The sequence below is a fragment of the Superficieibacter sp. BNK-5 genome, assembly GCF_047456055.1.
In the GTDB taxonomy this organism is placed as follows: Bacteria; Pseudomonadota; Gammaproteobacteria; order Enterobacterales; family Enterobacteriaceae; genus Superficieibacter.
In genome coordinates this window covers 2,928,278-3,158,963 of the sequence record NZ_CP179893.1, presented here as the reverse complement: position 1 = coordinate 3,158,963, position 230,686 = coordinate 2,928,278, and the positions used below count along the sequence as shown (strand labels likewise).

208 protein-coding genes, 5 tRNA genes, 3 pseudogenes and 1 riboswitch (2 of these 217 cut by a window edge) are annotated in these 230,686 nt (G+C 54.7%); of the genes and pseudogenes, 90 read left to right on the top strand and 126 right to left on the bottom strand.

Annotation, left to right across the window (positions count from 1 at the left end):
- From ACMGGS_RS15135 to lrp, 8 genes are all read right to left on the bottom strand, one after another.
- Positions 1 to 842 carry the 5' portion of a dimethyl sulfoxide reductase anchor subunit family protein gene (locus tag ACMGGS_RS15135; protein ID WP_414163303.1) on the bottom strand. It extends 22 nt beyond the left edge of the window, so 842 of the gene's 864 nt are visible here — the first part of the coding sequence; the start codon lies at positions 840 to 842; the stop codon falls past the left edge of the window.
- Position 843: 1 nt separating this feature from the next.
- Entirely contained in the window at positions 844 to 1,464 is a 621-nt protein-coding gene (locus tag ACMGGS_RS15130) for a DMSO/selenate family reductase complex B subunit (protein WP_414163302.1), read from the bottom strand.
- A 10-nt stretch (positions 1,465 to 1,474) separates the two neighbouring features.
- Positions 1,475 to 3,919: a dimethylsulfoxide reductase subunit A gene (gene dmsA / locus ACMGGS_RS15125; protein ID WP_414163301.1), complete on the bottom strand. Its 2,445-nt coding sequence runs from the start codon at positions 3,917 to 3,919 to the stop codon at positions 1,475 to 1,477.
- A gap of 204 nt (positions 3,920 to 4,123) precedes the next feature.
- The gene (gene serS / locus ACMGGS_RS15120; protein ID WP_414163300.1) at positions 4,124 to 5,416 is read right to left on the bottom strand and encodes a serine--tRNA ligase; all 1,293 of its coding nucleotides are present in this window, start codon (positions 5,414 to 5,416) and stop codon (positions 4,124 to 4,126) included.
- 93 nt (positions 5,417 to 5,509) lie between these two features.
- On the bottom strand, positions 5,510 to 6,853 hold the full coding sequence (gene rarA, locus ACMGGS_RS15115) for a replication-associated recombination protein RarA (RefSeq protein WP_414163299.1): 1,344 nt from the start codon (positions 6,851 to 6,853) through the stop codon (positions 5,510 to 5,512).
- An 8-nt stretch (positions 6,854 to 6,861) separates the two neighbouring features.
- The gene (gene lolA, locus ACMGGS_RS15110; RefSeq protein ID WP_414163298.1) at positions 6,862 to 7,476 is read right to left on the bottom strand and encodes an outer membrane lipoprotein chaperone LolA; all 615 of its coding nucleotides are present in this window, start codon (positions 7,474 to 7,476) and stop codon (positions 6,862 to 6,864) included.
- A 121-nt stretch (positions 7,477 to 7,597) separates the two neighbouring features.
- Positions 7,598 to 11,575, bottom strand: a complete 3,978-nt coding sequence (ftsK, locus tag ACMGGS_RS15105) for a DNA translocase FtsK (protein WP_414163297.1) — start codon at positions 11,573 to 11,575, stop codon at positions 7,598 to 7,600.
- Positions 11,576 to 11,694: 119 nt separating this feature from the next.
- Positions 11,695 to 12,189, bottom strand: coding sequence for a leucine-responsive transcriptional regulator Lrp (gene lrp, locus ACMGGS_RS15100; protein ID WP_000228473.1), 495 nt, complete (start codon positions 12,187 to 12,189; stop codon positions 11,695 to 11,697).
- A gap of 551 nt (positions 12,190 to 12,740) precedes the next feature.
- Here lrp and trxB point away from each other — a divergent pair.
- From trxB to ACMGGS_RS15065, 7 genes are all read left to right on the top strand, one after another.
- Positions 12,741 to 13,706, top strand: a complete 966-nt coding sequence (gene trxB / locus ACMGGS_RS15095) for a thioredoxin-disulfide reductase (protein WP_414163296.1) — start codon at positions 12,741 to 12,743, stop codon at positions 13,704 to 13,706.
- Between the two features lie 113 nt (positions 13,707 to 13,819).
- The gene (cydD, locus tag ACMGGS_RS15090; protein ID WP_414163295.1) at positions 13,820 to 15,586 is read left to right on the top strand and encodes a heme ABC transporter permease/ATP-binding protein CydD; all 1,767 of its coding nucleotides are present in this window, start codon (positions 13,820 to 13,822) and stop codon (positions 15,584 to 15,586) included.
- Positions 15,587 to 17,308: a heme ABC transporter ATP-binding protein/permease CydC gene (gene cydC, locus ACMGGS_RS15085; RefSeq protein ID WP_414163294.1), complete on the top strand. Its 1,722-nt coding sequence runs from the start codon at positions 15,587 to 15,589 to the stop codon at positions 17,306 to 17,308.
- 42 nt (positions 17,309 to 17,350) lie between these two features.
- Complete coding sequence (gene aat, locus ACMGGS_RS15080; RefSeq protein WP_414163293.1) at positions 17,351 to 18,055, top strand: leucyl/phenylalanyl-tRNA--protein transferase; 705 nt, start codon at positions 17,351 to 17,353, stop codon at positions 18,053 to 18,055.
- Between the two features lie 273 nt (positions 18,056 to 18,328).
- A complete protein-coding gene (infA, locus tag ACMGGS_RS15075; protein WP_001040187.1) occupies positions 18,329 to 18,547 on the top strand; it encodes a translation initiation factor IF-1 in 219 nt (72 codons plus the stop codon).
- 149 nt (positions 18,548 to 18,696) lie between these two features.
- Positions 18,697 to 19,494 (top strand): ATP-grasp domain-containing protein, encoded by a 798-nt coding sequence (locus tag ACMGGS_RS15070; RefSeq protein ID WP_414163292.1) that lies wholly within the window; start codon positions 18,697 to 18,699, stop codon positions 19,492 to 19,494.
- 62 nt (positions 19,495 to 19,556) lie between these two features.
- Positions 19,557 to 20,048, top strand: a complete 492-nt coding sequence (locus tag ACMGGS_RS15065; RefSeq protein WP_414163291.1) for a cysteine hydrolase family protein — start codon at positions 19,557 to 19,559, stop codon at positions 20,046 to 20,048.
- Between the two features lie 202 nt (positions 20,049 to 20,250).
- Here ACMGGS_RS15065 and ACMGGS_RS15060 read toward each other — a convergent pair whose 3' ends face one another.
- Complete coding sequence (locus ACMGGS_RS15060) at positions 20,251 to 20,544, bottom strand: YciI family protein (protein ID WP_414163290.1); 294 nt, start codon at positions 20,542 to 20,544, stop codon at positions 20,251 to 20,253.
- A gap of 391 nt (positions 20,545 to 20,935) precedes the next feature.
- Between ACMGGS_RS15060 and ACMGGS_RS15055 the strand changes: the two genes are divergently transcribed.
- Both ACMGGS_RS15055 and ACMGGS_RS15050 read left to right on the top strand, forming a co-directional pair.
- Positions 20,936 to 21,379, top strand: a complete 444-nt coding sequence (locus ACMGGS_RS15055; protein WP_414163289.1) for an antitoxin Xre/MbcA/ParS toxin-binding domain-containing protein — start codon at positions 20,936 to 20,938, stop codon at positions 21,377 to 21,379.
- Positions 21,376 to 21,849: an RES family NAD+ phosphorylase gene (locus tag ACMGGS_RS15050; protein WP_414163288.1), complete on the top strand. Its 474-nt coding sequence runs from the start codon at positions 21,376 to 21,378 to the stop codon at positions 21,847 to 21,849. The genes ACMGGS_RS15055 and ACMGGS_RS15050 overlap by 4 nt, the downstream gene beginning before the upstream one ends.
- Positions 21,850 to 21,855: 6 nt before the next feature.
- Here ACMGGS_RS15050 and ACMGGS_RS15045 read toward each other — a convergent pair.
- The 4 genes and pseudogenes from ACMGGS_RS15045 to ACMGGS_RS15030 form a co-directional block, all read right to left on the bottom strand.
- A pseudogene (locus ACMGGS_RS15045) lies at positions 21,856 to 22,030 on the bottom strand (IS200/IS605 family transposase); the annotation flags it as partial.
- A 189-nt stretch (positions 22,031 to 22,219) separates the two neighbouring features.
- Positions 22,220 to 24,496, bottom strand: a complete 2,277-nt coding sequence (clpA, locus tag ACMGGS_RS15040) for an ATP-dependent Clp protease ATP-binding subunit ClpA (protein ID WP_414163287.1) — start codon at positions 24,494 to 24,496, stop codon at positions 22,220 to 22,222.
- Positions 24,497 to 24,524: 28 nt separating this feature from the next.
- Entirely contained in the window at positions 24,525 to 24,845 is a 321-nt protein-coding gene (gene clpS / locus ACMGGS_RS15035; protein WP_176920620.1) for an ATP-dependent Clp protease adapter ClpS, read from the bottom strand.
- Positions 24,846 to 24,943: 98 nt separating this feature from the next.
- Positions 24,944 to 24,989 (bottom strand): annotated as a pseudogene (locus tag ACMGGS_RS15030) (hypothetical protein).
- A 178-nt stretch (positions 24,990 to 25,167) separates the two neighbouring features.
- Here ACMGGS_RS15030 and cspD point away from each other — a divergent pair.
- The gene (gene cspD / locus ACMGGS_RS15025) at positions 25,168 to 25,389 is read left to right on the top strand and encodes a cold shock-like protein CspD (RefSeq protein ID WP_176920619.1); all 222 of its coding nucleotides are present in this window, start codon (positions 25,168 to 25,170) and stop codon (positions 25,387 to 25,389) included.
- A 69-nt stretch (positions 25,390 to 25,458) separates the two neighbouring features.
- Here cspD and macB read toward each other — a convergent pair whose 3' ends face one another.
- The 3 genes from macB to ACMGGS_RS15010 all read right to left on the bottom strand — a co-directional run bounded on the left by macB (position 25,459) and on the right by ACMGGS_RS15010 (position 30,263).
- Positions 25,459 to 27,402 (bottom strand): macrolide ABC transporter ATP-binding protein/permease MacB, encoded by a 1,944-nt coding sequence (gene macB / locus ACMGGS_RS15020; RefSeq protein ID WP_414163286.1) that lies wholly within the window; start codon positions 27,400 to 27,402, stop codon positions 25,459 to 25,461.
- Positions 27,399 to 28,514 carry a macrolide transporter subunit MacA gene (gene macA, locus ACMGGS_RS15015; RefSeq protein ID WP_414163285.1) on the bottom strand — a complete coding sequence of 372 codons (1,116 nt, stop codon included), beginning with the start codon at positions 28,512 to 28,514 and terminating at the stop codon, positions 27,399 to 27,401. The genes macB and macA overlap by 4 nt, the downstream gene beginning before the upstream one ends.
- Before the next feature lie 90 nt (positions 28,515 to 28,604).
- Positions 28,605 to 30,263, bottom strand: a complete 1,659-nt coding sequence (locus ACMGGS_RS15010; protein WP_414163284.1) for an ATP-dependent endonuclease — start codon at positions 30,261 to 30,263, stop codon at positions 28,605 to 28,607.
- A 214-nt stretch (positions 30,264 to 30,477) separates the two neighbouring features.
- Here ACMGGS_RS15010 and ACMGGS_RS15005 point away from each other — a divergent pair, with 214 nt between their 5' ends.
- The 3 genes from ACMGGS_RS15005 (at position 30,478) to hcr (ending at position 34,155) form a co-directional block, all read left to right on the top strand.
- Positions 30,478 to 31,377 carry a lysine exporter LysO family protein gene (locus ACMGGS_RS15005; RefSeq protein ID WP_414163283.1) on the top strand — a complete coding sequence of 300 codons (900 nt, stop codon included), beginning with the start codon at positions 30,478 to 30,480 and terminating at the stop codon, positions 31,375 to 31,377.
- Positions 31,378 to 31,522: 145 nt separating this feature from the next.
- Entirely contained in the window at positions 31,523 to 33,175 is a 1,653-nt protein-coding gene (gene hcp / locus ACMGGS_RS15000) for a hydroxylamine reductase (protein ID WP_414163282.1), read from the top strand.
- 11 nt (positions 33,176 to 33,186) lie between these two features.
- Positions 33,187 to 34,155 carry an NADH oxidoreductase gene (hcr, locus tag ACMGGS_RS14995; RefSeq protein ID WP_414166286.1) on the top strand — a complete coding sequence of 323 codons (969 nt, stop codon included), beginning with the start codon at positions 33,187 to 33,189 and terminating at the stop codon, positions 34,153 to 34,155.
- 282 nt (positions 34,156 to 34,437) lie between these two features.
- Here the strand turns inward: hcr and ACMGGS_RS14990 are convergent, their stop codons facing one another.
- Complete coding sequence (locus ACMGGS_RS14990) at positions 34,438 to 34,872, bottom strand: DoxX family protein (protein ID WP_194205576.1); 435 nt, start codon at positions 34,870 to 34,872, stop codon at positions 34,438 to 34,440.
- Positions 34,873 to 35,022: 150 nt separating this feature from the next.
- Between ACMGGS_RS14990 and poxB the strand changes: the two genes are divergently transcribed.
- The 4 genes from poxB (at position 35,023) to ACMGGS_RS14970 (ending at position 40,388) form a co-directional block, all read left to right on the top strand.
- The gene (gene poxB / locus ACMGGS_RS14985) at positions 35,023 to 36,741 is read left to right on the top strand and encodes a ubiquinone-dependent pyruvate dehydrogenase (protein ID WP_414163281.1); all 1,719 of its coding nucleotides are present in this window, start codon (positions 35,023 to 35,025) and stop codon (positions 36,739 to 36,741) included.
- A 37-nt stretch (positions 36,742 to 36,778) separates the two neighbouring features.
- A complete protein-coding gene (gene ltaE, locus ACMGGS_RS14980) occupies positions 36,779 to 37,780 on the top strand; it encodes a low-specificity L-threonine aldolase (protein WP_414163280.1) in 1,002 nt (333 codons plus the stop codon).
- A 10-nt stretch (positions 37,781 to 37,790) separates the two neighbouring features.
- Positions 37,791 to 39,215: a DUF2867 domain-containing protein gene (locus ACMGGS_RS14975; RefSeq protein ID WP_414163279.1), complete on the top strand. Its 1,425-nt coding sequence runs from the start codon at positions 37,791 to 37,793 to the stop codon at positions 39,213 to 39,215.
- A gap of 159 nt (positions 39,216 to 39,374) precedes the next feature.
- Positions 39,375 to 40,388: an NAD-dependent epimerase/dehydratase family protein gene (locus ACMGGS_RS14970; RefSeq protein ID WP_414163278.1), complete on the top strand. Its 1,014-nt coding sequence runs from the start codon at positions 39,375 to 39,377 to the stop codon at positions 40,386 to 40,388.
- Between the two features lie 42 nt (positions 40,389 to 40,430).
- Here the strand turns inward: ACMGGS_RS14970 and ACMGGS_RS14965 are convergent, their stop codons facing one another.
- Entirely contained in the window at positions 40,431 to 41,261 is an 831-nt protein-coding gene (locus tag ACMGGS_RS14965; protein WP_414163277.1) for an N-acetylmuramoyl-L-alanine amidase, read from the bottom strand.
- A complete protein-coding gene (locus ACMGGS_RS14960) occupies positions 41,261 to 41,581 on the bottom strand; it encodes a heavy metal-binding domain-containing protein (RefSeq protein ID WP_414163276.1) in 321 nt (106 codons plus the stop codon). Before ACMGGS_RS14960 ends, ACMGGS_RS14965 begins: the two co-directional genes overlap by 1 nt.
- 123 nt (positions 41,582 to 41,704) lie before the next feature.
- Between ACMGGS_RS14960 and ACMGGS_RS14955 the strand changes: the two genes are divergently transcribed.
- The 6 genes from ACMGGS_RS14955 (at position 41,705) to artJ (ending at position 46,243) form a co-directional block, all read left to right on the top strand.
- Positions 41,705 to 42,220, top strand: a complete 516-nt coding sequence (locus tag ACMGGS_RS14955; RefSeq protein ID WP_414163275.1) for a lipoprotein — start codon at positions 41,705 to 41,707, stop codon at positions 42,218 to 42,220.
- Positions 42,221 to 42,418: 198 nt separating this feature from the next.
- A complete protein-coding gene (gene artP, locus ACMGGS_RS14950; RefSeq protein ID WP_176920606.1) occupies positions 42,419 to 43,147 on the top strand; it encodes an arginine ABC transporter ATP-binding protein ArtP in 729 nt (242 codons plus the stop codon).
- A gap of 17 nt (positions 43,148 to 43,164) precedes the next feature.
- Complete coding sequence (artI, locus tag ACMGGS_RS14945; RefSeq protein ID WP_414163274.1) at positions 43,165 to 43,896, top strand: arginine ABC transporter substrate-binding protein ArtI; 732 nt, start codon at positions 43,165 to 43,167, stop codon at positions 43,894 to 43,896.
- A gap of 6 nt (positions 43,897 to 43,902) precedes the next feature.
- Positions 43,903 to 44,619: an arginine ABC transporter permease ArtQ gene (gene artQ / locus ACMGGS_RS14940; protein ID WP_414163273.1), complete on the top strand. Its 717-nt coding sequence runs from the start codon at positions 43,903 to 43,905 to the stop codon at positions 44,617 to 44,619.
- Positions 44,619 to 45,287, top strand: coding sequence for an arginine ABC transporter permease ArtM (gene artM, locus ACMGGS_RS14935; protein ID WP_194205570.1), 669 nt, complete (start codon positions 44,619 to 44,621; stop codon positions 45,285 to 45,287). Before artQ ends, artM begins: the two co-directional genes overlap by 1 nt.
- A gap of 224 nt (positions 45,288 to 45,511) precedes the next feature.
- Entirely contained in the window at positions 45,512 to 46,243 is a 732-nt protein-coding gene (gene artJ / locus ACMGGS_RS14930; RefSeq protein WP_176920602.1) for an arginine ABC transporter substrate-binding protein ArtJ, read from the top strand.
- A 198-nt stretch (positions 46,244 to 46,441) separates the two neighbouring features.
- Here artJ and ACMGGS_RS14925 read toward each other — a convergent pair whose 3' ends face one another.
- From ACMGGS_RS14925 to ACMGGS_RS14875, 11 genes are all read right to left on the bottom strand, one after another.
- Positions 46,442 to 47,041, bottom strand: a complete 600-nt coding sequence (locus tag ACMGGS_RS14925; RefSeq protein WP_414163272.1) for a hypothetical protein — start codon at positions 47,039 to 47,041, stop codon at positions 46,442 to 46,444.
- Positions 47,042 to 47,059: 18 nt separating this feature from the next.
- Positions 47,060 to 48,187, bottom strand: coding sequence for a 23S rRNA (uracil(747)-C(5))-methyltransferase RlmC (gene rlmC / locus ACMGGS_RS14920; protein WP_414163271.1), 1,128 nt, complete (start codon positions 48,185 to 48,187; stop codon positions 47,060 to 47,062).
- A gap of 42 nt (positions 48,188 to 48,229) precedes the next feature.
- Positions 48,230 to 48,703 (bottom strand): YbjO family protein, encoded by a 474-nt coding sequence (locus tag ACMGGS_RS14915; RefSeq protein WP_194205566.1) that lies wholly within the window; start codon positions 48,701 to 48,703, stop codon positions 48,230 to 48,232.
- Positions 48,704 to 48,896: 193 nt separating this feature from the next.
- Positions 48,897 to 49,742 carry a putrescine ABC transporter permease PotI gene (gene potI, locus ACMGGS_RS14910; RefSeq protein ID WP_176920598.1) on the bottom strand — a complete coding sequence of 282 codons (846 nt, stop codon included), beginning with the start codon at positions 49,740 to 49,742 and terminating at the stop codon, positions 48,897 to 48,899.
- The gene (gene potH, locus ACMGGS_RS14905; RefSeq protein WP_194205564.1) at positions 49,739 to 50,692 is read right to left on the bottom strand and encodes a putrescine ABC transporter permease PotH; all 954 of its coding nucleotides are present in this window, start codon (positions 50,690 to 50,692) and stop codon (positions 49,739 to 49,741) included. Before potH ends, potI begins: the two co-directional genes overlap by 4 nt.
- 9 nt (positions 50,693 to 50,701) lie before the next feature.
- A complete protein-coding gene (gene potG / locus ACMGGS_RS14900; RefSeq protein WP_414163270.1) occupies positions 50,702 to 51,835 on the bottom strand; it encodes a putrescine ABC transporter ATP-binding subunit PotG in 1,134 nt (377 codons plus the stop codon).
- Between the two features lie 135 nt (positions 51,836 to 51,970).
- Positions 51,971 to 53,083 (bottom strand): spermidine/putrescine ABC transporter substrate-binding protein PotF, encoded by a 1,113-nt coding sequence (potF, locus tag ACMGGS_RS14895; RefSeq protein WP_176920595.1) that lies wholly within the window; start codon positions 53,081 to 53,083, stop codon positions 51,971 to 51,973.
- Between the two features lie 350 nt (positions 53,084 to 53,433).
- Positions 53,434 to 53,916, bottom strand: coding sequence for a YbjN domain-containing protein (locus tag ACMGGS_RS14890; RefSeq protein ID WP_414163269.1), 483 nt, complete (start codon positions 53,914 to 53,916; stop codon positions 53,434 to 53,436).
- Between the two features lie 87 nt (positions 53,917 to 54,003).
- A complete protein-coding gene (gene rimK / locus ACMGGS_RS14885) occupies positions 54,004 to 54,906 on the bottom strand; it encodes a 30S ribosomal protein S6--L-glutamate ligase (protein WP_414163268.1) in 903 nt (300 codons plus the stop codon).
- A 49-nt stretch (positions 54,907 to 54,955) separates the two neighbouring features.
- On the bottom strand, positions 54,956 to 55,678 hold the full coding sequence (nfsA, locus tag ACMGGS_RS14880) for an oxygen-insensitive NADPH nitroreductase (protein ID WP_414163267.1): 723 nt from the start codon (positions 55,676 to 55,678) through the stop codon (positions 54,956 to 54,958).
- Between the two features lie 113 nt (positions 55,679 to 55,791).
- Complete coding sequence (locus tag ACMGGS_RS14875; RefSeq protein ID WP_414163266.1) at positions 55,792 to 56,160, bottom strand: inner membrane protein YbjM; 369 nt, start codon at positions 56,158 to 56,160, stop codon at positions 55,792 to 55,794.
- 276 nt (positions 56,161 to 56,436) lie between these two features.
- Here ACMGGS_RS14875 and ACMGGS_RS14870 point away from each other — a divergent pair, with 276 nt between their 5' ends.
- Positions 56,437 to 58,122: an aspartate:alanine antiporter gene (locus ACMGGS_RS14870; protein ID WP_176920590.1), complete on the top strand. Its 1,686-nt coding sequence runs from the start codon at positions 56,437 to 56,439 to the stop codon at positions 58,120 to 58,122.
- Positions 58,123 to 58,289: 167 nt separating this feature from the next.
- On the opposite strand, the gene ACMGGS_RS14865 is transcribed toward ACMGGS_RS14870, so the two are convergent.
- The gene (locus ACMGGS_RS14865; RefSeq protein ID WP_414163265.1) at positions 58,290 to 58,835 is read right to left on the bottom strand and encodes a TetR/AcrR family transcriptional regulator; all 546 of its coding nucleotides are present in this window, start codon (positions 58,833 to 58,835) and stop codon (positions 58,290 to 58,292) included.
- A 92-nt stretch (positions 58,836 to 58,927) separates the two neighbouring features.
- Between ACMGGS_RS14865 and ACMGGS_RS14860 the strand changes: the two genes are divergently transcribed.
- Both ACMGGS_RS14860 and ACMGGS_RS14855 read left to right on the top strand, forming a co-directional pair.
- Entirely contained in the window at positions 58,928 to 60,121 is a 1,194-nt protein-coding gene (locus ACMGGS_RS14860; protein ID WP_414163264.1) for an MFS transporter, read from the top strand.
- On the top strand, positions 60,121 to 60,933 hold the full coding sequence (locus tag ACMGGS_RS14855) for a Cof-type HAD-IIB family hydrolase (protein ID WP_414163263.1): 813 nt from the start codon (positions 60,121 to 60,123) through the stop codon (positions 60,931 to 60,933). Before ACMGGS_RS14860 ends, ACMGGS_RS14855 begins: the two co-directional genes overlap by 1 nt.
- 49 nt (positions 60,934 to 60,982) lie before the next feature.
- Here the strand turns inward: ACMGGS_RS14855 and ACMGGS_RS14850 are convergent, their stop codons facing one another.
- A complete protein-coding gene (locus tag ACMGGS_RS14850) occupies positions 60,983 to 62,209 on the bottom strand; it encodes an MFS transporter (protein WP_414163262.1) in 1,227 nt (408 codons plus the stop codon).
- 283 nt (positions 62,210 to 62,492) lie between these two features.
- Here ACMGGS_RS14850 and ybjG point away from each other — a divergent pair, with 283 nt between their 5' ends.
- Positions 62,493 to 63,101: an undecaprenyl-diphosphate phosphatase gene (ybjG, locus tag ACMGGS_RS14845; protein ID WP_414166285.1), complete on the top strand. Its 609-nt coding sequence runs from the start codon at positions 62,493 to 62,495 to the stop codon at positions 63,099 to 63,101.
- A 53-nt stretch (positions 63,102 to 63,154) separates the two neighbouring features.
- A complete protein-coding gene (gene deoR, locus ACMGGS_RS14840; RefSeq protein ID WP_414163261.1) occupies positions 63,155 to 63,913 on the top strand; it encodes a DNA-binding transcriptional repressor DeoR in 759 nt (252 codons plus the stop codon).
- 1 nt (position 63,914) lies between these two features.
- Here deoR and dacC read toward each other — a convergent pair whose 3' ends face one another.
- Complete coding sequence (dacC, locus tag ACMGGS_RS14835) at positions 63,915 to 65,117, bottom strand: serine-type D-Ala-D-Ala carboxypeptidase (protein ID WP_176920745.1); 1,203 nt, start codon at positions 65,115 to 65,117, stop codon at positions 63,915 to 63,917.
- A 243-nt stretch (positions 65,118 to 65,360) separates the two neighbouring features.
- Between dacC and ACMGGS_RS14830 the strand changes: the two genes are divergently transcribed.
- Positions 65,361 to 65,987 carry a glutathione S-transferase family protein gene (locus ACMGGS_RS14830; RefSeq protein ID WP_414163260.1) on the top strand — a complete coding sequence of 209 codons (627 nt, stop codon included), beginning with the start codon at positions 65,361 to 65,363 and terminating at the stop codon, positions 65,985 to 65,987.
- Between the two features lie 18 nt (positions 65,988 to 66,005).
- Here ACMGGS_RS14830 and ACMGGS_RS14825 read toward each other — a convergent pair whose 3' ends face one another.
- Positions 66,006 to 67,118 carry a PQQ-dependent sugar dehydrogenase gene (locus tag ACMGGS_RS14825; RefSeq protein ID WP_414163259.1) on the bottom strand — a complete coding sequence of 371 codons (1,113 nt, stop codon included), beginning with the start codon at positions 67,116 to 67,118 and terminating at the stop codon, positions 66,006 to 66,008.
- 108 nt (positions 67,119 to 67,226) lie between these two features.
- On the bottom strand, positions 67,227 to 67,610 hold the full coding sequence (locus tag ACMGGS_RS14820; protein WP_414163258.1) for a biofilm formation regulator BssR: 384 nt from the start codon (positions 67,608 to 67,610) through the stop codon (positions 67,227 to 67,229).
- A gap of 199 nt (positions 67,611 to 67,809) precedes the next feature.
- On the opposite strand from ACMGGS_RS14820, the gene rimO reads away from it, so the two are divergent.
- Positions 67,810 to 69,123 carry a 30S ribosomal protein S12 methylthiotransferase RimO gene (rimO, locus tag ACMGGS_RS14815; protein WP_414163257.1) on the top strand — a complete coding sequence of 438 codons (1,314 nt, stop codon included), beginning with the start codon at positions 67,810 to 67,812 and terminating at the stop codon, positions 69,121 to 69,123.
- A gap of 90 nt (positions 69,124 to 69,213) precedes the next feature.
- Entirely contained in the window at positions 69,214 to 70,188 is a 975-nt protein-coding gene (locus ACMGGS_RS14810; RefSeq protein WP_414163256.1) for an SMI1/KNR4 family protein, read from the top strand.
- Between the two features lie 227 nt (positions 70,189 to 70,415).
- Here the strand turns inward: ACMGGS_RS14810 and gsiD are convergent, their stop codons facing one another.
- The 5 genes from gsiD to iaaA all read right to left on the bottom strand — a co-directional run bounded on the left by gsiD (position 70,416) and on the right by iaaA (position 76,684).
- Entirely contained in the window at positions 70,416 to 71,327 is a 912-nt protein-coding gene (gene gsiD, locus ACMGGS_RS14805) for a glutathione ABC transporter permease GsiD (RefSeq protein WP_414163255.1), read from the bottom strand.
- The gene (gene gsiC / locus ACMGGS_RS14800; protein WP_414163254.1) at positions 71,328 to 72,248 is read right to left on the bottom strand and encodes a glutathione ABC transporter permease GsiC; all 921 of its coding nucleotides are present in this window, start codon (positions 72,246 to 72,248) and stop codon (positions 71,328 to 71,330) included. It abuts the gene before it with no gap.
- A 67-nt stretch (positions 72,249 to 72,315) separates the two neighbouring features.
- The gene (gsiB, locus tag ACMGGS_RS14795; protein ID WP_414163253.1) at positions 72,316 to 73,857 is read right to left on the bottom strand and encodes a glutathione ABC transporter substrate-binding protein GsiB; all 1,542 of its coding nucleotides are present in this window, start codon (positions 73,855 to 73,857) and stop codon (positions 72,316 to 72,318) included.
- A 30-nt stretch (positions 73,858 to 73,887) separates the two neighbouring features.
- Positions 73,888 to 75,732 (bottom strand): glutathione ABC transporter ATP-binding protein GsiA, encoded by a 1,845-nt coding sequence (gsiA, locus tag ACMGGS_RS14790; protein ID WP_414163252.1) that lies wholly within the window; start codon positions 75,730 to 75,732, stop codon positions 73,888 to 73,890.
- A 10-nt stretch (positions 75,733 to 75,742) separates the two neighbouring features.
- Positions 75,743 to 76,684 carry a beta-aspartyl-peptidase gene (gene iaaA / locus ACMGGS_RS14785; protein ID WP_414163251.1) on the bottom strand — a complete coding sequence of 314 codons (942 nt, stop codon included), beginning with the start codon at positions 76,682 to 76,684 and terminating at the stop codon, positions 75,743 to 75,745.
- 189 nt (positions 76,685 to 76,873) lie between these two features.
- Here iaaA and moeA point away from each other — a divergent pair, with 189 nt between their 5' ends.
- Both moeA and moeB read left to right on the top strand, forming a co-directional pair.
- Positions 76,874 to 78,109 carry a molybdopterin molybdotransferase MoeA gene (moeA, locus tag ACMGGS_RS14780; RefSeq protein ID WP_414163250.1) on the top strand — a complete coding sequence of 412 codons (1,236 nt, stop codon included), beginning with the start codon at positions 76,874 to 76,876 and terminating at the stop codon, positions 78,107 to 78,109.
- The gene (gene moeB, locus ACMGGS_RS14775) at positions 78,109 to 78,894 is read left to right on the top strand and encodes a molybdopterin-synthase adenylyltransferase MoeB (protein WP_414163249.1); all 786 of its coding nucleotides are present in this window, start codon (positions 78,109 to 78,111) and stop codon (positions 78,892 to 78,894) included. The genes moeA and moeB overlap by 1 nt, the downstream gene beginning before the upstream one ends.
- 10 nt (positions 78,895 to 78,904) lie before the next feature.
- Here moeB and ACMGGS_RS14770 read toward each other — a convergent pair whose 3' ends face one another.
- Positions 78,905 to 79,795 (bottom strand): Rpn family recombination-promoting nuclease/putative transposase, encoded by an 891-nt coding sequence (locus ACMGGS_RS14770; protein WP_414163248.1) that lies wholly within the window; start codon positions 79,793 to 79,795, stop codon positions 78,905 to 78,907.
- A 246-nt stretch (positions 79,796 to 80,041) separates the two neighbouring features.
- Between ACMGGS_RS14770 and ACMGGS_RS14765 the strand changes: the two genes are divergently transcribed.
- The gene (locus ACMGGS_RS14765; RefSeq protein WP_414163247.1) at positions 80,042 to 80,857 is read left to right on the top strand and encodes a Cof-type HAD-IIB family hydrolase; all 816 of its coding nucleotides are present in this window, start codon (positions 80,042 to 80,044) and stop codon (positions 80,855 to 80,857) included.
- 174 nt (positions 80,858 to 81,031) lie between these two features.
- On the opposite strand, the gene ACMGGS_RS14760 is transcribed toward ACMGGS_RS14765, so the two are convergent.
- Positions 81,032 to 82,624: an ABC-F family ATPase gene (locus ACMGGS_RS14760; RefSeq protein WP_194205545.1), complete on the bottom strand. Its 1,593-nt coding sequence runs from the start codon at positions 82,622 to 82,624 to the stop codon at positions 81,032 to 81,034.
- A gap of 286 nt (positions 82,625 to 82,910) precedes the next feature.
- On the opposite strand from ACMGGS_RS14760, the gene ldtB reads away from it, so the two are divergent.
- On the top strand, positions 82,911 to 83,831 hold the full coding sequence (gene ldtB, locus ACMGGS_RS14755; protein WP_276164392.1) for a L,D-transpeptidase: 921 nt from the start codon (positions 82,911 to 82,913) through the stop codon (positions 83,829 to 83,831).
- A gap of 39 nt (positions 83,832 to 83,870) precedes the next feature.
- On the opposite strand, the gene ACMGGS_RS14750 is transcribed toward ldtB, so the two are convergent.
- The 9 genes from ACMGGS_RS14750 to mntR form a co-directional block, all read right to left on the bottom strand.
- Positions 83,871 to 84,587 (bottom strand): GntR family transcriptional regulator, encoded by a 717-nt coding sequence (locus ACMGGS_RS14750; protein ID WP_414163246.1) that lies wholly within the window; start codon positions 84,585 to 84,587, stop codon positions 83,871 to 83,873.
- Positions 84,588 to 84,603: 16 nt separating this feature from the next.
- Positions 84,604 to 85,911 carry a PTS sugar transporter subunit IIC gene (locus ACMGGS_RS14745; protein WP_414163245.1) on the bottom strand — a complete coding sequence of 436 codons (1,308 nt, stop codon included), beginning with the start codon at positions 85,909 to 85,911 and terminating at the stop codon, positions 84,604 to 84,606.
- Positions 85,912 to 85,998: 87 nt separating this feature from the next.
- Positions 85,999 to 87,375 (bottom strand): glycoside hydrolase family 1 protein, encoded by a 1,377-nt coding sequence (locus ACMGGS_RS14740; RefSeq protein WP_414163244.1) that lies wholly within the window; start codon positions 87,373 to 87,375, stop codon positions 85,999 to 86,001.
- A 311-nt stretch (positions 87,376 to 87,686) separates the two neighbouring features.
- Positions 87,687 to 88,724, bottom strand: a complete 1,038-nt coding sequence (locus ACMGGS_RS14735) for an aldo/keto reductase (RefSeq protein ID WP_414163243.1) — start codon at positions 88,722 to 88,724, stop codon at positions 87,687 to 87,689.
- Positions 88,725 to 88,831: 107 nt separating this feature from the next.
- Positions 88,832 to 90,358 carry an efflux transporter outer membrane subunit gene (locus ACMGGS_RS14730; RefSeq protein WP_414163242.1) on the bottom strand — a complete coding sequence of 509 codons (1,527 nt, stop codon included), beginning with the start codon at positions 90,356 to 90,358 and terminating at the stop codon, positions 88,832 to 88,834.
- Between the two features lies 1 nt (position 90,359).
- A complete protein-coding gene (locus ACMGGS_RS14725; RefSeq protein WP_414163241.1) occupies positions 90,360 to 91,931 on the bottom strand; it encodes a DHA2 family efflux MFS transporter permease subunit in 1,572 nt (523 codons plus the stop codon).
- Positions 91,928 to 93,052, bottom strand: a complete 1,125-nt coding sequence (locus ACMGGS_RS14720; protein ID WP_414163240.1) for an HlyD family secretion protein — start codon at positions 93,050 to 93,052, stop codon at positions 91,928 to 91,930. The genes ACMGGS_RS14725 and ACMGGS_RS14720 overlap by 4 nt, the downstream gene beginning before the upstream one ends.
- A gap of 98 nt (positions 93,053 to 93,150) precedes the next feature.
- Complete coding sequence (locus ACMGGS_RS14715) at positions 93,151 to 94,260, bottom strand: SLC13 family permease (protein WP_414163239.1); 1,110 nt, start codon at positions 94,258 to 94,260, stop codon at positions 93,151 to 93,153.
- The gene (gene mntR / locus ACMGGS_RS14710; RefSeq protein ID WP_414163238.1) at positions 94,257 to 94,730 is read right to left on the bottom strand and encodes a manganese-binding transcriptional regulator MntR; all 474 of its coding nucleotides are present in this window, start codon (positions 94,728 to 94,730) and stop codon (positions 94,257 to 94,259) included. The genes ACMGGS_RS14715 and mntR overlap by 4 nt, the downstream gene beginning before the upstream one ends.
- 182 nt (positions 94,731 to 94,912) lie before the next feature.
- On the opposite strand from mntR, the gene mntS reads away from it, so the two are divergent.
- Positions 94,913 to 95,041: a manganase accumulation protein MntS gene (gene mntS, locus ACMGGS_RS14705; protein ID WP_414163237.1), complete on the top strand. Its 129-nt coding sequence runs from the start codon at positions 94,913 to 94,915 to the stop codon at positions 95,039 to 95,041.
- A gap of 277 nt (positions 95,042 to 95,318) precedes the next feature.
- Positions 95,319 to 96,902 (top strand): phosphoethanolamine transferase, encoded by a 1,584-nt coding sequence (locus ACMGGS_RS14700; protein ID WP_414163236.1) that lies wholly within the window; start codon positions 95,319 to 95,321, stop codon positions 96,900 to 96,902.
- 77 nt (positions 96,903 to 96,979) lie between these two features.
- Here the strand turns inward: ACMGGS_RS14700 and ompX are convergent, their stop codons facing one another.
- Positions 96,980 to 97,486 carry an outer membrane protein OmpX gene (gene ompX / locus ACMGGS_RS14695; protein ID WP_176920553.1) on the bottom strand — a complete coding sequence of 169 codons (507 nt, stop codon included), beginning with the start codon at positions 97,484 to 97,486 and terminating at the stop codon, positions 96,980 to 96,982.
- Positions 97,487 to 97,837: 351 nt separating this feature from the next.
- On the opposite strand from ompX, the gene rhtA reads away from it, so the two are divergent.
- From rhtA to ybiO, 6 genes are all read left to right on the top strand, one after another.
- The gene (gene rhtA / locus ACMGGS_RS14690; protein ID WP_414163235.1) at positions 97,838 to 98,728 is read left to right on the top strand and encodes a threonine/homoserine exporter RhtA; all 891 of its coding nucleotides are present in this window, start codon (positions 97,838 to 97,840) and stop codon (positions 98,726 to 98,728) included.
- Positions 98,729 to 99,024: 296 nt separating this feature from the next.
- Positions 99,025 to 99,528 carry a DNA starvation/stationary phase protection protein Dps gene (gene dps, locus ACMGGS_RS14685; protein WP_103675503.1) on the top strand — a complete coding sequence of 168 codons (504 nt, stop codon included), beginning with the start codon at positions 99,025 to 99,027 and terminating at the stop codon, positions 99,526 to 99,528.
- A gap of 361 nt (positions 99,529 to 99,889) precedes the next feature.
- Positions 99,890 to 100,636, top strand: a complete 747-nt coding sequence (glnH, locus tag ACMGGS_RS14680) for a glutamine ABC transporter substrate-binding protein GlnH (RefSeq protein ID WP_176920550.1) — start codon at positions 99,890 to 99,892, stop codon at positions 100,634 to 100,636.
- A gap of 72 nt (positions 100,637 to 100,708) precedes the next feature.
- On the top strand, positions 100,709 to 101,368 hold the full coding sequence (gene glnP, locus ACMGGS_RS14675) for a glutamine ABC transporter permease GlnP (protein WP_176920549.1): 660 nt from the start codon (positions 100,709 to 100,711) through the stop codon (positions 101,366 to 101,368).
- Entirely contained in the window at positions 101,365 to 102,087 is a 723-nt protein-coding gene (gene glnQ / locus ACMGGS_RS14670; RefSeq protein WP_176920548.1) for a glutamine ABC transporter ATP-binding protein GlnQ, read from the top strand. The genes glnP and glnQ overlap by 4 nt, the downstream gene beginning before the upstream one ends.
- Positions 102,088 to 102,199: 112 nt before the next feature.
- Positions 102,200 to 104,458, top strand: coding sequence for a mechanosensitive channel protein (gene ybiO, locus ACMGGS_RS14665; RefSeq protein ID WP_414163234.1), 2,259 nt, complete (start codon positions 102,200 to 102,202; stop codon positions 104,456 to 104,458).
- Here the strand turns inward: ybiO and rlmF are convergent.
- The gene (gene rlmF / locus ACMGGS_RS14660) at positions 104,455 to 105,381 is read right to left on the bottom strand and encodes a 23S rRNA (adenine(1618)-N(6))-methyltransferase RlmF (RefSeq protein ID WP_414163233.1); all 927 of its coding nucleotides are present in this window, start codon (positions 105,379 to 105,381) and stop codon (positions 104,455 to 104,457) included. The genes ybiO and rlmF overlap by 4 nt on opposite strands.
- Positions 105,382 to 105,476: 95 nt before the next feature.
- On the opposite strand from rlmF, the gene ACMGGS_RS14655 reads away from it, so the two are divergent.
- The 3 genes from ACMGGS_RS14655 to ybiJ all read left to right on the top strand — a co-directional run bounded on the left by ACMGGS_RS14655 (position 105,477) and on the right by ybiJ (position 107,043).
- Positions 105,477 to 106,097, top strand: coding sequence for a flavin reductase family protein (locus ACMGGS_RS14655; protein ID WP_194205530.1), 621 nt, complete (start codon positions 105,477 to 105,479; stop codon positions 106,095 to 106,097).
- Between the two features lie 133 nt (positions 106,098 to 106,230).
- The gene (locus ACMGGS_RS14650) at positions 106,231 to 106,497 is read left to right on the top strand and encodes a DksA/TraR family C4-type zinc finger protein (protein WP_176920544.1); all 267 of its coding nucleotides are present in this window, start codon (positions 106,231 to 106,233) and stop codon (positions 106,495 to 106,497) included.
- Between the two features lie 285 nt (positions 106,498 to 106,782).
- Positions 106,783 to 107,043 carry a DUF1471 family protein YbiJ gene (gene ybiJ / locus ACMGGS_RS14645; protein WP_414163232.1) on the top strand — a complete coding sequence of 87 codons (261 nt, stop codon included), beginning with the start codon at positions 106,783 to 106,785 and terminating at the stop codon, positions 107,041 to 107,043.
- 126 nt (positions 107,044 to 107,169) lie between these two features.
- Here the strand turns inward: ybiJ and ybiB are convergent, their stop codons facing one another.
- The 7 genes from ybiB to ACMGGS_RS14610 all read right to left on the bottom strand — a co-directional run bounded on the left by ybiB (position 107,170) and on the right by ACMGGS_RS14610 (position 116,714).
- A complete protein-coding gene (ybiB, locus tag ACMGGS_RS14640; RefSeq protein ID WP_414163231.1) occupies positions 107,170 to 108,138 on the bottom strand; it encodes a DNA-binding protein YbiB in 969 nt (322 codons plus the stop codon).
- Positions 108,139 to 108,164: 26 nt separating this feature from the next.
- On the bottom strand, positions 108,165 to 110,312 hold the full coding sequence (gene dinG, locus ACMGGS_RS14635) for an ATP-dependent DNA helicase DinG (RefSeq protein ID WP_414163230.1): 2,148 nt from the start codon (positions 110,310 to 110,312) through the stop codon (positions 108,165 to 108,167).
- Between the two features lie 149 nt (positions 110,313 to 110,461).
- Positions 110,462 to 111,790, bottom strand: coding sequence for a 6-phospho-alpha-glucosidase (locus ACMGGS_RS14630; protein WP_414163229.1), 1,329 nt, complete (start codon positions 111,788 to 111,790; stop codon positions 110,462 to 110,464).
- An 8-nt stretch (positions 111,791 to 111,798) separates the two neighbouring features.
- Positions 111,799 to 113,406 (bottom strand): PTS transporter subunit EIIC, encoded by a 1,608-nt coding sequence (locus tag ACMGGS_RS14625; protein WP_414163228.1) that lies wholly within the window; start codon positions 113,404 to 113,406, stop codon positions 111,799 to 111,801.
- Between the two features lie 134 nt (positions 113,407 to 113,540).
- Positions 113,541 to 114,275 (bottom strand): GntR family transcriptional regulator, encoded by a 735-nt coding sequence (locus tag ACMGGS_RS14620; protein ID WP_414163227.1) that lies wholly within the window; start codon positions 114,273 to 114,275, stop codon positions 113,541 to 113,543.
- Between the two features lie 117 nt (positions 114,276 to 114,392).
- Complete coding sequence (gene rhlE, locus ACMGGS_RS14615; protein ID WP_414163226.1) at positions 114,393 to 115,739, bottom strand: ATP-dependent RNA helicase RhlE; 1,347 nt, start codon at positions 115,737 to 115,739, stop codon at positions 114,393 to 114,395.
- 210 nt (positions 115,740 to 115,949) lie between these two features.
- Positions 115,950 to 116,714, bottom strand: coding sequence for a DeoR/GlpR family DNA-binding transcription regulator (locus ACMGGS_RS14610; RefSeq protein WP_414163225.1), 765 nt, complete (start codon positions 116,712 to 116,714; stop codon positions 115,950 to 115,952).
- 160 nt (positions 116,715 to 116,874) lie between these two features.
- On the opposite strand from ACMGGS_RS14610, the gene cecR reads away from it, so the two are divergent.
- From cecR to ACMGGS_RS14585, 5 genes and pseudogenes are all read left to right on the top strand, one after another.
- Complete coding sequence (cecR, locus tag ACMGGS_RS14605) at positions 116,875 to 117,543, top strand: transcriptional regulator CecR (RefSeq protein WP_414163224.1); 669 nt, start codon at positions 116,875 to 116,877, stop codon at positions 117,541 to 117,543.
- A gap of 4 nt (positions 117,544 to 117,547) precedes the next feature.
- On the top strand, positions 117,548 to 118,543 hold the full coding sequence (hlyD, locus tag ACMGGS_RS14600; protein WP_194205521.1) for a secretion protein HlyD: 996 nt from the start codon (positions 117,548 to 117,550) through the stop codon (positions 118,541 to 118,543).
- Positions 118,536 to 120,275, top strand: a complete 1,740-nt coding sequence (locus tag ACMGGS_RS14595) for an ATP-binding cassette domain-containing protein (RefSeq protein WP_414163223.1) — start codon at positions 118,536 to 118,538, stop codon at positions 120,273 to 120,275. Before hlyD ends, ACMGGS_RS14595 begins: the two co-directional genes overlap by 8 nt.
- A pseudogene (locus ACMGGS_RS14590) lies at positions 120,265 to 121,397 on the top strand (ABC transporter permease). Before ACMGGS_RS14595 ends, ACMGGS_RS14590 begins: the two are co-directional and overlap by 11 nt.
- A 20-nt stretch (positions 121,398 to 121,417) precedes the next feature.
- Entirely contained in the window at positions 121,418 to 122,524 is a 1,107-nt protein-coding gene (locus ACMGGS_RS14585) for an ABC transporter permease (RefSeq protein ID WP_414163222.1), read from the top strand.
- Here the strand turns inward: ACMGGS_RS14585 and ACMGGS_RS14580 are convergent.
- Positions 122,486 to 122,896: a YbhQ family protein gene (locus ACMGGS_RS14580; protein WP_414163221.1), complete on the bottom strand. Its 411-nt coding sequence runs from the start codon at positions 122,894 to 122,896 to the stop codon at positions 122,486 to 122,488. The two genes, ACMGGS_RS14585 and ACMGGS_RS14580, sit on opposite strands and share 39 nt — an antisense overlap.
- 132 nt (positions 122,897 to 123,028) lie before the next feature.
- Between ACMGGS_RS14580 and ACMGGS_RS14575 the strand changes: the two genes are divergently transcribed.
- From ACMGGS_RS14575 to ACMGGS_RS14565, 3 genes are read left to right on the top strand one after another with little or no spacing between them, the layout of a single operon-like run.
- Positions 123,029 to 123,790: an endonuclease/exonuclease/phosphatase family protein gene (locus tag ACMGGS_RS14575; protein WP_414163220.1), complete on the top strand. Its 762-nt coding sequence runs from the start codon at positions 123,029 to 123,031 to the stop codon at positions 123,788 to 123,790.
- Positions 123,787 to 125,028, top strand: coding sequence for a cardiolipin synthase ClsB (clsB, locus tag ACMGGS_RS14570; protein ID WP_414163219.1), 1,242 nt, complete (start codon positions 123,787 to 123,789; stop codon positions 125,026 to 125,028). The genes ACMGGS_RS14575 and clsB overlap by 4 nt, the downstream gene beginning before the upstream one ends.
- Complete coding sequence (locus tag ACMGGS_RS14565) at positions 125,028 to 125,993, top strand: lysylphosphatidylglycerol synthase transmembrane domain-containing protein (RefSeq protein WP_414163218.1); 966 nt, start codon at positions 125,028 to 125,030, stop codon at positions 125,991 to 125,993. Before clsB ends, ACMGGS_RS14565 begins: the two co-directional genes overlap by 1 nt.
- A gap of 160 nt (positions 125,994 to 126,153) precedes the next feature.
- Here the strand turns inward: ACMGGS_RS14565 and ACMGGS_RS14560 are convergent, their stop codons facing one another.
- From ACMGGS_RS14560 to moaA, 6 genes are all read right to left on the bottom strand, one after another.
- Positions 126,154 to 126,861 (bottom strand): Bax inhibitor-1 family protein, encoded by a 708-nt coding sequence (locus ACMGGS_RS14560; RefSeq protein ID WP_176920523.1) that lies wholly within the window; start codon positions 126,859 to 126,861, stop codon positions 126,154 to 126,156.
- A 61-nt stretch (positions 126,862 to 126,922) separates the two neighbouring features.
- Positions 126,923 to 127,375 carry a molybdopterin synthase catalytic subunit MoaE gene (gene moaE, locus ACMGGS_RS14555; RefSeq protein ID WP_414163217.1) on the bottom strand — a complete coding sequence of 151 codons (453 nt, stop codon included), beginning with the start codon at positions 127,373 to 127,375 and terminating at the stop codon, positions 126,923 to 126,925.
- Position 127,376: 1 nt separating this feature from the next.
- Positions 127,377 to 127,622, bottom strand: coding sequence for a molybdopterin synthase sulfur carrier subunit (gene moaD / locus ACMGGS_RS14550; RefSeq protein ID WP_414163216.1), 246 nt, complete (start codon positions 127,620 to 127,622; stop codon positions 127,377 to 127,379).
- Positions 127,615 to 128,100 carry a cyclic pyranopterin monophosphate synthase MoaC gene (gene moaC / locus ACMGGS_RS14545; RefSeq protein ID WP_176920520.1) on the bottom strand — a complete coding sequence of 162 codons (486 nt, stop codon included), beginning with the start codon at positions 128,098 to 128,100 and terminating at the stop codon, positions 127,615 to 127,617. The genes moaD and moaC overlap by 8 nt, the downstream gene beginning before the upstream one ends.
- Positions 128,101 to 128,102: 2 nt before the next feature.
- Positions 128,103 to 128,615 (bottom strand): molybdenum cofactor biosynthesis protein B, encoded by a 513-nt coding sequence (gene moaB, locus ACMGGS_RS14540; RefSeq protein ID WP_414163215.1) that lies wholly within the window; start codon positions 128,613 to 128,615, stop codon positions 128,103 to 128,105.
- 20 nt (positions 128,616 to 128,635) lie between these two features.
- The gene (gene moaA / locus ACMGGS_RS14535) at positions 128,636 to 129,625 is read right to left on the bottom strand and encodes a GTP 3',8-cyclase MoaA (protein ID WP_414163214.1); all 990 of its coding nucleotides are present in this window, start codon (positions 129,623 to 129,625) and stop codon (positions 128,636 to 128,638) included.
- Positions 129,613 to 129,744: riboswitch (molybdenum cofactor riboswitch) on the bottom strand. It overlaps the preceding gene by 13 nt.
- Positions 129,745 to 129,943: 199 nt before the next feature.
- Here moaA and yvcK point away from each other — a divergent pair.
- The 4 genes from yvcK to pmrB all read left to right on the top strand — a co-directional run bounded on the left by yvcK (position 129,944) and on the right by pmrB (position 134,318).
- The gene (yvcK, locus tag ACMGGS_RS14530) at positions 129,944 to 130,852 is read left to right on the top strand and encodes a uridine diphosphate-N-acetylglucosamine-binding protein YvcK (RefSeq protein WP_414163213.1); all 909 of its coding nucleotides are present in this window, start codon (positions 129,944 to 129,946) and stop codon (positions 130,850 to 130,852) included.
- A gap of 83 nt (positions 130,853 to 130,935) precedes the next feature.
- Positions 130,936 to 132,576, top strand: coding sequence for a phosphoethanolamine transferase EptA (gene eptA / locus ACMGGS_RS14525; protein WP_414163212.1), 1,641 nt, complete (start codon positions 130,936 to 130,938; stop codon positions 132,574 to 132,576).
- A complete protein-coding gene (gene pmrA / locus ACMGGS_RS14520) occupies positions 132,577 to 133,242 on the top strand; it encodes a two-component system response regulator PmrA (protein WP_414163211.1) in 666 nt (221 codons plus the stop codon).
- Positions 133,242 to 134,318, top strand: coding sequence for a two-component system sensor histidine kinase PmrB (pmrB, locus tag ACMGGS_RS14515; RefSeq protein WP_414163210.1), 1,077 nt, complete (start codon positions 133,242 to 133,244; stop codon positions 134,316 to 134,318). Before pmrA ends, pmrB begins: the two co-directional genes overlap by 1 nt.
- 70 nt (positions 134,319 to 134,388) lie before the next feature.
- On the opposite strand, the gene uvrB is transcribed toward pmrB, so the two are convergent.
- Positions 134,389 to 136,407, bottom strand: a complete 2,019-nt coding sequence (uvrB, locus tag ACMGGS_RS14510) for an excinuclease ABC subunit UvrB (RefSeq protein WP_414163209.1) — start codon at positions 136,405 to 136,407, stop codon at positions 134,389 to 134,391.
- 718 nt (positions 136,408 to 137,125) lie between these two features.
- Here uvrB and ACMGGS_RS14505 point away from each other — a divergent pair.
- On the top strand, positions 137,126 to 137,842 hold the full coding sequence (locus ACMGGS_RS14505) for an ABC transporter ATP-binding protein (RefSeq protein WP_414163208.1): 717 nt from the start codon (positions 137,126 to 137,128) through the stop codon (positions 137,840 to 137,842).
- On the opposite strand, the gene bioD is transcribed toward ACMGGS_RS14505, so the two are convergent.
- The 4 genes from bioD to bioB are packed head-to-tail and all read right to left on the bottom strand — an operon-like array spanning position 137,808 to position 141,432.
- The gene (bioD, locus tag ACMGGS_RS14500) at positions 137,808 to 138,506 is read right to left on the bottom strand and encodes a dethiobiotin synthase (protein ID WP_414163207.1); all 699 of its coding nucleotides are present in this window, start codon (positions 138,504 to 138,506) and stop codon (positions 137,808 to 137,810) included. The genes ACMGGS_RS14505 and bioD overlap by 35 nt on opposite strands.
- Positions 138,499 to 139,254, bottom strand: a complete 756-nt coding sequence (bioC, locus tag ACMGGS_RS14495) for a malonyl-ACP O-methyltransferase BioC (protein WP_414163206.1) — start codon at positions 139,252 to 139,254, stop codon at positions 138,499 to 138,501. Before bioC ends, bioD begins: the two co-directional genes overlap by 8 nt.
- Positions 139,238 to 140,395 carry an 8-amino-7-oxononanoate synthase gene (gene bioF / locus ACMGGS_RS14490; RefSeq protein WP_414163205.1) on the bottom strand — a complete coding sequence of 386 codons (1,158 nt, stop codon included), beginning with the start codon at positions 140,393 to 140,395 and terminating at the stop codon, positions 139,238 to 139,240. Before bioF ends, bioC begins: the two co-directional genes overlap by 17 nt.
- Positions 140,392 to 141,432 (bottom strand): biotin synthase BioB, encoded by a 1,041-nt coding sequence (gene bioB, locus ACMGGS_RS14485; RefSeq protein WP_414163204.1) that lies wholly within the window; start codon positions 141,430 to 141,432, stop codon positions 140,392 to 140,394. The genes bioF and bioB overlap by 4 nt, the downstream gene beginning before the upstream one ends.
- A gap of 86 nt (positions 141,433 to 141,518) precedes the next feature.
- On the opposite strand from bioB, the gene bioA reads away from it, so the two are divergent.
- The 5 genes from bioA to ACMGGS_RS14460 all read left to right on the top strand — a co-directional run bounded on the left by bioA (position 141,519) and on the right by ACMGGS_RS14460 (position 146,104).
- Positions 141,519 to 142,808, top strand: coding sequence for an adenosylmethionine--8-amino-7-oxononanoate transaminase (gene bioA / locus ACMGGS_RS14480; RefSeq protein ID WP_414163203.1), 1,290 nt, complete (start codon positions 141,519 to 141,521; stop codon positions 142,806 to 142,808).
- 71 nt (positions 142,809 to 142,879) lie between these two features.
- Positions 142,880 to 143,356, top strand: coding sequence for a kinase inhibitor (locus ACMGGS_RS14475; RefSeq protein ID WP_414163202.1), 477 nt, complete (start codon positions 142,880 to 142,882; stop codon positions 143,354 to 143,356).
- A 9-nt stretch (positions 143,357 to 143,365) separates the two neighbouring features.
- Complete coding sequence (locus ACMGGS_RS14470; RefSeq protein WP_414163201.1) at positions 143,366 to 144,211, top strand: helix-turn-helix domain-containing protein; 846 nt, start codon at positions 143,366 to 143,368, stop codon at positions 144,209 to 144,211.
- 51 nt (positions 144,212 to 144,262) lie between these two features.
- Positions 144,263 to 144,670: a DUF2000 family protein gene (locus tag ACMGGS_RS14465; RefSeq protein ID WP_176920504.1), complete on the top strand. Its 408-nt coding sequence runs from the start codon at positions 144,263 to 144,265 to the stop codon at positions 144,668 to 144,670.
- A gap of 153 nt (positions 144,671 to 144,823) precedes the next feature.
- Entirely contained in the window at positions 144,824 to 146,104 is a 1,281-nt protein-coding gene (locus ACMGGS_RS14460) for a putative acyl-CoA thioester hydrolase (protein WP_414163200.1), read from the top strand.
- Between the two features lie 243 nt (positions 146,105 to 146,347).
- Here the strand turns inward: ACMGGS_RS14460 and pgl are convergent, their stop codons facing one another.
- Positions 146,348 to 147,343, bottom strand: coding sequence for a 6-phosphogluconolactonase (gene pgl / locus ACMGGS_RS14455; protein ID WP_414163199.1), 996 nt, complete (start codon positions 147,341 to 147,343; stop codon positions 146,348 to 146,350).
- Between the two features lie 145 nt (positions 147,344 to 147,488).
- Between pgl and ACMGGS_RS14450 the strand changes: the two genes are divergently transcribed.
- Complete coding sequence (locus tag ACMGGS_RS14450; RefSeq protein WP_414163198.1) at positions 147,489 to 148,307, top strand: pyridoxal phosphatase; 819 nt, start codon at positions 147,489 to 147,491, stop codon at positions 148,305 to 148,307.
- On the opposite strand, the gene modC is transcribed toward ACMGGS_RS14450, so the two are convergent.
- The 4 genes from modC to ACMGGS_RS14430 all read right to left on the bottom strand — a co-directional run bounded on the left by modC (position 148,308) and on the right by ACMGGS_RS14430 (position 151,135).
- Positions 148,308 to 149,366 (bottom strand): molybdenum ABC transporter ATP-binding protein ModC, encoded by a 1,059-nt coding sequence (modC, locus tag ACMGGS_RS14445; protein ID WP_414163197.1) that lies wholly within the window; start codon positions 149,364 to 149,366, stop codon positions 148,308 to 148,310.
- A 2-nt stretch (positions 149,367 to 149,368) separates the two neighbouring features.
- A complete protein-coding gene (gene modB, locus ACMGGS_RS14440; protein ID WP_176920499.1) occupies positions 149,369 to 150,058 on the bottom strand; it encodes a molybdate ABC transporter permease subunit in 690 nt (229 codons plus the stop codon).
- Positions 150,058 to 150,831, bottom strand: a complete 774-nt coding sequence (gene modA / locus ACMGGS_RS14435) for a molybdate ABC transporter substrate-binding protein (RefSeq protein ID WP_414163196.1) — start codon at positions 150,829 to 150,831, stop codon at positions 150,058 to 150,060. Before modA ends, modB begins: the two co-directional genes overlap by 1 nt.
- Positions 150,832 to 150,985: 154 nt before the next feature.
- Positions 150,986 to 151,135 (bottom strand): AcrZ family multidrug efflux pump-associated protein, encoded by a 150-nt coding sequence (locus tag ACMGGS_RS14430; protein ID WP_176920497.1) that lies wholly within the window; start codon positions 151,133 to 151,135, stop codon positions 150,986 to 150,988.
- A 129-nt stretch (positions 151,136 to 151,264) separates the two neighbouring features.
- Here ACMGGS_RS14430 and modE point away from each other — a divergent pair, with 129 nt between their 5' ends.
- Positions 151,265 to 152,053 carry a molybdenum-dependent transcriptional regulator gene (modE, locus tag ACMGGS_RS14425; RefSeq protein WP_414163195.1) on the top strand — a complete coding sequence of 263 codons (789 nt, stop codon included), beginning with the start codon at positions 151,265 to 151,267 and terminating at the stop codon, positions 152,051 to 152,053.
- Between the two features lie 65 nt (positions 152,054 to 152,118).
- The gene (gene modF, locus ACMGGS_RS14420; RefSeq protein WP_414163194.1) at positions 152,119 to 153,588 is read left to right on the top strand and encodes a molybdate ABC transporter ATP-binding protein ModF; all 1,470 of its coding nucleotides are present in this window, start codon (positions 152,119 to 152,121) and stop codon (positions 153,586 to 153,588) included.
- On the opposite strand, the gene ACMGGS_RS14415 is transcribed toward modF, so the two are convergent.
- Positions 153,585 to 154,337, bottom strand: a complete 753-nt coding sequence (locus ACMGGS_RS14415) for an alpha/beta fold hydrolase (protein ID WP_414163193.1) — start codon at positions 154,335 to 154,337, stop codon at positions 153,585 to 153,587. The two genes, modF and ACMGGS_RS14415, sit on opposite strands and share 4 nt — an antisense overlap.
- Before the next feature lie 279 nt (positions 154,338 to 154,616).
- On the opposite strand from ACMGGS_RS14415, the gene galE reads away from it, so the two are divergent.
- From galE to gpmA, 5 genes are all read left to right on the top strand, one after another.
- Positions 154,617 to 155,633 (top strand): UDP-glucose 4-epimerase GalE, encoded by a 1,017-nt coding sequence (galE, locus tag ACMGGS_RS14410; protein ID WP_414163192.1) that lies wholly within the window; start codon positions 154,617 to 154,619, stop codon positions 155,631 to 155,633.
- A gap of 9 nt (positions 155,634 to 155,642) precedes the next feature.
- Entirely contained in the window at positions 155,643 to 156,689 is a 1,047-nt protein-coding gene (gene galT, locus ACMGGS_RS14405; RefSeq protein ID WP_414163191.1) for a galactose-1-phosphate uridylyltransferase, read from the top strand.
- 2 nt (positions 156,690 to 156,691) lie between these two features.
- Entirely contained in the window at positions 156,692 to 157,840 is a 1,149-nt protein-coding gene (galK, locus tag ACMGGS_RS14400; RefSeq protein ID WP_414163190.1) for a galactokinase, read from the top strand.
- Positions 157,834 to 158,874 (top strand): galactose-1-epimerase, encoded by a 1,041-nt coding sequence (galM, locus tag ACMGGS_RS14395; protein WP_414163189.1) that lies wholly within the window; start codon positions 157,834 to 157,836, stop codon positions 158,872 to 158,874. The genes galK and galM overlap by 7 nt, the downstream gene beginning before the upstream one ends.
- Before the next feature lie 206 nt (positions 158,875 to 159,080).
- On the top strand, positions 159,081 to 159,833 hold the full coding sequence (gpmA, locus tag ACMGGS_RS14390) for a 2,3-diphosphoglycerate-dependent phosphoglycerate mutase (protein WP_176920490.1): 753 nt from the start codon (positions 159,081 to 159,083) through the stop codon (positions 159,831 to 159,833).
- Between the two features lie 33 nt (positions 159,834 to 159,866).
- On the opposite strand, the gene ACMGGS_RS14385 is transcribed toward gpmA, so the two are convergent.
- The 5 genes from ACMGGS_RS14385 to aroG all read right to left on the bottom strand — a co-directional run bounded on the left by ACMGGS_RS14385 (position 159,867) and on the right by aroG (position 166,107).
- The gene (locus ACMGGS_RS14385) at positions 159,867 to 160,643 is read right to left on the bottom strand and encodes an ABC transporter ATP-binding protein (RefSeq protein WP_414163188.1); all 777 of its coding nucleotides are present in this window, start codon (positions 160,641 to 160,643) and stop codon (positions 159,867 to 159,869) included.
- Entirely contained in the window at positions 160,640 to 161,710 is a 1,071-nt protein-coding gene (locus ACMGGS_RS14380) for a FecCD family ABC transporter permease (protein WP_414163187.1), read from the bottom strand. The genes ACMGGS_RS14385 and ACMGGS_RS14380 overlap by 4 nt, the downstream gene beginning before the upstream one ends.
- A gap of 16 nt (positions 161,711 to 161,726) precedes the next feature.
- Positions 161,727 to 162,713 carry an ABC transporter substrate-binding protein gene (locus tag ACMGGS_RS14375; protein WP_414163186.1) on the bottom strand — a complete coding sequence of 329 codons (987 nt, stop codon included), beginning with the start codon at positions 162,711 to 162,713 and terminating at the stop codon, positions 161,727 to 161,729.
- 11 nt (positions 162,714 to 162,724) lie between these two features.
- Positions 162,725 to 164,887, bottom strand: a complete 2,163-nt coding sequence (locus ACMGGS_RS14370) for a TonB-dependent receptor (RefSeq protein WP_414163185.1) — start codon at positions 164,885 to 164,887, stop codon at positions 162,725 to 162,727.
- A gap of 167 nt (positions 164,888 to 165,054) precedes the next feature.
- The gene (gene aroG / locus ACMGGS_RS14365; protein ID WP_414163184.1) at positions 165,055 to 166,107 is read right to left on the bottom strand and encodes a 3-deoxy-7-phosphoheptulonate synthase AroG; all 1,053 of its coding nucleotides are present in this window, start codon (positions 166,105 to 166,107) and stop codon (positions 165,055 to 165,057) included.
- 316 nt (positions 166,108 to 166,423) lie between these two features.
- Between aroG and ACMGGS_RS14360 the strand changes: the two genes are divergently transcribed.
- Both ACMGGS_RS14360 and zitB read left to right on the top strand, forming a co-directional pair.
- Complete coding sequence (locus ACMGGS_RS14360) at positions 166,424 to 166,837, top strand: YbgS-like family protein (protein WP_414166284.1); 414 nt, start codon at positions 166,424 to 166,426, stop codon at positions 166,835 to 166,837.
- Between the two features lie 118 nt (positions 166,838 to 166,955).
- Positions 166,956 to 167,891, top strand: coding sequence for a CDF family zinc transporter ZitB (zitB, locus tag ACMGGS_RS14355; protein ID WP_414163183.1), 936 nt, complete (start codon positions 166,956 to 166,958; stop codon positions 167,889 to 167,891).
- Here zitB and pnuC read toward each other — a convergent pair.
- From pnuC to mngA, 20 genes are all read right to left on the bottom strand, one after another.
- The gene (pnuC, locus tag ACMGGS_RS14350) at positions 167,888 to 168,607 is read right to left on the bottom strand and encodes a nicotinamide riboside transporter PnuC (RefSeq protein WP_414163182.1); all 720 of its coding nucleotides are present in this window, start codon (positions 168,605 to 168,607) and stop codon (positions 167,888 to 167,890) included. The two genes, zitB and pnuC, sit on opposite strands and share 4 nt — an antisense overlap.
- Positions 168,608 to 168,641: 34 nt before the next feature.
- Positions 168,642 to 169,685, bottom strand: a complete 1,044-nt coding sequence (gene nadA / locus ACMGGS_RS14345; protein ID WP_414163181.1) for a quinolinate synthase NadA — start codon at positions 169,683 to 169,685, stop codon at positions 168,642 to 168,644.
- A gap of 237 nt (positions 169,686 to 169,922) precedes the next feature.
- Positions 169,923 to 169,998, bottom strand: a tRNA-Lys gene (locus ACMGGS_RS14340).
- Between the two features lie 33 nt (positions 169,999 to 170,031).
- Positions 170,032 to 170,107: transfer RNA gene (locus ACMGGS_RS14335), tRNA-Lys, on the bottom strand.
- 62 nt (positions 170,108 to 170,169) lie between these two features.
- Positions 170,170 to 170,245: transfer RNA gene (locus ACMGGS_RS14330), tRNA-Lys, on the bottom strand.
- Positions 170,246 to 170,248: 3 nt separating this feature from the next.
- Positions 170,249 to 170,324, bottom strand: a tRNA-Val gene (locus tag ACMGGS_RS14325).
- A gap of 28 nt (positions 170,325 to 170,352) precedes the next feature.
- Positions 170,353 to 170,428: transfer RNA gene (locus tag ACMGGS_RS14320), tRNA-Lys, on the bottom strand.
- A gap of 174 nt (positions 170,429 to 170,602) precedes the next feature.
- Positions 170,603 to 171,382 carry a cell division protein CpoB gene (gene cpoB, locus ACMGGS_RS14315; protein WP_414163180.1) on the bottom strand — a complete coding sequence of 260 codons (780 nt, stop codon included), beginning with the start codon at positions 171,380 to 171,382 and terminating at the stop codon, positions 170,603 to 170,605.
- 9 nt (positions 171,383 to 171,391) lie between these two features.
- Complete coding sequence (gene pal, locus ACMGGS_RS14310) at positions 171,392 to 171,916, bottom strand: peptidoglycan-associated lipoprotein Pal (protein ID WP_103677514.1); 525 nt, start codon at positions 171,914 to 171,916, stop codon at positions 171,392 to 171,394.
- Positions 171,917 to 171,950: 34 nt separating this feature from the next.
- Positions 171,951 to 173,243, bottom strand: a complete 1,293-nt coding sequence (gene tolB / locus ACMGGS_RS14305; protein WP_414166283.1) for a Tol-Pal system beta propeller repeat protein TolB — start codon at positions 173,241 to 173,243, stop codon at positions 171,951 to 171,953.
- Between the two features lie 132 nt (positions 173,244 to 173,375).
- Positions 173,376 to 174,659: a cell envelope integrity protein TolA gene (gene tolA, locus ACMGGS_RS14300; RefSeq protein ID WP_414163179.1), complete on the bottom strand. Its 1,284-nt coding sequence runs from the start codon at positions 174,657 to 174,659 to the stop codon at positions 173,376 to 173,378.
- A 63-nt stretch (positions 174,660 to 174,722) separates the two neighbouring features.
- Complete coding sequence (gene tolR / locus ACMGGS_RS14295) at positions 174,723 to 175,151, bottom strand: colicin uptake protein TolR (protein WP_276164306.1); 429 nt, start codon at positions 175,149 to 175,151, stop codon at positions 174,723 to 174,725.
- Between the two features lie 3 nt (positions 175,152 to 175,154).
- The gene (gene tolQ, locus ACMGGS_RS14290) at positions 175,155 to 175,847 is read right to left on the bottom strand and encodes a Tol-Pal system protein TolQ (protein WP_176920481.1); all 693 of its coding nucleotides are present in this window, start codon (positions 175,845 to 175,847) and stop codon (positions 175,155 to 175,157) included.
- The gene (gene ybgC / locus ACMGGS_RS14285; RefSeq protein WP_176920480.1) at positions 175,844 to 176,248 is read right to left on the bottom strand and encodes a tol-pal system-associated acyl-CoA thioesterase; all 405 of its coding nucleotides are present in this window, start codon (positions 176,246 to 176,248) and stop codon (positions 175,844 to 175,846) included. Before ybgC ends, tolQ begins: the two co-directional genes overlap by 4 nt.
- Positions 176,249 to 176,395: 147 nt before the next feature.
- Positions 176,396 to 176,689, bottom strand: coding sequence for a cyd operon protein YbgE (ybgE, locus tag ACMGGS_RS14280; protein ID WP_414163178.1), 294 nt, complete (start codon positions 176,687 to 176,689; stop codon positions 176,396 to 176,398).
- Positions 176,689 to 176,802: a cytochrome bd-I oxidase subunit CydX gene (gene cydX / locus ACMGGS_RS14275; RefSeq protein WP_176920478.1), complete on the bottom strand. Its 114-nt coding sequence runs from the start codon at positions 176,800 to 176,802 to the stop codon at positions 176,689 to 176,691. Before cydX ends, ybgE begins: the two co-directional genes overlap by 1 nt.
- 14 nt (positions 176,803 to 176,816) lie before the next feature.
- Positions 176,817 to 177,956, bottom strand: a complete 1,140-nt coding sequence (gene cydB, locus ACMGGS_RS14270; RefSeq protein ID WP_414163177.1) for a cytochrome d ubiquinol oxidase subunit II — start codon at positions 177,954 to 177,956, stop codon at positions 176,817 to 176,819.
- A 15-nt stretch (positions 177,957 to 177,971) separates the two neighbouring features.
- The gene (cydA, locus tag ACMGGS_RS14265) at positions 177,972 to 179,540 is read right to left on the bottom strand and encodes a cytochrome ubiquinol oxidase subunit I (RefSeq protein WP_194205481.1); all 1,569 of its coding nucleotides are present in this window, start codon (positions 179,538 to 179,540) and stop codon (positions 177,972 to 177,974) included.
- A 680-nt stretch (positions 179,541 to 180,220) separates the two neighbouring features.
- Positions 180,221 to 182,854, bottom strand: coding sequence for a mannosylglycerate hydrolase (gene mngB / locus ACMGGS_RS14260; protein WP_414163176.1), 2,634 nt, complete (start codon positions 182,852 to 182,854; stop codon positions 180,221 to 180,223).
- 24 nt (positions 182,855 to 182,878) lie between these two features.
- Positions 182,879 to 184,798 (bottom strand): PTS 2-O-a-mannosyl-D-glycerate transporter subunit IIABC, encoded by a 1,920-nt coding sequence (gene mngA, locus ACMGGS_RS14255; protein WP_414166282.1) that lies wholly within the window; start codon positions 184,796 to 184,798, stop codon positions 182,879 to 182,881.
- A 189-nt stretch (positions 184,799 to 184,987) separates the two neighbouring features.
- Here mngA and ACMGGS_RS14250 point away from each other — a divergent pair, with 189 nt between their 5' ends.
- Entirely contained in the window at positions 184,988 to 185,704 is a 717-nt protein-coding gene (locus tag ACMGGS_RS14250) for a GntR family transcriptional regulator (RefSeq protein ID WP_414163175.1), read from the top strand.
- 75 nt (positions 185,705 to 185,779) lie between these two features.
- Here ACMGGS_RS14250 and sucD read toward each other — a convergent pair whose 3' ends face one another.
- From sucD to sdhC, 8 genes are all read right to left on the bottom strand, one after another.
- On the bottom strand, positions 185,780 to 186,649 hold the full coding sequence (sucD, locus tag ACMGGS_RS14245) for a succinate--CoA ligase subunit alpha (RefSeq protein WP_176920473.1): 870 nt from the start codon (positions 186,647 to 186,649) through the stop codon (positions 185,780 to 185,782).
- The gene (sucC, locus tag ACMGGS_RS14240; RefSeq protein WP_414163174.1) at positions 186,649 to 187,815 is read right to left on the bottom strand and encodes an ADP-forming succinate--CoA ligase subunit beta; all 1,167 of its coding nucleotides are present in this window, start codon (positions 187,813 to 187,815) and stop codon (positions 186,649 to 186,651) included. The genes sucD and sucC overlap by 1 nt, the downstream gene beginning before the upstream one ends.
- Positions 187,816 to 187,912: 97 nt before the next feature.
- Positions 187,913 to 189,133, bottom strand: a complete 1,221-nt coding sequence (odhB, locus tag ACMGGS_RS14235; RefSeq protein ID WP_276164298.1) for a 2-oxoglutarate dehydrogenase complex dihydrolipoyllysine-residue succinyltransferase — start codon at positions 189,131 to 189,133, stop codon at positions 187,913 to 187,915.
- Positions 189,133 to 191,955 carry a 2-oxoglutarate dehydrogenase E1 component gene (gene sucA, locus ACMGGS_RS14230; protein WP_414163173.1) on the bottom strand — a complete coding sequence of 941 codons (2,823 nt, stop codon included), beginning with the start codon at positions 191,953 to 191,955 and terminating at the stop codon, positions 189,133 to 189,135. The genes odhB and sucA overlap by 1 nt, the downstream gene beginning before the upstream one ends.
- A 317-nt stretch (positions 191,956 to 192,272) precedes the next feature.
- Positions 192,273 to 192,989 (bottom strand): succinate dehydrogenase iron-sulfur subunit, encoded by a 717-nt coding sequence (locus ACMGGS_RS14225; protein ID WP_176920470.1) that lies wholly within the window; start codon positions 192,987 to 192,989, stop codon positions 192,273 to 192,275.
- Positions 192,990 to 193,004: 15 nt separating this feature from the next.
- Positions 193,005 to 194,771: a succinate dehydrogenase flavoprotein subunit gene (gene sdhA, locus ACMGGS_RS14220; protein ID WP_176920469.1), complete on the bottom strand. Its 1,767-nt coding sequence runs from the start codon at positions 194,769 to 194,771 to the stop codon at positions 193,005 to 193,007.
- Positions 194,771 to 195,118, bottom strand: a complete 348-nt coding sequence (gene sdhD, locus ACMGGS_RS14215; protein WP_194205478.1) for a succinate dehydrogenase membrane anchor subunit — start codon at positions 195,116 to 195,118, stop codon at positions 194,771 to 194,773. Before sdhD ends, sdhA begins: the two co-directional genes overlap by 1 nt.
- Complete coding sequence (gene sdhC / locus ACMGGS_RS14210; protein WP_414163172.1) at positions 195,112 to 195,516, bottom strand: succinate dehydrogenase cytochrome b556 subunit; 405 nt, start codon at positions 195,514 to 195,516, stop codon at positions 195,112 to 195,114. The genes sdhD and sdhC overlap by 7 nt, the downstream gene beginning before the upstream one ends.
- 637 nt (positions 195,517 to 196,153) lie before the next feature.
- On the opposite strand from sdhC, the gene ACMGGS_RS14205 reads away from it, so the two are divergent.
- The 5 genes from ACMGGS_RS14205 to ACMGGS_RS14185 all read left to right on the top strand — a co-directional run bounded on the left by ACMGGS_RS14205 (position 196,154) and on the right by ACMGGS_RS14185 (position 202,930).
- Entirely contained in the window at positions 196,154 to 197,440 is a 1,287-nt protein-coding gene (locus ACMGGS_RS14205; RefSeq protein WP_194205477.1) for a citrate synthase, read from the top strand.
- Between the two features lie 610 nt (positions 197,441 to 198,050).
- On the top strand, positions 198,051 to 198,626 hold the full coding sequence (locus ACMGGS_RS14200; protein WP_414163171.1) for a fimbrial protein: 576 nt from the start codon (positions 198,051 to 198,053) through the stop codon (positions 198,624 to 198,626).
- A 59-nt stretch (positions 198,627 to 198,685) separates the two neighbouring features.
- Complete coding sequence (locus ACMGGS_RS14195) at positions 198,686 to 201,127, top strand: fimbria/pilus outer membrane usher protein (protein WP_414163170.1); 2,442 nt, start codon at positions 198,686 to 198,688, stop codon at positions 201,125 to 201,127.
- 13 nt (positions 201,128 to 201,140) lie between these two features.
- The gene (locus ACMGGS_RS14190; RefSeq protein ID WP_414163169.1) at positions 201,141 to 201,872 is read left to right on the top strand and encodes a molecular chaperone; all 732 of its coding nucleotides are present in this window, start codon (positions 201,141 to 201,143) and stop codon (positions 201,870 to 201,872) included.
- On the top strand, positions 201,869 to 202,930 hold the full coding sequence (locus ACMGGS_RS14185) for a fimbrial protein (protein WP_414163168.1): 1,062 nt from the start codon (positions 201,869 to 201,871) through the stop codon (positions 202,928 to 202,930). The genes ACMGGS_RS14190 and ACMGGS_RS14185 overlap by 4 nt, the downstream gene beginning before the upstream one ends.
- Positions 202,931 to 202,975: 45 nt before the next feature.
- Here ACMGGS_RS14185 and nei read toward each other — a convergent pair whose 3' ends face one another.
- From nei to ACMGGS_RS14155, 6 genes are all read right to left on the bottom strand, one after another.
- Positions 202,976 to 203,767 (bottom strand): endonuclease VIII, encoded by a 792-nt coding sequence (gene nei, locus ACMGGS_RS14180; RefSeq protein ID WP_414163167.1) that lies wholly within the window; start codon positions 203,765 to 203,767, stop codon positions 202,976 to 202,978.
- 179 nt (positions 203,768 to 203,946) lie between these two features.
- Positions 203,947 to 204,090 carry a hypothetical protein gene (locus tag ACMGGS_RS14175; protein ID WP_414163166.1) on the bottom strand — a complete coding sequence of 48 codons (144 nt, stop codon included), beginning with the start codon at positions 204,088 to 204,090 and terminating at the stop codon, positions 203,947 to 203,949.
- Positions 204,091 to 204,118: 28 nt separating this feature from the next.
- On the bottom strand, positions 204,119 to 204,895 hold the full coding sequence (gene pxpA, locus ACMGGS_RS14170) for a 5-oxoprolinase subunit PxpA (protein WP_414166281.1): 777 nt from the start codon (positions 204,893 to 204,895) through the stop codon (positions 204,119 to 204,121).
- Position 204,896: 1 nt separating this feature from the next.
- Positions 204,897 to 205,829, bottom strand: a complete 933-nt coding sequence (pxpC, locus tag ACMGGS_RS14165; RefSeq protein ID WP_414163165.1) for a 5-oxoprolinase subunit PxpC — start codon at positions 205,827 to 205,829, stop codon at positions 204,897 to 204,899.
- Positions 205,823 to 206,479, bottom strand: a complete 657-nt coding sequence (gene pxpB / locus ACMGGS_RS14160; RefSeq protein ID WP_414163164.1) for a 5-oxoprolinase subunit PxpB — start codon at positions 206,477 to 206,479, stop codon at positions 205,823 to 205,825. Before pxpB ends, pxpC begins: the two co-directional genes overlap by 7 nt.
- Positions 206,480 to 206,494: 15 nt before the next feature.
- On the bottom strand, positions 206,495 to 207,238 hold the full coding sequence (locus ACMGGS_RS14155) for a type 2 GTP cyclohydrolase I (protein WP_176916943.1): 744 nt from the start codon (positions 207,236 to 207,238) through the stop codon (positions 206,495 to 206,497).
- Positions 207,239 to 207,507: 269 nt separating this feature from the next.
- On the opposite strand from ACMGGS_RS14155, the gene dtpD reads away from it, so the two are divergent.
- Positions 207,508 to 208,992, top strand: a complete 1,485-nt coding sequence (gene dtpD, locus ACMGGS_RS14150; RefSeq protein WP_414163163.1) for a dipeptide permease DtpD — start codon at positions 207,508 to 207,510, stop codon at positions 208,990 to 208,992.
- Between the two features lie 51 nt (positions 208,993 to 209,043).
- On the opposite strand, the gene phrB is transcribed toward dtpD, so the two are convergent.
- The 3 genes from phrB to ACMGGS_RS14135 all read right to left on the bottom strand — a co-directional run bounded on the left by phrB (position 209,044) and on the right by ACMGGS_RS14135 (position 211,752).
- A complete protein-coding gene (phrB, locus tag ACMGGS_RS14145) occupies positions 209,044 to 210,465 on the bottom strand; it encodes a deoxyribodipyrimidine photo-lyase (RefSeq protein ID WP_414163162.1) in 1,422 nt (473 codons plus the stop codon).
- A gap of 3 nt (positions 210,466 to 210,468) precedes the next feature.
- On the bottom strand, positions 210,469 to 211,425 hold the full coding sequence (locus tag ACMGGS_RS14140) for a DUF1722 domain-containing protein (RefSeq protein WP_176916938.1): 957 nt from the start codon (positions 211,423 to 211,425) through the stop codon (positions 210,469 to 210,471).
- Between the two features lie 120 nt (positions 211,426 to 211,545).
- Positions 211,546 to 211,752: a YbfA family protein gene (locus tag ACMGGS_RS14135; RefSeq protein ID WP_176916937.1), complete on the bottom strand. Its 207-nt coding sequence runs from the start codon at positions 211,750 to 211,752 to the stop codon at positions 211,546 to 211,548.
- Between the two features lie 694 nt (positions 211,753 to 212,446).
- Here ACMGGS_RS14135 and kdpF point away from each other — a divergent pair.
- The 9 genes from kdpF to potE all read left to right on the top strand — a co-directional run bounded on the left by kdpF (position 212,447) and on the right by potE (position 224,343).
- Positions 212,447 to 212,536 carry a K(+)-transporting ATPase subunit F gene (gene kdpF / locus ACMGGS_RS14130; RefSeq protein WP_414163161.1) on the top strand — a complete coding sequence of 30 codons (90 nt, stop codon included), beginning with the start codon at positions 212,447 to 212,449 and terminating at the stop codon, positions 212,534 to 212,536.
- Positions 212,536 to 214,215, top strand: coding sequence for a potassium-transporting ATPase subunit KdpA (gene kdpA / locus ACMGGS_RS14125; RefSeq protein WP_414163160.1), 1,680 nt, complete (start codon positions 212,536 to 212,538; stop codon positions 214,213 to 214,215). The genes kdpF and kdpA overlap by 1 nt, the downstream gene beginning before the upstream one ends.
- Positions 214,216 to 214,231: 16 nt before the next feature.
- Positions 214,232 to 216,280 carry a potassium-transporting ATPase subunit KdpB gene (gene kdpB / locus ACMGGS_RS14120; protein ID WP_414166280.1) on the top strand — a complete coding sequence of 683 codons (2,049 nt, stop codon included), beginning with the start codon at positions 214,232 to 214,234 and terminating at the stop codon, positions 216,278 to 216,280.
- A 7-nt stretch (positions 216,281 to 216,287) separates the two neighbouring features.
- Complete coding sequence (gene kdpC, locus ACMGGS_RS14115) at positions 216,288 to 216,866, top strand: potassium-transporting ATPase subunit KdpC (protein ID WP_414163159.1); 579 nt, start codon at positions 216,288 to 216,290, stop codon at positions 216,864 to 216,866.
- Complete coding sequence (gene kdpD / locus ACMGGS_RS14110) at positions 216,863 to 219,544, top strand: two-component system sensor histidine kinase KdpD (protein ID WP_414163158.1); 2,682 nt, start codon at positions 216,863 to 216,865, stop codon at positions 219,542 to 219,544. Before kdpC ends, kdpD begins: the two co-directional genes overlap by 4 nt.
- Positions 219,537 to 220,214: a two-component system response regulator KdpE gene (kdpE, locus tag ACMGGS_RS14105; RefSeq protein WP_414166279.1), complete on the top strand. Its 678-nt coding sequence runs from the start codon at positions 219,537 to 219,539 to the stop codon at positions 220,212 to 220,214. Before kdpD ends, kdpE begins: the two co-directional genes overlap by 8 nt.
- A gap of 260 nt (positions 220,215 to 220,474) precedes the next feature.
- Positions 220,475 to 220,579, top strand: coding sequence for a leader peptide SpeFL (gene speFL, locus ACMGGS_RS14100; protein ID WP_148872342.1), 105 nt, complete (start codon positions 220,475 to 220,477; stop codon positions 220,577 to 220,579).
- A 255-nt stretch (positions 220,580 to 220,834) separates the two neighbouring features.
- Complete coding sequence (speF, locus tag ACMGGS_RS14095) at positions 220,835 to 223,033, top strand: ornithine decarboxylase SpeF (protein WP_414163157.1); 2,199 nt, start codon at positions 220,835 to 220,837, stop codon at positions 223,031 to 223,033.
- The gene (gene potE, locus ACMGGS_RS14090; RefSeq protein WP_414163156.1) at positions 223,030 to 224,343 is read left to right on the top strand and encodes a putrescine-ornithine antiporter; all 1,314 of its coding nucleotides are present in this window, start codon (positions 223,030 to 223,032) and stop codon (positions 224,341 to 224,343) included. The genes speF and potE overlap by 4 nt, the downstream gene beginning before the upstream one ends.
- A 264-nt stretch (positions 224,344 to 224,607) precedes the next feature.
- On the opposite strand, the gene araD is transcribed toward potE, so the two are convergent.
- From araD to ACMGGS_RS14060, 6 genes are all read right to left on the bottom strand, one after another.
- Complete coding sequence (gene araD / locus ACMGGS_RS14085; protein ID WP_414166278.1) at positions 224,608 to 225,303, bottom strand: L-ribulose-5-phosphate 4-epimerase; 696 nt, start codon at positions 225,301 to 225,303, stop codon at positions 224,608 to 224,610.
- Positions 225,304 to 225,338: 35 nt separating this feature from the next.
- Positions 225,339 to 226,193 carry an L-ribulose-5-phosphate 3-epimerase gene (locus tag ACMGGS_RS14080; protein WP_414163155.1) on the bottom strand — a complete coding sequence of 285 codons (855 nt, stop codon included), beginning with the start codon at positions 226,191 to 226,193 and terminating at the stop codon, positions 225,339 to 225,341.
- The gene (locus ACMGGS_RS14075; protein ID WP_414163154.1) at positions 226,190 to 227,665 is read right to left on the bottom strand and encodes an FGGY-family carbohydrate kinase; all 1,476 of its coding nucleotides are present in this window, start codon (positions 227,663 to 227,665) and stop codon (positions 226,190 to 226,192) included. Before ACMGGS_RS14075 ends, ACMGGS_RS14080 begins: the two co-directional genes overlap by 4 nt.
- Before the next feature lie 39 nt (positions 227,666 to 227,704).
- Positions 227,705 to 228,631 (bottom strand): ABC transporter permease, encoded by a 927-nt coding sequence (locus ACMGGS_RS14070; protein ID WP_414166277.1) that lies wholly within the window; start codon positions 228,629 to 228,631, stop codon positions 227,705 to 227,707.
- 70 nt (positions 228,632 to 228,701) lie between these two features.
- Complete coding sequence (locus tag ACMGGS_RS14065) at positions 228,702 to 230,186, bottom strand: sugar ABC transporter ATP-binding protein (protein WP_414166276.1); 1,485 nt, start codon at positions 230,184 to 230,186, stop codon at positions 228,702 to 228,704.
- Between the two features lie 114 nt (positions 230,187 to 230,300).
- Positions 230,301 to 230,686: the 3' portion of a substrate-binding domain-containing protein gene (locus ACMGGS_RS14060; protein ID WP_414166275.1), read on the bottom strand. The gene runs 472 nt beyond the window's last position; 386 of the gene's 858 nt are visible here — the last part of the coding sequence; its start codon lies beyond the right edge, outside the window; it ends in the stop codon at positions 230,301 to 230,303.

The window sequence follows — 230,686 nt, the reverse complement described above, 5'->3', positions numbered from 1 at the left end:
GCGGTCATATGCAAACCGTAGAACACCCCGCGACCAATCAATTCACCTGTCAGGACCAGCACAAAAGCGACGGTCAGCAACGATATGGCCGGTCGCTTACCTTTCAATTGCGGTAGGATCCAGCACAGCAGCGCGGCGATAATCGCCACCGCCCGCCAGGCCATCAGCGAACCATATTCCGGGACCAGCGTCGACGCCTGCTGTACCGAACTGTGGATCGTCGCCAGTTCGATGCCCTGCATCAACCCCGTGACCAGACTGACGATCAGCGCCAGCAGCGATACCATCGGCAATAAACGTAGCGGCCGTCCACTCACGCCCGCCATACTCAGCAGCAGATAACCCAATAAGGGTCCGCCGATAAACATCGTCAGGAAGAAGCTCAGCGGCGTCCAGACCGTGTGCCAGGTCGGCACCGTGTCAATGCTGTTGTAGACGCGCACCATCATCCAGACAAAAACCACGCCCAGGATCATCGTCGCCATCAACCACAGCATCCGCAGCGCTGAAGGCATTTTTTTCAGCACCGCCAACAGCCAGCCGAGGCCACCCACGGCAAAAAACAGCGAGCCGCTGGCGATTTCATTACTCAGTGCCGATGCACCGATGCGATTTAACGAGTTAAATGCCCGCAGCGGAGAGCCGAGATGCATTGTTGAGGCAACAAAAGCCAGCCCCATTAATACCCATAGCCCAAACATGCTGGTAATAATCCGTTGTTGCGCCTCTGCGCGCAGACCGCCTTTCATTAGCGCCAGCGCCAGTACGATAAAACCGCCCGCCACGCATTGTCCAAAGACCGTAAAGATCATTAACGGCCATTCATGCCATCCGTTTCCCATTTTACACCTCCTTCGGATTTGCCAGATAACCGGTGGTATCTCCACAGGGACGGCTGTTAGCGTTGGGTTTAATGACGATATTCGGCTTCGTAAAATGTGCGCCCGGCAAAGGAGCAACCGTCGCCAGAGTGCCGTGCTTTTTACGCAGTTCGTCAATCGGACCAAAATCCAGCGCACGTAATGGACAGGACTCAACGCAAATCGGTTTTTTCCCCTCGTTTATCACGCGGTCATGACAGCCATCGCATTTGGTCATATGTCCTTTCGTCGCATTGTACTGCGGTGCGCCATAAGGGCAGGCCATATGGCAATAGCGACAACCAATACACACCTCTTCATCAACCACCACGAAGCCATCTTCGCGCTTGTGCATCGCACCGCTGGGGCACACTTTAGTACAGGCTGGATCCTCGCAATGGTTGCAGGCAATGGAGAGGTAATAAGCGAAGACATTTTGCTGCCAGACGCCGTTATCCTCCTGCCAGTCGCCGCCAGCATATTCATAAATGCGCCGAAAGCTCACGTCCGGGGTTAAGTCTTTATAATCCTTACAGGCCAGCTCGCAGGTTTTGCAACCGGTGCAACGGCTGGAATCAATAAAAAATCCATACTGGGTTGTCATCAGCTACTCCTTACGCTTTTTCGACCTGAACGAGGTTCGTGTGGGAAGGATTCCCTTTGGCAAGCGGCGAAGGTCGCTGAGTGGTCAGCACGTTAATACAGCCGCTCTGATCTACACGTTTCTCATTCGGGTTATACCAGGCCCCCTCACCTAACGCGACGACGCCCGGCATCATCCGCGGGGTCACTTTGGCCTCAATATGAACTTCACCGCGATCGTTAAAAATACGTATCCTGTCGCCGTTACTGATACCACGTGTCTGCGCATCCAGCGGATTGATCCACATTTCCTGACGGCAGGCCGCTTTCAGCACGTCCACATTGCCGTAGGTCGAGTGAACACGTGCTTTGTAATGGAAACCGGTCAACTGAAGCGGGAATTTTTTGACTAACGGGTCGTTGTAGCTCTCAAACCCTGGCGTATAGATGGGCAACGGATCGATGACATCCCCCTCCGGCAGCTCCCAGCTGGCGGCAATCCCTGCCAGCGCCTGCGAATAGATTTCGATTTTACCCGATGGCGTGGTAAGCGGGTTGGCCTGCGGATCGTCGCGAAACGCTTTATAGGCCACATGATGCCCTTCAGGATCGCGCTTTTTAAACATCCCCTGCTGGCGGAACTCTTCAAAGGTTGGCAGCTCTGGCACCGCCTGGCGCGACAGCTCATACAAGTGACGCATCCATTCTTCCTGAGTACGTCCCTCGGTAAATTGCTGTTCGACACCCAGCCGTTTCGCCAGCTCGCTGGTCATCTGATAAATCGTTTTGCACTCGAAGCGCGGTTTAATCACCTGGTCGGCAAAAATCACGTAGGACATATTTCCGCATGACGCGTCAAGCGCAAAGTCCATTTGTTCAGATGCAGTGCAGTCTGGCAGCAGGATATCGGCATATTTCGCAGACGATGTCATATGGCAGTCAATGACGACAATCATTTCGCACTTCTTGTCATCCTGCAAAATATCATGCGTGCGGTTGATCTCTGAGTGCTGGTTAATAAGGCAGTTACCGGCATAGTTCCAGATCATCTTGATCGGCACATCAAGTTTATCTTTGCCGCGCACGCCATCGCGTAGCGCGGTCATTTCCGGGCCACGCTCAATCGCGTCGGTCCACATAAACATAGAGATGCTGGTCTGGACTGGGTTTTCCAGCGTCGGCATACGTTCGAACGGTAAGTCATACGAACCTTCACGTGCGCCACTGTTGCCGCCGTTAATGCCAACGTTGCCGGTCAGGATCGCCAGCATGGAAATGGCGCGGGTGGCGATTTCACCATTGGCATGACGCTGCGGCCCCCAGCCCTGCGAGATATACGCGGGCTTAGCACTGCCGATTTCCCGTGCCAGTTTAATAATCCGATCGGCTGGAATACCGGTGATGCGTGCCGCCCATTCCGGCGTTTTCGCAATACCGTCTTTACCCTGCCCAAGGATGTACGCTTTGTAATGCCCGTTTTGCGGCGCGTCAGCAGGCAAGGTTTTCTCGTCATAGCCAACGCAGTATTTGTCCAGAAACGGCTGATCGACGAGGTTTTCAGTAATCAGCACCCACGCCAGTCCGCTTACCAGGGCAGCATCAGTACCAGGACGAATGGGGATCCATTCATCTTCACGTCCTGCCCCCGTATCGGTATAACGAGGATCGATAATGATCATGCGCGCATTGGATTTCTGCCGGGCCTGCTCAAGATAGTAGGTTACCCCGCCACCGCTCATCCGCGTTTCACCGGGGTTATTGCCAAACAGGACGACCAGTTTGCTGTTTTCAATATCGGATGGGCTGTTGCCATCGGCCCAGCCGCCGTAGGTGTAATTCAAGCCGGCGGCAATTTGCGCTGAGGAGTAGTCACCGTAGTGGTTCAGATAGCCGCCGCAGCAGTTCATCAGGCGAGCGACCAGCGTTTTTCCTGGCGGCCATGAACGGGTTAAGGTTCCGCCGAGCGTGCCGGTGCCATAGTTGAGATAAATAGATTCGTTGCCATAGTCTTTGATCAGACGCTGCATATTTTTGACGATGATGTCATAAGCTTCATCCCAGCTAATACGCTCGAACTTCCCTTCGCCGCGTTTACCGACGCGTTTCATCGGATATTTCAGCCGGTCCGGGTTATAAACCCGACGGCGCATTGAGCGCCCACGCAGGCAGGCACGTACCTGGTGCAAACTCTCAAAGTTATCGTCGCCCGTATTGTCCGTTTCGACGTATTTAATTTCGCCATCAACGACATGCATCCGTAGCGGACAACGGCTACCGCAGTTTACCGTGCAGGCGCTCCAGATAATTTTCTCGCCCGTTTCAGAAGGACTTATAGCTTCTGCGGCGCTGGCGATACGGGTAAATGGCAGAGTAAAAGCGCTGCTGGCGAGGGCCAGGCCGCCGATGGCTGTCGTTTTCATTAAGCCACGGCGGCTCATTTCCGCCGACAGTACGACTTCAGGGTTAATTGTTTTCATAATTGCTCACTTTGTTTGCCCGGAAGAGTCAGAGCAAAAATTCGTTATATAGATTTTTATATATCGATAATTCAAAATGGCAGCAGTTAATGCTACTTTCGAACGAAAGCATATTAACCCTTATGAGTTAGAGGTTATTGTCCGGTATCAAAATGGCTATAAAAAAAGCGCCCGCAGGCGCTTGATATAAGAAAAATGTGAGGCTTAACCGATATAATCAAGACCTTTCATATATGGGCGTAGCACTTCCGGCACTTCAATACGGCCATCTGCCTGCTGGTAGTTCTCCAGTACGGCAACCAGCGTACGGCCTACGGCCAGACCGGAACCGTTCAGGGTATGAACCAGACGGGTTTTCTTGTCGGATTTGCTGCGGCAGCGAGCCTGCATTCGGCGCGCCTGGAAATCCCATACGTTAGAGCACGAGGAGATTTCACGGTAGGTATTCTGCGCCGGTACCCAGACTTCCAGATCATAGGTTTTGCAGGCACCAAAGCCCATATCGCCGGTACAGAGCAAAATTTTGCGGTACGGCAGGCCAAGCAGCTGAAGCACTTTTTCAGCATGACCGGTCATCTCTTCCAGCGCATCCATTGAGTCTTCCGGACGCACAATCTGCACCATTTCAACTTTGTCGAACTGGTGCATACGGATCAGACCACGGGTATCACGACCGTAAGAGCCGGCTTCTGAACGGAAGCACGGCGTATGTGCAGTCATTTTGATCGGCAGGTCGTCTTCGTCGATGATTTCATCACGCACCAGGTTGGTCAGCGGAACTTCTGCGGTGGGGATCAGCGCATAGTTACTGCTGTCCGCTTCTTCTTCCAGCGGACGCGTATGGAACAAGTCGCCCGCAAACTTCGGCAGTTGTCCGGTCCCATAAAGGGTGTCATGGTTCACCAGATACGGCACATAGTTTTCACTGTAACCGTGCTGCTCAGTGTGCAGATCCAGCATAAACTGTGCAAGTGCGCGGTGCATGCGGGCGATCTGCCCTTTCATGACCACAAAACGTGAGCCGGTGAGTTTAACGGCGGCAGCGAAATCCAGCCCGCTATGCATTTCACCGAGGGTGACGTGATCGCGCACTTCAAAATCGAACTGGCGCGGCGTACCCCAACGGCTGATTTCGACGTTGTCGTTTTCATCTCTGCCCTGCGGCACACAATCGTCAGGAATATTCGGGATGGTCAGCGAAATAGTACGGATTTCGCTTTGCAGCACGTCCAGTTCTACCTTCGCGGCATCAAGCTCTTCACCCAGCTTATTCACTTCCAGGCGTAATGGCTCGATATCTTCCCCGCGCGCTTTCGCCTGGCCGATGGATTTCGATCGTGAGTTACGCTCAGCTTGCAGATTTTCAGTTTTTACCTGCAACACTTTACGACGCTCTTCAAGAGCGCGCAGCTTATCTACGTCCAGCTTAAAGCCCCGGCGTGCCAGTTTTTCTGCGACTGCGTCTGGCTCGTTACGCAGCAGATTGGGATCGAGCATGCTTATCCTGTGCTTATCGAATGAGTAAAAGGAGAATGCGACCGCAGCCTGCGATCGCAAAGATTCACGGATAACCTTACCGCAACGCCTGCATTAGCGGTAGCGTTTTGTGGGGCTATTTTGATCCTGTTCAGCAAGCCAGGCGAGCTTTTCGCCAATCTTGCCTTCAAGACCGCGATTTGTTGGCTGATAATAGCGCGTTTGCGCCATTTCCTGCGGGAAGTACTGCTCGCCAGCGGCATAGGCGTTCGGTTCATCGTGGGCGTAGCGGTACTGCTGACCGTAACCCATCTCTTTCATCAGTTTGGTCGGGGCATTGCGCAGATGGACCGGAACGTCATAATCCGGGCGTTCACGGGCATCGGCCATCGCCGCCTTGAAAGCGGTATAGACGGCGTTACTTTTGGGGGCACAGGCCAGATAGACAATCGCCTGAGCAATGGCGCGTTCGCCTTCTGCCGGACCCACACGCGTAAAACAGTCCCAGGCGGAAATGGCGACCTGCATGGCACGCGGATCGGCATTTCCAACATCTTCAGAGGCAATCGCCAGGCAGCGCCGCGCTACGTACAGCGGATCGCCGCCAGCGGTGATAATACGCGCATACCAGTAAAGAGCCGCATCCGGCGCGCTGCCGCGCACCGATTTATGCAGCGCCGAGATAAGATCGTAAAAGCGGTCGCCTTTATTATCAAAGCGCGCGCTGCGCTCGCCGGCGATCTCCGTCAACAGCGCAGGCTGGAGCACGCGTTTGCCCGTATCGTCCAGCTCTGCCATGTCGGCCATCATTTCGAGCGTGTTCAGCGCACGACGCGCATCGCCGTTGACCAGTTCGGCAATCGCCCGCCGGGTCTCTTCCGGCAGCACGATATCTTTGCCGCCGTAACCACGCGCGCTGTCGTTCATTGCCTGATCGAGCACCTGCTCAATATCGTCCGTGGTCAGCGATTTCAGCAGATAAACGCGGGCGCGTGAGAGCAATGCGGAGTTGAGTTCAAACGAGGGGTTCTCGGTGGTCGCGCCGATAAACGTGATGGTGCCGTCTTCAATATGCGGCAGGAACGCATCCTGCTGGCTTTTATTAAAGCGGTGGACTTCATCCACAAACAGGATCGTCCGCCGTCCGGCGTTGCGATTTTGCCGCGCGCGCTCAATCGCCTCGCGGATCTCTTTGATCCCCGAGGTCACCGCAGAGATCCGCTCGACGTCGGCGCTGGCGTAGCGGGCAATCACTTCAGCCAGCGTCGTTTTTCCGGTGCCAGGTGGCCCCCAGAGGATCATTGAGTGCAACTGGCCCGCTTCGATCGCCCGTGGCAGCGGCTTACCCGCTGCCAGCAGGTGCTGCTGACCGATATACTGCGCTAAATTTTCTGGCCGCATACGCGCGGCCAGAGGTTGAAACTCGTTATCGGAAAAGTCGAGCGACATATTGCTCACGTAGGCCTCTACTTACTCCGCTGGTCGTCTACAGTGACTCCCTGCGGCGGAGTGAAGGTAAATTTAGCTGGATCTACCGCTCCGTTCTGCTGGGATTTAAGCTGATAACTGCTGCGTTGATCGTCCTGCTCTACCGCACTGAACTGATGGATAGTGCCGTCGCGACCCACGTTAATGGTGAACTGTTTCAGATTGCCGCTGCTGCCTTTTGGCGTCAGCACAAAGTCATCACCGTTTTGCTTGATGTTGTACTGTTGCCAGTCGCTAGCCTGGTTACGGGCAATGAGCATAAACGGCGTATTGCCCGTGGCATCTTTCAACAGGTTAACGCTCACCTGCTCTACAAACGGATTGTAGAACCACAGATTCTGGCCGTCTGATACCAGGGTGCTTTCATCCGGCTGCGTCATGTGCCAGTTGAACAGATTAGGGCGCTTAACCCATAAATCGCCCTGACCTTCCTGTACCGCCGCGCCGCTGCCGTCCGTTACTTTTTGCGTAAAGCTGGCGTGGAAGCTGCTGACTTTATCCAGGCGGGTTTTAAGATCGCCAGCGGCATCAGCCCAAACGCTGCTTACCACGAAGCCTGAAAGTAATGCACAGGTGATAACGATTTTTTTCATTGTTATTCCTCAAATACGTCTTCCCACTACGGGAGTCCTCTTTGTCATCTACTCTAGGCTTCATCCCAGCCAGGCGACAGAAGAAAATACTGAATTTTGACTTGCTTACCTAACTTTGCAATCAATCGAACGGCGGCGGTGCCAGCACCTCACGGTTGCCGTTATGCCCCTGCTCGCTGACGATCCCCTGCGCTTCCATCTGCTCAATGATGCGAGCCGCACGGTTATAACCGATTCGGAACTGGCGCTGAACCCCGGAAATAGAAGCCTTGCGTTTTTCGGTCACAAAGTTAACGGCCTGGTCGAATAACGGATCCAACTCTTCGCCGCTCTCCAGACCACCGCCACCGCCTTCGCTTTCGATGTCGGAGGTAATGCCTTCAACATACTGCGGACGCCCACGCGCTTTCCAGTCCTGCACGACAGCATGAACTTCTTCATCGCGCACAAAGGCACCATGAACACGCACAGGTATCGTCGAGTTAGGCCCGGAATAGAGCATATCCCCCATGCCTAAGAGAGATTCCGCACCGCCCTGGTCAAGAATAGTACGGGAGTCAATTTTGCTCGACACCGTGAAGGCTATACGCGTCGGAATATTTGCTTTGATAAGGCCCGTAATGACGTCAACGGAAGGTCGCTGCGTCGCCAGTACCAGGTGAATACCTGCGGCGCGCGCTTTCTGTGCCAGACGCGCAATCAACTCTTCCACTTTCTTACCGACGGTCATCATCAGGTCAGCAAATTCATCGACCAGTACGACTATATACGGCTCTTTTTTCAGTACCGGATGCGTGGCGTCCATGCTATCGCCAGGTTTCCAGTATGGATCCGGAATCGGACGTCCCATCCGCGCGGCTTCAGCAATTTTCTCGTTGTAGCCCGCAAGGTTACGCACGCCCAGTGCTGACATCAGTTTATAGCGACGCTCCATCTCGTTAACGCTCCAGCGCAAAGCATTGGCCGCGTCTTTCATATCTGTCACGACTTCCGTCAACAGATGTGGGATCCCTTCATAAACCGACAGTTCGAGCATTTTCGGGTCGATCATGATGAACTTCACATCTTCCGGCTGTGCTTTATACAGCATGCTGAGGATCATGGCGTTAACGCCCACCGATTTACCCGAGCCGGTGGTCCCCGCAACCAGCAGGTGCGGCATTTTCGCGAGGTCGGCAGTGACGGGATCGCCTGCGATATCTTTACCCAGTACCACGGTCAGCGGCGATGGGTTATCGCGGAATTTTGCACAGTCGAGCACTTCGCGCAGGTACACGGTCTGCCGTTTTTTATTCGGCAGTTCCAGGCCAACGTAAGGTTTGCCAGGAATAACTTCCACCACACGCACGGCAGCACTGGACAAGGAGCGTGCCAGATCCCGTGACAGGTTAGAAATGCGCGCGGCTTTTACGCCAGGAGCCAGGTTTAGCTCAAAACGTGTAATCACCGGGCCAGGAGAATAGTTCACGACATCGGCTTTAATGCGGAAGTCGGCCAGACGCGCTTCGACCAGACGCGCCATTTGTTCCAGCGCGAAGGTATCAACTGGTTCAACTTCGGTCGGCGGAGGTGTGAGTAAATCCAGCGACGGTAACAGCGTGGTCGGCTTCTGGAGCGGACGGCTGTCGCCATTACGCATCAGCAACGGATGGATTAAGCTTTCCTTCGGCTGTGGTGCGGCTGGCTGATGCACTGGCTGCGGCTGCTGATACTGCGGCGCAGCTGACTGATGTGCCGACTGCGGCTGCTGATACTGCGGCGCGGCCGGCTGATGCACCGGCTGCGGCTGCTGATACTGCGGCGCGGCCGGCTGATGCACCGGCTGCGGCTGCTGATACTGCGGCGCGGCCGGCTGGTGTACTGGCTGCGGCTGCTGGTATTGCGGCGCGGCCGGCTGGTGTGCTGGTTGCGGTTGCGCGGCTGGCTGAGGCTCATCCATCCGGCCAGGAGTGAACAATGGTTCACTCGGACCGTCGTCGACCAGAGTTTTCGTCGGCGAAAATGCAAAATCACTCAGTGAGAAAGGATTGGCTCCCTCTGGCTGTTCGCTGGCGTAGCGCTGCTGTTGAGAGGCGGCAAACTGACGCGCCAGCTCCTCTTCCGCAGCATTATCTTCTTCATCCTGCTCAGGAGTAGCACCATAACGCTGCTCCTGGGAATCAGCGAACTGACGAGCCAGTTCTTGCTGCTCAAAGTCGTCAGCATCGTCGTCAGAATGTTGCTCTGCCTGACGGGCACGCTCCTCCGCCATCCGTTGCGAAGGTAATTTAATACCGTAGGAGGCCAGTTCACGGCGCGTCGGCACGCGAACGCGGTTAGGACGCGGCAGTTGCGGACCAATGCCTTCTTTTACCTGGGTGCGCACGCCGCCGGTAGCCAGGTTAAAGACTGGTGCAGCGGCAGCGGCGGCAGCTGTCGCCTGATGCACGCTGGCGGCAACGGGCGCAATAACCGGGGCGGGATCGGGTTCAACCACTGGTGGTGGCGTAATAGGCTGTTGTACCGGCTCAGGGATCGGCTGATACCAGGCGGCCAGTTGTTCTCGTTCACGAGCGCGTTTCTCTTCTACCTCTTCGAAGTAGTAGAGCGGAGGACGACTTGTTTTTACCTCTTCCTGCACAATCTCGTGCGGCTGTGGAGCTTCATGCGCTGCCGGCGGTTGTTCTGCATACGGCTCATACTGCGGCTGAGCAACCGGTGGCTCTGGATACGCCTCATACTGCGGCTGAGCAACCGGCGGCTCTGGATACGGCTCATACTGTGGCTGAGCAACCAGCGGCTCTGGATACGGCTCATACTGCGGCTGAGCAACTGGTGGCTCTGGATACGGCTCATACTGCGGCTGAGCAACCGGTGGCTCTGCATACGGTTCATATTGCGGCTGCACAACCGGCTGTGCATAAGCGTCATAAGGTTGCTCATACTGTGCGTTCGGATAGACCGGCGCGTCAACCGGGGGAACGGGCTGAGGCGGCGTCCAGCTTTCTGGCGCGATATGAGGCGGCTGTGCCGAATGCCAGGCGGCATCAGGCTGAGAAATCACTGGCTCCGCACCCTGAATTTGCGGCTGCGGAATAACCGGTTCGACCGGTGCTGCCCATGCCTGCGTCGCCATCGTTGCCGCAGCAGCCGCAGCGACGGGTTCAGTGACGGAATGCCCGTTTAAGAGCGGATCGTATTCGTCATACTCTTCAGCCTGGGTCGCGCGATGCCCCGAAAAGAGAACGTCATCAGCATCGGCGGTAACGCCGCGTGCGCTATAGGTAATCTCTTCCGGATCGTCCATCCGTTTGCCTGAAAAAAGCGCCGCATCGGTTTTTCTACCCAGCGGGTTGGCAAATTTTTCAGCTACGCGTTTACGTCGTGCCAGCGCGCTGCGCAGGATACGGGCGCGGCGAGATTCACGCGGCGCGTCCTGCAACTCTTCTTCGTCCTCTTCGTATTCTTCATATTCCTCCTCAACCCAGGTGTCGTCACGACGGGTGCGATTGCTGGCGAAGGTAAGAATATTAAGAATGACACTGCCAATTTTCTCAGCGATGCTCACCCAGGACCAACCGGTAAACAGCGTCAGGCCAGCGGCCCAGATGCAGAGAAGCGCAATAGTGCCGCCACTGCTGTGCAACTGAGGCTGGAGTACCGTGGTACTTAACAGGCTACCAATAACCCCGCCAGAGGCGAAATACCAGATGTCATCGGCATTAATAGCGGCCAGCCCGCACGAGGTGAGGATAAGCGCCAGTACGCCTATGAGGCGTAGCGAAACGGCGAAATAGTCGATGTACTCTTCGTTGGCCCGGTGCCGGTACGCAAACCAGCATCCCCCGATAATAATCACGGGAATGGTGTAAGCCATGATGCCGAAGATAAAAAAGAGCGTGTCGGCAAGCCATGCGCCAGGTACGCCACCTAAATTATGAATAGGCTCATGCCACGCAGTTTGCGACCAGCTGGGATCGGACGGATTGAAGCTCAATAGCGCCGCCATCAGCCAGATGGCGAAAAGTGAGCAAAGGATAAGCATGGCCTCCAGAAGTCGGCGGCTGCTGCTTAAACGGGTAATTTTGACGTCTTTGTCTTCTGTATATTCCTGGCTCAAGAAAGGCTCTCCAGGTCCTTGATGCTAAACGGACAACCGTGCCAGGTTTCCCCGGCACGGTTGCTGTATGGATTAACAGGAGTGTAATCAAATTACGCTGATTTTGCACCTGTTCCGTGTTAGCGAGTCTTAATTACCAGACGATTACTCTGTTTAACCTCTTCCATCACCACATAGGTGCGGGTGTCGTTGACACCTGGCAGGCGCAGCAGGGTTTCGCCCAGTAGTTTGCGATACGCTGACATATCCGGCACGCGGGTTTTCAACAGGTAGTCGAAATCACCGGAGACCAAATGACACTCTTGAATTTCTTCAAGTTTTTGTACTGCGGTGTTAAATTGCTCAAACACATCCGGTGCGCCACGATTCAGAGTAATCTCAACAAAAACCAAAAGTGATGCATCCAGATAATGCGGGTTTAGCAGCGCAGTATAGCCCTGAATAAAACCCTGCCTTTCCAGTCGACGAACGCGCTCAAGGCACGGCGTCGGTGAAAGTCCCACTCGTTTAGAGAGCTCGACGTTGGAAATACGCCCATCCTTTTGCAATTCGTTCAGAATATTGCGATCGATACGGTCGAGATCTTTGCCTGGGCGCTTCTTGCTATCTACCATTATTATTGTCTCTCTGTATTCCTTCCCTACTCCTGTCTTGACCCTGTGCACGTCACTGTTCAGGGTCTTCGCCCGTTGTTTACGTGCCGCACGCTCTGTGAGTGCTGCAAATCGTATTCCAGGGTATGCGGTGAGAAGACCGTTGCCCGCAGGCAGCTACCGACATCACGTATGGCATCTGTCCACACCATGCGTAGATTTCATTAGCCCGGTAAAAAATGACCATTACGTGCTGAAATATGACTCCACACGGAATACGGTTTTTTTCTTCCTTGAATGTTTTCGCAAATGCACAGGGGATTGTCAAAGCAAAACATCGCTTTTTAGCACGACATGCCAGATATTCATCATTCATGAGGCGCGTTCCTCATGTTATCACCTTATAATCCACTCATTTTCAGTAGAAATAGTTATGCACGCGGCCCAGAAAAGCGGCAATCCATTGTTCCCTCCTATTGCACACATCGTTAACAAAAATTTTGCGCTCTTTTTTTAACGCTACAAATTCCCTACAATCTCGTTCAATGTCTGCCAACTATTATGGGGATCTCATGGGCACGGCGAAACACAGTAAGCTATTAATTCTTGGCTCCGGACCTGCGGGATACACCGCTGCTGTCTATGCTGCACGCGCGAATCTGCAACCCGTGTTAATCACCGGGATGGAAAAAGGGGGTCAACTGACCACCACCACGGAAGTAGAAAACTGGCCGGGCGATCCAAACGATCTGACCGGCCCACTGCTGATGGAACGTATGCATGAGCATGCGACCAAATTTGAGACCGAAATACTTTTCGATCATATCCATACGGTCGATCTGCAAAACCGCCCTTTCCGCCTGACCGGTGATAGCGCGGAATACACCTGTGATGCGCTGATCGTTGCCACCGGCGCGTCGGCACGCTACCTGGGCCTGCCTTCTGAAGATGCTTTTAAAGGCCGCGGCGTTTCTGCCTGTGCCACCTGCGATGGATTTTTCTACCGTAACCAGAAAGTCGCGGTGATCGGCGGTGGCAATACGGCGGTCGAAGAAGCGCTGTACCTGGCAAACATCGCCTCTGAGGTGCATCTGATCCACCGTCGCGACAGCTTCCGCGCAGAAAAAATCCTTATCAAGCGTCTGATGGATAAAGTGGAAAGTGGCAATATCGTGCTGCATACCCACCGCACGCTGGAAGAAGTCACTGGCGATCAGATGGGCGTCAGCGGCCTGCGTCTGCGCGATACCCAGAGCGACAACATTGAAACGCTGGACGTTGCAGGTCTGTTTGTTGCCATCGGTCACAGCCCGAACACCGCTATTTTTGAGGGTCAACTGGCGCTGGAAAATGGCTATATCAAAGTGCAGTCCGGCATTCACGGTAATGCGACCCAGACCAGCGTTCCCGGCGTATTTGCCGCAGGCGACGTGATGGATCATATCTATCGTCAGGCGATCACCTCCGCCGGTACAGGCTGCATGGCCGCGCTGGATGCTGAACGTTATCTCGACGGGCTGGCTGAAAACTGCAAATAATTTTTACAAATCAGTAACAAAGGTAAAGAAGGCGACTATAGGTCGCCTTTATTTTTGTGCCGTTGTAACATTGCCGTGCCTGATATTCTAATAACTCACCTGCTAAGCACGTAATGAATAAAACCCGTCAACAAGAGCTAACCCGCTGGTTAAAACAGCAAAGTGTGATTTCCCGCCGCTGGCTGATGATGTCTCGTCTGCTGGGTCTGGTGAGTGGCATCTTAATTGTTGCTCAGGCCTGGATGCTGGCGCAAATACTCCAGCACATGATCATGGACAACATCCCGCGTGAAGCGCTGTTATTGCCTTTCGCACAGTTGATTCTGGTGTTTATTGTCCGCGCCTGGGTCGTCTGGTTACGTGAAAAAGTGGGTTTTCACGCCGGACATCATATTCGCTTCGCTATTCGCCGTCAGGTTCTGGATCGCCTTCAGCAGGCAGGTCCGGCGTGGATTCAGGGTAAACCCGCCGGAAGCTGGGCCACGCTTATTCTTGAACAGATCGACGATATGCACGATTACTATGCGCGCTATCTGCCGCAGATGGCACTGGCGACGTTTGTTCCGCTGCTGATTGTGATCGCTATTTTCCCGTCTAACTGGGCTGCCGCGCTAATCTTGCTCGGTACCGCGCCGCTGATCCCGCTGTTTATGGCGCTGGTTGGCATGGGAGCGGCCGACGCCAACCGACGTAATTTTCAGGCGCTGGCGCGGCTGAGCGGTCATTTCCTCGACCGCCTGCGCGGGATGGAAACGTTGCGTACCTTTGGGCGCGGCGAAGCTGAAATCGAGAATATTCGCCAGGCATCGCAGGATTTTCGTCAACGCACAATGGAAGTCCTGCGTCTCGCCTTTCTCTCCTCTGGCGTGCTGGAGTTTTTCGCCTCGCTCTCTATTGCGCTGGTGGCGGTTTACTTCGGTTTCTCCTATCTGGGTGAGCTGAATTTCGGTCATTACGGCGCGGGCGTCACGTTAGCGGCAGGTTTCCTGGCGCTGATCCTCGCCCCCGAGTTTTTTCAACCACTGCGCGATCTCGGTACGTTTTACCATGCGAAGGCGCAAGCGGTCGGTGCGGCAGACAGTCTGAAAACTTTCCTGGAAGCGCCGCTGGCGTCACCGCAGCGTGGGGAAAAACAGCTCGCGAGCGAGCAGGCGGTCTCTGTGACGGCACGCGATGTGTTTATCAAATCCCCGGAAGGTAAAGTGCTTGCCGGGCCGCTTAATTTTGACCTTGCCGCCGGGCAGCGCGTGGTGCTGGTCGGGCAGAGTGGCTCGGGGAAAAGCTCGCTGCTGAATACGCTTTCCGGTTTTCTGCCTTACGAAGGTTCACTGCTTATTAATAATGTGGAACTGCGCGAACTGGATCCTGAACTCTGGCGGCGGCAGTTAAGCTGGGTGGGACAAAACCCGCAGCTTCCGGCGGCGACGCTTCGCGATAACGTGTTACTGGCTAAGCCAGACGCCACTGAAGCAGAACTACGCTCAGCGCTGGAGCGGGCATGGGTAAGCGAATTTGCCTCGCAGCTACCGCAAGGGATTGATACGCCACTGGGCGACCAGGCCGGAGGACTTTCCGTTGGCCAGGCGCAGCGCGTTGCCGTGGCGCGTGCGCTACTTACGCCGTGCCAGCTACTGCTGCTGGATGAACCCTCTGCCAGTCTTGATGCCCACAGTGAGCAGCGCGTCATGCAGGCACTGAATGACGCCTCGCGGCGACAAACCACGTTGATGGTAACTCATCAGCTTGAAGATCTGGCCGCGTGGGACGCCATCTGGGTCATGCAGGACGGGCATATTACCGAACAGGGTGATTTCACGACCTTAACGCATGCCAACGGCGTATTTGCCAGCCTGCTTGCTCACCGCCAGGAGGATATCTGAATGCGCGTGTTGCTGCCTTATCTTGCACTCTATAAACGTCATAAAGGATTGCTGACGCTGGGTGTGATCCTTGCCATCGTCACCCTGCTGGCGAGCATAGGGTTATTGACCCTGTCCGGTTGGTTTTTATCTGCTTCTGCGGTGGTCGGGTTTGCCGGAGCCTACAGCTTTAACTATATGCTCCCTGCTGCTGGCGTGCGCGGCGCGGCGATTATTCGTACCGCCGGGCGTTACTTTGAACGTCTGGTCAGCCACGACGCCACCTTCCGGGTGCTTCAGCATCTGCGCGTGTTTACCTTCAGCAAAGTGCTACCCCTCTCCCCTGCCGGGCTGGCACGTTTTCGGCAGGGCGAATTATTAAATCGTCTGGTGGCGGACGTGGATACTCTCGATCATCTTTACCTGCGGGTCATTTCTCCGCTGGTTGGCGCGCTGATGGTGATCGTAGTGGTGACCCTCGGTCTCAGCCTGCTGGATGTGACGCTGGCCCTGACGTTGGGCGGGATTATGCTGCTCACGCTGTTGTTGCTCCCGCCATTGTTCTATCGCGCGGGAAAACCGGTGGGTGAAAACCTGACGCATTTACGCGGCCAGTATCGCCAGCAGTTAACCGCCTGGCTTCAGGGGCAGGCAGAACTTTCGCTCTTTAATGCCAGCGATCGCTACCGTCAGCAGATGGAAAATACCGAACTCAGTTGGCACGATGCCCAGCGCAGGCAATCTGAGCTAACGGCGCTGTCGCAGGCGTTGATGCTGTTTATCGGCGGCATCGCCGTGGTGGTGATGCTGTGGATGGCCGCTGGCGGCGTAGGCGATAACGCTCAGCCCGGCGCGTTGATTGCCCTGTTTGTGTTCTGCGCGCTCGCCGCTTTTGAAGCCCTGGCACCCGTGACCGGTGCGTTTCAGCATCTCGGTCAGGTGATGGCCTCGGCCCTGCGCATCACGCAAATTATCGAGCAGCCGCCGGAGGTGATATTCCCGTCAGAGCCAGTCACGCCGCCTGTCGAAGTGAATGTGCAGCTTCGCGATATTACTTTCCGTTATCCGCAGCAGGCGCAACCCGCGCTGAATAACATCAATCTGGACGTGGCGGCAGGAGAACATATCGCTATTCTCGGTCGCACCGGCTGCGGTAAATCCACGCTGCTGCAACTGCTGACCCGCGCCTGGGATCCTCAGCATGGCGAGCTGTTAATTAACGGTTCGCCCATCGCTGAACTGGACGAACCGACGCTTCGCCGCACCATGACCGTGGTGCCGCAGCGCGTTCATCTTTTCAGCGCCACGCTGCGTGACAACCTGCTTCTCGCCGCGCCGCTGGCTACCGATGAACAGCTTGCCGCCGTGCTAACACGCACTGGTCTGCAAAAGTTGCTGGAAGATGGTGGCCTGAATAGCTGGCTGGGCGAAGGCGGACGACAGCTTTCCGGTGGAGAACTGCGCCGTCTGGCTATCGCCCGCGCGCTGTTGCACGATGCGCCACTGCTGCTGCTTGACGAACCTACCGAAGGACTGGACGCCACGACGGAAAGCCAGATCCTTGATTTGCTGGCAGACGTGGCGCGAGATAAAACGCTGCTGATGGTCACCCATCGCCTGCGTGGGCTGGCGCACTTCGACCGTATAATAGTGATGGACAACGGACAAATTATTGAGCATGGTAATCACGCAGAACTGCTGGCGAACAAGGGGCGTTATTACCAGTTTAAGCAGCGCCTGTAGGCTATTATTGAGCGGTTCGTCTTGCAGTGGAGTTGTCATAGCATGCGCCTGGTCCAGCTGTCCCGACATTCAATTGCGTTCCCCTCCCCCGAGGCGGCGCTACGTGAACCTAATGGTTTACTGGCGTTAGGGGGCGATCTCAGCCCGGCGCGGCTGTTAATGGCCTACCAGCACGGCATTTTTCCCTGGTTTTCACCGGGCGATCCTATTTTATGGTGGTCGCCCGATCCCAGAGCGGTTCTGTGGCCGCAGCAGTTTCATCTGAGCCGCAGTATGAAGCGATTTCATAAAAACTCGCCCTATAGCGTGACCCTTAATCATGCTTTTGACCAGGTCATCGAAAGCTGTGCGCACGAGCGTGATGAAGGTACGTGGATCACGCGCGAAATTATCCGCGCGTATCAGCGTTTACATGAGCTGGGCCATGCCCATTCTATTGAAGTCTGGCGGGGTGAAGAACTGGTTGGCGGGATGTATGGAGTATCTCAGGGAGCGTTATTTTGCGGAGAATCCATGTTTAGCCGTGCTGAAAATGCTTCTAAAACCGCTTTATACCTCTTCTGTGTAGAATTCCAGCGTCAGGGGGGACAATTAATCGACTGTCAGGTATTAAATAGCCATACCGCTTCTCTGGGCGCGGTGGAGATCCCCCGTCGCAACTATCTGGAATACCTCGAAAAGCTATTGTTGATCCCCCTTGCCGACGATTTCTGGCAACCGCGCACGTTATTTACGCCGGGAAGGTAAATGTTTTCGGCACAATCTTTGTCAGGGTGTTATAATTGTCGCGCAAAGTAGCTTTTGCCCGTTGCCCCGCCACCGTTTGGGAACAGTTCGACTCAGGTTTCACCCTCGTCTCCCCTTTACGTTTGCGCTTGTCGTACGGCGAAGCCGTGTGAAGCAGGGCAATGCGCCAAGACTACTTTTTGCGTTTTATGCGCACAAAACTTTACTTAATTGATGAACTTCGGCATTATCTTGCCGATTCAAAAAAATGGTAGTGATACCCCAGAGGACTAGATGGCCAAAGAAGACAATATCGAAATGCAGGGTACCGTTCTTGAAACGCTACCTAATACTATGTTCCGCGTAGAACTGGAAAACGGTCACGTGGTCACTGCGCACATCTCCGGTAAAATGCGTAAAAACTATATCCGCATCCTGACGGGCGACAAAGTGACTGTTGAACTGACCCCGTACGACCTGAGCAAAGGCCGCATTGTCTTCCGTAGCCGCTGATTGTTTTCACGCCCTGTAGAGGCGAACAGATACCGAAAGGCCGGGAATTTTCCCGGCCTTTTTTGTTGCATACAACGGTTAATACCACTTTTGATGATGATATAATTCTCCCTACTGTCAACGATGACATCATTTTCGCAGGACGCAAAATGAACACCTTACAAATCATCTATCCGAACGACATGCTCACCCCTTCCCTGGCAGATGAAACGTTCAGTGCAGAATATATGCTGGCATGTCAGCATAATATTCACTGCGTGCTACTTTCATCAGAAGCTGCGGCATTAGGTGAGTGCCTTTTCTCTTCCCCGCTTCTGGAAAATGTTCCTGTAATATGGCGCGGATGGATGCTGCGTCAGGATGAATACGAAAGTTTATCTCGCGCGGTTATCAAAAAAGGCGCGCGAATGCTTACCTCCACAGAGACGTATCTTAGCTGTCATCATTTGCCCGGCTGGTACGAACAATGCCGGGATCTCACGCCGGAAACCATCATTACTCATCCTGATGCCGATTTCGATGTCCTAACACTGGCAAGCCAGTGGTCAGCATGGTTTGTAAAAGACTACGTCAAGTCGCTGACCACCTCGCGAGGTTCTATCGCTCATAGCGCACAGGAAATTCGCGAAATAATTAGCTTATTAAAACAGTACCGCGGTGAGATCGAGGGAGGCATCTGCCTGCGTCGCGTAGAAGCCTTTGATTCCACCAGCGAACAACGATTCTTTGTCATGGATGGTCACGTATATGGGCCACGGGATGAAATACCTGATAAGGTTATCGATATTGCAAAGCGCATGCGTAGTCCCTTTTTTTCTATTGATGTCATCAATAATAACAAAGGTGAACTACGGCTGGTGGAAATCGGCGACGGGCAGGTTTCTGACACTAAAGAGTGGACCGTCGAGCGCTTTGTCAGAATGTTAAGTGGTTTCAAACGAAACTAAAAGTACCGCTAAAGGCGGGCTGAAAGAGCCTTTTATGCTTTTTAAAAAAGGAAAATGGAAAGATGAAGCGTGCTTTAATTGTCATTGACCTGCAAAAGGGTCTTCATACTCCTGAAAAGCCCCTTTTCAACCTTGAGAATATTTTAGCGGACATCAACAAACGGATCGCGTTATACCGAAAAGCAGGCGATCCGATTGTATTTATTCAGCATCAGGATCAAGACTTACCCCGTTATTCCCTGCAATGGTCGTTGATGGATGAGCTGGATGCGCAGGACGGTGATCATTTTGTGGCTAAAACGCATGCTAATTCTTTTTATAAGACAGAATTAGCCGCTCTTTTGAAACGGCTTGACATTAATGAAATTGAATTTTGCGGAGCACAAACCGAGTATTGTGTGGATACAACTATTCGGATGGCACATGGGCTTGGCTACCACGTTTTTATGCAGAAAGGGCTGCATACGACCGTTGATGCTGAGTTATTTTCAGCCGAAGTGATTCGCGAACATCATGAAAGGCTTTGGGGTGGGCGTTTTTTAACCTGGATTTGAACGAACAGGTTTCCCCTGGGAGGTAAAAATTATCGTAAACGTTAATTCGCTACTTTCTCCCACGAACACCTCCTTACCTCTAAGTTAGAAGCCCATCTGTTTATACACAATAGTGACTGGCGTGAAGCGTCAGTCAGGGGTTGAGCGATGTGGATCCAGAGCACTATTTTCATCGCGCCCTTGCCAGCTGGCCGATAGAAAGTCAGAGAATACTGTCCAGCAGCGGCGCTTTCATGGTCACTTCAAAGGGAATAACTTCAGCTTTAGCGACCTTCAATTTTTGAAATGGATCCTGACTAAGACGCTTTTCCAGTGATTCAATACTGTCACATTGTGCCAGTATGACCCCGCCATTTCGGGGAATACGCCTTCCTGAAGCAAGAAATACACCATCCGAATAACCTTGCTTAAGCCACTCGACATGTTCAGGGATGAGAGCGTCAACGTCTTCAAGTGGTTTTATATACGTTAAAACAACGATATAAGTGATACTCATTTTAAAATCCTTGTAGAAAAAACCTTGAAATCCTTATACCACTGCCGGTGAGGCAGAAGTGTCCTGATGGCTTTCCACCGTGCCGGGAAGACACTGTATAACCTGGAGCGGGACTTTTCTGGGCTGACTGTGCGGCAGTGAACTACAACAATACAACCCTATCCCTTCGTTATTTATAATAAAAAGTGAATTTCATCGCTCAGACCCTTTTTATCCCTTCCCTTTAACTCTTCTAAAATTCAATAAGTTAAAGAAAAATAAAAGGGTCATTCCTGGGTTACCGTTCTCAGGCAAGAATTTTGGAATCAAACCACTGATTAAATTTTTAGCTTTTGCTCGACCGGACAAATGTCTATACTAAATAAAGACAAATGACTCACCGGGAGGAGTAATGAAAAGATGGGTTCCTGATCAAAAACCTGCCAGTAATGCGCTATGGCGCTACGCTGGTTTACCCGCTAATCGAGGCTTAAAGCTGATTCAGCTGCTTAGTCAGGGGCTGCCTGTCAGCATCCTGGACGATATCCATCAATGGACTGACATGTCGAAATCCGACATTTTGCGCGTAACCGGCATAAATGAACGAAACGTCTCCCGGCGTAAAAGCGCAGGACGGGCCTTGACGCCGGATGAAAGCGAACGTATTGCGCGACTGGTCAGAGTAATGGATACCGCCGTACAATATTTTGGCAACAAAGAGGATGCCTGGCATTGGTTACAAACTCCGGTCAGGGGGCTGGGTAACGTAACGCCTGTTTCCCTTATTTCTACGGAAAGCGGCGCGCTGGAAGTCACCGATCTTATCGGCAGACTTGAACATGGAGTGTTTGCGTGATTTTTTATCGTCTGGTAACCCAACGTTATGCCAGCGAAGCCTGGACAGGTAACGGAGCAAGTCAGTATGGCGGCCGGTGGAACCATAAGGGGCATCCGGCCGTTTACGTTTCTGCCTCTATCGCACTGGCTTCTCTGGAATTGCTGGTGCATGTGCAGAAAGAAAGCATCCTTAATCAATATCAGCTTTATTCAATTGAAATTGATGATGATAAAGTCGAGTACCTTGATAAAAAATGGCTGCCGGAAGACTGGCAGGAAAACCCGGCCCCCGTTTCGACAATGGACCTCGGCACTGGCTGGCTGGAAGCGCAAAGCGCTCTTGCCCTCATCCTGCCGTCCTGTATTGTTCCCTACGAAAACAATGCCATTCTTAACCCTCTTCATCCTGACTTTAGCCAGATAAAAGCATCGGTAAAAGAATACCCTTTCACTTTTGATCCACGGCTAACGCAAAATACCGCCCCCTGAGTGGAGGCAGCATTCCGCTTCCAGAATACATACACTTTTCCATTCACGAAGCTTTCTCAGGCTCCCGCCTGTTGCTCTGCGTTTCTTTCCATAGAACGCCTTGTCATCAGTATTTAGGTGCAAAAACTATGTGATATTTATAGTTCCATCGGGTGTGCCCTAAGCTCTTTTCGTCTCCCATTGGGACCCCCTTTTGATTTCTTGTTTGACTCTTGCAGTTGCCAGACCGCAAGGTGTTTTAACAGATCAAAAGGGTTTTAATAACTGGCCCAAAGCTGAAAGCTTTACTGAACCCCAGCATGGCCGAGGGGTTTTCTGTGCACAAAAAAGCGGGCTGTTACCAGCCCGCTTCCCATTTACGTTAAAAGAATTAATGCGCCGTTTCCGCCTTGTGCTTCTGCGCACTCTGGAAACCGTAGGTCAGCGTATTTTTCTCTTTATCCAGCGTAACCGTCACCTGGCCGCCATCGACCAGCGAACCAAACAGCAGCTCGTTAGCCAGCGGTTTTTTCAGGTTATCCTGGACAATACGCGTCATTGGACGTGCGCCCATTGCCCGGTCGTAACCTTTTTCCGCCAGCCAGTTGCGCGCTTCCTGACTGACTTCCAGGGAGACGCCTTTCTGATCCAGCTGAACCTGCAACTCGACAATGAACTTGTCAACAACCTGATGGATAACCTCGGTTGAGAGGTGATCAAACCAGATAATGTTGTCCAGACGGTTACGGAACTCCGGCGTGAAGATCTTTTTGATCTCTTCCATCGCGTCGGTACTGTTGTCCTGATGGATAAGACCAATCGATTTACGTTCGGTTTCCCGTACCCCGGCGTTGGTAGTCATCACCAGCACCACGTTGCGGAAGTCTGCTTTACGCCCGTTGTTGTCGGTCAGCGTACCGTTGTCCATGACCTGCAACAGCAGGTTAAAGACGTCCGGATGCGCTTTTTCGATCTCATCGAGCAGCAGAACCGCGTGCGGATGTTTGATCACCGCATCGGTCAGCAGGCCACCCTGGTCGAAGCCAACGTATCCCGGAGGCGCACCGATCAGACGGCTAACGGTGTGGCGTTCCATGTACTCGGACATATCAAAACGCAGCAGTTCAATACCCAGCGCTTTTGACAGCTGTACCGTCACCTCGGTTTTACCTACGCCCGTTGGCCCGGCAAACAGGAAGGAGCCGACCGGTTTGTGGTCGTGTCCCAGCCCGGCACGCGCCATCTTGATGGCTTCGGTTAAGGCCTCAATGGCTTTATCCTGTCCGAAGACCAGCATTTTCAGACGGTCGCTGAGATTTTTCAGCGTATCGCGATCGCTCTGCGAGACGCTTTTCTCAGGAATACGTGCAATGCGTGCCACCACGGACTCAATATCGGCCACGTTGATGGTTTTCTTGCGCTTGCTGACCGGCATCAGACGCGCCCGTGCGCCCGCTTCATCAATTACGTCAATGGCTTTGTCCGGCAGATGACGATCGTTGATGTATTTTACCGCCAGCTCAACCGCCGCACGCACTGCTTTAGCGGTATAGCGAACATCGTGGTGCGCTTCGTACTTCGGCTTCAGGCCGTTGATGATCTGCACCGTTTCGTCAACGGATGGCTCAGTGACATCGATTTTCTGGAAACGACGCGCTAGCGCGCGATCTTTTTCAAAGATGTTGCTGAATTCCTGATAGGTGGTGGACCCCATCACGCGGATTTTGCCGCTGGAAAGCAGCGGTTTAATCAGGTTAGCCGCATCCACCTGGCCGCCTGATGCCGCGCCTGCACCGATGATGGTGTGGATTTCGTCAATAAACAGGATGCTGTTTTCGTCCTGCTCAAGCTGCTTGAGCAGCGCTTTAAAGCGTTTCTCAAAGTCGCCGCGATATTTGGTACCGGCCAGCAGTGAACCGATATCCAGCGAGTAGACCGTGCAGTCAGCCACAATTTCCGGCACGTCGCCCTGCACGATACGCCAGGCCAGACCTTCGGCAATGGCGGTTTTACCTACGCCAGATTCGCCCACCAACAGCGGGTTGTTTTTGCGACGGCGGCACAGTACCTGAATGGCGCGCTCCAGTTCTTTATCGCGGCCAATCAACGGGTCGATACCGCCTACGCGAGCAAGCTGGTTAAGATTGGTCGTGAAGTTTTCCATCCGTTCCTCCCCGCCTGCCTGCTCTTCAGTACCGGGCTGGCCTCCCTGATCGGAAGACTGGCTCGGCTCGTCTTTACGGGTGCCGTGAGAGATGAAATTCACCACATCAAGGCGGCTGACTTCGTGTTTACGTAACAGGTAGGCGGCCTGCGATTCCTGCTCGCTAAAGATGGCCACGAGGACGTTCGCGCCGGTCACTTCACTACGGCCGGAGGACTGAACGTGGAAGACCGCGCGCTGCAAAACACGCTGGAAGCTGAGCGTCGGTTGTGTGTCGCGCTCTTCTTCACTGGCGGGCAGCACCGGTGTGGTTTGTTCGATGAAGGCTTCGAGTTCCTGACGCAGCGCCACCAGATCCACGGAGCAGGCTTCAAGCGCTTCGCGGGCAGATGGGTTACTGAGCAAAGCCAGCAGCAAGTGCTCTACGGTCATAAACTCGTGTCGGTGCTCGCGCGCTCTGGCGAAAGCCATATTTAAACTGAGTTCCAGTTCCTGGTTGAGCATTGGGCACCCCCTCAATAGTTTGCCTTAATCAGGCTTTTTCCAGCGTACACAGCAACGGATGCTCGTTCTCCCTTGCATATTTGTTCACCATCACCACTTTCGTCTCCGCGACCTCGGCGGTAAAAACCCCACAAATGGCCTTACCCTGATAGTGAACCGTAAGCATCAGTTGCGTTGCACGTTCTACATCATAAGAAAAGAACTTTTGCAGCACGTCAATAACAAATTCCATCGGCGTGTAATCATCGTTCATTAACATAACTTTATACATAGATGGCGGTTTTAGCGCGTCGCGCAGCTCATCTTGTGTAATTTGGTCGAAATCCAGCCAATCTTTCGCTTTACTCATTGTCAGTCGTCATCTTCAGTTACGGTTACCGGCTCGCTTTTTTACCGCTGACGTGAGTCTATGCATACTATGAATCTACAATAGATCTTAGATAACTATCATCTATCGTTATCATCCGCGACTTCTGTCACATTCCTGGTCAATAGCGTTAACTGCTTCAAATTTTAGCGCATTTTACCCCGTCACCCTTTGCGAATCACTTGACGCGATGCCCGATTTCTCTAAATTGTACAAGCTGGAGTTGACGAGGTTTTGAACAACTCCCATCCAACACCGGTTCATTCCATCTTACTTGCAAAAGATCTCTGAAGGATGTCGAAGCATGGAAACGGGTACAGTTAAGTGGTTTAACAACGCCAAAGGGTTTGGCTTCATTTGCCCCGAAGGCGGTGGCGAGGATATTTTCGCCCACTATTCAACCATTCAGATGGATGGTTACAGAACGCTAAAAGCCGGGCAGGCCGTCCGGTTTGATGTTCACCAGGGGCCAAAAGGCAATCATGCCAGCCTGATCGTCCCTTTCGAAGCCGAAGCGGTTGCATAGCCCATCAGCTTCATTGTGTACATCCCGCCGTCAAAATGCCAGCCCTTATGACTGGCATTTTTTTTATCTTTACTCACGCGCCAGCGCATCCACCGGATCGAGTCGGGCGGCGTTACGCGCCGGAAGCCAGCCGAACAACACACCAGTCAGCGTTGAACACAGAAAAGCGGTCAGCAGCGCGAGGGGAGAAAAACCAATTTCCCAGCCCGGCAAGAAAAGCTGTAGCGTAAAGGCAATGAGCATCGATAAACTGACGCCCAGCGCCCCACCCACCAGGCAGACCAGCACCGCTTCGATTAAAAACTGTTGCAGTACATCGCTGGCCCTTGCGCCAACCGCCATACGAATGCCGATTTCACGCGTGCGCTCGGTGACCGAGACCAGCATGATATTCATCACCCCTATCCCACCGACCAGCAGCGAAATTACCGCCACTAACGTTAAGAACAGCTGAAGAGTACGTGTGGTCTTTTCTGCCGTTTTCAAGACGCTGTCCATGTTCCAGGTGAAGAAATCCTTTCTACCGTGACGCAGGGTCAGCAAGCGAGTAAGCTGCTGCTCGGCCTGAGCGCTCTCATAGCCATCGTTGATACGCACCGTGATGGAATTCAGCCACGACTGGCCCATCACCCGTCCGGCCATGGTGGTATAGGGAAGCCAGACGCGGAGAATTTTACTGCTGCCAAACATCGACTGCTTCTCTTCCGCCACGCCGATCACCGTCGCGGGCATATTGCCCACGAGGATAATCTCTCCGACCACATTGGTTTTGTTGGGGAATAGCTGACGCCGGGTATTGCTGTCGAGCACGGCGACCTGCGCCCGCCCTTTCAGTTGCTCATCGTTGAAGGTCGCGCCCTCGCTGAAGGTCATCCCGTAGACATTGAAATATTGCCCACTCACGCCGTTGGCGCTGGCGGCCATATCCAGATTGTTATAGCGCAGCCGCAGGTTCTGCGACACGGCTGGCGTTGCTGATTTTACCCACGGCTGTTTCTGGATCGCAGTCAGGTCGTCATATTTTAGTGCCTGCTGATACTGCGGGTCGTCATCGCCGTAATCTTTACCGGGATACACATCAATGGTATTGGTGCCTATCGCGCGGATATCCGCCAGCACCAGTTCCTTGGCGGCATCCCCCACCACCACAATCGAGACCACTGAAGCGATACCGATGATGATCCCCAGCATCGTCAGCAACGTGCGCATTTTATTCGCCGCCATCGCCAGCCACGCCATCGTCAACGCCTCGCGAAAGCTGCTGCTAAACTGCCGCCAGCCCGGAACCGTCGCCTGATGCGCCTGCTTTAACGGGCCAGAAACCGTCGTTTTCGCCGGCGGATTACTGATGATTTCGCCATCGCGAATTTCAATAATCCGCTCGGCCTGTGCTGCGACGTCCGGATCGTGGGTGACGATAATCACCGTGTGCCCCCGATCGCGCAACTGGTGCAGGATCGCCATCACCTCTTCGCCAGAATGGCTGTCCAGCGCGCCGGTAGGCTCATCCGCGAGGATCACCTGGCCGCCGTTCATCAGGGCGCGGGCGATACTGACGCGCTGCTGCTGCCCGCCTGAGAGCTGTGAGGGCTGATAATCTGCTCGCTCAGTCAGCCCCAGCCGCTCAAGCAGTTCACGGGCGCGTTTCAGTCGCGCCGCGCGTTCCGTCCCCGCATACACGGCCGGGACTTCAACGTTCTGCGTCGCGGTAAGGTGAGATAACAGATGATAGCGCTGAAAGATAAAGCCAAAGTGCTCACGTCGCAGGCGTGCCAGCGCATCGCTGTCCAGGGTAGCAATATCCGTCCCGGCAAGCCGATAGGTTCCGCCGGTGGGCTTATCCAGACAGCCAATGATATTCATCAGGGTGGATTTACCGGATCCGGACGCGCCGACAATTGCAACCATCTCCCCGGCCGCAATGCGCAAAGAGATCCCTTTCAGTACCTCAACACTGCCCTCGCCGGAAGGATAGCTGCGGCGAATATCCGTCAGCTCAAGCAGTGCCGTCACGATTTATCTCCGGGCTGCTTTTCACCAACAATCACTTCATCGCCTTCTTCCAGCCCTTTGACTACTTCTACGCTGGTGTCATTACGCGCGCCGATAGTCACTTCACGATCGTGGACCTCGCCGTTACGCAACAGCCGCACGTTGTAACGATTATCGCCGGTGGCGTCGCCCAGTGAGGAAAGCGGAATGGTCAGAACATTACGCACGCCGGACAATTGAATATGCACCTGCGCGGTCATCTCCAGGCGCAGTATGCCTTTCGGGTTTGGCACTTCAAAGCGGGCATAGTAAAAAATGGCGTCGTTCACCTTTTCCGGCGTCGGGAGCACGTCTTTTAGCGTCCCTTCATAGCGGGACAGCGGATCGCCGAGCACTGTAAACCACGCTTTCAGCCCCGGTTTCAGATGAATAACGTCGGCTTCGGATACCTGCGCTTTGACCAGCATGGTGCTCAGGTCCGCCAGCGTCAAAATGTTTGGAGCCTGCTGCGCGGCGATCACTGTTTGCCCCTGAAGGGTGGTAATTTGCGTTACCTCACCCGCCATCGGCGCAATGATGCGGGTGTAGTCGAGGTTGGTTTTGGCGGTGCTCAGGGTTGCCTGATTGCGCTGGATCTGAGCGTCCAAAGTGCCGATTTGTGCCTGTTTTACTTCAAGCTCGGTCGCGGCGGTATCCAGATCCTGACGAGAAATCGACTGGGTGCGCGCCAGTTGCTGTTGACGGGAGAGCGTCACCTTCGCCAGTTGCATTTCGGCGACCGCCTGACGACGCTGCGCGCGCAGCTCCATCAGCGTGGCTTCGACTTCTTTGATCTGGTTTTCCGCCTGCTCAGGATCGATAACGCCCAGCAGCTGATCTTTTTTCACCTTATCGCCGATATTCACCGACAGGGTTTTGAGCTGCCCGCTGACCTGCGCGCCGACATCCACTTTACGCAGCGCGTCCAGCTTACCGGTGGCCAGTACCGCCTGCTCAAGATCGCCCTTGCGCACAATCAGCGTCTGGTACTGTGGCTGCGGGGCGTTAAGCTTCTGCCACAGCCAGAATGCAGCCACCACAATGACCACTACCAGCAGCAGCCAGCGCTTTTTGCCTTTTCCCTTCAAATTCATAAAAATTCCAGATACCTGAGCTTTTGATGCGAGGTGCTAATTCTATCGCAATACGCTGTCAACGAAAGGTTAATGATAAGCAATAAACTGTTAATCAGCGCGGCCACGCGCCAGCCACAGCACCCGGGAGAACATTTTACGCAGCAAGAGCGGAATAGATTCCGTCCCCCGTCGCCCCGCTTCCATCGCCATTTCAATCGCCAGATCCGGTTTTGACGAACGATGGATCGCCTTAACAATCACCCGGCGTGGATTGACCGGTGCGTTTTCCGGGATCTGCGCCACCCGGTAGTAAACGTCAGCGAATCCCTGACGATACATAAAATGCTCCATATCCAGCGCCGGCAGCGCCGTTAAATGGTCGCGCTCCTGCTCACGATCGTTGTTGAGTAAACTGCGCACGGTGGCGGCATATTTTTTCCCGGCTTCATCGCCGTCCACCAGCACATGCCATTCAATCCCCATCCGCCGGGCGAATTTAATCAGCGGCTTTAACCCGGACTGCGCGAACTCAATAACCTTGACGCCTTCAGCATCAAAATGGTGTCCGCACTGCCGCGCCAGTTCGTTAATAACCCACGTCTCCGTTTCGCCCTCAACCAGCAACCAGCAGCGGGCAAACAGCGATGACGGGCGATTAAAGCGAATATGAAAGGCGATGCGTCGCCCATCCTCTGCACTCAGTCCTCCCGGCCCCAGACGCCATGCGGCCACGCGCGAGGATTCGCGCACCAGGCGGCAAACATGCTCGACCGGGGTCAGCGACAACAGTTCACCCGAATTGGTGGTGGTCACCTGTTGCAGCGGCAACAGGTTCAGCAGATGCCAGGCGACTGAGAGCATGATGGGATGCAAGCGGGTTTCGGGATCTTCAATCAGCAATAACGGCCGGGCGTCTTTATCCAGTTTTACCGTTCCCTTGGCCTGCAATAACGTGGAAAACAGCCCCAGCAGGATCACCCGGTGGCTGCGTCCGCCGGGGCGATCAATCATCCGGTTAATGACGTCCAGATAGCGCCAGCTCTGCTGCTCGTTACGCGAGCGGCGACGGATTAAACGATGGCGGGTTTCACCTGAACTGTGCTCGGCAAAATAGTGCTCCAGCAGTTGCGCCATCGCCGACAGCCCCTGGCGAAGCTGCCCGTCGGAAAGATTCTGCGGACGATCCACCAGCTCGCGTGCCAGAAAATCGAGCTGGCGGGCGGTCACTTCCACATCGGGGAAATTCGGCACCGTACCGTTACGGATGCGCCGCATAAAGCGGGCGTCGCGTAACCGTAGTACCGGCACCAGCCGGATCAGATGGCGGGCTATGTCGTCTATTTCAGCGATGGGGAGCGGATTTCCTGCGGCGTCCAGAAATCCACGCAGCGTCATGACGGAATTATCGTCAGCCAGTTCACCTTCCAGACGGTAAAAAAGGCGATGATAACCATCCTCGCCAGGCACCCAGCATGGCGATAGCGGGCGAAAGCGTTGGGCATGATGGCGACCGGGGAACGCTTCACGAAACGTCAGAATAATATGCAGATGATGTTCGCGACCCTGGACGTCGCCGGCGGGGAACCAGAAATCGTCGTGCACAAAATGGTACAACTCGTTGCCCGGCGCAAGGATCAGCGTGAGCGCATCCAGCAGACTGGATTTCCCCCAGGCGTTCTCACCAATCAGGACGTTATTCTCTTCCAGCATCAATGACAGACGGTTGATGCCACGAAAACCCACGATATCCACTCGTTCAAGAAGCATAGCGTCTCCTTTACTTTCGTTATATCCCTGTTTCTGACTGTATATCACCAATTCTCTTTTCTGGCACCGGGTTATGGTTTTCCGATGGTATGACAAACCGGATATGATTACGTCAGAGATGCATAACTTTTCTTTTTTATTGCACCTTTACTCACTCTGCCGTTTTGGGTAGTGTCAGCAAGCGTTATTCGTTGAATGAAGGGACTGGGGTTTCATGTTTTCGGGTTTGTTAATTATTCTTCTGCCGTTGATTATTGGCTATCTGATCCCTCTGCGCCATGCTGCCGCCCTTAAAATTATCAATCGTCTGTTAAGCTGGATTGTTTACGTCATCCTCTTTTTTATGGGGATCAGCCTCGCGTTTCTGGAAAACCTGGCCAGCAACCTGCTGGCGATTTTTCACTACTCCTCGGTCAGTATTACCGTCATTTTGTTGTGTAATATTGCGGCGCTTGTCTGGCTTGATCGCGTCATTCCCTGGCGGCATACCCATCAGCAGGAGAAATTACCGTCGCGTATTGCGATGGCGCTGGAGTCGCTGAAACTGTGCGGCGTGGTGATCCTGGGCTTCGCCCTTGGTCTGACCCATTTTCCGGTCTTACAGCACGCCACCGAGGCCAGCGAATACACGCTGATCTTTTTACTGTTTCTGATCGGCATTCAGTTGCGTAACAGTGGCATGACGCTAAAACAGATTGTGCTGAACCGCCGGGGGATGATGGTAGGCGTGGTGGTGGTCGTCAGTTCGCTGGCGGGCGGCGCACTAAACGCGTTTTTACTCGATCTGCCGCTGCGGACCAGTCTGGCGATGGCCTCCGGCTTCGGCTGGTATTCGCTTTCCGGTATTTTGCTCACCGAATCCTTTGGCCCGGTCATTGGCAGTGCCGCTTTCTTTAACGATCTGGCGCGCGAGCTTATCGCGATCATGCTGATTCCTGGACTGGTGCGCCGCAGCCGCTCAACAGCGCTGGGATTATGCGGGGCCACCTCTATGGATTTTACCCTGCCGGTTTTACAGCGTTCCGGTGGGCTGGAGATCGTCCCTGCCGCCATTGTTCATGGCTTTCTCCTGAGTCTGCTGGTGCCGTTACTGATGGCCTTTTTCGCCGCCTGATACCTCTTTGGTGGTAGTCCTCTGCCGCCAAAATTGAGCTAAATCAATCTCCCTGTAACTTACCGCACAAATTCCTTTTCAGCCTCCTGCGACCAGCATAATCTTAAACATGTATTTTAAATATAACTTTAAAAAAGGTGTGACCATGTTTTGTGTGCAATGTGAACAAACCATCCGTACCCCGGCAGGGAACGGCTGCTCTTACGCGCAGGGTATGTGCGGGAAAACAGCTGAAACCTCTGACCTACAGGATCTGCTGATCGCCTCGTTACAGGGTCTTTCCGCCTGGGCCATCAAGGCGCGCGAATACGGCATTATCGACCACCATGTCGATAACTTTGCGCCGCGCGCGTTCTTCTCAACCTTAACCAACGTTAACTTCGATTCCCCGCGTATCGTGGGCTATGCACGCGATGCCATTGCCCTGCGCGAGGCGCTGAAAGCGCAATGCCTGAGCGTGGATGCCAGCGCCGCTGTGACTAATCCCATGGCCGAGCTGGAACTGGTCAGTGCCGATTTAGGCGACTTACAGCGTCAGGCGGCAGATTTCACTCCGAATAAAGATAAAGTCGATATTGGCGAGAACATTCTCGGCCTGCGTCTGCTGTGCCTGTACGGCCTGAAAGGCGCGGCGGCTTATATGGAACACGCGCACGTTCTCGGGCAGTACGATAACGATATCTACGCGCAGTACCATAAAATCATGGCGTGGCTGGGGACGTGGCCTTCCGATATGAACGCTCTGCTGGAGTGCTCAATGGAAATCGGCCAGATGAACTTCAAAGTGATGAGCATTCTGGATGCCGGTGAAACCACCAAATATGGTCATCCAACGCCGACCCAGGTCAACGTTAAAGCGACCGAAGGCAAATGTATTCTGATCTCCGGTCACGATCTGAAAGACCTGTACAACCTGCTTGAGCAGACAGACGGTACCGGCGTTAACGTCTATACCCACGGTGAAATGCTCCCCGCGCACGGTTATCCGGAACTGCGCAAATTCAAACATTTGATCGGTAACTACGGCAGCGGCTGGCAGAACCAACAGGTAGAGTTCGCCCGCTTCCCTGGCCCGATTGTGATGACCTCTAACTGCATTATCGATCCGACCGTCGGCGCATATGATGACCGTATCTGGACCCGCAGCATCGTCGGCTGGCCGGGCGTTAGCCATCTTGAAGGCGACGACTTCGCGCCGGTGATCGCTCAGGCGCAGCAGATGGCAGGCTTCCCGTACAGCGAAATTCCGCACCTGATCACCGTTGGCTTTGGCCGTCAGACCCTGCTGGGCGCAGCGGACACTCTGATTGACCTGGTGAGCCGCGAAAAACTGCGTCACATCTTCCTGGTTGGCGGCTGTGATGGTGCACGCGGCGAACGTAATTATTTCACCGACTTCGCCACCAGCGTGCCGGACGACTGCCTGATCCTGACGCTGGCCTGTGGTAAATACCGCTTCAATAAACTGGACTTTGGCGATATCGAAGGTCTACCGCGTCTGGTGGATGCCGGTCAGTGTAATGATGCCTATTCCGCGATTATTCTGACGGTGACGCTGGCAGAGAAACTGGGCTGTGGCGTTAACGATTTGCCGCTGTCGCTTGTGCTCTCCTGGTTTGAACAGAAAGCGATTGTCATTCTGCTGACCCTGCTCTCTCTCGGCGTGAAAAACATCGTCACCGGGCCGACCGCACCAGGCTTCTTCACCCCGGATCTGCTGGCGGTTCTCAACGAGAAGTTTGGTCTGCGTTCCGTGACCACGGTTGAAGAAGATATGAAGCAGTTGCTGAGCGCGTAAGGAGTGTGATGATGACGATACCCACCACGCAGTGTCCATGGCGGATGCAGGTTCACCATATTCATCAGGAAACGCCGGATGTGTGGACCCTTTCGCTGCTGTGTCACGATTATTACCCGTACCGCGCGGGTCAGTATGCGCTGGTCAGCGTGCGCAATTCGGCAGAGACGCTGCGCGCCTATACGATTTCGTCTACGCCGGGGGTGAGCGAGTATATTACCCTGACCGTCCGCCGGATTGACGAGGGTGCAGGTTCACAGTGGTTAACCCGCGATGTGAAACGCGGCGACTATATCTGGTTGTCCGACGCGATGGGCGACTTTACCTGTGAAGATAAAGCTGAAGACAAGTTCCTGATGCTGGCGGCAGGTTGCGGCGTGACGCCGGTAATGTCGATGCGCCGCTGGCTGGCGAAGTATCGTCCACAGGCCGACGTGCAGGTGATCTTTAACGTTCGTTCACCGCAGGATGTGATTTTTGCCGAAGAGTGGCAGCAGTTTCCGGTCACGCTGGTCGCGGAAAATGAGGCGACCGGGGGATTTATCTCCGGTCGACTGACGCCTGAGCTATTACAGCAAGTGCCGGACCTGGCTTCACGTACTGTAATGACCTGCGGGCCAGCGCCGTATATGGACCTCGCTGAGCAGGAAGTGAAAGCGCTTGGCGTGACGAAATTCTTTAAAGAGAAGTTCTTTACGCCGGTTGCACAGGCGGCGAATGAGGGACTGAAGTTCACGAAGCTTGCCCCGGTGCAGGAGTTTTATGCGCCGGTGGGCACCACGCTGCTGGAGGCTCTGGAGAGCAATAAGGTGCCTATCACCGTTGCCTGCCGCGCAGGCGTGTGTGGCTGCTGCAAAACCAAAGTGGTTTCCGGTGAGTATACGGTTAGTAGCACCATGACGCTGAGCGATGCGGAAATTGCTGACGGGTATGTGCTGGCCTGTTCATGTCATCCGCAAGGGGAGCTGGTGCTGGCCTGAGGAGCAAAATATGCCGGGTGGCGCTTCGCTTACCCGGCCTACGGATCGGCCGCATCCTTTGGTAACATGCCAGGGGCGCTGCGCTTGCCCGGCCTACGGATCGGCCGCATCCTTTGGTAACATGCCGGGTGGCGCTTCGCTTGCCCGGCCTACGGATCGATCGCATCCTTTGGTAACATGCCGGGGCGCTGCGCTTGCCCGGCCTACGGATCACGGTTGTCAGCTTGTCTGTAGGCCCGGTAAGCGCAGCGCCACCGGGCAAAATGGCACGTCGCTACCGTTTTATCGCCACGCCGGATCGCGCACGACTGAATAACGCCCCGCCCCCATAAAAGCAATCGCCAGCCCACCGATAAAGAAGTAAGCAATATTTTCAATCGCCCATGCGCCAGTTTTATCCAGCATCCAGGTATTATTAATCCCTACCATCAACCACGCCACCAGCATGGTAAAAGACAATACCAGCGCCGCCGGACGCGTCAAAATACCCAGGATAATCAAACACGGCACTAACACTTCGCCAATCAGCACGCCATAGGCAACAAACCCCGGTAAACCCTGCGCAACCACCATGCCACGGATCCCGTCGATGCCATCAAACAGTTTGTGCAGCCCGTGGAAAAGCATTAACCCGCCCACGGCAATGCGTAACAGCAGCTTGCCAAAATCTTCATGTGAAAGGGTTCTATTGACGGCAATTAACAATTTCTTAACCATTTGAAATGCCTCTTGTTTTAAATGCGACTGCTTCACATTACGCCTTCCGCAATACGAAAGATAGCGCCTTTATGCACGGAGGTTTTCTGCGCGCCTCCCTGGATCTGACCTAAGCTTGTAAGCGGTATCACACAAAGGAGATGGAAACCCATGAAACAAACCGTTGCCGCTTATCTTGCTAAAACACTGGAACAAGCGGGTGTCAAACGTATCTGGGGCGTCACAGGTGATTCACTGAATGGCCTGAGCGACAGTCTGAACAAAATGGGCACGATTGACTGGATGCCTACCCGCCACGAAGAAGTGGCCGCGTTTGCCGCCGGTGCAGAAGCACAGTTGACGGGCGAACTGGCAGTTTGTGCCGGTTCCTGCGGGCCTGGTAACCTGCATTTAATTAACGGCCTGTTTGACTGTCATCGTAACCACGTTCCGGTACTGACCATCGCCGCGCATATTCCGTCCAGTGAAATCGGCAGCGGTTATTTCCAGGAGACGCATCCACAGGAGCTGTTCCGCGAATGCAGCCATTACTGTGAACTGGTCTCATCGCCAGAGCAGATCCCTCAGGTGCTGGCTATTGCCCTGCGTAAAGCCGTGCTTAATCGCGGCGTGTCGGTCATTGTGTTGCCGGGCGACGTTGCCCTTCAGGCAGCGCCGGAAAATGCCAGCAGCCACTGGTATCCCGCCCCGCAACCAGTAGTCACCCCCGCAGAACAAGAACTGAAAAAACTGGCCCAGCTACTGCGTTATTCCAGCAAAATCGCCCTGCTCTGCGGCAGCGGCTGTGCCGGGGCGCATGCCGAACTGGTAGAATTCGCCGGTAAAGTAAAAGCGCCTGTCGTCCATGCGATGCGTGGCAAAGAACATGTCGAATATGACAACCCTTATGATGTGGGAATGACCGGGCTGATCGGCTTCTCCTCCGGTTTTCACACCATGATGAATGCCGATACGCTGGTGCTTCTGGGTACCCAATTTCCGTATCGCGCCTTCTACCCGACCGATGCCAAAATTATCCAGATCGATATCAATCCGGGAAGTATCGGCGCACACAGCAAGGTTGATATGGCGCTGATTGGCGATATCAAAGCCACATTAAGCGCCCTGCTGCCGCTGCTGGAAGAAAATACCGATACCCGCTTCCTGGATACCGCGTTGAAGCACTACCGCGAAGCGCGTAAAGATCTGGACGCGCTGGCGAAACCCAGTGAGAAAGCGATCCACCCGCAGTATCTGGCGCAGCAGATTAGCCATTATGCCGATGACGACGCTATTTTTACCTGCGACGTGGGTACGCCTACGGTCTGGGCCGCCCGCTATCTGAAAATGAACGGTCAGCGTCGGTTGTTAGGCTCCTTTAACCACGGTTCGATGGCCAATGCCATGCCACAGGCACTGGGCGCACAGGCTACCGCGCCGAACCGTCAGGTCGTTGCCCTGTGTGGCGATGGTGGTTTCAGTATGCTGATGGGCGACTTCCTGTCGGTGGTGCAGATGAAGCTGCCGGTAAAAATTATCGTCTTTAATAACAGCGTGCTGGGCTTTGTGGCGATGGAGATGAAGGCCGGGGGTTATTTGACTGACGGTACCGATCTTCACGACACAAACTTTGCCCGTATCGCCGATGCCTGCGGCATTACCGGTATTCGCGTCGAGAAAGCGGTTGATATTGACGACGCGCTGCAACGCGCCTTTGCCACCGACGGTCCGGTACTGGTGGACGTGGTGGTAGCGAAAGAAGAACTGGCTATGCCACCGCAAATTAAACTTGAACAGGCCAAAGGCTTTAGCCTCTATATGTTGCGCGCGATCATTAACGGGCGCGGTGACGAGGTGCTGGAACTGGCAAAAACCAACTGGCTCAGGTAAAAATAGGGCATCATCCTGAATCAAAAAAGGAAATGCCGTGATTGATCTACGCAGTGATACCGTAACCCGTCCGGGGCGCGCCATGCTTGACGCCATGATGGCCGCTCCGGTCGGCGACGACGTTTACGGTGACGATCCTACCGTTAATGAACTTCAGCGTTATGCCGCCGATCTGGCTGGTAAAGAGGCGGCGCTGTTTTTGCCGACGGGCACCCAGGCCAACCTGGTTGCCCTTCTCAGCCACTGTGAACGTGGCGAAGAATATATCGTCGGCCAGGGCGCGCATAACTATCTCTATGAAGCAGGCGGTGCCGCCGTGCTCGGCAGCATTCAGCCGCAGCCTATTGATGCCGCCTCCGATGGCACCCTACCGCTGGATAAAGTCGCCGCCAAAATCAAAGCCGACGATATCCACTTCGCCCGCACTAAACTGCTCAGTCTGGAAAATACCCATAACGGTAAAGTCCTGCCGCGAGAATATCTCCAGGCGGCGTGGGAGTTTACCCGTAGCCGCGGTCTGAGTTTGCACGTTGACGGCGCGCGCATCTTCAACGCCGTGGTGGAGTATGGCTGTGAATTGAGAGAGATTACGCAGTACTGCGATTCCTTCACCATCTGTTTATCAAAGGGATTAGGCACGCCGGTAGGCTCGCTGCTGGTCGGCAGTCACGACTATATTAAACGCGCTACCCGCTGGCGGAAGATGACCGGCGGCGGTATGCGTCAGGCAGGGATTCTGGCGGCGGCCGGTTTGTACGCGTTAAAACATAATGTTGCCCGCTTGCGTGAAGATCACGACAACGCCGCCTGGCTTGCTGCCCAATTGAAAGAAATAGGTGCGGATGTCATGCGTCATGACACGAATATGCTGTTTGTCCGCGTCGGTGAAGAGAACGCCGCCGCGCTGGGCGAACATCTGCGTGCGCAGGATATCCTGATCAACGCCTCTCCGGTGGTGCGTCTGGTGACCCATCTTGATGTCAGCCGCGAGCAGCTAGAGCAACTCGTTGCTCACTGGCAAGCGTTTCTCAACCGCTAAGGAGCACACCGTGCCGCAACGTATTCTGGTACTGGGGGCCAGTGGCTATATTGGTCAACACCTGATCAGAGCGTTGAGCCAGCAGGGGCATCAGGTGCTGGCGGCGGCACGGCATATTGAGCGGCTGGAGAAGATGGCGCTGCCCGGCGTGAGCTGTCATTCACTGGATCTCTGCTGGCCGAAGGCGTTACCGGAACTGCTGAAAAATGTTGAGACCGTTTACTATCTGGTTCACGGCATGGGCGAAGGCGGTGATTTTGTTGCCCATGAGCGTCAGGTTGCCCTCAACGTTCGCGATGCCCTGCGTGAGAGTCCGGTCAGCCAACTGATTTTCCTCAGCTCACTTCAGGCACCGGAACACCAGCAGTCCGACCATCTGCGCGCCCGGCAACTCACGGCAGAGACCCTGCGCGAGTCCGGTGTGCCGGTGACCGAACTGCGCGCCGGGATTATCATCGGCGCGGGTTCTGCCGCCTTTGAAGTGATGCGCGATATGGTCTATAACCTGCCCGTGCTCACCCCGCCGCGCTGGGTACGCTCACGGACCACGCCCATTGCGCTGAATAATCTGCTGCATTATTTGGTGGAACTGTTGGATCATCCCGCGCGCGAACATCGCATTTTTGAAGCCGCCGGGCCACAGGTGCTGAGCTATCAGCAACAGTTTGAGCGTTTTATGCTGGTCAGCGGTCGGCATCGCCCGTTAATTCCCATCCCCTTCCCTACCCGCTGGATTTCGGTCTGGTTTTTGAATGTTATTACCTCGGTCCCACCCACCACGGCAAAAGCGCTGATCCAGGGACTAAGACACGATCTTCTTGCTGAAGACGGTCCGCTTCGGGCGTTAATTCCGCAGACGCTGATCCCGTTTGATGATGCGGTGCGCAGCACACTGGAAGAAGAAAAGAAGCTGGTTAACTCAAGCGACTGGGGTTACGACGCGCAGGCATTCGCCCGCTGGCGGCCGGACTACGGCTATTTTGCTAAGCAAGCGGGCTTTACGCTGAGGACCTCCGCCAGCCTTAGCGCCCTGTGGCGGGTAGTAAACCAGCTTGGCGGCAAGGAGCGCTATTTTTTCGGCAATCCGCTGTGGCAAACCCGCGCGTTGATCGACAAGATTATCGGTCATCCACTGGCAAAAGGCCGCCCGGCGCGCCCGTTTTTGCAGTCAGGCGATGCCGTTGATAGCTGGAAGGTGATTATCGCCGATCCGGAAAAAGAGCTGGCGCTGCTGTTTGGCATGAAAGCGCCTGGGCTGGGACGCCTTAGCTTTACTATGGAAGATAAAGGTGATTATCGGCAGCTTGACGTCCGCGCCTGGTGGCACCCGCACGGAATGCCGGGGCTGTTTTACTGGCTGTTAATGATCCCGGCGCATTTGTTCATCTTTCGCGGCATGGCAAAACGTATCGCCCGTCTGGCAGAGAAAGGCTAACAGGAGAAACGCCGGGGCCATCTTCCCGGAATATGGTCCGAGCGCTAAAAACCGCACACGGTTTGCCATTAACCTCAGATTCTTTCATTTTTCCCATTGCATAGCGCCGAAAATACCGGAAGAATGCGCACGAAATTCTTTAAAACACAGCGGATTGATATGAAGGTTCTGGTAACGGGCGCAACCAGCGGTTTAGGCCGAAACGCGGTCGAGTTTTTGCGTCGTAAAGGCATCAGCGTCAGAGCAACCGGTCGTAATGAAGCGATGGGCAAGCTGCTGCAAAAAATGGGCGCAGAATTCGTGCAGGCCGATCTCACTGAACTGGTCTCTTCGCAGGCTAAGGTTATGCTCGCCGGTATCGATACCCTGTGGCACTGCTCCAGCTTCACCTCACCGTGGGGAACGCAGGAGGCGTTTGATCTCGCCAATGTGCGCGCCACGCGTCGTCTGGGGGAATGGTCCGTCGCCTGGGGTGTGCGCAATTTTGTGCATATTTCGTCACCCTCACTGTACTTCGATTACCATCATCATCACGATGTGAAGGAAGAATTTCGCCCGCAGCGATTTGCCAATGAATTTGCCCGCAGCAAAGCGGCAGGTGAAGAGGTGATTCAGTTACTGGCACGCGCCAATCCGCAGACGCGTTTTACTATTTTGCGCCCGCAAAGTTTATTTGGTCCCCATGATAAGGTATTCATTCCGCGCCTGGCGCAGATGATGCACCACTACGGCAGCGTTCTCCTGCCGCGTGGCGGCGATGCGATGGTCGATATGACCTATTTCGAAAACGCCATCCACGCCATGTGGCTGGCCAGCCAGCCCTCGTGCGACGCTCTGCCTTCCGGCCGCGCATTTAACATCACCAACGGCGAACCGCAGAAACTGCATAATATTGTGCAGAAGCTCATCGACGAGCTAAATATTCACTGCCGCATCCGGTCGGTGCCCTATCCAATGCTGGATATCGTCGCCCGCAGTATGGAGCGCTTTGGCAGTAAAACCGCGAAAGAACCGACGTTTACGCATTATGGGGTGTCCAAGCTGAATTTTGATTTCACGCTGGATATTAGCCGGGCGCAGCAGGAGTTAGGGTATCAGCCGGTGGTAACGCTGGATGAAGGTATTACGCGCACGGCAGCCTGGTTACGGGATCACGGGAAATTGCACCGCTGAGTAGAGATTCTCCCCTCCCCCTCAGGATGAGGGCGGCGAGCATCAACCCTGGCCGTATTTTTCCAGCAACGCCTCGGCAATGGCCTGGGTTTGTGCATCTGCGACACCATCCCAGCGCGCCGGACGGAAGTGCATCTGAAACGCCATAATCACCCGTTTCTGTTGCGCCTCCGTCATTTCTGGCTTGACCTCATAACCATAGCGGCCCAGAAGATCCAGCAATGACGCCGTATCCACCGGCTCAGACGGCGCTCGCCCGTTCAGGTAAAACGCGACGCGCTGCGCATCAGGCCACGCTCCAATCCCCTGCTCCGCCAGCGCCTGCCAGGGAAATAACGGGCCGGGATCGTCCTTGCGCTGGGCGGCGATATCCGCATGCGCAACCACGTTCTGTGGCGCAATGTGGTAACGCGCAATGATATCTTTTGCCAGCGGCACCAGCGCAGCTATCTGTACGGGAGTGAACGGCGCAAAATATTTTACCCCGTCTCGTTTCTGCCAGCCGCGATTTTCCAGCTCAATGCCGATGGAGGTGTCATTAAGGCGCGTGGCACCCCGCCAGAAACTCGCCCCGGCATGCCAGGCCAGATCCTGCTCCGGCACCAGTTGCCAGATGCGCGGTTTGCCGTTATGCCGTGGAGGCACGTCAGGTACCAGGTAATGCGCGCTGACGTGCTTGTCGGTTAAGGTTGCCAGCGAGGTGTCAAAGTCGTCGGCGGTATAGTGGATCACCAGCACTTTTACCCGCGGATATGCCGCCTGCGCCGGATGCCTGACATCCAGCTGATACCCGTCTTTATCAATAATCCCTTTTTCGCCTGCGCAGCCGGTTAACAGTAGCGCCAGCGCAATACTCCATGCAAAACGTCTCATTAGCGTAATTTCACCGCCGTGCCGGAAACGCTGACCATCAGCATGCTGCCGTCTTTACCCACCGTTTCGTAATCAATATCAATGCCAACCACCGCATCGGCACCCAGCGCTTTAGCCTGCTCGCCAAGTTCCTGAAAGGCAATCTCACGCGCCTTGCGCAGTTCCTTTTCATAGGCACCGGAGCGGCCACCAACGATGTCGCGGATCCCGGCGAAAAAATCACGGAAGATATTGGCGCCGAGAATAGCTTCTCCGGTCACTACACCTCGGTATTCAGCAATCGCCTGGCCTTCGAGAGTCGGTGTCGTTGAATATTGCATCGTCTGTCTCCTTGTTTAACGTTCAATGCCTTAGCTCTGGATGCCAAACGCATTATCGAACTGATACGCTATGCTTGAAAAGCATAACCATTATTATCGTAGATTGCTTATAAGGAAATCAGAATGCGCTACTCTGCTCTCGCTCTTTTTATCCCGTGCGCGTTGCTGTTGAGTGCCTGCACTACCGTCACGCCGGCATTTAATGACATCGGCACCCGCAGCGGCCCTTGTGTGGAAGGCGGTCCGGATACGGTGGCCCAGAAATTTTATGACGCGCGTATCCAGAACCGGAATAACGATATTACCGCGCTGCGCCCTTACTTAAGTGACGATCTGGCGAAAATGCTGAGCGATGCCAGCCATGACAGTAGCCACAATGCGCTACTGAAATCCGATCTTTTCTCCAGTCGTAACACACCGCCAGAGAGCGCCCGCGTTACCAGCGCCTCTACCATCCCGAACACCGATGCGCGAAATATTCCTCTGCGCGTAGCGCTGCAACAGGGTAACGACAACTGGCAGGACGAAGTGTTAATGATCCGCGAAGGCCAGTGCTGGGCGGTAGATGATGTGCGTTACCTCGGTGGCAACGTCCACGCACCGGCCGGCACGCTGCGTCAGTCGCTGGAAAAACACTAACCATTTTACTGCCTTAAATTTAAATGTCGGTCTTAACCAAAGCGGACCGACATTTACTCCTCGCCCCTTCCCCCGGCGCTATTTTGTGCTAAGTTTAAGATATCTCGCGGCTTATAGTTAACTTTTAACGCAGAAATATTGCATAACTATTCTGTGAAAGGTACTATTTGCGGCCTCAATTGCTACAAGACTGCCCCGATGAGTATTCAATTAAACGGCATAAATTGCTTCTACGGCGCACACCAGGCGCTGTTCGACATCACGCTTAATTGCCCGCAGGGTGAAACGCTGGTGCTGCTTGGCCCAAGCGGTGCGGGTAAAAGCTCGCTGTTGCGCGTGCTCAACCTGCTTGAGATGCCGCGTTCCGGCACGCTCAGCATCGCAGGCAATCAATTTGATTTCGCAAAAACACCGTCGGATAAAGCGATTCGCGAACTGCGCCAGAACGTCGGCATGGTGTTTCAGCAGTACAACCTGTGGCCGCATCTCACGGTAGTGCAAAATCTGATTGAAGCGCCCTGCCGGGTGCTGGGTCTGAGTAAAGCGCAGGCGATGGAACGTGCGGACAAGCTGCTCGAACGTTTGCGCCTGAAACCCTACAGCGATCGCTATCCGCTGCACCTTTCCGGCGGCCAGCAGCAGCGAGTGGCGATTGCCCGCGCCCTGATGATGGAACCGCAGATATTGCTGTTTGACGAGCCAACTGCGGCGCTCGATCCGGAAATCACCGCTCAGATCGTCAGCATTATTCGCGAGCTGGCGGAAACCAATATCACCCAGGTGATTGTCACCCACGAGGTAGAAGTGGCGCGTAAAACCGCCAGCCGCGTGGTGTATATGGAAAATGGTTATATTGTTGAGCAAGGGGATGCAGGCTGCTTTACGCATCCGCAAACCGACGCCTTTAAACACTATTTATCACACTGAAGATCGGGAAAATGACAATGAAAAAAGTTTTGATCGCCGCGCTAATCGCCAGTGCCAGTCTTTCCGCCACGGCAGCCCAGACCATTCGTTTCGCCACCGAAGCGTCGTATCCTCCGTTTGAATCGGTGGATGCCAACAACAAAATTGTGGGTTTTGATGTCGATCTGGCGAACGCACTGTGCAAAGAAATTGATGCCACCTGTACCTTCACTAATCAGGCGTTCGACAGCCTGATCCCGGGCCTGAAATTCCGTCGTTTTGAAGCGGTGATGGCCGGAATGGACATTACTGCAGAACGTGAAAAGCAGGTGCTATTTTCGACCCCATACTATGACAACTCGGCGCTGTTTATTGGTCAGCAGGGTAAATTTACCAGCATTGACCAGCTGAAAGGCAAAAAAGTGGGCGTGCAGAACGGCACTACTCACCAGAAATTCATCATGGATAAACATCCTGAAATCACTACGGTGCCTTACGACAGCTACCAGAACGCGAAGCTGGATCTGCAGAATGGCCGTATTGATGGCGTATTTGGTGATACCGCCGTGGTTACCGAGTGGCTGAAAGCTAACCCGAAACTGGCTGCCGTTGGCGATAAAGTGACCGACAAAGAGTACTTCGGCACTGGCCTTGGTATCGCCGTGCGTCAGGGCAACACCGACCTGCAGCAGAAATTTAATACTGCGCTGGAAAAAGTGAAGAAAGATGGGACATACGAGACCATCTACAACAAATGGTTCCAGAAGTAATCTTTGATGAACGAATTCTTTCCTCTTGCAAGCGCCGCCGGGATGACCGTCGGCCTTGCCGTTTGTGCGCTGGTCATTGGCCTGGTGCTGGCGATGCTGTTCGCGGTCTGGGAGTCAGTAAAATGGCGTCCTGTCGCGTGGCTGGGTACGGCGCTGGTAACCATTATGCGCGGGCTACCGGAAATCCTGGTGGTCCTGTTTATCTATTTTGGCTCCTCACAGCTATTGCTGACGCTGTCCGACGGTTTCTCCATTAACCTCGGCTTTACCCAGATCCCGGTGCAGATGGAGATCGAAAACTTTGACGTCAGCCCATTCCTGTGCGGCGTTATTGCGCTTTCCTTACTCTACGCTGCCTATGCTTCGCAAACCCTGCGCGGCGCGCTGAAAGCGGTGCCGATGGGACAATGGGAATCGGGTCAGGCGCTGGGTCTTTCTAAGAGTGCGATCTTTTTCCGCCTGGTGATGCCACAAATGTGGCGGCATGCGCTGCCGGGTCTCGGCAATCAGTGGCTGGTGCTGCTGAAAGATACCGCGCTGGTGTCGCTTATCAGCGTAAACGATTTGATGCTGCAAACCAAAAGCATCGCCACGCGAACTCAGGAACCCTTTACCTGGTATATCGTGGCGGCGGCAATTTATCTGGTGATTACGTTATTGAGTCAGTACGTCCTTAAGCGTATTGACCTGCGCGCGACGCGCTTTGAACGGAGGCCGGGCTGATGTTTGAGTATTTACCTGAGCTTCTGAAGGGGCTGCATACCAGCCTGACGCTGACGGTCGCCTCGATTGTTGTTGCTCTGATCCTGGCGTTGATTTTCACCATTATCCTGACGCTCAAAACGCCGGTACTGGTGTGGATCGTGCGTGTCTATATCACCCTCTTTACCGGTACGCCGCTGCTGGTGCAGATCTTCCTGATTTACTACGGTCCGGGGCAGTTTCCGACGCTACAGGATTATCCGCTGATCTGGCACTTAATTTCCGAGCCGTGGCTGTGCGCGCTGATCGCCCTGTCGTTGAACAGCGCCGCGTATACCACGCAGCTGTTCTACGGTGCCATCCGGGCGATTCCGGACGGCCAGTGGCAGTCCTGTGGTGCGCTGGGAATGAGTAAGAAAGACACCCTGGCGATTTTGCTGCCCTATGCGTTTAAACGCGCTCTCTCCTCGTATTCCAATGAGGTGGTGCTGGTGTTCAAAAGTACCTCTCTGGCCTACACCATCACGCTGATGGAAGTGATGGGACATGGCCAGCTGATGTACGGACGCACCTATGACGTGATGGTATTTGGCGCAGCGGGTCTGATCTATCTGGTGGTCAACGGCCTGCTAACGCTGCTGATGCGTCTGATTGAACGCCGTGCGCTGGTGTTTGAGCGCCGTAACTAAGCACAAGCCGTCGCGTGATGGTGCATCCCGATCTCCCGGGAACCGGTGATGCAGATTGCATAAGCATGAAAACTTCCAGCGGATAAGCCTCTAACTTATCCGCTTTTTTATGGCTGGAATATAATAATTAATCATTTATATTGCATACAAATTCAAATAGTGGCATTGTGTTTTTACGCCGCTTACCGGCACTACACATAAGATTGAACGACGGGAGTTTCATCATGAAAAAGCTAGTTCTGGCCGCACTACTTGCCACTTTCGCAGCGGGCGCGAGCGCCGCAGACAAAATCAACTTTGGCGTTTCTGCTACCTATCCTCCTTTTGAATCGCTGGATGCCAGCAACCAAATCGTTGGTTTTGATATTGACCTGGCAAAAGCGCTGTGCACCCAAATGCAGGCCGATTGTACCTTTACCAATCACGCATTTGACAGCCTGATCCCGTCGTTAAAATTCAAAAAATATGATGCGGTGATTTCCGGAATGGACATTACGCCTGAACGTAGCAAACAGGTTGCTTTTACCCAGCCGTACTACGCTAACTCAGCGGTGGTGATTGCTAAAAAAGATACTTACAAAACCTTTGCCGATCTGAAGGGCAAACGTATCGGGATGGAAAATGGCACCACGCATCAGAAATATATTCAGGATAAGCATCCGGAAGTCAAAACCGTGGCCTATGACAGCTATCAGAATGCGATTATCGACCTGAAAAATGGCCGTATTGATGGCGTATTTGGCGATACCGCCGTGGTTAACGAGTGGCTGAAAACCAATCCGCAGCTGGGCACCGCAACCGAGAAAGTGACGGACCCGCAGTATTTCGGCACCGGCCTTGGCATTGCCGTTCGCCCGGATAATAAAGCGCTGCTGGAAAAACTGAACGCCGCGCTGAAAGCGATTAAAGATAACGGTACGTATCAGAAAATCAGCGACCAGTGGTTCCCGCAGTAAGTTTTCAGGCCCGATAAGCCGAACGTGCCCGGCGGCGCTGCGCTTGCGCGGGCCTGGAAATGGACGGTGAACTCCGGTAGCATTTTGCTTGCTGCGAGGGTTAACTGGCTGAAAGTGCTGTATTTTCGTAGGCCGGGTAAGGCGTAGCCGCCACCCGGCATAAAAGGCACCGCAGGCGGAAATCGTTCGGGCTGACGATCACACCGCGGTCCACATCCGGCCCTTGCGCTCCCCGGTCATCGGCAGCGCGTTCAGCAACAGCACGGCATCCCGCACGGTGATCACCGGACCGGAAAAGCCTTCCGTGCCCAGCAATTCAGTGCTCCGCCCTGCTCTGTGCGCCATATCTTCCAGGGTCTCCAGCAAATCTTCGTCATCTTCCAGCATAAACTCATCTGCCAGGCGGTCGTCAGCGAAAATCGGCACCGTAAAACCATCCGGGCCGTCCCGGTTTACCCCTTCACTTAACACGTTCCAGACGGCACGAATAACCCACGTATCGACTTCACGCGCATCAAAGCTGCGGGCAAAGTCACAGATACTGTAATCCCTGCGCTGCCTGGCCAACATACGAAGATGCACACGCCACTGGCGGCTACTGCGGATACTGGCAATCACCAGCCACGCCACGAGAGCCGAGACAAAAAAAATCAACGGTTCGCCATCAATGATAAAAGCCGCAACCATACGATAAAACCCGTACAGGAGCGCCGCGCATAGCAAAGCAAGCACCAGCCAGCCGGTTGCATTTAACCGTGCCTGTGGCGCAGCAAAAAGAAAACGTGAAGGCGTTCGCATAACTTTCCTCTGGAAATGTTAATCGCGTATGAGTAGTGTCAGCACTTCATAATGGGCAGTATGCGGGAACATGTCAAAAAGCTGTACGCGCGCAATCCGGTAGCCCGGAAGTTGCTGCAAATCTTTCGCCATCGTTTGTGCGTTACAACTGGAGTAAATAATAAATGACGGGGCCATCTCGCTGAGATAATCACACAGCGCCTGACCAATTCCCCGGCGTGGCGGGTTGACCAGCACCAGATCGGGAATGTCGCCCTGCCCGGTCGCAAACGCCGTGGAATCCAGCGCCTGAAAATGCAGATTATGCAGCCCCAGCTGCTCAGCGGATTGTCTGGCGCAGGCAATCGCTTCCGGGGCAATTTCTATTCCCGTCAATTTCATCGCAGGCTTGGCACAATGCAGGCCGAAGCCGCCGACGCCGCAAAACAGATCCCACATATGCGCTACCGGTAACTCCCGCACCCAGGCGCGGGCGGTGGCATACAGACGGCTGGCAACGGTCGGGTTAGTCTGGAAAAAACTCTGCGGGCGGATCCACAGCGGCACGTTGTTAAACTGCTCGGCCAGCGCCTGCTGGTCGGTGAGGAAGATCTCTTTCTCCCCTTCCATAATCGCCATATGGACCGGCTGAATATTTACTGAAATCACGTTTAGCTGCGGGAGCTGCGCCTGTAATTCAGGCAATGCTGCACGCAACTGCGCGAGTTTGGCGTCGGAGCGGAGGACGAAGCGTAACATCATCCCGCCATCCTGCTGACTTTCGGTCAGCAGCAGATATTTCAGCTCTCCGCGTTTACGCGCTACGTTATAGGGCGTCAGCCCGGCACGGGCAATAAAAGGTTTAAGCGCGGAAAAAACCGCCGAAAAGGAAGCGGGATAGAGCGGACAGGAGGTGAGATCTTCCGGCGTACCATCGCGGTGCAGCATGCCGAGCAGCGGCTTTTCCACGCTGCCGCTCACTACCATTTTGGCCTTATTACGAAATGCCTGCTCCGGTCCGCTTACCGGCGCGCACCACTCTCCCACTGGTCGCATGCCGAGCAATGCACGAAGATCGGCCATTTTGGCGGAGAGTTGATCGGCAACCGGCTGGTCAATCCACTGACAGGAACGACAGCGACCGGCGTCATAGAGTGCGCACTGCATAATAAAACCTTCTGGATTTCAGGGGCGGCGATTGTACCACTGTTATTGCAGACGGAAAAAGCGGCGGCTGGGCGACGGGAGAAAAAGCAGCATCAGGACCATAATATCCGGCAATTTCTGCATGACTAACGCATGAAAAATTTCACCCCGGCTCTCTCCGGCGATGCTGAAAAGTTCCGGATAACCATAACCAATGGAAGCGGCCCACAAATACGCACCTGCTGACGCCTGCGCGAACAGATAAAGCCAGCGCGCCCAGCTTCGTCCCTTGACCACTGAGAAAGCGCAAAGAATATCGACAAACAGCAGCACCAGACTCGCCATAAACACCAGCGTCAGGCTCCAGGTCTGGGCGCTACGAAAGATCAGTTCCTGAAGCCCTTTCCAGCCCAGCAGGTTAAACAGCATCAGCAGGTCAACGCAGCGAATCAGGATGATCGCAATCGCCGCCACCTGCACCAGGGCAGGGACGTTCAGACGAGCGCCAGAGCGGCGAGTTTTAGTAAAAAATCCCAATGTGTTCGCCTTCCATGAAAAACGGTGCCGCTAAAAGGCGGCACCGACAGACTGCTGACAAAGGGGATGGTCAGGGGAAACGCCGGGATTGGCTCCCCGGAGGAAGGCCCCACCCGGTGGTCGCCCCCGCGTTCCACGGACGGTTTGTCATCAATCGTACCGATTGCCCATTTCTGCAAAGATTTTAGGCGTATCATCCGCGTCTTGCACGCTGGATATCTCTCGTCCGCTGCTTTTCTGCGCGCGCCATCAAACACCAGGCGATAAATCCGACAATTCCGACCACACCAAGGATCAGCGTTGCCAGCGCGTTGATTTCCGGATTGACGCCCATCCGCACGCTGGAAAAGACCAACATGGGTAACGTCGTCGCTCCCGGACCCGACACGAAGCTGGCAATCACCAGATCGTCCAGCGACAGGGTAAACGCCAGCAGCCAGCCGGAAACCACCGCTGGCATAATCATTGGCAGGGTAATGACGAAGAAAACCTTCAGCGGCGCGGCCCCCAGATCCATCGCCGCCTCTTCAATCGATCGATCCAGCTCGCGCAGACGCGACGAAATCACCACCGCCACGTAGGCAGTACAGAAGGTCACGTGGGCCAGCCAGATAGTGAGCATGCCGCGATCGGCAGGCCAGCCAATCGCATGCGCCAGCGCAACAAACAGCAGCAGCAGCGACAGGCCGGTGATAACATCCGGCATCACCAGTGGCGCAGTGATCATAAAGGCGAAACCGTTCGAGCCGCGAAAACGACCGAAGCGTACCATCACCACCGCGGCAATCGTCCCGAGGATCGCCGCCATCGTTGCCGCGCAGGCGGCAATGGTTAAGCTCAATCCCACCGCGCTCATCATCGCGTCGTCACGAAACAGCTCGCCGTACCAGCGCGTTGACCATCCTGCCCACACCGTCACCAGTTTTGAGCTGTTGAAGGAGTAGACGACCAGCATCAGCATTGGGGCATAGAGAAACGTAAACCCGACGATCAGAATAAGAATTCGCCACGGCGAGCGTACTACCGGTAGATTATTCATCCGTTCTCCCCCACCGTTTTTTGTTGATGCTTGTGGAACCACATGATCGGCACGATCAGCAGCAAAAGCATCACGATCGCCACCGCAGACGCAACCGGCCAGTCGCGATTATTAAAGAACTCCTGCCACAGCACGCGACCAATCATGATGCTGTCCGGGCCGCCGAGCAGTTCAGGGATCACAAATTCCCCTACCGCCGGAATAAACACCAGCATCGACCCGGCAATAATCCCGCCTTTGGTTAACGGCACGATCACGCTGAAAAAGGTCTTCATCGGACGTGCGCCGAGATCCAACGCCGCTTCCACCAGCGAATAATCAATACGCGTCAGTGCGGTATAAATTGGCAAAACCATAAACGGCAGATAGGCATACACGATGCCAATATAAACCGCCAGATTGGTATGTAAGATGGTCAGCGGCTGATCGATAACGCCGAGCCACAGCAAAACGTTATTCAGTACGCCGTTATTTTTAAGAATGCCCATCCACGCATACACGCGAATTAAAAACGACGTCCACGACGGCAGAAGCACCAGCAGCAGCAAAATATTGCGCGTTGAAGGCTTGCTGTGCGCGACGGCCCAGGCCATCGGGTAGCCCAGCGCCAAACAGCACAACGTTGAAATCGCCGCTACCTGCAACGACTGAAGATAGGCTTCAAAATAGAGCGGATCGTCGGTCAGTTGCAGAAAATTACCGAGATTGAGGGTAATCGACAGTTGCCCGTCCGCCCATTCCATCAGATCGGTATAGGGTGGAATGGCACGCGCCATCTCCGCGAGGCTAATTTTAAAGACAATCAAAAACGGTAACAGAAACAGCAAGGTCAGCCAGAGATAAGGCAGCGCGATCACCAGCTTGCGCCCGTGCTTCATCTGCATTTTTGCCAGCCAGCGTGCAACACCGCCTGGTTGACGGGCGCGAGCCGGGGGTTCTAATGTACTCATTGCCGCTCCTTAAACCGTCAGTACCACACAGCTATCTGCGTCCCAGCACAGACGCACCTCATCACCCCAGGTTGGCGTCCCTTTGCGATAGCGATGATCGTTCTGTAACTGAGCGCTCAGCATCTGCCCGCTTTTCAGCCGCACATGATAAATCGACAAATCGCCGAGATAGGCAATATGCACCACCTCGCCCACCGCGAAGTTGAAACCGTCCGCCGGGACCTCATCACAAAGCATGATTTTTTCCGGACGCAGGGCGATGTAAACCGGGACGTTATCAACCACGGAGGCGTCCGGGTCGACTTTCAGTGGATGGACCAGCCCCGGCGATTCGATGATCAGGCCATCGTCTTCCCGCGATTTCAGCAATCCTTCAAACACGTTTACCGAACCGATAAATTCCGCGCTGTAGCGGGTGGTGGGATGCTCGTAAATTTCTTCCGGCTCACCAATCTGGGCGAATTTTCCCCGGTTCATAATGGCGATGCGCCCGGCCATGGTCATCGCTTCCTCCTGATCGTGCGTCACCATCACGCAGGTTGCACCGACGCGCTCCAGAATATCCACCACTTCAAGCTGCATCCGGTCACGCAGTTTTTTATCCAGCGCGCCCATCGGCTCATCCAGCAGCAGCAGTTTGGGACGTTTCGCCAGGCTACGAGCCAGCGCCACACGTTGCCGCTGGCCGCCGGAAAGCTGGTGCGGTTTGCGTTTGGCGAATTCCTGCATGTGAACCAGCGCCAGCATTTCCGCCACCCGGGCATTGATTTCGCTTTTCGGCAGCTTATCCTGCTTCAGGCCAAAGGCGATGTTTTGCTCAACGGTCATATGCGGGAAAAGCGCGTAGGACTGGAACATCATATTGATGGGACGTTGATACGGCGGCACATGGGCCAGATCCACGCCATCAAGAACAATTTGCCCGGCGGTGGGCTGTTCGAAGCCTGCCAGCATGCGCAACAGCGTGGATTTACCACAGCCGGACGCGCCCAGCAGGGCAAAGATTTCGCCTTTATAGATGGTCAGGCTGACATCGTCCACGGCGTGCTGACCGTCGAAAGATTTCGTCAGATTGCGGATTTCCAGCAGCGGTGTCAGCGCTTTACGGGTTTTCGCCTGCGGGCGGAGGATCGCGTCATTCACTCAGTTGCTCTCCGGCATAAAACAAAAATGGTGCAAATGCATCAGGATGGTGCGGGGTGCCGGGCAACGAAGCGCGCCCGGCCAGGGGAGGACGTTGCCCGCCAGCGTTAACGTCGCGGGCAAACTTATCCGCCGTTATTTACCGCTTTTCACCTTCGTCCACGCACGCGTTCTCACGCGATCGATTTTGGGTTCCTGAACGTTAAGGGTAAACATTTTCGCGCGCACGTCGTCCGGCGGATAAATCCCAGGATTATTGCGTACTTCAGCGCTGACCAGCGGCGTCGCGGCTTTGTTGGCACTGGCGTAATAAATGTGATCCGAAACATGGGCAATCACATCCGGGCGCAACAGATAGTTGAGGAACTGATAAGCCTCCTCTTTATTTTTCGCATCCGCAGGCATTGCGAAGACATCAAAGAACGCCAGTGCGCCCTCTTTCGGAATGGAATAGGCAATGTTTACGCCATTTTTTGCTTCTTTAGCGCGATTCGCGGCCTGCAACACGTCTCCTGCCCAGCCAATAGCCACGCAGGTATCGCCATTTGCCAGATCGTTGATGTACTGCGAAGAGTGGAAATAGCGAATATTCGGCCGCAGCTTCAGCAGCAGATCGGTTGCCGGCCCCGTGTAATCATCCGCTTTAGTACTGTTAGGATCTTTGCCCAGGTAGTTCAGCACGGTAGCGAAAATTTCTTCCGGCGCGTCGAGGAATGAAACGCCGCAGCTTTTCAGCTTCGCCAGGTTTTCCGGCTTCATCACCAGATCCCAGCTATTAACCGGTGCATCAGCGCCGAGCGCGGCTTTTACTTTCTCAACGTTATAGCCAATGCCAGTGGTGGCCCACATATAAGGCATGGCGAATTTATTTTCCGGATCGTGCTTTGCAATCAGCTTCAGCAGGTCCGGATCGAGATTCTTCCAGTTTGGCAGTTTGCTTTTATCCAGCGGCTGAAATACGCCGGCGGAAAGCTGGCGCTCAAGGAAACTGGCCGACGGCACCACCAGATCAAAGCCGGTACTGCCCGCCATCAGTTTGCCTTCCAGCACTTCGTTGGAATCAAACACATCGTACACGACCTTAATCCCGGTCTCTTTTTCGAAATTAGCCACCGTGTCCGGGGCAATATAGTCAGACCAGTTATAGACATGTAACGTTTTTTGTTCAGCCGCGAGCGTGCCAGCAGAGACGGCCATCAGCGCACCCGTAACCAGACCTGTTAACCATTTTTTACTTAAGGCGGTCATATCTCTTTTCCTTCTCAGCGTTCGTTAACAAACGAACAAAATTGTATGCATTTCAGGATATGCAAGATTCGTGCATATTTTCTCGGCCCACGCAGACCAGAAGAGAAGGCACTCTCCCTGGAGCATTGCTCGCTGTTTTAAGCCCGGCAAGAATAACTTTAGCCAGAGTGCGAGGCTATAGCCCAGATTAAAAAACGCCGTTTATCAATTTTTTATGCAGTTTTTGTCTATGGGATAAGGCAAAACATCGTAAAGCGAGGTGAATAATTCTTTAAAAGGAGGTTAAAAGCAGAATAAAAGAAGGTAATACGCAGCCGCGCTGGTAGCGACTGCGCTATTCAGAGAAAGGATCAGTGAAGAAAATGGTACTGGATATCCTCCGGAGGCGTCTCTTCCGTTTCTTCACCCGTAAAGAGAAGCTGGTTTGCGCCCGCCTCGAGGATCACCATTGAGATCTGCTCTTCACTGTGGCTCAGGAACCAGGCGAACTGCTCTTTGGTCACGCCGACGGCGGCAGAGAGCGAGTGGCACACCACCAGCTTGGGCAGATTATCATCCTGAATATCCAGGAACGCTTTTACGGTCAGCGAACTGGCATTGATGGCCGACAGGTCGCAGGCCAGCGGCAGCAGCGCGGAAGGCTTCACTTCCGCCAGCGCTGAGAACAGGATGATATTGTCGATAATATCAACTTTGGCATCAAAGATGCCGTTGAAATTCTGCATGTGCGGGAGGTGCAACGCCTGGCAGGTATCACACTCGAAAAAGTTAATTCCCAGTTCGTCGAGCCATTGACGTAGCGTGTCCAGACCCGGAACGACGAGTGAATCCATAGTGCGCACGACCTCATGAAATAAAATATCAGCGCCATAGCTTACGCAAAAAGCGCCGCGCATACCATGATGCGCTGTGAAAATGCGTTATCCGCCGATTTTAAGGCAGAACTCTGGCGTTGCCTGGTATTCAATCCACTGGATCATGCGGGCCGCAATGTCGATACCGGTGGTTTTCTCAATGCCTTCCAGACCGGGTGAGGCGTTGACCTCCATCACCAGCGGCCCACGAGTAGCCCGCAGGATATCCACGCCAGCCACATCAAGACCCAGCGTTTGCGCGGCAGTAATGGCGATCTCCCTTTCGCGCTCGCTGATGGTGGCGATCCTTGCGACACCGCCCCGGTGCAAATTCGAGCGAAAATCGCCCTCTTTTGCACAACGCTCAATCGCCGCGACCACTTTATCGCCCACCACCAGACAACGGATATCGCGCCCTTTCGCTTCCGCGATATATTCCTGAACCAGGATGTGCGCGTTCAGGCCCCTAAACGCATCGATGACGCTTTCCGCTGCCTGCCGCGTCTCCGCCAGCACCACACCGATGCCCTGCGTGCCTTCCACCAGCTTCACGACCAGCGGTGCGCCCCCCACCATCTCGATAAGATCGCTGGTGTCATCCGGCGAATGTGCCATCCCGGTGAGCGGCAAATCGATGCCTTTACGCGCCAGAAGCTGCATGGAGCGTAGCTTGTCCCGTGCACGGGAGATCGCGACAGATTCATTCAGCGGGTAGCTACCGAGTAATTCAAACTGCCGCAGGGCCGCCGTACCGTAAAAGGTAATCGCTGACCCAATGCGAGGGATCACCGCATCATAATGCGGCAACTGGCGGCCTTTATAGTGAATGGAGGAGACCGAGGGGTTGATATTCATATAGCAGGAAAGTGGATCGAGAATATCAACGATATGGCCGCGCTGCATCGCGGCCTCGCGCAGACGTTTGCAGGAATAGAGCGTTCCGTCCCGGGACAAAATGGCAATTTTCACCCTTTACCTCTCTGAGAGAACCTGAAGATCCGGCGTATAATACCGATTCTTAGCGCGTTGCCCATCCCTGCTTATGCAAATAATCCAGGATAAAGGGGCGGCTTTCTTTAATGATGGTGCGGCGAATATGATCGCTCCATGTATCGCGGCGGGTGTTGCTGTCACGATGTAAATAGTAATTCGCCAGTTCGTCATCGTACTGCGCCAGTACCCGTGCATCCAGCGGCTGATAGTGGTTTTCATGAATCAGCATCGCTTCCGGCATGCGCGGTTTGACATCTGGATCGTCCGCAGGCCAGCCGAGGCATAATCCGAACAGCGGCAGCACGTATTTCGGCAACTGGAGCAGTTCTGTCACGGCCTCAATGCTGTTACGGATCCCACCAATATATACCCCACCCAATCCCAGCGACTCCGCCGCCGTCATCGCATTTTGCCCGAGCATCGCCGTATCCACCGCGCCTAACAAGAGTTGTTCGGCAAGCCCGAGCTGCGCATCGGGGCAAATTTGCAAATTGCGATTAAAATCGGCGCAAAAAACCCAGAACTCCGCGGCTTCGGCGACATGTTTCTGTCCGCCGGTCAACGTTACCAGCGATTCGCGCATCTGACGGTCAGTAATGCGTACAATGGAGCTACACTGCAAAAAACTGGAGCTGGAGGCCGACTGAGCGCTGGCAATGATAGCGTGACGCTGTTCGTCAGTGATGGGGCGATCGGTGAAATGGCGAATTGAGCGATGGCTGCGCAAAAGATCGATAGTCGGCGTCATTACATTTTCCTGTCTGGCAAAAAGAGATAATCGCTCCCTCACGCTGCTACAGCCGGGGAGCGATACCAGTATAGGGTATAACTTCCCGTCAGTAGTTAGCCAGAGACAAGCGGTTACTTGTCTTTACCTTCCAGCAGTGAACTGATAAACAGAAAACATAATGCCCCCAACGCGCACCAGAATACGGCACTCAGCAGCCATGCAAGCTCCTGCCAAAATGAACGGTGAGTAGCAAAAAACAGATGCATCACCACCAGACACAGCGGAGCCGCCAAAACCGCCCCCAACAGCGGACGTAACACACGCTGACGCGTTGACATAAAGCTGGCAACCGCGCCCGGCAGGATAAAAAACAACAGCCCCAGCTCCGGATTACCTGCCGCACGAAACGCACCGTGCATTTTCATTGCCAGACTAAGACACACCACAATAAAAAGTAAAAAGCAGCAGATAACGCCGGCCCAACCCCGCTCTGACTTCAAAGGATCCTCCTGACTCTTTCTCTATCGAACCTACTTTTAGCCTTTACTGGTACCTGGTCAGATAAAGCATTACGGCATCCCCTGCCAAAAAAGCGCCCATATGAGCACATACGATTCTTACTAGCCGTTACATTCAGGAACGATTAAACTAGCGGCCTGTTTTACTGTAATAAACAACGTGGATTACTTTTACTGTTCTTATGAATCCGCGTCAAAACAGTAGCCCAAAATACTTTCTCTTTCAACAAGTTACTCGTAAACAAGAAGTTAGCTTCCGTGAATATAAACGTCGCAGAATTGTTAAACGGGAATTACATCCTGTTATTATTTGTTGTTCTGGCGCTGGGCCTTTGCCTGGGAAAATTGCGCCTTGGTTCGGTACAACTCGGTAATTCCATTGGCGTTTTAGTTGTCTCACTATTACTGGGACAGCAGCATTTCAGCATTAACACAGATGCCTTAAATCTGGGTTTTATGCTGTTTATTTTTTGTGTCGGCGTGGAAGCCGGACCCAATTTTTTCTCCATTTTTTTTCGCGACGGAAAAAATTACTTAATGCTGGCGCTGGTCATGGTCGGTAGCGCTCTGCTGATCGCCCTGGGGTTAGGTCGGCTATTCGGCTGGGATATCGGCCTGACGGCCGGTATGTTGGCAGGTTCAATGACCTCAACGCCGGTGCTGGTGGGGGCCGGGGATACGCTTCGCCATTCGGGTATGCAGGGCAGCCAGTTATCTCAGGCGCTTGATAACCTGAGTCTGGGGTATGCCCTGACCTATTTAATCGGTCTGGTCAGCCTGATTTTCGGCGCGCGCTATCTGCCGAAGTTGCAGCATCAGGATTTACAGACCAGCGCCCAGCAAATTGCCCGTGAGCGTGGTCTGGATACTGACGTGAACCGTAAAGTGTATCTGCCGGTGATCCGCGCTTATCGTGTCGGCCCCGAACTGGTCGAATGGGCCGACGGTAAAAACCTGCGCGAGCTGGGAATTTATCGCCAGACAGGCTGCTATATCGAACGTATTCGTCGCAACGGCATTCTGGCAAGCCCGGACGGCGATGCCGTACTGCAAATGGGCGATGAAATTGCGCTGGTGGGCTACCCCGATGCCCACGCCCGTCTCGACCCCAGCTTCCGTAATGGTAAAGAAGTCTTTGACCGCGATTTGCTGGACATGCGCATCGTCACGGAAGAGATTGTGGTGAAAAACCACAACGCTGTAGGCCGACGCCTGGCACAGCTTAAGCTTACCGATCACGGCTGCTTTTTGAACCGGGTGATCCGCAGCCAGATCGAAATGCCGATTGACGATAACGTCGTGCTCAACAAAGGCGACGTCCTACAGGTGAGCGGCGACGCAAGGCGCGTCAAAACTATCGCTGACCGTATCGGCTTTATTTCTATTCACAGTCAGGTTACCGACCTGCTGGCTTTCTGCGCGTTTTTCATTGTCGGCCTGATGATCGGCATGATCACCTTCCAGTTCAGCTCATTCAGCTTTGGCGTGGGCAACGCCGCCGGGCTGCTGTTTGCCGGCATCATGCTCGGCTTCCTGCGTGCCAACCATCCCACCTTCGGCTACATCCCGCAGGGGGCGCTAACGATGGTCAAAGAATTTGGCCTGATGGTCTTTATGGCTGGCGTGGGGTTAAGTGCCGGTAGCGGCATCGGTCACGGTCTCGGCGCGGTGGGTGGACAAATGCTGATCGCCGGACTGATTGTCAGCCTGGTCCCCGTGGTTATCTGCTTTTTGTTCGGTGCTTACGTGTTGCGGATGAACCGCGCGATGTTGTTTGGTGCCATGATGGGCGCGCGAACCTGTGCACCTGCCATGGAAATTATCAGCGATACCGCCCGCAGTAACATTCCTGCGCTGGGCTATGCGGGTACCTATGCTATCGCCAACGTCTTGCTCACCCTGGCAGGGACCCTGATTATCGTGATCTGGCCCGGCATAGGATAAAACTGAAGTTTGCAGCATAACGAAAATTTTTTGCAACCGCGGAGAACTTTTCCTTTGGGCGCTAGTCATAATTAGTGCCACTGCTTTTCTTTGATGTCCCCAATTTGTGGAGCCCATCAACCCCGCCGTTTTGGTTCAAGGTTGATGGGTTTTTTGTTGTCTGAAATTCATCCCCCACCCGCAATTCTTGCCACCATGCAGCGTATTTCATCCCGCGTCAACGGCTGGCGGTCAATGACAAAATGGAGCGTCATGCCTTCAATAAACGCGTCCAGCGCGCGGGCAGTGACCGGCTCGAACCAGTACTCCAGCGTTTGTTGGCTACGGCGCATCCAGTTTTGCATGATGCCCTTTAACGCCGGTTTTTTGCTCATATAAGCATAAAGCTGATACATCAGTTCCATATTTCTGACCGTGGTCATCTGGGCACTGAAGATCAGTTCGGCTACCGCCTCCGCGGCCTGCTCCCGGTTCTGTACCTCCTGAAAAAAAGCCAGATACTGAACGGACATATTTTCGGTGAAACCGCTGAATGCCTCTTCAAGCAGGGCATCAATACCGGCGAAATAGTAGGTCAACGATCCCAGAGGCACACCAGCGCACTGCGCAATTTTTCTATGTGTCACCGCATTAATGCCGTGAGTCGCGATGGTTTCCAGCGTCGCCTGAAGGATTTTCTCCCGACGTAGCGGATCATTGGGCGGACGAGCCATTAGAATTCCTCATATCCCGTTTATGTACAAATGTACACGGAGTTGCTAGTGTTGTCTGCGGTGATATTTTTAGCGCATAGGGAAACATAGCCATGACGCCTCGTAAAGCCCTGCAATTACGTACCTGGGCCCTTTTTACCTTCTTCTTTATTCCCGGCCTGTTGATGGCGTCCTGGGCAACACGTACCCCGGCAATTCGCGATATTTTGTCAGTTTCAACCGCTGAGATGGGGGTGGTGCTGTTTGGACTTTCGGTAGGTTCAATGAGTGGTATTTTGTCTTCCGCCTGGCTGGTCAAACGTTACGGTACCCGTGAAGTGATCCGCGCTACGATGTCCTGCGCGGTGCTGGGTATGCTGGTGCTGAGCGGTGCGCTGTGGCTTTCCTCGGCGCTGTGCTTTGCGTTTGGACTGGCCATTTTTGGCGGCAGTTTTGGCGCGGCAGAAGTTGCCATTAACGTTGAAGGCGCGGCGGTCGAGCGGGAGATAAATAAAACGGTGCTGCCGATGATGCACGGCTTTTATAGTTTCGGTACGCTGGCCGGTGCGGGTGTAGGTATGATGCTGACCGCGTTTGGAATTTCGGCCAATATCCATATTCTGCTCGCCGCGCTGTTCGCCATCCTCCCCATTGCGATTGCCATCAAAGCCATTCCGGACGGTACCGGCAAAAACAGCGCGGAAACGGCCGCCACGGCGGAAAAAGGGCTACCGTTTTACCGCGATATCCAGCTGTTGCTGATTGGCGTGATCGTGCTGGCGATGGCGTTTGCCGAAGGTTCGGCGAATGACTGGCTGCCGCTGTTGATGGTCGACGGCCACGGGTTCAGCCCCACTTCCGGCTCGTTGGTGTACGCCGGATTCACCCTCGGCATGACGGTGGGACGCTTTACCGGCGGCTGGTTTATCGATCGCTACAGCCGGGTGGCGGTCGTGCGTGCCAGTGCGGTGATGGGCGCGCTGGGGATTGCGCTGATTATCTTCGTCGACAGCGCCTGGGTGGCAGGCATGTCGGTGATCCTCTGGGGGCTGGGCGCGTCGCTGGGCTTCCCGCTGACCATCTCTGCGGCCAGTGATACCGGCCCGGATGCCCCAACCCGGGTGAGCGTGGTCGCCATTACCGGCTATCTGGCGTTCCTGGTCGGTCCGCCGCTGCTCGGCTTCCTCGGCGAGCATTATGGCCTGCGTAGCGCTATGATGGTGGTTCTGAGCCTGGTCCTGATCGCTGCCGTGGTGGCCAAAGCGGTCGCTAAACCTTCACCGGCCCCTGCTATGGAGAGTCATTGATGAGCATTAAACTTATTGCCGTCGACATGGATGGCACCTTTCTCAGCGATGCAAAGATTTATAATCGCGAGCGTTTCCTGGCCCAGTACCAACGCATGAAGCAACAGGGCATCCGCTTTGTGGTGGCGAGCGGCAACCAGTACTACCAGTTAATCTCCTTTTTCCCGGAGATTGCGCATGAAATCGCTTTTGTCGCCGAAAACGGCGGCTGGGTGGTTGATGCTCAGCAAGATATCTTTAACTGCAATCTGCCGAAAGCCCATTTCGACGCGGTGGTTGAGCATTTGCAAACGCTGACCAATATTGAAATTATCGCCTGCGGGAAGAATAGCGCCTATACGCTCAGACGTTACGACGAGGGGTTTAAAGCGATTGCCGCCCGTTATTATCATCGCCTGGAAGAGGTGGATGATTTCACTCATCTTGATGATACTTTCCTCAAATTTGGGCTGAATATCCCGGACACGCTGGTGCCGGAAATGCAGGAACTCCTCCATCTGGCACTTGGTGATATGATGACCGCCGTGACGACCGGTCACGGCAGTATCGACCTGATCATCCCCGGCGTGCATAAGGCTAACGGCCTGCGGATCCTGCAGCAGCGCTGGGGCATTGACGATAGTGAAGTGGTCGCGTTTGGCGATAGCGGCAACGATATTGAAATGCTGCGTCAGGCAGGGTTCAGTTTTGCCATGTCTAACGCTTCGCCAGCGGTCAAAGCGGTGGCTCGCTTTGAGGCCCCGCTAAATAATGATGAAGGCGTACTGGGGATTATTGATAACGTGCTGGACCGCAAGGCACCGTTTCAGTAATGCCGTGCCGGGTGATACTCCCCTCACCCGGCTACTCGCATCGCGTAGATTACTGAGAATGCCCCACCGCTTTGTTCTTCAGAAAGGCAATGATCAGCCCACCGTACAGAACGCCGCTCGCCAGATTGAACAGGCTAAATAGCCCGTTCCCTCCCAGCAGATACGCGTGCTTGCTTAGCTCAATGCCCACGGTGAAAATCAGCATTTGCAGCATCCCCATCGCGGCGGAGACGGTCCCTTTACTGACGTCGCTGGCAAACAGCGTCAGACGCACCAGCCCGGCGTTTGCCAGCCCGATACCGAAAGCATACAGGCTTAGCCCGAGGGTCATCCACAGATAAGCATGGGAAGAGACCACCGTGGCGACCGCCGACAGCAGCAGCCCGGCCACGATCGGCCAACTGCCCGTAATAATCAGCGAACGCACGGTGCGCCGTGACGTCAGCCGTGCCAGCACCAGGTTCCCCATAATCAGTGCACTAAAAATGGGAATTTGCAGCAGGCCGTATTCATAACTGCTGGCATGTTCACCGCTGATAATAATGACCGGAGACTGGGCGATCCATGCCAGTAGCGGCAGACTGACAAACCCGGTTGCCAGCGCCCCCGCCACAAATAAAGGGTTTTTCAGCACCTGCTTATAATCGTAGCCCAGCTCACGCAGTGACAGTTTTTCACCGAGGCGCGTGGCAGTCTCCGGCATCGCACGCTGCAAACCAAAAAAGGCAATGGCCGACAACAGCGCGAAAAGAACAAACATCGTTTCCCACGGGGCAACATGCACCCATGCCGCCCCGGCCAGCGGGCCGAAAAGCGGCGCAATCAACGCGACGTTTGCCATCAGGGCCGTGATCTTAATACATACCGCTTCTTCGTAGGATTCCTGAATCGCTGCATAGCCTACTGCGCCGATAAAGCACAGGCTGATACCCTGCAGAAAGCGCAGCACGGTAAATTGTTCAATGTTTTGCGCCAGCAGCGTCGCCAGACAGGTCACGATGAACCACACCACGCCGGTTAGCATCACCGGACGACGGCCCAGACGGTCGGATAACGGCCCCAGCAGCCACTGAATAAACATCCCGCCTGCCATATATGCCGTCATCGACGTCGGCACCCATTCAATACCGGCCTGATACTCCTCAACCACCGCCAGCATTCCCGGCTGGATCATGTCGTTGCCGATATAGGTAGAAAATTCGTAAAGCACCAGACACAGCGGAAACAGCAATGCCTGACGGCCCAGGCGCTTGCTGGAAGATAAACGGTTTTGCATGAAGTCTCTTAAATGACAAAAAAACGCGCCCGATGATCGGACGTGTGGAGAAGCAAGGAAGAGATTATAACCGGGAAAACTAAATATGAAATCCCGGCGGTTTAAGGTTCGCTTAATCTTGCCGGATTATAGTCAGAGAACGCTGTCACATTACTGACATAATACTTATCGGCGATCCGCTAACGGACAGACTATTAAGACAAAACCGCTTTACCGCTTCGCGATGGGCTTTTAAGGTTAGCGCCGTACTGGAGCCTCCCCCTTACGCATGAGTATGGAATGTATGCTGGAAAATATTAACTACGCCCTGTTTTACGTCATCAACGCCACCCCTGATTCTGCGCAATGGAGTCTTGCTCTTGCCCGTATGGTTGCCGATGACCTGATCAAAATCGTACCGCTGATGGCGATCGCACTCTGGCTATGGGGGCCGCGCGAGCAGGTTTGCGCGCAACGCAAGCTGGTGATTAAAGTGACGCTGGCGATGGTCGTAAGCCTGACGGTCTCCTGGCTTATCGGGGCGCTGTTCCCTCATGAGCGCCCTTTTGCGGCGGGTGTTGGTTACAACTTCCTCATGCACAAAGCGAATAATGCTTTCCCCAGCAACCATGGCACGATTGCCTTTACCTTCGCGCTAGCGTTTCTTTTCTGGCACCGCCGGTGGTCGGGGGTGGTGCTGCTGGTGATGGCCTGCGCTATCGCCTGGTCACGCGTTTACCTTGGTGTCCACTGGCCGCTGGATATGCTGGGCGGGTTGCTGGCGGCCATCACCGGCTGTCTGGCCGCGCAGATGCTCTGGCTGATGGCAGGAAACGCACTCTATCAGCGGCTACAGCAGTTGTATCGTCTCTGCTTCTCAGTGCCTATCCGTAAAGGGTGGGTGCGTGACTAGTCGCCTGCGGGCAGGTAATATTGCTGGCTTATAACCAGACCTGCCGGGGATTTATGGAAACGCGACGCGACGAACGGATTGGCAAACTGATCCATGCGCTGAAACGCAGCGATAAACTGCATCTGAAAGAGGCAGCCGCTCTGCTCGACGTATCAGAAATGACGGTTCGTCGCGATCTGAACAGCCACGACGGACCAGTGGTGTTGCTCGGCGGCTATGTGGTACTGGAGCCGCGCGGGGCCAGCCACTATCTGATAAGCGATCAAAAAACGCGGCTGGTTGAGGAAAAGCGTAAAGCAGCCCGCCTCGCCGCCACCTTACTCAAGCCACATCAAATGGCCTTTTTTGACTGCGGTACCACCACGCCGTGGATTATCGACGCCATCAGCGATGACCTTCCCTTTACCGGCATCTGCTACTCACTCAATACCTTTCTTGCCCTGCAGGAAAAACCGCTGTGCCGGGTGATCCTCTGCGGCGGAGAATTTCACGCCAGCAACGCTATTTTCAAGCCGTTGACCCTTCAGGAAACGCTGGGCCACCTTAGCCCGGATATCGCCTTTTATTCCGCGGCAGGCGTCGATCCACAGTACGGCGCAACCTGTTTTAACCTTGATGAACTGCCGGTGAAACAGTGGGCGATGCGCCATGCGCGCTATCATGTGCTGGTGGTCGATCACAGTAAATTTGGCAAGGTGCGTCCGGCACGGATGGGAGAATTGACCTGCTTTGACGCCATCGTCAGCGATAGTCGCCCGGATGAGGAACTGACTGCGCTGGCAAACGCGCAGTCAATCGATCTGCTTTACTGAATCAGGAGAACCAGCCGCCAAACCACTCGTGGAATTTCATTAACACGTAATCCCACATGCGGCTGAAGAACCCGCCCTCTTCCACCGCTTCCATCACAATCAGCGGACGCTGCTCAATGGTTTTATTATTAAGCTGGAAGTCGATAGTACCTACCACCTGTCCCTTTGCCAGCGGTGCCGTAAGCTGCGGCTGATTGAGGTTGTAGCTGGCTTTGAGGTTTTTAAGCTGCCCACGCGGAATAGTGACCGATCCCGCCTCACCCGCACCCAGTTTCGCTTCACTGGTATTACCGAACCAGACGCGCTGATTGACGAAAGCGGCATTTGGTTTGATTGGCGTGACGGTTTCATAAAAGCGGAAGCCCCAGCTCAGCAGCTTTTCTGATTCATTAAAACGAATACGGTCCGTTTTGGTCCCCAGCACCACGGAAATCAGGCGCATATCGCCCTGGGTTGCAGACGCGACGAGGTTATACCCTGCACCAGCGGTAGTACCGGTTTTCACCCCGTCGGCATTGATACTGGTGCTCCACAGCAGCCGATTACGGTTAGGCTGGCGGATTTTATTGAAGGTATACTCTTTCTCTTTGTGGACAGCGTACTCTTCCGGCACATCGTGGATCATCGCTTTGGTCAGCAGCGCCATATCGCGCGCAGTGCTGAACTGCCCCGGCGCATCCAGGCCGTGTACCGTCTTAAAGGTGGTATTGGTCAGACCAAGTTTTTGTGCGTAGGTATTCATCAGGCTGATAAACGCGTCCTGACTGCCCGCCACATGATCGGCAATGGCGATGCTGGCGTCATTACCGGACTGGATGATGACCCCTTTGTTCAGGTCCTCAACCGATACCTGATCGCCAGGTTTCAGGAACATCAGTGACGACCCACGCAGCGCCGGGTTGCCAGTCGCCCAGGCATCTTTACCAATGGTGACCATGTCGGTCAGCTTGATCTTGCCTGCTTTCAGCGCCTGCCCGGTCACGTAACTGGTCATAATTTTCGTTAAGCTTGCCGGATCAAGCTGCTGATCGGCATTGCTCTCGGCAAGCACTTTACCGCTGGCGTAATCTATTAATATCCACGCACGCGCATCAAGGGTCGGCGCAGCGGGGAGCTGTTCAGCGGCCTGGAGCGCAGGTGAAACAAGAAGTAACAGAGTCGAACCAGCCATAAGGCCGCGAAGAGAAAAAGCGGAACGCGTCATAAATGCCACCCAAATGTCCTTTTAAAATCACGACAACATAACATGCTGTAACACCTGCTGGGGAGTAACTTACAAACTTATGCAAGCATACCCTGAGAGGGTGCGGTTTTAAAAGCTTACGCAATCTCGCCTGGTCGTGCAGAAGCGAGTGCGATTTTTTTGATCCCGGTTGCCTGAATGTTTACTTTATTTCAACATCATCCCTAACATACTCGATTCACATCCACTTGAAGGCAGGTATCTATGATTACGCTATGGGGCAGAAATAATTCGACCAATGTTAAAAAAGTGCGCCTGACGCTGGAGGAGCTGGAGCTTCCCTATCAGCAAATTCTTGCCGGGCTGGAGTATGGCCTTAATCACGACGCCGAGTATCTGGCGATGAATCCCAATGGTCTCGTCCCACTGTTACGCGATGATGAAACTGACCTGGTATTGTGGGAGTCCAACAGTATTGTCCGCTACCTGGCCGCGCAGTACGGGCAAAACCGTCTGTGGCTCGACGTGCCTGCCGAGCGGGCACAGGGAGATAAATGGATGGACTGGGCCAACGGCACGCTCTCACCAGCGCATCGGGTGATCCTGATGGGGCTGGTCAGAACCCCACCGGAGAAGCGCGATCATCGGGCCATCGAAGAGGGTATCAAGACCTGTGAAACGCTCTTTACCCTGCTGGATGATGCGCTGGCGACGCAGCCGTGGCTGTCGGGCCAGCAGTTTGGTCTCGGGGATATTGCCGTCGGGCCGTTCGTCTACAATCTGTTTAACGCCGTCGAGCAGTGGCAGCCGCATCCTCACCTTGAACGCTGGTATCAACAGCTTGCCGAACGTCAGGCCTGGCGGGACGTAGTGATGATCCCGGTCACCTGAGTTCCTGCCAGCCCCGTCTTAACTGGCGGGGCTGACTTTCAGTAACTCGCCTTCCGACTCGTCAGTCAGTACATACAGGTAGCCGTCCGGCCCAATGCGAACATCGCGAATACGCTGTTTTTTATCGCCGAGAATACGACCATCTTCGGTCACCTTATTGCCGTTGACGCTCATCACAATCACATCCTGATCCTTCAGCGCGCCGATAAACACTTTGTTTTTCCACTGCGGGAAGGTGTCGGCGTTATAAAACGCCATGCCGCTAATGGCAGGCGATTTTTTCCAGTAATAGACAGGCTGCTCCGTCCCCGCCACTATTTCGCCCTTCGCTTCCGGAATGGCTAAACCGCTATAGTTAATCCCCCAGGTTGCCAGCGGCCAGCCGTAGTTTTTGCCTTTTTCGGGAATGTTGATTTCATCGCCGCCGCGCGGGCCGTGCTCATTCAGCCACAGCGTATTGCTCCAGGGGTTCATCGCCATGCCCTGCGGGTTGCGGATACCGTATGACCAGATTTCCGGGCGTGCGCCCGCTTTGTTGACGAAAGGATTGTCGTCAGGGATTTTGCCCTGATCGGTCAGACGGACCACTTTACCCTGTAATTTATCGAGATCCTGGGCGGTCGGCCGCTGGTTATTCTCACCCAGCCCGATATAGAGGTAGCCTTTGCCGTCAAAGACCAGGCGGCCGCCAAAGTGGTTGCCGGTAGAAAGTTTGGGCATCTGCCGGAAAACCACCTGGAAACTCTCCAGCCGCGTTAAGTCATCATTGAGACGCCCATAGCCCACGACCGTGCCCGCTTTACCATCTTTTCCCGCTTCGGCGTAGCTCAGCCAGACGCGCCGAGAATCAGCGAAGTCGGGAGCCAGTGCCACATCCAGCAGCCCACCCTGCCCGTTAGCCCACACGCGAGGCACGCCGGTGATCGGATCGGAAAGCCCCTTACCCGGCTGCCAGTGCAGAAGCTGTCCGCCCCGCTGGGTGATCAGGATGCCACCATTGTCCGGCAAAAATGCCATCGCCCACGGGTGATCGAGCTTATTCTGTAAAATCTCTACCTTCAGCGGTTCGGCATAAAGTGGCGAAAGAAAGAACAGTGAACTGAGAACGGAGAAAGTCACAAGTCGTCGCATGGCAGGCTCCTTTAAGGCGTTATCTCATAAGGTTAGCCAGCAGCGCCGGCGATGCGGTCACTTTTACAAAAACTTAATGAAAACGGGGGAGCTTCGTCCCCCGGAGGATCACGCCTCGGTAAGCGGCGTCGTGTTGCGCAGGCAGTGAATACTGTGGGTTAAAGTACTCAGGCAGCTTCCCAGCTTGTGAGTATCAACAGTCACGTACTGGGGGCTATCGTGATGACCGCTCATCAGGCACACGGCGGCTTTGGCGATAGATTCCCCTGCGTGACGCAGCGCCTCAAGTTCCTGTGGAGCGCAATTTCTCTTTAGTTGCGGCGCGTTTTGCCGCAGTTCGGCACAAAGGGTGAAAAGATGGTCGCGTAAAGTCTGGCTTTCGCTCACCGTCATATAGCCTTTTGCCTTCCGGAGTTGCAGATAAGCATCAATATCAATACGAGCATCAATGAGCTTATTCAGCAGGTTGTGATGAAGTCTGTCGAATGACATGCTTTTTCCCTCCTGTGTCAGCTATCGGCACTGTATATAATATGATTATTTTTTGTACAAAATGGTGCGCAAGGTCAATAAACCGTCACATCAGTTCTTCTTTTAATCCCTGCCCCGTAAAAACTTCCAGTAGAGACTGTCTGCAAAGGCGTGTAAAATCGCCCGGTTTTTTTACTGTTTACTTTGTGAGCGTACTAGCATGCAACAACCGCGTATCGGCTTTGTCTCTCTCGGCTGCCCAAAAAACCTTGTCGATTCTGAACGCATCCTGACCGAGCTGCGCACTGAAGGCTATGATGTCGTGCCCCGTTATGACGATGCCGACATGGTGATCGTCAACACCTGTGGGTTTATCGACAGCGCCGTACAGGAGTCGCTGGAAGCCATCGGCGAAGCGCTGAATGAAAACGGCAAAGTGATTGTCACCGGCTGCCTGGGTGCCAAAGAGGATCAGATCCGCGAAGTACACCCTAAGGTTCTGGAAATCACTGGACCACATAGCTATGAGCAGGTGCTGGAACACGTTCACCACTATGTCCCGAAACCGAAGCATAATCCGTTCCTGAGCCTGGTGCCGGAACAGGGCGTGAAGCTGACGCCGCGTCACTACGCCTACCTGAAAATTTCTGAAGGCTGCAACCATCGCTGCACCTTCTGCATTATCCCGTCCATGCGCGGCGATCTGGTTAGTCGTCCAATCGGCGATGTGTTAAGCGAAGCCAAACGTCTGGTGGATGCGGGTGTTAAAGAGATCCTCGTTATTTCTCAGGATACCTCGGCCTATGGCGTGGATGTGAAGCACCGTACCGGTTTCCATAACGGCGAGCCGGTAAAAACCAGCATGGTCAGCCTGTGCGAGCAGCTCGCGAAACTGGGTATCTGGACGCGTCTGCATTATGTCTATCCATATCCGCACGTGGATGACGTGATCCCGCTGATGGCGGAGGGCAAAATCCTGCCGTATCTGGATATTCCGCTACAGCACGCCAGCCCGCGCATTCTTAAGCTGATGAAACGCCCCGGCTCCGTCGACCGCCAGCTGGCGCGCATTAAGCAGTGGCGTGAAATCTGCCCGGAACTGACCCTGCGCTCAACCTTCATCGTCGGCTTCCCTGGCGAAACGGAAGAGGATTTCCAGATGCTGCTGGATTTCCTGAAAGAAGCGCGGCTGGATCGCGTGGGCTGCTTTAAATACAGCCCGGTCGAAGGCGCGGGCGCAAACGACCTGCCGGATCAGGTGCCGGAAGAGGTGAAGGAAGAACGCTGGAACCGCTTTATGCAATTACAGCAGGAGATCTCCGCCAGCCGTCTGCAAGAGAAAGTCGGCCGGGAAATCCTCGTCATTATTGATGAAGTGGATGAAGAAGGCGCGATTGGCCGCAGTATGGCCGACGCGCCGGAAATCGACGGCGCGGTTTATCTCAATGGTGAGACCAACGTCAAGCCGGGCGACGTCGTGCGGGTGAAAGTCGAAAACGCCGACGAATATGATTTGTGGGGAAGTCGGGTGTAATTTACAGCGCCGTTTACGAACGGCGCTCTTCCGCTTAATCTATTCAATGTTACAGTGCTTTTTTCTCGTTAGCGAAAAGGAAGTGCTTTAATGACTGCACCCTTCTTTAAGAACCTCGATCTGACCGAATTCTGGGACGACAGCGACTATGCGCGCAAAGAATATGTCAGCGCCCCACCTGATGATGGACTCATTCGCGAACTGGAACTGGGGCTGGGTTATCGCTTACCGGCGTCCTATATCTGGCTGATGAAGCAGCAAAATGGCGGCATCCCCCGTAATCTGAATTACCCCACCAGTGAACCGACAAGCTGGGCGGAAGATCATATTGCTATCACCGGCATTATGGGCATTGGCCGGGAAAAGGCGAACGCATTGGGCGGCGATTTTGGCAGCCGTTTCTGGATAGAAGAGTGGGAATACCCGGATATTGGTATCGCCATTTGCGACTGCCCTTCCGCGGGTCATGATATGATTTTTCTTGATTATCGTGAGTGCGGACCTGAAGGTGAGCCTGCCGTGGTGCATGTTGATCAGGAAGACGATTACCGCATAACGCACCTGGCGGATAACTTCGAAAGTTTTATTTGCGGGCTGGTGAATGACGAGGTTTATGACACTTCTGCCGAAGATAAACAGGCGGATCTGGACATGGCGCGGCGCGGCGGGTTTTCTGTCACTCTCGCCGACCTCTGCACACGCGTGGATAGCGAGCTGAACATCGAACAGGCCATTCGTGAAATCGCCCGCCAGATCGTTGAAGAAAAAGGCTTCTTTGCGCTTCACGCCGACGAGCGTTCTTACCTGCTTTACGATATCCAGTTCTGGCTGTATACCAATGCTCATCCGCAAGTGACACAGGCAGACTATCTGAAAGCTTATCCTGATATTATCGCGTTTGGTGGACAATTCAGCACTGGCGGCTACGCGCCTGCTTTTATTGAAGACTGGCTGAAAGCACGGATTGAGCAGAGGGAGATTGAGGTACACAACGGCGTACTGTCGTTGACGGCGCAGGCAAAGGCTGCGCTGATGGAAAAAGTTAACGCCGCCATAGCTGGCTAAATGCCGGGTGGCGCTGCGCTTACCCGGCCTACGTTTTTGGAGGTTGACATCAAACTGTAGGCCCGTGCAAGCGAATGCGCCGCCGGGCAAAACTGGCACAGAGTCTCAGCCATTGTGCGCCATCATGCCGGGTGGCGGTTGCGCCTGACCCTGCCTACAAGCGGCCTCAGACAAGCATGACGTACATCAGTCCTTGAGGCAAACACCGATCGGCTAACGTGAAGCCCTCACCCCTTAATCTTCGGATCCAGCGCATCTCGTAGTCCATCCCCCAGCAGGTTGAACGCCAGCACCGTCAGAAAAATAGCGATTGCCGGGAACAACGCCACATGCGGGGCCATCACCATATCGGCGCGGGCCTCATTGAGCATCGCACCCCACTCCGGTGTCGGCGGCTGCGCACCCAGACCAAGAAAGGAAAGGCTGGCGGCGGAGATGATCGACGTGCCGATGCGCATAGTGAAATAAACCACAATCGACGACACCGTCCCCGGCAGGATATGGCTGAACAGAATCGTCATGTCGCTGGCACCGATGCTACGGGCAGATTCAATAAAGGTCTGATACTTGAGCACCAGCGTATTGCCGCGCACCAGCCGGGCAAAGGCGGGAACCGAGAAAATGGCAACCGCGATAATCACGTTCGCCATACCGCTTCCCATCACCGCCACAACTGCAATCGCCAGCAAAATGCCGGGGAAGGCAAACAGCACGTCGCAGATGCGCATAATAATGCGGTCCCACCATCCTTCGTAATAGCCCGCCAGCAGGCCAAGCACCGTTCCGATCAGCGCGCCGATAAGGACTGCGAAAACCCCTGCTGCCAGCGAAATCTGTGCGCCGACCAGCACTCGGCTGAAAATATCGCGCCCCAGCGAGTCAACGCCGAACCAGTGCAATGCGGAAGGTCCGGCATTCAGCCGGTCGTAATCAAAGTAGTTCTCCGCATCAAAAGGAGCAATCCACGGCGCGATGGCCGCGACCACAATCAGCAGCAGGACGAAGATCCCGGCGACAATCGCCAGCGGCTGGCGACGAAAACGACGCCAGAATTCGTGCCACGGCGTGCGCACCCGGTCGGGTTTAACGCCAGGCATGGCATCCATAATGGCCTGACGCCGCCAGTTTAACAGTCGCACTTATTTGTACCTGATAGCGGGATTAATCGCGGCATAAAGCAGATCCACCATTAAATTAATAAGAATAAATTCCAGAGAAAACAGTAATACTTCCGCCTGAATTACCGGGTAGTCGCGCATCTCCACGGAATCAATCAACAGACGCCCCAGCCCCGGCCAGTTGAAGACTTTTTCCACCACGATGGAGCCGCCGAGCAAAAAGCCGAATTGCAGACCCATCATCGTCACTACCGGGATCATTGCATTACGCAGGCCGTGTTTGAGCACCACCCAGGTTTCACTGACGCCTTTTGCTCTGGCGGTGCGCATATAGTCTTCGTTAAGCACATCGACAAACGACGCGCGGGTAAAGCGGGCCATTACCGCCGCCACCGCCGCGCCCAGCGTCAGCGAAGGCAGAATGTAATGTCGCCAGCTATCCGCGCCGACGGTGGGCAACCAGCCGAGTTCAACGGAGAACACCTGCATCAGCAGCATTCCCAGCGCAAACGCCGGAAAAGAAATACCGGTGACCGCCAGCGTCATACCAATACGATCCGGCCAGCGGTTGCGCCATACAGCAGCGACAATCCCCGCCGCGAGACCAAACAGCACCGCCCAGGCCATACTCGCCAGCGTCAGCCACAGCGTTGGCATAAAGCGGCTGGCAATCTCCTGCGAGACCGGTCGACGGGAGACCATCGACTGCCCAAAGTCACCCTGAAGGGCGTTGGTGATGTAGTGCCAGAACTGAACATGTAACGGCTGGTCCAGCCCCAGTTGCTGACGCACCATAGCGATAACCTGGGCGTCCGCTTCCGGTCCGGCAATCAGCCGCGCCGGATCGCCAGGCAGCAGATGCACGAATAAAAACACCAGCACCGCAACTATCAGCAGCGTTGGGATCAACCCCAGCAGACGTTTGATGAAATAGTTAAACATTATCTCACGCCACCCCCATACAGGCTGATGTCAGCCCCCCGTCCCTGGGGGCAAAAGGCAGCCAGCCTCACTGCTTGAGATCCGCATTTTCGAAGCTGAAGCCGGTATCCGGCATGATGTAAAATCCGCTCAGCGTTTTGCTGTGGGCAGAGACCAGCTTTTCTACCACCAGCGGCACCCACGGCGACTCTTTCCAGATAGTATCCTGCGCGTCTTTATACAGCCGCGTCTTCTCTTCAGCGGAGTTGGTTTTCAGCGCATCGGTCAGATCGCTATCCACCTGCTTATTGCTGTAGAACGCGGTGTTAAACAGTGCTGGCGGCCAGTTTTGCGTCGCGAACAGCGGCGACAGCGCCCAGTCCGCTTCGCCAGTCGAGGCCGACCAGCCGGTATAGAACATACGCACGCCGCTCTCTTTCTGCCCTTTTCCTTCCACTTCCGCCGCCCGCTGGCCGGCATCCATCGCCGTCACCTGCGCCTTAATGCCAACCTGAGCCAGCTGCTGCTGGGTAAATTGCAGGACTTTTTGCGCAGTGCTGTGGTTATGTGACGACCACAGCGTCGTACTGAAACCGTTGGGATAACCCGCCTCTTTCAGCAGTTCACGCGCTTTCGCCGGATCGTAAGGCCACGGTTGATAACTTTGGGCATTCGCAATCGCAGGCGGCACCACCCCTGTCGCTGGCGTGGCGTAACCGGCAAAGGCCACTTTCACCAGCGCCTGACGGTTAATCGCGTAATTAATGGCTTCGCGCACTTTCGGGTTGTCGAACGGTTTTTGCGTCACGTTCATACTGATGTAACGCTGCATAATCGACGGGCTGGCGACCAGCTCCAGCTTGCTGTTTTTCTCCAGCAGCGGGGCCTGCTCGTAAGGGATCGGGAAGGCAAACTGCGCTTCTCCGGTCTGCAACATGGCGGCGCGGGTATTGTTATCGACTACCGGACGCCAGGTGATAGTGTCCAGCTTCGGTAGCCCTTTTTGCCAGTAGGCTGGATTTTTCTTCACCTTCACGAAATCGGTCTGATTCCAGGTCTCCAGCGCATAAGGACCGGTGCCGACCGGATGGAAGCCGATCTCTTTACCGTATTTTTGCAGCGCTGCCGGGGAGATCATCGCCGTGGCCGGATGCGCGAGCACGTTAATGAACGCGGAGAACGGCTGTTTAAGGGTGATTTTTACCGTGGAAGGATCGACCACTTCGGTTTTATCAATGTTTTTATACAGATTAAAACGCTTGAGATGGTTTTCAGGATTGCTGGCCCGATCGAGGTTTGCCTTGACCGCCGCCGCGTCAAACGGCGTGCCGTCCTGGAACTTCACGCCCTGGCGTAATTTAACGGTGTACGAAAGGTTATCATCGGAAACGGTATAGCTTTCCGCCAGCACGTTTTGCAGCTTCATGTCTTTATCAAGGCCAAACAATCCCTGATAAAACGATTTTGCCACGGCCTGCGACAATGTGTCATTCGCATCATACGGGTCGAGGGTAGTGAAGTTCGACCCTACCGCCACGACGACGTCTTTTGCTGCGAATGCCGGTGCTGCCGCCAGCGCGGAAGCGATCCCGGCGGCAATAAGCCATTTACCTGTCATGCGTTGTGTCATGTTATTCTCCTGAGGCCCCTGCCTTATTATTTATAATTGCGAACCAGAACGCGCAACGTAGTGCCCCGGCGCAACCTGCTGCAACGGTGCAATAGCCACCTCTTCTCCTCGCTTGTAAATATTTCCCGGAATATCATCGGACAGCAGCACGCGCTGTGGGCGACGATGTGCAGGATCGGCCACCGGAACGGCCGCCATCAATTTGCGGGTATACGGGTGCTGTGGATTTTCGAACAGCGCACGGCGCGGGCCAATTTCCACTATTTGCCCCCGATACATCACCGCGACGCGGTGGCTGATTCGCTCCACCACCGCCATATCATGTGAGATAAACAAAAATGCGATTCCCATCTCGCGCTGGAGATCGAGAAGCAGGTTAATGATCTGCGCGCGGATAGACACGTCCAGCGCGGACACCGATTCATCGGCGATCACCACTTTTGGGTTCAGCGCCAGCGCACGGGCAATACAGATGCGCTGACGCTGACCGCCGGAAAACTCATGCGGATAGCGCCAGGCGTGCTCCGGCTTAAGCCCGACGCGCTCCAGCAGCCACGCCACCCGCCGCTGGGCACCTTCACCGTCCAGCAGTCGATGGACCCGCAGCGGCTCCATAATCGAATAGCCCACCGTCTGCCGGGGATCCAGCGAGGCGTAAGGATCCTGAAAGATAAACTGAATATCGCGGCGTAACGGCTGTAATTTACTGGTGGGCAATGTGTCGATGCGCTCACCGTTGAAGGTAATGGTACCGCTTTGTGATTCGACCAGCCGCAACAAGGCACGCCCGGTGGTCGATTTACCGCTGCCGGATTCCCCGACCAGCGACAGTGTTTCACCCGGCCATAAATCAAAGCTGACCTTTTCTACCGCGTGAACTTCGCGTGTCACCCGGTTCAGGATCCCGCTGCGCAGCGGAAATCGGGTGACCAGATCGCGGACCTCAAGAACGGGCTTACCGGGAACCACGGTATCCTGCCCACTCTCGTCTTCCTGCTCATCGGTGGAAAGCGAGAAGCGACGCGGCAAATCACTGCCGCGCATCGCGCCCAGGCGCGGTACGGCAGCCAGCAGCGCGCGGGTATAAGGATGTTGGGGTGCGTTGAAGATTTGCTCCACGCTGCCTGTTTCCACCGCTTCCCCCTGATACATCACCAAAACACGGTCGGCGATATCGGCAACCACGCCCATGTCGTGAGTGATAAAAATCACTCCCATCGCCATATCCTGCTGTAAAACGTCGATCAGGCGTAAAATCTGCGCCTGAATAGTGACGTCCAGCGCGGTAGTCGGCTCATCGGCAATCAGCACCGCCGGACGGCATGACAGCGCCATCGCAATCATGACCCGCTGACGCATACCGCCGGAAAGCTGATGGGGATAGCTGTTCAGCACCGACTGCGATTCCGGGATACGCACCTGTTCAAGCATTTTTTTGGCTTCGGCCAGCGCCTGATGGTGCCCCAGTCCCTGATGTAAACGAATCGACTCGGCAATTTGCTCGCCGACGGTAAATACCGGATTCAGCGAGGTCATCGGCTCCTGAAAAATCATGGCGATATCCGCACCGCGCACCCGGCGCATCTGCGATGACAAGAGCTTGTTAGGTTCAATCGTCAGACCGTTGCGGCGACGCAGTAAAAACTGGTCGCAGGAAACCGTTGCCCCGGCCTGTTCAATCAGGCGCATCAGCGCCAGCGCCGTGACCGACTTCCCCGAGCCTGACTCGCCGACAATCGCCAGCGTCTCTCCGCGCTGCAAGGTGAACGACAGATTGCGCACGGCAGAGACACTTCCCTGCTCCTGGGCAAAGGAGATGTTCAGATTGTTGACCGCCAGCACGTCGCTGGCAGCGAATGGTTGACCTTGCGGCAACAGCGTCTCCTTATTCGCGGTAAATTCCAATCGTTGGCGTATCACCTGCATAGCCCCAGGCGCGATACATGCCTTCACTATTAAACGGCAGGACCACATTACCTTCCCGGTCAATGGCAATCAGCCCGCCGCTACCACCGAGCGCCGGGAGTTTTTCCATCACCACACGTTCGCAGGCTTCCAGCAGGCTAAGACCACCATATTCCATCAATGCAGAAATATCATAAGCGGCCAGCGTGCGCATAAAAACTTCGCCCGTGCCGGTGCAGGAGACCGCCACGCTGGCGTTATTGGCATAACAACCGGCACCCGGAATCGGGCTATCACCCACGCGTCCGGCGAGTTTGTTGGTCATCCCGCCTGTAGACGTTGCGGCCGCCAGGTCTCCGGCTTTATCCAGCGCCACCGCGCCAACGGTGCCCATTTTCCTGGTTTCATCCAGCGGCGCGGCGTGATGATCCAGCCGCAGCTCGCCGTTGGCGCGCGCGGCAAGCAGTTGTTCATAGCGCTCAGGCGTGGAAAAAAGGGCGCTGTCGACGCGCTCCATGCCGTGCCGGGAGGCAAAATTTTCGGCCCCTTCACCAATAAGCAGCACATGGGGGCTGTGCTCCATCACCAGCCGCGCAGCCAGGATAGGATTGCGCAGATGGCTGACGCCTGCCACCGCGCCCGCTTTCAGGCTGCTACCGTCCATAATGCAGGCGTCCAGTTCATGCGTTCCATCCCGGGTAAAGACCGCGCCAATGCCGGCATTAAACAGCGGACACTCCTCCAGCAGCCTCACCGCTTCGGTCACCGCATCCAGTGCGCTGCTCCCGGCTTCCAGCATTGCCTGCCCGGTTTCAACGACCGCCGAGAGCGCGGCAATGTACTGCTGTTCACGCTCCGGCGTCATTTGCGCACGGGCTATCGCGCCTGCTCCTGCGTGAATAGCAATAACCGCATTTCCCATCTTTCCCTTCCTGTCATGATGGCGTCACGGCTTTTTCTATAGATATCATTACCGTGGCGACTCTTATATACAATTTTTGAATATAGAAAGATGCGGCGGTGATGTAAAGGTTAAGCCGATGGTGGCATACAGCTAAAAGCCGTTTTCTGCCATAATGGTGCATTCGATTTTTATCCGCAGGAGTTTGCCATGAATTTTGACGCCGGACTGATACCGCTCGACGACGCCCTTTCGCAGATGCTCAACCGCATCGCCCCGTTGACGGAAGCGGAAAGCGTTCCGCTGATTCAGGCTTTTGGTCGCGTAACGGCGCAGGATACCGTTTCGCCGCTGGACGTTCCCGGCTTTGATAATTCAGCGATGGACGGTTACGCCGTTCGACTGGCGGATCTCAACGATGGCCAGACTCTGCCGGTCGCGGGGAAAAGTTTTGCCGGACAGCCATTTCAGGGTGAATGGCCTGAGGGCACCTGCATCCGCATTATGACCGGTGCGCCGGTTCCTGCAGCCTGCGATGCGGTCGTGATGCAGGAAGAGACGGAGGTGTCTGACGCAGGTGTCCGCTTTACTGCGGCAGCGCGTAAGGGACAAAACATCCGCCGTCGCGGGGAGGATATTCGCAGCGGTGCGACGGTGCTACCGCGCGGGACCCGCCTCACCGCCGCTGAACTGCCGATTCTGGCTTCGCTGGGTATTGCTGAGGTTAACGTCGTGCGCAAGGTACGGGTGGCGCTCTTTTCCACTGGCGATGAACTCCAGTTGCCGGGGCAGCCGCTGGCGGAAGGACAGATTTATGATACCAATCGTCTGACGGTACATTTAATGCTGGAGCAGCTTGGCTGTGAGGTCCTTAACCTCGGTATCGTTCGTGACGATCCGCAACGGCTACGCGAGACCTTTATTCGCGCCCGCGAACAGGCGGATGTGGTGATTAGCTCGGGCGGCGTGTCGGTTGGCGAGGCGGATTACACCAAAACGATTCTTGAAGAACTGGGCGAGATAGCCTTCTGGAAGCTGGCGATCAAGCCAGGTAAACCTTTCGCCTTTGGCAAACTGGGCGACAGCTGGTTTTGTGGGTTGCCAGGTAACCCGGTTTCAGCAGCGCTCACTTTCTACCAGCTGGTGCAGCCACTGCTGGCAAAACTCAGCGGTAATAATGCCCCTCTTCTGCCACCTCGTCAGCGCGTGCGCTGCGCCAGCCGCTTAAAAAAATCGCCGGGGCGTCTCGATTTTCAGCGCGGTATTTTACAGCCGAACGCACAGGGCGAGCTGGAAGTGCATACCACCGGGCATCAGGGTTCACATATTTTCAGCTCGTTCAGCCAGGGCAACTGCTTTATCGTGCTGGAGCGCGAGCGCGGTAACGTTGAGGCTGGCGAATGGGTTGAGGTAGAGCCGTTTAACGCGCTGCTGGGAGGGCAGTAATGGCAGAGGAACTTAGCGATGCAGAGATGATGCGTTACAACCGGCAAATCGTACTGCGCGGGTTTGACTTTGAGGGTCAGGAAGCCCTGAAAGCCGCGCGGGTGCTGATTGTTGGACTGGGCGGGCTAGGCTGTGCGGCGGCGCAGTATCTGGCGGGTGCCGGCGTCGGGCAACTAACGCTGCTGGATTTCGACACGGTCTCTGTGTCCAATCTTCAGCGGCAAACCTTGCACAGTGACGCCACTATCGGCCAGCCTAAAGTCGACTCCGCCCGCGACGCGCTGGCACGCATTAACCCACATATCACCCTGACGCCCGTTAATGCCATGCTCGACGATACCGCGCTTTTTGCATTAATTGCCGAACACGATGTGGTGATGGATTGCACTGATAACGTCGCCATTCGCCAGCAGCTTAACGCAGGCTGCTTTGCGCATAAAATCCCGCTGGTTTCCGGTGCCGCTATCCGCATGGAGGGACAGATCAGCGTCTTTACCTGGCAGCAAGGCGAACCCTGCTACCGCTGCCTGAGCCGTCTGTTTGGCGAGAACGCCCTCACCTGTGTGGAAGCTGGCGTGATGGCCCCGCTGGTCGGCGTGATTGGTTCAATGCAGGCGATGGAAGCCATCAAAGTGTTGGCTCATTATGGTAAGCCAGCCGCAGGAAAGATCGTGATGTATGACGCCATGACCTGCCAGTTCCGCGAAATGAAACTGATGCGGGCGGCGGGATGTGAGGTGTGCGGGGGATCATTGCCAGGCACTGATAATGCCAGTGCCTGTTAGCGACAAATGATTAAAGGCCGTGCGCCCGCAGAGCTTCGCTGGAAAACCCGGTGATCTTCAGCACGGCTTCGCGTTCAATGCCATTTTCAAGCATGGTACGCGCAATGCGCAGAGCTTCTTCCAGGCGACCTTCATTCCGACCCGCTTCATGCAACCTTTCAGCAATCGTCATCAATTCCTCCTTGTGTAGTGGTGAACGTCTGGCGAGATAGCGGAAAAAATGACTGAAGTCAGGAGCATCGCCGCACCGCGCCATGTAATTAAACAGCGTTTCTCGCTGAGTTTCAGTAGTGTATCCCAACGCCAGTAGCGAAACCAGTTGCTCAGCTATCATCATCAGATCTCTCTGATGTATATGCTTTTGTACCAGTTCCAGCAGGGCCACCCGGCGATGCTGCATGATCTCCTCGTCCGGCGTAATGGTAATATCCACCAGAGGAAATGGATCTGAGTAAAGCTGGCGCGCCAATATTGGATCGGTAAATTCATCCAACCAGCACAGGGAATGTGGATAAGGACTGTCGATGCCGTGATAAAACAGCATTGGCATCACCAGGGGTAATGCTTTGTATCCTTTATCCAGATGGCGTTGCATCACGTCCATGGCATAACGTAGCAACCGAAAGGCCATAAGCTCGTCAGGCGAACTCTGATGTTCGATCACGACATAGATATAGCCATTGCCTGCAGAGGTGTTCACAGACCAGATCACATCGGAATGGTAGGCCCGTAAATCTTTTTTGATAAAACTGGCAGGTTCAAGTTTTAGCGTCGACAGATCGCAAAACTGTCGTAACGCAGGCGGAAGATAAATTTCAAAAAAATCCCGCGCCGTATCGGGGTGACATAAAAATTGTTTAAACACCGCATCATGCGGCGTTGAAGTGGTGACCTTTTCCATGGCGATCCATCACCGGATAATTACGATGGCAGGACGTTAACCGCTATCAGATGAAGGTTCATGCGACCCTTTTCCGTTTTACGTGATGAATTCAGAAAAGAATCCGTTTGTCTGCAACCTGTTCATTGCGCTGGAAGGGGCTGCACAGAAATCTGCGCATTCGTCAGGGCCGGGTAATTTATGCGTGCATTGCTTCGCTTACGCATTAAAATACGTCGCATTGCCGTTTTCGCCAGGAGCGTAGTTATGACCGTTAAAGTTATCGTCACCGACATGGATGGATCGTTTCTTAGTGACGCCAAGACCTATGATCGCCAGCGTTTTTTAGCCCAGTTTGACCAGCTTCAGCAGCGCGGTATTGAATTCGTGGTCGCCAGCGGCAACCAGTACTACCAGCTTATTACCTTCTTCCCCGAGGTACGTGACGCCATTTCCTACGTCGCCGAAAACGGCGCACTGGTGTATGAGCACGGTCAGGAACGCTTCCACGGTGAGTTGACGCAGCATGAGTCACAGATCGTCATCGGTGAACTGATTAAAGATCCCACGCTTAACTTTGTCGCCTGCGGCCTGGAGAGTGCTTATGTCAGCGATAAAGCTCCGGAACACTTTATCGAACTGATGTCGAAACACTACTACCGCCTGAAACGCATCAGCGATTACAGCGAAATCAACGATAAACTGTTTAAGTTCTCGCTCAATCTGCCCGACGAGCAGATCCCGCAGCTGGTAGACGCGCTGCATATTTCTCTTGAGGGCGTGATGAAGCCGGTCACCAGCGGTTTTGGCTTTATCGACCTGATTATCCCCGGCCTGCACAAAGCGAACGGCATTAGCCGTTTATTGAAACGCTGGGAGATTTCCCCGCAAGAGTGCGTCGCCATCGGCGATAGCGGCAACGATGCAGAAATGCTGAAACTGGCGAAATATTCTTTCGCGATGGGTAACGCTGCCGACAATATTAAAGCGATCTCCCGCTATGCGACTGATGATAATAACCATCATGGCGCACTGAATGTTATTCAGGCCGTGCTGGATAAGGCACCGCCGTTTAACGACTGACGTTTTAGGCCGGGTGGCGGCCTCGCCTTACCCGGCCTAAAAAAGCATCACTATCAACCGCTTAGCTGGTATCCACAGGCCTGTGCAAGCGAAGCGCCGCCAGGCATCACTCCACGGTATAACGTTTGTCACTCTTTTACGGGCCTTCAGATACCTGAAAGCCCGTGACAACATTTACTCGATACCCTGACTGCGCAGGTAATCTTCGTAGTTGCCGCTGAAGTCCACCACGCGCTGCGGAGTGATTTCCAGTACGCGGGTCGCCAGCGAGCTGACGAATTCACGGTCGTGAGAAACGAAAATCAGGGTGCCCTCGTACATTTCCAGCGCCATGTTCAGCGATTCGATCGATTCCATGTCCAGGTGGTTGGTTGGCTCATCCATCACCAGGATATTCGGCTTCTGCATCATCAGTTTGCCGAACAGCATACGTCCCTTTTCGCCACCAGAAAGCACTTTGGCAGGCTTTTTGATGTCGTCCTGGCTGAACAGCAGACGGCCGAGGAAGCTACGTACTACCTGCTCATCATCGCCTTCCTGTTTCCACTGGCTCATCCACTCGAACACGGTCAGATCGTTGGCGAAGTCGTCAGCATGATCCTGGGCATAATAGCCAATACGGGCATTCTCAGACCATTTTACCGTGCCGCTGTTGGCTTCAAGCTCACCCACCAGCGTTTTCAGCAGCGTAGATTTACCGACGCCATTGGTGCCGAGGACTGCGAGTTTTTCCCCCACTTCCAGCAGCAGGTTAACGTCTTTAAACAGCGGACCGTTATCGAAACCTTTGGTCAACTTCTCCACCTCAAGCGCGTTACGGAACAGCTTTTTATCCTGCTCGAAGCGAATGAACGGATTCTGACGGCTGGAGGCTTTCACCTCATCAAGTTTAATTTTATCAATCTGACGGGCACGCGAGGTGGCCTGACGAGACTTGGAGGCGTTGGCGCTAAAGCGGCTAACGAAGGATTGCAGGTCGGCTATCTGCGCTTTTTTCTTGGCGTTATCCGCCAGCAGACGCTCGCGCGCCTGGGTTGCGGCGGTCATGTATTCGTCGTAGTTGCCCGGATATACGCGTAGTTCACCGTAATCCAGATCCGCCATATGGGTGCAGACCATGTTAAGGAAGTGACGGTCGTGCGAAATGATAATCATGGTGCTGTTACGTTCGTTAAGCACCTGCTCCAGCCAGCGAATCGTATCGATGTCCAGGTTGTTGGTCGGTTCATCAAGCAGCAGGATATCCGGGTTGGAGAACAGCGCCTGGGCCAACAGCACACGCAGCTTCCAGCCGGGGGCGATTTCGCTCATTGGGCCGTAGTGCTGCTCTACCGGGATGCCAACACCGAGCAGCAGTTCACCGGCACGTGACTCGGCAGAATAACCGTCCATCTCGCCATACAGCACTTCAAGATCGGCTACTTTATAGCCGTCTTCTTCGCTCATTTCAGCGAGGCCGTAGATACGATCGCGCTCCTGCTTCACTTCCCACAGCTCGCCGTGGCCCATGATCACCGTATCGAGTACGGAGAACGCTTCAAAGGCGAACTGATCCTGACGCAGCTTACCGATGCGCTCGTTCGGATCGAGAGAAACGTTGCCCAACGTCGGTTCTAAATCGCCGCCGAGGATCTTCATAAAGGTGGATTTACCGCTACCGTTCGCGCCAATCAGGCCGTAACGGTTGCCGCCGCCGAATTTGACGGAAATATTTTCAAAAAGCGGCTTACTGCCGAACTGCATGGTGACGTTGCTGGAAACTAACACGGGTATTTCCTGAAAAAAGTGTGACAAACCGCTAATTATGCCACTTTAGCGCAGCTTTTTCACCAGGTGAAATACGCTCACCTTCAGCGTTACGTTAAAATCCGGGTTTATGCCAACATTCTGAATTAAAATCAGTCCCCTGCAATTACGTCTAAAATGTAGTCAGCGGAAAAAAGTGTGATTTTGCACACATCTATTTCCCCCTAAACCGGAATGCACCTATAATGCGCTCCAAATGATAGTGGACTTTACATCAACAGCCTGTGGCACTGGTATCTTGCATAACATGAATATGAAACTAACGACCCTCTTTGCGGCGGCGCTGGCTGTCGTGGGCTTTTGCAAAACGGCTTCAGCCGTTACGTATCCTCTGCCAACCGATGGCAGCCGTCTGATCGGTGAAAACCAGGTGATTCAGATCCCAGATGATAACAAGCAGCCGCTGGAGTACTTCGCGGCCGAGTATCAAATGGGCCTGTCCAATATGCTGGAAGCTAACCCGGGCGTGGACACCTATCTGCCGAAGGGCGGCACCGTGCTGAATATTCCGCAACAGCTGATCCTGCCGGACACCGTGCATGAAGGGATTGTTATCAACAGCGCCGAGATGCGTCTGTATTACTACCCGAAAGGCACCAATACTGTGATCGTGCTGCCTATCGGTATCGGTCAGTTAGGTAAAGATACGCCGATTGCCTGGACCACCAAGGTTGAGCGCAAAAAAGCGGGTCCGACCTGGACGCCAACCGCAAAAATGCATGCTGAATATGCCGCAGCAGGTCAGCCGCTTCCGGCAGTCGTTCCGGCGGGTCCGGATAACCCGATGGGTCTGTATGCCCTGTACATTGGCCGCCTGTATGCGATTCACGGCACCAACGCTAACTTCGGCGTCGGTCTGCGAGTGAGTCACGGCTGTGTGCGTTTACGTAACGACGACATCAAATTCCTGTTCCAGAACGTACCGGTAGGTACGCGCGTACAGTTTATTGATGAGCCGGTAAAATCCACCACTGAGCCAGACGGTAGCCGTTATGTTGAAGTTCATAACCCGCTTTCTACGACTGAAGCGCAGTTTAGTGGTGACGAAGAAGTCCCGGTCACGCTGACCAAAGCGGTGAAAAAAGTCACCGACCAGGCGGATGTCGATCAGACCGTACTGGATCAGGCGATCCAGAACCGTTCCGGGATGCCGGTTCGTCTGAACTAAGACTGGAATGCCCGGCCGCATCGCGCGCCGGGCAAATGTTTAACCGTTATTCACAATCACAATCCCGCTGTGATCGTAGCGATAGTGGCAGTGAGCATACTCCAGCGGCGTTCCATCCTCCAGATAAATCACCTGCTCTACCTCCATGACCGGATCCGTCTCCTGACAGTTCAGATACTGCATATCAAGCGCATTCGGCTTTAACGCCCGCACCACCCGATACGATCCCATGATTTTCAGCCCCAGCGTATGCTGAATGTAGCGAAAAACCGAACTTTCCAGATGGGATTTATTCAGTCCTGGCACCAGGCTCACGGGCATAATGGTGGCATCCAGCGACATCGGTTCGCCATTAAGCAGGCGCAGGCGAATAAAGTCATACACTGGCGCGTCAGCGCCAATCAGCAGCGACGTTTGCTCTGTTTCGTCAGGAAAACGCAGTTCGAAGCGAACGACTTCGCTGCTGACCGTGCCTTTATCCTTCCACGTTTGCGTCGCGCCAAAATAGTCGCTTCCGGCCAGCTCCCACTGCGACAACTGGTGAAAATTTTTGCGAATAAACGTGCCCTGCCCCTGACGGGTATAGACCAGCCCTTCGATAATCAACTGGCGCATCGCCTGCTGGATGGTCATCCGGCTGGTACTGAACTCGGCCGCCAGCGCAAACTGATCGGGCAACGGCTCGCTCGCGGGATACTGCTTACTCAGAATACGCTGCCTGATTTCCCGCGCGATCAACACATACTTCGCAGCCATTACCCTTCCTTTTTATTTACGCTATTTCGCTATTTTTTTGTGCCACTCTCTCGGCGATTTTGAGGAACGGCAGGTAGAAGAATACACCAAAGATAATGATGATCAATTGCACCACCACGGCGCGCCAGTCGCCCGCGGTGGCAAGCCAGGCGCTGAGCACCGGCGGCGTGGTCCATGGGATCATTACCACGCAGCGTGATATCAACCCCAGCGACGTACACACCCAGGCAAAAAAGATGCCGATAGCAGGCAGGAGGACAAAGGGGATCATCAGCGGAATGTTAAACACAATCGGCAAGCCGAAAATGACCGGCTCGTTGATATTAAACAGGCCCGGTGAGATCGCCAGACGGGCGACCTGCTTCGCCGCTTTCTGCCGCGAGAAGATAAAAATGGCAATCAGTAACGAGAAGGTACTGCCGGTGCCGCCAATCATGCCGAAGGTCGGGACGAAAATATTGTTAATGATATGCGGAATGGGCTGTCCGTTAGCGAACGCCAGCATATTTTCATTGGTATTGATCAGCAGGAACGGCTCAAGGATCACGCTGTTGACCACCGCCTGATGAATACCCAGCGTAAATAAGAAGTTACCGAAGCTATAGATAAAAAGCGTCCCCGGCAGGCTGGTATTAATCATGCGCAGCGGTTGCTGGATCAGGGTAGTGATCAGATGAATCAGATCGGTATGCAAAAGGTTTGCCAGCAGTGCGGCAAATAAAGCAAACAGCGACAGCGTAAGAATGGTGGGGATTAATGAGGAAAACGACTGGCTGACTGCCGGAGGGACGTTCTCACCCAACGAAATTTTTAGCCGCTCAAGCCGCGAAATACGAATGAAAATCTCGGTCGACAGCAGGCCAATAATCACCCCGGCAAAAATCCCGGTGGTGCCGATATTGGCGAAGGTTAATACCTGGGTAATACTGACCGTGGTCTTCGCGCCCAGCGGCACCAGATCCACCTGCATGGGCATCATGATGATAAAACTGCATATCGCAATAATGACCGCCGAAACCGGGTTGTCGATATTTTTATTTCGCGCCAGCGACCAGGCGATCATCGGGGCAATCAGCAGGGCGGCAATATTCAACGTCCCGTTGATAATCGCGTCCCCCCACAGTTTGAACTTCGTTAGGGTCTCCCCTTCCATCACCCAGGGAAACACCACGTTGTTCACCAGTACCGCCAGTCCGGCCAGAATAAAAATTGGCATGATGGCGGCGAAAGCATCACGTAGCGAGCGCAAATGCACCTGCCCGGCAATACGTGCGGAAATATCGACAAAGCGATCGGTAAAAGACTGCATATTTGTACCAGACATAGCAGAACCCTTTCTTTTATCCCCTGGACAATACAGGTTGCAGGCGCCTGCAACCTGTCATCAGTACAAACCCGGTTTGGCGGTGAACTACATTTTTTCGCCGTTACTGTGAATCACCTGTTGTAACCAGGCGTAGCTTTTCTTCGGCACCCTTTTCAGATCTTTTAAATCATGGTTTTCACGGTTGACGTACACCACGCCGTAACGCTTACGCATATCGCCCTGAGAACTGAGAATGTCGATCAGCCCCCAGCCGAGATAGCCAATTACCTGTGCCCCATCCTCAAAAATGGCCGCTTTCATAGCGTTAATGTGCTCACGGTGATAGTCGATGCGATAGTCATCTTCAATCATGTTGACACCGTCCCAGGACTCAATCACCCCGATACCGTTTTCAATCGGGAAAACCGGCAGACGCCAGTCGTTGTAATAGCGAGTGATGATGGTGCGAAAACCCAGCGGATCGATTTGCCAGTTCCACTCCGTTGCTTTCAGCCACGGGTTAGGCTTATCACCATGCAGCAAGTAATCATTCACCGGCGTGTTTTCCGGAATGGCATCGCTGTCCAGGGTTCGACTGGCGTAGTAACTGAAGGCCATAAAATCGTTTTTCACCGTCGGCAGCAGGGCAAGATCGTCTTCACGATAGATGTCTTCGAACCCTTCCCGTTTTACCACCGCCAGCACTTCCGGGCTGTACCCTTCCCCCGCGTATACCCGCAGCAGGTTTTGATTCAGGAATTCATCGAACTGTTGAGCGCAAAAGATATCACGCGGTTTGCAGGTGGCCGGATAAACCAGCTGATGCGCCAGCATGCCGCCCATCAGCTTGCCCGGTTGGGTGTCGTGCAGGTATTGCGTCAAATGGACGTGGGCCATCATGGTGTGATGCTGGATCAGATACAGGTCGCGCAGCGTTTTATCACCGCGCAGATAGCCCGAGACTTTAAACGCTTCCGGCATATGGAAAATATTCTGCTCGTTGAAGGTGAGCCAGTATTTCACCCGGTCACCGAAGCGATCGATCATCTGCTGGCCATAACGAATAAACGCGTCCATCACGCGGCGGTCGGTAAAGCCGTTGTACTGCTCGGCCAGTGCCAGCGGCATATCAAAATGGTAAAGGCATACCATCGGCTCAATACCACGAGCGATGAGATCGTTGATAAAGCGGTCGTAGAACGCGATGCCCTCTTCATTAAATTCACCGTCACCCTGCGGGCATACCCGGCTCCATGAGATCTGGAAACGGTAGCAGTTCATGCCCAGGTTTTGCATGTGGTCGAAATCTTCCCGATAGCGGTGATAAGAGTCCGTCGCCACTTTCCAGTCAGAGGCGAATTCGCTGGCCTCGCGAATATCGTAAACCGACTTCCCTTTTCCGCCTTCGTTCCAGGCACCTTCAGTCTGCATGCTGGAGACCGAATTTCCCCATAAAAAACCGTCAGCTAATTTTTTTGTCATCTCCTGGCTCCTCGTGCGTATATGTAAAGTCATTTAAGCTATATGACTAGTCATATACCCATAAAGCCCAGGCAGGCAAAAAGTAATGGACGAAAATGTGAGCGGATTCGAAAAGATCGTGGCGATCGGCAAAAGAAAAGCCCGGCGAAAGCCGGGCGGTGATGGTGGGAGGAGTAGCGCCTGCCCCGGCGGTAATTTGCCGGATGGCGCTGCGCTTATCCGGCCTACGTTTCCTTTGAAATCAAGGTATTGCCAAAGATGTAGGCCCGTGCAAGCGAAGTGCCGCCGGGCACGGGCCACAACGTAACGCGTTACCCTTTCAGCTGATTACGGCGATATTCGCCCTGCCGCTCCAGCATCCAGCCGGGATATTCCCGCGGCAGCGCACTGACCGCGTCGAGCTGCTTAAGCTCCTCTTCGCTGAGGCGGATCGCCGTGGCGGCAATGTTATCGGTCAGCTGTTCAGGGCGCTTCGCCCCGATAATCACGCTGCTGACTACCGGCTGATGTAACAGCCACGCCAGCGCGATCTGCGCCACCGATACACCTTTGCTGTCGGCGATATTACGCATTACATCCACGCAATCAAACGCGCGATCGCGCTCCACCGGCGGGAAGTCAAATTCCTGGCGGCGGCTACCGGCTTCACTTTCGCCGTCGCGGCTGTATTTACCACTCAGCAGGCCACCTGCCAGCGGACTCCAGACCATCAGCCCGACGCCTTCGCTCTGCATCATCGGCACCAGCTCACGCTCCAGATCGCGTCCGGCGATGGTGTAATACGCCTGGAGCGACGCGAAACGCGCCAGCCCTTTGCGCTCGGAAATCCCCAGCGCTTTGGTGATTTGCCACGCGGCCCAGTTCGATACGCCGATATAGCGCACGTGGCCGTGCTGCACCAGGTTATCCAGCGCGTACAGGGTCTCTTCCATCGGCGTCGCCGGGTCAAAACCGTGCAGTTGATAGAGGTCGATATGATCGAGTTGCAGACGGCGCAGACTCTCCTTCACGCTGTTGATAATGTGATAGCGTGAACTGCCACGCGAGTTCACGCCTTTGGTGCCGGTTTCGCCGAATACTTTGGTCGCCACCACCACATCTTCACGCGGGATCTTCAGGTTTTTCAACGCCTGACCGGTGATCTCCTCCGAGCGGCCTTCCGAATAAACATTCGCCGTATCAATAAAATTGATCCCCGCGTCCAGCGCGGTGCCGACCAGTTTTTCCGCCTCTGCCTGACGTAACTGACCAATCTTCCCCCACATCCCCTCTTCGCCGCCAAAGGTCATGGTGCCGAGGCACAGCTCAGAGACAAACAGACCGGTATTGCCAAGTTTTTGATATCGCACAGGACTCTCCTTTCAGGATGATAACGTGAGTACCCCATAGTTATAACCTTCAGGGGGCTATCGCGAATGTGGCGTTCCTGTCCTTTTCTTGCCCAATCCTCTGAAAGTTAACCGCGCGGTGCGTCGCCAAAGACCGAATAGTCCGGCAGGCGCACGGTCTGATAGGGTTCCCAGCCGCCGCCCAGCGCTTTATAGAGGGCGACCAGATCAAGGCTGCTCTGCACTTTAGCCTGCGCGCGCTGCTGTTCGGCCTGCGCCAATTGTCGCTGGGCATCCAGCACGTCAATAAAGGTCGCCAACCCCTGACGGTAGCTGTCGCTGGCCAGATTAAAAGCGTTCTGTAGCGCTTCGATGGACTTATCCAGCCCCTGCTCCTGCTGCTGATCGCTGCGATAGCTGACCAGCGCATTTTCCACATCGTTCAGCGCGGTGAGTACCGTCTGGCGATACTGCAATACGCTTGCCCCCTGCTGCGCCCGTGCCAGTTTGACGCTGGAGACCAGACGTCCGCCCTGGAAAATAGGGATCGAGACCTGCGGGCCAAAGCTGTAGAAATGGCTGCTCCAGTCGGTCAGCCAGTCGGCCTCGCTGTTACGCATGCCAAACTGACCGCTTAACGTCAGGCTGGGGAACAACTGGGCGACGGAAACGCCGATTTGCGCCGTAGCGGCGTGCAGATTGGCCTCCGCTTCCCGCACGTCGGGCCGCCGACGCGCCAGCGTTGACGGAATGCCGGTTTTGACGATATTCGGCAGCGGCGGCAGAGGTTGTTCACCGCGCAGTTCGTTATCCAGCGTACCGGGCGCTTTCCCCAGCAATACGGCAAGGGCGTTCATTGCCTGACGCTGCTGCGCCTGATACTGCGGTAGCTGCGCTTCAAGATTACCCAACTGGGCGCGGGCGTTTTCCACGTCCATTTGCGGCGACAGCCCGCCGCGCTGGCGGTTTTCGGTCAGCTCCAGCGTCTGCTGGGCGGTGGCGATCTGGGTATTCATAGTGTGGATAATGCTTTGTGCGCCGCGCAGTTGCAGCCACGCGCGGGCGACTTCCGCCTCCAGCGACACCAGCGCATCGTTACGCTGCTCAATGGCCGCCTGCTGTTGCGCATCTGCGGCTTCCACCTGACGGCGAACTTTGCCCCATAAATCCAGCTCCCACTGCGCGTCAAAGCTACCCTGGTAAAGGTTGATTGGCTGGGTCAATGGGCCGAGCGCCCCGCGCAGTTCCGGGTCGACATCATCGAGCTGGCTGTAAACATCATGCGATTCCAGTTCGCCTTTCAGCCCCAGCTGCTGCCGGGTGGCCTGTAAGTTGCCGTTGACCGAGGGCATAAATGCGCCGCCCGCCTGATTCAACTGCTCACGCGCCCCGGCAATGCGCAGTACCGACTGTTGCAGTGACAGGTTGCCCGCAATCGCCCGCTCAATCAGGCTATTCAGCTGCGGTGAGTTAAAGGTCGTCCACCAGCGCGGATCGACCGCCTGGGGCCGGGTTTGCGATGGCACGTCGCTGCTGCCCGCGTCATTCCAGCGGGCTGGCGTCTGCGGCACCGCCGTCTTGTAGTCGGGTCCCACGCTGCACCCTGCCACCATCAGCGCCATCACGGTCAGGGAGAAAATGTTGCGTCTGTGCATATTAATGTGCTCCTGCGCTGCCTTCACTCTTCACCGGTGACAGCAGTAGACAAAAAGGGATCAACAGTAGCGCAACCACGCTAAGGATCGTAAAGACGTCGATATAGGCCAGAATGCGCGACTGCTCAATCATCGTCTGGTACATCTGCCCGGTGGCGAGACTGATTGGATCGCCCACCAGCCCGGTAAAATCACGAATGGCCTGCGCCGACTGGCGGATCGCCTGCTGGAACTGTTCGTTGAACGGGCTGGTATGATAAGCCAGATGGGCGCTGTGCGCCTGCGCCCGCTCGGTGATCGCCGCGGTGGAGAGCGAAATGCCGACCGACCCCGCCACGTTACGGAACATGGTAAACAGCGCCGAGGCGTCGGCGTTAAGCTGGCGTGGAATGGTAATAAAGGCGATGGTGGTCAGCGGCACGAACAGGAAGCCCAGCCCCAGCGACTGCGCGCTGCGGAACAGTACCAGCGTTTCAAAGTCGACGTTCGGCGTCAGCGTTCGCGACCAGAAGAAAGCGGCCCCCAGCAGAAAGAAACCAAACGCAATGATATAGCGGGTCTGCACCACCGGCATCAGCTTAAGCACCAGCGGAATGGTCAGCACAATCAATATTGCCCCCGGCGAAAGCACCAGTCCGGACCAGGTTGCCGTATAGCCCAAGTCCTGCTGTGCGAGTTGCGGGATCACCACCGAACTGCCGTAGAGGATCATCGCCATTCCCGCCATCAGCAGGCTGGAGACAGCAAAGTTTTTATCCGCCATACAGCGCAGGTCGACCACCGGTTTGCGGGCGTAAAGTAGCCAGTATATCGCGCCAATAATGCCGATAAGCGTCAGCACCGCGAAGGTGCAGATAAAGGTAGAGTAGAACCAGTCTTCATCCTCGCCGCGATCGAGCATCACCTGCAGGCAGCCAAGCCCCAGGGCAATCAGGCCGATCCCGGTCCAGTCGATGCTTAATTTCTCTTCGGATTTACGCTCCCACGGCGGATCTTCCAGCAACTGATAAATCGCCAGCACGGTCACGATGCCAACCGGGATATTAATGAAGAACACCCAGCGCCAGGAGTAGTTATCGGTGATCCAGCCGCCGAGCGTCGGCCCCAGCACCGGGGCCACAATAATTGCAATCGACGACAGGCCAAACGCCTTACCGCGATCTTCCGGCTTAAAATAATCCAGCAGCACCGACTGCTGTGTCGGCTGAAGTCCGCCACCGAAAAACCCCTGCATAATACGAAACAGGATGATTTGCCACAGTTCGGTGGCGATCCCGCACAGGAAGGAGCAGATGGTGAACATCACAATACAGATCAGGAAGAACTGTTTGCGGCCAAAAACGCGGCTGAGGAAGGCAGAAATGGGGAGCACGATGCCGTTCGCCACCAGATAGCTGGTCAGCACCCAGGTGGATTCATCGTAGCTGGCCGACAGCGATCCGGCGACGTGCGGCAGCGCCACGTTCACGATCGTGGTATCAAGGATCTCCATAAATACCGCGAGGGTGACCACCATCGCCACCGCCCACGGATTACTGGCCGGACGCCAGTTTTCATGGCTCTGGTCGGTCATTCCAGCATTACCTTCGGTTCCACGGAGAGGCCAAGCGGCAGCGGATGATTCGGATCCAGCCCTTTGTCGATAACGATTTTGACCGGCACACGCTGAACGATTTTTACAAAGTTGCCGGTGGCGTTTTCCGACGGGAAGGCGGCGAATTTCGAGCCGCTCCCCTGCTGGATGCTGTCAACGTGACCTTCCAGCTCCATATCGCCGAAGGCATCAATCTTAATGCTGACTTTATTCCCCGGCCGCAGGCGTTCCAGCTGCGACTCTTTAAAGTTCGCCACAATCCAGATATCGGGAGAGACCAGGGAAAAAAGTGCGGTGCCGGCCTGCACCAGGGTGCCGTTCTGCACGTTACGCTTGGTGACAAAGCCGTCAAACGGCGCGCGGACTTCGGTCCACGAGAGATTCAGCTCCGCCGTTTCAAGCTGGGCGCGGGCCTGATCGACCTGACGCTCGCGCGCTTCAACGTTGGTTTCCTGCTGGCGGATCTGCAATTCGACCTGCTCTGCAACTTCAAGCTGCGCTTTGGCACTGGCCATCTGTGCCTGGGCGCTACGCAGTTGCGCGTTAGCCGAATCAATATTCTGTTGAGTGGTCGCACGCGGATCGACACCGCGCTGACGACGGTAGGCCGCCTCGGCGTTCGCCTGATCGGCCTGCGCCTTCAGCACCTGCGCACGTGCTTCATCGCGTTGGGCCGGATACTGAACTTTAGAGAGCGCCAGTTGCGCCTGCGCCTGATGCAGTTGTGCCTCGGCCAGCCCCAGTTGCGCTTTCGCCTGATCGCGCTGGGCCGTTGCATCTCGCGGATCGATAACCACCAGCAGATCGCCCTTCTTCACGCGCTGATTGTCTTTAACCCGCAGATCGGTCACATAACCTGCGACCTTCGGCGCGATGGTGACGGCGTCGCCGTCAGTAAACGCATCATCGGTAGTTTCCTGATTGCGGGTCATCAGCCACCACACCAGCGCCACGATGATCATCACGATCACCACAATGCCAAGAATAATGAGTGGCTTTTTACCCGGACGCTTGCGCTGATCCTTGTTCTTATTGTCTTCCTGATTTTCTGCTTTTTTGTCTTCCTGCTGGTTGTCAGGTTTTTCGTCTTGTTCAGCCATAAGTTGCAACGGTCCTGTCAGTTAAAGGCGTAATGGGGCCTGATAACTAAAGTTAGGAGGTTGCTATACATTTTCCAGGAAAAACTGACAAATCAGCACTAACTGACAAGGAATAATCCGTATCCGACGAGCGCAGCCCACACCAGCAACGGCAGGGAATAAAGATGGAAGCGCCACCAGATACGCCGGTTGCCCGCCATGCGCAGCGCGATCAGATTTGCCAGCGACCCCGGCAGCAGACCAAATCCGCCGACGTTAACCGCCCACGCCAGTAGCGCGGACGGCGGCACATAATTCAGCAGCAGAATAGTTGAGGGAACATTACTGATCACCTGCGACAGGCCGATCGCCGTCAGCCAGAGCTGAAGCGGTGAAAGTCCGCCGACCCGTTCCAGAAGACTGTGTAAAACAGGAAGCTGGGTCAGGAGATGAACATCGATAAACATGGCGATGAAGACCAGCAGCAGCGACCAGTCCACCTTCAGCACCACCTCTCTGGCGACGATCAGGAAACCGATAAACAGAATGCCCAGTCCCCACAACTCCTGCTTTGTCTCCAGCGCCACGAGAAACAGCAGATAAAAAAACAGACAGATCCAGACCAGACGCCGTTGCCACTGCGGTGATTTGTCCCCGCTGCGAAATTGCAGGGCCTGAGACGGAAAGGCGAGCCAGCACAGCACCAGCAGGGTGATCATCATGCTGAGCGCCAGCGGCAGCATTTGCCAGATAAACGCCGGAAACGAGAGGCCGGATCGCCCCCACAGCAGAATATTTTGTGGATTGCCGATGGGCGTGAGCAGCGAACCGGCATTGACCGCCAGCGCTTCAAAGATGATCAGCCGGTTAACCGGGATTTCACACCACTTTTTCAGCGTCAATGTCAGCGGCACCACGATGAACAGCGCCACGTCGTTAGTTAAAAACGTCGACAGCAGCGCCGCTGCGCACAGCATAAACAGCGCCAGTTGCCGCACGGTAACAAAGCGGCGCGCCATTTTCCGTCCCAGCACTTCAAAGCAACCGCTCCGCTCAACGCCCTTCGTCAGCAGCATTAAACCACTGAGGGTAATGATGGTGTGCCAGTCCACGGCGGCAGGCCAGCGGTCAGGGGCAAACGGAACAAACAGACTAAGAATGATGGCAATGATAATCAGCAGATGCAGGAAACGATCGCGGGCCAGCGCGTGCAGGAACGGCAGATTCATTCAGCGGGCATTCCGTGTTTCTGGCTGAACTGGTGGAATTTCTCCAGCGTTTCTTCGCTAACGTGATGTTCGATGCCTTCAGCGTCACGGCGCGCGGTATCCGGGCTGACGCCCAGCACCAGCAGGAAATTTTCCACGATGTGATGACGCTGACGGCTTTCTTCGGCCAGCTTTTCACCTTCCGGCGTCAGGAATACGCCGCGCCACGGGATCTGCTCAATCAGTCCAACGCTCGCCAGTCGCTTGAGCATTTTGGCAACGGTGGGTTGTGATACGCCAAGACGCGCGGCCATATCCACCTGACGCGCCTCGCCCACTTCGCGGATAAGATCGGAAATTAACTCAACGTAGTCATCAATCAGCTCACGACGATGCGCCTCCCGCACCTGGCGGAACCCCTCTACGTGATCCTCAACATTCACCAATTGCGTCACTTTTTTTGTTGTTGGTTTTCCCGTGCGACGACTCATTGTGCTTCCTCGTTCATGCGATACCCCCGGGGCACCAGGTAAAGAACGCTCATTGTATAGGATTGTGATGGGAGTACAAAAAATTAACTTTTTAGCCATAGCTATAAAATATAGCCTATGCTATATCTGTATGTAATGCAGTCACTCTTCACGGATGAAGGGGCAAACGGTCAGGAGGTCATATGAACGAATTTCAGAGGTGTATACGCGTGTTTAGTCACTCTCCTTTTAAAGTACGCTTGATGCTGTTGAACATGCTGTGCGACATGATCAGCGGTAAACCCCGGCAGGATGATAAATCCTCTCACTAACGCGGCGTCGCGGTACGCCGCTTCATTTTCCTGTCATCTTTCGGCATTACGCTGACGGTTTTGTTGTTAAAACCCCTTCTTTCTTCCGTATTTGTAATCCACCTCGCAAAACATTTTCTGACGGCTAGTTGACCTGACACCCACGGCGCTTTATCTTCTTGCAGCCCTGCAACTATTGCGGCTCGCAGATGCGGACACTCTCCCTCTTCACGCACTCACCAGCAGGTTTTGACCCTTGACGCCAGGGTGAGCACATGGCGTTTTATGACTGTGGCATATGAATTACACCCTTAAAGAATCGCTTGCCTCCCGACGCCAGGCGTTAAGCCCGTGGATTGGTTTTTATTTCCTGCAATCGTTATTAATTAACCTTGCCCTTGGCTATCCCTTTAGCCTGCTGTATACCGTGGCGTTTACCTGCGTGCTGCACCTGCTGTGGCGCACGATGCCGAAGACGCAAAAAGCGATCGTCGGCGTTTATTCACTGCTGGCCGCCAGCTATTACCCCTTCGGCCAGGCCTATGGCTCTCCCAACTTTAATACCCTGCTGGCGATGCATTCGACCAATATGGAAGAGTCCACCGAAATCCTGACCATTTTTCCCTGGTACAGCTACGTTATTGGACTGTTCATTTTTGCCCTCGGCGTGATTGCCGTGCGCCGTAAACCGGTAACCCAGCCGTCATGGGGAAAAATGGACACCCTGTGCCTTCTGTTTAGCGTGGGAACCTTTTTTGTTCAGCCGGTGCAGAATCTGGCGTGGGGCGGGGTATTTAAACTTAAGGATACGGGCTATCCGGCCGTGCGCTTCGTCAAAGACGTGGTGGTAAACAACCAGGAAGTGCTGGAAGAACAGGCGCGAATGGCGCAGCTGGCAAGCGTGAAAGATACCTGGCACGTCTTAGGGGTTAAACCGAAATATCACTATTACATCGTGGTCATTGGTGAAAGCGCGCGCCGTGATGCGCTGGGCGCATTTGGCGGACACTGGGATAACACGCCGTTTGCCAGTTCAGTGAATGGTACGCTGTTTACCGACTATATTGCCGCCAGCGGCTCGACGCAAAAATCGCTCGGACTGACGCTTAACCGGGTCGTCGATAATAAGCCGCAGTATCAGGACAGTTTTGTGACGCTGGCAAACCGTGCGGGCTTCCAGACGTGGTGGTTTTCCAATCAGGGGCAAATCGGCGAGTATGACTCCGCGATCGCCAGCATCGCTAAACGCGCTGACGAAGCGCAGTTTCTAAAGAGCGGTGATTTCGAAGCGGATAAAAATACTCAGGATACGGCGCTGCTGAAAATGACCTCGCAGGTGTTTGCCACCCAGCGCAGCCAGCCGCAACTGATTGTTCTGCATCTGATGGGGTCGCACCCGCAGGCCTGCGATCGTACAAAAGGCAAATATGCCGTTTTTGTACAATCAAAAGAGACCTCGTGTTACCTCTACACCATGACGCAAACCGACGATTTATTACGTCAGCTTTATACGCAGTTGCAAAACACGGGCGACAGTTTTTCTCTGGTCTATTTCTCCGATCACGGGCTGGCCTTTAAAGCGCGCGGCAAGGAAGTGCAGTACCTCGCCCATGACGACAAATATCAGCAGAACTTTCAGGTACCGTTTATGGTGCTGTCCAGCGATGACAAAACCCATCGAATAATTAAAACGCGCCGCTCGGCCAATGATTTCCTCGCCTTTTTCTCGCAGTGGACCGGCATCACCGCAGAAGAGATCAAAAATCGCTACAAATTTATTTCGACACAGAAAGCCGGGCCGACGTGGATCACCAACTTCCGGCTGGAGAAAGTGGACTATAACCATTTGGGCACTGATGTGTTTAGTACAAAAAGTCGTTAGTGAAATCAGCCTGCTTGCCCGTAAAAACAAAAATCCGCCCGAGGGCGGATTTTTTACCACGTAAAATCACGTCGTTATTAGAAACGGTAGCCGACGCCCGCGATCCAGGTGCCAACGTCAACGCTACGGATGCGGCTCTGCTCGTAGGAAACGTCCAGAGCAACGTTTTCCATCGGGTTGAACTGCAGACCAGCGCCGTAAGCTACGCCGTAATCGCTGGTGCTGTGGTTGTCAGGAATGTCGTTCGCCTGAACTTTACCGTAGCCAAAGCCGACTACGCCATACACGCTTGCCCAATCGTTGATGCGGTAAGCCGGACCAGCAGTAAAGCCGTAGTACTGTGCTTTGTTGTACAGACCGTTAGAGGTGTCATCTTTTTCGGTATAGGTGAAGGAACCAATAACGCCCAGCGGGGTATCATTTTCGTAGCGATACTTCAGGTTGAAACCGTTAGCTTTATTAGCCACGCCCTGCATATCGCTCTGAGCGTAACCACCGGTAACGGTAGAAGTTGCAGCTACGGCAGTACCTGCGGAAACGGCCAGAACTGCGGCCAGTGCTGAAAGACATGCAATTTTATTCATAACCACCTCAAATGTGCTTCTAGTAAGTCCTAAGTTTTAAATATATCAAAATGCTAAGAAACTTTTTGCAAATTGCGTTGTCCCGTTAGTCATTTCCTGTAACGAAACATTTCCATTCCTGACTATCCCTTTCAAAAAACAGCGCTTTTATCGCAGAGGCCGTCATTATGACGCGCCCGGGTGATTGCAATCATCGGATTACTCTCAATCTCCGGTAGATTTTTTTGCGCACATTCTGATTCACGCGATGAATTATAAGCATTCTTTTTTCAACGAAGACTAAACTGTCGACGCCGGGTCCATTACACTGGTGACTTTTACTTCTTTTGACAAATATTGACGGGAGAAAGGATGCCTGGGCTGCAGCGTAAAATGCCGATCTGGTTACCTTGTGTTATTTTATTGGTCGCGATGGCCTCCATTCAAAGCGGCGCTTCGCTGGCAAAAACGCTTTTTCCACTGGTAGGGGCACCCGGCGTGACGGCCCTGCGTCTGGCATTGGGGACGCTCATTTTGATTGCCGTCTTTAAGCCGTGGCGATTACGTTTTGCAAAAGATCAGCGCTTACCTCTGTTGTGCTACGGCGTGTCGCTGGGGGCAATGAACTACCTGTTCTATCTGGCTATTCAGCGTATTCCGTTAGGTATTGCAGTAGCGCTGGAATTTACCGGTCCGCTGGCGGTGGCGCTTTTTGCCTCGCGCCGTGCGGTTGATTTTGTCTGGGTGATCCTCGCAGTGCTCGGTCTTTGGTTTTTGCTGCCGCTGGGCAAGGACGTGGCACACGTTGACCTCACGGGTACTCTGCTGGCGCTGGGTGCCGGGGCATGCTGGGCGGTTTATATTCTCTCGGGCCAGCGCGCCGGGGCGGAACATGGTCCGGCGACGGTGGCGATGGGATCGCTGATTGCGGCGGTTATTTTCGTGCCTTTAGGCGCGTTGCAGGCGGGAGAGGCCTTATGGCACTGGTCTATTTTACCCCTGGGGCTGGCGATTGCCGTCCTGTCGACGGCGCTGCCCTACTCGCTTGAAATGATCGCCCTAACTCGCCTGCCGACGCGCACCTTCGGTACGCTGATGAGTATGGAACCGGCACTGGCTGCCATTTCGGGCATCATTTTCCTTGGTGAAACCTTAACCTTTACGCAAACACTGGCGCTGGGTGCCATTATTGCCGCCTCGATGGGGTCAACGTTAACCCAACGGCGGGAGCCAGAGATTAAGCGCATTAAAATCAAAAAATAATACTATTCTGCATGGTATGCATAGCCATGCAGAATATCCGCATCTTACCCGCAGTATTATTCCGCCGTTTTTCGTTGCGTTATAAATAATAATGCTAAGGCTATCTAACTTTTTAATGGAATTAAGAATCATTTACCAGAAGAGAAAGTAACTCGTTGATATTTATAGGTGCTCATATTAACAACAGACCTATGCTATTAAACTGATAGGTACAGACTGAATAGCAGAGTTAAAAAGCGGTGCTATACTTAATCTCGAAATTTACTTAGGAACCCACATCAAGAGGATATGAGATTATGAGTACCGCTAAACTAGTCAAAACAAAAGCGTCTAATCTGCTTTATACTCGCAACGATGTTTCGGACAGCGAGAAGAAAGCCACCATTGAACTGTTAAATCGTCAGCTGGTTCAGTTTATCGACCTGTCGCTGATCACCAAACAGGCTCACTGGAACATGCGCGGTGCTAACTTCATTGGTGTTCATGAAATGCTGGATGGCTTCCGCACGGCGTTAACCGATCATCTGGATACCATCGCTGAACGTGCCGTTCAGTTGGGCGGCGTTGCCCTGGGCACCACGCAGGTCGTTAACAGCAAAACCGCGCTGAAAAGCTACCCGCTGGATATCCACACCGTTCAGGATCACCTGAAAGAGCTGGCCGATCGTTATGCGATTGTCGCAAATGATGTGCGCAAAGGCATTACCGAAGCGAAAGATGAAGATACCGCGGATATTCTGACCGCTGCCTCACGCGATCTGGATAAATTCCTGTGGTTCATCGAATCTAACATCGAGTAACCATAAGAAAATCCTGTCACCCCGTCGTCATCCGGCGGGGTAAGATGCACCGTGAAGGTGCATTTTTTTTGCCCTGCGCCCGCTAAAGTTAATCACTCGTAACAAGCACCTCACAAAATCGTTAATAAAAGATTGTTTTCCCCCCGGATTCTGCGATAAAAATCAACTCAGGCTATAACATCAGACTGGCGCACCAAAATGGTGCCCTGAGATAGTGCATAAAACCGTGAAACGATCATTTTTGTGCACTCGCCTGCCGCTCGGTTACTGTAAAAACAATGAGTTGTAAAAGTGGCACGATTTTTTCATACCACCGTTGGTTCTTGCAGGGGATCGCCCCGTGAATATAAAAGGAAATGCTATGAAGTCTCTATTTAAAGTTTCCCTGGCTACGCTCGCGCTGGCTTTCGCAGTTTCTTCTCACGCAGCAGATAAAAAACTGGTTGTCGCCACCGACACCGCGTTCGTTCCTTTCGAGTTCAAACAAGGCGATAAATATGTTGGTTTCGATGTCGACCTGTGGGCCGCCATCGCGAAAGAACTGAAGCTGGATTACACCCTGAAACCGATGGATTTCAGCGGCATCATCCCCGCTCTGCAAACCAAAAACATCGACCTGGCACTGGCCGGGATCACCATTACGGAAGAGCGTAAAAAAGCGATCGAATTCTCCGATGGCTACTACAAAAGTGGCCTGCTGGTGATGGTCAAAGCGGATAACAACGATGTTAAATCGGTAAAAGATCTGGACGGTAAAGTAGTTGCCGTGAAGAGCGGTACCGGTTCCGTTGATTATGCGAAAGCGAACATCAAAACCAAAGATCTGCGTCAGTTCCCGAACATCGATAACGCCTATATGGAACTGGGCACCAACCGTGCAGACGCGGTAATACATGATACGCCAAACATTCTTTACTTCATTAAAACGGCGGGCAACGGCAAGTTCAAAGCCGTAGGCGAGTCGCTTGAAGCACAGCAGTACGGCATCGCCTTCCCGAAAGGCAGCGACGATCTGCGTGAGAAAGTGAATGGCGCACTGAAAACGCTGCGCGACAACGGCACCTATAACGAAATCTACAAAAAATGGTTCGGCACTGAACCTAAATAATAGGCTTTGATGCACGCTTCTGGGGGCGGCTTTCGCCCCCTGTTCTATTTAACGCGGTAACAGGAATTTATTATGGAGTTTGACTGGAGTGCCATTTGGCCTGCCATTCCGATTTTGCTGGAAGGGGCCAAAATGACGCTGTGGATCTCGGTCCTTGGCCTTGCAGGCGGTCTGATTATTGGTCTGCTGGCGGGGTTTGCCCGCTCTTTCGGTGGCAGGATCATTAATTTCATCGCCCTGGTGTTTATTGAAATCATTCGCGGCACCCCGATTGTCGTGCAGGTGATGTTTATCTACTTTGCACTGCCGATGGCCTTTAATGATTTGCGCATCGATCCCTTCAGCGCGGCGGTGGTCACCATTATGATCAACTCCGGGGCGTATATCGCGGAGATCACCCGTGGTGCGGTACTGTCGATTCACAGAGGTTTTCGCGAAGCGGGGCTGGCACTGGGTCTGTCACGATACGAAACCATCCGCCACGTCATTCTGCCGCTGGCGCTGCGCCGTATGCTTCCGCCGCTGGGTAACCAGTGGATCATCAGCATCAAAGATACCTCCCTGTTTATCGTCATCGGCGTTGCCGAACTGACGCGTCAGGGGCAGGAGATTATTGCCGGTAACTTCCGTGCGCTGGAGATCTGGAGCGCTGTCGCCGTCATCTATCTGATCATCACTCTGGTTCTGAGCTTCGTTCTGCGCCGTCTTGAAAAAAGGATGAAAATCCTGTGATTGAATTTAAAAACGTCTCCAAGCATTTTGGTCCCACTAAAGTGCTGCACAATATTGATCTGCACATCACCCAGGGCGAAGTGGTGGTCATTATCGGCCCGTCAGGTTCGGGAAAATCGACGCTGCTGCGCTGTATCAACAAGCTGGAAGAGATTACCAGCGGCGAGCTAATTGTTGACGGCCTGAAGGTAAACGATCCGAAAGTGGACGATCGTTTAATTCGCCAGGAAGCCGGGATGGTGTTCCAGCAGTTCTATCTGTTCCCGCATCTGACGGCGCTGGAAAACGTGATGTTCGGCCCGCTGCGGGTGCGCGGAGCGAAAAAAGCGGAGGCTGAGAAGCTGGCACTGTCGCTGCTGGCGAAAGTGGGCCTTGCTGAACGTTCGCACCATTATCCGTCAGAGCTTTCCGGCGGCCAGCAGCAGCGCGTGGCGATTGCCCGTGCGCTGGCGGTGAAACCGAAGATGATGCTGTTTGATGAGCCAACCTCTGCCCTCGACCCGGAGCTGCGCCACGAAGTGCTGAAAGTGATGCAGGATCTGGCAGAAGAAGGCATGACGATGGTTATCGTGACCCATGAAATCGGCTTCGCCGAAAAGGTAGCTTCGCGTCTGATTTTTATTGACCAGGGGCGGATTGCCGAAGATGGTCATCCACAAACGCTGATTGAAAATCCACCCAGCCTGCGCCTGCAGGAATTTTTGCAGCACGTCTCCTGATCCCTGACCCGCCCCTTTCGGGGCGGGTTTTCCAGAATGTTCTCAATTCCCGCCATGCCATTATGGGGTTCTATACTTATCATTTTGTTATAGATTCTCATCGGAGGAGCTCATGCCGGGGATTGTGTTGCTACTTATCAGTCTGCTTAGCGCCCCGCTGCACGCGGCGACGATCCCAGGCGTCACTACCAGCGCCCCGGCAGCGAAGGACGAAAAAAACCAGCCCAGCGAGCCGGATCTCGCGCAGAAAAAAGCGGCTTATGCCGCACTGGCTGACGTCCTGGCTAACGACACCTCCCGCGACGAGCTGATTGAACAGCTTCGTCAGGTGGCCGCTACGCCACCGCCGGAACCGGTCCCTGCCATTGCGCCGCCGGAGGCAAAAGAAGAGACAACGGTGCTGGAAAACGTCACTACCGTAGGCCGTTATTATGGCGAACAACTCTCCTCCCGCTTTGCCCAGCTTTATCGTAATATCACCGGATCCCCGCACAAGGCTTTCAATCCCCATACGTTTACCAATGCGCTCACCCATTTTTTGATGCTGGCAGGCATGGTCTTCGCCTTCTACGCGGTGATCCGCATCGCCGCGCTACCGCTTTATCGCAGAATGGGCCGCTGGGGACGCAAAAAAAATCGCGAGCACGGCAACTGGCTCCAGCTTCCCGGCATGATCATCGGCGCGTTTATCATCGATTTATCGCTGCTGGCACTGGCGCTTTTTGTCGGCCAAATCCTGATTGATAATTTCAATTCCGGCAGCCAAACCATCGCGTTCCAGCAGAGTCTGTTCCTTAGCGCTTTTGCCCTGATCGAGTTTTTCAAAGCGATTCTGCGCCTGATATTCTCTCCGCGCGTCCCTGAGCTGCGTCCGTTTTCAATCACCGATGCGTCGGCCCACTACTGGAATCTGCGTTTGAGCGCGCTCAGTAGCTTAATTGGCTACGGGCTCATCGTGGCGGTGCCGATTATCTCCAATCAGGTCAATGTCCAGTTCGGGGCGATGGCGAACGTGGCGATCATGTTGTGTATTACGCTGTGGGCGCTGTATCTGATTTTCCATAACAAACAGAAAATCACCGAGGATTTGCTGCATCTGGCCGAGCGCTCGCTCTCATTTTTTAGTCTGTTTATCCGCGCCTTTGCCCTGGTGTGGCACTGGCTGGCCACCGCTTATTTTATCGTGCTGTTCTTCTTCTCCCTCTTTGATCCAGGTAATAGCCTGAAATTTATGATGGGTGCCACGGTACGCAGTCTGGCGATTATCGGCCTGGGCGCGTTCGCGTCCGGCATCCTTTCGCGCTGGATCGCCAAACGCATTACTTTGTCCCCTCAAACGCAGCGCAACTATCCTGAACTGCAAAAACGGCTTAACGGCTGGCTTTCCACGGCGTTGAAAGCCGCGCGCATTCTGGTGGTTTGCGTAGCGATTATGCTGCTACTCAGCGCGTGGGGACTATTTGATTTCTGGAACTGGCTGCACAACGGCGCGGGTGAGAGGACCGTTGATATTCTGATCCGCATCGCGCTGATCCTGTTCTTCTCGGCGGTGGGCTGGACGGTGCTGGCAAGCCTGATCGAAAATCGCCTGTCTTCCGATATTCACGGTCGCCCGCTACCGAGCGCCCGTACCCGCACGCTGCTGACGCTGTTCCGTAATGCGCTGGCGGTGATTATCAGTACCATCACTATCATGATCGTGCTTTCTGAAATCGGCGTGAATATCGCCCCGCTGCTGGCGGGTGCCGGGGCGCTGGGGCTGGCTATTTCGTTCGGTTCACAAACGCTGGTGAAAGATATTATCACCGGGGTCTTTATCCAGTTTGAGAACGGGATGAACACCGGCGATCTGGTGACTATTGGGCCACTGACTGGCACGGTCGAACGGATGTCGATTCGCTCGGTCGGAGTGCGTCAGGATACCGGCGCGTACCACATTATTCCGTGGTCCTCGATCACCACCTTCGCCAACTTCGTGCGCGGCATCGGATCGGTGGTGGCGAACTATGACGTCGATCGTCATGAGGATGCCGATAAAGCGAATCAGGCGCTGAAAGAGGCGGTGAACGAATTGATGGAAATGCCCGATATTCGCGCGCTGGTGATTGGCGAGCCGTCGTTTGCAGGCATTGTCGGCCTGACTAACACCGCCTTTACCCTGCGCGTCTCGTTTACTACCCAGCCGCTGAAACAGTGGACCGTTCGTTTCGCACTGGACAGCCAGGTGAAAAAACATTTCGACCGGGCCGATGTTCGCGCCCCGGTGCAAACCTGGCAGATCCTGCCATCGCCAGGGGCAACGATGCAGCAGCCGGGAACCATGCCGCCAACGGGCGTGGCTCCCCAGCCGCCTGCCGAGCCGACGCTTTAGCGGGCGCGAGCCAGGAAACGACGGCGCTGGTCTTCGTCGAGGAAGGTCCAGGCGATAAAGCGACTCTGCTTTTGTCCCTGGGCCATCTCTTTTTTCACTACTTTGACCGCCCCTGCTGCCGTCAGCGCAGGATACAACAGCGGCAGGTTTTCACCACGGGACACCAGTGAGCTAAACCACATCACCTGACGGGCGAACGACTTGCTCTCTTCAATCATCTGCTGAATAAAGCGCACTTCCCCACCTTCGCACCACAATTCCTGCTGCTGGCCGCCAAAGTTACGCGCATCAGCCTGCTTTTGCCCCAGATTACGCCGCTTGCGCTCGTTGCCTTCGCGCGCCGCTTCGGCGGAGTCATGAAACGGCGGATTACAAATAGTGGCGTCATACTGTTCGTTTTTATGAATGATGCCGCGAAAAATAGCCGCTTCATCTTTCTGTTTACGCAGACGAATGCTACGGTTCAGGCCCGGATTGCCGTTCACGATGGCCTGGGCGCTGGCAAACGCCTCGGCATTGACCTCGGTGCCGGTAAAGCGCCAGCCGTACTCATACGCGCCAATCAGCGGGTAGATACAGTTAGCGCCAACACCAATATCCAGCACGCTGGCCTGACGGGGAATTTCACCGCCGGTTTCTGACAGCAGGTCGGCCAGATGATGAATATAATCCGCCCTTCCCGGCACCGGCGGGCAAAGAAAACCGTCCGGGACATCCCACTGCTGCACGCCGTAAAAATGCATCAGCAGCGCTTTGTTCAGTGCCTTAACGGCCCGCGACTCGGCGAAGTTAATGGTCTCTTCGCCGGAGGGGTTGGTGGTGATAAATTCAGCAAGCTCCGGGCACGCGACGCAGAGGGTGGGAAGATCGTAGCGGTCACGGTGGCGGTTACGCGGGTGTAATCCCGGTTTCTGGGCATTCATAGCTTTCTCCTGTCGATTGCCGCGTAAGATACCCGTTGACGCCGGGCGGGTAAATAAGTGAGTCTGGAGAAATCCGTTTTTTGCTGAGGAAAACTATGTATTTTTATCAGCCGTCGCAGGGGCATGGCCTGCCGCACGATCCGCTTAACGCTATTATTGGCCCCCGTCCTATTGGCTGGATCGCCTCGCAGGACGCGCAAGGGAAGGCCAATCTGGCTCCGTACAGCTTTTTCAACTGCTTTAATTATCGGCCACCGATTATCGGTTTTGCCAGTAGCGGCTGGAAAGACAGCGTGCGCAATATCGTCGAGACCAAAGAGTTTGTCTGGAATCTCACCACCCTGCCGCTGGCGCGTCAGATGAACGAAACCTCCGCCACTCTGCCGCACGGCGAGAATGAGTTTTTACGCGCCGGACTGACGCCTGCGGCCAGCCGCCTCGTCAGCGCCCCGCGCGTGGCAGAAAGCCCGGTCAACTTCGAATGTCGTCTGTCGCAGTGCATTCAGCTCACCGGCGCGGACGGCACGGCGGTAGACACCTGGCTGGTACTGGGGGAAGTGGTGGCGGTACATATTGATGAGTCGCTGCTGGAGGATGGTATCTATCAGACCGCCAAAGCGCAGCCAGTGCTGCGGGCGGGAGGGCCATCAGCGTATTACAGCATTGATGAAGCTCATCGCTTTGACCTTATCCGCCCGGATGCACGTCAGGAATAATTTTTACCCTTCTCACTCATCCCTATGCCTTATATGGCTTGCCGCGAATGGTCCTAAAACCCCGCGCCGCGCCCTTGTCTGCACAAAATTTGACCCCATTTTGCTATAATGAAGTAAATCTCAGGAGGTAAAAATGGCATCAGGTTGGGCAAATGACGGTGCTGTACAGGATCAAATCGACAGTACCATTGAAGATGCGGTTGCACGCGCGCGTCGTGACCTGCCAACGGGTGAAAGCGTCGAATTTTGTGAAGAATGCGATGAACGTATTCCGGAGGCACGTCGTAAAGCAATTCCCGGCGTGCGGCTGTGCGTCAACTGTCAACAGAAGAAAGATTTAAAAAATGCGAAATTTTCAGGATATAATCGCCGTGGTTCAAAGGATAGCCAGTTACGCTGACTATTCTTTGCCGATACTGACAGCTTCTCAAGGTAACTTTACGAGCACGGATTTTAAAGTCCAGAGTAGCAAACTGTGCCTTTAAACTTTTTCTGGCCGTGCTCATCTTCCTTTCATCCCAAAAGCCGAAAATAATTTATTAATAATCAATAAATTATTATTCCATCAAATTTTTCGAACAACGTCGTCAATTCTCTTCGATTTTATCTCTCGAAAAAAAGCGTGATACTTATCACATCGACGGAACATCGTCACATTAACAGAATAACCTGCGAGAGATTAACTATGAAAACCATCAAATATGCTGTTGCTGCTATTGCTCTTTCTACCCTTTCCTTTGGTGCTTTTGCTGCTGAAGCCGTCAATCCGGCTCAGGCACAAAACATGAGTAAAGTCGGCGTGGTCTCCGCTAACGGCGCGACTACGCTGGATGGCCTGGAAGCACGTCTGGCAGAGAAAGCTGCTGCCGCTGGTGCAAAAGGCTATAGCATCACCTCTACCAACGGTAACAACAAAATGAGCGGCACTGCGGTTATCTATAACTAATTGCGGCTTTGTTTTGACCTGACCCGCTGGCCACCCACTTGCGGGGCGCATTAACCCTCATTATTGACTCTGTGTTTGTTACCCTTTTTGCCCGTCCATGCTGGACGGGCTTTTTTTGGCGTCAGCTTAGTAACTCTGCGCAACGCGGGCCAGCCCGGACGCCAGAGAATCCACTTCGCCGGTTGCTAATAAGCAGCAGGCAATCTGAGTTTTTAATGACTGCGGCACCGGCTCGCAGCCGCTGACGCAGCGCTCAATCCAGCGCGCGGTAACTTCAGGATCTTTACTCTCCGGCAGCGATGGCACATTGTCTGCTGTGAGCTCCTGACGTTCGCTGATAACCCGCACGCCGCCCGCGTCGATCAGGCTGATCGATGGGCAACGTTGCGGACTGGCGTACACTTCACCTTCAGTTCCTTGCATTAGCAATCCGCGCCCGCCAATATCGGTGAAAAATTGCGCCACCCGGGTGACGTATTCGGGATGTGAAACGCTGGAGAGACGCAGCGCAGCCTCTTCTGCAAACGGCGTTGCCAGTTTTGCCAGGGTGTGCGCGCTGTTACGCACGCCCATTCGCCAGCGCAGCGCCAGCTGTTTTTCCAGCGGCGGGCAGAATGCGCTGACCGGAATATACACCGGCTGCGAGCCGTCGAGTTTCGCCTGCGCCTGCCCGGCATGATGCGTGGCTTCGATGCCCAGCAGGGAAAAGATGGTTTCCGTCAGCACGCGTCCGGGATCTTCACTCACCCCATGAACCACCACCGGAAAGCCGAACTTATGCAGCAGGATCGCCAGCAGCGGCGTCAGATTGGCCTGCTTTCGCGCCCCGTTGTAGCTCGGAATAACAACGGGCATTGGCTTCGCCACCGGTGGCGTCAGGCGCATCACCTGCTTTTGCATTGCCTGATAGAACCCCTGCATCTCGGCTTCACCCTCGCCCTTGATACGCAGGGCAATCAGAATGCCGCCCATTTCGAGATCGTCCACCTCGCCATTAAGCATCCGGGTATACAGCTCTCGCGCGGTGTCGACATCCAGATCGCGGGCGTGATTTTTCCCCCGCCCCACTTCTTTGATGATCTTGCGGTAATCCATCCAACGTCCTCCTGCGGCTCACATCATTAACGTCGTTTGCGACGAGTTGGTTTTGTTTTGGTTTTGTTAACTATAACGTCAGGCACGACAGGTTGGGAAATCGGAAACACCGGCAACGCATCCAGCAGCCGCTTACCGTAGTTTTTCGTCAGCAGGCGTTTATCATAAATCACCACTTCCCCCCAGCAACTGTGGCTGCGGATCAAGCGTCCCACTTGCTGAATGAGATTGAAAGAGGCGCTGGGCAGGCTTTGTACTTCAAACGGATAACGCTTCAGGCTTTTCAGCCACTCACCTTCGGTGATCACCACCGGACTGTCGATAGGCGGAAAAGCGATTTTATGAATATGGACCTGGCTTAACAGCTCACCTTTAAGGTCCAGCCCTTCGGCAAAAGATTGCAGCCCGACCAGCACGCTGCGCTCGCCAGCTTCCACCCGTTTGCGATGCAGCTCCACCAGCCGATAGCGCGGTTGGTCGCCCTGCACCAGCAACAGCAGACGCAGATCGGTAACGTGCTCCAGAAAGCGCTGCATCGCGCGACCGCTGGCAAACAGTACCAGCATACCGCGATGCTTTTTGCTCTCCAGCTCCTGACGGAAAAACGCCGCCATTTCGGCAACGTGCTGCTCTTCGTTTTCCATCAGCGGCTCATAGTGCATCTGCGGAATAATAATTTTGCCCTGCTCCACGTGGTTGAAGGGCGAGTCCAGCGCCACAAAGCGGTCGCCCGCCTTCTCTTTTAAGCCGCTCATCTCCTGCAAACGGGAAAAACTGTTGAGCGAACGCAACGTGGCGGACGTAACGATAATGTGCGGCACGCTGCGCCAGAGCAATTTTTCCAGCTGATCGCTGACGCGGATACCAACACAGTGAAAGAACATATGCATTTGCCCTTCACGGACATCCCGCGTCGCCCATTTTGACACCGGCGCACCGGAGGCGTGCGCCAGCGAGGCCAGACGCCAGAGTTTACTCTGCGCCTCAAACATCCCCAGCGCACGGTTCATTTGCAGGATCACCCGGTGCAGGCGAACGATATCGTGCGAACCGGTTTTTTCACCCAGATCGTTGAGAAACGCCTCGGCCAGCCCGCGCAGCAGCTCGGTCAGTTTTGCCAGCCGCTGACAAATGGTCATGACTTCTTCCGGTAACTCCCCCATCACAAAGCGATGCTCCGCCTCCTGAGTAGCCGGAAGGTATACATTCAGAATCGCATTCAGGGAGGCAATCAGTTCATAAAGTTCTTCGCAGTGGGCGTTAAGGCGCTCGGGCGTGGCGAGCGGCGGCAGGGTTTTCGGGCGAAACTGCTCAAGGCAGGTTGCGACCAGTTTGGTAAAAAGATCGAGCTGAAGCCTATACCACGGCGCGGTAATTTCAGCGCTCATTTCCAGCGCATCGCGCGCGACATCGGGCAGGTGATGGCCTTCATCGAGCACCAGCAGCAGATTTTTCGCTTCTGGCAGCACCGCTTCGCTCTCCATTGCCGCCATCACCAGTGCGTGATTGGCAACCACCACCTCCGCTTCCTGGATCTCACGCCGGGCAACAAAAAACGGGCATTCCCGGTAGTAGTGACAGTTACGGTTCAGGCAGCTGGCTTTGTCGGTGCTCAGACGTCGCCATAGATCGTCACTGATGGCGCGGTCGGTATGATCGCGCAGGCCATCCCATTTATAGCTATCGAGATCGCTTTTTAGCGTCGCGCAATGCTGCTGCTCTTCTTTGTTATTTGGCGTCAGCTCATCATCAAGAAAGGCCAGCAGATCCTGCTGGGTTTCTTCCGTACTGGCGAGGGCGGTGAGATTACGTGGGCATACGTAGCGGCCGCGCCCAAATGCCGCCGTGAAGCGCAGCTCAGGAATGATTTTTTTCAGCAGCGGTAAATCTTTGCTGTAGATTTGGTCCTGGAGCGCCACGTTGGCGGTGCTGACCACCAGTGTTTTTTGCTCTTCCCTGGCAATCGCAATACCGGGGATCAGGTATGACAGCGTTTTACCGACGCCCGTCGGCGCTTCAATCGCCAGATGCCGCCCTTCCTCGCCGGCGAGGGTTTTCGCCACGTCAGCAATCATCTGCCGCTGCGGCGGACGCGGGATAAACTCCGGGATTTGCTGTTGCAGCGCCTTATACCAGGCAGCGATTTGCGCTTTTAGCGCGGGAGTAAGGGCCATCGTAAAACCTGAGATACTGTATAAACAGCCACTATTGTGCCATTTTTCAGCCTGCCGGGGTATGGGTTTTTGGAATTGTGGAAAGCAACTCGCAAATAATTCACAGGTTTAAACGGGTTCCCTCTCCCTCACAGGAGAGGGGAAAGGCGTTAACGCAGCTCCGGCCAGTACTCTTTATTCGCTTCAATCAGCGCATCCAGTACCTGACGTGCTTTTTTCGCATCGACGATCGTGCGGTTAAGCGTCAACGCCTGTAGGGCTTTAGTGTAGGAGCCTTCAAACCACGCCTCAACGGTCAGCCGTTCATAAGCAAACTGCTGCTCAATCAGCCCTTTGTAGAAGGTCGGGATTTTCCCTACGCCATACGGACGCGGCCCATTGCAGCCAATTTCTGCCGTCAGTTCGACCATAACATCGTCATCCAGGTTCTCAACCAGTCCGTTATTGGGCAGCATCACAATGAATTTTTTCTTCAGATTGAAGGCGATAGCTTCGGCCAGCTCGACGATCATGTCGCCGTGCGCGTCGTTGTGTACCACGTGTACGTTGCGCGTCGTCCCTTCGGCAACTGCGGTGCGGCACTCTTCAAAGACCCGCTTTTCGCGCCCGTTAATCACTTCATTGGCGCGGGTAAAGTTGGGGTCCAGTTTGGAGAATTTATACTCCGGGTAAAGGTAATATTGCAGATAGGTGTTCGGCAGATAATCCGGGAAATCACGCAGCATATCGGCCACTGCCGCGTAGGTTTCCAGCCAGGATTTATCGCGCTGTTCGGCGTCCGCCGGTTTAAAACCGTTGGCGGCAATATAGGCCTTCAGTTCCGGGACAAGGTCATTGCCGTTTTCATCATACAGATGGGTAAACCAGCCGAAGTGGTTGAGGCCAAAATAGACCGGATCGAAGGTTGCCGGGTCGCGGTTCAGCAGGCGTCCGTAAGAGCGCAGCAGGTTGACCGGCTGATCGCAGATATTGAGGATGCGTTTATCTTGTGGAAAACGCTTGTTCAGGGCATCCGCCACGATTGCCGCCGGGTTGGTGTAGTTAAGGATCCAGGCTTGCGGCGAACGGGCGCGGACTTTCTCGACCAGCGCAATCATGTCGCGAATGGAGCGCATACCGTAGGCAAAGCCGCCTGCGCCGCAGGTTTCCTGCCCGATAACGCCAAGGCTTAGCGGAATTTTTTCATCTTTCTCGCGCATCGCATAGCCGCCGGTGCGCATCTGACAGAAGATGAAATCCATATCATTAAACGCGACCTCTTCGTCGGTGGTATAGGTAAATTCCAGTTCCGGATATTCTTCGCTGAATAAGACTTTAGCGTAGTCGCCAATCACCGCCTGGCGTTCACTATTCACGTCAAACATCACCAGTTTTTTTAAGGGCAGACGCGCCTTGAGTTTGCATAACGCTTTTAATAATCCCGGCGTCCATGTGGAACCCCCACCGACTAATACGATATTAAAATGTTTTTTCATCATCAGTTCTCTTATTGCGTCTGTTGAACGAGTAAATGTTGTTTCACCGCGCTGGCAATGCTTTCTACCTGCGGCCCGTAAATAACCTGAATGTCATTATCCGTCGCGCGGATAAACCCGCTGGCACCGCTGCGCCTGAGCGCGGCTTCATCGACTTTTTGCATATCGATTATTTTTACCCGCAGGCGAGTGAAGCAGCAGTCGACCTGCTGGATATTTTCCTGACCGCCGAGGCCGGCAATAATATGCGCGCTATGTTCATCCGCCGGTAATTCCCTGGCACTGGCTACCGGCACCGCACTTTCTTCTTCGCGGCCTGGCGTTTTGACGTTGGTGCGTAAAATGATCCACTTAAAGGCGAAGTAGTAGACCGGTGCCCAAATAGCGCCCAGCAGCAGGCTAAACCACCAGTGAGTTTTCGCGCCGCCCAATACGCCAAAGACAATAAAATCAATCAATCCGCCCTGAATATTGCCGATCATCATCTCAAGCAGTTGCGCGCAGGCAAACGACAGCCCGGTCATAACGGCGTGGAAAATAAAAAGTAGCGGCGAGACAAAGATAAAGCTGAACTCCAGCGGCTCAGTAATGCCGGTAGTGAATGAGGCCAGTGCGCCGGCCATCATTAAGGCTTTCACCCGCTGTTTATGCTCCGGCTTCGCGCAGCGGTACATCGCCAGCGCGGCGGCGGGCAGACCAAACATCATCACCGGAATTTTGCCCTGTGCCAGAAAGCGCGTGGCTTCGCGGGTAATATCGTCAGCCAGCGCACCAGGATGGGCCAGCGCGTAGTTAAATATGGAGAGCGCACCGATGACGCTTTCGTTATTGACATTAACCATGCCGCCGACCGGCGTAAAGCGCACGGTTTCATTAAGAATATGATGCAGCCCGGTGGGTATTAAGATGCGCTCGGTGAAGGCATAGATAAAGGTGCCAAATGGGCCAGACTCACCGATAAATTGTCCGAGATGGATAATCGCGCTGGCAATCACCGGCCATACCAGCGACATTAAAACGCCCACCAGCGGCAGAACAATAACCGTAATAATGGGAACAAAGCGGCGGCCACCAAAATAGGCGATGGCCGCCGGGAGTGTAATCGTATAAAAGCGGTTATGCAGAATCACCGTTACCATCCCGGCGATCACCCCGCCGAGGACACTCATCTGGTAGGAAAAAATACCGAGGGTGTTGGCAAATTCCGCGGAATACATCACCGCCTCGGTCTGGCTATAGCCTTTCGCCATAAAAGCCGCCGCCGACGTCGTCTCTGGCGTTAATCCCTGCGCCAGCAAACTGTAATTAACCCCAACGTGAAAAGTAATAAAACCAATGACCGCTGAGAGCGCCGCCGTCGGCTTTTCATCGCGTGCCAGACCAATCGCACAGGCAATGGCAAACAGCAGCGGTAGATTGGCGAATAAGGCCCCGGCGACCTTGCGAATAAAGCCAATCACCTGCTGCATCATTTCAGCATGGATAATGCTTTCGCCGACGATTGCCGGATTCTGCAAGGCCGCCGCCAGACCAAGAAAAATACCGGCGGCGGCGATCACCGAGATTGGCATCATTAATGCCTTACCTAAATCTTGTAAAAACTCACCTGCCCGACTCATATCGCATTCCCTGTAAGGTAGAAGTGGCTTAACAGACTACGTGTTAAGTCGAGTATAGATGACTTACATGTATAGTTGTCTAGCCCACTAATTTAAAAACAGGAGATTGATCACATAATCATCAGCGGGTGCGATCAGGGACGCGCAGCGGTGAGGGTAAAGCGGTAATGCTGCTGGTTGTAGTAAATTTCTGAGATTTCAAAGGGGGTGTTGTCGCGTAGCATGGCAACAGAGGTCGCATGCAGCACCGGTTCGTCGCGGTTAATGCCTAACATATCGCGCACCTCCTGCGAAGGAAGCTCGGCGCGGATCTCCTTTTCAGACCGTTCAACGGTAAAACCTTTGCGGCTGATATACGCGTATTTTGACGCATTCAGATCGGCTTCACTTAAATCGGCAAAGGGCTGAGCGATCATCCACGACTGCTCAAAAACAAAGGGAATATCGCCCACCAGCCGTAACCGCTTCATAAACCAGACATCCTCGCCCGGTGTAAGGAGGAGCGTATGCGCAATTTCTGCCGTTACCGGCTGGCGAATAAGGCATATCAGGCGATTAACCACCGGTTCATCCAGCCCCAGCGTGGCCTCGCTGGAGGAAAGATGGCGATCGAGCGGCAGTGAGATGCGCAGATTTTTGCTGTTCTGTACAACGAATGTTCCCTGCCCGCGCCGACGTTCGACTTTGCCCTGCCGGACCAGATAATCCACCGCTTTACGCGCGGTCATGCGGGAAATAGTGAACTGCTGACAGAGTTCATTCTCGGAAGGGATGGCATCACCGGGACGCAGCAACCCTGCGGTAATTTGCCCGGTAAGATATTGTTCAAGTTGCAGATAGACCGGCACGGTAGAGTGTTTATCAATCATTAACGATGCTCCCTGTAGAGAGTATTATGTTAACTACCCGGCCGCAAAGTGACAACGTCTCTTCAGAAAAGACGCCCCTGGCTGAAAAGAAACAGGCCGGATGGTCCGGCCTGAGAATTATACTGCTGAAGGTTTACGCGGACGGGGACGACGCGGCTTTTCGCCGGCCGGTTTGCCGTCATTGCTGCGCGGGCCTCTGCCTTTCGGCGCGCCGCCGTCGGTACGACGAGGCTGTTGCTGACCGCGACCACCGCCGCCCTGTCCACGACCGCCGCCACCGCCACGCTGCTGCTGACGACCATTCTGAATCGGCTCCGCTTTAATCGAAGGATCCGGCTCGTAGCCTGCCAGCGCAATGCGCGGGATCTCTTTTTTCAGCAGGCGCTCAATGTCGCGCAGCAATTTATGCTCATCAACGCAAACCAGCGACAACGCTTCGCCGGTCGCCGCCGCACGCCCGGTACGACCAATGCGGTGTACGTAATCTTCCGGCACGTTTGGCAGCTCGTAGTTCACGACGTGCGGCAGTTCTTCGATATCCAGACCACGCGCCGCGATGTCGGTCGCAACCAGTACGCGAATATCGCCGGATTTAAAGTCGGCCAGCGCCCGGGTACGCGCGCCCTGGCTTTTATTGCCGTGGATCGCCGCGCTGCGGATCCCGTCTTTATTCAGTTGTTCCGCCAGGTGGTTAGCGCCATGCTTGGTACGGGTAAAGACCAGCACCTGCTGCCAGTTACCTTCGCCGATCATTTGCGACAGCAGTTCACGTTTGCGTTTCTTATCAACCAAATGCACATGCTGAGTCACCTGCTCAGAAGCGGTATTACGGCGCGCCACTTCAATTTCCAGCGGATTATGCAGCAGCTTTTCGGCCAGACCTTTGATGTCGTCGGAGAAGGTGGCGGAGAAAAGCAGGTTCTGACGCTTCGCCGGCAGTTTAGCCAGCACGCGGCGGATGTCGTGAATAAAGCCCATGTCCAGCATACGGTCGGCTTCATCGAGCACCAGCACTTCAATATTGTCTAATTTGACCGCGTTCTGATGTTCCAGATCCAGCAGGCGGCCCGGCGTGGCGACCAGAATATCCACGCCGCTGCGCAGTTTCATCATCTGCGGGTTAATGCTTACGCCCCCAAACACCACCATGGAACGGATGTTGAGGTATTTACTGTACTCAAGGACGTTTTCACCAATCTGCGCCGCCAGTTCGCGGGTAGGCGTCAGGATCAGGGCGCGGACCGGGCGTTGCCCTTTTGCCGGCGCTCGTTTTGAAAGATGCTGAAGCAACGGCAACGTAAATCCGGCGGTTTTACCCGTCCCGGTCTGGGCGCTGGCCATAATATCGCGGCCTTCCAGCACGGCGGGGATCGCCTTCTGCTGAATGGGAGTCGGCTCACGGTATCCCTGCTCTGCAACAGCGCGCAGAATTTCAGGGCTCAGGCCAAGGGAATCAAAAGACATAACAGCTCCATACCACCCTGACCGTTACCGGTGTAGTTTTCAGGGCGATAGCAATAAGGCAGATGACAAAAACCACAATGTCATGAAGGGGCGGAGTGTAGCAGTTTTTGTGACGTGGCGCATAAATATCCCACCTGACGTAAGGCCTCTGCCGGTCAGCGAGCGACATCACGCATAAATTATCATCATATGGCACAGCCTCTTTACCGATTATGTAGCAATGTCGATGCGCATATCGACGTGGGTAAAATCAGCGATACTGGTGTCGGTACTTACCACTGCAATGTCGATATCTTCACAGGAGGCGACTTTATAGCGGGCCACCTGGGACATTTTATCTGCCGTGACCGCCGCAATCACCTCATTGCTTTGGCTTAACACCTCTTTTTTGAAGCAGGCATCTTCATAGTAAACCGCGCTCAGTCCTGCCTGGGGATCAAGCCCGCAAACGCCAATAAACGTTTGATCGAAAATTATCCCCTGGATTTGCTTCACCGTATCCGAACTGAGTGTGCTTCCGGTCAGCGGGTTAATCTTGCCGCCCAGCAGAATGACCTCGCCGTTGCGGCGGCTACTGAGGGCGGTGGCGATTTGCGGTGAATTGGTGACGATGGTCAGCGTCAACGCAGCGGGGATAAATTCGACCATCTGAAGGTAGGTGGAGCCTGCATCAATAAAAATACAGCTATCTGGCCCGATCATTTCTGCGCATCGTCTGGCAATGCGCGATTTTTCTTCGATATTTTGCGTGGCCCGCACGTCAAAAAGTGCGGATTGTTTAATCTGACTGACGGCACCGCCGTAAACTTTTTTGCAGATCCCTCGCCGGGCGAGTTCTTGTAGATCCCGGCGGACCGTATGCTCCGAGACGCCCAGTTTACGCGCCAGATCGACCCCGATTACGCGCCCCGTTTCGGTGAGCATCTGCTCGATCAGCGATAACCGCTGCTCGGGGAATGCATCATAATCTGCCACGTCAGACCCTCAATAATGTTAATACGGCATAATTTATCATGAAATATCACCCCCTTCACAACGCTGAAGTTCGCCTGATAAAAATGCCTGCCGTGAATGGACAAGCTTAAAAATCCATCATAATATTAATCAATCGATTGATTAATATTATGAGCATCCGATGAACGTCACTCCAGCCACCACCAAAGGCGAACAGGCTAAAAGCCAGCTTATTCACGCGGCGCTGGCGCAGTTTGGCGAATATGGGCTTAATGCCACGACCCGCGAGATAGCGGCTCAGGCCGGGCAAAATATTGCGGCGATCCCCTATTATTTTGGCTCTAAAGACGATCTGTACCTCGCCTGCGCCCAGTGGATCGCGGACTTTATCAGCGTGCAGTTTCAGCCCCATACCGAGGCCGCGGAGAAGCTGCTGGCCCAGCCGACCGTAGACAAAGACGCGGTTCACAGGCTGATCCTCAACGCCTGTGAAAATATGATCGCCCTGCTCACCCGCGATGAAACCGTGAACCTGAGCAAATTTATCTCCCGCGAGCAGCTCTCTCCCACTGCCGCCTACCGGCTCATTCATGACCAGGTGATCGCCCCGATGCATACGCATTTCACCCGGCTGATTGCCGCGTATACCGGGCTGGATGCCACAGATACCCGCACGATTTTGCATACCCATGCCCTGCTCGGTGAAATCCTCGCCTTCCGTCTGGTACGTGAAACCATACTTCTGCGCACAGGCTGGTCACAGTTTGATGAGGAGAAAGCTGGGCTGATTTTCCAGACCATTTCCTGCCATATCGATCTTATTCTGCATGGTTTATCCAAAGGAGCCTGACGTCATGAAAAAACCTGTCGTTATTGCGCTGGTTGTCGTGGTATTGCTGGCCGCCATCGGCGGTGGCTGGATGTGGTATCACAGCAGGCAGAATCAGCCGTTGACCCTGTATGGCAACGTGGATATTCGCACGGTGAATATGAGCTTTCGCGTGGGTGGCAGGCTGGCTACGCTTAAGGTGGATGAAGGGGATACTATTCAGGCGGGTCAGGTGCTGGGCGAACTGGATCGTGCGCCTTATCAAAATGCGCTGATGCAGGCCAAAGCCAACGTTTCTACTGCCCAGGCAAAATACGATCTCACCATGGCAGGTTATCGGGCGGAAGAAATTGCTCAGGCCAGCGCGGCGGTTAATCAGGCGCAGGCGGCGTATCAGTACGCGCAGAACTTTTATCAGCGCCAGCAAGGGCTATGGAAAAGCCGCACTATTTCGGCCAACGATCTGGAAAACGCCCGCTCCTCACGCGATCAGGCGCAGGCCAGCCTGAAATCCGCCCAGGATAAACTCAGCCAGTTCCGCGCCGGTAATCGGCCACAGGAAATCGCTCAGGCGAAAGCCAGCCTGGAACAGGCGCAGGCACAGCTGGCGCAGGCCGAACTGGATTTGCAGGATACCACCCTTATCGCCCCCGCCGGCGGTGCGCTATTAACCCGCGCCGTGGAACCGGGCAGCATGTTAAACGCCGGCAGCACGGTACTTACCCTTTCGCTCACCCGTCCGGTGTGGGTACGTGCCTATGTGGATGAGCGCAATTTGCATCAGGCGCAGCCGGGCCGTGAAATTCTGCTTTATACCGATGGTCGTCCGGATAAGCCTTACCACGGTAAAATTGGCTTTATTTCGCCGACGGCGGAGTTCACGCCAAAAACCGTGGAGACGCCGGATCTGCGCACCGATCTGGTTTACCGGATGCGAATTATTGTGACGGACGCCGACGATGCCCTGCGTCAGGGGATGCCCGTCACGCTGAGATTCAATCAGGACGCGGCTGATGAGTGAAGCGCTTATCACCCTTAACGGGCTGGAAAAACGCTTTGCCGGGATGGATAAACCCGCCGTCGCCCCGCTGGACTGCACGATCCGCGCAGGCTACGTCACCGGGCTGGTCGGCCCCGATGGCGCAGGCAAAACTACCCTGATGCGGATGCTGGCCGGTCTGCTGAAACCCGACGGCGGCAGCGCCAGCGTCATCGGCCTAGATCCGATTACCGATGATAGCGCGCTGCACGCCGTGCTCGGCTACATGCCGCAAAAGTTTGGCTTGTACGAAGATCTGACGGTGATGGAAAACCTGACGCTGTACGCCGATTTGCGCAGCATCACCGGCGACGCCCGGCAGAAAACCTTCGAACGCCTGCTGCAATTTACCTCGTTGGGGCCGTTTACCGGCCGATTAGCGGGCAAGCTGTCCGGCGGAATGAAACAAAAACTGGGGCTGGCCTGCACCCTGGTCGGTGAGCCAAAAGTATTGCTCCTGGACGAGCCGGGCGTCGGTGTCGATCCCATTTCCCGCCGCGAACTGTGGCAGATGGTGCATGAACTGGCGGGCGACGGCATGCTGATCCTCTGGAGCACTTCCTATCTTGACGAGGCAGAACAATGCCGCGACGTGCTGCTGATGAACGAGGGAGAGTTGCTCTATCAGGGTGAACCGAAGGCGCTGACCCAGACTATCGGCGGACGCAGTTTTTTACTCCACAGCCCGCAGGAAAATAACCGTCAGTTGTTACAGCGGACGTTGAAATTGCCGCAGGTCAGCGACGGCATGATTCAGGGGAAATCGGTGCGGCTGATCCTGAAAAAAGACGCGGCCCCCGAAGACGTTCGCCGTGCAGAAGGGATGCCGGACGTCGAGATGCGCGAAACATCGCCGCGCTTTGAAGATGCGTTTATCGATCTGCTGGGCGGCGCGGGCACCGCTGAGTCGCCGCTGGGCGCGATCCTGCATACGGTCGAGGGGACACCGGGCGAAACGGTGATTGAGGCGAAACAGCTTACTAAAAAGTTCGGGGATTTCGCTGCTACCGATCACGTGGATTTTACCGTCAAGCGTGGAGAGATTTTTGGCCTGCTGGGGCCGAACGGCGCGGGAAAATCCACCACCTTCAAAATGATGTGCGGCCTGTTGGTGCCAACCTCCGGCAAAGCGCTGGTACTGGATATGGATCTCAAGGTCAGTTCCGGCAAGGCGCGGCAGCATCTGGGCTATATGGCACAGAAATTTTCCCTCTACGGCAACCTGACCGTCGAGCAAAATCTGCGTTTCTTCTCCGGCGTCTACGGGCTGCGGGGGCGCGCGCAGAATGAAAAAATCTCCCGCATGAGCGAGGCGTTCGGCCTGAAAAGCATCGCCAGCCACGCCACCGACGCGCTGCCGCTGGGCTTTAAGCAACGGCTGGCGCTGGCCTGCTCGCTAATGCACGAGCCGGATATTCTGTTTCTTGATGAGCCGACCTCCGGCGTCGATCCCCTTACCCGCCGCGAATTCTGGCTGCACATTAACAGCATGGTGGAAAAAGGGGTAACGGTGATGGTCACGACGCACTTTATGGATGAGGCGGAATACTGCGATCGCATCGGGCTGGTGTATCGCGGCAAGCTCATCGCCCACGGCACGCCGGACGACCTGAAAGCCCAGGCCGCCGACGATGAGCAGAGTGACCCAACCATGGAGCAGGCATTTATCACGCTTATCAATAACTGGGATAAGGAGCATGCCGATGAGCAGTAGCGCCCTCTCCTGGCGACGCGTCCGCGCGTTGTGCGTCAAAGAGACGCGGCAAATCGTCCGCGATCCGAGCACCTGGCTGATTGCCGTGGTGATCCCCCTGCTGCTGCTGTTTATCTTCGGCTATGGTATTAATCTTGACTCCAGCAAGCTGCGGGTCGGTATTTTGCTTGAACAACACAGCGAAGAGGCGCTGGACTTCACCCACGCCATGACCGGCTCGCCGTATATCGACGCCACCATCAGCGACAGTCGCCAGCAGCTTGTTGAGCTGATGCAGGCCGGACGCATTCGCGGGATCGTGGTGCTCCCGACAGACTTTGCGCGCAAGATGGCGCGCGACGGTGATAAGGCGCCGATTCAGGTGATTACCGACGGCAGCGAGCCGAATACCGCCAACTTTGTGCAGGGTTATGTCGAGGGGATCTGGCAGATCTGGCAAATGCAGCGGGCGGAGGATCGGGGGAAACCTTTGAGCCGTTGATTGATGTGCAGACCCGCTACTGGTTCAACCCGGCGGCGATCAGCCAGCACTTTATCATTCCGGGGGCGGTGACCATTATTATGACGGTAATCGGTGCGATCCTCACCTCGCTGGTGGTGGCACGCGAATGGGAACGCGGCACGATGGAGGCGCTGCTCTCGACCGAGGTCACGCGCACTGAACTGCTGTTGTGTAAGCTTATTCCCTACTATTTTCTCGGTATGCTGGCGATGCTGCTGTGCATGCTGGTATCGGTGTTTATTCTCGGCGTGCCGTACCGCGGTTCGCTGCTGGTACTGTTTATTACCACCAGCCTGTTTTTACTCAGCACACTGGGAATGGGATTGTTGATATCCACCATTACCCGCAACCAGTTTAACGCCGCACAGGTAGCGTTGAACGCCGCGTTTTTACCCTCGATTATGCTGTCCGGGTTTATTTTCCAGATAGACAGTATGCCCGAGGCGATCCGGGTGGTGACCTATATCATCCCGGCGCGTTATTTCGTTAATACGCTGCAAAGCCTGTTTCTGGCGGGGAATATCCCCACGGTGCTGGTGATAAACGTGCTGTTTTTGATTGCCTCGGCGGTGATGTTTATCGGGCTGACGTGGATGAAAACCAAACGGCGGCTGGATTGATGGTGTTAACAGGAGACGCTATGTTTTATCGCTTATGGACGTTGATTCGCAAAGAGCTACAGTCGCTGCTACGCGAGCCGCAGACGCGCGCCATTCTGATCCTGCCAGTGCTGATTCAGGTATTTCTGTTTCCGTTTGCCGCCACGCTTGAGGTCAGCAACGCTACTATCGCTATCTATAACGAAGATAACGGTAAACATGCTATTGAGTTAACCCAGCGTTTCGCCCGTGCGAAAGCCTTTACCCATGTCCTGCTGCTGAGAAGCCCGCAGGAGATCCAGCCGACGCTGGACAGGCAAAAGGCGCTGCTGCTGGTGCGCTTCCCGGCGGATTTCTCACGCAATCTTGACGCCCTCCAGCCCGCCCCCATGCAGCTCATCCTCGACGGGCGCAACTCAAACAGTGCGCAAATCGCCGCCAACTACCTCCAGCAGATCGTCAAAAACTATCAACTGGAGCTTACCGAAAACCAGCCGAAGCCAAACAACAGCGAGCTGGTGGTGCGCAACTGGTACAACCCGAATCTGGATTACAAATGGTTTATCGTGCCATCGCTGATTGCGATGATCACCACCATCGGCGTGATGATTGTCACCTCGCTTTCCGTCGCGCGCGAACGCGAGCAGGGAACGCTGGATCAGCTACTGGTGTCGCCACTGGCAACCTGGCAAATATTTATCGGCAAGGCGGTACCGGCGCTGGTGGTGGCAACCTTTCAGGCTTCAGTGGTCCTGGCTGTCGGCATCTGGGCCTACCATATCCCCTTCGCCGGATCGCTGGGGCTGTTTTACTTCACGATGATTATCTATGGCTTGTCGCTGGTCGGTTTTGGGCTGCTGATCTCATCGCTGTGCTCGACGCAGCAACAGGCGTTTATCGGCGTATTCGTCTTTATGATGCCCGCCATTCTGCTTTCCGGCTACGTTTCGCCCGTTGAGAACATGCCGGTATGGTTGCAGAACCTGACGTGGGTCAATCCGATCCGCCACTTTACCGATATTACCAAGCAGATCTATTTGAAGGATGCGAGTCTGGAGATTATCTGGGGAAGCCTGTGGCCGCTACTGGTGATAGCGGCCACCACGGGATCAGTGGCGTATATGATGTTTCGCCGCAAGATCGCCTAACTTTTTATCTTTCGCCAGCAGGGAAACCACCGCAGGGCCGGCCAGGATCGCCAGCCCGGCGACGGCCAGCAGAAGATTATTTTGCACGACGCGGGAGATCAGCCACAGCACAATCAGCGCGGTGCCAAAATACCAGGTGGTGGTCAGCTCTTCCAGGACATCAGCAACGTCGCGCCAGCGCCTGTCATGGTGGCGCTGCAACGCCAGCATCAGCACTACCGTCACGCTGTAAACCACGCATAAACCCAGCCCGACACGGACCATTATGCCGCCCATCCAGCTGGCAACCAATAGCGCCACAATCAGCAAATGCAACACAATCTGCCAGCAACTGAGACCCGTTGCGACACGAACACGTTGTTGCCACTTCATGGCATTTCTCCTGAAGAATTTTTAACTGATATCTCAGACTACCGGACTTTACGGAAAATTCCGTAACAACGCATCTTTTTGTGACGCCTACTACACTATTTTAAACAGGACAGTGACGCTGGCAGGAGAATTATGACCCAACACGCGCGACATTTTTCATTAAAAATACTGACGATTAACACACACAAAGGATTCACCGCATTTAACCGACGCTTTATTTTGCCTGAGTTGCGTGATGCGGTACGCACTGTAGGTGCCGATATCGTGTGCCTTCAGGAAGTGATGGGCGCACATGAAGTGCATCCGCTGCACGTGGAAAACTGGCCGGATACCACCCATTATGAGTTTCTGGCGGATACCATGTGGAGCGATTTTGCGTATGGCCGCAACGCCGTGTATCCGGAAGGCCATCACGGCAACGCGGTGCTATCACGCTACCCTATTGAACATTATGAGAATCGCGACGTGTCTGTTGAGGGCAGTGAAAAGCGCGGTCTGCTTTATTGCCGAATTGCCCCACCGGATCTCGATCATCCGATTCATGTTATTTGCGTTCATCTGGGGCTACGTGAAGCTCATCGTCAGGCACAGCTCACCATGCTGGCTGACTGGGTAAATACCTTTCCCGAAGGCGAACCGGTAGTAGTGGCTGGCGATTTCAATGACTGGCGACAAAAGGCCAATTACCCACTGAAATCCCGGGCGGGCCTGGAGGAGATATTTAGCCGGGCGAAAGGACGACCCGCGCGCACATTCCCCGTGAGTTTTCCTTTATTACGCCTTGATCGTATTTATGTGAAGAACGCGCACGCCAGTAGTCCTTCAGCGCTACTCTTACGCCACTGGCGTCACCTGTCCGATCATGCCCCCCTGAGTGCGGAGATCCACCTATGAAATGTGACTGGCGAGAGGGAAACCGCATCAAGTTACTGGAGAACGGCGACCAGTTTTACCCGGCGGTACATGCAGCTATTGATGATGCCAAAAGTCGGGTTATTCTCGAAAGCTTCATCTGGTTTGAAGATGAAGTGGGTAAGCAACTGCACGCGGTGCTGTTGCGGGCGGCTCAGCGTGGCGTCAAGATTGACGTACTGCTGGACGGTTATGGTTCACCGGATCTGAGCGATAACTTCGTTAACCAACTGACGGCAGCGGGTGTAGTGTTCCGCTATTACGATCCGCGTCCGCGAATGATGGGTATGCGTACCAACGTCTTTCGCCGCATGCACCGCAAAATCGTGGTTATCGACACCGACATTGCCTTCGTGGGCGGAATTAACTATTCCGACGAGCATATGTCCAGCTATGGCGCGCAGGCTAAGCAGGATTATGCCATTCGCATTGAAGGCCCGGTGGTACAGGATATCCTGCAATTTGAAGTTGAAAACCTGCCGGGCAATGCCTCGGTGCGCCGCTGGTGGCGACGCCGTCACCGCGCAGTGGAAAACCATAAACCTGGCGAAGCACAGGCGCTGTTTGTCTGGCGCGATAACGAAGAACACCGCGACGATATTGAACGCCATTATCTTAAAATGCTGGCTAATGCCCGCCGGGAAGTGATTATCGCCAACGCCTACTTTTTCCCTGGCTACCGTTTGCTGCACGCGATGCGTAATGCCGCGCGTCGTGGCGTTAAGGTTAAGCTGATCGTTCAGGGCGAGCCGGATATGCCGATTGTCAAAGTCGGCGCACGTCTGCTGTATAACTACCTGATTAAAGGCGGTGTTGACGTCTATGAATACTGCCGTCGTCCGCTGCACGGTAAAGTGGCGCTGATGGACGATCACTGGGCCACCGTCGGCTCCAGCAACCTGGATCCGCTTAGTCTGTCGCTGAATCTTGAAGCCAACCTGATTATCCATGACCGGGAATTTAATCAGACGCTGCGGGAAAATCTGAATGCCATTATTAGCAAAGATTGCAAGCTGGTGGATGAAACCATGATGCCGAAGCGGACCTGGTGGAATCTGGGCAAGAGCGTGGTGGTGTTCCACTTCCTGCGTCATTTTCCGGCGCTGGTGGGCTGGCTTCCGGCGCATACGCCACTGCTGGCAGAGGTTGATCCCCCGGTGCAACCGGAGCTTGAAACGCAGGATCGCGTCGATACCGAAAATTCCGGAGTGAAATCCTGATGGCTAAATCACATCCTCGCTGGCGGCTGGCGAAAAAAATTCTCACCTGGCTGTTTTTTATTGCCGTGGCGGTACTGCTGGTGGTGTATGCCAAAAAGGTGAACTGGGAAGATGTCTGGAAGGTGATCCGCGATTACAACCGCCTTGTTCTGCTGAGCGCCGTGGCGCTGGTGATTGTCAGTTATGTGATGTACGGCTTTTACGATCTGCTGGGCCGGGCCTATTGCGGGCATAAGCTGGCGAAGCGGCAGGTCATGCTGGTGTCGTTTATCTGCTATGCCTTTAACCTGACGTTAAGTACCTGGGTTGGCGGCATCGGTATGCGCTACCGGCTCTATTCACGGCTGGGCCTGCCGAGCAGTACTATCACGCGCATTTTTTCGCTGAGCATTACGACCAACTGGCTGGGCTATATCCTGCTGGGTGGGTTGATATTTACCTTTGGCGTGGTCCAGCTCCCTTCTCACTGGTATATCGATGAAGGTACGCTGCGGATTGTCGGTATCGTGTTACTGCTGCTGGTGGTGGTCTATATGTGGGGCTGCGCTTTTGCGAAGCGTCGTCATATCACCATTAAGGGGCAGAAGCTGGTGCTGCCATCGTGGAAATTCGCCATCGCGCAAATGGTGATTTCCAGTATCAACTGGATGGTGATGGGGCTGATTATCTGGCTGCTGCTGGGCCAGGATGTGAACTACTTCTTTGTTCTCGGCGTGTTGCTGGTCAGTAGTATTGCCGGGGTTATCGTGCACATACCGGCAGGGATTGGCGTGCTGGAGGCGGTTTTCATCGCCCTGCTGGCAGGCGAACATACCTCACAGGGCACGATCATCGCCGCGCTATTGGCGTACCGGATGCTCTACTATATCGCCCCGCTGCTGCTGGCGCTGGTGGGATATCTGGTGCTGGAAAGCCGGGCGAAAAAGCTCAGGGAGAAAAACGAAAAAGCGATGGCGAAGCCTTAAGGGTAATAAAAGCGCCTTTGCCCCGCGCTGCCCGGCGGCGCTGCGCTTGCACGGGCCTACGGATAACGCGTAATTTTATTGTAGGCCGGGTAAGCGCAGCGCCACCCGGCAGGTTCACAACGGTATTTTTATAACAGGCTTGTTTCCAGCCTCACCATCATTAACGGCGGTTGCCGAAAATCCGCAGCAGCATCAGGAACAGGTTGATAAAGTCGAGATACAGCGTCAGTGCGCCGAGGATGGAGTATTTACGCAGCATGCTGCCGTCACGGGTGTCGATCTGCTCGCCGATATTTTTCAGCTTCTGGGTATCATAAGCCGTCAGGCCAACGAAGATCACCACGCCGATATAGGTTACCGCCCACATCAACGCTTCGCTCTTCAGCCAGAAGTTCACCAGCGAGGCGAGAATAATCCCTATCAAGCCCATGAAGAGCATATTGCCGAAACCGCTGAGATCGCGTTTGGTGGTATACCCATACAGGCTCATCGCGCCAAACATCCCTGCCGTCACCACGAAGGTGCTGGCGATGGAGGAGTAGGTATACACCACAAAGATGCTTGAGAGCGTCAGCCCGGTTAGCGCCGAATAGAGCATAAACAGCGTGGTTGCCATCCCGGCGCTGAGCTTATGCACCAGCCCGGAGAGCACGAAAACCAGCGCCAGCTGCGCGATAATCAGGCCAAAGAACGTAATCTGGCTGGAGAAGACAAACATCAGCACGGCGGGGGTATTGGCAGAATACCAGGCGACAAAAGCGGTGAGTAACAGGCCGCAGGTCATCCAGCCATAGACCTGCGCCATATAGGTTTGCAGGCCAGTACGCGAGCGCTGGACTATCGAATCTGAACGTGGATATCTATCCATGAGAAACTCCTTATAAGATGAATACTCTTGTAAGCCTACTACATCTTACGAAAAAGGCGCATCACCAGCGCTGTGCCGCCTGCTTGTCGCTGTCGCGCGCCTCGACCCAGCGCTCACCTTCGGGCGTCGCTTCACGCTTCCAGAACGGGGCGCGGGTTTTCAGGTAGTCCATAATAAACTCCCCGGCGTCAAAGGCGCTGCTGCGATGCGCACTGGTGACGCCGACGAAGACAATCTCCTCGCCCGGCCACAGTTCGCCAATCCGGTGAATCACGGTGACACGGCCTAACGGCCAGCGGGCGCGGGCCTCAGCCACGATTTCCGCCAGCGCTTTTTCCGTCATGCCGGGGTAGTGCTCAAGCGTCAACGCCTTCACGCTGTCCCCGAGGTTATGATTGCGCACTTTGCCGGTAAAGGTGACAACCGCACCGTCTTCATCGCGCTCTGCCAGCCACGGATACTCATCGCCAACGCGAAACGGCGCGTGGCCGACACAAATACGGGTCTCAGCCATCTCAGCCTCCGGTGACGGGTGGAAAGAACGCCACTTCATCGCCGTCAACGATGGCATGGTCGAAGGCGACCAGCGTCTGATTGACGGCAGCCAGCAGCTTGCCCTCTTCCAGCGCCAGCGCCCAGCGTTCGCCCTGTACGGCAAGGTGCTGGCGCAACGCTTCCACGTTGGCGAACGTTGCTTCCAGAGAAAGGCGATCGGTGCCAACCAGCTCGCGTACCTGGGCGAAAAAAAGAACGTTAATCATGTGCTTTCACCGTAAAATCGCCCGATTTGCCGCCGCTTTTCGCCAGCAAACGCACCGGGCCAATGACCATATCTTTCTGCACCGCTTTGCACATATCGTAGATCGTCAGTGCCGCTACCGAGGCGGCGGTCAGCGCTTCCATCTCGACGCCGGTTTTCCCGGTCAGACGGCAGAGGGTTTCAATACGCACGCGGTTATGTTCCGGCTCGGCGTGAAGCTGAACCTCCACTTTGCTGAGCAGCAGTGGATGACACAGCGGGATCAGCTCCCAGGTCCGTTTTGCCGCCTGAATGCCGGCGATACGGGCCGTGGCAAATACGTCACCTTTATGGTGACTGCCTTCGACGATCATCGCCAGCGTTTCCGGCAGCATGGTAACAAAGGCTTCCGCCCGCGCTTCGCGCACCGTCTCGGCTTTGGCGGAGACGTCCACCATATGCGCTTCACCGGCGGCGTTGATATGGGTCAGTTGTGACATGATTATTTCTTCAGATGAGGATGGAAATTACAGGGACGGGTACGGGCATCGAGCTGCGGCGCAATGATGTTGTCCCACGCCGTGCGGCAGGCTTTGGTGGAGCCAGGCATGGCAAAAATCAGCGTATTGTTGGCGATGCCCGCTACCGCGCGCGATTGCAGCGTCGCCGTGCCGATCTCCTCAAAGGAGAGCATGCGGAATACTTCGCCGAAGCCTTCAATTTCACGGTCAAACAGCGGCAGCAGCGCTTCCGGTGCCTGGTCGCCCGCGGTAAAGCCGGTGCCGCCGTTGATCAGCACCACCTGAACGTCTTCACGCGCGATCCAGGCAGACACCTGAGCGCGGATGGCGTAGCGATTTTCTTTAACGATGGCTTTATCCACCACCTGATGACCCGCCTCGTGCGCAGCGTCGCGCAGATAATGGCCGGAGGTATCGTCCTCTTCGCCACGGCGGCTGGAAACGGTAAGAACAGCGATTCGCGTCGGGATAAATTCAGCGCTTACCTGACTCATCGAGATCTCCTTGCTGGCGGTTATCCGCCAATATAAGAAAGGTTCTGAGTAATGCCCGTATTTCCCTGATGCAGGAAATGGGTCTGCTTTTTGTGGGTCAGCGCGGCGGCAATACGCGCTTCCAGCGCCGCCTGCTGCTGGTCGTCCGCCAGCAAATCTCGCAAATCGACGCCGCCCTCGCCAAACAGACACAGATGCAGTTTGCCGGTAGAGGAGACACGCAGGCGGTTGCAGCTGGCGCAGAAATCTTTTTCATACGGCATGATAAGGCCGATTTCGCCTTCGTAGTCGGGATGGCAAAATACCTGCGCCGGACCGTCACTGCGCTGGCGAAGCTGGTGGATCCAGCCGCGTCTGAGCAGTTCGTCGCGCAGCACCATGCCAGAGATATGATGTTTGCGGAACAGCTCGCTGCCCTCACCCGTTTCCATCAGCTCGATAAAACGCAGCTGGATGCGACGAGGTTTGATCCACGCGAGGAAGGTATCAAGCTGGTGATGATTGACGTCGCGCATCAGAACGGTGTTGACCTTAACGCGCGTAAAACCGGCGTCAAAAGCGGCGTCAATGCCGTCCATCACCTGACGAAATTTGTCCTGCCCGGTGATAGCGTGAAACTGACGGGCATCGAGGCTGTCGAGGCTGACGTTGATATTGGTCAGCCCCGCGTCGCGCCAGTTTGCAACATCGCGCGCCATCCGGTAACCGTTGGTGGTCACCGCAATCTGGCGGATGGCCGGGTTTTCACGCACGGTGGCGATAATTTCGCTAAAGTCGCGACGAAGCGTAGGTTCGCCGCCGGTGAGACGCACTTTTTCGGTGCCGAGCGCGGTGAAGGCGCGAGTCACCCGCCGCACTTCATCGACGGATAAAAAACCGTTATTGGTGACGCCGCTGGGCCGGTAGCCGTTGGGCAGACAGTACGTGCAACGAAAATTACACACGTCGGTGATCGACAAACGCAGATAGTAAAACCTGCGGGCGAACGCATCGGTAAGTTGTGAAGCCATGTACACCTTTCCAGTTCGGGAGGCACAGTCATTTCTTCCTGTACCCTGGTGGCTTATGCCACGGCCAAAGCACCGTATCGAAAGACCCAGGTGCAGAGGCTAGAGTGATTATGCCGATAGTAGCGCGTCAAACACGTTTCCGCCACTCGCAAAACGCTATATAATTATGTATATAGCGACACAATCGTGCAATTTCGCTACAGACTACGCGTAAATCACGTTTTTGCATTGATATGCATCATTTTAGCGCCGTTAGCCCATCGTCTTTTAGGGGTAGTTACGCTACTGTTACGCGGAATGATTAAATAAGGGAAAGTTATGCGTAATCGCACGTTTGCGGATCTGGACAGAGTAGTAGCACTGGGCGGCGGGCATGGTCTGGGACGGGTTATGTCTTCACTGTCGTCAGTGGGTTCACGGCTGACCGGGATCGTGACCACTACTGACAACGGCGGCTCAACCGGGCGTATCCGGCGTGCGGAGGGCGGTATCGCCTGGGGCGATATGCGCAACTGCCTCAATCAGCTGATTACTGAACCCAGCGTCGCGTCAGCGATGTTTGAATACCGTTTTGGCGGTAATGGCGAGCTTTCCGGGCATAATCTCGGAAATTTGATGTTAAAGGCGCTGGATCACCTGAGCGTGCGGCCTCTGGAGGCCATTAATTTAATTCGCAATTTGCTGAAGGTGGACGCGTTACTGATCCCGATGTCGGAAGTACCGGTGGATTTGATGGCCGTGGATAGCGAAGGCCATGAAGTCTATGGTGAAGTGAATATCGATCAGCTTAAACAACCGCCAGCGGACCTGCTGCTCTCCCCTAACGTTCCGGCCACCCGTGAAGCCGTACAGGCCATCGCCGAAGCCGATCTTATTCTCATCGGGCCAGGCAGTTTTTACACCAGCCTGATGCCGATCCTGCTGTTGTCTGATATTACCCAGGCGCTGCGACGCGCCCCGGCTCCGATGATCTACATCGGCAATTTAGGCCGTGAAGTCAGCCTCCCGGCGGCTGAGCTTCAGGTTGTTGATAAGCTGGCCCTGATGGAGCGCGCTATCGGCAAACGGGTTATTGATGCGGTGGTGGTGGGACCGGATACCGATATTCGTGGAACAGACGATCGCATCGTGGTTCAGCAGCCGCTGGAAGCCAGCGATATTCCTTACCTTCACGATCGCCATTTGCTGCGCAAGGCGCTGGAACAGGCGGTTCAGGCGCTGGGCTAATCTTCTCATCTTTATTCGTTTCTTAAGGTTGGCTTAAACCTTCTCTGCCACGATGCCGTTCCCTTTCCTGGCGAGATCACATTATGCGGGCGTTTCATCTGCGCAGACCGACCCTCGGTCTGCTGACGTTTCTGGTTCTTTTTGCGCTCTATATCGCACTTTTTTTAAATATCGCCTTCTGGCATCAGGCATTTAACCTGCTGCCGGTGAATTCTCTGCATTCGGCGCTGGTGTTTATCTCTATGCCTGTCGTGGCGTTTGCGGCCATTTATATCCTGCTAACGCTGGCGTCATTTTTACGCCTGCATCGGTTAATCATCACCCTTTTCGTTTTGCTCGGCGCGGCGGTGCAATATTTTATTCTTAACTTCGGTATCGTGATGGATCGCTCAATGATCGATAACATCCTTGATACCACGCCTGCGGAAAGTTTTGCCCTGCTCTCGTCGCGACTGGTGTTATCACTGCTGTTCTCCGGCGTATTAATGGCAGCGCTGGCCTGGTGGGTAAAAATCCGCTATCCCGCGACGCTCGTAAGGGGCGGAGTGCTGCGGGCGGTGAGTCTCACCCTTTCCGTTCTGGCGATCCTGCTGGTGGCGCTCCTGTTCTATAAAGATTACGCCTCTCTGTTTCGCAACAACAAAGAGCTGGTGAAATCGCTTAATCCGTCCAACAGTATCGTTGCCAGCTGGTCCTGGTACATTCATAACCGAATGGACAATTTGCCGCTGGTGCAGATTGGCGAAGATGCGCGGCAGGATCCCCGCATGGTGCAGGGTCCGCGTAAGAACCTGACGATCCTCATCGTCGGCGAAACGTCGCGGGCGGCCAACTTTTCCCTTGGCGGCTACCAGCGCGAGACCAATCCGCGTTTGAAGCAGGATAACGTGATTTACTTCCCGCAAACGACCTCCTGCGGCACCGCAACCGCCGTGTCGGTCCCCTGCATGTTCTCTGACATGCCGCGCCAGCATTACGACGCCCAACTGGCGCACCATCAGGAAGGACTGCTGGACGTCATTCAGCGCGCCGGGATAAAGGTGCTGTGGAATGAAAATGACGGCGGTTGTAAAGGTGCCTGCGAGCGGGTGCCGACGCAGGATATGACGCGTCTGAAACTGCCGGGTCAGTGTATCAATGGCGAATGCTATGATGAGGTATTATTCGAGGGTTTAAGCCATTACATCGATACGCTTCAGGGAGATGGCGTGATTGTTCTGCACACCATAGGCAGCCACGGCCCCACCTACTACAACCGCTATCCGCCCCAGTTCCGTAAATTTACCCCGACCTGCGATACCAATGAGATACAGACCTGTAGTAAGGCGCAACTGGCCAATACTTACGATAATACCGTTCTGTATGTGGACTATATCGTCGATAAAGCGATCAAGCTGCTACAAAGCAAGCAGGACAGGTTTACCACCAGTCTGGTGTATCTGTCGGATCACGGTGAATCACTGGGGGAAGACGGGGTCTATTTGCATGGACTGCCGTGGTCAATTGCCCCGCAGATGCAAACGCATATTCCGATGCTGATGTGGCTCTCAGAGGATTATCAGAAACGTTATCACGTAAGCCAGCAGTGTCTGCAAAAAAGGGCTGACACTCAGGCGTACTCACAGGATAATCTTTTCTCCACTATGCTTGGGATGGTGGGCGTCACCACGCAGGTCTATCAGGGAAAAGATGATATTTTATTGTCGTGCAAAGGAGCTAACTAAGTGAAAATATTAGTTATTGAGGATGATGCTTTACTGCAGCAGGGACTGATCCTGGCCATGCAAAACGAGGGATATGTCTGCGATGGCGTGGCGACCGCCCGCGATGCGAAGAGTTGTCTGGCCAGCGCCCATTACAGTCTGGTGGTGCTGGATTTAGGTCTGCCCGATGAGGATGGGTTGCATCTGCTGGCCCATCTGCGACGCGATAAATTCACCCAGCCGGTGCTGATCCTCACCGCGCGCGATACCGTCGGCGATCGCATCGCCGGGCTGGATACCGGCGCGGATGACTATTTAATCAAACCTTTCGCCCTGGATGAGCTGAATGCGCGCATTCGCGCGCTGCTGCGCCGCCATCATAATCAGGGAGACAGCGAACTGACGATCGACAATCTGACGCTCAACGTCACGCGCCGTCAGGTCTGGCTGGAAGGACAGTTGCTGGAGCTTACGCCGAAAGAGTACGCGCTGCTCTCAAGACTGATGCTAAAAGCGGGTAGCCCGGTGCATCGTGAAATTCTCTATAACGATATTTATAGCTGGGAAAACGAACCCTCGACCAATACGCTGGAGGTGCATATCCATAATTTACGCGAAAAGATCGGCAAAACGCGTATTCGCACGGTGCGCGGCTTCGGCTATATGATGCCGAATCAGGATAAATAATGGCACTCTTTCGCAGACGAAAAACGACGATGCGCAGCCAGCTGCTGCTGACCATCGGCGCAATTCTGGTGGTGTGCCAGGTTTATAGCGTTTTCTGGCTCTGGCATGAAAGCCAGGAGCAGATTCAACTGCTGGTACAGAGCGCAGTCCAGAATCATGACAACAGTAAACACATTGCGCACGAAGTACGCGAAGCTATCGCCAGCCTGCTGGTGCCCAGTCTGCTGATTATCGGCCTGGCGCTGGTCATCTGCTTTCACGCGGTGAAAAAGATCACCCGCCCGCTGGCAGAGTTGCAACGCGAGTTAAGCGAACGCACGCCCGACAACCTTCAGCCCATCGCCATTAACGCGACGGTCAGCGAAGTGGAAGCGGTGACCTCCGCCATCAATCAACTGGTCTCGCGACTTACCGTGACGCTCGAGCGCGAGCGGCTGTTTACCGCCGATGTCGCCCACGAGTTGCGCACGCCGCTGGCCGGTCTGCGTTTGCACCTTGAGCTGATTGGTCGTGCCGGAACTGCGAATGTCGAGCCGCTGCTGCAGCGCCTGGATCAGATGACCACCAGCATTGCCCAGCTTTTGCAACTGGCGCGCGTGGGGCAATCTTTTTCTGCCGGGAGCTATCAGCAGGTTAATCTCTATCACGATGTGGTTCTGCCGCTTCAGGGGGAGCTTGAAACTATGCTGTCGCAGCGTCAGCAATATCTGACATTGCCGGTGGAAAGCCAGGTCGCCGTATTGGGCGACGCCACGCTGTTACGCGTGGTGCTCAGAAATCTGGTGGAAAATGCCTATCGTTATAGTCCTGTCGGCTCTGTTATCGTCGTCCATATTGAGCCTGGAAACGGGCCGACGCTGGTGGTTGAAGATGAAGGTCCGGGGATTGATGAATCGAAAGGCGGCGAGCTGAGCAAGGCGTTTGTGCGTATGGACAGCCGGTATGGCGGTATTGGCCTCGGGTTGAGCATCGTCACGCGTATTGCCCAGTTGCACGACGCGCAGTTTTTTTTGCACAATCGCCAGTCGCAGACGGGCGCGCGGGCCTGGGTGAAATTCAGACCGCTACGGGGGTAATACGTTTAGCCCCGGAACCCCATAATGCCGGATGGCGGCTTCGCCTTATCCGGCCTACGAGCCTACGAGCCTACGAGGCGGCAATAAACAGGTCGCGCAACTGGTGCAATTGGTCGCGAACCTGCGCCGCTTCCTCGAACTCCAGATCCCGGGCGTGCTGCATCATCTTCGCTTCCAGTTCGTGAATTTTCTGCTGCAATGCCTTCGGCGTCAGCGGCAACGCTGCATCCTCTTCCACCGGATGACGCGCTTTACCACGGCCTTTGGCTTTGGTCTTCGCGATGTTTTCACCCAGCGCCAGAATATCGACCACTTTCTTGTTCAGGCCCTGCGGCACGATGCCGTGCTCTTCGTTGTACTGCTGCTGTTTCTCGCGACGACGCTCGGTTTCGCTAATGGCTTTTTCCATCGACGGGGTGATTTTATCGCCGTAGAGGATGGCTTTACCGTTGATATTACGCGCCGCACGCCCGATAGTCTGGATCAGCGAGCGCTCAGAGCGCAGGAAACCTTCTTTGTCGGCATCCAGAATGGCGACCAACGACACTTCCGGCATATCCAACCCTTCGCGCAGCAGGTTGATCCCGACCAGCACATCGAACTTGCCGAGGCGCAGATCGCGGATAATTTCCATACGCTCGACGGTGTCGATGTCTGAGTGAAGATAACGCACCCGCTCGCCGTGCTCGTCGAGGTATTCGGTTAAATCTTCTGCCATTCGTTTGGTCAGGGTGGTGACCAGCACGCGCTCGTTGATCACCACGCGCTTGCGAATTTCTGAGAGTAAATCATCGACCTGCGTCGCCACCGGACGCACTTCAATAATCGGGTCCAGCAGGCCGGTAGGACGCACCACCTGATCGACAATTTCATCGCCGGATTTTTCCAGCTCGTACTTGCCGGGCGTCGCCGAAACGTAGATGGTTTGTGGGGCCAGCGCCTCAAACTCTTCAAACTTCATCGGACGGTTATCCAGCGCGGAAGGCAGGCGGAACCCGTACTCGACCAGCGTCTCTTTACGCGCCCGGTCGCCGCGATACATCCCGCCAATTTGCGGGATGGTAACGTGTGATTCGTCCACCACCAGCAGACCGTCCGCGGGCAGATAGTCAAACAGCGTCGGCGGCGCTTCGCCCGGCCCACGGCCAGAAAGGTAGCGCGAGTAGTTTTCGATACCTGAGCAGTAGCCCAGCTCGTTCATCATTTCGAGATCGAACTGCGTGCGCTGGGTGATTCGCTGTTCTTCTAACAGTTTATTATTCGCCATTAGCGTCTTGCGTCGGTCAGATAACTCAACTTTGATGTCTTCCATCGCCTGCACAATACGCTCGCGTGGCGTTACGTAGTGCGTTTTGGGATAGACGGTAAAACGCTGGATCGTCGATTCAATATGCCCGGTTAGCGGATCAAACAGCGACAGACGTTCCACTTCTTCGTCGAACAGTTCGACGCGCAACGCCACGTCATCCGATTCCGCCGGGAAGATGTCAATCACCTCACCACGCACGCGGAACGTCCCGCGCTGGAAGGCCTGGTCGTTACGGGCGTACTGCAATTCCGCCAGACGACGCAAAATATCGCGCTGATTGATAATCATGCCGATGGTGAGGTGCAGCATCATTTTCAGATACAGGTCGGGATCGCCAAGGCCGTAAATCGCCGACACGGAAGCCACCACCACTACATCACGACGTTCCAGCAATGCTTTAGTTGCCGACAGACGCATTTGCTCAATATGCTCGTTGACCGACGCGTCTTTCTCAATAAATGTATCGGAACTGGGAACGTAGGCTTCCGGCTGATAATAGTCGTAGTAGGAGACGAAATACTCCACGGCATTGTCCGGAAAGAACTCCTTCATTTCGCCATACAGCTGCGCGGCCAGCGTTTTATTCGGTGCCAGCACCATGGTCGGACGCTGAAGATCGGCGATAACATTGGCAACGGTAAACGTCTTCCCTGACCCCGTTACGCCAAGAAGCGTCTGATGGGCCAGGCCATCTTCAAGCCCTTCTTTCAGACGACGAATCGCCTCCGGCTGATCGCCAGATGGACGGAATGCGGAATTCAGTTTGAACGGTTTACTCATTAATGGCTACCTGAAAGGAATAAGCGGGCAGGAGCATAATTTTACCTGTCGCTGGCGATTTTGCCAACAATTTATACTGGATAAAAAAACAGTAAGCGTAAAATCTTGCCTCATTGCCCTGGAAACATCAGCAAAAGCGTAGCGTCAGACAGGGAAAATACCAGCTGAAATGGGTTATCCCCAAAAAAACTCATTTTTTAACTTTGTCAAGCAATGTCATGACGGTTTGATGGCAGCAGATGACACTTTTCTTGCACTAGTTGATTTTATTTAACTCGTTGAATATAAAAAACATATCATAAAAGACGCGTTTGCCGTCAATTCATCCGCAGGCCGCGTATTCTCTCGTTTACCACGTCTTTTCTAACTCTAATGCACAAGGTTATCCACAGGAATAGTGGATAACTCGCGCCAGCCCTTAGCCACCGCTCTCTGGCAAAAACCGAAGCCGCTGATGAAACGCGATCATAAAAAATATTTCCCACTATTTTTTGTCTTTTATCAGCTTAAGGACGCTGAGAGTTTCTGGACTGTTGCACCACTACACTCTGCCCCTGGCACCGACAAAGTGCATGCCTCTGACCAAATGCTCATTATTTTCCTCCGGATCCTCAGCGCTATCCGAAATAAGTGCCTTTTTTAAGCCGCAGACCGTCTCTGGCAAGCCTTTTGCAATACCTGATGGTCGAAACGCACGAACTGAATTGAGGAGCTACCGATGTTGAGTCTGCGCGCTGTAAATCAATTTTATGGAAGCCAGCACACGCTGTGGAATATCACGCTTGAACTCCAGCCGGGAAAATGCACCAGCGTCATCGGGCTGCCGGGCATGGGCAAGACCACGCTCATTAACTGCATAACCGGCATCGTGCCGATTGAGAGCGGCAGTATTTATTGGCATGGCCATGACGCCCCGCCTTGCGATTTGCTACCGCTCTCTGCGCCAAACCGGATCGCACTGGGAATTGGCTATGTGTCGCAGGAGAGACGAATTTTTTCGCAACTGACGGTGGAGGAGAATTTGCATATCGCCCACGCCGCCAGCGGGGATGGCGCGGTAAACAGTGGGATCTACGATCTGTTCCCGGAGCTTTGTGCTCTGCGTCAGGTGAAAGCGGCAACGCTGTCAGATGAGAATCAGTACCAGCTGGCGCTGGCGAATGCGCTGGTCACTCGCCCTCGCCTGCTGATCCTGGATGAGCCGACGCGCGGCGCGGGTCAGGCGTTTTTACATAAGCTGGGCGAGATTATCCTGCGCCTGAAACGCGAGCTGGGGTTGACCATTCTGCTGGCAGAACAGCATTTGTCGTTTATCCATCACGTTTCGGATCGCTTCTTACTGCTGCATCAGGGCCGCAATGTCGCGCAGGGACAGGTTAACCAGCTTGACCAGCAACTACTCACACAGTGGATGACCCCGACACAAGGAGGCTAAGATCGAGATACTGACCGGGATCGGACGTTTCCACGTCATGTTCGATCCATGGGATCTCGCCTAACATGGGCGCGGGCAGTACGCGCCTGAGCGTGGCGAGATACTCCTGATGACGGCGGCCGGGCGGCGTGATGTCATTTGCCACCCAGCCTGCGAGCGTTAATCCTGCCTGCTGCACGGCCTGCGCGGTCAGCATGGCATGGTTAATGCAGCCCAGTTTGACGCCTACCACCAGGATCACCGGCAGTTTTTCAGCTATCACCCAGTCGGCAAAGGTCAGGGTCGGTGAGAGCGGCGTAAACCAGCCTCCGGCCCCTTCCACCAGCACCCACTCCGCCAGCGCTTCCAGCTGTCTCAGGCCCGCAGAGAGTACCGCCGCGTCGATGGGGCGTCCCTCATCGGCGCTGACGATATGCGGCGAGGTCGGTTCAGCGAAGGTGTACGGGTTAACCTGGTGATAGCCCAGCGGCAGGCTGCTGTTACGCTGAAGCGCCAGCGCGTCGCTGTTACGCAGCCCTTCCGCCGTGGCCTCGCTGCCCGAGGCGACCGGCTTATAGCCTGCGGTAATCACTCCCTGGCGTCTGGCGGCCTGAAGCAGCGCACAGCTGGCGACGGTTTTGCCGACTTCGGTGTCGGTGCCGGTGACAAAAAAACGGTTAGTCACGTTCAATAATTCCTGTAAAAAGATGATAGGTCAGCGGACAAACGCCCTGCTGCTGTGGCCACGCCAGCTGAAGCTGACGTAACTGGCTGCGGGTCAGCGGGTGATGCGTCCGCCCTTCATGCAGATGCGTGGCTCCGGTTCCTTTTAGCGAGCGCATGGCGCTGAGGGCATCGGGAAAGCGCAGGCTGATCGACTGCATGTGATGGCGATAACGCCAGCCGGACAGCGCGTGGTGGATAGCCTCTGGAGACAAGAAGCGATTAACGTGCGCACGACCGTCTACCGCCTGCCATGCCTGCGCGACTTCGGGGAGCGATCCGGCAACCAGAGTGGTAAATGCCACCTGTCCGCCCGGCTGGGTCACGCGGTAAAGCTGGCTGAGCGCAGCCTGTAAATTTTCACACCACTGTACGGCCAGATTGCTCCAGACAAGATCGAATTGCGCGTCCGCCAGCGGCATAGCTTCAATATCCGCCCGCAGGTAGTGATGCGCGGCGTCCTGACGTTGTGCTTCGGCCAGCATCTGCGGCGACAGATCCAGCGCGGTGACGTGGCTGCCCTGCTCGCGCCAGTAACGGCTTATGCCGCCCGGTCCACATCCGGCATCCAGCACGCGTGGGAAAGGACGTTCAGCCAGCCCGGCCAGCAGCGCGGCGGCGCTCTGACGCTGAAGATCGTCATGCTGCAAATAGACCGACGCAGCGCGACCAAAGGCGGCGGCCACCGCCTGTTTATCGACTGGCGGCATCCAGCACCTCCAGTAAGCGGGTGATATCGTCGGTTTCATGCGCCGCCGTCAGCGTTAAGCGCAAGCGTGCCGTCCCTTCAGGCACCGTAGGCGGACGGATGGCCGTGGCCCAGCATCCGTGCTCGCGCAGCGCCTCCGCCATCCGCAGGGCGCGGGCGTTGTCGCCGATAATCAGCGGCTGAATGGCGCTGGCTGAATCCGTCATCGCCATCGTCAGCGCTGCCGCACCGCGACGAAAAAGCGCGATATGCTGCTGAAGCTTTTCGCGTCGCTGCTGGCCCTCATCGCCACGAATAACCTCCAGCGAAGCCTGCAATGCCGCCGCCTGGGCTGGCGGCATGGAGGTGCTGTAGATGAGATGGCGGGCGAACTGCACTAAATACTCCGCCACCGGTTCACTGCACAGCACCGCCGCGCCGCTCACGCCGAAGCCTTTGCCAAAGGTGATGATAAGCAGGTCCGGCTGTACCTGTTGTGCATGGCAGCTACCGCGTCCGCCATTGCCGCTGACACCGATGCCGTGGGCGTCGTCCACCAGCAACCAGGCCCCGGCGGCGCGCGTGACGCGGTCGATTTCAGCCAGCGGCGCACTGTCGCCATCCATGCTGAAAACGCCTTCCGTGACTACCAGCTGCTGCCCGCCAATGGGTTTTGCCAGCAGGCTCTGCAACTGCGCCGGATCGTTATGGGCGAAACGGCGAAGCTGCGCCGGGCTGAGGCTGGCGGCTTCCAGCAGCGAGGCATGGCTCAGGCGGTCGGCGACGATGCGATCGTCTTTCGCAGCAAGTGCGGTAATCACCGCCTGATTAGCGGCAAAGCCGGAGATGAACAGCAACGCGCGCGGGTAGCCCAGCCACTGCGCCAGCTCCTCTTCAAGCTGTTGGTGCGCAAAGCTGTAGCCACTAACGTGGCCCGATCCGCCGCTGCCGACGCCAAAGCGTGCCGCGCCTTGTTGCCAGGCTTGTACCACCTGCGGATACTGGCTCAGGCCCAGATAGTCATTGCTGGAGAAATTGAGATACCGTTTCCCTTCAGCGGTAAGCCAGCGGCCCGCGCCCTGTTCCACCGCTTGTCGGCGTCGCAAGGTGCTGGCCGCGCGGCGTGCCGCTAGCGCTGTATCAATTCGCTGCTGCCAGCTCATACCGTTGCCGCGTTGTAGTACGTGTCGGTATCCGGCGTGCGCAGCACCTGTTCCAGTCGTTCCTGCTGCTCGTTATCGCCTTCCTGAACCAGGGTCTGCTGCGGATTCAGCCCCAGCTTGCGGAACAGTTGCAAATCCTTATCTTCTTCCGGGTTTGGCGTGGTCAGCAGTTTGCAGCCGTAGAATATCGAGTTCGCCCCGGCCATAAAGCACATCGCCTGAGTCTGCTCGTTCATCTGCTCACGCCCGGCAGAGAGACGAACGTAAGAGGTCGGCATCATAATGCGCGCAACGGCGATGGTGCGGATAAAGTCGAAGGCATCCACATCCTCGTTATCGGCCAGCGGCGTGCCTTTCACCTTGACCAGCATGTTGATCGGCACGCTTTCCGGCGGCGTCGGCAGATTCGCCAGTTGCATCAGCAGCCCGGCGCGATCTTTCACCGTTTCGCCCAGACCGACGATGCCGCCGGAGCACACTTTGATCCCGGCCTCACGCACTTTCTCCAGCGTGTCGAGACGCTCCTGATAGGTGCGCGTGGTGATGATATTGCCGTAGAATTCCGGCGAGGTATCGAGGTTGTGGTTGTAATAATCCAGCCCCGCCGAGGCCAGACGTTGCGCCTGCGTTTCATCCAAAGTGCCGAGGGTCATACAGGCTTCCAGGCCCATTGCTTTAACGCCCTGTACCATCTGCTCCAGGTAGGGCATATCGCGCTCGTGCGGGTTTTTCCACGCCGCGCCCATGCAGAAGCGGGTGGAGCCAGCCAGTTTTGCTTTGCGTGCCGAGTCCAGTACCTGCTCCACTTCCATCAGACGTTCGGCTTCCAGACCTGTTTTATAGCGGGAGCTTTGCGGACAGTATTTGCAGTCTTCCGGGCAGGCCCCGGTTTTGATTGACAGCAGCGTGCTCACCTGCACCTGCTGCGGGTCGAAGTGCTGACGGTGAATTTGCTGCGCTTCAAACAGCAGATCCAGCAGCGGTTTATTAAAAAGTTTGGTGACGTGCGACATTGTCCAGCGTGGGTGGTGAGCCATCGGGCCTCTCCAAAGGGTTTAGTTAATTTCTGCTTCGGTGTAGACTCGTAAACCTAAAACTTTTCAAAATGGTTTACAAGTCGATTATGACACCGGACGATCTTGCCTTCGATAAACGCCATATCTGGCACCCCTATACTTCGATGACCTCCCCCCTGCCGGTTTACCCGGTGGTGAGCGCACAGGGCTGTGAGCTTCAGCTCGCCAGCGGTGAGCAACTGGTGGATGGCATGTCATCCTGGTGGGCGGCAATCCACGGCTATAATCACCCGCGTCTGAACGCGGCGATGAAGTCGCAGATCGACCAGGTATCGCATGTGATGTTCGGCGGCATCACCCATCCTTCCGCGGTGGCGCTGTGCCGCAAGCTGGTGGCAATGACGCCTGAGCCGCTGGAGTGCGTGTTTCTGGCGGATTCCGGCTCGGTGGCGGTGGAAGTGGCGATGAAAATGGCGCTGCAATACTGGCAGGCCAAAGGCGAGCCACGTCAGCGATTTCTTACCTTCCGTAACGGCTATCACGGCGATACCTTTGGGGCGATGTCGGTATGCGATCCGGATAACTCGATGCACAGCCTGTGGCACGGGTATCTGCCGCAGCATCTGTTCGCCCCGGCCCCGCAAAGCCGTTTCGATGGCGAGTGGGATGAGCACGATATGGTGGCCTTTGCCCGCCTGATGGCCGCCCATCGCCATGACATCGCGGCGGTGATCCTCGAACCTATTGTGCAGGGCGCGGGGGGAATGCGGATGTATCATCCCGAGTGGCTGCGACGTATCCGCAAGATGTGTGACCGGGAGGGCATTCTGCTGATCGCCGATGAAATTGCTACCGGTTTTGGTCGTACCGGTAAACTGTTTGCCTGCGAACATGCAGGCATCACCGCCGATATTCTTTGCCTCGGAAAAGCATTAACCGGCGGCACCATGACGCTCTCCGCCACCCTGACCACCCGTGCGGTCGCCGAAACCATCAGCAACGGCGACGCGGGCTGCTTTATGCACGGTCCGACCTTTATGGGCAATCCGCTGGCCTGCGCGGTGGCTACGGAAAGTCTGGCGCTGCTGGAGGAAAATCACTGGCAGGCGCAGGTGGCGGTGATTGAGGCGCAGTTGAAGCGCGAACTGGCTCCCGCCCGTGAGTCCACGCTGGTCGCCGATGTGCGTGTGCTGGGGGCGATTGGCGTGGTGGAAACCACCCGTCCGGTGAATATGGCGGCGCTACAGCGCTTTTTTGTCGCGCAAAAGGTGTGGATCCGGCCTTTTGGCAAGCTTATCTACCTGATGCCGCCCTATCCGATTAAATCGGAGCAGTTGTCGCGTCTGACGCGTGCGGTCAATCTGGCGGTGCAGGATGAAACACTTTTTAGTGAATAAGGTACTGCGATGCTCGCCCGCTCGGGCTACACTCCTGTGATCGACCGTGGATTAACCTGAAGGAGATGTATATGAAGTTAATCAGTAAAGACTTCCAGGATGGTGACAAATTACATAATCGCTATGTCTTTAACGGCATGGGCTATGAAGGGGATAATATTTCTCCCCACCTCGCCTGGGATGACGTCCCGGCGGGAACCAAAAGTTTCGTCGTCACCTGCTACGATCCCGATGCGCCGACGGGTTCCGGCTGGTGGCACTGGGTAGTCGCCAATATTCCGGCGGATACCCGCGTGCTGCCACAGGGTTCCGGCTCCGATCTGGTCGCCCTCCCCGAAGGCGCGATCCAGACCCGTACCGACTTTGGCAAGACGGGCTACAATGGTGCCGCGCCGCCGAAGGGTGAATCGCATCGCTATATCTTCACCGTTCATGCGCTGAACGTTGAACGTATTGAGGTCGATGAAGGTGCCAGCGGGGCGATGGTGGGTTTTAACGTTCATTTTCATACCCTCGGCAGCGCGTCGCTGACGACGTGGTATATCTGATCTTCCGATATGAACGGTGAAAAAAGCGCCGACTGGCTTGATTTCCGCCGCGAGGCTGAAAGCGGCATTGAAAGCGTGAGCGCTCATTTCACCGGCCACGCCTACGATCCGCACGACCACGATGAGGTGCTGGTGGGTTTTACCCAGCAGGGCGTGCAGCGTTTTCGCTGCCACCGTGCGCTTCATACCAGCAGCCCCGGCCGCGCCATTCTGATTGAACCGGGTGCGGTTCATGATGGACACGCCCCGGACACCGACGGCTTTACCTACTCCATGCTTTACCTGCCGCAAGCCTGGGTTTCGACTCAGCTTGCGCAGCGTGGACTGGCCGATATCTCCCTGATCGAGGCGGCCTTTCGCCACACGCTTACTGACGATGTCGCGCTTTTCTGCGCCATCCAGCAGACCTTTTACGCCTTTCATCATCAGGAGGGCAAACTGGCGCGCGATCAGAGTATGGATCGGCTTCTTGGTTTACTCACCCGCCATATCAAGGTGGCTTCCCCTTCGCAAAAGAGCGATACGCTACTGCACATGCAGCGGATCCGGGAGATTTTGCATGAGCGAATGGCGGAAGATATTGGCCTTGATGAATTATCCCGCCTCGCGGGTATCGATCGTTTTCGTCTGAGTCGACAATTTTCCAAAGCCTTTGGTCAAACGCCACACGCGTATCTTGTCAGGCTGCGTCTGCGCAGCGCCAGAGCGTTACTGGCGCATGGACAAGAGCCTGCACAGGTCGCAGCTCAGGTAGGTTTTGCCGATCAAAGCCATCTGGGAAGATGGTTTCAACGCGCGTACCGGATGTCTCCCGCCGCTTTTCAGCAACAGTGCACAAACGTTCTATCCCGCTGACACGCTTTCTTTGATGATGGGCTTTTCAGTGCTGATGGAGAAGAAATACGCATGTTTGACACAAAAATTGCCCTGGTGGTACGCGACGACCTTGAGAGCTGGCAGCGGCTGAACGTTGTTGCTTTTCTGGCGACCGGTATTGTTTCTGCCGCGCCTGAGGTCCTTGGCGAGAACTACATCGATGCCGTAGGCCGTCAGTATTCACGCATTTCGGGCCAGCCGATGCTGATTTTTGCAGGGGGGCTTGACGATCTCCAGCGTACGCATCGCAAAGGTCTTGAGCGCGAATTGACGATAGTGCCTTACGTGCAGGCGATGTTCGCCACGGGCAACGATGCGGATAACCGCGCGGTGTTCCTGCAGGAAGATGCTGATGCGATGAATCTGGTCGGCCTCGCGCTGCGCGGCCCGAAAAAGGCCGTCGATAAAGTGATTAAGGGCCTGTCACTGCACCCCTGATTTTGCACCTTCTTTCGGCGGGGATCCCCCGCCTTTGTAAATCAACACGTTTCGTTGTGTCTTTTGCGTAATTTGGCTTCCCGTTTCGCTCAACTTAGTATAAAACAGCAGGCTTTAAAGACCCTTTAACGATTAAAAGTCTGGAGCATCCTCTTGAACACATTTTCGGTTTCTCGCCTGACTCTGGCACTGCTTGTGGGCGCGACGCTGACCGCCTGTAGCTCAACCCCCGCCGATCAACAGCCGTCCTCCCAGGCTGCGCCCGGCACTACAGCTCGTCCCATCCTGACGGCCGGAGAAGCCAAAAACTTCACCGCGGATCACTACTTCCTGTCACTGAACCCGAACGCCGCGCCGTGGAAACCATCGGCGATCAGCCTTCCCGCCCAGCCCGATTTTGTGGTGGGTCCAGCCGGAACGGCAGGCGTAACGCATACCACGATTCAGGCAGCCGTGGACGCGGCAATCACGCGTCATACCAGCCAGCGTCAATACATCGCCATCATGCCAGGCGAATATGAAGGCACCGTCTATGTACCCATCGCGTCCGGCAGCCTGACCCTGTACGGCACAGGCGATAAAGCCATCGACGTGAAAATCAGCGCCGCGATTGATTCCGAAATCGATCCGACAAGCTGGCGTCGACTGGTCAATCCGGCAGGTAAATATATGCCGGGTAAACCGGCGTGGTATATGTTTGACAAATGCCAGAGCAAACGTGCAGCCACCGTTGGCGTAATGTGTTCCGCGGTCGTATGGTCGCAGAATAATGGTCTGCAATTACAGAACCTGACTATCGAAAACAATCTTGGCGACAGCGTTGACGCTGGCACCCATCAGGCCGTTGCCCTGCGCAGCGATGGCGATCAGGTACAAATTAACAACGTCAACATTCTGGGCCGTCAGAACACCTTTTTTGTGACCAACAGCGGCGTGCAGAACGTACTGCAAAACGATCGCCAGACCCGCACGCTGGTCACGAATAGCTATGTTGAAGGCGATGTCGATCTGGTGTCCGGTCGCGGCGCGGTCGTGTTTGATAACACCGACTTCCGCATCGTTAACTCCCGCACCCAGCAGGAAGGCTACGTATTCGCCCCGGCAACGCTGTCCAATGTCTATTATGGTTTCCTGGCGACCAACAGCCGCTTCACCGCCGCCGGTGATGGCGTGGCGCAGCTCGGCCGCTCGCTGGATGTCGACGGTAACGTCAACGGCCAGGTGGTGATCCGTGACAGCGTCATTAACCAGGGCTTTAATATGGAAAAACCGTGGGCCGATGCCGCGATGTCGAAACGTCCGTTCAGCGGGAATACCGGTGCACAGGATGAGAAAGGCGAAATCCAGCGTGACCTCAACGATACCCAATTCAACCGCATGTGGGAATTTAATAACCGTGGCGTGGGTAGCCAGGTTGTTGCGCAGGCGAAGTAGTAAAATCTGAACAGCAAAAAGGGGGAATAAATCCCCCTTTGACTGCTGACAAACGTTATACCGTGGAATTATGCCTGGCGGCGCTTCGCTTGCACAGGCCTACGGGTTACGCATAACTTATTGATGTTGATGGTTTTGTAGGCCGGGTAAGGCGAAGCCGCCACCCGGCAAAAGTGCACACAATAGCAAAACCAGATTTGTCATTAACTTCAAACCTCGCTATCGCGAGGTTTTTTTTGACTATCAGTAAGCGTTAATCACCACCCACATCGGTCCCTGCCCTACCGCGTAGCGGCCTTTCTCTTCCAGCAGTCCCTGTTTGCCCTGAATTTCATACAGGGCGATATGATGAGACTTCTGCCCGGCGGCAACGAGATACTGATTACTATGATCGACGTTAAAGCCACGCGGCTGCGTTTCAGTCGGCTGATGACCTTCAACCGCCAGCACGCTGCCATCTTCGGAGACGCTGAAAATGGTGATGGTGCTTGAGGTACGGTCACAGGTGTACAGATGGCGACCATCCGGCGTGATATGGATATCCGCCGCCCAGCGGGTATCGGCAAAATCGGCAGGCATCATATCCAGCGTCTGAATACACTCAACCTGATCGTGGGCATTGCTAAGCTCCCAGACGTCGACAGAACTGTTCAGCTCGTTCACGCAATAGGCATACTGGTGGTTCGGATGAAATGCCATATGACGCGGCCCCGCGCCTTCCACCGTTTTAACATCTTCCGGCGTTTGGGCGACCAGTTTACCATCGTCGCTAAGGGTAAACAGGCAGATACGATCCTGTTTCAGCGCTGGCACCCACAGCGTGTGGTTGTCCGGAGAGATATTCGCTGAATGGCAACCTTCCAGCCCTTCCACTACGTCGACCGTTTCGACCGGCAAACCGTCCTGCAAACGTACTACGCCGACGCTGCCCGCATTGTAGGAGGCACTGAAAATAAAGCGTCCGCTATGATCGGTCGAGATATGGGTCGGGCTGCCCGGCAACGGCGCTTCTGCCGCGAAAGTGAGGGCACCGTTGTCCGGCGCAATACGATACGCCAGCACGCGGAACTCGGGACGCACGCCAACGTACAGGTAGCGTTTATCCGGGCTGACCACCATCGGCTGCACCTGACCCGGTACGTCGACGACCTGAACCAGGGTCAGCGAACCTTCTGGATTAAGGCTCCAGACATGGATCTGCTGGCTTTCCGGGCTGGCGGTATAAACGGTTTGTTTCATGAATACTCCTTTCCTTACAACAGAGTGGAAGTAAATAACCAGGATAGTCTTTTTTGACCGTAAATGCTGAATTTATTTGTCCTGCCCGCACTGCGGTGTACCATCGCACAACGCTATTATATTAACTCTGTGACAGGAAAAACGAATGACCACGCGCGTTATCGCCCTGGATTTAGACGGCACCCTGCTGACCCCGCAAAAAACCTTTCTCCCCTCATCCGTTGAAGCCCTTATGCGAGCCAAAGCGGCAGGCTATCAACTGATTATTGTCACCGGGCGACACCACGTTGCTATTCATCCTTTTTATCAGGCGCTGGCGTTAGATACACCTGCTATCTGCTGTAATGGCACCTATTTGTATGATTATCATGCAAAAAAAGTCCTGACCGCCGATCCGATGCCAGTACCTAAAGCGCTGCAACTAATTGAAATGCTGAATGACTACAATATCCACGGACTGATGTATGTGGATGACGCCATGCTGTATGAACGCCCAACCGGGCACGTGATCCGGATGAGCAAATGGGCGCAAACCCTGCCGGAAGCGCAACGTCCCGTCTTCACGCAGGTTGATTCACTGAGCCAGGCGGCGCAGGACGTCAACGCGGTGTGGAAATTTGCCCTGACTGACGAGAACATCAGCAAGCTGCAGGACTTCGCCCTTAACGTGGGTGAGACGCTGGCGCTGGAGTGCGAATGGTCGTGGCAGGATCAGGTCGATGTGGCGCGCCATGGCAACAGCAAAGGCAAGCGTCTGACGCAGTGGGTTGAGTCGCAGGGCTGGTCCATGCAGGACGTGGTAGCCTTTGGTGATAACCAGAACGACATTAGTATGCTGGAAGCTGCAGGCACCGGCGTGGCGATGGGTAATGCAGTTGAGGAAGTGAAAGCGCGAGCCAATGTGGTTATCGGCGAAAACACCGACGACAGCATCGCGCAGTTTATCTACTCGCACCTGTTGTGATCAGGCGGTTATCGACACGCTTTTGATTTGCGCATACAGCCACAGGCCAGGTTTGATCCCCAGTTCATCCCTGGCCCACGGGCTGATCCGCGCCCATAGCGTGCGGCTGCCAATTTCCAGTTGCACTTCAACCTGACCGTTATCGTCCAGGCACTGCGCCACTTTCGCGCGCAGAATATTACGAATGCTGGTCTGCTGCGGTGGCTGGAGCACCAGCGACACGTCCGACGCCTGAATGCGTATCCGCAGCGCTGACTGGACCGGGCGATCAATTTTATTCACCCACAGATGCTGATCGCCAAGGGCCAGGGCGGTCATGGCATAGTGTGGATGATGCTCCAGCACGCTGACCTTCAGGATGCTGCTCTGCTGATCCTGCGGCAGCCAGGGGTGCATCACGCTGCTGCCCCAGACCTCTTCCAGTGGGCCAAATGCTTTAACCAGCCCCCCTTCCAGCACCAGCACGTTATCCGCCAGGTGCAGGATTTCATCCAGTGAATGACTGACGTACAGCATCGGAATGTTGATCTCCCGGGCCAGCCGTTGCAGATAAGGCAGCAATTCGCGTTTGCGGGGAATATCCAGTGAGGCCAGCGGCTCATCAAGCAACAGCAGTTCAGGGGCGGTCAATAACGCACGGCCAATCGCTACCCGTTGCTTTTCACCGCCGGACAAACTGCCCGGCAGGCGGTCGAGCAGCGCCTCGATACCCAACAGCGCCACCAGCTTATCGAACTGCCCGGCCATGCTTTTTGCCATCCCGTAGCGTAAATTTCCGCGCACCTTATAGTGCGGGAACAGGCGGGCATCCTGAAAAACGTAGCCTACGCGGCGCTTATCCGGCGACAGAAAGAGGCGTTTATCCGCGTCGCTGAGCACCCGATTGTTTAACACGATACGCCCCTTCTCCGGACGCGTCAGACCGCTAATGGCGTTGATAAGCGACGTTTTACCCGCGCCAGAGACGCCGAAAATCGCCGTGATCCCGCTGGCAGGCAGCGTTTCGTTGATAGAGAGACAGTGGTTGCCGAGCGTCTGGGTAAAGTGAAGTTCCAGCATGGTTATTTCCCCGTCCGCGCGCGGCTGATGCGCGCCAGCCATTCAGAAATGAGCAGAGAAATCATCGCCAGCACGATGGAAATCACACACAGGCGGGCGGCGGCGCTTTCGCCACCGGGCATCTGGATCAGGGTATACATCGCCGAAGGAATGGTTCGCGTCTCGCCAGGGATGTTAGACACGAAAGTAATGGTCGCGCCAAATTCACCCAGCGAACGGGCAAACGCCAGCACCGTTCCGGCAATAATTCCCGGCAGCATTAGCGGCAGCGTAATGGTAAAGAAGACGCGAAAGCGGCCAGCGCCAAGCGTGCAGGCTGCCTGCTCCAGTTTGACGTCCACCCCTTCCAGCGCCAGCCGGATAGCACGCACCATCAGCGGGAACGACATCACCGCCGCTGCCAGCACCGCGCCGCGCCAGCTGAACGCCAGCGTGATGCCAAACCAGTCATAGAGCCACGCGCCGATCACTCCACGGCGGCCCATAGACACCAGCAGCAAATACCCCACCACCACCGGCGGCAGCACCAGCGGTAGATGGAGCAGGCTATCCAGCAACGCTTTGCCCGGAAAATGGCGTCTCACCAGCAACCAGGCGAAGAAGATCCCAAAAGGCAAACTGAAGATAACTGCCAGAGAAGAGACTTTGAGGCTCAGCAGCACGGCCTGCCATTCGGGATCGGTCAGTATCATTAGCGAGTGGTGAATCCGTAACGTTTAAAAATCGCAGACGCCTGCGGTCCTTTCAGATAGTCGTAAAACGCGCTGACGGTAGCGTTTTTATGCCCGTCGATAATTGCCAGCGGGTATTCCACTTTCTTGTGTGAATCTTCCGGGAAGGTACCGACCACTTTCACGCCCTTGCTGGCGACAGCATCGGAACCGTACACGATGCCCAGCGGGGCTTCATTGCGTTCCACCATTGCCAGTGCGCCGCGAACATCTTCCGCCGGAGCCAGTTTCGGGGAAAGCGTCTCCCATGCGCCTAATTTTTGCAGCGCTTCTTTGGCATAAATGCCCGCCGGAACGTGGTCCGGATCGCCAACGGCCAGACGGCCACCGTCTAACAGGCGTGTCCAGTTGGTTTTGGTGTCAATCGTTACCTTGTCCAGTTTGCTGGCTTTTGGCGCAACGGCAACCAGGCTGTTACCTAATAGCGTTTCGCGGCTGGACGTGTCGATAGCTTTTTTATCTACCGCATAGTCCATCCATTTCTGATCGGCAGAAATAAACAGATCCGCAGGGGCACCGGCTTCAATCTGCCGCGCCAGCGTGGACGAAGAGGCAAAAGAGGAAACGACGTCGACGTTTTTCTCTTTTTTGTATTCTTTAGCAATGTCCTGCATCGCATTCGTCAATGACGCGGCGGCGAAAACGGTGATTTTACCTTCATCTGCCAGCGCATGTCCGGCGACGGTCAGTGTTAACGTTGCCCCTGCAAAAAAGCGTACCCATGTACGTGCCATCTTTAACTCCTGTGAGTGTCGTTATATATGCGATAATATAGCGACAAGCTCAGATTTTTCCCAGCGTTAATTGCTACCGCGCAATGGGTAGTCTATCGGCATTTAGGGGGAAAACTTAAGAGCGAAACGCCCGTTAAAACGGGCGTTTGGGGAATCAGCGGCGTTGCTCGGAGCGGTCTTTGTGACCCACACCTGAGAAAATGTTAAACACTTCACCGAGGCCGTAGATTAAGCCCAGGATGACAGCCATCACCACCGGGACCATGATTACGGCAAAAACCAGACTTTTCAACAACTCTAACATGGTGAACTCCAGACATTGTGAATAAGGCTATTCTAACCGGATTTCGGTGAAAAGCACTGCCGATTTGTGCGGTGTGGTTGGCGTCCGCACCCATTTACGTCACAATACGCTTTTTGCCAGGACACGGTTATGCAGGCTGAAATTCTTCTCACACTGAAACTCCAGCAGCGCCTTTTTGCCGATCCGCGCCGCATTACGCTGCTCAAGCACATTGCACAAACCGGCTCTATCAGCCAGGGCGCAAAAGACGCGGGCATCAGCTATAAAAGCGCCTGGGATGCGATCAATGAAATGAATCAGCTCAGCGAGCAGCCGCTGGTGGACAGAGCCACCGGCGGTAAAGGTGGCGGCGGTGCGCTGCTCACCCGCTACGGCCAGCGGCTGATTGAACTTTATGATCTGCTGGCGCAGATCCAGCAAAAAGCCTTTGATGTGCTGAGTCTGGATGACGGCCTGCCGCTGAACAGCCTGTTGGCAGCGATCTCCCGCTTCTCGCTGCAAACCAGCGCCCGTAATCAGTGGTTTGGCACGGTCACCGGACGCGACCACGATCGGGTTCAGCAGCATGTGGACATCTTACTGGCGGATGGTGAAACCCGGATGAAAGTGGCGATCACTGCGCAAAGCGGCGAGCGTCTTGGGCTGGATGAAGGAAAGGAAGTGCTGGTGCTCCTGAAAGCGCCCTGGGTCAATATAACGCAGGATCGCGCCGAGGCGGCGGAAGCTGATAACCAGCTCGCCGGTGTTATTAGCCATATTGAGCGTGGTGCGGAACAGTGCGAAGTGCTGATGACGCTGCCGGACGGTCAGATTCTTTGCGCTACTCTTCCTGTTGATCGCGCGGTCGGGCTTGAAGCCGGTAGCGAGGTGATCGCGTATTTCAATGCCGATCGGGTGATTATCGCCACGCTGTGCTGAATTATTGACAATCCGTCCAGGAAATCGTATCCCTGTTTAAAACACTGCAAAAAACGGGATACAGAATGTCATTGTTGCATATTTCGCAAGGCACGTTTCATCTGAGCGATACACGCGTTCTTACTATTCCTGACCTGACGCTAGGTACTGGCGAAAGTTGGGCCTTTGTCGGCACGAATGGCAGCGGTAAATCGGCCCTCGCCCGGGCACTCGCTGGCGAACTGCCGCTGGGTAAAGGCACGCGGGAGAGTCGTTTTTCGCGCACAATCCGCCTTTCTTTTGAACAACTGCAAAAGCTGGTCAGCGATGAATGGCAGCGCAACAATACCGATCTGCTGAGTCCGGGCGAAGACGATACCGGGCGCACGACGGCGGAAATTATCCAGGATGAGGTAAAAAATCCCGAACGCTGTGCACAGCTTGCCGCCCGGTTTGGTATCACATCACTGCTTACCCGCCGTTTCAAATACCTTTCTACCGGGGAAACGCGTAAAACTCTGCTCTGCCAGGCGCTGATGTCCGAGCCGGATTTGCTGATCCTTGACGAGCCATTTGACGGGCTGGACGTGGCATCGCGTGAACAACTGGCTGCGCTGCTGGCGACGCTCAATGACCAGGGCTATACGATCGTGCTGGTACTCAATCGCTTTGATGAGATCCCCGCTTTCGTGCGTCACGCTGGCGTCCTGGCTGACTGCACGCTAATCGACACCGGTGAAAAAGACACCTTATTGCAGCAGGCGCTGATTGGTCAGCTGGCGCACAGTGAACGTCTGGAAGGCATTACGCTGCCCGAACCTGACGAGCCGTCGGTGCGCCTGACGCTTGCCACCAACGCCCCGCGAATTATTCTCAATGATGGCGTCGTTTCTTACGACGATCGCCCCATTCTCAATCATCTTAGCTGGACGGTAAACCCGGGTGAGCACTGGCAAATCATCGGCCCTAACGGCGCAGGGAAATCGACGCTACTGAGTCTGATTACGGGCGATCATCCCCAGGGGTACAGCAACGATCTGACGCTATTCGGTCGTCGTCGCGGCAGCGGAGAAACCATCTGGGACATCAAAAAACATATCGGCTACGTCAGCAGCAGCCTGCATCTGGATTACCGCGTCAGTACCACCGTGCGTAACGTGATCCTCTCCGGCTATTTTGACTCGATAGGGATTTATCAGGCGGTGTCCGACCGGCAGCATAAACTGGCGCAGCAGTGGCTGGATATCCTTGGCATGGATAACTGCACCGCCGATGCCCCTTTCCACAGTCTTTCCTGGGGACAACAGCGGCTGGCGCTGATTGCCCGCGCACTGGTAAAACACCCGACGCTCTTGATCCTCGACGAGCCGCTGCAGGGACTTGATCCGCTTAACCGCCAGCTCGTCCGCCGCTTTGTCGATATTCTGATTGGCGAAGGCGAAACACAACTTCTGTTCGTTTCGCACCATGCGGAAGACGCGCCAGAATGCATCACTCACCGGTTAGCATTTGTGCCGGAGGGCGAAAGCTATCATTACTCGCTGGAAGCGCTTTAACGGAATACGCTGGCGAGAGCATCCGCCAGCGCTGACGGATTTTCCCATGACATTGAGTGCCCTGCCTTTTCAATCGTCAGGACAGGAATACCCAATGCCCGCACCCTTTCCACATCGGTATCAGTCTCCGTCAGTTCACCCACGATAAGGGTATGCGGGCAGCGCAATGACTGAAATAGCGTCAGCCACGAAGGTGTTATGCCATCGACTAAACTCTTTGCTCCGCGCCATACCGCCCACGGGGCATTACTTTGCAGCGATCCTGCCCAGGCCGTTGTTTCAGCGGCTAACAGCGCAGCGTAGCCATCGCGTACAAATGCCTCTTCCGGCTGCGCGACAATCTGGCGACTAAACATCCCGCCGCCAGCCGAGAAGTTCGGTTCAGAGACTGCCAGCGCCAGAATGCGATCGGTAATAAGGGTGGCGATTTCAATCGCAATACTGCCGCCCATACTGTGACCATATAAATAAAAACGCGGCAAATTAAGACTATCCAGCAGTTCTGTTACCGCCCGCGCCTGATCGCTGGTACGGTAGCTAAATGTCATCGGCCGTTCACTATAACCGCTTCCCGGCAAATCGATGAGGATAGCCGCACGTCCGCCAAACCGTTCATCTGACACGATGCGCGGATATTCATAAGAGGAAGCACAGCCGAGTCCATGGATAAATACGACCGGATTGCCTTTTCCCGGCAACGCCTGCCAGCGCACGTTGCCGCCCGCGACCGTCGAGTAAAACGTATTCATTTCTTGCTCCTTTTGTTTCAGGACATTTTAACACCGCCCGTTTACGGTTTTCATTAATGACGGCAAGGGTAAGCGGTGAGCGAAAACAACGATATTACGCAAAGCGATTTTAGGATTTATCATACCTTTATGTAACTTTTTGATTTTAAGGTTATTTTGTCACTTTACGCTGACGTTGAATTTTAGTGTAAGCGATTCCACAAACTTATTCCATGTCACACTTTTCGCATCTTTGTTATGCTATCTTAATCACATATCATAAGCATGATGGAGCGAAAAATGAGAGTTCTGGTTACTGGTGGTAGCGGTTACATTGGGAGTCATACCTGTGTGCAACTGCTGCAAAACGGCCACGATGTCATCATTCTGGACAACCTGTGTAACAGCAAACGCAGCGTAATGCCGGTTATCGAACGTCTTAGCGGCAAACATCCGACCTTTGTCGAAGGCGATATCCGTAACGAAGCGCTGATGACGGAAATTCTGCACGATCACAGTATCGACGCGGTGATCCACTTTGCCGGCCTGAAAGCGGTCGGTGAATCCGTGGCTAAGCCGCTGGAGTACTATGATAACAACGTTAACGGTACGCTGCGTCTGATTTCGGCCATGCGCTCAGCCAACGTTAAAAACTTCATTTTTAGCTCCTCTGCAACCGTCTATGGCGACCAGCCAAAAATCCCTTACGTTGAAAGTTTCCCGACCGGCACGCCGCAAAGCCCTTACGGCAAAAGCAAGCTGATGGTCGAGCAGATCCTGACCGACCTGCAAAAAGCCCAGCCGGACTGGAGCATCGCCCTGCTGCGTTACTTTAACCCGGTCGGCGCGCATCCGTCGGGCGATATGGGCGAAGATCCACAGGGTATCCCGAATAACCTGATGCCGTATATCGCGCAGGTTGCCGTGGGTCGCCGCGAATCGCTGGCTATCTTCGGTAACGATTACCCGACCGAAGATGGCACCGGGGTACGCGATTATATTCACGTCATGGACCTGGCCGACGGCCACGTCGCGGCAATGCAGAAACTGGCGGATAAACCCGGCGTACATATCTACAACCTGGGCGCAGGCGTGGGTAGCAGCGTGCTGGATGTGGTCAACGCCTTCAGCAAAGCCTGTGGTAAACCGGTCAATTACCATTTCGCCCCGCGTCGTGATGGCGACCTTCCGGCCTACTGGGCTGATGCCAGCAAGGCAGATAAAGAGCTGGACTGGCGCGTTTCCCGCACCCTTGATCAAATGGCGCAGGACACCTGGCACTGGCAGTCTCGCCATCCGCAAGGCTATTCAGACTAAGGAACAGTGATGACACAATTTAACCCGGTCGATCATCCGCATCGCCGCTATAACCCGTTAACCGGGCAATGGATCCTGGTTTCACCGCATCGTGCGAAACGCCCCTGGCAGGGGGCGCAGGAAACACCTTCGCAGCAAACGCTGCCTGAGCACGATCCAGATTGTTTTCTCTGCCCCGGCAATACCCGTGTTACCGGCGACAAGAATCCGGACTACAAAGGCACCTACGTTTTTACTAACGATTTCGCCGCGTTGATGACCGACACGCCCGACGCACCGGAGAGCGACGATCCGCTGATGCGTTGTCAGAGCGCGCGCGGCACCAGTCGGGTGATCTGCTTCTCACCTGACCACAGCAAAACGCTGCCGGAATTAACCGTCGACGCGCTGGCGGAAATCGTTAAAACCTGGCAGCAGCAAACGGCGGAACTGGGGAAAGACTATCCCTGGGTACAGGTGTTTGAAAACAAAGGCGCGGCAATGGGCTGCTCCAACCCGCACCCGCACGGTCAGGTATGGGCCAACAGTTTTTTGCCCAACGAAATTGAACGCGAAGACCGCCTGCAAAAAAGTTACTTTGCCGAGCAAAATTCGCCAATGCTGGTGGATTATGTCCAGCGTGAACTGGCGGACGGCAGCCGCACCGTGGTGGAAACAGAGCACTGGCTGGCGGTGGTGCCCTACTGGGCCGCATGGCCGTTCGAAACGCTACTGCTGCCTAAGGCACATGTATTGCGGATCACTGATTTAACCGACGAGCAGCGTCAGGATCTGGCGCTGGCGCTGAAGAAACTCACCAGCCGCTACGACAATCTGTTCCAGTGCTCTTTCCCCTACTCGATGGGCTGGCACGGCGCGCCGTTTAACGGCGAAGAAAATCAACACTGGCAGTTACACGCCCACTTTTATCCGCCGCTGCTGCGCTCTGCCACCGTGCGTAAGTTTATGGTTGGCTACGAAATGCTGGCGGAAACCCAGCGCGATCTTACCGCAGAACAAGCCGCCGAACGCCTGCGTGCGGTCAGCGACGTCCATTTTCGCGAATCCGGAGAATAACAATGAGTCTGAAAGAAAAAACACAGTCCCTGTTTGCTGAAAAATTCGGCTACCCTGCTACCCACGTCATTCAGGCACCGGGCCGCGTAAACCTGATTGGCGAGCACACCGACTATAATGATGGCTTTGTGCTGCCTTGCGCGATTGATTATCAGACGGTGATCAGCTGTGCGGCACGCTCCGATCGTACCGTGCGGGTGATGGCGGCAGATTACGACAATCAGATTGACGAATTTTCGCTGGATGAGCCGATTGTGGCGCATGAAAATCAGCAGTGGTCTAACTATGTCCGCGGCGTGGTAAAACACCTTCAGCAGCGCAACGCCAGTTTTGGTGGCGCAGATTTGGTCATCAGCGGCAACGTTCCGCAGGGCGCGGGCCTCAGTTCCTCTGCCTCGCTGGAAGTGGCGGTCGGCACCGTCTTCCAGCAACTTTATCACCTGCCGCTGGACGGCGCGCAAATCGCCCTTAACGGTCAGGAAGCAGAAAACCAGTTTGTCGGCTGCAACTGCGGCATTATGGATCAGCTGATTTCCGCGCTGGGTAAGAAAGATCATGCCCTGCTGCTCGACTGTCGTTCGCTTGGCACCAAAGCGGTTTCCATGCCAAAAGGCGTGGCGGTGGTTATTATTAACAGTAACTTCAAACGTACGCTGGTGGGCAGTGAATACAACACCCGCCGCGAACAGTGCGAAACCGGGGCGCGGTTCTTCCAGCAGCCTGCGCTGCGTGATGTCAAACTGGACGAGTTTAACGCAGTAGCGAATGAGCTGGACCCTGTCGTTGCTAAACGCGTGCGTCATGTACTGACGGAAAACATTCGCACCGTCGAGGCCGCTGAGGCGCTGGAAAAAGGCGACCTGCAACGGATGGGCAAGCTGATGGCCGAGTCTCACGCATCCATGCGCGATGACTTTGAAATCACCGTACCGCAGATCGACACGCTGGTGGAGATTGTGAAAGACGTGATTGGCGACAAAGGCGGCGTGCGTATGACCGGCGGCGGTTTCGGTGGTTGCATCGTCGCGCTGATCCCGGAAGATTTAGTCTCTGAGGTTAAAAAAGCGGTCGCCGAACAGTACGAAGCTAAAACCGGTATCAAAGAAACCTTCTACGTTTGTAAACCATCACAAGGAGCAGGTCTGTGCTAAGAAATACGCCCGCGAGCGCCCCGGATGGGCTGCCGTTTCGTTTGCTTACCCTGCGCAATAACGCAGGGCTGGTAGTGACCCTGATGGACTGGGGCGCAACGCTACTTTCTGTACGCGTGCCGCTCTCCGATGGCAGCGTGCGTGAAGCGATCCTCGGCTGCGCCGGTCCTGAACAGTATCCGCAGCATGAGGCTTTCTTCGGTGCCTCCGTCGGCCGCTACGCTAACCGCATCGCCGACAGCCGTTTTGAACTGGATGGTGAGGTGGTCAACGTCGTACCAAGCCAGGGTGTCAACCAGTTGCACGGCGGGCCGGAAGGCTTTGACAAGCGCCGCTGGAGCTATCAGAGCCTGAGCGATCACGAGGTGATTTTCTCCCTGGAATCTGCTGACGGCGATCAGGGTTTTCCCGGCAACCTGAAAGCCACCGCGCGCTATACCTTAACCGACGATAACCGTATCGCCATTGAGTATCGCGCCACGGTAGACAAGCCCTGCCCGATTAACATGACCAACCACGTCTACTTTAACCTCAACGGTGAACGCTCCGACGTGCGCCACCACAAGCTGCAAATTCTTGCCGACCAGTATCTGCCGGTGGATGAAGGCGGTATTCCGCGCCAGGGCCTGAAAGAAGTGGCGAATACCAGCTTTGACTTCCGCTCGCCGAAGCGCATTGCCGACGACTTCTTAAGCGATGACGATCAGAAGAAGGTCAACGGCTACGATCACGCCTTTTTGCTTCAGGCAAAAGGCAACGTAAACAGTGAAGCTGCGCATGTATGGTCGGACGATGAAAGATTGCAGATGGCGGTGTTTACCTCCGCACCGGCGCTGCAATTCTACTCTGGCAACTTCCTCGAAGGCACGTCATCACGGGAGCCTGGCACCTATGACGCCTGGCAGGGTCTGGCGCTGGAAAGCGAGTTTTTACCTGACTCGCCTAACCATCCGGAATGGCCGCAGCCGGACTGCATTTTGCGACCGGGTGAAGAGTACGTCAGTCTGACGGAATATCAGTTTATTCCTGCCTGAATCTGTGCCCTCTGAAAAGAGGGCTTTTTTTTACCCGCTTTGCTGAAATTAACGCCATTCAAAGACAAAATCATAACCGCAAATTCACAAGCACCTTACACTCATCCGCTATTTTCGCTATGGTTAGGGTTAAGCATTGCTGCTGACAGCGTCATAGCAATATAATGAGAATTATTATCGTTCAATAAAGCTTGAGGAGTAAGTGTATGGCTGTAACTAAGCTGGTACTGGTTCGTCACGGTGAAAGTCAGTGGAACAACGAAAACCGCTTTACCGGTTGGTACGACGTTGATCTGTCCGAGAAAGGCGTATCTGAAGCCAAAGCGGCGGGCAAGCTGCTGAAGGAAGAAGGCTATAGCTTCGATTTTGCTTACACCTCCGTGCTGAAACGCGCGATCCACACCCTGTGGAACATTCTGGATGGCCTGGATCAGGCGTGGCTGCCGGTGGAGAAATCCTGGAAGCTGAATGAACGTCACTACGGTGCGCTTCAGGGTCTGAACAAAGCCGAAACCGCAGAAAAATACGGTGACGAGCAGGTTAAACAGTGGCGTCGTGGTTTTGCCGTGACCCCGCCTGCACTGACCAAAGAAGACGAACGTTTCCCGGGCCACGATCCGCGTTACGCTTCCCTGACCGAGCAGGAGCTGCCGCTGACGGAAAGCCTGGCGCTGACTATCGATCGCGTGATCCCTTACTGGAATGAAAGCATTCTGCCGCGCCTGAAAAGCGGCGAGCGCGTGATCATCGCCGCTCACGGTAACTCCCTGCGTGCGCTGGTCAAATACCTCGACAATATGGGCGAAGACGAAATTCTTGAACTGAACATCCCGACCGGCGTACCGCTGGTGTATGAATTCGACGAGAACTTCAAGCCGATCAAACATTATTACCTGGGTAATGCTGATGAGATCGCAGCCAAAGCGGCAGCGGTAGCGAATCAGGGCAAAGCGAAGTAATTCGCCTACCGGATAGCTATGGCTATCCGGTTTTTATACCTCAATCACACCATCGAGCACCACCTGCGCCCCTCCCTGCGAGCAACGTTCTACGCGCGCCCGCACATTATACACGTCGGCCAGTCGCTCTGCGGTAATAACCGCTTCCGGCGTGCCGCTCGCCGCCAGCCTGCCCTCTTTCAGCATCACGACGTGTTCACTGTGGCGCAGTGCGATGTTGAGATCATGCACCACCACTACCGTTACCATATTGCGCGCCAGCGTTTCACGGCGCACGACATCCATCACCTGAAACTGATAATTTAAGTCCAGCGCGCTTAGCGGTTCATCCAGCAACAGCAGCTCGGGACGGCGGATCAACGATTGTGCCAGGCTCACCATCTGCCGCTGTCCGCCGGAAAGCCGATCGAGGTAATGCAGCGCCAGATGCGTAATCCCTAACTGTTCAAGAATAGCCAGCGCCTGCGCCTTGCTCTGCTGCTCTTTTCCTCTGCCCGACGCCCGCTGAGCCACAATAATCGACTCCAGCACCCTGAGGTGCACACCTTGCGGCAGCGACTGTGGTAAATAAACGACCTTCTCCGCACGCTCTGAGAATGGCAGTGACAGCAGATCTACGCCGTCGAGCAGCATCTCACCGCTGGCGTTATTCAGCCCGGCCAGCGAGCGTAATAACGTCGATTTTCCGCAGCCGTTGGGTCCCAGCAAAACGGTAATTTTGCCGTGCGGCAGTTCAGCTACGCTAAGATTGCCGATCACCGCACGCTTAGGATAACCAGCGTGCACACTCCGGAGGATCAATCCGCTCATGACATACTCCCCCGCTGGCGAATGATAATGCTCAGAAAAAACGGAACGCCCACCAGCGACGTGACAATCCCCACCGGAATAATGACGCCGGGAATGATGTTTTTCGAGGCGACGGAGGCCAGCGACAGCACCAGCCCGCCTGTCAGGATGCTGCCGGGCAGATAGAACCGATGATCTTCGCCAAACAACAGCCGTGCAATATGCGGCGCCACCAGGCCGATAAAGCCGATTGGCCCGACAAACGCGACCGATAAGGCGGAAAGCAGGCTAATCCGCAGTAACGACGCCAGCCGCAAGCGACGGACGTCAATGCCAAAACTCATTGCCCTGTCCTCGCCCAAACGCAGGGCAGTCAGTTGCCAGGCGCTACGCATTGACCAGGGCAAGACAAGAATAAAGACCAGCGCCAGTACGCTCAGTTTGTCCCACGACGCGCGGGCCAGACTACCCATCGTCCAGAATACCAGCCCCTGAAGCGTATCTTCATCCGCCACAAACTGCATCATGGATACCAGCGCATTGAAGGTAAAAACCAGCGCGATGCCAAAAAGTACCACGCCGGAGGTCGCTACTCGCGTCCAGCGGGTGATGCCATCAAGCAGCAGCGCCGACAGTAGCGCGAAGACAAACGCATTCGCCGGAATAAACCAGGCGGCGGGGACGCCTGGAATACCGATGTCCAGCACAATCGCCAGCGCTGCGCCAAACGCTGCCGCTGACGAGACGCCCAGTGTAAACGGACTCGCCAGCGGGTTGTGCAAAATGGTTTGCATCTCTGCGCCTGCCAGTCCAAGCGCCATGCCGACCAGTAGCGCCATCAGCGCATAAGGAAGGCGAATATCCCAGACAATAATCCGCATGCCTGCACCGACCTCATTCGGGTGCAGCAAGGTGTGCCACAGGTCATGCAACGCTATCCCGGATGGACCCAGGGTCGCGTCGAGGATCAGGGAAGCAACCAGCGCCAGAAGAATAATCAACGCCAGCATCAGCCGTTTGCGCATAATCTGACGGTAGCGATAGTCAATCGACTCCGGCGTGTTAGTCTCAGCAGTTAACATCATCATCTTCTTTACCGGGAATTTATTGCGGCGGATTCAGGACATCGCTAATTTGCGCATCGCTCAGCGTAATGGCAAAAAAGTCCTGATAAAAACGGCGTGTTTCCTGGCGCATATCCACATCGGCAAAGCGGTCAGGATAGAGCGTTTTCGCCAGCCAAAGGAACTGTAATGCCTCTTCGCTGGTTTCCCGACACCACCAGAACATCCCTTTGGGATTCACATACACCCGATGATGAACCACCGCATCGACCTGCGCCCATTGTGACGTGGTCTGGATGGCATCGGCATCGCGTTTATTCATCGCCACAATCACCGCCGGGTTTGCTGCCACTACCTGTTCCAGCGCAACTTCACCGCGCCGGTTTTGTTTGCCGGCAAACCAGTTTTCCGCCACATTTTTTGCGCCCGCTAAATCCATCCAGTCCTGATTCAGCGAGGGCCGACCCGTGGTGGTCAGTGGATTACCCATACTGTGATAAAGCGTGATGCGCTGGTCTTGCGGCAGCCCCTTCAACCGCTCCTTCACCAGCGCGACGTTGCGGTCAAAGTAGTGCTGATACCGCTGCGCTTTATCCTGCGCATCAGGTCCCAGCGCATCCGCCGTTTTCTGTACGCGTGACGTCAGCGCCTGAAGAGAATTGGCGTCGAATGCCAGAACGCGTACCCCGGCCTGCCGCAGCAGGTCCTGTTGTGGAACGGTCATGGATGACGGCACAAACAATATTTGCGTGCCGAGCGAGATGATCTGTTCCGGGTTAAGCTCGTGACCGCTGTTCACGCTTACCACGGGCACGCTGTCAATACGCGGCAGGCTCTGGCGAAAAAGTGGGATCTTTTTCGCCACCATTGAAGTGCCGACAATATTCTCGCCATAGCCCAGCATGGCGAGAATGGTATTTTGCGCGGGCCACGGAGAGGCGATACGCACATCGCTATGCGGTGGGGCGGCGCACAAACTTCCCGCCATCAGCCAGATAAGGGCGGGTAAAAGATGACTTAGCTTCATTACGCTGCCTTTTAGAAGTCAAACGTGACAGTGGCGCGAACTTCTCGCCCACTCCCGATAAATGCGCTGGGCGAACCATTGTCGCCGTCGGTGCCCGACGGGAAAATTGAGGCCCAGTAATGTTTATCGAATACGTTGTTAACCGCAATCCGCAAAGTTGTCGGCACGTTACTGATGTTGGTGGTATAGCGTGTACCTAAATCCCAGGTGGTATAGCTGCTGGCCCACGCGGTATTGGTATCATTAGCTGCCCGTTTTCCGGTGTAATGCACGTTGGCGCTATACACCCAGTGCGGCAATGAAGGCAGGCTGTATTCCGCCAGTAAATTAGCCTGGACTTTTGGCACGCCAACCACGTCTTTATCACTGGTCGCATCGCTCACGGTGTCTTTTAGCGTCGGATCGAGTAACGTCACGCCACTGTAGAGGTTCAACCCCTGCCAGACATTCCCCGACGCGGTGAGTTCCAGTCCGTTATTGACCTGATTACCCTGCTCTTTATAGACATTGTCGTTAGGATCTACATAGGCAAAAGGACGTTCGAGACGGAACACGGCTGCGCCCAGATTCATTCCGGCGACGTCAGCTTTTAACCCTGCCTCATATTGCTTACTGCGGTAAGGATCGAGCGTCTGCCCGGCGTTTTTTACATCTGAATCGGTTGGCGCGGTACCGCCCTGCTCCAGCGAATCCGCATAGCTCACATAGGCCATCACCGAAGGCGTGATTTTATACATCAGCGCGGCGGTGGGGCTTAAGCCGTTTTCATCAATCTGGCTGGTTTCATGCCCGCTTTTGTTATAGTTCTGCGCCTGGATCCAGCTCTGACTGACGTACAGCATCGCCGACCACTTCGGCGTCAGGGTCACCGTGTCGCCAAGGGTAATACTTTGCTGGGTATTAACGCTGGACTTATAGCGATCGCCGTGTTGTACGATCTTGCCGTCGCCCGGCTCCGTCATCTCTGAAGGATCGAACATATTGGTGGTCCCCAGGTTATAGCTGGTGCTGGCACCTTTCGCGCCGTAGATCGACCAGATATAACCCGTGGTAGAAAGCGCCAGATCGTGACCTACCGACCCGGTGTCTATATGGCCATTCAGGGTAGCGGTATTGCTCAACACGCGGAAACGCCCTGCCGCCGTAGGGTCACTCAGTGAGCGGCTAATATCGCCTTTATTATTGATGATTTTACTGGAGACGTTACGCATTGCACGATCCGCCTGCTGCCAGCCGACGCCAGCCGTTACGAACCAGTCATCATTCAGATAATGAATAAGTCGTGTACTTATTGTGTCGGTGGTTAGATCGTTCCCGGCGGTGCTGAGGGTCAGTTTTTTATCTTTTGGATTGGGCGCTGAAGGCAGTTTAATACCCGGACCATAGCTAAAGCTGCCGGGGTATCCCTTCTGGATAAATTCATAGTGGCTGGCGTCCAGTTGTAGTTGCGTTCCTGGCTGAATATTCCAGTCCAGCGCAACGGAAAGCAGCTTGCGGCGTAGAGTGCTGTCATCAAGGTTGCCCTCGCCTTCCTGCTGTAACACATTGACACGATAGCCAAAACGCTTGTCATCATCGAAATGGCCGCCGAGGTCGGCATGTCCGGTAAATGCGCTACGGCTTTGATAACCCAGCGTCACTTTGTTAAGCGTTTCTTCTGTCGGACGTTTTGCGATGAAGTTGAATTGTCCGGCTGGACTTGCAGGCCCGTACAGCGCACCAGTCAGACTATTAAGAATATCGAGACGTTCCAGCATTTCAACCGGGAAGGCGGTGGTTGAGACAATATTCAGGCCGTCGAGACGGCTGTTTGCCACAACGCTGCCCTGCATGCCCCGGCTTTGCGGCCTGCCGACATCCATCCCGCCCCGCGCCTGCATTTGGGTACTGGGGGAATATTTCAGCAATTCGCTGACGCTCTGCGCCTGCTGGTTTTCAATCATCTCTTTGTTAACGGTGGTTGAGGAATATGGCGTATCGACCCAGGCTTTGTTACCCAGCGGGCCGAGGTCAATATCATTGGTTTTGAATCCCGCGCCAGTGACCGCATGCGTACTGTCAGCATCAGAAGATCGACCGGTGATAATCATATTTTCTTCACTGGCGGCGACAGTTTGTGAAACCAGAGGCGTAAAGAAAGGAAGAAGTGTGACGAGCTTTATGGAGTTATTCATGAGACGCATATCGTTATATAAAATAATATATTACGATCACCGGAGCGGGTAGAAATATGATCACGATCACATAAAATCCCCCTAATCGTTAACTACCCATTAATAATTACAGAGGGTTTAAAACAAAAAAACCGGCTCCAGGGCCGGTTCTGTGCTGCACCAAATAATCAACCGCGACGCGCTTTCACCGCGTTCGCCAGTTGCCGTAGCAGCGTATCGGTATCATCCCAGCCGATGCAGGCGTCGGTAATACTTTTCCCGTAGGTGAGCGGTTCACCGCTCTCAAGGTTCTGATTACCTTCAACCAGATGACTTTCAATCATTACGCCAATAATCGCTTTTTCACCGTTGGCAATCTGCTGACAAACATCTGCACCAACATCCATCTGTTTTTTAAACTGTTTGCTGGAATTAGCATGGCTAAAATCGATCATGACCTGCGGCGCGAGACTGGCTTTTATCAGCCCCTCTTTCACTTCTGCCACATGCTGTGCACTGTAATTTGGCGCTTTGCCGCCGCGGAGGATAATGTGGCAGTCGGCATTGCCACTAGTGTTTACAATCGCGGAATGGCCCCATTTGGTGACCGACAGGAAGCAGTGCGGTGCCCCGGCAGCATTGATGGCATCAATAGCCACTTTGATGGTGCCATCAGTACCGTTTTTAAAACCTACCGGGCAGGAAAGCCCCGACGCCAGTTCGCGATGCACCTGAGATTCTGTCGTGCGTGCGCCGATGGCGCCCCAACTCATTAAATCCGCCAGGTATTGCGGGGTGATCATGTCGAGAAACTCACCCGCCGCAGGCAGTCCGCTGTCGTTAATATCCAGCAACAGCTTACGGGCGATGCGCAGGCCGTCATTGATCTGGTAGCTGCTGTCCATATGCGGATCGTTAATCAGCCCTTTCCAGCCGACGGTGGTGCGCGGTTTTTCAAAATAAACACGCATCACGATTTCCAGTTCACCGCGCAGTTCTTCCCGCAACGTAAGCAGACGCGCGGCGTATTCTTTGGCAGCAGCAGGATCATGAATGGAGCATGGACCAATCACCACCAGCAGGCGGTCATCATTACTCTTGAGAATTTTATGAATCGCTTTGCGGGCGTGCGCGACGGTGTTGGCTGCGTTCTCAGTAGCGGGGAATTTTTCCAGCAGTGCAACAGGAGGCAGTAACTCGTTAATCTCTTTAATACGTAAATCGTCGTTCTGATAATTCATCTTCTTTCCAGCCGTGCCATACTTATGAATGTGTTTGCAATCCCTTCAATCTATATCGTCAGCCCGGTACTGTAAACGGGCTTTTACAGCTCGGGCAGAATATTCCTGGAATTACTGAAAAAATCACCAGAAAGTAGCGCAGAACGAGATCTAATCTACACTTTTTAAATGTAACTACTGTGTTTATTTTTAATTACCAGATTCTATGCTGACAGATTTATTTGTCACAGGATCTTTTACTACTGAGCGAACGATTTTCATAACTGTATTGTTGGATGATGTTATCCGACACCACAATGAGAACAGGAGCAGCATGATGAAAACGACTAAACTGGCTACAATTTTTCTGGCAGCAACCCTCTCAATGACCAGCGGTGCAGTATTTGCTGCCAGCAGCCAATCAAACAATGGTACGGCTAACTCCTCTGCCGACGCGGGTCAGGTAGAGCCGGGAGCGAAAGAGAACGTAGCGCCGAATAATGTTGATAACAGTAAAATCAACACCGGTAACACTAATACTAATTCGACTGGCACTACGGGTACTAGTTCTACGGGCACCATGCTGCATCCGGATAGCTCAAGCACCGACGCCAACGGTATGAGCAAAGAAGACATCCACAAAAATACCATGTGTAAAGATGGTCGTTGCCCGGATATTAACAAAAAAGTGGAAACTGGCGACGGCGTGAATAACGACGTCGACACCAAAACTGACGGTACTACCCATTAATCAGGCGTAATACTGGCATTATAACGGAGAGCTTCGGCTCTCCTTTTTTATGCACAATCGCCAGAGATGCCGATATGATGTAATGCATAGATTATTCTAAACGCTGCAGGACAATGTTATGGCGCACTCGCATTCCCATCTGCCCGAAGACAGCAACGCCCGGCGTCTGCTGTTGGCTTTTGGCGTTACCGCTGGCTTTATGGTTATTGAAGTGGTGGGTGGGCTAATTGCTCACTCTCTGGCCCTTCTCGCTGACGCAGGGCATATGTTGACAGACGCCGCTGCCCTGCTGTTTGCCTTTCTGGCGGTACAATTTTCCCGGCGGCCACCCAATGCCCGACATACATTTGGCTGGTTGCGCCTGACGACCCTCGCTGCGTTTGTTAATGCCATTGCACTGGTCGCAATCACCGTTCTTATCGTCTGGGAAGCCGTCCAGCGTTTTTATCATCCCCGACCGGTCGCGGGCACCACCATGCTGGTTATAGCCATTGCAGGATTACTGGCAAATATACTGGCCTTCTGGATCCTGCATCGCGGTAGTGAAGATAAAAATCTTAATGTGCGCGCCGCCATGCTGCATATCCTTGGCGATTTGCTGGGATCGGTGGGTGCGATTGCCGCAGCAATCGTGATTATGACGACAGGATGGATGCCAATTGACCCGATTCTTTCCGTGCTGGTCTCGTGTCTGGTATTACGTAGCGCCTGGCGATTGCTAAAAGAAAGCGTCAATGAATTACTTGAAGGCGCACCGGTGACGCTGGATATCACGGCGCTCAAGAAGAAATTACGTCGTGAGATCCCGGAAGTGCGCGATGTTCATCATGTACACGTCTGGCTGGTCGGTGAAAAGCCGCTGATGACGTTACATGTTCAGGTGATCCCCCCGCACGATCATGACCGGCTACTGGAGCGTATTCATCATTTCATTGAGCACCATTATCAGATTGCCCATGCGACCGTGCAGATGGAGTATCAGCCTTGCAGCGGGCCGGAATGCCACCTCAATGAGGCGCATGCCGGCCATGCTCATCATCATCATCACCATTAATGAGACAGGACGTGTGAGCCTCGCTCACGCGCGCTGTTTATCCACATCCGCGTACCGTTCAGGGCAATGAAGGTCAGGATGAGATATTCCAGCGACATTGCATAAACGCCCTGCAGCGCAAAAATAACCACGCTTATCACGTTAATGATCACCCACAGGATCCAGTTTTCGACGTACTTTCGCGTCATCAGGATCATGGCCACAATCGACAACACCATCATGCAGGAATCCCAGAAGGGGAAAGCATCTGGCTGCAGCTCAGGCATCGCAACATTAAGACCCAGTGCCGACATGATATTCACCGCCACCCGCGTCAGGAAAGCAAACACCGGGTTTATAAAGACAGTCATCAGCCCGATAGCGACCACGCAGATGGCGAGCCATAATATTGCTTTTGGCATTGGCAACCAGCGTATTTGCAGAGCAGCCTCGTTATGACTGGTTTGCCTCGACCAGGCGTACCAGCCGTAAATATTGGCGGCAAAGAAGAAGACTTGCAGCAACAGGCTGGCATAAAGCTGGATCTGAAAAAAGATAATCGCAAACAGCGTGACGTTAATCAGGCCGAAAAAGTAATTAATAATTTTTTCCAGGCTGGCCAGCCAGATACAGAGCAGCCCCGCAATGGTGCCAATCGCCTCAATCCATGAAAGATCGTAGCCACCGGTGCCAAATGGAATATGAACCAGAATGTTTTGTGTACTCAAAAAATCCATCTTTTCCCCAGAGCGTCATCACGCGTTGATATTGTTATGGACGTAGTGTAGCCGCAAAATCAAGCATACGGTTAAGCGGGATCATGGCACCTTCACGCAGCCGCGCGTCAACGTGGATTTCGTGGCTTACGCCACCTGTCTCCAGCCCTTCAGCGACAGCTTTCAGGCCGTTCATCGCCATCCACGGACAGTGGGCACAGCTGCGACAGGTCGCACCCTCACCTGCCGTCGGCGCTTCAAGCAATACTTTATCAGGCACCGCCTGTTGCATCTTCCAGAAAATCCCCCGATCGGTGGCAACAATAAGCTGGGGATGAGGCAGCGTTTTTGCCGCGTTGATTAACTGACTGGTAGATCCTATGGCATCCGCCAAATCAGCAATGGCCTGCGGTGATTCAGGATGCACCAGCACGGCAGCATCGGGATAAAGCCCTTTCATACGAATTAGGGATTGCGTTTTAAATTCATCATGAACAATGCACGCCCCCTGCCAGCACAGCACGTCCGCCCCGGTTTGTTTTTGCACATAATGGCCCAGATGTCGATCGGGTGCCCAGATGATTTTTTCACCTAAGCTATCAAGGTGCTCAATCAATTCGACGGCAATACTGGAGGTGACCACCCAGTCAGCTCGTGCTTTTACCGCCGCAGAGGTATTGGCATACACCACCACCGTGCGGTCCGGATGGGCATCGCAAAAGGCACTGAATTCTTCAATCGGGCAACCGAGATCCAGTGAGCACTCTGCCTGAAGTGTGGGCATAAGAATGGTCTTCTCCGGGCTGAGAATTTTCGCCGTTTCGCCCATAAAGCGGACGCCTGCAACCAGCAGCGTGGAGGCCGGATGTCTGGCACCGAATCTTGCCATCTCAAGCGAGTCCGAGATACACCCGCCGGTTTCTTCCGCCAGTTGCTGAATGTCCGGATCGGTGTAATAGTGCGCCACCATTACCGCATCGCGTTCTTTTAGCAGGCGCTTGATTTTCTCACGGTAAAAGTGCTTTTCATCCCCACTAAGCGGAGCGGGCTTTGGCGGAAACGGGTAAATGGCGTTTTGCGGTTCAAAAAGGGTACTCATGGGCTTCTCGTTTTATGGGCTTAACGTAAAACCTGACTTTTTCGCTTATGAAAGCACTGGCAGGCATTATCGTTTTATATACTAAACAAGATAGCCGATAGCAAAGGGAATGTCATCGGGAACACGCATTTTTATACAGTGGATGGTTTTGTGGAATGGAGAAGAAGATTCAGAGAATTGAAAGATAAACCTACAGCGGTTTTAGATAACAGTGAAGGCAAGATAAACGCTTTGAGATGGTGGGTCGTGCAGGATTCGAACCTGCGACCAATTGATTAAAAGTCAACTGCTCTACCAACTGAGCTAACGACCCCTTGAGGGATTTTACTGCTGTAATCATTCAGGATGGTGGGTCGTGCAGGATTCGAACCTGCGACCAATTGATTAAAAGTCAACTGCTCTACCAACTGAGCTAACGACCCATTTGGGTGTTGCCTGAAAGATTTTTACTCGGACCAGTCAACATCTGAGTTTGATGTTAAATTGGTGGGTCGTGCAGGATTCGAACCTGCGACCAATTGATTAAAAGTCAACTGCTCTACCAACTGAGCTAACGACCCGAGTGGTGGGTGATGACGGGATCGAACCGCCGACCCCCTCCTTGTAAGGGAGGTGCTCTCCCAGCTGAGCTAATCACCCGATACTACGCTGGATACTTCTAAGCAGATGGTGGGTCGTGCAGGATTCGAACCTGCGACCAATTGATTAAAAGTCAACTGCTCTACCAACTGAGCTAACGACCCGCTTTACACCGCTTTTTTGCTGCTTCAGGCTTGTTTAATATCCCGTGGCAACGGCGGCATATATTACTGATTTAAGAATTGAGCGCAACAAAAATTTTGAGGAAGATCACTTAACTGCTTACGATTCAGGCGGCAAGACCAGAAATAGAACGCTTTCTGGTCATGCACTAATCATTACAAACCGGAGAGACGTTTTTGCGCCTGTTTGGCACCATCGGTGCCGGGATACTTGTTGATCACCTGCTGATAAACCGCTTTGGCCTTTGCCGTATCGCCCTTATCCTGCATGATGACACCAACCTTGAACATCGCATCAGCCGCTTTTGGTGATTTCGGGTAATTTTTTACCACGTTGGCAAAATAGTACGCCGCATCATCCTTTTTCCCCTTGTTGTAATTCAACTGACCCAGCCAGTAGTTAGCATTAGGTTGATAAGTTGAATCCGGGTACTTTTTGACGAAGTTTTGAAACGCCGTGAGCGCATCGTCCTGGCGCGATTTATCCTGCACCAGCGCGATAGCCGCATTGTAATCGGTATTCGCATCACCGCTCTGCACTGGTGCGCCAGAAGTAGCAGCGCCAGCATCAGATGACGTGGCCCCATTCTGAACGCCGGTCGCTGGCTGCGCGGCTGCGCCACCGCCACTGCTAAGGCTATCTATCTGCAACAGGATCTGCTTTTGTCGCTCAACCACCTGGTTAAGCTGATACTGATTTTCCTGAATCTGACCGCGCAGGGTATCGATGTCAGACTGATTATCAGTAAGCTGCTGCTGGAGCTGAGTTAAAAGCTGGCTGTGAGCATTCGAAATACGCTCAAGTTGAGTGACGCGGTCTTCGACCGAGCCGGAGCCGACACTACTGATTGGTGCCTGAGCAAAAGCGGCCCAGGGGGCCGCTATTCCAACCAGTAACGACAGACTCAACAGATGATGTCTGAAGTTACTGCTCATGCCATTCTCTTAGTAAACCAGTACGGCACGACGGTTTTTGGCATAGGCCGATTCGTCGTGACCCAGTACTGCAGGTTTTTCTTTACCGTAAGAAACGATGGAGATCTGATCAGCAGAAACGCCTTTACCCTGCAGGTACATTTTAACGGCGTTGGCACGACGTTCACCCAGGGAGATGTTGTACTCAGGAGTACCACGTTCGTCCGCATGACCTTCTACGGTGACTTTGTAAGACGGGTTGCTACGCAGGAAGTTAGCATGCGCGTCCAGCATTGCAGCGAAGTCAGAACGGATATCGTACTTGTCCAGATCGAAGTAAACGATATTGTTCTGCTGCAGCTGCTGCATCTGCAGACGAGCTTGTTCTTCAGAAGAGGCATTACCGCTACCGTTAGCATCCATACCAGTGCCGGCACCGTTCAGCATGCCGCCTTCGCTACCGTCATTGCTGGCGTTTTTGTTGGACGAACACGCTGCGATTGCCATAACAGGCAGGGCAATCATCAGGCCCTTCAGCACTTTGTTCAGTTGCATTTCTTTAATTCCTTTAGTAATCAATTAATTATTATCACAGATACGGCGACCAGGCAGGGAATTTAACCTGACCATCAGTTGCCGGAAGACGCGCTTTGAAACGCCCATCTGTTGAAACCAGATTCAGCACAGATCCCATCCCCTGAGAAGAGCTGTAGATTACCATAGTGCCGTTAGGTGCCAGACTTGGCGTTTCATCCAGGAACGTTGACGACAGAACCTGTACGCCACCCGCTACCAGATCTTGTTTGGCAATGTGTTGCTGTCCGCCATCGGAGCTTACCATTACCATAAATTTACCATCGGTGCTTACATCCGCATCCTGGTTTTGTGAACCCTGCCAGCTAATACGCTGAGCCGCGCCGCCATTAACATTCACTTTATAAACCTGCGGACGACCTGCCTGGTCAGAGGTGAATGCCAGGTTCTGACTGTCCGGGAACCAGGTTGGTTCAGTGTTATTGCTGCGACCGTCGGTGACCTGGCGGATCTGGCCAGAACCAATATCCATCACGTACAGATTCAGGCTACCGGTTTTCGACAGGGCGAAAGCCAGTTTACTGCCATCCGGTGAGAATGCCGGCGCACCGTTATGACGCGGGAAGGAAGCAACCTGACGTACAGCGCCGTTAGCCAGCGTCTGGATAACCAGCGCAGAACGACCGCTTTCGAAGGTTACGTAAGCCAGTTTATCGCCTTTCGGAGACCAGGCCGGAGACATCAGCGGCTGCGGCGAACGGTGAACCACAAACTGGTTGTAGCCATCGTAGTCAGAGACGCGCAGTTCATACGGGAACTGGCCGCCGTTGGTCTGCACTACGTAGGCGATACGAGTACGGAACGCGCCCTTGATACCGGTCAGCTTTTCAAATACTTCGTCGCTGGCGGTATGACCTGCGTAACGCAGCCACTGCTTGTTCACTTTGTAGGTGTTTTGTGCCAGCACGCTACCTGCAGCCGCGCCAGTATCGACGAGCTGATAGGAGACACTGTAGCTACCGTCAGGATTAGGTGAAACCTTGCCGACAACAACAGCATCAATGCCCAGCGCTGACCATGCAGCTGGCTGAACTTCCTGCGCCGTGCCCGGCTGCTGTGGCAGCTTGGTGCGATCTAACGTGTTAAATTTACCGCTGTTACGTAAATCCGCTGCAACGATACCGCCAATATCTTCAGGCGCGGCACCCGGCCCCGCCCACTGGAATGGCACAACGCCAATTGGGCGTGCTGAGTCCACCCCCTGGGTGATCTCAATACGTACTTCCGCGTGCAGCACTGCTGCCCACAGCATCAGAAAACCAAATGCTACTCGTAATGCCTGCTTCATCATATCTCCCTTATCCAGGCGGAAAGCCCACGATAATTTAGCAGAATGTTAACAAACTAAAATGGACAAAACTACTTTCACCCTGCGACTAAACCTGGTCTATTTTTCCTTGTTTGCATAGGAAGAAATGGCTTAAGGTTTAAAATCCATTGGCGCATTTTTGAAAGTCTCATAAATCCCTTCACTCGGAGGTTTAGGGAATTTGGACATTCGATTGGTGGCTGCAAGCATAGCCTGACAAAATGCTGGATCTCCATCTTCTATCTTAGCATCAAGCAGCGTCCCATCTCTTGCCAGCCGGATACGCAAGGTACAAACTTTACCCTGATAACTACTCCAGTCATGCAGGTAATTCTTAATTGCTGCCTGAACTTGCGAACCGTAATCATTAATTTCGCCTTGGGTAGGGCCATTTGCTTTATTATTGCCCTGTCCTGGCGAGGAAGGATTACCCGTTTTCGGTGCATTCTTACCGGAACTGAGATCGCCAAAGAGATCATCCGCTTCAGCGGCGGCTTTATCGGCAGCCGCTTTTGCAGCTGCTTTCTTATCGGCAGCCGCTTTCGCAGCCGCGGCTTTTTTATCGGCCGCCGCTTTATCCGCAGCAGCCTTGTCAGCGGCTTTCTTATCCGCCGCAGCTTTATCCGCCGCCGCTTTTTTATCTGCGGCAGCTTTGTCGGCAGCAGCCTTATCTGCCGCTTTTTTCTCAGCGGCCGCTTTCTCAGCAGCGGCTTTTTTAGCCGCGTCAGCTTCCGCTTTCTTCTGCGCATCGGCGGCCGCTTTGGCAGCATCCGCTTGTTTCTTCGCATCGGCTGCGGCTTTGGCTGCTTCAGCTTCGGCCTGTTTCTTCGCGTCCGCAGCGGCTTTGGCTGCTTCAGCTTCGGCCTGTTTCTTCGCGTCCGCAGCGGCTTTTTTGGCCACTTCGGCTGCTTCTTTCGCCTGAGCATCGGCTTTCGCTTTTGCAGCAGCTTCAGCCTTCGCCGCAGCTTCCTCAGCCTGCTTTTGCTGCTCTTTCGCTTGCTGCGCTTTCGCTTCAGCCTGCTTCTGCTCTTCCGCCTGCTCGCGTGCTTTTTCCTGGGCGGCCAGACGTTCCTGCTCCAGCTTTTTCAGTTCTTCCTGTTTTGCCGCCTGCTGTTGACGCAGTTCTTCTTCCTGCTGCTGCTCCTGCTTTTTCCGCTGCTCAGCAGCACGTTTGGCACTCGCATCCTGTGCTTTAGTACGGTTATATTGTTCAACAACCGCGCCGGAATCGACCATTACTGCGTCGATAGAGGAGCCACCTCCCCCACCCGCAGAAGCTTCAATATGCTCGTCGAACGATCCCCAGATCAGTACCGCAATCAAAATGATGTGCAGTACGACCGAGATGATGATCGCGCGTTTAAGCTTGTCGTTTTGTTCGGTTGCCTTTGACACTCTCGGTTCCCAAAAACAGTTTGCCCGCTACCTGCCGTATTAACGTCAGGAGTATGCAGATGATCAAATAGGCTGCGTCATCAAACCAACCGATTTCACACCCGCAGTATGTAGCAGGTTCAGCGCTTTAATAATTTCATCATATGGCACGTCTTTCGCGCCACCAATTAAGAAGACCGCTTTCGGATTCGCCTTCATGCGACTCTGGGCTTCGGCAATAACCTGTTCAGGCGGCAACTGCGGAAGCTCTTCCTGACCCACCTTGACGCTGTACTGCCCTACACCAGAAACCTGCACGATAATCGGCGGATCGTCATTTGTGCTGACAGCCTGCGTTTCGGTCGCTTCAGGCAGATCCACCTCGACGCTCTGAGTAATAATCGGCGCGGTGGCCATAAAAATCAGCACCAGTACCAGTAACACGTCCAGCAACGGTACGATGTTGATCTCAGACTTCAGTTCGCGGCGACCTCTTCCACGTGCTTTAGCCATGATTTACCCCTTAGTGCTCTCGCTACTGGTAAACGCCTGACGGTGCAGAATGGCGGTGAACTCTTCCATAAAGTTGTCGTAGTTAAGTTCCAGCTTGTTGACGCGCTGGTTCAGACGGTTGTAAGCCATAACCGCCGGGATGGCGGCAAACAGACCGATTGCCGTGGCGATCAACGCTTCTGCGATGCCTGGTGCAACCATTTGCAGGGTAGCCTGTTTCACCGCGCCGAGACCGATAAAGGCGTGCATGATCCCCCATACGGTGCCGAACAGGCCGATATACGGGCTGATGGAACCGACTGTGCCCAGGAAAGGAATGTGCGTTTCCAGCGTTTCCAGCTCGCGGTTCATTGAAATACGCATCGCCCGCGAGGCCCCTTCCACCACCGCTTCGGGTGCATGGTTGTTGGCGCGGTGCAGACGGGCAAATTCTTTAAAGCCGCTGTAAAAAATTTGTTCGGACCCGGCAAGGCTATCGCGACGGCCCTGGCTCTCCTGGTAAAGACGAGACAGCTCGATGCCCGACCAGAATTTGTCTTCAAATGCTTCCGCTTCACGCGTGGCAGCACGGAGAATACGAGTTCGCTGGATGATGATGGCCCATGATGCGATTGAAAAACCCATCAAAATCAGCATGATTAGTTTCACCAGAAGGCCAGCCTTCAGGAACAAATCAAGGATATTCATGTCAGTCACTGCTTAAACTCCGCGACAATAGACTTGGGAAGCGCACGAGGCTTCATTATGAGTGGATCAACACAGACGATAAGAACTTCAGCTGCGTTCAGGATCGTGTTCTCTGCGTTGACGATACGCTGCGTGAACACCAGCGAGGTACCACGCATCGATGTTATTTCCGTTTGAACGTCGAGCATGTCATCGAGTCTGGCGGGCGCAAAATAATCAATAGTCATTTTACGCACCACAAAGGCAACTCGCTCAGCCAACAGTACCTGCTGGCTAAAGTGATGGTGGCGCAGCATCTCCGTGCGAGCTCTTTCATAAAAAGCCACGTAGCTGGCGTGGTAAACCACACCACCGGCGTCAGTATCTTCATAGTAGACACGTACCGGCCATCGAAACAGCGTTGTATTCACTTTACATCCCAGTAACGCAATAAGGTTAGCGCTTTCAAACTTCGCTACTATACGCGCGGGAAAGGTGGTTTGGAATGGGTTGACGTAAACGTAGAGTAAAAATTTATGGGCTTTTGCAAGCCCATAAACGTAAAGATGTGTACTTGCTCAATTAAAGAAAAAAATCAAGCCGGTAATCAGGACAAAATCAGCGAGTAGTGGGCAAAAAACGCCCTGCCAGATAATGGCTCGCGGACGGAACCCCACCCCGTGAATCACGCCGGCGCAGACTGCCCACATTAATACTAAGCCGTGCCAGATGGCGAGTTCACTGGTCTTCGCCGCAAAGCGGGTCGGATCCCAGAACATACAGCCTGCCAGCACTAATGCCATGATCAAAGAAAGCGCCCGTAGCGGGCGCTTATCCATTACCGCATACAGCGTCGCGATAATTTTTACCATCAGAGTCTTTCTTCACCCGCTTTCGACGCTTCAACGTGTTCCAGCGCCAGGGCGGTGATCACGCCGAATGCACAGGCAAGAAGCGTTCCGAGGATCCATGCGAAATACCACATAATGTGCTCCTTACTTAGTACATAGAGTGAGTGTTGCTTTCGATATGTTCTTTGGTGATGCGACCAAACATTTTCCAGTAACACCATGCGGTGTAGAGCAGAATGATCGGCACGAAAACCAGCGCAACAAAGGTCATCAGGTTTAACGTCATCTGGCTGGATGTCGCATCCCACATTGTCAGGCTTGCATTCATCATGGTGCTGGACGGCATCACGAACGGGAACATCGCGATACCCGCCGTCAGAATGATACAGGCCAGGGTTAATGACGAGACGACAAACGCCAGCGCCCCTCTTCCCAAACGTGAAAGCAGGATGGTCAGCAGCGGCAGGCCTACGCCCAGCGCAGGAATGAGCCACAGGGCTGGCATATTATTGAAGTTAACCAGCCATGCGCCAGCCTGACGCACCACTTCTTTGCTCAGCGGGTTGGAGGCAGCGTGATGATCGACTGCGGATGTCACCACATAACCATCAATACCGTACATCACCCACACGCCTGCCAGAGCAAAACCCACCAGCGTGACCAGGGCTGCAATTTGCGCAGTCGCGCGAGTGCGCAAATGCAGCTCGCCCACGGTACGCATCTGCAGATAGGTTGCGCCCTGAGTAATGATCATCGCCACGCTGACCACACCCGCCAGCAGGCCAAACGGATTGAGTAACTGGAAGAAGTTACCGGTGTAGTACAGACGCATATATTCATCGACGTTGAACGGTACGCCCTGCAACAGGTTGCCGAACGCCACGCCAATCACCAGCGGCGGCACGAAGCTACCGATGAAAATGCCCCAGTCCCACATGTTGCGCCAGCGCGACACTTCAATCTTCGAACGGTAGTCAAAGCCTACCGGGCGGAAGAACAGCGATGCCAGCACCAGGATCATCGCGACATAAAAGCCGGAGAACGCCGCGGCGTAGACCATCGGCCACGCGGCGAATAATGCGCCACCGGCGGTGATCAGCCACACCTGGTTACCGTCCCAGTGCGGGGCGATGGAGTTAATCATGATTCGACGCTCGGTGTCATTACGACCGAGGATACGAGTGAGCATGCCCACCCCCATGTCGAAGCCGTCAGTGACTGCAAAACCAATCAGCAGAACGCCAATCAACAGCCACCAGATAAAACGCAATACTTCATAATCGATCATTTGACGACTCCTGTCTTAGCGTGCCGGCTGGGAAGCGACGGTGGACTGTTCGTAGTGATAACGACCGGTCTTCAGGCTGCTCGGGCCAAGGCGGGCAAATTTGAACATCAGGAACAACTCTGCCACCAGGAACAGTGTGTACAGGCCGCAAATTAACAGCATAGAGAAGATCAAATCGCCCGGCGTTAATGATGAGTTCGCCACGGCGGTCGGCAGAACTTCACCGATAGCCCACGGCTGACGACCGTATTCAGCGACAAACCAGCCGGATTCGATAGCGATCCACGGCAGCGGAATGGCATAGAACGCGGTACGCAGCAGCCAACGTTTTTGCCCGATACGGTTGCGGATCACGCTCCAGAACGACGCGGCGATGATCAGCAGCATCAGTACGCCACAGGCCACCATGATACGGAAAGCAAAGTACAACGGTGCCACGCGAGGGATAGAATCCTTCGTTGCCTGCTGGATTTGCGCTTCGGTCGCATCAGTCACGTTCTCGGTATAGCGCTTGAGCAGCAGACCATAACCCAGATCTTTCTTCACATTATTAAATTGTTCACGCACGCCCTGATCGGTAGAGCCAGCACGCAGTTCTTCCAGCAGGTGATACGCCCGCATCCCGTTACGAATACGCTCTTCATGCTGCACCATCAGGTCTTTCAGGCCGATAACCGGCGTGTCGACAGAGCGGGTGGCGATAATGCCCAGCGCGTAAGGAATTTGAATGGCGAAATGGTTTTCCTGCGAATCTTGATCGGGAATACCGAACAGCGTAAAGGACGCTGGTGCCGGCTGGGTTTCCCATTCAGCTTCGATAGCAGCAAGTTTCGTCTTCTGCACGTCGCCCATTTCGTAGCCGGATTCATCACCCAGTACGATAACAGAGAGCACCGCCGCCATACCGAAGCTGGCCGCGATAGCAAAGGAACGTTTGGCAAACGCAATGTCACGACCGCGCAGCAGGTAGTAAGCACTGATACCCAGAATGAACATCGCACCGCAGACGTAACCAGAGGCAACGGTGTGGACGAATTTCACCTGCGCGACAGGGTTGAGCACCAGCTCGGAGAAGCTGACCATTTCCATACGCATGGTTTCGAAGTTGAAATCCGATGCGATAGGGTTCTGCATCCAGCCGTTAGCGACGAGGATCCACAGCGCAGAGAGGTTAGAGCCGAGCGCCACCAGCCAGGTAACCGCCATGTGCTGAACTTTGCTCAGGCGATCCCAGCCGAAGAAAAACAGACCGACAAAGGTGGACTCAAGGAAGAAGGCCATCAGCCCTTCAATGGCCAGCGGCGCACCGAAGATATCGCCCACGTAGTGAGAGTAGTAAGACCAGTTAGTCCCGAACTGGAACTCCATAGTCAGACCGGTAGCCACACCCAGCGCGAAGTTGATACCAAACAACTTGCCCCAGAATTTGGTCATATCTTTATAAATCTGTTTGCCGGAAAGGACATAAACCGTTTCCATAATGGCCAGCAGGAACGCCATACCCAGCGTCAGCGGCACAAACAGAAAGTGGTACATCGCAGTCAAGGCAAACTGTAAGCGCGACAGTTCGACTATATCTAACATTATGACTCCTTGCTCATCGCATGAAGACTCCGAGAGTGAACCCCATCAAACAGGATCACACGCATGCCCCAATACAAATTATCTGTGACTTTTCTGCCGCAGGAGGCGGATTTTTTCAAATCGTTATGCCAGGCTGCTTGAAAAGTTACAAATACGTTAATAAAAAACTCAAATTGATCCCGCAAATATACTACGCTGTAAAACCCTTACAATAAACAGGTTTTTATCGAGTAATTTTACGATTTTCGATGCCGATCAATATCTGCCCATTTTACGATTATAGAGCTTGTTTGATCTGCAACAATTTAGCTCTTTTCCGTGATTTTATCAAAGGATTACTTTTTGATATAAATCAATTTTTGCCATTTTGTTAATCATGTAGGCATTTAAAGCGCATCGTGAAATTTATGTTAATGCCATGATCTTTAATGATATCAGTAGTGATAAATTATTGGATATTGAGGCAAAAAAGCCAAATGAATTTAATAAAAAGAGAATAACGGCATCTGACAGGCATGTAATAACGTCAGGTAGATCACATTATTTTGTGCCGATTGCAGGAAAAGGGAGAGTTATTACATTTTATTTACTATGTACAGTTTAAAAATTAACACATCAGGTTGATTATTACCGTGAATAATAAAGCCACCCGCAGGTGGCATCCGTCCAAATGTCGTGCGCTATTTGAGGGCGATGCTCCACGTTTTTGACTGTCCCGGCCTGAATCTTACCGGCTGTGCGGTGATATCGGCCCCTGACGCCAGCGGTTGCTCATCCAGTGCCGTTTCCTGACAGTGAGGCTGGTGCTGATTGAACCTCAACAGCGTTTCGCTGTTTTCACTCTCGGACGGATTAAAGAGGCGAATAATCAGTTCATCCCGATCTTCCGCTTTTTTCAGTACGCTCAACTGGCAGCCCGTCGCCGGCATGCTGAAAAGCGAGTAGCGTTCCGGGGTAGTAATAGTGCTGCGATTGAGCTTCATCGCATCCCACGGCATCTTATGGTAACACTGCACCGGCGTCAGCCAGCGTCGGGCCTGCTGAGCAACGCCTGCATTCAGCGGCGAACCACAGAAAGGCCACAGGCTGAAGCGACAGCGCAGTTCGCCACGCAATTGCGAATCCGGGACCGGCATTTTTATCCCGGAAGGCCGTCCCGGACGCAGCAGCAGATCTTCTTTACCCAGTAGCCCCATGCTGCGCAGCAATGTCAGCGCAAAGGTACTCCGGGTTTCGCCGATGATTTCAATTTCACGCAGTCCTTCCGTAAATAGCGCCAAACCATTCCCTTCGTGCGAGAGCGCCGCATAGTTAAGCAGGTTCCAGACAGGCACCGGCGCTTCTTTCCAGCCTTCATCCTGCCAGTGATTCATCGCCTCGTCTTGTACCGGGCGCGAGAGTGAGCCGAACTGAGTATCAGTCAGTACCTTATCCGTTTTATAAGGCACCGGAATGCGCACCCGCAGGCGATGATCGTCAGCCTGATTAATAAGACAAACGTCGAAATCCACGCGTCGGCTGTGGTGACTCAGGGTGATTGTGGTCTTGATCGACAGCGTTCCCGAGCAGAGATGGGCCGCCCTTTCTGCCAGATTAACAGGAACGGCCATTTCGCTCTGGATCACTGCCCTGCTCTGCCAGACGTCGTGTATGACCTCAACGTGATGCGGTGCACCCGCAGAGGTTAATAACCACTCTTCGCGCAACGGGGAATAGTCGTACTCATCGCCATCGTCGGAACCGTCTTCAAACTCCAGCACCCGATCATAAATCAGGCCGCTCTCTTTATCCGCCATGCGGAGCGTGCCGTCGTCATTAAGCGTCATGCGCCAGTAGTCGTTTTCCAGTAATGCATCGTGATGGGCGATAACGGGCAGCGGCTGACTCTCCTCCCCCGTAACGATATGCAACGTCAGATAGCCCATCGCGGGCAGTACCTGCCTGAACTGGATGTCGTACTCCATAAAGGGATCGTAGTTGCCGTAATGCACAATTTGTCTGTCCACCAGCCCCGGATCGATTTCCCGCCGATCGCGAATATAATACGCCACCTCATGACCTTCGCTATCCAACAAGCGGAACTGGCTGGCGCGCAGGCGGATCGTGGTATTGATGATTTCATCGCGTGGCCAGGGCATCAGGTTAAACAGCGTAAGTTTGTCATTATCCTGCGCTGGCATATTGTCGACAATTTTGCGCATATAAAAGCCGATCAGGTTATCGGCCATATCCTCCGCCAGCCAGAAGCGAGACATGATCTCCCGGTGGACTTTGTCGCTACAGCAGCAGCCGATGCTGTCATGGGCGTGGTTTTTAAGGATCTCTTTCCACATTTTCTCCAGCAGCCCATGCTGATACTCAAACCCCAGCGTCCAGGCCAGCGTCGCCAGCGGCTCCAGGATATTGACGATTTTATTTTCGATGCGCGCATGGGCAATTTTGATGTCCATTCGCGTGGAGCCAATAGTGCGGTGGACACGCATATATTTGCCGTCGATAAACTCGCCTTTCAGCGTCGCCAGCTTTTCACACTGCTGTTCAATACGCGTAAAGACCTCTTCAAAACGACTCATCACAAATTCACGTTGCGGGTAGATCTCACGGAGCTTCGCCATCACCGCAAAAATATTTTGCTGAAGCGGCATCTGGTCATGGCCGTTTGGCAGCAGGATCTCTTTAGTGAGCGACGCCTTCTCCAGTACCTCGAAGTAGCTGTCGAGGCGCTTGCGCAGACCCTCTCCATCTTCGGGTAAATATTTACCAATCGCATAGCCCAGCGGCAGCACCTGCGCCACCACTTCACTGCCCTCGCCGCTCTGCCACAGAAACTCGGTTTTATCCGTCCCGTGACGCTCGGAGCAGCCGCGCCAGAATATCGCCCGTTTGATGCCAAAGCCGTTATAGATATGCGGCAGTTGCCCCGACATCCCGAACGAGTCCGGCAGATAGCCAATCTTCATCGGCTCGCCAAAGGCCAGGCAGTCGCGCATTCCATACAGCAGATTACGTACAATGGATTCGCCCGCGACGATCGTGGTATCGGTCTGGGTATACCAGGGGCCAATAATCAATTTGCCCGCCTGCACCAGCGCCCTGACGCGCGGCTTATTTTCCGGCTTAACGGCAAAGTAGTCTTCGAGGATCGCCGTTTGTCCGTCCAGAACGTAATATTTATAGTCGGCATCCTGCTCCAGACGGGAGAGGATCTCCTCCATATTATTGACCAGTAAAATACGGGACGCTTCGGTGGTGAAATACCACTCCCGGTCCCAGTGCATATGCGGCGTAATGTGAACGCGAGATACAGCTTTCATCTTCGTTTCCTGAGTAAGTCAAAATTATGGCATTACGCTGTCAGGCGTATATTTACCGGCCCGCACCGCCTGACGACGCCAGAGCAGCAGCACGCAGGTTGAAATGGCGGTTCCGATCAGCGCGGCACCGAACCACCCTGCCGCCGCCATCGCCTTGCCCATATCGGCATCGTGTAGCAGGAACAGCGAGAAGATCCCCGCGCCGGGCGTCGAAAGCCCGACATGCATTGCGCCGACTATCGCCCCGGTGACCAGCGAGCCGAGGACAAAAGAGCCAATGACCCGCAGCGGATCTTCAATCGCCATCGGGATCGCCCCTTCGGTGATCCCCGCCAGCCCCAGCAGCCAGGTCGATTTCCCGGTTTCAATTTCAAAGGTTTTAAACAGATGCGGTGCCAGCATCGTTGAAGCGGTAACGGTAAACGCCGAGACCATTTTGACCGAGGCGAAAATGGCATACGGGCCGAAGACGCCATTAGCCATCGCGCCGAGGCAAAATGCGTAGGCTGCTTTATTTACCGGACCGCCAAGATCGAAGGAGCACATAAAGCCGATGATCGCCCCGAGCAACAGCGCGTTAGTGCCCGACAAGCCGTTTAACCACGCGGTCAGACCGTTATTGATCCACGCCACCGGTTCGCCAATCACGAACAGCATCAGGCTGCCCGCCACCAGCGTGCCGAGTACCGGATAAAGGTAAAAGGTCAGAAAGCCGTTAAATTTGCTGCCCAGGCGGATATGTTCTTTTACCCAGCGCATCAGATAACCGGCGATCAGCCCGCCGACCACCGCGCCCAGAAAACCGGAGCCAATCATGTTGGCCGCTAATCCGGCGGCAAAGCCCGGTGCCAGCGCCGGTTTATCAGCCAGAGAGTACGCGGTGTACGCGGCCAGGACCGGAACCATCAGCGTGCCGAGAATGCCGCCACCGAGTTTGCGATACAGCCACAGCCACGAGTTTTCCTGGTCGAACAGGTGCTGTAAGCCCAGCATTTGCGCCAGCAGCACGGAAACGGCAAGTACCGTCCCGCCCGCGACAATCAGCGGCACGGCAAAGGAGATACCGCTGAGCAACGCCTGCTTTAATTCCGTTTTGACGCTCTTTTTATTCTCCGTCTGCGACGCGGCGGCACGCGGCTGCGTCGACGGTTTCAGCGCCAGCGCCTGCTGGATCAGCGCCTCCGCGTGGCGAATCGGTTCCGCCACCGGCACGTTGAGCATGGGAATACCGATAAAACGCTCCGCCTCTTTAATAGCGACTTCCGCCGCGATAATGCAGGCCTGCGCGGCGTTCAGGTGTTCAGCGCTTAGCCTACTTTCAATGCCGTTCGCACCCTGCTTTTCGACATACACCTGCACGCCGAGCTTTTTCCCGGCCTTTTCCAGATATTCCGCCGCCATATAGGTATGCGCGATCCCGGCGGGACAGGCGGTAACGCAGACGATCACCGGTGTGTCGACGGCAATCGGTGCCTCTTCCCCCTTTTCCTGCGGCAAACCCAGCGCCTGCAAAAGCTGCGCCGGGCTGGTCGCGGCGCTCACCGCGGCGCGAACCTCATCATCCGCCAGACGGCTGGTCAGCGCGGTTAATAGTTGCATATGGGTCGAGCCAGCCTCGGCGGGCGGGATCGCCAGTAAGACAATGATATTGACCTCTTCCGGTCCATCAACGCCTTCCCAGCTCACCGGTTCGCTAAGCGTAGCGACGGCGAACGCGGCCTCCTGCACCGCCTCGCTTTTTCCGTGCGGCACCGCCAGCCCTTCGCCCAGCGCGGTCGGCCCCTGCGCTTCACGGGCGAATACGTCGTTCAGATAATGGTCAAGATTATTAATTTTGCTCAGATCCGCCAGGCGCGTCGCCAGCGCGCGTATGGCGTCATCGCGGCTGGCAAACCGCGTTTGCAGGCAGAGGGCGTCCGGATGCGTCAGGGTCGTCAGGTTCATCATGATCCTCACTTTGTTAAGAGAAGTACGTGCCGCCAGGCGGCATTCAGACATGAGAATGCCAGAGTAAATAATACATTTATGTGATCACTTTCACTTTACGTAATAATTTGTATCTTATTTGTATTGTTTACATTCAAGCCACAACCCGGATAATCGGCCGAAAGGTATTATTTTGGTGCCACGCCTATGTCCAGTAAACCGATGTACCGACAGATCGCCGATACCCTGCGCGAGCGTATTCAGTGCGGCGAATTGAAACCCGGAGACGCGCTGCCGACGGAATCCGAGCTACAGGCGCAGTTCAACGTCAGCCGCGTGACCGTGCGTCAGGCGCTGAAACAGCTGACCGCCGAGTCAATCATTGAAAGCATCCAGGGCAGCGGCTCTTACGTGAAAGAAGAGCGGGTTAATTACGATATTTACCGCCTGACCAGCTTTTATGAAAAACTGGCCGACCGAAACGTCGCGACCCACAGCGACGTGAAAGTTTTTGAAGTGATTAAGGCCGAACCCTGGCTGGCGGAAAAGCTCCAGCTCGCGGCTGAGGAAAAGGTCTGGCACATTAAGCGGGTGCGGTTTATTAATCACAAACCGGTGAATCTGGAAGAGACCTGGATGCCGCTGGCGATGTTTGCGGATCTGACGTGGGAAGTAATGGAAAACTCGAAATACCATTATATTGAGCAGATCAAAAAAATGGTCATCGATCGCAGCGAGCAGGAACTGGTGCCGGCGATGCCGTCTGAGGAAGCCATCGCGGCGCTGTCAATCGATGCACAAAAACCAATTCTCGAGAAAATTTCACGCGGCTTTCTCAAAGACGGCAGAGTGTTTGAGTACAGCCGTAATGTCTTCAGAAGCGACGATTATAAATTCACCCTGGTGGCGCAACGCGGACGGTAACCGGCCATAAAAAAGGCCGCTGTTCAGCGGCCAACCATGTCGAAAACACGCTCCCTCTGGCGGGGAGCAGAGATTTTATTTAATGATAGATTTCAGCGCTTCGCCGATATCTGCCAGGCTACGCACGGTTTTCACGCCCGCCGCTTCCAGCGCAGCGAATTTTTCATCTGCCGTACCTTTGCCGCCCGCGATGATCGCGCCCGCATGGCCCATACGTTTCCCTTTCGGCGCGGTCACGCCAGCGATGTAGCCGACCACCGGCTTGGTCACATGATCCTTGATATAAGCCGCCGCTTCTTCTTCCGCGCTACCGCCGATCTCGCCGATCATGACGATCGCTTCGGTCTGCGGATCTTCCTGGAACAGCTTCAGGATGTCGATGAAGTTAGAGCCAGGGATCGGGTCGCCGCCGATGCCCACGCAGGTGGACTGGCCAAAACCGTAATCGGTGGTCTGCTTAACCGCTTCATAGGTCAGCGTACCGGAACGGGAAACGATACCCACTTTACCCGGCTGGTGAATGTGGCCCGGCATGATGCCGATTTTGCATTCGCCTGGGGTGATCACGCCCGGACAGTTCGGCCCGATCATGCGCACGCCCGCTTCGTCCAGCTTCACTTTCACCGTCAGCATATCCAGCGTCGGGATACCTTCGGTGATGGTGATGATCAGTTTGATGCCCGCATCGATGGCTTCAAGAATTGAGTCTTTGCAGAACGGTGCGGGAACGTAGATCACCGAGGCGGTCGCGCCGGTAGCCTCTACCGCTTCACGCACGGTGTTGAATACCGGCAGGCCGAGGTGCTCAGTGCCGCCTTTGCCCGGCGTTACGCCGCCGACCATCTGCGTGCCGTAGGCAATCGCCTGTTCGGAGTGGAATGTCCCCTGGCTTCCGGTGAAACCCTGGCAGATCACTTTGGTGTTTTTATCGATTAAAACTGACATTATTTCCCCTCCACTGCGCCAACGACCTGCTGGGCTGCATCCGTCAGACTCTTCGCTGCAATAATATTCAGGCCGCTGTCCGCCAGGCGTTTCGCGCCCAGTTCAGCGTTGTTACCTTCCAGACGCACCACCACCGGCACATTCACGCCGACTTCTTCTACTGCGCCAATAATGCCGTCAGCGATCAGATCGCAGCGCACGATGCCGCCGAAGATGTTGACCAGTACCGCTTTGACGTTGTCGTCAGAGAGGATAATTTTGAACGCTTCGGTCACGCGCTCTTTGGTCGCGCCGCCGCCCACGTCAAGGAAGTTAGCCGGTTCGCCGCCGTGCAGCTTAACGATGTCCATGGTGCCCATCGCCAGACCTGCGCCGTTGACCATACAGCCGATGTTGCCATCCAGCGCCACGTAGTTCAGTTCCCACTGCGCCGCCTGAGACTCACGGGCATCTTCCTGCGAGTTATCGCGCATTTCGCGCAGATCCGGCTGGCGGAACAGCGCGTTGCCGTCCGCGCCCAGTTTGCCGTCGAGGCAGATCAGGTCGCCCTGTTTGGTGATCACCAGCGGGTTGATTTCGATCAGGGCCAGATCGCGCTCAAGGAAAATGGTCGCCAGTCCCATAAAGATTTTGGTGAACTGCTGAACCTGCTTGCCTTCCAGACCCAGTTTGAACGCCAGTTCGCGGCCCTGGTACGGCATCGGACCCGCCAGCGGATCGAGCGCGACTTTGTGGATCAGATGCGGGGTTTCTTCCGCGACTTTTTCAATTTCCACGCCGCCTTCGGTGGAGGCCATAAAGACCACGCGGCGGGAGCTACGGTCAACGACCGCGCCGAGGTACAGTTCTTTATCAATGTCGGTCGCCGCTTCTACCAGGATCTGGTTGACCGGCTGGCCGTTCGCATCTGTCTGATATGTAACCAGGCGTTTGCCCAGCCAGTGCTCGGCAAAGGCGCGGATCTCTTCTTTGCTTTTAACCACTTTCACGCCGCCCGCTTTACCGCGACCGCCAGCATGAACCTGGCATTTTACCACCCACGGGCCAGCACCGATTTTTGAGGCCGCTTCTTCAGCTTCGCGCGGCGTGTTACAGGCATAACCTACTGGCGCAGGCAAACCATAGCGGGCAAACAGTTGTTTTGCCTGATATTCATGTAAGTTCATGTCTTCTGTCCATCCTTCAGATAATCGTTATCATTGTGCCTGAAGGTCGGATGGCGCTACGCGTATCCGGCCTACAGACAGGTGATATTCTTAATTACTACACGTCCAGCAGCAGACGGGTCGGGTCTTCCAGCAGCTCTTTGATTGCCACCAGGAAGCCTACCGATTCACGGCCATCGATCAGACGGTGATCGTAAGAGAGTGCCAGGTACATCATCGGCAGGATCTCAACTTTACCGGCGACCGCCATCGGACGATCTTTAATGGCGTGCATGCCGAGGATCGCGCTCTGCGGCGGGTTGATGATCGGCGTAGACATCAGAGAGCCGAAAACGCCGCCGTTGGTAATGGTAAAGTTACCGCCAGTCAGGTCTTCCACCGTCAGTTTGCCGTCGCGCCCTTTCACCGCCAGCTCTTTAATGCGTTTTTCGATGTCAGCCATGCCCAGCGCGTCAACGTCGCGCAGCACCGGCGTCACCAGGCCGCGCGGCGTGGAGACCGCCATGCTGACGTCGAAATAGTTGTGATACACCACGTCGTCGCCGTCGATAGAGGCGTTAACTTCCGGGTAACGTTTCAGCGCTTCCACCACCGCTTTCACGTAGAAGGACATAAAGCCCAGACGGATGCCGTGACGTTTCTCGAAGGCGTCGCCGTACTGCTTGCGCAGATCCATAATCGGCTTCATGTTCACTTCGTTGAAGGTGGTCAGCATCGCGGTGGAGTTTTTCGCTTCCAGCAGACGCTCGGCCACACGCTTACGCAGGCGGGTCATCGGCACGCGTTTTTCAGAGCGGTTGCCCAGTTGCGGTGCCGCCTGTGGAGCAGCTTCAGGCGCTTTCTGTTCTGCTTTTGCCGGGGCGTTGTTCAGATGTTTATCCACATCTTCACGGGTAATACGTCCGCCCACGCCGGTGCCTTTGATGGCACTGGCGTCAAGGTTATGCTCAGCCAGCAGGCGACGGATCGCCGGACTGAGCGCATCGTTGTTCTGTTCTTCCAGCGACGCCTGCTGACGCTGAGCCGGGGTCGATTCTTTCGCTTCGGATTTCTCGCTGGTTTCTTTACCAGAACTGTTGCCTTCGCGCAGGCGGCCCAGGATCTGACGAGAGGTAACGGTAGCCCCTTCATCTTCCAGTAAGGCATCAAGAATGCCGTCCGCCGACGCCGGTACTTCCAGTACCACTTTGTCAGTTTCGATTTCTACCAGAACTTCATCGCGTTTAACCGCATCGCCTGGTTTTTTGTGCCAGGTGGCCACAGTCGCATCCGCAACGGATTCAGGCAGGTCGGGAACAAGAATATCTACGCTACTCATTATTTATCCTTTAATTTATCGACGTTCAGCGCGTCATTGACCAGATCTTGCTGCTGTTTCTGGTGAACGGACATATACCCTACCGCCGGGGAGGCGGAGGCCGGGCGACCTGCATAACGCAGGGCTGCCCCAAAGGGAACCACATCACGGAAATGATGCTGACTGCAATACCATGCGCCCTGGTTAAGTGGCTCTTCCTGGCACCAGACAAAATCATGTACGTGGGCGTATGGCTTCAGCGCTTCCTGTACCGCCTGATGCGGGAACGGATAGAGCTGTTCGATGCGCACGATAGCGACATCTTTTTGATCGTTTTTACGGCGCTGCTCCAGCAGATCGTAGTATACCTTGCCGGAACACATGACCACGCGTTTCACCGCCTGCGGATCCAGTTCATCCACCTCGCCGATGGCGGGCATAAAGGTGCCGTTCGCCAGTTCGTCAAGGGTGGACACCGCCAGCGGGTGACGCAACAGCGATTTCGGCGACATCACGATCAGCGGACGGCGCATACCGCGCAGCGCCTGACGACGCAGCATATGGTAAACCTGCGCCGGGGTGGACGGTACGCAAACCTGCATATTCTGCTCGGCGCAGAGTTGCAGATAACGTTCCAGACGCGCGGAGGAGTGCTCCGGTCCCTGCCCTTCGTAGCCGTGCGGCAGCAGCATAACCAGACCACACATCCGGCCCCATTTCTGCTCGCCGGAGGAGATGAACTGGTCAATCACTACCTGCGCGCCGTTGGCGAAGTCGCCAAACTGCGCTTCCCAGATGGTCAGCGTGCGCGGTTCGGCGGTGGCGTAACCGTATTCAAAGGCCAGCACCGCCTCTTCAGAGAGCACGGAGTCCCAGACTCTGAACTGCCCCTGCGCATTGTGAATGTGTTGCAGCGGGGTGTAATTTGAGCCGTTGGCCTGGTTATGGACCACTGCGTGACGGTGGAAGAAGGTACCGCGACCGGAGTCTTCCCCGGAAATACGCACCGCAACGCCTTCGTCAACCAGCGTGGCGTAAGCGAGGTTTTCCGCACCGCCCCAGTCGAACAGTTTTTCACCGGCCGCCATCGCCTGACGATCGGCATAGATTTTTGCCACGCGCGACTGCATTTCAATCGCGTCCGGCACGGTACTGATGCGCTTCGCCAGTTCCTGCACGCGTTTCATCTCTACCTTGTTCGGGTAGCTTTCGTCCCATTCGTGGTTAAGGTACGGCGACCAGGTAAAGGAGTGCATATTCATCGGACGGAACTCTTTTACCACGCACTCGCCGGCATCCAGCGCATCGCGGTAAAGATTCACCAGCTCGGTAGCATCTTCCAGAGTGGCAACCCGATCCTGCTCCAGACGATCAGCGTAAATTTTACGCGGCGTCGGGTGCTTTTTGATTTTCTGATACATCAACGGCTGGGTAGCGCTTGGCTCATCGGCTTCGTTATGGCCGTGACGACGGTAGCAGACCAGATCGATGAACACATCACGTTTGAACGTATTGCGGAATTCCAGCGCCACGCGGGTCACGAAGGCCACCGCTTCCGGGTCGTCAGCATTAACGTGAAAAATCGGCGCCTGCACCATTTTACCAATATCGGTACAGTACGGCGTGGAACGCGCATCCAGCGGGTTAGAGGTAGTAAACCCGACCTGGTTATTGATCACAATGCGCACGGTGCCGCCGACTTCGTAGCCACGGGCTTTCGACATGTTCAGGGTTTCCTGAACCACACCCTGTCCGGTCACCGCAGCGTCGCCGTGAATGGTAATCGGCAGCACTTTATTGCTGCTCGGCTCGTCCAGACGATCCAGACGCGCGCGTACCGACCCCATCACCACCGGGCTGACGATTTCGAGGTGCGACGGGTTAAACGCCAGCGCCAGGTGAACCAGTCCGCCTTCGGTTTCGATATCTGACGAGAAGCCCTGATGGTACTTCACGTCGCCGGTGCCAAGATGTTCTTTGTGTTTACCGGCAAATTCGTCAAACAGATCCTGTGACTGTTTGCCCAGCACGTTGATCAGTACGTTCAGGCGACCACGGTGCGCCATGCCCAGCACCACTTCACGGGTGCCGTTTTTACCGGCGTGGCGGATCATCTCTTTGAGCATCGGGATCAGCGCGTCACCGCCTTCCAGTGAGAAGCGTTTCGCGCCGGGGAATTTCGCACCCAGATAACGCTCCAGCCCTTCTGCCGCCGTCAGTTCGTTGAGAAAACGTTTTTTCTCTTCAACGCTAAAGCTGGCGTGGCCTGCCACCGATTCAATACGCTGCTGGATCCAGCGCTTCTCTTCCGTGGAGGTGATGTGCATATATTCTGCGCCGATGGAACCGCAGTAGGTTTGTTTCAGGGCGTCGATCAGATCGCCAAGCTTCATGGTGTCTTTGCCGATGGCAAAAGACCCTACGTTAAAGGTTTCCTGGAAATCGGCTTCGGTTAAATCATGGTATGAGGGGTCAAGATCCGCCACGCGCTCCTGCTTCCACAGCCCCAGCGGATCGAGATTCGCATGCTGGTGGCCACGGAAACGGTAGGCGTTGATCAGTTGCAGGACTTTAACCTGCTTCACATTGGTATCAGGATCGGACACTGACGCGGTGTAACGTGAGGCATCCTTCGCCAGGCGGCGGAAGTAATCACGCGTTTTGGAATGGAATTGATCCGGTTTAACTCCGGTGCCAGGTAACTGCTGGAACATCGAACGCCATTTGACGTCGACAGAGTCAGGATCGGTTAAGAAGTCTTCATAGAGCTGTTCTATCCAGCTCTGATTAGCACCAGAGAGGTAAGAAGAGTCCAGCCAGGCTTTCATTGCGCCGTTCTGCATCGTGATCCCTTAAGCATTTTTATGCTTACTTCGCCGTGGATAACTACAACGCACGCGGCAAGGCGCACGTCCCAGGGTTCACTTGCGAGCTCTTGTCTACACTGGCCCGCGAAGGAACCTTTAAAAACTGTCCGAGGGTTTCCCCCTGGTTCTGCCTCGTTTCCTTTATGAAAGGAGAAAGTCCATCCGGCAGTTTTTAAAGGTTTCCTGCACTTTTCCTGCTTTGCCCGGTGGCGCTGCGCTTACCGGGCCTACGTTACTATTCCACCATTTGTAGGCCGGATAAGACGCTTGCGTCGCCATCCGGCATTAACGGCTCAGGCGCTACGTTGTAACAACATCGACTTAATGTGCCCGATAGCGCGCGTCGGGTTCAGCCCTTTCGGACATACACTGACGCAGTTCATGATGCTATGGCAGCGGAATACGCTGAAAGCATCGCTTAATCCTTCAAGGCGGTTATCAGTTTCCGTGTCGCGGCTGTCGATCAGGAAGCGATATGCCGCCAGAAGACCTGCCGGGCCGATGAACTTGTCCGGATTCCACCAGAACGATGGGCAGGACGTAGAACAACAGGCACAAAGAATACACTCATACAGTCCGTCGAGTTTTTCCCGCTGCTCAGGCATCTGAAGATGCTCGCGAGCGGGTGGATTTTGCCCATTATTCAACAAGTAAGGCTTAATCTTCTCATATTGTGCATAGAATTGTCCCATGTCCACCACCAAATCGCGGATCACCGGCAATCCTGGCAGTGGGCGGATAACAATTTTCTTCTTGCCGTTACCCAGCGCTGACAGCGGCGTGATGCAGGCCAGGCCGTTTTTGCCGTTCATATTCAGACCGTCCGAACCACAGACACCTTCACGGCAGGAGCGGCGGAACGACAGGCTGGGGTCCTGCTCTTTGATCAGCATCAGCGCGTCGAGCAGCATCATGTCGCGACCCTCTTCGCCTTCCAGGGTGTAATCCTGCATGCGCGGAGCGTCGTCAACATCCGGGTTATAGCGATAAATCGAGAATTCGAATTTCATCTTCCTGTCTCCGCATTAATAAGTACGAATCTTCGGCGGGAACGCCGGGCGCAGTTTCGGCTCCATATTGACGCTGCGACGCGTCATGGATTCCGATTGCGGCAGATACAGGCTATGACACAGCCAGTTTGCATCATCACGATCCGGATAGTCGAAGCGGCTATGCGCGCCGCGGCTTTCGGTGCGGAAGTTGGCGGAAACAGCCGTCGCATACGCTGTTTCCATCAGGTTATCCAGCTCCAGGCACTCAACACGCTGGGTATTGAACTCGCTGGAGGTATCGTCCAGACGGGCGTTTTTCAGTCGCTCGCGGATTTGTTTAAGCTGCTCCAGCCCTTTCGCCATCGCATCCCCTTCGCGGAATACCGAGAAGTTATGCTGCATACATTCCTGCAGTGCTTTACGGATAACCACCGGATCTTCACCGTCGCGGTTGTTGTTCCAGCGGTTAAGACGCTCCAGCGATTTTTCGATATCCTCTTCGCTGGCATCGCGCAGTTCGCCCTGCTCGGCGATGGACTCCAGCAGATGCAGCCCTGCCGCCCGGCCAAATACCACCAGATCCAGCAGCGAGTTACCGCCGAGACGGTTGGCACCGTGGACCGAGACACAGGCGATTTCACCGACCGCGAACAGGCCCGGGATCACCACGTCTTCGCCCTGCTCGTTCACGGTCAGCGCCTGACCAGTTACTTTGGTCGGAATACCGCCCATCATATAGTGGCAGGTCGGGATCACCGGAATCGGCTCTTTGACCGGGTCAACGTGCGCAAAGGTGCGCGACAGTTCCAGAATACCCGGCAGACGAGATTCGAGAACCTCTTTGCCCAGATGATCCAATTTCAGTTTAGCGTGCGGACCCCATGGGCCTTCGCAGCCGCGGCCTTCACGAATTTCGATCATAATAGAACGCGCGACCACATCGCGCCCCGCCAGATCTTTGGCGTTCGGCGCATAACGCTCCATAAAGCGCTCGCCGTGTTTGTTCAGCAGATAGCCACCTTCACCACGGCAGCCTTCCGTCACCAGTACACCCGCGCCAGCGATGCCGGTCGGGTGGAACTGCCACATTTCCATATCCTGCACCGGAACGCCTGCACGCAGGGCCATGCCCACGCCGTCGCCGGTATTAATGTGCGCATTGGTGGTGGATTGATAAATACGGCCCGCGCCGCCGGTCGCCAGTACGGTGGCTTTCGCTTTGAAGTACACCACTTCACCGGTTTCGATACACAGAGCGGTACAGCCGACAACGGCACCGTCTTCATTTTTTACCAAATCCAGCGCGTACCACTCGGAGAAAATGGTGGTTTTGTTTTTCAGGTTCTGCTGATAAAGCGTGTGCAGCAGCGCATGGCCGGTACGGTCCGCCGCCGCCGCGGTACGAGCTGCCTGCTCGCCGCCGAAGTTCTTTGACTGGCCGCCGAACGGACGCTGATAAATCTTGCCGTCGTCAAGACGGGAAAACGGCAGGCCCATGTGCTCGAGTTCCAGAATCGCTTCCGGCCCGGTTTTACACATATATTCAATCGCGTCCTGGTCACCGATATAGTCCGACCCTTTGACGGTGTCGTACATATGCCATTCCCAGTTATCTTCATGGGTATTGCCCAGCGCCACGGTGATCCCGCCCTGCGCCGATACGGTGTGCGATCGGGTTGGAAAAACTTTAGAGAGCAGCGCACAGGTCTGGCCGCTCTGGGAAATTTGCAGCGCCGCGCGCATACCCGCGCCACCGGCACCAATAACTACAGCATCAAATTCTCTGACTGGCAGTTTCATTACACACCCCACACCACAACGAATCCATAAATAACGTAAGCCACCAGCGCAATAACAATAAGCAGTTGCAGCGTCAGACGCAGCGCCAGTGATTTAACGTAGTCGGTCAACACCTGCCACATGCCAATCCAGGCATGGATCAAGACAGAAAACAGAGCCAGCAGGGTGAACACTTTGGTGAAAGCGGAAGCAAAGAAACCAGACCAGACTTCCCAGGTAACGTCGCTGGTGAGGGCAAAGAAACCGACCATGTAAATAATGTACAAAGTCAGAATGATGGCCGTAGCGCGAACCAGAATGAAGTCATGTACGCCATTGCGTCCTAATGCTGAGGCGTTGCTTACCATACGAGGACTCCTGCGAGAATTGAAAGCACGACAGTAATAACAAAAGCAAGCCAGGCGGTACGCTGCCCTGCGGCAAAGGTTTCTTCCAGATAACCGACATCCATCAGCATGTGACGGATCCCACCGACAGCGTGATACGCCAGCGCGGTAAGAATGCCCCACATAATGAATTTAGCGAAAAAGCTATCCATGATGGACGTTGCGGTGAGAAAGCCTTCAGGCGAGGAGAGACTGGTGCCCAACAGCCACAACAGCAACCCAACCGCCACGAACGTGATCACGCCGGACGCGCGGTGGAGAATGGACGCTATAGCCGTTACAGGAAACTGGATCGTTGTCAGATCCAGGTTAACAGGTCTTTGTTTTTTGACATTTTTTATCATGAATAACGCCCACATGCTGTTCTTATTGTTCCCTTCCTCCGGTCTGCGTGCGGGTCAGACAGCGTCCTTTCTATAACCTGACGTCATGGATAAAAACGGTAGAGATCCGTTCAAACGACGCAGGCTTACGCTGGGTGGCTCGGGAGTGCAGGATATTCCGGAGACCTGGCGGCAGTATAGGATGTTCACAAAATCATTACAATTAACCTACATATAGTTTGTCGGGTTTTATGTCGAACAGTGATCCGCATCACGATAACAACATTATTTTAAAATTTAATCATCTGATTTGACAAATATTAAACATTATTGTTACAAACGTAAGCCGAAAAGTCATATAATGCGTAAAAGTTATGGGGTCACTCTTTCACCTGCGAATAAGTTATGTAACAGTGAGATGATATTGACCGCAGTAATCAGTACAGGTATTAGTGATATACAGGTTTGAATTATTCGGATTGCAACACCCTGATTTACCGTTGTTTCAGTGTAGTTTTGACGCGTACCTGCCAGCGCCCATCGCTCTGTACCCTGGTTTTTCCTCTATAAGCAGAGCCGTAAGCCACATAACAAACTGGTCACGTTAAACTTCAGGCTGAAGGTAAATCCGGCTGGCGGCAGTCTTAAGCATAAGGCGCTAAGGAGACCGTAAATGGCTGATAAGAAAGCAAACCTCACTCTAAACGGTGATACTGCTGTTGAACTGGACGTGCTAAAAGGCACGCTGGGTCAGGATGTAATCGATATCCGTAGTCTTGGATCAAAAGGCGTATTCACCTTCGATCCTGGTTTCACCTCTACCGCATCCTGCGAATCCAAAATCACCTTTATCGACGGTGACGAAGGCATCCTGCTGCATCGCGGCTTCCCGATTGACCAACTGGCCACCGGGTCCAACTATCTCGAAGTGTGTTACATCCTGCTGTACGGCGAGAAACCGACTCAGGAACAGTATGAAGAATTCCAGACTATCGTCACCCGCCATACCATGATCCATGAGCAGATCACCCGTCTGTTCCACGGTTTCCGTCGCGACTCTCACCCGATGGCGGTGCTGTGCGGCGTGACCGGCGCGCTGGCGGCGTTCTACCATGATTCACTGGATGTTAACAATTCACGTCATCGTGAAATCGCCGCGTTCCGCCTGCTGTCCAAAATGCCAACTGTGGCCGCGATGTGTTACAAATATTCTATCGGCCAGCCGTTTGTCTATCCGCGTAATGACCTCTCCTATGCCGGTAACTTCCTGAATATGATGTTCTCCACGCCGTGCGAACCTTACGAGGTGAATCCGGTACTGGAACGCGCGATGGACCGTATCCTGATCCTGCATGCGGATCACGAGCAGAACGCCTCAACCTCTACCGTGCGTACCGCAGGCTCCAGCGGCGCGAATCCGTTCGCCTGCATCGCAGCCGGCATCGCCTCGCTGTGGGGACCGGCACACGGCGGTGCCAACGAAGCGGCGCTGAAAATGCTGGAAGAGATCAGTTCAGTTAAACACATTCCGGAATTCCTGCGCCGCGCCAAAGATAAGAACGATTCGTTCCGTCTGATGGGCTTCGGCCACCGCGTGTACAAGAATTACGATCCGCGCGCCACCGTGATGCGTGAAACCTGTCATGAAGTGCTCAAAGAGCTGGGCACCAAAGACGACCTGCTGGAAGTGGCGATGGAGCTGGAAAATATCGCGCTCAACGATCCGTACTTCATCGAGCGTAAACTCTATCCGAACGTTGACTTCTACTCTGGCATCATCCTGAAAGCGATGGGCATTCCATCATCCATGTTTACCGTTATCTTCGCGATGGCGCGTACCGTCGGCTGGATCGCCCACTGGAACGAGATGCACGACGACGGCATTAAGATTGCGCGTCCGCGTCAGCTGTATACCGGCTACGATCAGCGCGATTTTAAATCTGACGTGGAAAAACGTTAATTCCCGGAGCGTGGCTGTAAAAGTAGCGTGAGAAGAACCCTGCGGGGTTCTTCAAACTGCTGACAAACGTTGTACCGTGGAATGATGCCTGGCGGCGCTTCGCTTGCGCAGGCCTACGGGTTGCAACTAACCGGCTGATATTGATGGTTTTGTAGGCCGGATAAGGCGAAGCCGCCACCCGGCAAAACGGCGCATACAATAACAAACGGGTTGTCATCAACCTCAAGAACCCTGCGGGGTTCTTTTTTTGCGTTATTTTTCGCCTTATTGCAGGATTATTAAACGCTTTATTTGCTATTATTCAACACAATGATAATCCATGCTAATGAGTTTAAAGATAATTCTCACTTAAACACAATTTATGACTAAATATATTCCTATTTTTTTGTATTCGTCGTTAACGTAATATCTTAAAAGATCGCATTATAATTTAATTATATCTATTTAAAGAATGAATACCCCTCCCGGTTAGCGTGCAACCCATTGATTTTATTTAACTTTTATAAGAATAAGTCAAACTTAAAACCACTTTAAGTATAAATAAATTTAGCGATAAATTTTATAATCTATTATGTGGGCGAAGTACGTTTTAACTGAGAAGGAATTTGGTATGTCAATATTACACAAAAGTGTCTTAGGGGTTTCTGTCGCTCTGGCTTTTGCTGCTTCCGCGTATGCAGCTAACGACCAGGGCTCCGGTGAACTCCACTTTAAAGGCGAGGTTGTCAATGCGCCGTGTGAAATCCATCCCGATGATGTTGATCAGACGATTGAACTGGGGACAGTAACCACAAGACGCATCAACACCGACGGTCACTCCTCCGCAATTCCGGTCCGTATTCGTTTAATCAACTGCGATCTGCCTAATTCAGATAATGGTTCGGGTCAGCCCATTTCCAAGGTTGCCGTCACCTTCGACAGTGACGCCAAAACTACCGAGGGAACGGAAATGCTGGATAACACCAGCACCGGCGAAGCAACTGGCGTGGGCGTAATGCTCCTCAATAGCGATCAGACGCCGATTACGCTGGGCCAGCCAACTACTGATATCCCCCTGCTGCCTGCGTCAGCCAGCCAGCAACTGAATTTCTTTGCATGGATGCAACGGATCGACTCGACGGGTGCCAACCAGGTAACGCCGGGTGCCGTGACGTCTAACGCCACTTACGTTCTGGATTATAAATAATCCATCATTTTTCAGGCGGCCCGTCAGGCCGCCTGCAAGACATTTCAGGTAGGGATGCTGTGAAAATTCATCGTTTGTCGCTCCTGATCGGCATGGTACTTGCCGCGCCCGCGATGGCCGTGGAATTTAATCTTAACGTGCTGGATAAATCCATGCGCGATAGCGTCGATTTTTCTTTGCTCAAAAATGACGCCGCCGTTGCGCCCGGCGACTATTTTGTGGCGATTGCGGTCAACAATAACAAGATCAGCGCCGGGCAAAAAATTCGCTGGCGGCAGGTTGAGCAGACCACCGAAGTCTGTATACCGGCAGCGCTGGCCGATAAACTGAATTTAAAAGAGGACGTTCGCAAGGCGCTCACAGAAAAAGATGGCTGCGTCGACTTTTCCGCGCATCCTGAAATCACCTTTACGTTAGACCAGGCCAATCAACAGCTCAATATTTCTGTCCCGCAGGCGTGGCTTGCGTGGCAATCGCAAAACTGGATGCCGCCCTCCACCTGGAGCGAGGGCGTGCCGGGGTTTCTTCTGGACTACAACCTTTTCGCCAGCACCTATCGCCCCGATGAAGGCGACAAAACGGAAAACGTGAATACCTACGGGACGGCAGGCATTAACGCCGGGCCGTGGCGTTTGCGCAGCGATTATCAGTATAGCCAGACGAAAACCGACGGTCACAGCGACAGCAATGGATCCATTTCGCGCACCTATCTGTTTCGCCCGCTGCCCACGTTAGGGGCCCGGCTGACGCTGGGGGAAACCGATCTCAGTTCGAATATTTTTGATGGGTTTTCCTATACCGGCGCTGAACTGGCCAGCGACGACCGTATGCTGCCCTGGGAGCTGCGCGGCTATGCGCCGCAAATCAGCGGCGTGGCGCAAACGCACGCTACCGTCACGGTCAGCCACTCGGGCCGCGTGATTTATCAAACCAAAGTGGCACCCGGCCCGTTTACGATCGCCGATTTAAACCAGTCGGTGCAGGGCACGCTGGACGTCAAAGTGACCGAAGAAGATGGCCGGGTAAATACCTTCCAGGTTTCCGCGGCCTCCACGCCGTTCCTGACGCGTCAGGGCCAGATTCGTTACAAAGTGGCCGCCGGGCGCGCCCGCCCCAGCCTTTCTCACCACGTTGCGGACGAAACGTTTATCACCAATGAAGCCTCCTGGGGCGTGCTCTCCAACACCTCCCTGTATGGCGGCCTGTTAATTGCGGGCGATAACTACCGCTCCGGCGCGCTGGGGATTGGGCAAAATATGCTGTGGCTGGGGGCCATCTCGTTTGATGTTACCCACGCCACCAGCCGGTTTGACAACGGTGACGAAGAAAAAGGCTTTAGCTATCGCCTGAACTACAGCAAGCGTTTTGAAGCCACCGATAGCACGGTATCGCTGGCCGCTTACCGCTTTTCTGACCGCCATTTTCACAGCTACGCTAATTTCATCGACCATCAATATAACGATGCCGATACCCAGGATGAAAAACAGACCATCAGCCTTTCCGCCAGCCAGCCGATAACGCCGCTCAATATGAACCTGAGCGTAAGCGTACTGCGTCAGAGCTGGTGGAATGATGATTCATCCACTACGGCGAATATCTCTGCCGGGTTTAACTTTGATGTCGGCAGCTTGAAAAATATTTCGCTGACCACGACCTATAGCACCACCCATTACGAAGACAGCGATAACGATAAACAGATCTATGTCTCCGTATCGCTGCCCATCGGCGACGGGGGCCGTCTGGGCTACGATATGCAGGACAGCAGCAGCACCTCGCACCGTCTTTCCTGGAACGACTACGCTGACCCGCATAATACCTGGGGTGTCGCCGCCGGGATCGATAATGGCCGCCCCGATCACGGCCAGCAGTTCAGCGCCAACTATGCCCATACCGCCTCGGCGGGAGAATGGGATCTCTCCGGCAACTATGCCGTTAACGATTACCGTTCGTTGAGTACCAGCTGGAGCGGCTCTTTCACCGCGACGCCGCATGGCGCCGCCTTCCACCGCCGGGCCGCTGGCAATGAGCCGCGCTTGATGGTCAGCACCGACGGCATTGCCGACATCCCGGTAGCCGGAGACAGCGACTACACCAACCGCTTCGGCTATGCGGTGGTGCCGATGATCTCCAGCTATCAGCCAACGACCATCGCCGTCAATATGGACGATCTGCCGGATGGTGTGACCGTGAGTGAAAACACCGTGCGGGAAACCTGGACGGAAGGGGCCATCGGCTATAAAGCACTGGCCTCCCGGGCCGGTAAAGAGGTGAACGTGCTTATCCGCGATAACGCGGGCAACGTACCGCCGCTTGGCGCGGTGGTGCGCCATGAAGAGACCAATACCGACGTGGGTATGGTCAGTGAAGAAGGTCACGCCTGGCTTAGCGGTGTCGCCGCGGGCCAGCATTTTATTGTGCAATGGGGCGATCGTCGCTGCCAGATTACGCTTCCGGACAATCTGGACAACATTACCCAGCACCTGTTACTTCCCTGTCATTAATTAAGGAAAAGAGATGACATTTTATCGAGGCATTCCCCTGCTTTTACTGGCGTTCAGTCTGTGCGGACAGGCGGCGCTACAGCCCGACCGCACCCGGGTGATTTTTAACAGCAATGAGAAAGCCAACAGCTTAAGAATTAATAACCAAAGCCCGAAAGATCCTTATCTGGCCTACTCGTGGATTGAGGATGATAAGGGCAATAAAAACGACGAGTATCTTACCGCGCTGCCGCCCATCCAGCGGGTTAACCCCGGCGCGATGACGCAGGTCAGGATTGTCAAACAGGCCGCCGCAGCGCAGCTTCCCGCCGACCGTGAGAGCCTGTTTTATTATAATTTGCGCGAGATCCCCCCGGCACCCGATAAAAAGAGCGATGCGGCCGTTCTGCAAATCGCCATTCAGAGCCGCATAAAACTGTTCTGGCGACCGGCGGCACTGCGTAAAAAAACCGGCGATCGCGTCGAGCTACAGATGAAGGTCTCCCAACAGGGCGAGACGCTGAGCCTGCAAAACCCAACGCCCTATTATTTGACCATCGCTTACCTGGGGAAAGATGGCAAAGGGGTGCTGCCCGGCTTTCAGAGCACGATGATCGCGCCGTTCAGCACGACCAGCGTCCACACGCCCGGCTATAAAGGCAGCTTCTTCTATCTGGGCTACATGGATGACTACGGCGCGCTGCGCATGACCACGCTGTCGTGCCAGAGAAGCTGTACGCTCAAGCCGGTGGAGGAGAAAAGATGAGCCGCTGGTCGCGCCTGTTTCTGCTATTCGTCATCGTCTTCATGCCGCTGAAAGCGGCGCTGGCGCTGGACTGCTATTTTGGCACCACCGGCGGGATAATAGAGAAATTCGAAACGGTAGAGCCGTTTTCCGTACCCAACAATGCCAAACCCGGCGATAAAATCTGGGAATCCGACGACATTAAAATCCCGGTGTATTGCGATAATAATACCGACGCCGAGTTTATGGCGGAAAACGTCTATGCCTGGGTAAACCCGTACCCCGGCCTTCAGGATCGCTATTACCAGCTCGGCGTTACCTATAACGGCATCGATTACGATTCCAGCCTCGGTAAAAGCAGCATTGATACGACCCAGTGTATTGATGCGAAAAAAATCGCTATCTATACCCCTCAGCAGCTGATTGATATGGGCTGGCAGAATAAGCTTTGCTCAAAAGATCCCAATAATATTCACACCTCCCGCACGTTTATCGCCCGTATGCGGCTGTACGTTAAAATACGCGAAATGCCGCCGCATGATTACCAAAGCCCGCTGAGCGATTACATTATTGTGCAGTTTGACGGCAAAGGCGGTATTAACGAAGATCCGACAGCGAGAAACCTGAAATACCATATTAACGGTCTGCAAAATATTCGCGTGCTCGACTGTAGCGTGAACTTCGCCATTTCGCCGGACAACCAGGTTATTGATTTCGGGAAGTTCAACGTGCTGGATATTTCCCGCCATAACATGACGCGCACGTTTGATATCAAAACCACCAAAAACCAGAACGGGGAATGCACCGACGGCTTCAAAGTGACCTCGTCCTTCTACACCCAGGAGATGCTGGTCGAGGATGATAACGCATTGCTGATCGGCAACGGCTTGCAGCTGCGTATCCTGGACGCGAAGTCCCAGCCTTTTGAGTTCAATAAATACGAAGAATACGCCGATTTCACCGGCGACATGCTCGTTTTTGAAAATACCTATACTGCGGAGCTGTCAAAAGTTGCCGGGGCCACGGTCGAGCCTGGCCCTTTCGAGACGGTGGTGGTCTTCAAGATAAACTACAACTAGCCGAGGGAACCGGGTCGGTGATAAACGGCCCGGCTTTCCTGGACGTTAATGCTGGCAGCCCGGGCACCAGTAAAAAGGCCGCGACGACAGCGTGGTCTTCTCAATAATCCCTCCGCAGCGTTCGCATTTTTTCCCCGCCCGATGGAAGACCTTAAAGCTGAACAGCGCGCCGTGGTGGCGTTTTTCGTTGACCTTGCCCCGGGTGGTGTAGGAAAGCCGCGGAACCGCCAGCAGCGCGTCGGCCAGCGCATCGAGTTGCGTCTGTGTCAGGTCGGCCGCCTTGTGGCTGGGCGCAAGCCCCGTATGCCAGAGGATCTCCACGCGCAAATAGTTGCCCAACCCGGCCAGAAACGCCTGATCGAGCAGCAGCCCGGAGAACTGGCGACGGCGAAAACGCGTCGACAGCAAGCGCTCTTTTACCATTTCAGCGGTTAGCGTCATATCCAGCACGTCCGGCCCGACGCGCAGTAAAAAAGGATGCTGCGCCAGCCCTTCTGCCGTCAGCATCTCGATATCCGACGCGCTATAAAGCAAAATAGCTTTATCCTGCGTTTGTAATCTGACCCGCAGGATACGGGTGGATTGCGGATTTTCATCCGCGTTAACGACGCGCCAGACGCCATAAAGCTGATTGTGGCTGTAGAGCGTCAGGCCATTAGAGAAATGGGTAAGCAATGCTTTGCCGCGCGTTTCGATGGCGTCTACCCGTTCGCCTGCCAGATCGGCGGCGAAACGCTGTAGGTGGGGGAAGGCAAACCAGGCTTCGGTTAGGGGTTTACCTTTGATCGCCTTTTCCAGATTGTCGGCGGCACGGCGAATTTCCGGTCCTTCTGGCATGATTTCTCCTGAACGTGTAGTGGCTCTTAGAGGTAAAGAAGTTCTCCGTCCATTGGCGGTTAAATGCCCGGTGGCGCTGCGCTTACCGGGCCTACGAATTCAACATGTAGTGGCCTCAAGAGGGAGAATATTCTCCGGCAACGGCGGCTAAATGCCCGGTGGCGCTGCGCTTACCGGGCCTACGAACGGCTACGAATGGCGGTGTTACCACCGCGGTTTGTACCCTGAATGTAGGCCGGATAAGGCGCAGCCGCCATCCGGCAGGTAGCCAGAATGCGGCTGGCATTTCTCGCAATAGCCCAGACGCGGCGTGCATGATGCATAGACCGGACACCCTATCCGCGCAAAAGGTTATTCCGCGCTAACCCTGATCCCCTGCGCTGCAAATGCGGCCCGCAAATGGCGGGCAAACGCCAGCGCCTGTTCACCGTCGCCGTGGAGACATATCGTCTGCGCCTCAACCGGCACCCATACGCCATCCAGGCTCATTACCCTGCCTTGCCGGATCATCTCCAGCGTCTGCGTCAGCGCCTGTTCCTCATCTTCAATCAGCGCACCCGGCTGAGTGCGGGGGACGAGACTACCGTCGCGCTGATATCGCCGATCGGCAAACACTTCCTGCCGGGTCGCCAGGCCATAACGCTGCCCGGCATGGATCAGCTCGCTGCCCGCCAGACCCACCAGTACAAGCTGCGGATCGCAGGCATGAACGGCGCGAGCAATGGCATCCGCCAGTTGCGGATCGCGTGCGGCCTGATTATAGAGCATACCGTGCGGTTTGACGTGACGCATCACGCCGCCCTCAGCACGGGCGATGGCGGCCAGCGCACCAATCTGGTACAGGGTCTGGGCGAAAATCGTCTCCGGCGGCAGTTGCATCGCGGTGCGGCCGAAATTTTCCCGGTCGGCAAATCCCGGATGCGCCCCGATGGCTACGCTATTTTTACGCGCTTCCCGCACGCAAAACCGCATGGTCAGCGCATCGCCTGCATGAAAGCCGCAGGCAATATTGGCTGAGGAGATCAGGGTAAAGAGCGCGGCATCGCTGGCGCAGCCCTCTCCCACATCGGCGTTAAGATCGATAGATCCCCCTGCACCGTAAAGGCTTTTACCGCAAGCTCCCGGCATTTCACTGATCATCATTCAACCGCCATTCAAGCTGTTCGATATAGCGATGCTGATCGCTACGCGCTTTAAGCGCTTCTTCCAGCGTGCAGGGAACGAAATGAATTGGCTGCCCGAGTGGGATTTGCGCCAGATGGTACATGTCCGCCTCGATCACACAGGCAATCCGTGGATAGCCGCCCGTGGTCTGCGCGTCGTTCATCAATACGATCGGTTGCCCGTTATGCGGCACCTGGACGACGCCCGGCAGCAGGCCGTGTGAAAGCAACTCGCGATCGGTGGTCCGTTTGAGGATCTGCCCCTGTAGCCGATACCCCATGCGATCGCTTTGCGGACTCAGACGCCACGGCAAGCGCCAGAATGCGGCCTGTGATGCCGGATCAAATTCATTATATTCTGGCCCCGGCAGCGCCCGCAGGCGGTTGCTCCATAAAAGCTGTTTGATACCGTGCGGCCCGCTGAAATCACGCGTCGGAGCATGAGTGGCAAGAAAGTCACCATCCTGCAATAACCGGCCTTCCAGACCACCAATGCCCAGTTTAAGATCGGTACTGCGCGATCCCATCACCTGCGGCACATCGATGCCACCAGCAATCGCCAGATAGCTACGCGCGCCGTGACGGGGCGTCTTCAGCGTCAGGCGCTGCCCTGCGCGGGCATGCTGCCGCCAGCCGGTCCACACCTGAGCGCCATCCAGAGTGGCATCACAGCCCGCGCCGGTCAGCGCAAACCAGCCATCCTGTGCAAACTCAACGGAAAACTGGCCGAGGACAATCTCCAGTGCTGCCGCATCTTTGTCGTTACCGACCAGTAAATTAGCAATACGCAACGCCGGAAGATCCAGCGCACCGCACTGACTGATGCCGGACTGGCGCTGCCCTACCCGACCGCCGTCCTGCACCGTCGTCATCATGCCGGCGCGAATTATATTCAGCATACGCCCTCCTTCTGTGGAACAAAGCGCACGCTGTCGCCGGGACGCAGCAATACGGGTTCGCTTTTGGCAGGATCGAACAGCGCCTGCGGCGTCGTCCCAATAAGCTGCCAGCCTCCCGGCGTGGGGAGCGGATAAATCCCGGTCTGCGCGCCGCCAACGCCGACCGAGCCAGCGGGAACCAGCAGACGAGGCTCAGCCCGACGCGGCGTAATAAGCTGCTCCGGCAGGCCGCCAAGATAGGGAAAGCCCGGCTGGAAGCCCAAAAACCAGACCACGTAATCCACCGAGGCGTGAAGTTCCACCACCTGCCGCGGTGTTAATCCGCTGTGGCGGGCGACTTCGTGCAGATCAGGCCCCTGCTCGCCGCCGTAGACCACCGGAATTTCAATGGCGCGGGAGTCTGGCTCCAGCGCCTCACTCTCCTCCCACCAGCGCTGCAAACGCTCAAGCGCATCCAGCGCCAGCGACTGGGGATCGCGCAGCACAACGGTAATATTGTTCATTCCGGGAATGGCTTCTACCACGTTGGGCATTTCGGCGACTCGTTGCGTTAAACGCCAAATCCGCTTCTGGCTCGCCAGGGTGACGGGAGGTTCCAGCTCCAGCACCACTGCGGTTTCTCCTGACAGGTAACAACGCGCTCGCTGCACTTTTTTTCCTCTTTTTTATGCTGGATTCGGGATATCGATAAAGGTGACATCCAGATCGGTATTTTCAGTCAGCCATTCGCTCAGTGCGCGAATACCGCCGCGTTCGGTTGCGTGATGACCGGCCGCGTAAAAATGCAGCCCCTGCTCACGTGCGGAATGGATGGTTTGTTCGGAAACTTCGCCAGTAATAAAGGCATCCACACCGAAGCGCGCCGCGTTATCAATAAATCCCTGACCGCCGCCGGTACACCATGCCACGCGTTGCACCAGGTCCGGTCCGGTATCGCCGCACCACAGCGGTTTACGTCCCAGACGAGCTTCGATCCACGAGGCCAGTTCCAGCCCCGGCACCGGCATAGAGAGCTCACCCCACGGCAGCAGCGGTTCGATTTCGCCCTTCACCGTGATACCCAGCAGTGCGGCAAGCTGAACGTTGTTGCCCAGTTCCGGATGCGCATCCAGCGGCAGGTGCCAGCCATAGAGGTTGATATCGTTTTGCAGCAGCGTTTTCAGGCGGTTGCGCTTCATGCCGCGAATGACAGGCGACTCGTTTTTCCAGAAATAACCATGATGCACAATCACCGCGTCGGCCTGCTGGCGCACGGCTTCATCAAGCAGCGCCTGGCTGGCGGTAACGCCCATGACGATCTTCTGTACCGTTTCTTTGCCTTCAACCTGCAGGCCATTCGGACCATAGTCACTGAAGGTGATACTGTTCAGTTTCTCGTTGATCAGCTGTTCCAGTTCGGTGTTTTTCATCATTGTTCGACTTACCCCTTATGCCATTTACAGAACTACCATAGCGTCCCCACGCGTCCTCGTCGACAGCCAATTATTTGCCTTAATGATACCTCGCATAATCTTGCGGCTCATCGTGCATAAAGACTCAAATTGCTTACCGTTATCCGCCACGCTTCATGTATATTTATGCAACCAAACAGCATATTGCACAAATTATTAGATCTGCATCACTGTAAGTAGTTACGCCTCGGGCTTCTGCCCTGCGTAGGATTTAGACCGGGAATATCATGAATAGAAAAGCTTCACAGCCACGCGCCATTTACTATGTGGTCGCACTGCAAATTTGGGAATACTTTAGTTTTTACGGCATGCGCGCGCTGCTGATCCTGTATCTCACCAACCAGCTCAAGTACGACGACAATCACGCTTACGAACTGTTTAGCGCTTATTGTTCCCTGGTCTACGTCACGCCAATCCTCGGCGGTTTTCTGGCCGATAAAATTCTGGGCAACCGGATGGCGGTGATGATCGGCGCGTGTCTGATGGCTATCGGGCATCTGGTGCTCGGTGCCAGCGAAGTTGCGCCAACGTTCCTCTATCTTTCACTGGCGATTATCGTCTGCGGCTACGGGTTGTTTAAGTCGAATATCAGCTGCCTGTTGGGTGAACTGTATGAACCGCAGGATCCGCGTCGCGACGGCGGGTTTTCTCTGCTGTACGCGGCGGGCAACGTCGGCTCTATTGTCGCCCCTATCGCCTGCGGTTACGTGCAGGAAGAGTACAGCTGGGCAATGGGATTCGCGCTGGCGGCTATCGGTATGCTGGCCGGATTGATTATCTTCCTGTGCGGCAACCGCCATTTTACCCATACTGCCGGGGTGAACCACGCTGCGCTGCGCGCCAGAACTTTCGTTCTGCCTAACTGGAGCTGGCTGCTGGTTCTGCTGGTGGTCGCCCCGCTGGCTATTACCGTTCTGTTCTGGAAAGCGTGGTCAGTCTATGCGCTGATCGCCGCGACCCTGATAGGCTTTGCCGTTCTGGTGAAAATTTATCGCCAGGCACAAACGCAGAAGCAGCGTAAAGATCTGGGACTCATTGTCACTCTGACCCTGTTTAGCCTGTTGTTCTGGGCCTTTGCTCAGCAGGGCGGCAGTTCGATTAGCCTGTATATTGACCGTTTCGTCGACCGCGGCATTCTCGGCTACGACGTCCCGACCGCTATGTTCCAGTCGGTCAATGCCTTTGCTGTCATGCTGTGCGGCGTGGTGCTGGCGTGGCTGGTGAAAGAGAGCGTCAGCGGCAATCGCACCGTGCGAATTTGGGGTAAATTTGCGCTGGGCCTTGGCCTGATGAGCGCCGGGTTCTGTATTCTGACCCTGAGCGCCCGCTGGTCGGCCACCTACGGTCACTCATCCATGCCGTTAATGATCCTCGGTCTGGCGGTGATGGGCTTCGCCGAGTTGTTTATTGACCCTGTTGCCATGTCGCAAATCACCCGTATTGAAATCCCCGGCGTCACTGGCGTGCTGACCGGCATCTATATGCTGCTCTCCGGCGCGATTGCCAACTATCTGGCAGGCGTCATCGCCGACCGGACGTCGCAGGGCGCTTTCGATGCCTCCGGGGCGATTAACTATTCCATTAATGCGTATATTGATGTGTTTAGTGAAATTACCTGGGGCGCGCTGGCGTGCGTGGGCGTGGTATTGCTTATCTGGCTATATCAGACCGTGCGGGTACGGAATCAGCGGATGGCGGTGGCCGAAAGCTGAATATCCTGTTGCCCGGCAGCGACATTGCCGGGCAGTTTACAATATCGACTGTTATGCCCCTTTGCGCGCGGCTTCATAAGCCGCCAGGGTGGTTTTTCTCGCCTGCTTATGATCCACGACCGGACGCGGATAATCGAGCGTCACGCCGTTCTTTTCTGCCCATTCCCAGGGTGAATGTATCGCCTTCCCCGGCACCTCTTTCAGCTCTGGTAGCCACTGGCGGATAAACTCGCCGTCACGGTCGAATTTCTCGCCCTGGGTGGTCGGGTTGAAGATGCGGAAATACGGCGCGGCATCGGTGCCGGTCGAGGCAGCCCACTGCCAGCCGCCGTTGTTGGCCGCCAGATCGCCGTCAATCAGCCGCGACATAAAATAACGCTCGCCGCTGCGCCAGTCGATCAGCAAATCTTTTACCAGAAAGCTGGCGGCGATCATCCGCAGCCGGTTGTGCATCCAGCCAGTCGCGTTCATTTGCCGCATGGCCGCATCGACGATGGGGTAGCCGGTTTTGCCGTTTTTCCATGCCGCAAGCTGCGCCTCATCCTGCTGCCACTGCACATTATCCGTCCAGGCAATGAAAGGCCGATAGCGACAAAGCGACGGATTGTATGTCATCAGATGACGATAGAATTCCCGCCAGATCAGCTCGTTCAGCCAGACGGCCCCCGCCCCGCCGGACAGCGCCTGCGGCTGTTCCGCCAGCAGACGGTTCAGACACTGGCGCGGGGAGAGTACGCCGAGCGTCAGGCAGGCCGACAGGCGGCTGGTGCCGTCAATCGCCGGGTAGTCGCGTCGCTGCTCATACTCCCCCGCCCCGTGGCGACAAAATTCGCGCAGACGGGCAATAGCGGCGGCTTCATCCGCAGCAAAAAGCTGCTCGTCAAACGGCTCCTGCGGATAGTGAATGTTAATCGTCGCAAGAGCGCCCGTCAGCGGCCCGCTCTCGCGAACTGACGGCGCGGCAACGCATTCCGGCAGGCCGTCCATCAGGCGACGCAAATACGCATTTTTGAACGGGGTAAACACTTTATACATTTGATGATTGCCGGTCATCACGCTGCCCGGTGCCAGCATGACGCTGTCATCAAAGCCCTGGCACACCACGTCATTGAGCGTTTTTTCCAGTTGCGCATCACGCTGCCGTTCATTCAGTTCATATTGATAATTATAAAAAAGATCGCTGACGTGCTCCTGCTCGCACACCTGCTTTACCGCCTCAATGCTGGCGGCAAAATCGGCGACCTGTTTAAACAGCAACGGAATGCCTTTCTCCGCCAGCGCCTGTTGCAGAGCGTTAAGCTGCGAGACCAGCAGCGCCGCCTGACGCGGCGACATATGATGCGCTTGCCACTGTTCAGGGGTAGCGATAAACAGCGCCAGTACCCTGGCGTGCCGGTCGCGACACGCCGCTGCCAGCGCCAGATTGTCATGAAGACGTAAGTCGGCCCGAAACCAGACCAGATGGGTGGTCATAAATTAATGTCCGTAACGTAAGCGTAATTCTTCGGGCCAGGGATCAAAATAACGTTGTCCCGCCAGATAAGCATCCGGATATTCAGCCATGTAATGTTTGATCAGCGTAACCGGAGCCAGCAACGGTTGCAGCCCCTGACGATAGCGGTCGATCAGCGCCGCCAGCTCCTGACGCTGGCGTGAATTAAGCTGTTTACGGAAATAACCCTGCACGTGCATCAACACATTCGTATGGTTGCGACGCGAGGTGGGGATGGACATGAGATCCATCAGCCGCTGACGATACTCAGCAAAATAGTCCTCAAGCGATGCCCACTCGTTGATCGCCGCCACGAACCGTCCCAGCTCGCGATATTTTGGCTGTGAATGTGCCAACAACAAAAGCTTGTAGCGACTGTGATAAGCGATCAGTTCGCCGCGCGTCAGCCCGGCTTCGCGAAGGGTGTTAAGTTCATGCAGGGCATAAATGCGCTCGACGAAGTTTTCGCGGATTAGCGGATCGTGCAACCGCCCGTCTTCCTCAACCGGCAGCCATGGAAACGTCTCCATCAGTATACGGGTATAAATGCCGCGTCCCGCTTTGCGATTGTTTTTGCCATCGGCATCATAGACGCGCACGCGCTCCATACCGCAACTGGGCGATTTGGCGCAGACAATATAGCCGCATAAATGTTCGAAATGGCGGATACGTTGACGGGCAAAGGCTTCCATGTCTGCCGTTAAGTCACCTTCGCGTTTATCACTAAAGCGCAGGCCGATGTCGCCTTCACTGTTTTTGACCAGCCGTAGCGCGGGACGCGGTACCGGCAGACCAATACCCATTTCCGGGCAAACGGGTTCAAAACGGACCCATGAGGCTAAGTCATCGACGGCAAAGGTCAGCCGTTTATGTCCGCCATCAAAACGGACCTGTTCCCCCACCACACAGGCGCTGACGCCCACAGGAATTTTGTCACTCATAATGGCTCCTGATTATTCTCAGGAGTAAGTGTAGTCAGCATCAGATAAAAAAATGGCCCGTCTGGTTAAGACGGGCCATAACAGGATGGAAATCGTTATTATTGCTGTGTGTCGTCTTGCTTAGTAAAAATCACAGGCTGCTTTTTCAGCCTGATCCATCCATACCGGTTTTTCGCTGGTTTTCGACCAGATGCGATGCAGGTAGCTATAGAAGCGGGCACGATCTTTCCAGAACAGCATCACCGGTAACGCAATAATCCCCGCCAGCAGGGCGAAAATACGACGAAATAACACGGTGCTCGCTGAGTAATCTTTATACATATTCATAGAGTTCTCCCCCTTAAGTTGGCCGGTAACGTTAACCGGAAATCATTCTCTGATTAAAATAGTAACGGTTTTTGTGTAATTTTACTACTCATCCGACCACTATTTTTGGGTTATTTAAGCATCATTTACATTCACGGCGTAACTAAGTTACATAAAAGTTAAAATAATACTAATCATTAGTTAAATAATGGGTATTGTCATTTTTAGACGGCTGGTGACAAACGTTATACCGGGGAAGGATGCCCGGTGGCGCTGCGCTTACCGGGCCTACGATAACCACATAACTTATGGTAATGCCGGGTCTGAATGATGCCCGGTGGCGCTACGCTTACCGGGCCTACGAGAACCACATAGCTTATTGATAATGCCGGGTTTGAATGATGCCCGGTGGCGCTGCGCTTACCGGGCCTGCGATATCCACATAACTTATTGATAATGCCAGATTTGAATGATGCCCGGTGGCGCTGCGCTTACCGGGCCTACGAAATCCACTTAACTTACTGATAATGCGTAATTTGTAGGCCGGGCAAGGCGAAGCCGCCACCCGGCAAAACGGCGCACACACCCGCAAAACAGGGGTACCCGCGACCCCATTTTTATACTTTTTTTACATCCCCAGCGTGGATTTTTGCAAAATCTTTGCGCGCTAACGCCTACCTTCAGCGCATATCGCTAATGCATGTGGAGGTGAAGTGTGAGTACAGGCGTAATAGCTGGCGTGGTGCTGGTGATCCTGTTATTGGCGTGGCTGGTGTATGCCCTGCTTAACGCGGAGGCATTCTGATGGTCGCGCAAGGATTTCTCCTGATCGCCAGCTTTCTGCTGGTGCTGTTTATTCTCGCCCGTCCGACAGGGGCGCTACTCGCGGGGATGATTGCTGGCAATACCTTCCCCGGCGTCAGCCGTGTGGAAAACGCGTTGTGGAAACTGCTGGGCATTTCCGGTGAGGAGATGAACTGGCGGCATTACCTGCTGGCGATCCTGCTTTTTAACCTGCTGGGTCTGCTGGTCCTGTTTTTTATACTCCTCTTTCAGGATGCGCTGCCGCTGAATCCGCAACACCTGCCTGGCCTCGCCTGGCATCTGGCGCTGAATACCGCGGTGAGTTTCGTCACCAATACCAACTGGCAATCCTACGGTGGCGAAAGCACCATGAGCTATTTCAGTCAGATGGTCGGACTGACAGTGCAAAACTTCCTTTCTGCTGCCAGCGGGATAGCGGTGATCTTTGCCCTGACGCGCGCCTTTGCTCGCCGGAGCAGGGACACGCTGGGCAATGCGTGGGTGGATCTCACCCGGATCACGCTGTGGATCCTGTTGCCGCTGTCGCTGCTGTTAGCGCTGTTTTTCATTCAACAGGGCGCGATCCAGAATCTGTTGCCGTACCAGTCCATTACCTCGCTCGAAGGCGTTCAGCAATGGCTGCCGATGGGACCCGTCGCCTCACAGGAAGCGATCAAGATGCTCGGCACTAACGGCGGCGGCTTTTTTAACGCTAACTCCTCACATCCGTTTGAAAACCCGACGACCCTGACCAATTTCGTGCAGATGCTGGCAATTTTCCTTATTCCCGCCGCGCTGTGTTTTGCGTTTGGCGAGGCGGTGGGCGACCGCCGTCAGGGTCATACATTGTTGTGGGCCATGACGCTGATTTTTATCGTCAGTGCCGCGGTAGTGATGTGGGCGGAAACCCAGGGCAATCCGCATTTGCTGCCGCTGGGCGCTGACAGCAGTCTGAATATGGAGGGCAAAGAGAGCCGCTTCGGTATTCTGGCCAGCAGCCTGTTCGCGGTCGTCACCACCGCGGCGTCATGCGGGGCGGTCAATGCCATGCATGACTCCTTTACCGCGCTCGGCGGCATGGTCCCGCTGTGGCTGATGCAAATCGGTGAGGTGGTTTTTGGCGGCGTCGGTTCGGGGCTATACGGCATGTTGCTGTTCGTGTTACTGGCGGTATTTATCGCCGGGCTGATGACCGGGCGCACGCCGGAATATCTGGGTAAAAAAATCGATGTCCGCGAGATGAAAATGACCGCGCTGGCGATCCTCGTCACCCCGGCGCTGGTGCTATGTGGCACAGCGCTGGCGATGATGACCGAAGCCGGGCGTAGCGGGATGTTAAATCCCGGCGCGCACGGTTTTAGCGAGGTGCTGTATGCCGTCTCATCCGCCGCCAACAATAACGGCAGCGCCTTTGCCGGATTGAGCGCCAACACACCCTTCTGGAACGGTCTGCTGGCGTTTTGCATGCTGGTGGGTCGCTTCGGGGTGATTATTCCGCTCATGGCGATTGCCGGTTCGCTGGTAGCGAAAAAAATCCAGCCGGCCAGCGCCGGAACGCTGACCACCACCGGGCCGCTGTTTGTCGGCCTGCTGATGGGCACGATATTGCTGGTCGGTGCCCTGACCTTTATTCCCGCGCTGGTCTCCGGACCGGTGGCAGAATTTCTTTCGTTACGTTGAGCCGGTGGAACACATGATGAATCGCAAAAAACAGGCGTTATTCGAACCTGCCCTGATGCGGCAAGCCGCCGTTGAGTCGCTAAAAAAATTAAGCCCGCATGTTCAGCTTCGCAATCCGGTGATGTTTATCGTCTGGGTGGGCAGCGTACTCACCTCCGGACTCGCTATCGCCATGCTGATGGGCCAGTTATCGGGCGAATGGCGCTTTACCGCCGCCATTAGTCTGTGGCTGTGGTTTACGGTGCTGTTCGCCAACGTAGCAGAAGCGATGGCCGAAGGACGCAGTAAAGCGCAGGCCAGCAGCCTGAAAGGGGTGCAGAAAACGGCATTTGCCTGGAAACTTCACGGCCCAGCGCATGATGCCGACGGTGAACGCGTTCCGGCCGCCAGTCTGCGTAAAGGCGATATCGTGCGGGTCGACGCTGGTGACATCATCCCCTGCGACGGCGAAGTGATTGAAGGCGGCGCATCGGTGGATGAAAGCGCGATCACTGGCGAATCCGCACCGGTGATCCGCGAATCCGGCGGTGATTTTGCCTCGGTTACTGGTGGAACGCGTATTCTCTCCGACTGGCTGGTGATCGAATGCAGCGTCAATCCGGGCGAAACCTTTCTGGATCGGATGATTGCGATGGTGGAAGGCGCGCAGCGGCGTAAAACCCCCAACGAGATTGCGCTGACCATTTTACTGATCGCCCTGACCATCGTGTTCCTGCTGGCGACTGCGACACTGTGGCCGTTCTCGGCATATGCAGGCGAACCGGTGAGCGTGACCGCGCTGATTGCCCTACTGGTGTGTCTGATCCCGACCACCATCGGCGGTCTGCTTTCGGCCATCGGCATTGCCGGGATGAGCCGGATGCTGGGCGCCAATGTCATCGCCACCAGCGGACGCGCGGTAGAAGCGGCGGGCGACGTGGATGTTCTGCTGCTGGATAAAACCGGCACCATTACGCTCGGCAACCGGCAGGCGTCGGCGTTTATTCCTGCGCTGGGCGTGGAAGAGAAAGCGCTGGCTGACGCGGCCCAGCTCAGCTCGCTGGCCGATGAAACTCCGGAAGGCCGCAGTATCGTGGTGCTGGCAAAGCAGCGCTTCAACCTGCGCGAGCGTGACATCCAGTCTCTGCACGCCACGTTTATTCCGTTTACGGCCCAAACCAGAATGAGCGGGATTAACGTCGATAACCGTGCGATCCGCAAAGGTTCCGTGGATGCTATTCGCCGCCATGTGGAAAGCAATGGCGGACAGTTTCCGGCAGACGTTGAGCGCAACGTTGAAGAGGTCGCCCGTCAGGGCTCAACACCGCTGGTGGTGGCGGAAGGTGCGCGGGTACTGGGCGTCATCGCGTTGAAAGACATCGTTAAAGGCGGCATTAAGGCGCGTTTTGCCCGCCTGCGGGAGATGGGGATCAAGACGGTAATGATCACCGGTGACAACAGCCTGACCGCCGCCGCCATTGCTGCCGAAGCCGGGGTGGATGATTTCCTCGCGGAAGCCACGCCGGAAGCGAAGCTGGCCTTGATCCGCCAGTATCAGGCAGAAGGTCGTCTGGTCGCTATGACCGGCGACGGCACCAACGATGCCCCGGCGCTGGCCCAGGCTGACGTGGCGGTGGCGATGAACTCCGGCACCCAGGCGGCAAAAGAAGCGGGCAATATGGTGGATCTCGATTCCAACCCCACCAAACTGATTGAAGTGGTGCATATCGGTAAACAGATGCTGATGACCCGTGGTTCTTTGACCACCTTCAGCCTGGCGAACGATGTGGCGAAGTATTTTGCCATTATCCCGGCGGCGTTCGTTGCCACCTGGCCGCAGATTGGCGTGCTGAATATTATGCATCTGCACTCCCCCGCCTCCGCCATCCTCAGCGCGGTAATTTTTAACGCGCTGATTATTGTCTTTCTGATCCCGCTGGCGCTGCGTGGCGTCAGTTATAAGCCGCTGTCCGCCTCTGCCATGCTACGGCGCAATTTATGGATCTACGGTCTGGGTGGTCTGATTGTACCTTTTATCGGCATTAAGCTTATCGATCTGTTGCTGGCCCTGCTGGGTCTGGCGTGAGGTGAATATGACTCTGTTACGTCCTGCGTTTTCGTTGCTGATTTTTTTAACCGTGCTGACCGGCGGCGTGTACCCGCTACTGACCACCACGCTGGGTCAATGGTGGTTTAGCGACCGTGCTAACGGCTCGCTTATTGAGGATGGAAATGGCCTGCGCGGCTCTTATCTGATCGGCCAGAATTTTACCCGGCCTGATTATTTTCACGGTCGCCCGTCGGCAACGGCGGACAGGCCATATAACCCCGAAGCATCCGGCGGCAGCAACCTTGCGGTGAGCAATCCGGCGCAGGATAGCGCCATTGCTGAGCGGATTAAATCGCTGCGGGCGGAAAACCCGGACGCAGCTGGCGCGGTGCCGACCGAACTGGTCACCGCCTCCGCCAGCGGTCTGGATAACAATCTCACGCCGCAGGCCGTCCTCTGGCAACTGCCGCGCGTAGCTAAAGCGCGTCATTTATCGGTTGAACAGATCGCGCCGCTGATTGACCACGCCACGCAAAAACCGCTGTTCAGCTTTCTCGGTCAACCTGTGGTAAATATTGTTGAGCTGAATATTGCCCTCGATGGGGTAAAGGATAATAAATGACCGACGAGCCGCAGCGTCCCGATCCCGATCGGCTGCTGGAACAAACTGCCACCGCGCACCGGGGCAAGCTGAAGATTTTTTTTGGTGCCTGCGCGGGGGTGGGGAAAACCTGGGCGATGCTGGCAGAGGCGCAGCGCCTGCGCGCTCAGGGGCGGGATATTGTGGCGGGCGTGGTGGAGACCCACGGGCGTAAAGAGACGGCGGCGATGCTTGACGGGCTGACGGTGCTGGCTCCGCGTATCCTCACTCATCGTGGGCGCAAGGTGCAGGAGTTTGATCTTGATGCGGCGCTGGCGCGGCGTCCGGCCCTGATCCTGATGGATGAACTGGCGCACAGTAATGCGCCCGGCTCGCGTCACCCCCGCCGCTGGCAGGATGTTGAAGAACTGCTTGAGGCGGGCATTGATGTCTTTACCTCCCTCAATGTGCAGCATCTGGAAAGTCTGAACGACGTGGTCAGCGGCGTCACCGGTATTCAGGTGCGGGAAACCGTACCCGATCCGGTGTTTGACGCCGCCGATGACGTCGTGCTGGTCGATCTGCCTCCCGACGATCTGCGCCAGCGTCTGCATGAGGGGAAAGTCTATCTTGCCGGGCAGGCTGAACGCGCGATCGAAAACTTCTTTCGCAAAGGTAACCTTTACGCCCTGCGCGAGCTGGCCCTGCGCCGCACCGCCGACCGTGTTGATGACCAAATGCGGGTCTGGCGGGAACATCAGGGACAGGAAAAAGTGTGGCATACCCGTGATGCCATTTTGCTGTGTATTGGTCATCAGACCGGCAGCGAAAAGCTGGTGCGCACCGCCGCGCGTCTGGCGGCAAAACTCGGCAGCGTCTGGCATGCGGTGTATGTTGAAACACCCCGACTGCACCGACTTGCACGCAACCAGCGCCAGGGCATCCTCAACGCGCTGCGGCTGGCGCAGGAACTGGGGGCGGAGACCGCGACCCTCGCCGATCCGTCGGAAGAGAAAGCGGTCCTGCGCTATGCCCGCGAGCACAATCTTGGCAAGATCGTGCTGGGGCGGCAAACCCGCCGTCGCTGGTGGCAGGGCGACTCCTTTGCCGGGCGTCTGGCCCGCCACGCGCCGGATCTGGATTTAGTGATTGTCGCGCTGGATGACCCTCCCGCTACGCCGCCACGCGCCAGCGATACGCGTTCGTTGCTGGAACGCTGGCGCGTTCAGTTTGAGGGCTGCGTGGTCGCGCTCGTGCTGTGCGCCGGGATCACGCTGATGGCAATGCAGTGGCTCACGGCGTTCGATCCCACCAACCTGGTGATGATTTATCTGCTGGCGGTGGTGCTGGTCGCCCTGCGCTACGGACGCTGGCCATCGGTACTGGCGACCGTGGTGAATGTGGTCAGCTTCGATCTGTTTTTCATCGCCCCGCATGGCACCCTCGCCGTCTCAGACGTGCAGTACATTCTGACCTTTATCGTGATGCTGATTGTCGGGCTGGTGATCGGTAATCTGACGGCGGGAATGCGCTACCAGGCGCGGGTGGCGCGCTATCGTGAGCAGCGTACCCGCCATTTGTATGAGATGTCGCGGCGGCTCGCGGTCAGTCGCAGCGCGGAGGATATTGCGACCATCGGCGAGCAGTTTATACAGTCCACCTTTCAGGCACGCAGTCAGCTTTTACTTCCCGACGCTGAGGCCCGGCTGATGCCACTGACGCTACAGCCCGGCATTACGCCCTGGGACGAGGCGATTGCCCGCTGGAGCTACGATCGCGGTCAGCCCGCCGGAGCGGGTACCGATACCCTGCCCGGCGTACCGTACCAAATCCTGCCGCTGAAAAGCGCCAGCCGGACGCACGGGCTGGTGATCGTGGAGCCGGGTAGTCTGCGCCAGTTGATGATCCCGGAACAACAACGGCTGCTGGAAACCTTTACGCTGCTGATTGCCAGCGCGCTGGAACGTCTGGCGCTGACCTCCAGTGAGCAACAGGCGCGGCTGGCGAGCGAGCGTGAGAGCGTGCGTAACGCCCTGCTTGCGGCACTTTCGCATGATTTGCGCACGCCGCTGACGGTGCTGTTTGGTCAGGCGGAAATCCTGACCCTCGATCTGGCCAGTGAAGGTTCAAAACACGCGCCGCAAGCCAGTGAAATTCGCCAGCATGTGCTGAACACCACGCGGCTGGTTAATAACCTGCTGGATATGGCGCGCATCCAGTCTGGCGGCTTTAATCTTAAGAAAGAGTGGCTGACGCTGGAAGAAGTGGTCGGCAGCGCACTTCAAAGCCTTGAGCCGGGCAGCCGTCCCATTGACCTGGCGCTTTGCGAGCCGTTGACGCTTATCTATGTTGACGGTCCGCTATTTGAGCGGGTGCTGATAAATTTACTGGAAAACGCCCTTAAATATGCCGGACAACGGGCGCAAGTCGGTCTTAACGGCTGGATGGCAGATAAACACCTGGTGCTGGAAGTATGGGACAGCGGCCCAGGCATTCCTGCCGGGCAGGAAAAGCGTATTTTCGACAAGTTTGCCCGCGGCATGAAGGAGTCAGCTATTCCCGGCGTAGGATTAGGACTGGCAATTTGTCAGGCCATCGTCAGCGTTCATGGCGGTACGCTTACCGCCAGTAACCGTCCACAGGGCGGAGCCTGTTTTCGTGTTACGCTACCGCAGGACACGGCACCCCGGCTTGAGGAATTTGATGAGCACTGTGATTAACGTTTTAATTATTGAAGATGAACAGGCGATTCGCCGTTTTCTGCGCACCGCGCTGGAAACGGACGGGCTGCGCGTATTTGAGGCCGATACCCTCCAGCGCGGACTGCTCGAAGCTGCCAGCCGTAAACCGGACCTGACCATCCTCGACCTCGGACTGCCGGACGGCGACGGCATCGATTTTATTCGCGAAGTCCGGCTGTGGAGTCAGATGCCGATTATCGTGCTGTCGGCACGCACGGAAGAGGCGGATAAAATCGACGCCCTTGATGCGGGTGCTGACGATTATCTCAGTAAGCCTTTTGGGATCGGTGAATTGCAGGCCCGCCTGCGGGTAGCGCTGCGTCGCCACGCCAGCGGGCAAAAAAATGAACCGCAGGTAGTGTTTGGCGCGATGGTGGTCGACCTGGCCGCACGACGGATTTTACGTGACGGTGAAGAGGTCCATCTGACGCCAATTGAATTTCGCTTGCTGGCGGTGTTGCTCAATAATGCCGGAAAAGTATTAACCCAGCGTCAACTATTAAACCAGGTCTGGGGACCCAATGCCGTCGAACATAGTCACTATTTGCGCATTTATATGGGACATTTACGCCAGAAAGTAGAGGTCGATCCGGCCCGCCCCCGCCATTTATTAACGGAGACCGGCATTGGCTATCGTTTTATGTTTTGAATAACTATTCATTTCTCCCTCTTATTTATTACTCTTTTTTTCAGGGAATTATTTTTGCTGAAGAAAATCTCTTCAAAAAATAAATATTATTACACGTTATTCACAACCCATTCACACGAACAGTATTCACCAGCCAATATGCATAAAACGTGAGTAATTATTTCTGGATAGATCGTATTTTGGTGATCTACTTCACAGTTAAAGGCTTTTTCCTGGATAAAATGAGCATACCTTCAATTGACTCATGAATGGTGATTAATATGGAAAACAATAGCCGAATTATGCCACATATCAGGCGAACAACGCATATTATGATGTTTGCCCACCGCAATAGTTTTGATTTTCATTTCTTCAACGCCCGATAGTCTTCTGACCTCGGGCGCTTCAGCATAGCAACTTTCCTGAAATCTCTGTAATACAGGATGTTACCTGTAGCAGATAGCGCTCGCCTTACCTGAATCCTGCATTGCCAGCCCCCGGACTGGCAGGGTTCATGTCATCTTAAAAAAAGCATATTACTGATATTTCATCAGCGGATAACTATTGCTTTTTTTCCGGCTCGATCAATTTCCTGCTCAGGAAATTGAGGGAACACTATTATCTAAAATAAAGAGTTTATTATGTCTCAATTAAAAATTGCCGTTAGCCGTGCCTGCCCTGACTGTTTTTGTACCCAGCGCGATATTGTCAATACTACTGAAACCCACTTTATTAATGTTGCTGCCGTAGTTTTAACCATCGATGAGGTAGAAGCGGGCAAACTTGATGAGATCGACGCTACCGGTTATCACCTCCCGGTGTTTATTGCCATAAATAACGATGAGCGGGTACCGGCAGAATATCTGGCACGGATTCAGGGTGTATTTGAATACGATGAAACCCGCAATGACTACTATGGTCGCCAGCTCGAAGCCGCCGCGCAAAAATATGAAACGCAGCTGCGCCCGCCCTTCTTCCGTGCGCTGGTAGACTACGTGAATCAGGGCAACAGCGCCTTTGACTGCCCCGGTCATCAGGGTGGCGAATTTTTCCGCCGCCATCCGGCAGGCAATCAGTTTGTCGAATTCTTTGGCGAAACGCTGTTCCGCTCGGATCTCTGTAATGCCGATGTGGCGATGGGCGATTTATTGATCCATGAAGGCGCGCCCTGCACGGCGCAACAGCATGCGGCCAGCGTGTTCAACGCCGATAAAACCTATTTCGTCCTCAACGGTACCTCATCGGCAAACAAAGTGGTGCTGAATGCATTATTAACGCCGGGTGATTTGGTGCTGTTTGACCGCAATAACCATAAATCGAACCATCATGGTGCCCTGTTGCAGGCGGGCGCAACGCCGGTGTATCTCGAAACCGCGCGTAATCCGTATGGCTTTATCGGCGGCATCGATGCGCACTGTTTTGAAGAACGCTACCTGCGTGAACTGATCGCCGAGGTCGCGCCGCAGCGCGCCCGCGACGCACGACCGTTCCGCCTGGCGGTGATCCAGTTGGGTACCTACGATGGCACCATTTATAACGCCCGTCAGGTGGTGGATAAGATTGGTCATCTTTGCGACTACATCCTGTTCGATTCCGCGTGGGTCGGGTATGAGCAATTTATCCCGATGATGGCGGACTGCTCGCCGCTGCTGCTGGATCTCAATGAAAACGATCCGGGTATTCTGGTGACCCAATCGGTGCATAAACAGCAGGCCGGCTTCTCGCAGACGTCACAAATCCATAAAAAGGACCGCCACATTAAAGGCCAGCCGCGCTACGTTCCGCATAAACGCCTGAATAACGCCTTTATGATGCACGCCTCCACCAGCCCGTTTTATCCGCTCTTTGCCGCCCTGGACATTAATGCGCAGATGCACGAGGGCCAGTGCGGACGAAATATGTGGATGGACTGCGTAACCCAGGGGATCGACGCGCGCAAGCTGATCCTCGAAAACTGTCAGCATATTCGCCCGTTCGTGCCTGAACAAGTTGACGGAAAAGCGTGGCAACACTGGCCGACCGCCGACATTGCCTGCGACCTGCGCTTCTTCCACTTTGTGCCGGGCGAACACTGGCACGCCTTTGAGGGATACGCCGACCACCAATATTTTGTCGACCCCTGCAAACTGCTGCTGACCACGCCTGGCATCAATATCGCCAGCGGCGAGTATGAAGCTTTCGGCGTGCCCGCCACGATTCTCGCCAACTTCCTGCGAGAAAATGGCGTCGTGCCGGAAAAATGCGATCTCAACTCCATTTTGTTCCTGCTGACCCCGGCGGAGGACATGGCCAAGCTGCAACAACTGGTAGCGTTGTTAGTGCGCTTTGAAAAATTGCTGGAGACCGACGCGCCGTTACGCGAGGTGCTGCCGTCACTGTATCGTCAGTATCAGGATCGCTACTCGGACTATACCTTGCGCCAGCTTTGCCAGGAAATGCACGACCTCTACGCCCGGCATAATGTGAAGCAGTTGCAAAAAGAAATGTTCCGCAAGGCGCATTTCCCGCGCGTCAGCCTGAATCCGCAGGAAGCCAATTATGCGTATCTTCGCGGTCAGGTTGAACTGGTGCGCTTACAGGATGCCGAAGGTCGCATTGCGGCAGAAGGTGCGCTCCCTTACCCGCCGGGTGTGCTGTGCGTCGTACCTGGGGAAATCTGGGGTGGTGCGGTGCTGCGTTACTTTAGCGCACTCGAAGAAGGCATTAATCTTCTGCCGGGTTTTGCGCCGGAATTACAGGGCGTCTATATCCAGGAGCAGGATGGCCGCAAACAAGTGTGGTGCAACGTCATTACGCCGGAGAAAGCCTCCTCCACGCTGCTGAAAGGAGAACAATTATGAGCAAGTCCAATAAAATGGGCGTGGTCCAGCTTACCATACTGACGATGGTCAACATGATGGGTTCCGGGATCATTATGCTGCCGACCAAACTGGCCGAGGTGGGCACCATTTCGATTATCTCCTGGCTGGTCACCGCCGTCGGATCCATGGCGCTGGCATGGGCCTTCGCCAAATGCGGGATGTTCAGCCGCAAATCCGGCGGGATGGGCGGCTATGCCGAGTATGCCTTCGGCAAGTCCGGTAACTTTATGGCCAACTATACCTACGGCGTGTCGCTGCTGATTGCCAACGTCGCGATTGCCATTTCGGCTGTGGGGTACGGTACTGAGCTGCTGGGATTATCCCTCAGCCCGGTGCAGATTGGTCTGGCGACCATCGGCGTGCTGTGGATTTGTACGGTAGCCAATTTCGGCGGCGCGCGCATCACCGGACAGATCAGTAGCATCACCGTCTGGGGGGTGATTATCCCGGTGGTAGGATTGTGCCTGATTGGCTGGTTCTGGTTCAGCCCGTCGCTGTACGCGGCGTCGTGGAATCCGCATAACGTGCCGTTCTTCAGCGCGGTGGGGTCCTCCATCGCCATGACGCTGTGGGCGTTTCTCGGGCTGGAATCCGCCTGTGCAAATACCGACGTCGTGGAAAATCCGGAGCGTAACGTACCTATAGCCGTTCTCGGCGGTACGCTTGGCGCGGCGGTAATTTACATTGTTTCGACCAACGTGATTGCCGGGATTGTGCCGAATATGGATCTCGCCCACTCCACCGCCCCATTCGGCGTGGCGTTTGCCCAGATGTTTACGCCGGGGGTCGGTAAAATCATCATGGGACTGATGGTGATGTCCTGCTGCGGCTCCCTGCTCGGCTGGCAATTTACCATTGCTCAGGTGTTTAAATCGTCCGCTGACGAAGGCTATTTCCCGAAAATCTTCTCGCGCCTGAGTAAGGCCGACGCGCCGATTCAGGGGATGCTGGCAATTGTGATTTTCCAGAGCGGACTGTCGCTGATGACTATCAGCCCGTCGCTGAACAGTCAGTTTAATGTGCTGGTCAACCTGGCGGTGGTGACCAATATCATCCCGTATATCCTGTCAATGGCGGCGCTGGTGATTATTCAGAAAGTCGCGAAAGTCGATCCGCACAAGGCGAAGGCGGCAAACGTGGTGGCATTTATCGGCGCGGTGTACAGTTTTTACGCGCTCTACTCCTCGGGGGAGGAAGCGATGCTGTACGGCGCGATAGTTACCTTTATGGGCTGGACGCTGTACGGTCTGGTGTCGCCGAGGTTTGAACTGAAGAATAAACACGGGTAAGCGCGTACATAGTAAAAGGCTCCTTGCGGAGCCTTTATGGTTGGTGAAAAACCTGGTTTTGCGGGTATGTGCGCCGCTTTGCCGGGTGGCGGCTTCGCCTTACCCGGCCTACGAAAACCAAACGATATCAATGTGTTATTTGATTCCCGTCGATTTACGAAAACTACCAATATCAACAGGTTATTCGCAACTCGTAGGCCTGTGCAAGCGAAGCGCCGCCAGGCATCATTCCACGGTATAACGTCTGTCATCCCTCCCTGTTTCTTACTGCCCGTAATACGCATGGCTACCGTGCTTGCGTAAATAATGCTTATCCAGCAATTCCCGCGATACCGGCGGTTGCTGATGCGCTAACTGCGTGGTCCACATATTCATATAGGCAATTTCTTCCAGCACGACCGCGTTATGGACCGCGTTATGCGGATCTTTTCCCCAGGCAAATGGGCCGTGCCCCTGCACCAGCGCGGCGGGAATGCTTAACGGATCGATATTGTTGTTACGTAGCGTTTCGATAATCACCCGCCCGGTATTGGCTTCATAATCCTGCTGGATTTCTTCGCTGGTTAAGGGACGGGTACAGGGGATCTCACCGTAAAAATAATCCGCATGCGTCGTGCCCATTGCCTGTAACGGTCTGGCCGCCTGCGCCCAGATCGTCGCGTGCCGGGAATGGGTGTGCACTATCCCCCCCAACGATTCATAGGCCCGATAAAGTGCCAGATGAGTGGCGGTATCTGAGGAGGGTTTATTTTTACCCTCAACCACCCTGCCGCTTGCAAGATCAACAATCACCATATCGTCAACGGTCATGGTGGCATATTCCACGCCGGAGGGTTTAATCACCACCAGCCCCTGCTGACGATCGATACCGCTGACGTTTCCCCAGGTAAACGTCACCAGCCGATATTCCGGCAGCGCCAGGTTCGCTGCAAAAACCGCTTGTTTAAGTTCATCCAACATCATTAACTCCAGAGTCTGAAAAATAATTCAGGGCGCTAATTCAAAAAAGCGTGCTGGTATTTATCTTCTATCCAGCCTTTCGCCTCGGCAATGCGCTGCACATCTGCGCCATCATTTTTAGCCCACATTTCCATCAGCCACGCACCGCGATAATTAAGCGATGACAGCGTGCGGAAAACCTCGTCGAAATTCACGCAACCAGTGCCGAACGGCACGTCGCGAAACTGCCCTAATGAAAAGGGGGAAATTTGTCGGGTATCTTTTAAATGGATCGCCGAGATTTTATGGATGCCTTTACTTAACTCCACCGGCACATCGTTATGCCAGGCGCTTAAATTGCCGACATCGGGATAAACACAAAACCACGGGCTACATATCTTGCGCTCCAGATCCAGCCAGCGCGAAATATTGCTCATAAAGGCGGTATCCATGATCTCCATAGAAAGCATAATTTGCGCTTTCGCCGCCTGCGACACGGCCCAGTTTATCCCTTCGATAAACAGCTCGCGGGTTTGTGAAGAAGAAGATTCATAATAAACATCGTACCCTGCAAGCTGGATATTGCGGATGCCGACCTGGCTGGCAAACGCCAGCGCATCGCGCATCAGATCACGCGCCTTATCACGCGTTTCGCGCTTCAGACTGCCAAACGGAAACGCGCGATGAGCAGATAAACACATACTCGGCACATCAACACCGCTGTTGATTTTCCCGGCAACGAAGTCGAGGCGTTCCGCGCGGTTCCACTGTAAACGCGCCTGACGAATCGGATCTTCGTCTACCGACATTTCGATAAAGCTGAAGCCCAGTTGCGCCGCCACATCAAAGCGTTCCGTCCAGCTCAAGGCATTCGGCAACGCCTTTTCATAAATCCCTATGGTTGGTTTCATTTGGCATTCGCTCGCTGTGATAAGGCGTGGGCAACGTTGAGATAACGCGCGTAGCCTTCACGCAACTGCTGATGCCGCCGCGCGTCAGGTTCAAATAACACCACCTCAGGCTGCGTCTGCGCCATCGCCTCGCTGAAACTGGAATACACACCCGCGCCGGTTGCCGCACAAAGTGCGGCCGCCCGACATCCGGCCTGTTCGATATCCACCACTTCCAGCGGTAAATTGGCCGCATCGGCATACATCTGCGTCCATTGTTTCGACTGACTCGGCCCGCCGGTAAAACGAATTTTCTCAATGGCCGGATTGAGGGAAATAATGCGGTCCTGGTGAACCAGATGCGAAAAAACAATTCCGCGATAAATTGCGGCAATCACATCTTTTTTAGTATGGTGGCCCGCCAGACCTATCAGCCCACCCTGCAAGTCCATTTCCAGATTTGAACCGAATAAATAGGGCAGGAAAACGAGCTGCTCATCGCGACTTTCCGCAATCCACTGTTCAAAATTCTGGTAGCACTGCGCTTCATCCTGAAAGAACTGCTTAATAAACCACGTCAGATTGCTGGCTGAGGTAGGGCTGCCTTCATGCACAAAATATTTCCCCGGCACGCAATATTTACCCCAGATATAGGGAAAATCGCTGGCAATAATCCGATCGGTAACGGAGGTCGCAATACTCCAGGTTCCGGCCACGGCGCTGAGCGTTTTTTCATTATCAATGCCCGAGGTCACGGCGCTGGAGACCACGTCAAAAAACCCGCCAAATACCGGTGTTCCCGGACACAAGCCACAATCCAGCGCCGCCTGCGGTGTAATGACCCCGACCCTATCGGTTGAGTTAATGACCGGTGCTGTTTTATCAACGACTTCAGGAATACCAAAGAGAGCCATCATCTCGCTGTCATAACGCGAGGTGAACTGGTTATAAAAATTGCTGCCGGAGATATTGGTGATTTCAGCATGGATCTCGCCGGTAAATTTAAAGCGAATATAATCATGCACCATTAATACGGCATCAATTCTGGCGTAATTTTCCGGTTCACGATCCTTCAGCCAGGCCAGCAGAGATACCGGATGACCTGTCCACAGTTGCTGTAAGCCCTTACGATAGGCCTGCTTATCAATGCCGTCCTGATACCATCTTTTGACATAGCTCAGCGCCCGGGTATCGGAAGAAATAATCCCGTTACGCACCGGCTTGCCTTTTTTGTCGATGGCGTACAGCCCTTTTCCATGGGAAGAAAAGCTAATGCCTTTAATACTGAGCGGTGGAACCTGACTTTCATAAATTGCCTGCTTAACGACGTGGCAAACGGTCTCCCATAGCTCATCCATATTACGCTCGCTAAAGCCGGGCTGTTCTGCCAGTACCTCAGCATAGCGTGATGCAACGTGGATCTCATTCCCTCGCGCATCATAAATGCCTGCCTTGGTAACTGTTCCGCCAATGTCTATCCCGATAAAATTCATGACGCACTCCTTCGTTAAATGGGTATCAGGAAAAAATGACTACCGTCTGGCCGAACTAATAAACGTTGCACCCCAAATAATCAGCCCTTTCACCAGATACTGAACATACGGTGAAATACCCAGCAAATTGAGGCCATTATTTAAGACGCCTAACATCATCGCGCCGATCAAAGTACCGATGATCATGCCACGCCCCCCGGCAATGGATGCCCCGCCCAACACCACAGCGGCAATCGCATCCAGTTCGAAGCCAACGCCCGCGTTGGGCTGCCCGCTCATCACGCGGGAGGTAAAAATAAGCCCGGCAAATCCGGCGGTAAAACCACTAATGACATACACCATTAGCTTGTAATATTTAACCCGCAGCCCACTAAGCCGGGCCGCCTCTTCATTGCCGCCCAGAGAATAGACATAGCGGCCAAAAGGCATATGGTTGAGCACGATATAAAAGACGATATACAGCAGCGCCATTAACACGATAGGAACCTGGATACCAAAAATATAATCACGGCCCCAGAAGGAAAAAGAATCAGGCAGCCCGGAGATGGGATAACCGCCGGTGTAAATCAACGCCAGACCTTTAGCGATAATCATCGCCCCGAGGGTGACAATAATTGGCGGCATTTTACCGTAGGCGGTGAGAAAGCCGTTCAGAAGACCGAAAGCGACGCCCGCCAGTAAACCCAGGGTAATTGCCATCCATGGATCGAGACCGTAGAATTTCATCAGCCCGGCCATTAGGGTCCCGCACAGCGCCATCACCGCGCCGACAGAAAGATCGATGCCGCCGGTCAGAATAGCAAAGGTCATTCCGATGGCGATAATCGCGTTGATGGATACCTGTCTGGCAACGGTCGATAAATTTTCCACGGTGAGAAAATAGTCATTGAATATCGACATACAACCAAATAACAGCACCAGACCAATAAACGGTAAAAAGGCAGGTGTTTTCATTAATCGGGACATGATTCCAGCACTCTTTTCAGACTTAGCAACCGGTACAGCGGAAACATTGACATTGCTCATTGGGAACTCCCTAAATAATATTACCTGCGGCATGCAACATAATATCTGTCGAATTAATATTGCCGCCTTCCAGTTCGGCGACGATTTCCCCATCGCGGAAAACCATAACCCGATCGCTGACGCCAATAATTTCCGGCAATTCAGAAGAAATCATAATTATGGAAATACCCTGTTCGGTAAGTCGACGCATAATCTGATAAATTTCTGATTTTGCACCGACGTCAATACCGCGGGTGGGTTCATCAAAAATTAAAATATTCGCATCATGATTAAGCCAGCGTGAGATCACGACCTTTTGCTGATTGCCACCGCTGAGCGTACCTACCGCCGTCCACGCATCCGGCGTTTTTACCCCAACGCTTGAAATTAATGACCTGGTGGTGGTTAACTCCGCTGCGTCGTTAATAAACAGGTGGCGCAGCGAGTGTTTATTCAGCCAGATATTGTCTTTCACCGAAAAAGGCAGCACCAGCCCCTGCGTTTTACGGCTTTCAGGCAGTAACCCGATCCCGGCCTTTAACGCCTGAGAGGTGGAGTTGAGTTTCACCTCCTGACCAAAAAGAGCGATCCGTTTGCGAAAGCATTTGTCCGCGCCGGTCATGGCCAGAATGGTTTCGGTGCGCCCGGACCCCACCAGCCCCGATAACCCCAGGATTTCGCCTTTCCGTAGCGTCAGACGGTTACACGGGCTGGCCTCGGTTAACTGGATCTCGGCGTCGAGGATCACGTCTCGCACGCCCAGCGCCCGTTTAGCCGGGTAAATGTTGTCGACTTCACGCCCAACCATCATCTGAATCATGGTGGAAATATCGACATTATCAACCTGAGCAGAACCAATATATTTACCGTCGCGTAAGATGCTCAGGCTGTCGCAAATTTCATAAATTTCTTCAAGGTGGTGCGAGATGAAAAACATGCCCACCCCTTTCGCCTTCAGGTCACGCATCACCCGAAACAGATGCTCTGCTTCCGTTGGCGTCAGCGTGGCGGTCGGCTCGTCGAGCACCAGGATCCGTGCTTCCAGCGATAACGCTTTGGCAATTTCGACGAATTGTTGTTCGGCTACGCTAAGGTGGCAAATTTGTTCATCGGGATCGAGTTTGACGCCGAGATCGTTAAAAATGCGCATCGCCTCGTGGCGCATTTTTTTGCGGTCGAGTAAACCGAAACGGTTGGTTAATTCGCGGTTAAGGAAAATATTTTCATACGCATTTAAATAAGGAATCAGGGAAAATTCCTGAAAAATAATGCCGATACCTGCGCGAATCGCATCACGATAGGTCTGAAAATGTTGCTGCTGGTCATTAATAAAAATACTGCCAGCATCGGGCTGATAAATGCCGCAAAGCACTTTCATTAAGGTCGATTTACCTGCACCATTTTCGCCGAGCAGGGCATGAACTTCGCCGCTTTTTAACGTTATATTAATATCATCAAGGGCCTTTACACCGGGAAAGGTTTTACTGACATGCTTAATCTCCAGTAAATTCATGATGCGTCTCACTCCATCAAAATAAAACCCAGCAGTGCTGTGATAGATAAACCGTAGCGGAATAAGGTTGTGCAAAAACTCACAACCTCATCCGGAAGTCATCTGAAGCGTAATGAATTACCAGTGGAAATCTTTGGCGTTATTTTTATCAATTAATTTGACGTCTACCGGAACCGATGCCGGAACGTTCGCGCCCCAGTATTTTGCCAGCGCAATCCCTAAGCCGATACGCACCTGGTCGCGCGGGAACTGCGCTGCGGTGGCGATGAACGGCGTGGTGCCCTTAGCTATTTCCGCGACCGCTTCCGGCGAGCCGTCAACGCTCACCAGTTTCACATCGCGACCGGAAGACTGAATGGCGGCCAGCGCACCCAGCGCGCCAACATCGTTAACGCTGAAGATACCGTTAAGCGTCGGGTTAGATTGCAGCATGTTTTCCGTCACGCTCATCGCAGTATCGCGTTCCTGCTTGCCGTTAAGCTTGGTCAGGATTTTGATATCCG

Coding starts and splice junctions, on each gene's coding strand:
- ACMGGS_RS15130 (WP_414163302.1), bottom strand. CDS start 1,464: ATGACAACCCAGTATGGATTTTTTATTGATTCCAGCCGTTGCACCGGT.
- dmsA (WP_414163301.1), bottom strand. CDS start 3,919: ATGAAAACAATTAACCCTGAAGTCGTACTGTCGGCGGAAATGAGCCGC.
- serS (WP_414163300.1), bottom strand. CDS start 5,416: ATGCTCGATCCCAATCTGCTGCGTAACGAGCCAGACGCAGTCGCAGAA.
- lolA (WP_414163298.1), bottom strand. CDS start 7,476: ATGAAAAAAATCGTTATCACCTGTGCATTACTTTCAGGCTTCGTGGTA.
- lrp (WP_000228473.1), bottom strand. CDS start 12,189: ATGGTAGATAGCAAGAAGCGCCCAGGCAAAGATCTCGACCGTATCGAT.
- trxB (WP_414163296.1), top strand. CDS start 12,741: ATGGGCACGGCGAAACACAGTAAGCTATTAATTCTTGGCTCCGGACCT.
- cydD (WP_414163295.1), top strand. CDS start 13,820: ATGAATAAAACCCGTCAACAAGAGCTAACCCGCTGGTTAAAACAGCAA.
- cydC (WP_414163294.1), top strand. CDS start 15,587: ATGCGCGTGTTGCTGCCTTATCTTGCACTCTATAAACGTCATAAAGGA.
- aat (WP_414163293.1), top strand. CDS start 17,351: ATGCGCCTGGTCCAGCTGTCCCGACATTCAATTGCGTTCCCCTCCCCC.
- infA (WP_001040187.1), top strand. CDS start 18,329: ATGGCCAAAGAAGACAATATCGAAATGCAGGGTACCGTTCTTGAAACG.
- ACMGGS_RS15070 (WP_414163292.1), top strand. CDS start 18,697: ATGAACACCTTACAAATCATCTATCCGAACGACATGCTCACCCCTTCC.
- ACMGGS_RS15065 (WP_414163291.1), top strand. CDS start 19,557: ATGAAGCGTGCTTTAATTGTCATTGACCTGCAAAAGGGTCTTCATACT.
- ACMGGS_RS15060 (WP_414163290.1), bottom strand. CDS start 20,544: ATGAGTATCACTTATATCGTTGTTTTAACGTATATAAAACCACTTGAA.
- ACMGGS_RS15055 (WP_414163289.1), top strand. CDS start 20,936: ATGAAAAGATGGGTTCCTGATCAAAAACCTGCCAGTAATGCGCTATGG.
- clpA (WP_414163287.1), bottom strand. CDS start 24,496: ATGCTCAACCAGGAACTGGAACTCAGTTTAAATATGGCTTTCGCCAGA.
- clpS (WP_176920620.1), bottom strand. CDS start 24,845: ATGAGTAAAGCGAAAGATTGGCTGGATTTCGACCAAATTACACAAGAT.
- cspD (WP_176920619.1), top strand. CDS start 25,168: ATGGAAACGGGTACAGTTAAGTGGTTTAACAACGCCAAAGGGTTTGGC.
- macA (WP_414163285.1), bottom strand. CDS start 28,514: ATGAATTTGAAGGGAAAAGGCAAAAAGCGCTGGCTGCTGCTGGTAGTG.
- ACMGGS_RS15010 (WP_414163284.1), bottom strand. CDS start 30,263: ATGCTTCTTGAACGAGTGGATATCGTGGGTTTTCGTGGCATCAACCGT.
- ACMGGS_RS15005 (WP_414163283.1), top strand. CDS start 30,478: ATGTTTTCGGGTTTGTTAATTATTCTTCTGCCGTTGATTATTGGCTAT.
- hcp (WP_414163282.1), top strand. CDS start 31,523: ATGTTTTGTGTGCAATGTGAACAAACCATCCGTACCCCGGCAGGGAAC.
- hcr (WP_414166286.1), top strand. CDS start 33,187: ATGACGATACCCACCACGCAGTGTCCATGGCGGATGCAGGTTCACCAT.
- ACMGGS_RS14990 (WP_194205576.1), bottom strand. CDS start 34,872: ATGGTTAAGAAATTGTTAATTGCCGTCAATAGAACCCTTTCACATGAA.
- poxB (WP_414163281.1), top strand. CDS start 35,023: ATGAAACAAACCGTTGCCGCTTATCTTGCTAAAACACTGGAACAAGCG.
- ACMGGS_RS14970 (WP_414163278.1), top strand. CDS start 39,375: ATGAAGGTTCTGGTAACGGGCGCAACCAGCGGTTTAGGCCGAAACGCG.
- ACMGGS_RS14965 (WP_414163277.1), bottom strand. CDS start 41,261: ATGAGACGTTTTGCATGGAGTATTGCGCTGGCGCTACTGTTAACCGGC.
- ACMGGS_RS14960 (WP_414163276.1), bottom strand. CDS start 41,581: ATGCAATATTCAACGACACCGACTCTCGAAGGCCAGGCGATTGCTGAA.
- ACMGGS_RS14955 (WP_414163275.1), top strand. CDS start 41,705: ATGCGCTACTCTGCTCTCGCTCTTTTTATCCCGTGCGCGTTGCTGTTG.
- artP (WP_176920606.1), top strand. CDS start 42,419: ATGAGTATTCAATTAAACGGCATAAATTGCTTCTACGGCGCACACCAG.
- artI (WP_414163274.1), top strand. CDS start 43,165: ATGAAAAAAGTTTTGATCGCCGCGCTAATCGCCAGTGCCAGTCTTTCC.
- artQ (WP_414163273.1), top strand. CDS start 43,903: ATGAACGAATTCTTTCCTCTTGCAAGCGCCGCCGGGATGACCGTCGGC.
- artM (WP_194205570.1), top strand. CDS start 44,619: ATGTTTGAGTATTTACCTGAGCTTCTGAAGGGGCTGCATACCAGCCTG.
- artJ (WP_176920602.1), top strand. CDS start 45,512: ATGAAAAAGCTAGTTCTGGCCGCACTACTTGCCACTTTCGCAGCGGGC.
- ACMGGS_RS14925 (WP_414163272.1), bottom strand. CDS start 47,041: ATGCGAACGCCTTCACGTTTTCTTTTTGCTGCGCCACAGGCACGGTTA.
- rlmC (WP_414163271.1), bottom strand. CDS start 48,187: ATGCAGTGCGCACTCTATGACGCCGGTCGCTGTCGTTCCTGTCAGTGG.
- potI (WP_176920598.1), bottom strand. CDS start 49,742: ATGAATAATCTACCGGTAGTACGCTCGCCGTGGCGAATTCTTATTCTG.
- potH (WP_194205564.1), bottom strand. CDS start 50,692: ATGAGTACATTAGAACCCCCGGCTCGCGCCCGTCAACCAGGCGGTGTT.
- potF (WP_176920595.1), bottom strand. CDS start 53,083: ATGACCGCCTTAAGTAAAAAATGGTTAACAGGTCTGGTTACGGGTGCG.
- ACMGGS_RS14890 (WP_414163269.1), bottom strand. CDS start 53,916: ATGGATTCACTCGTCGTTCCGGGTCTGGACACGCTACGTCAATGGCTC.
- nfsA (WP_414163267.1), bottom strand. CDS start 55,678: ATGACGCCGACTATCGATCTTTTGCGCAGCCATCGCTCAATTCGCCAT.
- ACMGGS_RS14865 (WP_414163265.1), bottom strand. CDS start 58,835: ATGGCTCGTCCGCCCAATGATCCGCTACGTCGGGAGAAAATCCTTCAG.
- ACMGGS_RS14860 (WP_414163264.1), top strand. CDS start 58,928: ATGACGCCTCGTAAAGCCCTGCAATTACGTACCTGGGCCCTTTTTACC.
- ACMGGS_RS14855 (WP_414163263.1), top strand. CDS start 60,121: ATGAGCATTAAACTTATTGCCGTCGACATGGATGGCACCTTTCTCAGC.
- ACMGGS_RS14850 (WP_414163262.1), bottom strand. CDS start 62,209: ATGCAAAACCGTTTATCTTCCAGCAAGCGCCTGGGCCGTCAGGCATTG.
- ybjG (WP_414166285.1), top strand. CDS start 62,493: ATGCTGGAAAATATTAACTACGCCCTGTTTTACGTCATCAACGCCACC.
- deoR (WP_414163261.1), top strand. CDS start 63,155: ATGGAAACGCGACGCGACGAACGGATTGGCAAACTGATCCATGCGCTG.
- dacC (WP_176920745.1), bottom strand. CDS start 65,117: ATGACGCGTTCCGCTTTTTCTCTTCGCGGCCTTATGGCTGGTTCGACT.
- ACMGGS_RS14830 (WP_414163260.1), top strand. CDS start 65,361: ATGATTACGCTATGGGGCAGAAATAATTCGACCAATGTTAAAAAAGTG.
- ACMGGS_RS14825 (WP_414163259.1), bottom strand. CDS start 67,118: ATGCGACGACTTGTGACTTTCTCCGTTCTCAGTTCACTGTTCTTTCTT.
- ACMGGS_RS14820 (WP_414163258.1), bottom strand. CDS start 67,610: ATGTCATTCGACAGACTTCATCACAACCTGCTGAATAAGCTCATTGAT.
- rimO (WP_414163257.1), top strand. CDS start 67,810: ATGCAACAACCGCGTATCGGCTTTGTCTCTCTCGGCTGCCCAAAAAAC.
- ACMGGS_RS14810 (WP_414163256.1), top strand. CDS start 69,214: ATGACTGCACCCTTCTTTAAGAACCTCGATCTGACCGAATTCTGGGAC.
- gsiC (WP_414163254.1), bottom strand. CDS start 72,248: ATGTTTAACTATTTCATCAAACGTCTGCTGGGGTTGATCCCAACGCTG.
- gsiB (WP_414163253.1), bottom strand. CDS start 73,857: ATGACACAACGCATGACAGGTAAATGGCTTATTGCCGCCGGGATCGCT.
- iaaA (WP_414163251.1), bottom strand. CDS start 76,684: ATGGGAAATGCGGTTATTGCTATTCACGCAGGAGCAGGCGCGATAGCC.
- moeA (WP_414163250.1), top strand. CDS start 76,874: ATGAATTTTGACGCCGGACTGATACCGCTCGACGACGCCCTTTCGCAG.
- moeB (WP_414163249.1), top strand. CDS start 78,109: ATGGCAGAGGAACTTAGCGATGCAGAGATGATGCGTTACAACCGGCAA.
- ACMGGS_RS14770 (WP_414163248.1), bottom strand. CDS start 79,795: ATGGAAAAGGTCACCACTTCAACGCCGCATGATGCGGTGTTTAAACAA.
- ACMGGS_RS14765 (WP_414163247.1), top strand. CDS start 80,042: ATGACCGTTAAAGTTATCGTCACCGACATGGATGGATCGTTTCTTAGT.
- ldtB (WP_276164392.1), top strand. CDS start 82,911: ATGAATATGAAACTAACGACCCTCTTTGCGGCGGCGCTGGCTGTCGTG.
- ACMGGS_RS14750 (WP_414163246.1), bottom strand. CDS start 84,587: ATGGCTGCGAAGTATGTGTTGATCGCGCGGGAAATCAGGCAGCGTATT.
- ACMGGS_RS14745 (WP_414163245.1), bottom strand. CDS start 85,911: ATGTCTGGTACAAATATGCAGTCTTTTACCGATCGCTTTGTCGATATT.
- ACMGGS_RS14740 (WP_414163244.1), bottom strand. CDS start 87,375: ATGACAAAAAAATTAGCTGACGGTTTTTTATGGGGAAATTCGGTCTCC.
- ACMGGS_RS14730 (WP_414163242.1), bottom strand. CDS start 90,358: ATGCACAGACGCAACATTTTCTCCCTGACCGTGATGGCGCTGATGGTG.
- ACMGGS_RS14725 (WP_414163241.1), bottom strand. CDS start 91,931: ATGACCGACCAGAGCCATGAAAACTGGCGTCCGGCCAGTAATCCGTGG.
- ACMGGS_RS14720 (WP_414163240.1), bottom strand. CDS start 93,052: ATGGCTGAACAAGACGAAAAACCTGACAACCAGCAGGAAGACAAAAAA.
- ACMGGS_RS14715 (WP_414163239.1), bottom strand. CDS start 94,260: ATGAATCTGCCGTTCCTGCACGCGCTGGCCCGCGATCGTTTCCTGCAT.
- mntR (WP_414163238.1), bottom strand. CDS start 94,730: ATGAGTCGTCGCACGGGAAAACCAACAACAAAAAAAGTGACGCAATTG.
- mntS (WP_414163237.1), top strand. CDS start 94,913: ATGAACGAATTTCAGAGGTGTATACGCGTGTTTAGTCACTCTCCTTTT.
- ACMGGS_RS14700 (WP_414163236.1), top strand. CDS start 95,319: ATGAATTACACCCTTAAAGAATCGCTTGCCTCCCGACGCCAGGCGTTA.
- ompX (WP_176920553.1), bottom strand. CDS start 97,486: ATGAATAAAATTGCATGTCTTTCAGCACTGGCCGCAGTTCTGGCCGTT.
- rhtA (WP_414163235.1), top strand. CDS start 97,838: ATGCCTGGGCTGCAGCGTAAAATGCCGATCTGGTTACCTTGTGTTATT.
- dps (WP_103675503.1), top strand. CDS start 99,025: ATGAGTACCGCTAAACTAGTCAAAACAAAAGCGTCTAATCTGCTTTAT.
- glnH (WP_176920550.1), top strand. CDS start 99,890: ATGAAGTCTCTATTTAAAGTTTCCCTGGCTACGCTCGCGCTGGCTTTC.
- glnP (WP_176920549.1), top strand. CDS start 100,709: ATGGAGTTTGACTGGAGTGCCATTTGGCCTGCCATTCCGATTTTGCTG.
- ybiO (WP_414163234.1), top strand. CDS start 102,200: ATGCCGGGGATTGTGTTGCTACTTATCAGTCTGCTTAGCGCCCCGCTG.
- rlmF (WP_414163233.1), bottom strand. CDS start 105,381: ATGAATGCCCAGAAACCGGGATTACACCCGCGTAACCGCCACCGTGAC.
- ACMGGS_RS14655 (WP_194205530.1), top strand. CDS start 105,477: ATGTATTTTTATCAGCCGTCGCAGGGGCATGGCCTGCCGCACGATCCG.
- ACMGGS_RS14650 (WP_176920544.1), top strand. CDS start 106,231: ATGGCATCAGGTTGGGCAAATGACGGTGCTGTACAGGATCAAATCGAC.
- ybiJ (WP_414163232.1), top strand. CDS start 106,783: ATGAAAACCATCAAATATGCTGTTGCTGCTATTGCTCTTTCTACCCTT.
- ybiB (WP_414163231.1), bottom strand. CDS start 108,138: ATGGATTACCGCAAGATCATCAAAGAAGTGGGGCGGGGGAAAAATCAC.
- dinG (WP_414163230.1), bottom strand. CDS start 110,312: ATGGCCCTTACTCCCGCGCTAAAAGCGCAAATCGCTGCCTGGTATAAG.
- ACMGGS_RS14630 (WP_414163229.1), bottom strand. CDS start 111,790: ATGATGAAAAAACATTTTAATATCGTATTAGTCGGTGGGGGTTCCACA.
- ACMGGS_RS14625 (WP_414163228.1), bottom strand. CDS start 113,406: ATGAGTCGGGCAGGTGAGTTTTTACAAGATTTAGGTAAGGCATTAATG.
- ACMGGS_RS14620 (WP_414163227.1), bottom strand. CDS start 114,275: ATGATTGATAAACACTCTACCGTGCCGGTCTATCTGCAACTTGAACAA.
- rhlE (WP_414163226.1), bottom strand. CDS start 115,739: ATGTCTTTTGATTCCCTTGGCCTGAGCCCTGAAATTCTGCGCGCTGTT.
- cecR (WP_414163224.1), top strand. CDS start 116,875: ATGAACGTCACTCCAGCCACCACCAAAGGCGAACAGGCTAAAAGCCAG.
- hlyD (WP_194205521.1), top strand. CDS start 117,548: ATGAAAAAACCTGTCGTTATTGCGCTGGTTGTCGTGGTATTGCTGGCC.
- ACMGGS_RS14595 (WP_414163223.1), top strand. CDS start 118,536: ATGAGTGAAGCGCTTATCACCCTTAACGGGCTGGAAAAACGCTTTGCC.
- ACMGGS_RS14585 (WP_414163222.1), top strand. CDS start 121,418: ATGTTTTATCGCTTATGGACGTTGATTCGCAAAGAGCTACAGTCGCTG.
- ACMGGS_RS14580 (WP_414163221.1), bottom strand. CDS start 122,896: ATGAAGTGGCAACAACGTGTTCGTGTCGCAACGGGTCTCAGTTGCTGG.
- ACMGGS_RS14575 (WP_414163220.1), top strand. CDS start 123,029: ATGACCCAACACGCGCGACATTTTTCATTAAAAATACTGACGATTAAC.
- clsB (WP_414163219.1), top strand. CDS start 123,787: ATGAAATGTGACTGGCGAGAGGGAAACCGCATCAAGTTACTGGAGAAC.
- ACMGGS_RS14565 (WP_414163218.1), top strand. CDS start 125,028: ATGGCTAAATCACATCCTCGCTGGCGGCTGGCGAAAAAAATTCTCACC.
- ACMGGS_RS14560 (WP_176920523.1), bottom strand. CDS start 126,861: ATGGATAGATATCCACGTTCAGATTCGATAGTCCAGCGCTCGCGTACT.
- moaE (WP_414163217.1), bottom strand. CDS start 127,375: ATGGCTGAGACCCGTATTTGTGTCGGCCACGCGCCGTTTCGCGTTGGC.
- moaD (WP_414163216.1), bottom strand. CDS start 127,622: ATGATTAACGTTCTTTTTTTCGCCCAGGTACGCGAGCTGGTTGGCACC.
- moaC (WP_176920520.1), bottom strand. CDS start 128,100: ATGTCACAACTGACCCATATCAACGCCGCCGGTGAAGCGCATATGGTG.
- moaB (WP_414163215.1), bottom strand. CDS start 128,615: ATGAGTCAGGTAAGCGCTGAATTTATCCCGACGCGAATCGCTGTTCTT.
- moaA (WP_414163214.1), bottom strand. CDS start 129,625: ATGGCTTCACAACTTACCGATGCGTTCGCCCGCAGGTTTTACTATCTG.
- yvcK (WP_414163213.1), top strand. CDS start 129,944: ATGCGTAATCGCACGTTTGCGGATCTGGACAGAGTAGTAGCACTGGGC.
- eptA (WP_414163212.1), top strand. CDS start 130,936: ATGCGGGCGTTTCATCTGCGCAGACCGACCCTCGGTCTGCTGACGTTT.
- pmrB (WP_414163210.1), top strand. CDS start 133,242: ATGGCACTCTTTCGCAGACGAAAAACGACGATGCGCAGCCAGCTGCTG.
- uvrB (WP_414163209.1), bottom strand. CDS start 136,407: ATGAGTAAACCGTTCAAACTGAATTCCGCATTCCGTCCATCTGGCGAT.
- ACMGGS_RS14505 (WP_414163208.1), top strand. CDS start 137,126: ATGTTGAGTCTGCGCGCTGTAAATCAATTTTATGGAAGCCAGCACACG.
- bioC (WP_414163206.1), bottom strand. CDS start 139,254: ATGCCGCCAGTCGATAAACAGGCGGTGGCCGCCGCCTTTGGTCGCGCT.
- bioF (WP_414163205.1), bottom strand. CDS start 140,395: ATGAGCTGGCAGCAGCGAATTGATACAGCGCTAGCGGCACGCCGCGCG.
- bioB (WP_414163204.1), bottom strand. CDS start 141,432: ATGGCTCACCACCCACGCTGGACAATGTCGCACGTCACCAAACTTTTT.
- bioA (WP_414163203.1), top strand. CDS start 141,519: ATGACACCGGACGATCTTGCCTTCGATAAACGCCATATCTGGCACCCC.
- ACMGGS_RS14475 (WP_414163202.1), top strand. CDS start 142,880: ATGAAGTTAATCAGTAAAGACTTCCAGGATGGTGACAAATTACATAAT.
- ACMGGS_RS14470 (WP_414163201.1), top strand. CDS start 143,366: ATGAACGGTGAAAAAAGCGCCGACTGGCTTGATTTCCGCCGCGAGGCT.
- ACMGGS_RS14465 (WP_176920504.1), top strand. CDS start 144,263: ATGTTTGACACAAAAATTGCCCTGGTGGTACGCGACGACCTTGAGAGC.
- pgl (WP_414163199.1), bottom strand. CDS start 147,343: ATGAAACAAACCGTTTATACCGCCAGCCCGGAAAGCCAGCAGATCCAT.
- ACMGGS_RS14450 (WP_414163198.1), top strand. CDS start 147,489: ATGACCACGCGCGTTATCGCCCTGGATTTAGACGGCACCCTGCTGACC.
- modC (WP_414163197.1), bottom strand. CDS start 149,366: ATGCTGGAACTTCACTTTACCCAGACGCTCGGCAACCACTGTCTCTCT.
- modB (WP_176920499.1), bottom strand. CDS start 150,058: ATGATACTGACCGATCCCGAATGGCAGGCCGTGCTGCTGAGCCTCAAA.
- modA (WP_414163196.1), bottom strand. CDS start 150,831: ATGGCACGTACATGGGTACGCTTTTTTGCAGGGGCAACGTTAACACTG.
- ACMGGS_RS14430 (WP_176920497.1), bottom strand. CDS start 151,135: ATGTTAGAGTTGTTGAAAAGTCTGGTTTTTGCCGTAATCATGGTCCCG.
- modE (WP_414163195.1), top strand. CDS start 151,265: ATGCAGGCTGAAATTCTTCTCACACTGAAACTCCAGCAGCGCCTTTTT.
- modF (WP_414163194.1), top strand. CDS start 152,119: ATGTCATTGTTGCATATTTCGCAAGGCACGTTTCATCTGAGCGATACA.
- ACMGGS_RS14415 (WP_414163193.1), bottom strand. CDS start 154,337: ATGAATACGTTTTACTCGACGGTCGCGGGCGGCAACGTGCGCTGGCAG.
- galE (WP_414163192.1), top strand. CDS start 154,617: ATGAGAGTTCTGGTTACTGGTGGTAGCGGTTACATTGGGAGTCATACC.
- galT (WP_414163191.1), top strand. CDS start 155,643: ATGACACAATTTAACCCGGTCGATCATCCGCATCGCCGCTATAACCCG.
- galK (WP_414163190.1), top strand. CDS start 156,692: ATGAGTCTGAAAGAAAAAACACAGTCCCTGTTTGCTGAAAAATTCGGC.
- gpmA (WP_176920490.1), top strand. CDS start 159,081: ATGGCTGTAACTAAGCTGGTACTGGTTCGTCACGGTGAAAGTCAGTGG.
- ACMGGS_RS14385 (WP_414163188.1), bottom strand. CDS start 160,643: ATGAGCGGATTGATCCTCCGGAGTGTGCACGCTGGTTATCCTAAGCGT.
- ACMGGS_RS14380 (WP_414163187.1), bottom strand. CDS start 161,710: ATGATGATGTTAACTGCTGAGACTAACACGCCGGAGTCGATTGACTAT.
- ACMGGS_RS14375 (WP_414163186.1), bottom strand. CDS start 162,713: ATGAAGCTAAGTCATCTTTTACCCGCCCTTATCTGGCTGATGGCGGGA.
- ACMGGS_RS14370 (WP_414163185.1), bottom strand. CDS start 164,887: ATGAATAACTCCATAAAGCTCGTCACACTTCTTCCTTTCTTTACGCCT.
- aroG (WP_414163184.1), bottom strand. CDS start 166,107: ATGAATTATCAGAACGACGATTTACGTATTAAAGAGATTAACGAGTTA.
- ACMGGS_RS14360 (WP_414166284.1), top strand. CDS start 166,424: ATGAAAACGACTAAACTGGCTACAATTTTTCTGGCAGCAACCCTCTCA.
- zitB (WP_414163183.1), top strand. CDS start 166,956: ATGGCGCACTCGCATTCCCATCTGCCCGAAGACAGCAACGCCCGGCGT.
- pnuC (WP_414163182.1), bottom strand. CDS start 168,607: ATGGATTTTTTGAGTACACAAAACATTCTGGTTCATATTCCATTTGGC.
- nadA (WP_414163181.1), bottom strand. CDS start 169,685: ATGAGTACCCTTTTTGAACCGCAAAACGCCATTTACCCGTTTCCGCCA.
- cpoB (WP_414163180.1), bottom strand. CDS start 171,382: ATGAGCAGTAACTTCAGACATCATCTGTTGAGTCTGTCGTTACTGGTT.
- pal (WP_103677514.1), bottom strand. CDS start 171,916: ATGCAACTGAACAAAGTGCTGAAGGGCCTGATGATTGCCCTGCCTGTT.
- tolB (WP_414166283.1), bottom strand. CDS start 173,243: ATGAAGCAGGCATTACGAGTAGCATTTGGTTTTCTGATGCTGTGGGCA.
- tolR (WP_276164306.1), bottom strand. CDS start 175,151: ATGGCTAAAGCACGTGGAAGAGGTCGCCGCGAACTGAAGTCTGAGATC.
- ybgE (WP_414163178.1), bottom strand. CDS start 176,689: ATGGTAAAAATTATCGCGACGCTGTATGCGGTAATGGATAAGCGCCCG.
- cydX (WP_176920478.1), bottom strand. CDS start 176,802: ATGTGGTATTTCGCATGGATCCTCGGAACGCTTCTTGCCTGTGCATTC.
- cydB (WP_414163177.1), bottom strand. CDS start 177,956: ATGATCGATTATGAAGTATTGCGTTTTATCTGGTGGCTGTTGATTGGC.
- cydA (WP_194205481.1), bottom strand. CDS start 179,540: ATGTTAGATATAGTCGAACTGTCGCGCTTACAGTTTGCCTTGACTGCG.
- mngB (WP_414163176.1), bottom strand. CDS start 182,854: ATGAAAGCTGTATCTCGCGTTCACATTACGCCGCATATGCACTGGGAC.
- mngA (WP_414166282.1), bottom strand. CDS start 184,798: ATGAACCTGACGACCCTGACGCATCCGGACGCCCTCTGCCTGCAAACG.
- ACMGGS_RS14250 (WP_414163175.1), top strand. CDS start 184,988: ATGTCCAGTAAACCGATGTACCGACAGATCGCCGATACCCTGCGCGAG.
- sucD (WP_176920473.1), bottom strand. CDS start 186,649: ATGTCAGTTTTAATCGATAAAAACACCAAAGTGATCTGCCAGGGTTTC.
- sucC (WP_414163174.1), bottom strand. CDS start 187,815: ATGAACTTACATGAATATCAGGCAAAACAACTGTTTGCCCGCTATGGT.
- odhB (WP_276164298.1), bottom strand. CDS start 189,133: ATGAGTAGCGTAGATATTCTTGTTCCCGACCTGCCTGAATCCGTTGCG.
- sucA (WP_414163173.1), bottom strand. CDS start 191,955: ATGCAGAACGGCGCAATGAAAGCCTGGCTGGACTCTTCTTACCTCTCT.
- ACMGGS_RS14225 (WP_176920470.1), bottom strand. CDS start 192,989: ATGAAATTCGAATTCTCGATTTATCGCTATAACCCGGATGTTGACGAC.
- sdhA (WP_176920469.1), bottom strand. CDS start 194,771: ATGAAACTGCCAGTCAGAGAATTTGATGCTGTAGTTATTGGTGCCGGT.
- sdhD (WP_194205478.1), bottom strand. CDS start 195,118: ATGGTAAGCAACGCCTCAGCATTAGGACGCAATGGCGTACATGACTTC.
- sdhC (WP_414163172.1), bottom strand. CDS start 195,516: ATGTGGGCGTTATTCATGATAAAAAATGTCAAAAAACAAAGACCTGTT.
- ACMGGS_RS14205 (WP_194205477.1), top strand. CDS start 196,154: ATGGCTGATAAGAAAGCAAACCTCACTCTAAACGGTGATACTGCTGTT.
- ACMGGS_RS14200 (WP_414163171.1), top strand. CDS start 198,051: ATGTCAATATTACACAAAAGTGTCTTAGGGGTTTCTGTCGCTCTGGCT.
- ACMGGS_RS14190 (WP_414163169.1), top strand. CDS start 201,141: ATGACATTTTATCGAGGCATTCCCCTGCTTTTACTGGCGTTCAGTCTG.
- ACMGGS_RS14185 (WP_414163168.1), top strand. CDS start 201,869: ATGAGCCGCTGGTCGCGCCTGTTTCTGCTATTCGTCATCGTCTTCATG.
- nei (WP_414163167.1), bottom strand. CDS start 203,767: ATGCCAGAAGGACCGGAAATTCGCCGTGCCGCCGACAATCTGGAAAAG.
- ACMGGS_RS14175 (WP_414163166.1), bottom strand. CDS start 204,090: ATGCATCATGCACGCCGCGTCTGGGCTATTGCGAGAAATGCCAGCCGC.
- pxpA (WP_414166281.1), bottom strand. CDS start 204,895: ATGCCGGGAGCTTGCGGTAAAAGCCTTTACGGTGCAGGGGGATCTATC.
- pxpC (WP_414163165.1), bottom strand. CDS start 205,829: ATGCTGAATATAATTCGCGCCGGCATGATGACGACGGTGCAGGACGGC.
- ACMGGS_RS14155 (WP_176916943.1), bottom strand. CDS start 207,238: ATGAAAAACACCGAACTGGAACAGCTGATCAACGAGAAACTGAACAGT.
- dtpD (WP_414163163.1), top strand. CDS start 207,508: ATGAATAGAAAAGCTTCACAGCCACGCGCCATTTACTATGTGGTCGCA.
- phrB (WP_414163162.1), bottom strand. CDS start 210,465: ATGACCACCCATCTGGTCTGGTTTCGGGCCGACTTACGTCTTCATGAC.
- ACMGGS_RS14140 (WP_176916938.1), bottom strand. CDS start 211,425: ATGAGTGACAAAATTCCTGTGGGCGTCAGCGCCTGTGTGGTGGGGGAA.
- ACMGGS_RS14135 (WP_176916937.1), bottom strand. CDS start 211,752: ATGAATATGTATAAAGATTACTCAGCGAGCACCGTGTTATTTCGTCGT.
- kdpA (WP_414163160.1), top strand. CDS start 212,536: ATGGTCGCGCAAGGATTTCTCCTGATCGCCAGCTTTCTGCTGGTGCTG.
- kdpB (WP_414166280.1), top strand. CDS start 214,232: ATGAATCGCAAAAAACAGGCGTTATTCGAACCTGCCCTGATGCGGCAA.
- kdpC (WP_414163159.1), top strand. CDS start 216,288: ATGACTCTGTTACGTCCTGCGTTTTCGTTGCTGATTTTTTTAACCGTG.
- kdpD (WP_414163158.1), top strand. CDS start 216,863: ATGACCGACGAGCCGCAGCGTCCCGATCCCGATCGGCTGCTGGAACAA.
- speFL (WP_148872342.1), top strand. CDS start 220,475: ATGGAAAACAATAGCCGAATTATGCCACATATCAGGCGAACAACGCAT.
- speF (WP_414163157.1), top strand. CDS start 220,835: ATGTCTCAATTAAAAATTGCCGTTAGCCGTGCCTGCCCTGACTGTTTT.
- potE (WP_414163156.1), top strand. CDS start 223,030: ATGAGCAAGTCCAATAAAATGGGCGTGGTCCAGCTTACCATACTGACG.
- araD (WP_414166278.1), bottom strand. CDS start 225,303: ATGTTGGATGAACTTAAACAAGCGGTTTTTGCAGCGAACCTGGCGCTG.
- ACMGGS_RS14080 (WP_414163155.1), bottom strand. CDS start 226,193: ATGAAACCAACCATAGGGATTTATGAAAAGGCGTTGCCGAATGCCTTG.
- ACMGGS_RS14075 (WP_414163154.1), bottom strand. CDS start 227,665: ATGAATTTTATCGGGATAGACATTGGCGGAACAGTTACCAAGGCAGGC.
- ACMGGS_RS14070 (WP_414166277.1), bottom strand. CDS start 228,631: ATGTCCCGATTAATGAAAACACCTGCCTTTTTACCGTTTATTGGTCTG.